General features: G+C 72.7%; 208 protein-coding genes, 1 pseudogene and 1 riboswitch. Of the genes and pseudogenes, 107 read left to right on the top strand and 102 right to left on the bottom strand.

Annotated elements, in window-relative coordinates; all coding sequences use genetic code 11:
- Positions 1-125: 125 nt before the first annotated feature.
- From ACIGNX_RS19315 to ACIGNX_RS19305, 3 genes are read right to left on the bottom strand one after another with little or no spacing between them, the layout of a single operon-like run.
- A complete protein-coding gene (locus tag ACIGNX_RS19315; protein WP_396541835.1) occupies positions 126-1,703 on the bottom strand; it encodes a phytoene desaturase family protein in 1,578 nt (525 codons plus the stop codon).
- A complete protein-coding gene (locus tag ACIGNX_RS19310; protein WP_396541833.1) occupies positions 1,700-2,725 on the bottom strand; it encodes an NAD-dependent epimerase/dehydratase family protein in 1,026 nt (341 codons plus the stop codon). The genes ACIGNX_RS19315 and ACIGNX_RS19310 overlap by 4 nt, the downstream gene beginning before the upstream one ends.
- A gap of 15 nt (positions 2,726-2,740) precedes the next feature.
- Positions 2,741-5,050, bottom strand: coding sequence for a Tex family protein (locus ACIGNX_RS19305; protein ID WP_396541831.1), 2,310 nt, complete (start codon positions 5,048-5,050; stop codon positions 2,741-2,743).
- Positions 5,051-5,388: 338 nt separating this feature from the next.
- Between ACIGNX_RS19305 and ACIGNX_RS19300 the strand changes: the two genes are divergently transcribed.
- The 3 genes from ACIGNX_RS19300 (at position 5,389) to ACIGNX_RS19290 (ending at position 8,740) form a co-directional block, all read left to right on the top strand.
- Complete coding sequence (locus ACIGNX_RS19300) at positions 5,389-6,612, top strand: cytochrome P450 (protein WP_396541829.1); 1,224 nt, start codon at positions 5,389-5,391, stop codon at positions 6,610-6,612.
- A gap of 10 nt (positions 6,613-6,622) precedes the next feature.
- Positions 6,623-7,720: a type III polyketide synthase gene (locus ACIGNX_RS19295; protein WP_396541827.1), complete on the top strand. Its 1,098-nt coding sequence runs from the start codon at positions 6,623-6,625 to the stop codon at positions 7,718-7,720.
- Between the two features lie 123 nt (positions 7,721-7,843).
- The gene (locus ACIGNX_RS19290; RefSeq protein ID WP_396541825.1) at positions 7,844-8,740 is read left to right on the top strand and encodes an alpha/beta fold hydrolase; all 897 of its coding nucleotides are present in this window, start codon (positions 7,844-7,846) and stop codon (positions 8,738-8,740) included.
- Here ACIGNX_RS19290 and ACIGNX_RS19285 read toward each other — a convergent pair.
- Both ACIGNX_RS19285 and ACIGNX_RS19280 read right to left on the bottom strand, forming a co-directional pair.
- Positions 8,712-8,897 carry a DUF397 domain-containing protein gene (locus tag ACIGNX_RS19285; protein WP_396541823.1) on the bottom strand — a complete coding sequence of 62 codons (186 nt, stop codon included), beginning with the start codon at positions 8,895-8,897 and terminating at the stop codon, positions 8,712-8,714. The genes ACIGNX_RS19290 and ACIGNX_RS19285 overlap by 29 nt on opposite strands.
- A complete protein-coding gene (locus ACIGNX_RS19280; protein WP_396541821.1) occupies positions 8,894-9,754 on the bottom strand; it encodes a helix-turn-helix domain-containing protein in 861 nt (286 codons plus the stop codon). The genes ACIGNX_RS19285 and ACIGNX_RS19280 overlap by 4 nt, the downstream gene beginning before the upstream one ends.
- Before the next feature lie 87 nt (positions 9,755-9,841).
- Between ACIGNX_RS19280 and ACIGNX_RS19275 the strand changes: the two genes are divergently transcribed.
- The 6 genes from ACIGNX_RS19275 to ACIGNX_RS19250 all read left to right on the top strand — a co-directional run bounded on the left by ACIGNX_RS19275 (position 9,842) and on the right by ACIGNX_RS19250 (position 15,377).
- Positions 9,842-10,063 carry a hypothetical protein gene (locus tag ACIGNX_RS19275; RefSeq protein ID WP_396541819.1) on the top strand — a complete coding sequence of 74 codons (222 nt, stop codon included), beginning with the start codon at positions 9,842-9,844 and terminating at the stop codon, positions 10,061-10,063.
- Between the two features lie 966 nt (positions 10,064-11,029).
- Entirely contained in the window at positions 11,030-11,860 is an 831-nt protein-coding gene (locus ACIGNX_RS19270) for an esterase/lipase family protein (RefSeq protein ID WP_396541817.1), read from the top strand.
- A gap of 305 nt (positions 11,861-12,165) precedes the next feature.
- On the top strand, positions 12,166-13,059 hold the full coding sequence (locus tag ACIGNX_RS19265; RefSeq protein WP_396541815.1) for an amino acid ABC transporter permease: 894 nt from the start codon (positions 12,166-12,168) through the stop codon (positions 13,057-13,059).
- Positions 13,047-13,811: an amino acid ABC transporter ATP-binding protein gene (locus ACIGNX_RS19260; RefSeq protein WP_396541813.1), complete on the top strand. Its 765-nt coding sequence runs from the start codon at positions 13,047-13,049 to the stop codon at positions 13,809-13,811. Before ACIGNX_RS19265 ends, ACIGNX_RS19260 begins: the two co-directional genes overlap by 13 nt.
- 17 nt (positions 13,812-13,828) lie before the next feature.
- Positions 13,829-14,779, top strand: a complete 951-nt coding sequence (locus ACIGNX_RS19255; RefSeq protein WP_396541811.1) for an ABC transporter substrate-binding protein — start codon at positions 13,829-13,831, stop codon at positions 14,777-14,779.
- A 55-nt stretch (positions 14,780-14,834) separates the two neighbouring features.
- Complete coding sequence (locus ACIGNX_RS19250; protein ID WP_396541809.1) at positions 14,835-15,377, top strand: NADPH-dependent FMN reductase; 543 nt, start codon at positions 14,835-14,837, stop codon at positions 15,375-15,377.
- A gap of 4 nt (positions 15,378-15,381) precedes the next feature.
- On the opposite strand, the gene ACIGNX_RS19245 is transcribed toward ACIGNX_RS19250, so the two are convergent.
- Positions 15,382-17,220: an FAD/NAD(P)-binding protein gene (locus ACIGNX_RS19245; RefSeq protein WP_396541807.1), complete on the bottom strand. Its 1,839-nt coding sequence runs from the start codon at positions 17,218-17,220 to the stop codon at positions 15,382-15,384.
- On the bottom strand, positions 17,217-18,041 hold the full coding sequence (locus ACIGNX_RS19240; protein ID WP_396541805.1) for an amino acid ABC transporter permease: 825 nt from the start codon (positions 18,039-18,041) through the stop codon (positions 17,217-17,219). The genes ACIGNX_RS19245 and ACIGNX_RS19240 overlap by 4 nt, the downstream gene beginning before the upstream one ends.
- Before the next feature lie 331 nt (positions 18,042-18,372).
- Here ACIGNX_RS19240 and ACIGNX_RS19235 point away from each other — a divergent pair, with 331 nt between their 5' ends.
- From ACIGNX_RS19235 to ACIGNX_RS19210, 6 genes are all read left to right on the top strand, one after another.
- On the top strand, positions 18,373-19,509 hold the full coding sequence (locus ACIGNX_RS19235) for an LLM class flavin-dependent oxidoreductase (protein ID WP_396541803.1): 1,137 nt from the start codon (positions 18,373-18,375) through the stop codon (positions 19,507-19,509).
- Between the two features lie 4 nt (positions 19,510-19,513).
- Positions 19,514-19,993, top strand: coding sequence for a GNAT family N-acetyltransferase (locus ACIGNX_RS19230; protein WP_396541801.1), 480 nt, complete (start codon positions 19,514-19,516; stop codon positions 19,991-19,993).
- Between the two features lie 3 nt (positions 19,994-19,996).
- Positions 19,997-20,917, top strand: a complete 921-nt coding sequence (locus tag ACIGNX_RS19225) for an ABC transporter substrate-binding protein (RefSeq protein ID WP_396541799.1) — start codon at positions 19,997-19,999, stop codon at positions 20,915-20,917.
- Positions 20,918-21,145: 228 nt separating this feature from the next.
- Entirely contained in the window at positions 21,146-22,078 is a 933-nt protein-coding gene (locus tag ACIGNX_RS19220; protein WP_396541797.1) for a hypothetical protein, read from the top strand.
- A 162-nt stretch (positions 22,079-22,240) separates the two neighbouring features.
- Positions 22,241-22,999, top strand: a complete 759-nt coding sequence (locus ACIGNX_RS19215) for an enoyl-CoA hydratase/isomerase family protein (protein WP_396541795.1) — start codon at positions 22,241-22,243, stop codon at positions 22,997-22,999.
- A 32-nt stretch (positions 23,000-23,031) separates the two neighbouring features.
- Positions 23,032-23,190 (top strand): hypothetical protein, encoded by a 159-nt coding sequence (locus ACIGNX_RS19210; protein WP_396541793.1) that lies wholly within the window; start codon positions 23,032-23,034, stop codon positions 23,188-23,190.
- 33 nt (positions 23,191-23,223) lie between these two features.
- Here ACIGNX_RS19210 and ACIGNX_RS19205 read toward each other — a convergent pair whose 3' ends face one another.
- Genes ACIGNX_RS19205 through ACIGNX_RS19195 form a run of 3 tightly spaced genes read right to left on the bottom strand, consistent with a single transcriptional unit; the run spans position 23,224 to position 24,634 of the window.
- Positions 23,224-23,511 (bottom strand): DUF4235 domain-containing protein, encoded by a 288-nt coding sequence (locus ACIGNX_RS19205; protein WP_396541791.1) that lies wholly within the window; start codon positions 23,509-23,511, stop codon positions 23,224-23,226.
- The gene (locus tag ACIGNX_RS19200; protein ID WP_396541789.1) at positions 23,508-24,173 is read right to left on the bottom strand and encodes a DUF3618 domain-containing protein; all 666 of its coding nucleotides are present in this window, start codon (positions 24,171-24,173) and stop codon (positions 23,508-23,510) included. Before ACIGNX_RS19200 ends, ACIGNX_RS19205 begins: the two co-directional genes overlap by 4 nt.
- A complete protein-coding gene (locus tag ACIGNX_RS19195; protein ID WP_396541787.1) occupies positions 24,170-24,634 on the bottom strand; it encodes a phage holin family protein in 465 nt (154 codons plus the stop codon). Before ACIGNX_RS19195 ends, ACIGNX_RS19200 begins: the two co-directional genes overlap by 4 nt.
- An 84-nt stretch (positions 24,635-24,718) precedes the next feature.
- Here ACIGNX_RS19195 and ACIGNX_RS19190 point away from each other — a divergent pair, with 84 nt between their 5' ends.
- Positions 24,719-25,645: a YihY/virulence factor BrkB family protein gene (locus ACIGNX_RS19190; protein ID WP_396541785.1), complete on the top strand. Its 927-nt coding sequence runs from the start codon at positions 24,719-24,721 to the stop codon at positions 25,643-25,645.
- A gap of 3 nt (positions 25,646-25,648) precedes the next feature.
- Here ACIGNX_RS19190 and trxA read toward each other — a convergent pair whose 3' ends face one another.
- A complete protein-coding gene (gene trxA, locus ACIGNX_RS19185; protein ID WP_396541783.1) occupies positions 25,649-26,011 on the bottom strand; it encodes a thioredoxin in 363 nt (120 codons plus the stop codon).
- A gap of 143 nt (positions 26,012-26,154) precedes the next feature.
- On the opposite strand from trxA, the pseudogene ACIGNX_RS19180 reads away from it, so the two are divergent.
- Positions 26,155-27,234 (top strand): annotated as a pseudogene (locus ACIGNX_RS19180) (aminotransferase class V-fold PLP-dependent enzyme); the annotation flags it as partial.
- 34 nt (positions 27,235-27,268) lie between these two features.
- On the opposite strand, the gene ACIGNX_RS19175 reads toward ACIGNX_RS19180, so the two are convergent.
- Positions 27,269-28,261 carry a pyridoxal-phosphate dependent enzyme gene (locus tag ACIGNX_RS19175; RefSeq protein WP_396541781.1) on the bottom strand — a complete coding sequence of 331 codons (993 nt, stop codon included), beginning with the start codon at positions 28,259-28,261 and terminating at the stop codon, positions 27,269-27,271.
- A gap of 272 nt (positions 28,262-28,533) precedes the next feature.
- On the opposite strand from ACIGNX_RS19175, the gene ACIGNX_RS19170 reads away from it, so the two are divergent.
- From ACIGNX_RS19170 to cobM, 3 genes are read left to right on the top strand one after another with little or no spacing between them, the layout of a single operon-like run.
- Positions 28,534-28,926 (top strand): pyridoxamine 5'-phosphate oxidase family protein, encoded by a 393-nt coding sequence (locus ACIGNX_RS19170; RefSeq protein WP_396541779.1) that lies wholly within the window; start codon positions 28,534-28,536, stop codon positions 28,924-28,926.
- The gene (gene cbiE / locus ACIGNX_RS19165; protein WP_396541777.1) at positions 28,923-30,071 is read left to right on the top strand and encodes a precorrin-6y C5,15-methyltransferase (decarboxylating) subunit CbiE; all 1,149 of its coding nucleotides are present in this window, start codon (positions 28,923-28,925) and stop codon (positions 30,069-30,071) included. Before ACIGNX_RS19170 ends, cbiE begins: the two co-directional genes overlap by 4 nt.
- Positions 30,068-30,811: a precorrin-4 C(11)-methyltransferase gene (gene cobM / locus ACIGNX_RS19160; RefSeq protein WP_396541775.1), complete on the top strand. Its 744-nt coding sequence runs from the start codon at positions 30,068-30,070 to the stop codon at positions 30,809-30,811. The genes cbiE and cobM overlap by 4 nt, the downstream gene beginning before the upstream one ends.
- Positions 30,812-30,813: 2 nt before the next feature.
- Here the strand turns inward: cobM and ACIGNX_RS19155 are convergent, their stop codons facing one another.
- Positions 30,814-31,872, bottom strand: coding sequence for a cobalt-precorrin-5B (C(1))-methyltransferase (locus ACIGNX_RS19155; RefSeq protein WP_396541773.1), 1,059 nt, complete (start codon positions 31,870-31,872; stop codon positions 30,814-30,816).
- Between the two features lie 20 nt (positions 31,873-31,892).
- On the opposite strand from ACIGNX_RS19155, the gene ACIGNX_RS19150 reads away from it, so the two are divergent.
- A complete protein-coding gene (locus ACIGNX_RS19150; RefSeq protein WP_396541771.1) occupies positions 31,893-32,600 on the top strand; it encodes a cobalt-precorrin-6A reductase in 708 nt (235 codons plus the stop codon).
- Here the strand turns inward: ACIGNX_RS19150 and ACIGNX_RS19145 are convergent.
- Genes ACIGNX_RS19145 through ACIGNX_RS19135 form a run of 3 tightly spaced genes read right to left on the bottom strand, consistent with a single transcriptional unit; the run spans position 32,575 to position 35,701 of the window.
- Complete coding sequence (locus tag ACIGNX_RS19145) at positions 32,575-34,032, bottom strand: precorrin-2 C(20)-methyltransferase (protein ID WP_396541769.1); 1,458 nt, start codon at positions 34,030-34,032, stop codon at positions 32,575-32,577. The two genes, ACIGNX_RS19150 and ACIGNX_RS19145, sit on opposite strands and share 26 nt — an antisense overlap.
- Positions 34,029-34,655, bottom strand: coding sequence for a precorrin-8X methylmutase (locus ACIGNX_RS19140; protein WP_396541767.1), 627 nt, complete (start codon positions 34,653-34,655; stop codon positions 34,029-34,031). The genes ACIGNX_RS19145 and ACIGNX_RS19140 overlap by 4 nt, the downstream gene beginning before the upstream one ends.
- On the bottom strand, positions 34,652-35,701 hold the full coding sequence (locus ACIGNX_RS19135) for a hypothetical protein (RefSeq protein WP_396541765.1): 1,050 nt from the start codon (positions 35,699-35,701) through the stop codon (positions 34,652-34,654). The genes ACIGNX_RS19140 and ACIGNX_RS19135 overlap by 4 nt, the downstream gene beginning before the upstream one ends.
- A gap of 7 nt (positions 35,702-35,708) precedes the next feature.
- Positions 35,709-35,843, top strand: a riboswitch (cobalamin riboswitch).
- A 33-nt stretch (positions 35,844-35,876) separates the two neighbouring features.
- On the opposite strand from ACIGNX_RS19135, the gene cobN reads away from it, so the two are divergent.
- The 7 genes from cobN to ACIGNX_RS19100 all read left to right on the top strand — a co-directional run bounded on the left by cobN (position 35,877) and on the right by ACIGNX_RS19100 (position 48,733).
- The gene (gene cobN, locus ACIGNX_RS19130; RefSeq protein ID WP_396541763.1) at positions 35,877-39,443 is read left to right on the top strand and encodes a cobaltochelatase subunit CobN; all 3,567 of its coding nucleotides are present in this window, start codon (positions 35,877-35,879) and stop codon (positions 39,441-39,443) included.
- 553 nt (positions 39,444-39,996) lie between these two features.
- Entirely contained in the window at positions 39,997-41,283 is a 1,287-nt protein-coding gene (locus ACIGNX_RS19125) for an ABC transporter substrate-binding protein (protein ID WP_396541761.1), read from the top strand.
- The gene (locus ACIGNX_RS19120) at positions 41,283-42,287 is read left to right on the top strand and encodes a carbohydrate ABC transporter permease (RefSeq protein WP_396541759.1); all 1,005 of its coding nucleotides are present in this window, start codon (positions 41,283-41,285) and stop codon (positions 42,285-42,287) included. Before ACIGNX_RS19125 ends, ACIGNX_RS19120 begins: the two co-directional genes overlap by 1 nt.
- On the top strand, positions 42,287-43,186 hold the full coding sequence (locus ACIGNX_RS19115) for a carbohydrate ABC transporter permease (RefSeq protein ID WP_396541757.1): 900 nt from the start codon (positions 42,287-42,289) through the stop codon (positions 43,184-43,186). Before ACIGNX_RS19120 ends, ACIGNX_RS19115 begins: the two co-directional genes overlap by 1 nt.
- Positions 43,187-43,197: 11 nt before the next feature.
- Complete coding sequence (locus tag ACIGNX_RS19110; protein ID WP_396541946.1) at positions 43,198-44,598, top strand: GH1 family beta-glucosidase; 1,401 nt, start codon at positions 43,198-43,200, stop codon at positions 44,596-44,598.
- Positions 44,595-45,626: a LacI family DNA-binding transcriptional regulator gene (locus ACIGNX_RS19105; RefSeq protein WP_396541755.1), complete on the top strand. Its 1,032-nt coding sequence runs from the start codon at positions 44,595-44,597 to the stop codon at positions 45,624-45,626. Before ACIGNX_RS19110 ends, ACIGNX_RS19105 begins: the two co-directional genes overlap by 4 nt.
- Positions 45,627-45,952: 326 nt before the next feature.
- A complete protein-coding gene (locus ACIGNX_RS19100) occupies positions 45,953-48,733 on the top strand; it encodes a cellulose binding domain-containing protein (protein ID WP_396541753.1) in 2,781 nt (926 codons plus the stop codon).
- A 12-nt stretch (positions 48,734-48,745) separates the two neighbouring features.
- On the opposite strand, the gene ACIGNX_RS19095 is transcribed toward ACIGNX_RS19100, so the two are convergent.
- Both ACIGNX_RS19095 and ACIGNX_RS19090 read right to left on the bottom strand, forming a co-directional pair.
- Positions 48,746-49,129: a lipopolysaccharide assembly protein LapA domain-containing protein gene (locus tag ACIGNX_RS19095; RefSeq protein WP_396541751.1), complete on the bottom strand. Its 384-nt coding sequence runs from the start codon at positions 49,127-49,129 to the stop codon at positions 48,746-48,748.
- Between the two features lie 36 nt (positions 49,130-49,165).
- A complete protein-coding gene (locus ACIGNX_RS19090; protein WP_396541750.1) occupies positions 49,166-51,811 on the bottom strand; it encodes an XRE family transcriptional regulator in 2,646 nt (881 codons plus the stop codon).
- 325 nt (positions 51,812-52,136) lie between these two features.
- Here ACIGNX_RS19090 and ACIGNX_RS19085 point away from each other — a divergent pair, with 325 nt between their 5' ends.
- Entirely contained in the window at positions 52,137-52,511 is a 375-nt protein-coding gene (locus ACIGNX_RS19085) for a hypothetical protein (protein WP_396541748.1), read from the top strand.
- Between the two features lie 72 nt (positions 52,512-52,583).
- Here the strand turns inward: ACIGNX_RS19085 and ACIGNX_RS19080 are convergent, their stop codons facing one another.
- Positions 52,584-53,756: an ROK family protein gene (locus tag ACIGNX_RS19080; RefSeq protein ID WP_396541746.1), complete on the bottom strand. Its 1,173-nt coding sequence runs from the start codon at positions 53,754-53,756 to the stop codon at positions 52,584-52,586.
- Between the two features lie 62 nt (positions 53,757-53,818).
- Here ACIGNX_RS19080 and xylA point away from each other — a divergent pair, with 62 nt between their 5' ends.
- Positions 53,819-54,955, top strand: coding sequence for a xylose isomerase (xylA, locus tag ACIGNX_RS19075; protein ID WP_396541744.1), 1,137 nt, complete (start codon positions 53,819-53,821; stop codon positions 54,953-54,955).
- A complete protein-coding gene (xylB, locus tag ACIGNX_RS19070) occupies positions 54,955-56,334 on the top strand; it encodes a xylulokinase (protein ID WP_396541742.1) in 1,380 nt (459 codons plus the stop codon). The genes xylA and xylB overlap by 1 nt, the downstream gene beginning before the upstream one ends.
- A gap of 51 nt (positions 56,335-56,385) precedes the next feature.
- Here xylB and ACIGNX_RS19065 read toward each other — a convergent pair whose 3' ends face one another.
- Both ACIGNX_RS19065 and ACIGNX_RS19060 read right to left on the bottom strand, forming a co-directional pair.
- The gene (locus tag ACIGNX_RS19065; RefSeq protein WP_396541740.1) at positions 56,386-57,273 is read right to left on the bottom strand and encodes an aminoglycoside phosphotransferase family protein; all 888 of its coding nucleotides are present in this window, start codon (positions 57,271-57,273) and stop codon (positions 56,386-56,388) included.
- Positions 57,274-57,355: 82 nt separating this feature from the next.
- Positions 57,356-58,105: a hypothetical protein gene (locus ACIGNX_RS19060; RefSeq protein ID WP_396541738.1), complete on the bottom strand. Its 750-nt coding sequence runs from the start codon at positions 58,103-58,105 to the stop codon at positions 57,356-57,358.
- A 94-nt stretch (positions 58,106-58,199) separates the two neighbouring features.
- On the opposite strand from ACIGNX_RS19060, the gene ACIGNX_RS19055 reads away from it, so the two are divergent.
- Positions 58,200-58,358 (top strand): hypothetical protein, encoded by a 159-nt coding sequence (locus ACIGNX_RS19055; protein ID WP_396541736.1) that lies wholly within the window; start codon positions 58,200-58,202, stop codon positions 58,356-58,358.
- A 6-nt stretch (positions 58,359-58,364) separates the two neighbouring features.
- Here ACIGNX_RS19055 and ACIGNX_RS19050 read toward each other — a convergent pair whose 3' ends face one another.
- Positions 58,365-59,105 (bottom strand): ZIP family metal transporter, encoded by a 741-nt coding sequence (locus ACIGNX_RS19050; protein WP_396541734.1) that lies wholly within the window; start codon positions 59,103-59,105, stop codon positions 58,365-58,367.
- Between the two features lie 45 nt (positions 59,106-59,150).
- Between ACIGNX_RS19050 and ACIGNX_RS19045 the strand changes: the two genes are divergently transcribed.
- Positions 59,151-60,158, top strand: coding sequence for an NAD-dependent epimerase/dehydratase family protein (locus ACIGNX_RS19045; protein ID WP_396541732.1), 1,008 nt, complete (start codon positions 59,151-59,153; stop codon positions 60,156-60,158).
- Between the two features lie 6 nt (positions 60,159-60,164).
- Here ACIGNX_RS19045 and ACIGNX_RS19040 read toward each other — a convergent pair whose 3' ends face one another.
- Positions 60,165-60,410: a DUF6480 family protein gene (locus ACIGNX_RS19040; protein ID WP_396541730.1), complete on the bottom strand. Its 246-nt coding sequence runs from the start codon at positions 60,408-60,410 to the stop codon at positions 60,165-60,167.
- Positions 60,411-60,488: 78 nt separating this feature from the next.
- Between ACIGNX_RS19040 and ACIGNX_RS19035 the strand changes: the two genes are divergently transcribed.
- The 4 genes from ACIGNX_RS19035 to ACIGNX_RS19020 are packed head-to-tail and all read left to right on the top strand — an operon-like array spanning position 60,489 to position 62,563.
- The gene (locus ACIGNX_RS19035; protein WP_396541728.1) at positions 60,489-61,058 is read left to right on the top strand and encodes a nucleotidyltransferase family protein; all 570 of its coding nucleotides are present in this window, start codon (positions 60,489-60,491) and stop codon (positions 61,056-61,058) included.
- Entirely contained in the window at positions 61,058-61,306 is a 249-nt protein-coding gene (locus ACIGNX_RS19030; protein WP_123742686.1) for a BON domain-containing protein, read from the top strand. Before ACIGNX_RS19035 ends, ACIGNX_RS19030 begins: the two co-directional genes overlap by 1 nt.
- Entirely contained in the window at positions 61,303-62,031 is a 729-nt protein-coding gene (locus tag ACIGNX_RS19025) for a metallophosphoesterase (RefSeq protein ID WP_396541726.1), read from the top strand. The genes ACIGNX_RS19030 and ACIGNX_RS19025 overlap by 4 nt, the downstream gene beginning before the upstream one ends.
- Before the next feature lie 4 nt (positions 62,032-62,035).
- Positions 62,036-62,563, top strand: coding sequence for a hypothetical protein (locus ACIGNX_RS19020; RefSeq protein WP_396541724.1), 528 nt, complete (start codon positions 62,036-62,038; stop codon positions 62,561-62,563).
- Positions 62,564-62,934: 371 nt separating this feature from the next.
- On the opposite strand, the gene ACIGNX_RS19015 is transcribed toward ACIGNX_RS19020, so the two are convergent.
- Positions 62,935-63,453, bottom strand: a complete 519-nt coding sequence (locus ACIGNX_RS19015) for an SRPBCC family protein (protein WP_396541722.1) — start codon at positions 63,451-63,453, stop codon at positions 62,935-62,937.
- Between the two features lie 152 nt (positions 63,454-63,605).
- On the opposite strand from ACIGNX_RS19015, the gene ACIGNX_RS19010 reads away from it, so the two are divergent.
- From ACIGNX_RS19010 to helR, 10 genes are all read left to right on the top strand, one after another.
- The gene (locus ACIGNX_RS19010; protein ID WP_396541720.1) at positions 63,606-64,121 is read left to right on the top strand and encodes a D-glycero-alpha-D-manno-heptose-1,7-bisphosphate 7-phosphatase; all 516 of its coding nucleotides are present in this window, start codon (positions 63,606-63,608) and stop codon (positions 64,119-64,121) included.
- On the top strand, positions 64,118-65,110 hold the full coding sequence (locus tag ACIGNX_RS19005; protein ID WP_396541718.1) for a glycosyltransferase family 9 protein: 993 nt from the start codon (positions 64,118-64,120) through the stop codon (positions 65,108-65,110). Before ACIGNX_RS19010 ends, ACIGNX_RS19005 begins: the two co-directional genes overlap by 4 nt.
- Positions 65,107-65,985 (top strand): glycosyltransferase, encoded by an 879-nt coding sequence (locus tag ACIGNX_RS19000; RefSeq protein WP_396541716.1) that lies wholly within the window; start codon positions 65,107-65,109, stop codon positions 65,983-65,985. Before ACIGNX_RS19005 ends, ACIGNX_RS19000 begins: the two co-directional genes overlap by 4 nt.
- Complete coding sequence (locus ACIGNX_RS18995) at positions 65,982-67,187, top strand: glycosyltransferase (protein WP_396541714.1); 1,206 nt, start codon at positions 65,982-65,984, stop codon at positions 67,185-67,187. The genes ACIGNX_RS19000 and ACIGNX_RS18995 overlap by 4 nt, the downstream gene beginning before the upstream one ends.
- Positions 67,184-67,759: an SIS domain-containing protein gene (locus ACIGNX_RS18990; protein WP_396541712.1), complete on the top strand. Its 576-nt coding sequence runs from the start codon at positions 67,184-67,186 to the stop codon at positions 67,757-67,759. Before ACIGNX_RS18995 ends, ACIGNX_RS18990 begins: the two co-directional genes overlap by 4 nt.
- On the top strand, positions 67,756-69,042 hold the full coding sequence (gene rfaE2 / locus ACIGNX_RS18985) for a D-glycero-beta-D-manno-heptose 1-phosphate adenylyltransferase (RefSeq protein WP_396541710.1): 1,287 nt from the start codon (positions 67,756-67,758) through the stop codon (positions 69,040-69,042). The genes ACIGNX_RS18990 and rfaE2 overlap by 4 nt, the downstream gene beginning before the upstream one ends.
- Complete coding sequence (locus ACIGNX_RS18980) at positions 69,042-69,725, top strand: SDR family oxidoreductase (RefSeq protein ID WP_396541708.1); 684 nt, start codon at positions 69,042-69,044, stop codon at positions 69,723-69,725. The genes rfaE2 and ACIGNX_RS18980 overlap by 1 nt, the downstream gene beginning before the upstream one ends.
- Positions 69,716-70,894 (top strand): cytochrome P450, encoded by a 1,179-nt coding sequence (locus tag ACIGNX_RS18975; RefSeq protein WP_396541706.1) that lies wholly within the window; start codon positions 69,716-69,718, stop codon positions 70,892-70,894. The genes ACIGNX_RS18980 and ACIGNX_RS18975 overlap by 10 nt, the downstream gene beginning before the upstream one ends.
- Positions 70,895-70,923: 29 nt before the next feature.
- Positions 70,924-71,427 carry a DUF6328 family protein gene (locus tag ACIGNX_RS18970; protein ID WP_396541704.1) on the top strand — a complete coding sequence of 168 codons (504 nt, stop codon included), beginning with the start codon at positions 70,924-70,926 and terminating at the stop codon, positions 71,425-71,427.
- A 288-nt stretch (positions 71,428-71,715) separates the two neighbouring features.
- On the top strand, positions 71,716-73,896 hold the full coding sequence (helR, locus tag ACIGNX_RS18965) for an RNA polymerase recycling motor ATPase HelR (protein WP_396541702.1): 2,181 nt from the start codon (positions 71,716-71,718) through the stop codon (positions 73,894-73,896).
- Between the two features lie 46 nt (positions 73,897-73,942).
- Here the strand turns inward: helR and ACIGNX_RS18960 are convergent, their stop codons facing one another.
- The 3 genes from ACIGNX_RS18960 to ACIGNX_RS18950 form a co-directional block, all read right to left on the bottom strand.
- Positions 73,943-74,617, bottom strand: coding sequence for a DUF6766 family protein (locus ACIGNX_RS18960; protein ID WP_396541700.1), 675 nt, complete (start codon positions 74,615-74,617; stop codon positions 73,943-73,945).
- An 82-nt stretch (positions 74,618-74,699) separates the two neighbouring features.
- Positions 74,700-75,089 carry a hypothetical protein gene (locus ACIGNX_RS18955; protein WP_396541698.1) on the bottom strand — a complete coding sequence of 130 codons (390 nt, stop codon included), beginning with the start codon at positions 75,087-75,089 and terminating at the stop codon, positions 74,700-74,702.
- Entirely contained in the window at positions 75,086-76,258 is a 1,173-nt protein-coding gene (locus ACIGNX_RS18950; protein WP_396541696.1) for a zinc-dependent alcohol dehydrogenase, read from the bottom strand. Before ACIGNX_RS18950 ends, ACIGNX_RS18955 begins: the two co-directional genes overlap by 4 nt.
- 86 nt (positions 76,259-76,344) lie before the next feature.
- On the opposite strand from ACIGNX_RS18950, the gene ACIGNX_RS18945 reads away from it, so the two are divergent.
- From ACIGNX_RS18945 to ACIGNX_RS18930, 4 genes are all read left to right on the top strand, one after another.
- Complete coding sequence (locus ACIGNX_RS18945) at positions 76,345-77,166, top strand: SDR family oxidoreductase (RefSeq protein WP_396541694.1); 822 nt, start codon at positions 76,345-76,347, stop codon at positions 77,164-77,166.
- A gap of 112 nt (positions 77,167-77,278) precedes the next feature.
- Positions 77,279-77,857, top strand: coding sequence for a hypothetical protein (locus ACIGNX_RS18940; RefSeq protein WP_396541692.1), 579 nt, complete (start codon positions 77,279-77,281; stop codon positions 77,855-77,857).
- Between the two features lie 86 nt (positions 77,858-77,943).
- On the top strand, positions 77,944-78,615 hold the full coding sequence (locus tag ACIGNX_RS18935; RefSeq protein WP_396541690.1) for a response regulator transcription factor: 672 nt from the start codon (positions 77,944-77,946) through the stop codon (positions 78,613-78,615).
- The gene (locus ACIGNX_RS18930) at positions 78,612-79,952 is read left to right on the top strand and encodes an ATP-binding protein (RefSeq protein WP_396541688.1); all 1,341 of its coding nucleotides are present in this window, start codon (positions 78,612-78,614) and stop codon (positions 79,950-79,952) included. The genes ACIGNX_RS18935 and ACIGNX_RS18930 overlap by 4 nt, the downstream gene beginning before the upstream one ends.
- 7 nt (positions 79,953-79,959) lie before the next feature.
- Here ACIGNX_RS18930 and ACIGNX_RS18925 read toward each other — a convergent pair whose 3' ends face one another.
- Positions 79,960-80,355 carry a ChaB family protein gene (locus tag ACIGNX_RS18925; RefSeq protein ID WP_396541686.1) on the bottom strand — a complete coding sequence of 132 codons (396 nt, stop codon included), beginning with the start codon at positions 80,353-80,355 and terminating at the stop codon, positions 79,960-79,962.
- 61 nt (positions 80,356-80,416) lie between these two features.
- Between ACIGNX_RS18925 and ACIGNX_RS18920 the strand changes: the two genes are divergently transcribed.
- On the top strand, positions 80,417-81,817 hold the full coding sequence (locus ACIGNX_RS18920; protein WP_396541684.1) for an aldehyde dehydrogenase family protein: 1,401 nt from the start codon (positions 80,417-80,419) through the stop codon (positions 81,815-81,817).
- Here the strand turns inward: ACIGNX_RS18920 and ACIGNX_RS18915 are convergent.
- Together ACIGNX_RS18915 and ACIGNX_RS18910 are read right to left on the bottom strand one after the other, a co-directional pair.
- A complete protein-coding gene (locus tag ACIGNX_RS18915; RefSeq protein ID WP_396541682.1) occupies positions 81,775-82,377 on the bottom strand; it encodes a DNA-binding response regulator in 603 nt (200 codons plus the stop codon). The two genes, ACIGNX_RS18920 and ACIGNX_RS18915, sit on opposite strands and share 43 nt — an antisense overlap.
- Complete coding sequence (locus ACIGNX_RS18910) at positions 82,374-83,516, bottom strand: sensor histidine kinase (RefSeq protein WP_396541680.1); 1,143 nt, start codon at positions 83,514-83,516, stop codon at positions 82,374-82,376. Before ACIGNX_RS18910 ends, ACIGNX_RS18915 begins: the two co-directional genes overlap by 4 nt.
- A gap of 109 nt (positions 83,517-83,625) precedes the next feature.
- Between ACIGNX_RS18910 and ACIGNX_RS18905 the strand changes: the two genes are divergently transcribed.
- Positions 83,626-84,540 (top strand): ABC transporter ATP-binding protein, encoded by a 915-nt coding sequence (locus ACIGNX_RS18905; protein ID WP_396541678.1) that lies wholly within the window; start codon positions 83,626-83,628, stop codon positions 84,538-84,540.
- A complete protein-coding gene (locus ACIGNX_RS18900; protein ID WP_396541676.1) occupies positions 84,537-85,241 on the top strand; it encodes an ABC transporter permease in 705 nt (234 codons plus the stop codon). The genes ACIGNX_RS18905 and ACIGNX_RS18900 overlap by 4 nt, the downstream gene beginning before the upstream one ends.
- A 5-nt stretch (positions 85,242-85,246) precedes the next feature.
- Here ACIGNX_RS18900 and ACIGNX_RS18895 read toward each other — a convergent pair whose 3' ends face one another.
- The 5 genes from ACIGNX_RS18895 to ACIGNX_RS18875 are packed head-to-tail and all read right to left on the bottom strand — an operon-like array spanning position 85,247 to position 91,270.
- On the bottom strand, positions 85,247-86,530 hold the full coding sequence (locus tag ACIGNX_RS18895) for a UDP-glucose dehydrogenase family protein (protein WP_396541674.1): 1,284 nt from the start codon (positions 86,528-86,530) through the stop codon (positions 85,247-85,249).
- On the bottom strand, positions 86,488-87,378 hold the full coding sequence (locus ACIGNX_RS18890) for a glycosyltransferase family 9 protein (protein WP_396541672.1): 891 nt from the start codon (positions 87,376-87,378) through the stop codon (positions 86,488-86,490). Before ACIGNX_RS18890 ends, ACIGNX_RS18895 begins: the two co-directional genes overlap by 43 nt.
- A complete protein-coding gene (locus ACIGNX_RS18885; protein ID WP_396541670.1) occupies positions 87,375-88,664 on the bottom strand; it encodes a glycosyltransferase family 2 protein in 1,290 nt (429 codons plus the stop codon). The genes ACIGNX_RS18890 and ACIGNX_RS18885 overlap by 4 nt, the downstream gene beginning before the upstream one ends.
- Complete coding sequence (locus ACIGNX_RS18880; protein ID WP_396541668.1) at positions 88,661-90,283, bottom strand: carbamoyltransferase; 1,623 nt, start codon at positions 90,281-90,283, stop codon at positions 88,661-88,663. Before ACIGNX_RS18880 ends, ACIGNX_RS18885 begins: the two co-directional genes overlap by 4 nt.
- A gap of 60 nt (positions 90,284-90,343) precedes the next feature.
- The gene (locus tag ACIGNX_RS18875; RefSeq protein WP_396541666.1) at positions 90,344-91,270 is read right to left on the bottom strand and encodes an NAD-dependent epimerase/dehydratase family protein; all 927 of its coding nucleotides are present in this window, start codon (positions 91,268-91,270) and stop codon (positions 90,344-90,346) included.
- Between the two features lie 60 nt (positions 91,271-91,330).
- Here ACIGNX_RS18875 and ACIGNX_RS18870 point away from each other — a divergent pair, with 60 nt between their 5' ends.
- The gene (locus ACIGNX_RS18870; RefSeq protein ID WP_396541664.1) at positions 91,331-92,179 is read left to right on the top strand and encodes a glycosyltransferase family 2 protein; all 849 of its coding nucleotides are present in this window, start codon (positions 91,331-91,333) and stop codon (positions 92,177-92,179) included.
- Position 92,180: 1 nt separating this feature from the next.
- Here the strand turns inward: ACIGNX_RS18870 and ACIGNX_RS18865 are convergent, their stop codons facing one another.
- Positions 92,181-92,681, bottom strand: coding sequence for a winged helix-turn-helix domain-containing protein (locus tag ACIGNX_RS18865; RefSeq protein WP_396541662.1), 501 nt, complete (start codon positions 92,679-92,681; stop codon positions 92,181-92,183).
- A gap of 74 nt (positions 92,682-92,755) precedes the next feature.
- Between ACIGNX_RS18865 and ACIGNX_RS18860 the strand changes: the two genes are divergently transcribed.
- Complete coding sequence (locus tag ACIGNX_RS18860) at positions 92,756-93,580, top strand: aldo/keto reductase (RefSeq protein ID WP_396541660.1); 825 nt, start codon at positions 92,756-92,758, stop codon at positions 93,578-93,580.
- Between the two features lie 40 nt (positions 93,581-93,620).
- Here ACIGNX_RS18860 and ACIGNX_RS18855 read toward each other — a convergent pair whose 3' ends face one another.
- A complete protein-coding gene (locus tag ACIGNX_RS18855) occupies positions 93,621-94,130 on the bottom strand; it encodes a DUF2087 domain-containing protein (protein WP_396541658.1) in 510 nt (169 codons plus the stop codon).
- A gap of 62 nt (positions 94,131-94,192) precedes the next feature.
- Here ACIGNX_RS18855 and ACIGNX_RS18850 point away from each other — a divergent pair, with 62 nt between their 5' ends.
- The gene (locus ACIGNX_RS18850) at positions 94,193-94,990 is read left to right on the top strand and encodes a hypothetical protein (RefSeq protein ID WP_396541656.1); all 798 of its coding nucleotides are present in this window, start codon (positions 94,193-94,195) and stop codon (positions 94,988-94,990) included.
- 403 nt (positions 94,991-95,393) lie between these two features.
- On the opposite strand, the gene ACIGNX_RS18845 is transcribed toward ACIGNX_RS18850, so the two are convergent.
- The 4 genes from ACIGNX_RS18845 to ACIGNX_RS18830 form a co-directional block, all read right to left on the bottom strand.
- Complete coding sequence (locus tag ACIGNX_RS18845; protein WP_396541654.1) at positions 95,394-96,614, bottom strand: ABC transporter substrate-binding protein; 1,221 nt, start codon at positions 96,612-96,614, stop codon at positions 95,394-95,396.
- A 76-nt stretch (positions 96,615-96,690) separates the two neighbouring features.
- A complete protein-coding gene (locus ACIGNX_RS18840) occupies positions 96,691-96,846 on the bottom strand; it encodes a hypothetical protein (protein ID WP_396541652.1) in 156 nt (51 codons plus the stop codon).
- A 352-nt stretch (positions 96,847-97,198) separates the two neighbouring features.
- Positions 97,199-99,517 (bottom strand): glycoside hydrolase family 65 protein, encoded by a 2,319-nt coding sequence (locus ACIGNX_RS18835; RefSeq protein WP_396541944.1) that lies wholly within the window; start codon positions 99,515-99,517, stop codon positions 97,199-97,201.
- Between the two features lie 23 nt (positions 99,518-99,540).
- A complete protein-coding gene (locus ACIGNX_RS18830) occupies positions 99,541-100,257 on the bottom strand; it encodes an HAD family hydrolase (RefSeq protein ID WP_396541650.1) in 717 nt (238 codons plus the stop codon).
- Positions 100,258-100,327: 70 nt separating this feature from the next.
- Here ACIGNX_RS18830 and ACIGNX_RS18825 point away from each other — a divergent pair, with 70 nt between their 5' ends.
- On the top strand, positions 100,328-101,635 hold the full coding sequence (locus ACIGNX_RS18825) for an NAD(P)/FAD-dependent oxidoreductase (protein WP_396541648.1): 1,308 nt from the start codon (positions 100,328-100,330) through the stop codon (positions 101,633-101,635).
- 22 nt (positions 101,636-101,657) lie between these two features.
- Here the strand turns inward: ACIGNX_RS18825 and ACIGNX_RS18820 are convergent, their stop codons facing one another.
- Positions 101,658-101,978: a DUF3140 domain-containing protein gene (locus tag ACIGNX_RS18820; RefSeq protein ID WP_396541646.1), complete on the bottom strand. Its 321-nt coding sequence runs from the start codon at positions 101,976-101,978 to the stop codon at positions 101,658-101,660.
- Positions 101,979-102,097: 119 nt separating this feature from the next.
- On the opposite strand from ACIGNX_RS18820, the gene ACIGNX_RS18815 reads away from it, so the two are divergent.
- Positions 102,098-102,472 carry a hypothetical protein gene (locus ACIGNX_RS18815; RefSeq protein ID WP_396541644.1) on the top strand — a complete coding sequence of 125 codons (375 nt, stop codon included), beginning with the start codon at positions 102,098-102,100 and terminating at the stop codon, positions 102,470-102,472.
- Between the two features lie 73 nt (positions 102,473-102,545).
- Here the strand turns inward: ACIGNX_RS18815 and ACIGNX_RS18810 are convergent, their stop codons facing one another.
- Together ACIGNX_RS18810 and ACIGNX_RS18805 are read right to left on the bottom strand one after the other, a co-directional pair.
- Entirely contained in the window at positions 102,546-103,151 is a 606-nt protein-coding gene (locus ACIGNX_RS18810; RefSeq protein WP_396541642.1) for an SRPBCC domain-containing protein, read from the bottom strand.
- On the bottom strand, positions 103,148-103,492 hold the full coding sequence (locus ACIGNX_RS18805; RefSeq protein WP_396541942.1) for an ArsR/SmtB family transcription factor: 345 nt from the start codon (positions 103,490-103,492) through the stop codon (positions 103,148-103,150). The genes ACIGNX_RS18810 and ACIGNX_RS18805 overlap by 4 nt, the downstream gene beginning before the upstream one ends.
- A gap of 116 nt (positions 103,493-103,608) precedes the next feature.
- On the opposite strand from ACIGNX_RS18805, the gene ACIGNX_RS18800 reads away from it, so the two are divergent.
- Entirely contained in the window at positions 103,609-104,256 is a 648-nt protein-coding gene (locus tag ACIGNX_RS18800; protein WP_396541640.1) for a hypothetical protein, read from the top strand.
- Positions 104,257-104,455: 199 nt separating this feature from the next.
- On the top strand, positions 104,456-105,679 hold the full coding sequence (locus tag ACIGNX_RS18795; RefSeq protein ID WP_396541638.1) for a hypothetical protein: 1,224 nt from the start codon (positions 104,456-104,458) through the stop codon (positions 105,677-105,679).
- Between the two features lie 137 nt (positions 105,680-105,816).
- On the opposite strand, the gene ACIGNX_RS18790 is transcribed toward ACIGNX_RS18795, so the two are convergent.
- The 4 genes from ACIGNX_RS18790 to ACIGNX_RS18775 all read right to left on the bottom strand — a co-directional run bounded on the left by ACIGNX_RS18790 (position 105,817) and on the right by ACIGNX_RS18775 (position 108,774).
- Entirely contained in the window at positions 105,817-106,362 is a 546-nt protein-coding gene (locus ACIGNX_RS18790) for a hemerythrin domain-containing protein (protein ID WP_396541636.1), read from the bottom strand.
- 46 nt (positions 106,363-106,408) lie between these two features.
- Positions 106,409-107,413 carry an NlpC/P60 family protein gene (locus ACIGNX_RS18785; protein ID WP_396541634.1) on the bottom strand — a complete coding sequence of 335 codons (1,005 nt, stop codon included), beginning with the start codon at positions 107,411-107,413 and terminating at the stop codon, positions 106,409-106,411.
- A 123-nt stretch (positions 107,414-107,536) separates the two neighbouring features.
- The gene (locus ACIGNX_RS18780) at positions 107,537-107,899 is read right to left on the bottom strand and encodes a DUF397 domain-containing protein (protein WP_396541632.1); all 363 of its coding nucleotides are present in this window, start codon (positions 107,897-107,899) and stop codon (positions 107,537-107,539) included.
- Positions 107,899-108,774, bottom strand: a complete 876-nt coding sequence (locus ACIGNX_RS18775; RefSeq protein ID WP_396541630.1) for a helix-turn-helix domain-containing protein — start codon at positions 108,772-108,774, stop codon at positions 107,899-107,901. The genes ACIGNX_RS18780 and ACIGNX_RS18775 overlap by 1 nt, the downstream gene beginning before the upstream one ends.
- A gap of 140 nt (positions 108,775-108,914) precedes the next feature.
- Here ACIGNX_RS18775 and ACIGNX_RS18770 point away from each other — a divergent pair, with 140 nt between their 5' ends.
- On the top strand, positions 108,915-109,454 hold the full coding sequence (locus ACIGNX_RS18770; protein ID WP_396541628.1) for a Scr1 family TA system antitoxin-like transcriptional regulator: 540 nt from the start codon (positions 108,915-108,917) through the stop codon (positions 109,452-109,454).
- A 269-nt stretch (positions 109,455-109,723) separates the two neighbouring features.
- Here ACIGNX_RS18770 and ACIGNX_RS18765 read toward each other — a convergent pair whose 3' ends face one another.
- Complete coding sequence (locus ACIGNX_RS18765; RefSeq protein WP_396541626.1) at positions 109,724-109,981, bottom strand: hypothetical protein; 258 nt, start codon at positions 109,979-109,981, stop codon at positions 109,724-109,726.
- A gap of 163 nt (positions 109,982-110,144) precedes the next feature.
- On the opposite strand from ACIGNX_RS18765, the gene ACIGNX_RS18760 reads away from it, so the two are divergent.
- Both ACIGNX_RS18760 and ACIGNX_RS18755 read left to right on the top strand, forming a co-directional pair.
- Entirely contained in the window at positions 110,145-111,383 is a 1,239-nt protein-coding gene (locus tag ACIGNX_RS18760; RefSeq protein ID WP_396541624.1) for a lytic polysaccharide monooxygenase, read from the top strand.
- A complete protein-coding gene (locus ACIGNX_RS18755) occupies positions 111,383-111,928 on the top strand; it encodes a hypothetical protein (protein WP_396541622.1) in 546 nt (181 codons plus the stop codon). Before ACIGNX_RS18760 ends, ACIGNX_RS18755 begins: the two co-directional genes overlap by 1 nt.
- Positions 111,929-111,941: 13 nt before the next feature.
- Here the strand turns inward: ACIGNX_RS18755 and ACIGNX_RS18750 are convergent, their stop codons facing one another.
- The 5 genes from ACIGNX_RS18750 to ACIGNX_RS18730 all read right to left on the bottom strand — a co-directional run bounded on the left by ACIGNX_RS18750 (position 111,942) and on the right by ACIGNX_RS18730 (position 117,336).
- The gene (locus ACIGNX_RS18750) at positions 111,942-112,985 is read right to left on the bottom strand and encodes a LacI family DNA-binding transcriptional regulator (protein ID WP_396541620.1); all 1,044 of its coding nucleotides are present in this window, start codon (positions 112,983-112,985) and stop codon (positions 111,942-111,944) included.
- 387 nt (positions 112,986-113,372) lie between these two features.
- A complete protein-coding gene (locus tag ACIGNX_RS18745; protein ID WP_396541618.1) occupies positions 113,373-114,383 on the bottom strand; it encodes an endo-1,4-beta-xylanase in 1,011 nt (336 codons plus the stop codon).
- 24 nt (positions 114,384-114,407) lie between these two features.
- Positions 114,408-115,226: a carbohydrate ABC transporter permease gene (locus ACIGNX_RS18740; protein ID WP_396541616.1), complete on the bottom strand. Its 819-nt coding sequence runs from the start codon at positions 115,224-115,226 to the stop codon at positions 114,408-114,410.
- Positions 115,223-116,077 (bottom strand): carbohydrate ABC transporter permease, encoded by an 855-nt coding sequence (locus ACIGNX_RS18735; RefSeq protein WP_396541614.1) that lies wholly within the window; start codon positions 116,075-116,077, stop codon positions 115,223-115,225. Before ACIGNX_RS18735 ends, ACIGNX_RS18740 begins: the two co-directional genes overlap by 4 nt.
- A complete protein-coding gene (locus ACIGNX_RS18730) occupies positions 116,077-117,336 on the bottom strand; it encodes an extracellular solute-binding protein (protein ID WP_396541612.1) in 1,260 nt (419 codons plus the stop codon). Before ACIGNX_RS18730 ends, ACIGNX_RS18735 begins: the two co-directional genes overlap by 1 nt.
- Before the next feature lie 229 nt (positions 117,337-117,565).
- Between ACIGNX_RS18730 and ACIGNX_RS18725 the strand changes: the two genes are divergently transcribed.
- From ACIGNX_RS18725 to ACIGNX_RS18715, 3 genes are read left to right on the top strand one after another with little or no spacing between them, the layout of a single operon-like run.
- Positions 117,566-118,555, top strand: a complete 990-nt coding sequence (locus tag ACIGNX_RS18725; protein ID WP_378090689.1) for a LacI family DNA-binding transcriptional regulator — start codon at positions 117,566-117,568, stop codon at positions 118,553-118,555.
- The gene (locus ACIGNX_RS18720) at positions 118,549-120,855 is read left to right on the top strand and encodes a glycoside hydrolase family 3 N-terminal domain-containing protein (RefSeq protein ID WP_396541610.1); all 2,307 of its coding nucleotides are present in this window, start codon (positions 118,549-118,551) and stop codon (positions 120,853-120,855) included. The genes ACIGNX_RS18725 and ACIGNX_RS18720 overlap by 7 nt, the downstream gene beginning before the upstream one ends.
- Before the next feature lie 7 nt (positions 120,856-120,862).
- Positions 120,863-121,141: a hypothetical protein gene (locus tag ACIGNX_RS18715; protein ID WP_396541608.1), complete on the top strand. Its 279-nt coding sequence runs from the start codon at positions 120,863-120,865 to the stop codon at positions 121,139-121,141.
- Positions 121,142-121,193: 52 nt separating this feature from the next.
- Here ACIGNX_RS18715 and ACIGNX_RS18710 read toward each other — a convergent pair whose 3' ends face one another.
- Positions 121,194-122,162: an acetylxylan esterase gene (locus ACIGNX_RS18710; RefSeq protein WP_396541606.1), complete on the bottom strand. Its 969-nt coding sequence runs from the start codon at positions 122,160-122,162 to the stop codon at positions 121,194-121,196.
- A 105-nt stretch (positions 122,163-122,267) separates the two neighbouring features.
- Here ACIGNX_RS18710 and ACIGNX_RS18705 point away from each other — a divergent pair, with 105 nt between their 5' ends.
- The 6 genes from ACIGNX_RS18705 (at position 122,268) to ACIGNX_RS18680 (ending at position 128,551) form a co-directional block, all read left to right on the top strand.
- On the top strand, positions 122,268-123,287 hold the full coding sequence (locus ACIGNX_RS18705) for a LacI family DNA-binding transcriptional regulator (RefSeq protein WP_396541604.1): 1,020 nt from the start codon (positions 122,268-122,270) through the stop codon (positions 123,285-123,287).
- A gap of 330 nt (positions 123,288-123,617) precedes the next feature.
- Positions 123,618-125,234 (top strand): cellulase family glycosylhydrolase, encoded by a 1,617-nt coding sequence (locus tag ACIGNX_RS18700; RefSeq protein WP_396541602.1) that lies wholly within the window; start codon positions 123,618-123,620, stop codon positions 125,232-125,234.
- 9 nt (positions 125,235-125,243) lie between these two features.
- On the top strand, positions 125,244-126,359 hold the full coding sequence (locus ACIGNX_RS18695; protein ID WP_396541600.1) for a cellulose binding domain-containing protein: 1,116 nt from the start codon (positions 125,244-125,246) through the stop codon (positions 126,357-126,359).
- Between the two features lie 153 nt (positions 126,360-126,512).
- Positions 126,513-126,917 (top strand): YciI family protein, encoded by a 405-nt coding sequence (locus ACIGNX_RS18690; RefSeq protein ID WP_396541598.1) that lies wholly within the window; start codon positions 126,513-126,515, stop codon positions 126,915-126,917.
- Positions 126,914-128,110 carry an RNA polymerase sigma factor gene (locus ACIGNX_RS18685; protein ID WP_396541596.1) on the top strand — a complete coding sequence of 399 codons (1,197 nt, stop codon included), beginning with the start codon at positions 126,914-126,916 and terminating at the stop codon, positions 128,108-128,110. The genes ACIGNX_RS18690 and ACIGNX_RS18685 overlap by 4 nt, the downstream gene beginning before the upstream one ends.
- 33 nt (positions 128,111-128,143) lie before the next feature.
- Complete coding sequence (locus ACIGNX_RS18680; RefSeq protein ID WP_396541594.1) at positions 128,144-128,551, top strand: DUF1992 domain-containing protein; 408 nt, start codon at positions 128,144-128,146, stop codon at positions 128,549-128,551.
- Positions 128,552-128,564: 13 nt separating this feature from the next.
- On the opposite strand, the gene ACIGNX_RS18675 is transcribed toward ACIGNX_RS18680, so the two are convergent.
- Positions 128,565-129,113: a TetR/AcrR family transcriptional regulator gene (locus tag ACIGNX_RS18675; protein ID WP_396541592.1), complete on the bottom strand. Its 549-nt coding sequence runs from the start codon at positions 129,111-129,113 to the stop codon at positions 128,565-128,567.
- A gap of 113 nt (positions 129,114-129,226) precedes the next feature.
- Between ACIGNX_RS18675 and ACIGNX_RS18670 the strand changes: the two genes are divergently transcribed.
- The 7 genes from ACIGNX_RS18670 to ACIGNX_RS18640 all read left to right on the top strand — a co-directional run bounded on the left by ACIGNX_RS18670 (position 129,227) and on the right by ACIGNX_RS18640 (position 137,222).
- Positions 129,227-129,502 carry a hypothetical protein gene (locus ACIGNX_RS18670; protein ID WP_396541590.1) on the top strand — a complete coding sequence of 92 codons (276 nt, stop codon included), beginning with the start codon at positions 129,227-129,229 and terminating at the stop codon, positions 129,500-129,502.
- Between the two features lie 315 nt (positions 129,503-129,817).
- Positions 129,818-131,980: a pectinesterase family protein gene (locus ACIGNX_RS18665; protein WP_396541588.1), complete on the top strand. Its 2,163-nt coding sequence runs from the start codon at positions 129,818-129,820 to the stop codon at positions 131,978-131,980.
- On the top strand, positions 131,977-132,852 hold the full coding sequence (locus ACIGNX_RS18660) for a carbohydrate ABC transporter permease (protein WP_396541586.1): 876 nt from the start codon (positions 131,977-131,979) through the stop codon (positions 132,850-132,852). The genes ACIGNX_RS18665 and ACIGNX_RS18660 overlap by 4 nt, the downstream gene beginning before the upstream one ends.
- A complete protein-coding gene (locus ACIGNX_RS18655; RefSeq protein ID WP_396541584.1) occupies positions 132,849-133,757 on the top strand; it encodes a carbohydrate ABC transporter permease in 909 nt (302 codons plus the stop codon). The genes ACIGNX_RS18660 and ACIGNX_RS18655 overlap by 4 nt, the downstream gene beginning before the upstream one ends.
- Positions 133,758-133,765: 8 nt before the next feature.
- The gene (locus ACIGNX_RS18650) at positions 133,766-135,052 is read left to right on the top strand and encodes an ABC transporter substrate-binding protein (protein ID WP_396541582.1); all 1,287 of its coding nucleotides are present in this window, start codon (positions 133,766-133,768) and stop codon (positions 135,050-135,052) included.
- The gene (locus tag ACIGNX_RS18645; RefSeq protein WP_396541580.1) at positions 135,049-136,200 is read left to right on the top strand and encodes an enolase C-terminal domain-like protein; all 1,152 of its coding nucleotides are present in this window, start codon (positions 135,049-135,051) and stop codon (positions 136,198-136,200) included. The genes ACIGNX_RS18650 and ACIGNX_RS18645 overlap by 4 nt, the downstream gene beginning before the upstream one ends.
- A gap of 83 nt (positions 136,201-136,283) precedes the next feature.
- Positions 136,284-137,222 carry a polysaccharide lyase family 1 protein gene (locus ACIGNX_RS18640; RefSeq protein WP_396541578.1) on the top strand — a complete coding sequence of 313 codons (939 nt, stop codon included), beginning with the start codon at positions 136,284-136,286 and terminating at the stop codon, positions 137,220-137,222.
- Positions 137,223-137,301: 79 nt separating this feature from the next.
- Here the strand turns inward: ACIGNX_RS18640 and ACIGNX_RS18635 are convergent, their stop codons facing one another.
- The 3 genes from ACIGNX_RS18635 to ACIGNX_RS18625 form a co-directional block, all read right to left on the bottom strand.
- On the bottom strand, positions 137,302-138,057 hold the full coding sequence (locus ACIGNX_RS18635) for a TSUP family transporter (protein ID WP_396541576.1): 756 nt from the start codon (positions 138,055-138,057) through the stop codon (positions 137,302-137,304).
- Positions 138,054-138,560, bottom strand: coding sequence for a hypothetical protein (locus ACIGNX_RS18630; RefSeq protein WP_396541574.1), 507 nt, complete (start codon positions 138,558-138,560; stop codon positions 138,054-138,056). Before ACIGNX_RS18630 ends, ACIGNX_RS18635 begins: the two co-directional genes overlap by 4 nt.
- A gap of 68 nt (positions 138,561-138,628) precedes the next feature.
- The gene (locus tag ACIGNX_RS18625) at positions 138,629-139,363 is read right to left on the bottom strand and encodes a GntR family transcriptional regulator (protein ID WP_396541573.1); all 735 of its coding nucleotides are present in this window, start codon (positions 139,361-139,363) and stop codon (positions 138,629-138,631) included.
- Between the two features lie 283 nt (positions 139,364-139,646).
- Between ACIGNX_RS18625 and ACIGNX_RS18620 the strand changes: the two genes are divergently transcribed.
- Together ACIGNX_RS18620 and ACIGNX_RS18615 are read left to right on the top strand one after the other, a co-directional pair.
- Positions 139,647-139,862, top strand: coding sequence for a hypothetical protein (locus ACIGNX_RS18620; RefSeq protein ID WP_396541571.1), 216 nt, complete (start codon positions 139,647-139,649; stop codon positions 139,860-139,862).
- A gap of 23 nt (positions 139,863-139,885) precedes the next feature.
- Positions 139,886-140,110 carry a hypothetical protein gene (locus ACIGNX_RS18615; protein WP_396541569.1) on the top strand — a complete coding sequence of 75 codons (225 nt, stop codon included), beginning with the start codon at positions 139,886-139,888 and terminating at the stop codon, positions 140,108-140,110.
- Between the two features lie 104 nt (positions 140,111-140,214).
- Here ACIGNX_RS18615 and ACIGNX_RS18610 read toward each other — a convergent pair whose 3' ends face one another.
- The 5 genes from ACIGNX_RS18610 to ACIGNX_RS18590 all read right to left on the bottom strand — a co-directional run bounded on the left by ACIGNX_RS18610 (position 140,215) and on the right by ACIGNX_RS18590 (position 149,467).
- The gene (locus tag ACIGNX_RS18610) at positions 140,215-144,048 is read right to left on the bottom strand and encodes a discoidin domain-containing protein (protein WP_396541567.1); all 3,834 of its coding nucleotides are present in this window, start codon (positions 144,046-144,048) and stop codon (positions 140,215-140,217) included.
- An 834-nt stretch (positions 144,049-144,882) separates the two neighbouring features.
- Positions 144,883-145,836, bottom strand: a complete 954-nt coding sequence (gene yjfF, locus ACIGNX_RS18605; protein ID WP_396541940.1) for a galactofuranose ABC transporter, permease protein YjfF — start codon at positions 145,834-145,836, stop codon at positions 144,883-144,885.
- A 62-nt stretch (positions 145,837-145,898) separates the two neighbouring features.
- Positions 145,899-146,861 carry an ABC transporter permease gene (locus tag ACIGNX_RS18600; protein ID WP_396541565.1) on the bottom strand — a complete coding sequence of 321 codons (963 nt, stop codon included), beginning with the start codon at positions 146,859-146,861 and terminating at the stop codon, positions 145,899-145,901.
- Positions 146,858-148,366 (bottom strand): sugar ABC transporter ATP-binding protein, encoded by a 1,509-nt coding sequence (locus ACIGNX_RS18595; protein ID WP_396541938.1) that lies wholly within the window; start codon positions 148,364-148,366, stop codon positions 146,858-146,860. Before ACIGNX_RS18595 ends, ACIGNX_RS18600 begins: the two co-directional genes overlap by 4 nt.
- A gap of 117 nt (positions 148,367-148,483) precedes the next feature.
- Positions 148,484-149,467 (bottom strand): ABC transporter substrate-binding protein, encoded by a 984-nt coding sequence (locus ACIGNX_RS18590; RefSeq protein ID WP_396541563.1) that lies wholly within the window; start codon positions 149,465-149,467, stop codon positions 148,484-148,486.
- Positions 149,468-149,950: 483 nt separating this feature from the next.
- Between ACIGNX_RS18590 and ACIGNX_RS18585 the strand changes: the two genes are divergently transcribed.
- The 14 genes from ACIGNX_RS18585 to ACIGNX_RS18520 all read left to right on the top strand — a co-directional run bounded on the left by ACIGNX_RS18585 (position 149,951) and on the right by ACIGNX_RS18520 (position 167,718).
- Positions 149,951-151,924 carry an immunoglobulin-like domain-containing protein gene (locus ACIGNX_RS18585; RefSeq protein ID WP_396541561.1) on the top strand — a complete coding sequence of 658 codons (1,974 nt, stop codon included), beginning with the start codon at positions 149,951-149,953 and terminating at the stop codon, positions 151,922-151,924.
- Positions 151,925-152,100: 176 nt separating this feature from the next.
- The gene (locus ACIGNX_RS18580) at positions 152,101-153,144 is read left to right on the top strand and encodes a LacI family DNA-binding transcriptional regulator (RefSeq protein ID WP_396541559.1); all 1,044 of its coding nucleotides are present in this window, start codon (positions 152,101-152,103) and stop codon (positions 153,142-153,144) included.
- 717 nt (positions 153,145-153,861) lie between these two features.
- Positions 153,862-155,517, top strand: coding sequence for a ribulokinase (gene araB / locus ACIGNX_RS18575; RefSeq protein ID WP_396541557.1), 1,656 nt, complete (start codon positions 153,862-153,864; stop codon positions 155,515-155,517).
- Between the two features lie 3 nt (positions 155,518-155,520).
- The gene (locus ACIGNX_RS18570) at positions 155,521-156,174 is read left to right on the top strand and encodes an L-ribulose-5-phosphate 4-epimerase (RefSeq protein ID WP_396541555.1); all 654 of its coding nucleotides are present in this window, start codon (positions 155,521-155,523) and stop codon (positions 156,172-156,174) included.
- A gap of 20 nt (positions 156,175-156,194) precedes the next feature.
- Positions 156,195-157,703 carry an L-arabinose isomerase gene (gene araA, locus ACIGNX_RS18565; protein WP_396541553.1) on the top strand — a complete coding sequence of 503 codons (1,509 nt, stop codon included), beginning with the start codon at positions 156,195-156,197 and terminating at the stop codon, positions 157,701-157,703.
- Between the two features lie 59 nt (positions 157,704-157,762).
- A complete protein-coding gene (gene chvE, locus ACIGNX_RS18560; protein ID WP_396541551.1) occupies positions 157,763-158,872 on the top strand; it encodes a multiple monosaccharide ABC transporter substrate-binding protein in 1,110 nt (369 codons plus the stop codon).
- A gap of 11 nt (positions 158,873-158,883) precedes the next feature.
- The gene (gene mmsA / locus ACIGNX_RS18555) at positions 158,884-160,410 is read left to right on the top strand and encodes a multiple monosaccharide ABC transporter ATP-binding protein (RefSeq protein ID WP_396541549.1); all 1,527 of its coding nucleotides are present in this window, start codon (positions 158,884-158,886) and stop codon (positions 160,408-160,410) included.
- Positions 160,407-161,630 carry a multiple monosaccharide ABC transporter permease gene (gene mmsB / locus ACIGNX_RS18550; RefSeq protein ID WP_396541547.1) on the top strand — a complete coding sequence of 408 codons (1,224 nt, stop codon included), beginning with the start codon at positions 160,407-160,409 and terminating at the stop codon, positions 161,628-161,630. The genes mmsA and mmsB overlap by 4 nt, the downstream gene beginning before the upstream one ends.
- A gap of 50 nt (positions 161,631-161,680) precedes the next feature.
- Positions 161,681-162,871, top strand: a complete 1,191-nt coding sequence (locus tag ACIGNX_RS18545; RefSeq protein ID WP_396541545.1) for a C39 family peptidase — start codon at positions 161,681-161,683, stop codon at positions 162,869-162,871.
- 450 nt (positions 162,872-163,321) lie between these two features.
- Complete coding sequence (locus ACIGNX_RS18540) at positions 163,322-163,510, top strand: hypothetical protein (RefSeq protein ID WP_396541543.1); 189 nt, start codon at positions 163,322-163,324, stop codon at positions 163,508-163,510.
- Positions 163,511-163,986: 476 nt separating this feature from the next.
- Positions 163,987-164,658 (top strand): substrate-binding domain-containing protein, encoded by a 672-nt coding sequence (locus ACIGNX_RS18535; protein WP_396541541.1) that lies wholly within the window; start codon positions 163,987-163,989, stop codon positions 164,656-164,658.
- Positions 164,659-164,702: 44 nt separating this feature from the next.
- The gene (locus ACIGNX_RS18530; RefSeq protein WP_396541539.1) at positions 164,703-165,944 is read left to right on the top strand and encodes an ABC transporter substrate-binding protein; all 1,242 of its coding nucleotides are present in this window, start codon (positions 164,703-164,705) and stop codon (positions 165,942-165,944) included.
- On the top strand, positions 165,941-166,873 hold the full coding sequence (locus ACIGNX_RS18525) for a carbohydrate ABC transporter permease (protein ID WP_396541537.1): 933 nt from the start codon (positions 165,941-165,943) through the stop codon (positions 166,871-166,873). Before ACIGNX_RS18530 ends, ACIGNX_RS18525 begins: the two co-directional genes overlap by 4 nt.
- The gene (locus ACIGNX_RS18520) at positions 166,870-167,718 is read left to right on the top strand and encodes a carbohydrate ABC transporter permease (RefSeq protein WP_396541535.1); all 849 of its coding nucleotides are present in this window, start codon (positions 166,870-166,872) and stop codon (positions 167,716-167,718) included. Before ACIGNX_RS18525 ends, ACIGNX_RS18520 begins: the two co-directional genes overlap by 4 nt.
- Before the next feature lie 78 nt (positions 167,719-167,796).
- Here ACIGNX_RS18520 and ACIGNX_RS18515 read toward each other — a convergent pair whose 3' ends face one another.
- From ACIGNX_RS18515 to ACIGNX_RS18495, 5 genes are all read right to left on the bottom strand, one after another.
- Entirely contained in the window at positions 167,797-170,487 is a 2,691-nt protein-coding gene (locus tag ACIGNX_RS18515; RefSeq protein WP_396541533.1) for a lectin, read from the bottom strand.
- 470 nt (positions 170,488-170,957) lie between these two features.
- Positions 170,958-171,917 carry a hypothetical protein gene (locus tag ACIGNX_RS18510; RefSeq protein WP_396541531.1) on the bottom strand — a complete coding sequence of 320 codons (960 nt, stop codon included), beginning with the start codon at positions 171,915-171,917 and terminating at the stop codon, positions 170,958-170,960.
- On the bottom strand, positions 171,914-173,125 hold the full coding sequence (locus ACIGNX_RS18505) for an MFS transporter (RefSeq protein WP_396541529.1): 1,212 nt from the start codon (positions 173,123-173,125) through the stop codon (positions 171,914-171,916). The genes ACIGNX_RS18510 and ACIGNX_RS18505 overlap by 4 nt, the downstream gene beginning before the upstream one ends.
- Positions 173,126-173,191: 66 nt before the next feature.
- Positions 173,192-174,589 carry a DNRLRE domain-containing protein gene (locus ACIGNX_RS18500; protein WP_396541527.1) on the bottom strand — a complete coding sequence of 466 codons (1,398 nt, stop codon included), beginning with the start codon at positions 174,587-174,589 and terminating at the stop codon, positions 173,192-173,194.
- A 154-nt stretch (positions 174,590-174,743) separates the two neighbouring features.
- On the bottom strand, positions 174,744-175,604 hold the full coding sequence (locus ACIGNX_RS18495) for a LysR family transcriptional regulator ArgP (RefSeq protein WP_396541936.1): 861 nt from the start codon (positions 175,602-175,604) through the stop codon (positions 174,744-174,746).
- 69 nt (positions 175,605-175,673) lie between these two features.
- Between ACIGNX_RS18495 and ACIGNX_RS18490 the strand changes: the two genes are divergently transcribed.
- A complete protein-coding gene (locus ACIGNX_RS18490) occupies positions 175,674-176,258 on the top strand; it encodes a LysE/ArgO family amino acid transporter (protein ID WP_396541525.1) in 585 nt (194 codons plus the stop codon).
- Here the strand turns inward: ACIGNX_RS18490 and ACIGNX_RS18485 are convergent, their stop codons facing one another.
- From ACIGNX_RS18485 to ACIGNX_RS18455, 7 genes are all read right to left on the bottom strand, one after another.
- Positions 176,259-176,876, bottom strand: a complete 618-nt coding sequence (locus ACIGNX_RS18485) for a hypothetical protein (protein WP_396541523.1) — start codon at positions 176,874-176,876, stop codon at positions 176,259-176,261. It abuts the gene before it with no gap.
- A complete protein-coding gene (locus ACIGNX_RS18480; protein WP_396541521.1) occupies positions 176,873-177,391 on the bottom strand; it encodes a hypothetical protein in 519 nt (172 codons plus the stop codon). The genes ACIGNX_RS18485 and ACIGNX_RS18480 overlap by 4 nt, the downstream gene beginning before the upstream one ends.
- Positions 177,388-177,729, bottom strand: a complete 342-nt coding sequence (locus ACIGNX_RS18475; protein WP_396541520.1) for a PadR family transcriptional regulator — start codon at positions 177,727-177,729, stop codon at positions 177,388-177,390. The genes ACIGNX_RS18480 and ACIGNX_RS18475 overlap by 4 nt, the downstream gene beginning before the upstream one ends.
- Positions 177,730-177,778: 49 nt before the next feature.
- A complete protein-coding gene (locus ACIGNX_RS18470; RefSeq protein WP_396541518.1) occupies positions 177,779-178,852 on the bottom strand; it encodes an epoxide hydrolase family protein in 1,074 nt (357 codons plus the stop codon).
- A gap of 195 nt (positions 178,853-179,047) precedes the next feature.
- Positions 179,048-180,241: a hypothetical protein gene (locus tag ACIGNX_RS18465; protein WP_396541516.1), complete on the bottom strand. Its 1,194-nt coding sequence runs from the start codon at positions 180,239-180,241 to the stop codon at positions 179,048-179,050.
- Entirely contained in the window at positions 180,238-181,749 is a 1,512-nt protein-coding gene (locus ACIGNX_RS18460; RefSeq protein WP_396541514.1) for an alkaline phosphatase D family protein, read from the bottom strand. The genes ACIGNX_RS18465 and ACIGNX_RS18460 overlap by 4 nt, the downstream gene beginning before the upstream one ends.
- A gap of 265 nt (positions 181,750-182,014) precedes the next feature.
- Positions 182,015-182,455 carry a hypothetical protein gene (locus ACIGNX_RS18455; RefSeq protein ID WP_396541512.1) on the bottom strand — a complete coding sequence of 147 codons (441 nt, stop codon included), beginning with the start codon at positions 182,453-182,455 and terminating at the stop codon, positions 182,015-182,017.
- A 656-nt stretch (positions 182,456-183,111) separates the two neighbouring features.
- Between ACIGNX_RS18455 and ACIGNX_RS18450 the strand changes: the two genes are divergently transcribed.
- Positions 183,112-183,417: a hypothetical protein gene (locus ACIGNX_RS18450; RefSeq protein WP_396541510.1), complete on the top strand. Its 306-nt coding sequence runs from the start codon at positions 183,112-183,114 to the stop codon at positions 183,415-183,417.
- A gap of 185 nt (positions 183,418-183,602) precedes the next feature.
- A complete protein-coding gene (locus ACIGNX_RS18445) occupies positions 183,603-185,429 on the top strand; it encodes a DNA/RNA non-specific endonuclease (protein ID WP_396541508.1) in 1,827 nt (608 codons plus the stop codon).
- Positions 185,430-185,611: 182 nt separating this feature from the next.
- On the opposite strand, the gene ACIGNX_RS18440 is transcribed toward ACIGNX_RS18445, so the two are convergent.
- On the bottom strand, positions 185,612-186,208 hold the full coding sequence (locus tag ACIGNX_RS18440; protein WP_396541506.1) for a CGNR zinc finger domain-containing protein: 597 nt from the start codon (positions 186,206-186,208) through the stop codon (positions 185,612-185,614).
- Positions 186,209-186,293: 85 nt separating this feature from the next.
- On the opposite strand from ACIGNX_RS18440, the gene ACIGNX_RS18435 reads away from it, so the two are divergent.
- Positions 186,294-187,058, top strand: coding sequence for an MBL fold metallo-hydrolase (locus tag ACIGNX_RS18435; RefSeq protein WP_396541504.1), 765 nt, complete (start codon positions 186,294-186,296; stop codon positions 187,056-187,058).
- Here the strand turns inward: ACIGNX_RS18435 and ACIGNX_RS18430 are convergent.
- Positions 187,018-188,028 (bottom strand): TerC/Alx family metal homeostasis membrane protein, encoded by a 1,011-nt coding sequence (locus ACIGNX_RS18430; RefSeq protein ID WP_396541502.1) that lies wholly within the window; start codon positions 188,026-188,028, stop codon positions 187,018-187,020. The genes ACIGNX_RS18435 and ACIGNX_RS18430 overlap by 41 nt on opposite strands.
- A gap of 221 nt (positions 188,029-188,249) precedes the next feature.
- Positions 188,250-189,338: an S-(hydroxymethyl)mycothiol dehydrogenase gene (locus ACIGNX_RS18425; RefSeq protein WP_396541500.1), complete on the bottom strand. Its 1,089-nt coding sequence runs from the start codon at positions 189,336-189,338 to the stop codon at positions 188,250-188,252.
- 261 nt (positions 189,339-189,599) lie between these two features.
- Here ACIGNX_RS18425 and ACIGNX_RS18420 point away from each other — a divergent pair, with 261 nt between their 5' ends.
- Positions 189,600-190,838 (top strand): MFS transporter, encoded by a 1,239-nt coding sequence (locus ACIGNX_RS18420; RefSeq protein ID WP_396541498.1) that lies wholly within the window; start codon positions 189,600-189,602, stop codon positions 190,836-190,838.
- Positions 190,839-190,889: 51 nt separating this feature from the next.
- Here the strand turns inward: ACIGNX_RS18420 and ACIGNX_RS18415 are convergent, their stop codons facing one another.
- From ACIGNX_RS18415 to ACIGNX_RS18330, 18 genes are all read right to left on the bottom strand, one after another.
- Positions 190,890-191,339: a hypothetical protein gene (locus ACIGNX_RS18415; protein WP_396541497.1), complete on the bottom strand. Its 450-nt coding sequence runs from the start codon at positions 191,337-191,339 to the stop codon at positions 190,890-190,892.
- Positions 191,332-192,558 (bottom strand): MFS transporter, encoded by a 1,227-nt coding sequence (locus tag ACIGNX_RS18410; RefSeq protein WP_396541495.1) that lies wholly within the window; start codon positions 192,556-192,558, stop codon positions 191,332-191,334. Before ACIGNX_RS18410 ends, ACIGNX_RS18415 begins: the two co-directional genes overlap by 8 nt.
- On the bottom strand, positions 192,558-193,802 hold the full coding sequence (locus ACIGNX_RS18405) for an ATP-grasp domain-containing protein (RefSeq protein WP_396541493.1): 1,245 nt from the start codon (positions 193,800-193,802) through the stop codon (positions 192,558-192,560). The genes ACIGNX_RS18410 and ACIGNX_RS18405 overlap by 1 nt, the downstream gene beginning before the upstream one ends.
- Positions 193,799-195,115, bottom strand: coding sequence for a cation:proton antiporter (locus tag ACIGNX_RS18400; RefSeq protein WP_396541491.1), 1,317 nt, complete (start codon positions 195,113-195,115; stop codon positions 193,799-193,801). Before ACIGNX_RS18400 ends, ACIGNX_RS18405 begins: the two co-directional genes overlap by 4 nt.
- Before the next feature lie 66 nt (positions 195,116-195,181).
- Positions 195,182-196,981 (bottom strand): ABC transporter substrate-binding protein, encoded by a 1,800-nt coding sequence (locus ACIGNX_RS18395; RefSeq protein ID WP_396541489.1) that lies wholly within the window; start codon positions 196,979-196,981, stop codon positions 195,182-195,184.
- 22 nt (positions 196,982-197,003) lie between these two features.
- On the bottom strand, positions 197,004-197,351 hold the full coding sequence (locus tag ACIGNX_RS18390) for a hypothetical protein (protein WP_396541487.1): 348 nt from the start codon (positions 197,349-197,351) through the stop codon (positions 197,004-197,006).
- Positions 197,348-198,223 (bottom strand): dimethylargininase, encoded by an 876-nt coding sequence (gene ddaH / locus ACIGNX_RS18385; protein WP_396541485.1) that lies wholly within the window; start codon positions 198,221-198,223, stop codon positions 197,348-197,350. Before ddaH ends, ACIGNX_RS18390 begins: the two co-directional genes overlap by 4 nt.
- Positions 198,224-198,259: 36 nt before the next feature.
- The gene (locus ACIGNX_RS18380) at positions 198,260-199,501 is read right to left on the bottom strand and encodes an ATP-grasp domain-containing protein (RefSeq protein ID WP_396541483.1); all 1,242 of its coding nucleotides are present in this window, start codon (positions 199,499-199,501) and stop codon (positions 198,260-198,262) included.
- A gap of 13 nt (positions 199,502-199,514) precedes the next feature.
- Complete coding sequence (locus ACIGNX_RS18375; protein WP_396541481.1) at positions 199,515-201,146, bottom strand: class I tRNA ligase family protein; 1,632 nt, start codon at positions 201,144-201,146, stop codon at positions 199,515-199,517.
- Complete coding sequence (locus tag ACIGNX_RS18370; protein WP_396541479.1) at positions 201,143-201,511, bottom strand: cupin domain-containing protein; 369 nt, start codon at positions 201,509-201,511, stop codon at positions 201,143-201,145. The genes ACIGNX_RS18375 and ACIGNX_RS18370 overlap by 4 nt, the downstream gene beginning before the upstream one ends.
- A 22-nt stretch (positions 201,512-201,533) precedes the next feature.
- Positions 201,534-202,844, bottom strand: a complete 1,311-nt coding sequence (locus ACIGNX_RS18365) for a lysine N(6)-hydroxylase/L-ornithine N(5)-oxygenase family protein (RefSeq protein WP_396541477.1) — start codon at positions 202,842-202,844, stop codon at positions 201,534-201,536.
- A gap of 132 nt (positions 202,845-202,976) precedes the next feature.
- Positions 202,977-203,213, bottom strand: a complete 237-nt coding sequence (locus ACIGNX_RS18360; RefSeq protein ID WP_396541475.1) for an acyl carrier protein — start codon at positions 203,211-203,213, stop codon at positions 202,977-202,979.
- A complete protein-coding gene (locus tag ACIGNX_RS18355) occupies positions 203,210-205,057 on the bottom strand; it encodes an HAD-IIIC family phosphatase (protein WP_396541473.1) in 1,848 nt (615 codons plus the stop codon). The genes ACIGNX_RS18360 and ACIGNX_RS18355 overlap by 4 nt, the downstream gene beginning before the upstream one ends.
- A complete protein-coding gene (locus tag ACIGNX_RS18350) occupies positions 205,057-206,091 on the bottom strand; it encodes a 3-oxoacyl-[acyl-carrier-protein] synthase III C-terminal domain-containing protein (RefSeq protein WP_396541471.1) in 1,035 nt (344 codons plus the stop codon). The genes ACIGNX_RS18355 and ACIGNX_RS18350 overlap by 1 nt, the downstream gene beginning before the upstream one ends.
- Before the next feature lie 278 nt (positions 206,092-206,369).
- Positions 206,370-206,831 carry a VOC family protein gene (locus tag ACIGNX_RS18345; protein WP_396541469.1) on the bottom strand — a complete coding sequence of 154 codons (462 nt, stop codon included), beginning with the start codon at positions 206,829-206,831 and terminating at the stop codon, positions 206,370-206,372.
- On the bottom strand, positions 206,828-207,826 hold the full coding sequence (locus ACIGNX_RS18340) for an FAD-dependent oxidoreductase (RefSeq protein WP_396541467.1): 999 nt from the start codon (positions 207,824-207,826) through the stop codon (positions 206,828-206,830). The genes ACIGNX_RS18345 and ACIGNX_RS18340 overlap by 4 nt, the downstream gene beginning before the upstream one ends.
- Entirely contained in the window at positions 207,823-210,300 is a 2,478-nt protein-coding gene (pepN, locus tag ACIGNX_RS18335) for an aminopeptidase N (RefSeq protein WP_396541465.1), read from the bottom strand. The genes ACIGNX_RS18340 and pepN overlap by 4 nt, the downstream gene beginning before the upstream one ends.
- A 162-nt stretch (positions 210,301-210,462) precedes the next feature.
- The gene (locus ACIGNX_RS18330; protein ID WP_396541934.1) at positions 210,463-210,840 is read right to left on the bottom strand and encodes an MmcQ/YjbR family DNA-binding protein; all 378 of its coding nucleotides are present in this window, start codon (positions 210,838-210,840) and stop codon (positions 210,463-210,465) included.
- Between the two features lie 757 nt (positions 210,841-211,597).
- Here ACIGNX_RS18330 and ACIGNX_RS18325 point away from each other — a divergent pair.
- Both ACIGNX_RS18325 and ACIGNX_RS18320 read left to right on the top strand, forming a co-directional pair.
- On the top strand, positions 211,598-211,945 hold the full coding sequence (locus ACIGNX_RS18325; protein WP_396541463.1) for a hypothetical protein: 348 nt from the start codon (positions 211,598-211,600) through the stop codon (positions 211,943-211,945).
- A gap of 10 nt (positions 211,946-211,955) precedes the next feature.
- Entirely contained in the window at positions 211,956-212,474 is a 519-nt protein-coding gene (locus ACIGNX_RS18320) for a hypothetical protein (RefSeq protein WP_396541461.1), read from the top strand.
- A gap of 45 nt (positions 212,475-212,519) precedes the next feature.
- On the opposite strand, the gene ACIGNX_RS18315 is transcribed toward ACIGNX_RS18320, so the two are convergent.
- Both ACIGNX_RS18315 and ACIGNX_RS18310 read right to left on the bottom strand, forming a co-directional pair.
- Positions 212,520-213,800, bottom strand: a complete 1,281-nt coding sequence (locus ACIGNX_RS18315; RefSeq protein ID WP_396541459.1) for an amino acid permease — start codon at positions 213,798-213,800, stop codon at positions 212,520-212,522.
- On the bottom strand, positions 213,797-214,666 hold the full coding sequence (locus ACIGNX_RS18310) for a TIGR03621 family F420-dependent LLM class oxidoreductase (protein WP_396541457.1): 870 nt from the start codon (positions 214,664-214,666) through the stop codon (positions 213,797-213,799). The genes ACIGNX_RS18315 and ACIGNX_RS18310 overlap by 4 nt, the downstream gene beginning before the upstream one ends.
- Positions 214,667-215,280: 614 nt before the next feature.
- On the opposite strand from ACIGNX_RS18310, the gene ACIGNX_RS18305 reads away from it, so the two are divergent.
- Positions 215,281-215,916 carry a hypothetical protein gene (locus ACIGNX_RS18305; RefSeq protein ID WP_396541455.1) on the top strand — a complete coding sequence of 212 codons (636 nt, stop codon included), beginning with the start codon at positions 215,281-215,283 and terminating at the stop codon, positions 215,914-215,916.
- A gap of 230 nt (positions 215,917-216,146) precedes the next feature.
- Here ACIGNX_RS18305 and ACIGNX_RS18300 read toward each other — a convergent pair whose 3' ends face one another.
- Positions 216,147-216,431, bottom strand: coding sequence for a hypothetical protein (locus ACIGNX_RS18300; protein WP_396541453.1), 285 nt, complete (start codon positions 216,429-216,431; stop codon positions 216,147-216,149).
- A gap of 24 nt (positions 216,432-216,455) precedes the next feature.
- Positions 216,456-217,538 (bottom strand): hypothetical protein, encoded by a 1,083-nt coding sequence (locus ACIGNX_RS18295; protein WP_396541451.1) that lies wholly within the window; start codon positions 217,536-217,538, stop codon positions 216,456-216,458.
- Positions 217,539-217,954: 416 nt separating this feature from the next.
- Here ACIGNX_RS18295 and ACIGNX_RS18290 point away from each other — a divergent pair, with 416 nt between their 5' ends.
- Together ACIGNX_RS18290 and ACIGNX_RS18285 are read left to right on the top strand one after the other, a co-directional pair.
- The gene (locus ACIGNX_RS18290; protein WP_396541932.1) at positions 217,955-219,892 is read left to right on the top strand and encodes an MDR family MFS transporter; all 1,938 of its coding nucleotides are present in this window, start codon (positions 217,955-217,957) and stop codon (positions 219,890-219,892) included.
- Between the two features lie 91 nt (positions 219,893-219,983).
- Positions 219,984-221,249, top strand: a complete 1,266-nt coding sequence (locus tag ACIGNX_RS18285) for a hemolysin family protein (RefSeq protein WP_396541930.1) — start codon at positions 219,984-219,986, stop codon at positions 221,247-221,249.
- On the opposite strand, the gene ACIGNX_RS18280 is transcribed toward ACIGNX_RS18285, so the two are convergent.
- Positions 221,250-222,665, bottom strand: coding sequence for an aminopeptidase P family protein (locus ACIGNX_RS18280; protein ID WP_396541449.1), 1,416 nt, complete (start codon positions 222,663-222,665; stop codon positions 221,250-221,252).
- A gap of 441 nt (positions 222,666-223,106) precedes the next feature.
- Here ACIGNX_RS18280 and ACIGNX_RS18275 point away from each other — a divergent pair, with 441 nt between their 5' ends.
- On the top strand, positions 223,107-224,666 hold the full coding sequence (locus tag ACIGNX_RS18275; RefSeq protein ID WP_396541447.1) for an RICIN domain-containing protein: 1,560 nt from the start codon (positions 223,107-223,109) through the stop codon (positions 224,664-224,666).
- Positions 224,667-225,153: the final 487 nt, after the last annotated feature.

Below are 225,153 nucleotides of genomic sequence, written 5' to 3'. Positions count from 1 at the left end.
GTCACGCCACCGTGCGCTGAGCGTTGAACTCGGGGGTCGCGAACGTAGGACTCTCGCGTTCCGAACGTAGGACTCACGCGTCCTGAAGGGACGACTCACGAGGTCTGAAGGGACGACTCACGCGGTTAGTAGAGGGATTTTTGCAGGGTGGACACGAGGAGGCGGTAGGCGTCGCCCGCCAGGGCGTTGCGGGACAGGGCGGCACGGGCCGCGTTCGCGCCCGGAGCGCCGTGCACGCCGCCGCCCGGGTGGGCCGAGGCGGACGTCAGGTACAGGCGGTCGATCGGCGTGTCGGCACGCGCCAGCCCCGGCGTCGGGCGGAACACCAGCTGCTGGTGGATGCCCGCCGTCCCCGAGTTGATCGACCCGCCCACCAGGCTGCGGTTGCGCGCCTCCAGGTCGGACGGCCCCTGAACGACCCGCGCCCGCACCAGCCCCCGGAACCCCGGCGCGTGCCGCTCCACCAGCTCCTCGACCCGGTCCGCGCACCGCCGCAACCCGTCCTCCGACCACCGCTCGCCCCGCGGCACGTGGGTGTACGCCCACGCCGTCTCCGTGCCCGCCGGCGAACGCGTCGGGTCCGTCGTCGTCATCTGCCCCATGATCACGAACGGCGTCCCCGGCACCCGGCCGCACGAGATCTCCGCGTTGAACATGGCCAACCCGTCGAAGTCGCCTCCCAAGTGGACGGTCCCCGCACCCCGCGCGCCCTCCGCCGTCCACGGCACGGGCCGGTCCAACGCCCAGTCCACCTTGATCGTCGCGTCGTCCCACTCGAACGCCGCCAGGTCCGACACCAACCGCGCCGGCAGGTGCTCCTCGCCCACCAACCCCAGGTACAGCGTCGGCGCGGGCACGTCCGCCAGCACCGCCTTGCGCGCCCGCACGTACCCGCCCTCCGCGTCACGCACCCCGAGCGCCCGCCCACCGGCCACCACGACCCGGTCCACGGCCCGCCCGCACTGCACGACCCCGCCCAGCCGCCGCACCAGCGCCCCGGTCAGCTCACCCGCCCCGCCCTCCGGCACGGGGTACCCGACGTCCTGCCCCAGCATCGACAGCAGCCACCCGAACGCGGCCCCGCCGGCCTGGTCCGGCCCCAGGTCGGTATGCATCGCGTTGCCCGCCAACAACAACGGCGCGCCCTCGCCCGAGAACCGCTCGTCCCCGAACGCCCGCACCGACTGCACGAACGACCGCGCGAACCGCAACGTCCCACCCAGCCCGAGCTCGGCGACCAACCCGGCACCCGACCGCACCGGCGGGAACGGCCGCAGCAGCGCGTCCACCAGCCGCGACCGCACCTGCTGCCACCGGGCGAACTCGGCGCGCCACGCGTCACCGTCACCCGCCCCGAACGCCTCCACCGACGCCGCCGTCCGGTCCACGTCCTGCGACAGCACGACGGCCCGGTCGTCCGGCAGCACGTGCGCCAGCACCTCCGGCGCGCGCCGCCACGTCAACCCGTGCCGCTCCAGGCCCAACCCGGCGATCACCGGCGACGCCGCGCCCAGCGGGTAGAACGCGCTGAACAGGTCGTGCCGGAACCCCGGCTCGGTCAGCTCGGCCGTCCGCACCGCGCCGCCGGGCTCGTCGGCCGCCTCCAGCACCAGCACGTCCCACCCGGCGTCGGCCAGCAGGTTCGCCGCCACCAGCCCGTTCGGGCCGGAACCGATGACCACCGCGTCCACGACATCGCTCAACGCACGTCTCCCTGGCTCTGACGCACCGGCCGGCCGATCCCGAGCCCGTGCCACCGTCCCACGTCGCGCGGCGCGAGCGGACCCCACGTCCCACGCCCTCGCGCGATCGCCGCCACCGCCTCCGCCAACGCCCGGCGCGGCTCGTGCAGCGGAACCCACCCCAGCGCCCGCAGGCGCGTGCAGTCCACAAGGGACGCCCGGGCCGCCAGCCGCAACCAGCCGGGGTGCAACGGCTGCACGCCCCACCGCCACGTGGGCCACGCCAGCGCCCGCAGCAGGGCGAACGGCACCGGCGCGAGGAACCCGCCCATCGCCGACGCCAGCTCCCGCGCGTCCAGCGGCGGGTCGCCGGCGACGTTGAACGCGCCCTCCGCGCGGTGCGCGAGCAGCAGCCGGATCGCCCGCGCCACGTCCTCGGCGTGCACGACCTGCGCCCGCAGCCCCCGCCACAGCGGCACGGGCAGCCACCGCCGTCCCACGACCGCGCCGGGCACCAGCGGGCTCAGCACCCACCGGGCCAGCTCACCGCCCGCGTCCGGCTGCACGACCGCGCACGGCCGCACCACGGCCACGCCGGTCCGGCCGACGAGCATCCGCTCCAGCTCGGCCTTCTGCCCGCTGTACGCGCTGCCGGGCACCCCGCCGCACGGCCACTCCTCGTCCACCGGCCGGGACGCGGGCGTGTACGCCGCCACCGAGGACGCCACCACGACGTGCGGCACCCCGGCCCGCTCCGCCGCGCGCAGCACGTGCGCGCTACCGGTGATGTTCGTGCGCCGCATGGGCGGGTCACCCGGCGTGGGCTGCACCGCCCACGCCAGGTGCACGACCGCGTCCGCCCCGGCGAACGCCCTGCTCAAGACCACTTCGGCGGCCGGCGCGCCGATGTCGCAACTCACCCACCCAGGTGAATTCGCGGGAACGCGGCGGGCGATCGCCACCACCGCGTCGCCCGCGTCGGCGAGCACCCGGCGCAGGGCCGTCCCCACGCTGCCGCTGGCACCCGTGACGACGACCCTCATGGCCGCCGGGTACCCCTATCGGCCGCCCCCAAGCCCCGCGCGCCGCAGCGCCTCGGCCATCGCGCCGTTCGCGGGCGGGCGCTCCTGCTGCCGCGGCCTGCCGCCGCCGTCGCGCTGCCCACCGCGCTGACCGCCCCGCTGGTCACGGGGTTCGCGCGGCGGCTTGCGGCCCGGCTCGTCCTCCAGCCGCAGCGTCAACCCGATCCGCTTGCGCGGGATGTCGACCTCCAGCACCTTCACCCGGACGACGTCACCGGACTTCACCACGTCGCGCGGGTCCTTCACGTAGGTGTTGGACAGCGCCGAGATGTGCACCAGGCCGTCCTGGTGCACGCCGACGTCCACGAACGCGCCGAACGCCGCCACGTTCGTGACCACGCCCTCCAGCACCATGCCGGGCTTGAGGTCGGAGATCTTCTCCACCCCGTCGGCGAACGTCGCCGTCTTGAACGCGGGCCGCGGGTCGCGCCCGGGCTTCTCCAGCTCGCGCAGGATGTCGGTGACGGTCGGCAGGCCGAACCGCTCGTCCACGAACTCCTGCGGGCGCAGCGCCTTGAGCACCGCCGTGTTGCCGATCAGCTGCTCCGCGCCGACGCGCTCCTGCATCCGCCGCACCACCGGGTACGCCTCGGGGTGCACCGCGGAGGCGTCCAGCGGGTCGTCGCCGTTGGGGATGCGCAGGAAGCCCGCGCACTGCTCGAACGCCTTCGGGCCGAGCCGGGCCACGTCCTTCAACGACTTGCGCGAGCGGAACGGGCCGTTGCTGTCGCGGTGCAGCACGATGTTCTCGGCCAGGCCCGCCGTGATGCCGGAGACCCTGGTCAGCAGCGGCACGGACGCCGTGTTCAGGTCGACGCCCACGGCGTTCACGCAGTCCTCGACCACCGCGTCCAACGACCGCGACAGCTTCGACTCGGACAGGTCGTGCTGGTACTGGCCGACCCCGATGGACTTCGGGTCGATCTTGACCAGCTCCGCCAGCGGGTCCTGCAACCGGCGGGCGATCGACACCGCGCCGCGCAGCGACACGTCCAGGCCGGGCAGCTCCGCCGACGCGAACGCCGACGCCGAGTACACCGACGCGCCCGCCTCGGACACCACGGCCTTGGTCAGCTTCAGCTCGGGGTGCCGCTTGAGCAGGTCGACGGCCAGCTTGTCGGTCTCCCGCGACGCGGTGCCGTTGCCGATCGCGACCAGTTCGACGGAGTGCTCCTTCGCCAGCTTCGCGAGCTTGGCGATCGACTCGTCCCAGCGGTTCGCGGGCACGTGCGGGTAGATGGTGTCGGTGGCCACGACCTTGCCGGTCGCGTCGACCACGGCCACCTTCACGCCGGTGCGGAACCCGGGGTCGAGGCCCATCGTGGCGCGCGTGCCGGCGGGCGCGGCCAGCAGCAGGTCGCGCAGGTTCGACGCGAACACCTTCACGGCCTCGTCCTCGGCGAACGCCCGCAGCCGCGACCGCAGGTCGATGCCCAGGTGCACCAGGATGCGGGTCCGCCACGCCCAGCGGACCGTGTCGGCGAGCCACCGGTCGGCCGCGCGGCCCCGGTTGTCGACGCCGAACCGGGACGCGATGCGCGCCTCGTAGCCGGTGGGCTCGTCCTCGTCGGCCGGGTCGAACTGGAGGTCGAGCACCTCCTCCTTCTCCCCGCGCAGCAGCGCCAGGATGCGGTGCGAGGGCAGCTTGGTGAACGGCTCGGAGAAGTCGAAGTAGTCGGCGAACTTCGCGCCTTCCTCCTCCTTGCCCTCCCGCACCTTGGACGCGAGCCGGCCCTGGCCCCACATGCGCTCGCGCAGGTCGCCGATGAGGTCGCCGTCCTCGCCGAACCGCTCGACCAGGATGGCCCGCGCGCCCTGCAGCGCGGCGGCCACGTCGGCGACCTCCCCGGTCACGAACGCCCGCGCCGCCTCCTGCGGGTCCTGGTCGGGATCGTGCAGCAGGCCGTCGGCGAGCGGTTCGAGGCCCTGCTCGCGCGCGATCTGCGCCTTGGTCCGCCGCTTGGGCTTGTAGGGCAGGTAGAGGTCCTCCAGCCGGGCCTTGGAGTCCGCGGCCAGGATCGACGCCTCCAGCGCCTCGTCCAGCTTGCCCTGCGACCGGATGGAGTCGAGCACAGCCGCCCGGCGTTCCTCCAGCTCGCGCAGGTAGCCCAGCCGCTCCTCCAGGGTGCGGAGCTGGGCGTCGTCGAGCGCGCCGGTCGCCTCCTTGCGGTAGCGGGCGATGAAGGGAACGGTGGAACCACCGTCGAGCAGGTCCACGGCGGCGCTGACCTGCCCGGCCCGCACCCCGAGCTCCTCGGCGATCCTCTGGTGAATGGCTGTGGTCACAGCGAGCCATTGTGCCCTGCCCGCCGAGCCGCGTCCGGGGCAACCCCGACGGCCCGGGGCGGGGCGGCCGGTGACCCACCGTCGTCCACAGTGGACCGGCCTGCCCCGCCGACCCACTGTGCGCGGCTGCCGGCCGGCGCGCGAGCGCGGAGGAGGGCTTCCCCCTGCCTGAACGAGTGGGGCGGGCCGGCTCGGAGAGTGAGGGCCGGCGCGGCGGCCGGTCCCGAACCGGTGGGAGAACCGCGACAACTGATGAACCCCTCGGCGGACCCGGGCGTGGCGGGTCGGCACGGGGTGTAGTGGGAGCGGTGAGTGCCGCCGCCCAGAGGGGACCGTCCGTGGTGAACGTCCGACTGCACGACCAAGGGACCGCGCCGACCTGCCCCTTCCGCCACGACGACGCGCTGGAGCCGGACCCGTTCCTGACCCGGATGCGGGTGGAGGCACCCGTGGCGAAGGTGCGCATGCCGTACGGGGAGGGCGAGGCGTGGCTGGTGACGCGCTACGACGACGTCCGCACCGTCACGTCCGACCGGCGGTTCAGCCGGGCCGCGCTGGTCGGCCGCGACTTCCCCCGCATCACCCCGGCGCCCATCGCCCAGTCCGAAGCGCTCAACCTGATGGACCCGCCCGCGCTCAACCGGGTCCGCGGGCTCGTGGCCAGGGCGTTCTCCACGTCCCAGGTCGAGGCGCTGCGGCCGTGGACGCGCCGGACGACCGAGGAGCTGCTGGAGGACCTGGCGCGGCAGGGCCCGCCGGCGGACGTGGTCGGGCACCTGGCCGACCGGCTGCCGCTGATGACGATCTGCGAGCTGCTCGACGTGCCGGAGGCGGACCGGCCCCTGATGCGGCGCTGGGCGACGGCCATGATGTCCATGCGCGCGGCCGACCGGACGACCGCCGCCGACGCCAAGGCCGCGATGCGCGCCTACTTCGACCGGCTCACCGCCGCCCGCCGCCGCGAGCCGGGAAACGACCTGGTCAGCGCCATGGCCGTCGCCCGGGTGGGCGACGACGTGCTGACCGACGCGGAGCTGTCCGTGCTGGCCATGCTGCTGGTGGTCACCGGCCACGACACCACGACCTACCAGATCGCCAACTTCACGTACACGCTGCTCACCCACCCCGGGCACCTCGACCTGCTGCGCCGCCGGCCCGAGGCGCTGCCGCGCGCGGTCGAGGAGCTGCTGCGGTTCGTCCCGTTCCGCCAGGGGGTCGGCATCCCGCGGGTCGCCACGGAGGACGTGCGGCTGGGCGACGTGACGATCCGGGCCGGTGACGCGGTGCACGTGTCGTACCTGACCGCCAACCGCGACGAGTCGGTGTTCCCGCGCGCCGACGAGCTGGACTTCGACCGCGAGGACGCCGCGCCGCACGTCGCGTTCGGCCACGGCAACCACCACTGCCTCGGCTCCCACCTGGCCCGCATGGTGCTCCAGGAGGCCGTCGGCGGGCTGCTGGCCCGGTTCCCGACCCTGCGGCTGGCCGTCCCGGCGCGGGAGGTGCGGTGGAACACCGTCTCCATCTGGCGGTACCCGCTGACCCTGCCCGTCACCTGGTGAGGGGCGCGCCGTGGCCACCCTCTGCCGGCCCGCCATCGCGGTCCCGGAACACCTCATCACCCGCGAGCAGACCCTCGAACTGGCGCGCGACCTGCACCGCGACCACCCGCAGCTCGACCTCGCGCTCCGGCTCATCGCCAACACCGGCGTGCGGACCAGGCACATCCTCCAGCCGATCGAGGACACCCTGAAGCACCCCGGCTTCGCCGCGCGCAACGCCCTCTACGAGAAGGAGGCGAAGTCGCGGGTGCCCGACGTGGTGCGCCGGGCGCTGGGGCACGCCGACCTGGCGGTGACCGACATCGACCTGATCGTGTACGTCTCGTGCACCGGGTTCACGATGCCGTCGATGACCGCCTGGCTGATCAACACGATGGGGTTCCGGCACTCGACCCGGCAGCTCCCAATCGCGCAGCTCGGCTGCGCCGCCGGCGGTGCGGCGATCAACCGGGCGCACGACTTCTGCACCGCCTACCCGGGGTCGAACGTGCTGGTCGTGGCGTGCGAGTTCTGCTCGCTGCTGTACCAGCCGACGGACCTGGCCGTCGGCAACCTGCTGTCCAACGGCCTGTTCGGCGACGCCCTGGCCGCGGCCGTCGTGCGGGGCGAGGGCGGGGACGGGGTGCGGATCGAGCGCAACAGCTCCCGCCTGGTCCCCGACACCGAGAGCTGGATCTCCTACGAGGTCCGCGAGACCGGCTTCCACTTCCTGCTGGACAAGCGGGTGCCGGGCACGATGTCCGTGCTCGCGCCCGCCATGCGGGACATGGCCGAGCCGCACGGCTGGGACATCGCGGGCCTCGACTTCTACATCGTCCACGCGGGCGGGCCGCGCATCCTGGACGACCTGGGCAGGTACCTGCGCCTGCCGCGGTCGACGTTCCGGTACAGCCGCCGGACGCTCGCCGAGCGCGGCAACGTGGCCAGCGTCGTGGTCTTCGACGCCCTGGCGCGGCTGTTCGCCGACGGCGGCGCGGAGCACGGCGCCCGGGGCGTGATCGCCGGGTTCGGCCCCGGGATCACCGCGGAGATCGCGCTGGGCACGTGGACCGCGACCGGCGTCGGCACCTCCCGCGACGAGGCGGACCGGCGCCCCGCCCTCGCCTGACGGGCTCACCCCCGGGAGGTGGACCCGCCCCGGCGGGCCGGGTTCGCGCTCGGCGTCCCCCGGCGGGGTGCGGATCGAGGGCCCGGGTCCGCACGGCCACCCGTCCGGGACATACTGACCGGTATGACCACACTCGACCACTGGGGCGGGACGAGCCGGCACGTCGACCTCGACGGCGCTCCGGTGCACTACGTCGACTTCGGCGGCGACGGCCCGCCGATGGTGCTCGTGCACGGCCTGGGCGGTTCGCACCTCAACTGGTGCCTGCTCGCGCCCCACCTGGTCGACCGGTACCACGTGCTGGCCGTCGACCTGGCCGGGTTCGGGCTCACCCACCCCGAGGGCCGCGCCACGACGGTGCCCGCCAACGCGCGGCTGCTGGACCGGTTCCTCGCCGAGGTCGTCGGCGAGCCCGTGGTGCTGGTCGGCAACTCGATGGGCGGGATGGTCGCGATCCTGCACGCGGCCCGCCGCCCCGCGTCGGTGACCGCGCTCGCGCTGCTCGACCCGGCCGTGCCGATGCCGCTCGGCGTGCGCCCGGACCCGCAGGTGGCGGCCGCGTTCGCGATGTACGCGCTGCCGGGCGTGGGGCAGTGGTTCCTGGCGAAGTCGCGGGCCGGAGTGTCGACGCGGCGGCAGGTCAAGCGGATGCTGAACCTGGTGTGCGCGAACCCGAGGTCCGTGCCGGAGGAGGTCGTCCTGGCGTCGATGTCGCTGTTGGAGCAGCGCGCCGAGATCCCGGGGCTGGACGAGGCGTTCCTGACGGCGGCGCGGTCGGTGCTGTGGACCGGTGCCACCAGCCGGCGGTACTACACGGCGATGAGCAGGGTGCGCGTGCCGGTGTACCTGATGTCGGGCGACCAGGACCGGTTGGTGCCGCTGGCGTCCGCGAGGGCCGCCGCGCGGCGCAACCCGTCGTGGCGCTTCGACGTGCTGGAGGGCGTCGGCCACGTGCCGCAGATGGAGGTGCCGGAGCTGGTGGCCTCGCGGGTCAAGGACTGGCTGGCGACGCTGGGCTGACGAACTGCGCCCAGGCCGCGCGGGAGAAGGTGAGCGTCGGCCCGGTCGGGTTCTTCGAGTCGCGCACGTCGATCGCACCGGGCACGAACCGCACCTCGACGCAGGCCGGGTTCTCGGCGCTGCGGCTCGACTTGAACCAGCCGGTGCGGTCGTTCACTCGAACTCCTCCCGGATCCGCTCGATCAGGCGCAGGGACTCGGCCCGGTCGAGCGCGAAGTCCATCGCCTGGCTGTGAGCCAGACTGTACTCGCGGATCCGCATGGGTTGATCGATCAGATCGGTGGTCGAGACGGTCTCCTGCCACACCAGGTCGGGCAGCCTGCTGCTGGCGAACCCGAGGAGGTAGAACGTCGACCCGCCGATGGCGTTGTGGTAGTCGGCGGTGAAGGGGACGACCCGGACGTCGATGGTGTCGGGGTGCTCCTCGATCTTGGCCGCCAGGTGCGCGAGCTGCGCCGCCATCACCGCCCGGCCGCCGACCTGCTGCCGCAGCCCGGATTCGGTGATCACGGTGGTGAGCCGGAGCGGGTTCTCGCCCTCCAGGCGTTCCTGGCGCTTCAGCCGCACCTCGACCCGGCGGTGCGCCTCGGCCAGGCGGATGCTCGGCGCGCCGCCGTTCATGATGGCCATGGCGTAGTCGCGGGTCTGCAACAAGCTCGTGATCATGCCCGCGCTGTAGGCCCTGATGCTCTCCGCGCCCGCCTCGAAGCCGAAGTAGCGCAGCACCTCACCGCTGAACATGGCGGAGTAGGGGCTCCACCAGGCGCGTTTGCCGGCCTCCTCCCGGAGTTGCTGGAGTTCTTCGACCTCCGAGGCGTCGAACTCGAGGACGGCGGCCAGTTCGGCGAGCTTGCGCTCGTTGATCTTCAGCTTGCCGGTCTCGACGCCCGACACGTACGACTGGCCGGTGCCGATCGCCTGCCCGGCCGAGGCGGCGGTGACGCCCATGAGTTCCCGGCGCTCGCGCAGGCGAAGGCCGAGTTCCCAGCCGGCGACGGATGGTGACAGTGCCATGATTCATCACCCGATCGGGTTGTGCCACTTGCTGATATCAGCAAACGTCGGCACGATCATAACAGGGCCGGAGATCGGAGGGCGGAAATGGGTCGGGCGCAGGTGCACCTGTGGGCGCAGGTGCCGGGTGATGTCTGGATCAACTACGAGGTGGAGCCGGGAGGGGGCGCGGTGGTGTTCAAGATCGGGCAGGACGTGGAGCTGTACGTCGACCCGCAGGCGCTGGCCAGGATCGGTGAGGCGGCGGTGGAGGCGGTGGAGCTGGCCGGCGCGGTGGCGGCCGATCACCGCAGCCCCCGGTCGCGCTGATCACGGCCGCGCTGATCACGGCCGCGCTGATCACGGCCGCGGGCCGCACTGTCGAGGAGGTGATCGCGAAGATTCGAGACGGCTCGGTACTGGCGCAATCAACCTGCACGAAACATCATGGTCACCTGGGGTTCGCGCTCGACGCGGAGCGGGGGAGAGGCCATGCCGGGACTGCCGGGCACCGCACCGGGTCACGCCGACCTGGGTCAGGAGCCGCTCCCCGCCGCGGCGGTGCTTCCCACCGCGGACCGGAGCGCCACTGCCGCGGCCACGTCGGAGCACCGCTCCTCACCGGCCACGACGGCCCGGTCCACCGCTCCGAGCGCTGACTCGGGCCGAGCCGGCGGGCCCGGGTCCGGAACCACTCCGAACCGAAGGCCGGGATCTGCGACCGGCCGAGCCGCAGGTCAACCCACCGGGTCCGGGGCCGCTCCGGGCGGAGGCCCAGGGCTTGCGGCCACCCGAGCAGCAGATCATGGCCTCGATTTCGAGGTCACGTCGAACCGGGACCCAGGGTTTGCGGCCACCCGAGCAGCAGATCGAGGTCTCGATTCCGGGGTCGCGTCGAACCGAGGTCCCGGAGCTGCGGCCACCCGAGCAGCAGGCCAAGGCACCGGTTCCAGAGCCACTCCGAACCGAAGGCCGGGATCTGCGGCCGGCCGAGCAGCAGGGCAAGGCACCGGCTCCGGAGCCGCGCCGAACCGAGGGCTGGCCAGAGCGGCGAAAGCGATCCTGAAGACGTCACCGGGCCCGGCCGCGGCCGAAGCGTCGGGCACCACGCAGGTCCCCGGGGCGGAACCGGCGCCGTCCCCGGTCTCCTCGGCACCCGTCAGCTCGGTTGGGGCTCCGGCGTCCGAGGGCGCACCGAAGCGCAGACGACGCGGGGTTGCCGTAGCGCCAGATCCGGGTTCGGCCGGGGTCGCCGCACCGCACGCCGAGCCCTCAGCGGGGGAGGACCCTGCCGTGGTGCCGGTACCGGTACCTGAGCCCGCGCCGGTGTCGGTGCCGTCGCCGAGGGAGGCTTCGGCGGACGGGCCGCCGACCCCGGCGCCCGGGTTGCTCTGGTACCTCACCGAACCCACGCGGGCCGCGGTGGGGATCGGGCAGTTCGCGGCGACCCGCTCGCTCCTCCGCGGCGCGCCCAGCGGTGACGGGCACGTGGTGCTCGTGCTGCCCGGGCTCGGGGCGACCGACGCGTCCACCGGGACGTTGCGCAAGTTCCTCGCCCGCCTCGGGTACGACGTGCACGGCTGGGGGCTCGGGCTCAACATCGGGCCGTCGGTCGGGGTCGTGCGCGGCATGCGGGAGTTGTTGCGGGAGTTGGCCGTCGGGGGGAAGGTCAGCCTCGTCGGGTGGTCGTTGGGCGGCATCTTCGCCCGCGAGCTGGCCCGCGAGCACCCCGGCGTGGTCCGCCAGGTCATCACCCTCGGCAGCCCGTACGCGATGACCGACCTGCGCCAGACCCGCGTCAACCCGGTGTACCAACTGCTGACCAAGCTGTACGTCGCCGGCGCGGACATGCCACCGCCCGAGCACACCCGCCCGCCCTTCCCGGTGCCGTCGACCTCGGTCTACTCGAAGGCGGACGGCATCGTGGCCTGGCAGACCTGCATCTCCGCGCCCGGCACGCGGCAGGAGAACGTCGCGGTCAACTCCAGCCACCTGGGCTACGGCTACAACGCCACCGTCCTGTGGCTCGTCGCCGACCGCCTGGCCCAACGCCCGAACCGCTGGCGGCCGTTCACCCCGCCGCCCGGCATGGCGCGCATGTTCCCCCAACCGGACGCCGGTCACTGAGCGCGGGAGCACGTCGGGAACCGTTGTGCCACGGTGAAATCTGTCTGACCGCGACATTCCTCAGTGGACCGGACATTGCTCGATTCGGGTGACCGGGCCGTTTTGTCAACCACCTGACCACAGCCGTTCAGCACGTGGGCGGGCTTGTTCGCGCGTCGGCGAAGTGGCTACGGTTCCGCCGCTCCACGGCAAACGCCCGCAACCCCGCACCTCCCGCACGCCGTACCCCGCACCTCCCGTACCCCGCACCTCCCGCACTTCGGCACCCCGCCGCTCCGCACCCGCCCCACCGGAAGGACCTCGCCATGAGCGTGTCCGCGCGACCACGCCCGCGTGCCCTCGACTCCCCGGCACCCCAGGTCGTCGCCGCCCGCCACCCGTGGCGGTGGGTGGGTGTCGTCGCCGTGCTCGTCCTGCTGTCCCAGTTCATCCACGGCCTGGCGACCAACCCCGGCTGGGACTGGGCCACGTTCGCCCGCTTCGTCACCGCGAAGTCGATCCTGAACGCGGTCGTCGTCACGCTGGAGCTGACCCTCTACGGCACGGTCCTGGGCTTCGCCCTCGGCATCGTGCTGGCCCTGATGCGGCTGTCCCGCAGCCGGTTCCTGGAGACGGTCAGCTGGACCTACGTGTGGGCGTTCCGCTCGATCCCGCTGATCGTGCAACTGCTGTTCTGGTTCAACATCTCCTACCTCTACGACGAGCTGAGCTTCGGCATCCCGTTCGGCCCGTCGTTCGTCAGCTTCCGCACCCAGGACCTGATCAGCCCGATGGGCGCGGCGGTGCTGGGGCTCGCGCTGCACCAGGCGGCGTACGCGGCGGAGATCGTGCGCTCCGGCGTCATCTCGGTGGACCACGGCCAGCTCGAGGCCGCCGCCGCGCTGGGCATACCGCGGTCGCGCCAACTGCGCCGGATCGTGCTGCCGCAGGCGATGCGCTCCATCCTGCCCAACGCCACCAACGAGGTGATCAGCCTCTTCAAGGGCACGTCCGTGGTGTCCGTGATGGCGATCGGCGAGCTGTTCTACCAGGTGCAGGTGATCTACGGCCGCAACGCGCGGGTCGTCGCGCTGCTCATGGTCGCCACCGCCTGGTACATCGCGCTGACCACCCTGCTGTCGGTCGTGCAGCACTACGTCGAGAAGCACTACGCCAAGGGCGCGACCAGGAACGAGGACGGGTGGAAATGGGCGAGGTGATGGTGGACGTCCGCGGCGTCCACAAGAGGTTCGGCGACAACGAGGTGCTGCGCGGCGTGGACCTCCAAGTCGGCGCGGGCGAGGTGGTGGTCGTGCTCGGGCCGTCCGGCTCGGGCAAGTCGACCCTGCTGCGCACGATCAACCACCTGGAGAAGACCGACCGCGGCCTCGTCGGGATCGACGGCGAGCTGATCGGCTATCGCAGGCGGGGTGACAAGCTCTACGAGCTCCGCGAGCGCGAGGTGCTCCGGCAACGCGCGCACGTCGGCTTCGTGTTCCAGAACTTCAACCTGTTCCCGCACCTCACGGTGCTGGAGAACATCGTCGAAGCGCCCGTCGCCACGGGCCGCAAGTCACCGGCCGAGGCACGCGCGCAGGCGCTGCGGCTGCTGGAGCGCGTCGGCCTGTCGGACAAGGAGTCGGCCTACCCCCGGCACCTGTCCGGCGGCCAGCAGCAGCGCGTCGCGATCGCCCGCGCCCTGGCGCTGGAGCCGAAGGTCCTGCTGTTCGACGAACCGACCTCCGCGCTCGACCCCGAACTGGTCGGCGAGGTGCTGGACGTGATCCGCGACCTCGCCCGCACCGGCACCACCATGATCATCGTCACGCACGAGATCGGCTTCGCCCGGGACGTGGCCGACACCGTGGTCTTCCTCGACGGCGGCGTCGTGGTCGAGCAGGGACCGCCCGGGCAGGTGCTGGACGACCCGCAACACCCGCGCACCCGCGCTTTCCTGTCCAAAGTGCTCTGAACAACCCTGGAGAACCGTTGTCCGCACTGAAGATCGTCGCCGCGATAACCGCACTCGTCTCACTGGTCGCCTGCGGCGCCGACGACGGGACGACCGAGAACCAGGTGGTCGCCGCAGGCAAGACCGTGAACCTAGGCCCGGACCAGCAGCGCGTCACCGCGACGAAGGTGGACGCCATCGCCGCCAAGGTGCCCGAGGAGTTCCGCCGCACCGGCAAGCTCGTCGTCGCCGGGTCGGTCACCACCGCGCCGCCGCTGCGCTTCTACGCCACCGACGACAAGACGCCGATCGGCGTGGAGACCGACCTCGCGGTGCTGATCGCCGGCGTGCTGGGCCTCGAACCCCAGCTCGAGACCACGTCGTGGGAGAACCTGTTCATCGGCCTGGACAGCGGCACGTACCCGCTGGGCCTGTCCAACATCACGGTCACCGAGGAGCGCAAGGAGAAGTACGACTTCGCCACCTACCGGCTGGACACGCTGGCGTTCGAGGCGCGCAAGGGCGGCTCCTGGCGGGTGACCAAGCCCGAGGACGTGGCCGGGAAGGTCATCGCGGTCGGCTCCGGCACCAACCAGGAGAAGATCCTGGTCGAGTGGAGCCGGGCCAACGAGGCGCGCGGCCTGGCGGCGACGGACATCAAGTACTACCAGAACGCCGCCGACTACTACCTGGCGCTGGAGTCCGGCCGGATCGAGGCCTACCTCGGCCCGAACCCGACCTCGGCCTACCACGTGGCCACCTCCGGCAAGACCGAGATCATCGGCACGTTCTCCGGCGGCGGCTCGACCGTGGGCAAGATCGCCGCGACCACGAAGAAGGGCAGCGGCCTGGCGCAGCCGGTCGCCGAGGCCATCGACCACCTGATCGCCAACGGCCAGTACGCCGAGGTCCTGGACCGGTGGGGCCTGCGGGACGAGGCCGTCCAGAAGAGCGAGGTCAACCCGCCGGGGCTGCCGAAGACGGCGTGATCCCGCACGGTGGACGACCTTGAGGACGCCGACGACGGGTTGCATGCTTCGGCACATGAACCAGCCACTCGTCGTCGGCGTCCTCGTCGGCAACCCCCGCCCGGGCTCCCGCACGTTGAACGCCGCACTGGCCCTGCGGGAAGCGGTCCGCGGCGCGTTGGCCGCCCGGGGTTCCGAGGTCGCCGGGAACGGACCGGTCGTGGACGCGGCGGAACTGGCGTCGTCCGTGTTCGCGCCGGGTTCCACGGCCGTGCGGGAGGCGTTGGACGAGCTGTCGGCGGCGGACGTGCTGGTCGTGGCGTCGCCGACCTACAAGGCCACGTACACCGGTCTGCTCAAGGCGGTCCTCGACCAGGCGCCCGGGAACTGGCTGCGGGGCAGGACCGCCGTGCCGCTGCTCGTGGCCGCGGCGGACAAGCACGCGCTGGCCGTGGAGCTGCACCTCAAGCCGCTGCTCGCGGAGCTGGGCGCGGCGGTGCCCGGCCGAGGTATCTTCGTCAACGAGGCGCTGCTGTCCGGGGAGGACCGGGCGGAGCTGGTCGGCGCGCTGGGCGCGCAACTGGCCGAGGCGGGGTGGTTCACCGCCTCGGCCCTGTGACGTCTCAGGCCACGGACTCGCCCGCGCCGTCGGCCGCCGCGGCCAGGAACCGCAGCACCGCCCTGGCCACCTCGTCGTTCTGCCGGAAGTTCGGCGCGTTGGTGCCGGGCCGGGCGAAGGCCGCGTACGCCTTGCTGGTCGTGTAGGGGCCGACGGCGAAGCGGCGGGCGTGGGGCGTGCCGGTGACGTCGACGATCCGGCTGTCGGCCGCGTCGACCAGCACCATTCCGTCCACATCGGACACGTCACCGCTCGCCGCCAGCGACCTGAGCAGCGGGTCGGCGGTGAGCGACAGGGTGTGCTCGGGCAGGCGCGCCTCGATCAGCCCGGTCGCGCGCACGACGTGCGACGGCACGCTGGCGCTGCCCGCCAGGAACACCCCGCCCTCCGCGCGGACCCACGTGTTCGCGCCCAGGAACCGCACCACACCGGCGCGGGACAGGGCCAGCAGCTCCTCCAACCGGTCCGGCGGCGGTCCGCTGGCGATCGAGCTGAAGAAGCCGTGCCACCAGCCGCCCTCGCCGCGCAGCCGACCGGCCGCCGACAGGACGGCGAACTGGCCGTACACGCCCAGCAGCGCCAGGAACGCGCCCAGGTCCGCGCTGAACGCCGAGTCGGACCGCCGGGCCACGTCCGCGATCACGTGCGCCCGCAGGAACTCCTGGAACTCCTCCGACGTGGGGAACTCCACCCCGTCGATGGGCCGGTCCAGCCGCTCGAAGTCGATGCGGTCCTCGTCGGCCGGCACGGTCGCGTCCTCCAGCGCCCGCATCCCGTCGCCGTACCAGTCCAGCTCGGCGAACCGCGCGGAGAACTCCTCCCACGTGGCCCGCACCCGTGACGGGTGCGCGGTGAACAGCTCGCGGTAGTGGCCGTAGGCGATCTCCTTGGCCATCAGCGGCCACACGTCCCGCCGGAAGTCCAGCTCGCCGGGACGGGCGAGCAGGTCGGCGGCCCGGAAGAACCGGGGCGGCTCCGGCGGCGCGCCGCGCAACCGGTAGCCGGTCTTGGAGTGGTACGGCGTGCCGCGGCGCGAGCCGACGTGCAGGCGCGGTTCGCGACCGGACGGCACGTACCGCAGCACGCCGTCGACCCGCTCGAACCGTCCGCCCCGCCCCTCGCCCAGCAGCACGGCCAGGTCGACGAACGCCAGCCCCAGGCCCCGCACCACGACGTCCTCACCGGCCCGCACCGCCGACAGGTCCGTGTCGGCGGTGTAGTCCGGCGGCAGGTACGTGAGGCCGTGCGCGGCCGCGTAGTCGGCCAGTTCCCGGTGCTCGGGCGCGACGACGGTGTCCAGGTGGCCCAGCACGAGCAGGACCACGTCCGCCACCAGGGGCTCGGCCCGGTCCGCGAGCCACACCCGCTGCCGCACCTGGGCGGACCCGGTGATCCGCACGACCTTCGTGGCGTGCTCGGTCACCGAGCTGCCCTCGGGCAACCAGGACACGGCCCGGGCGTGGAACCACCTCAGGTACGCGCTCTGCACCCGCCTGCTCGGGAACGTCGTGGGCCCCATCGCCTCCAGCTCGGCCCGCACGGCCGGGTCGAGGTCCACGCCCGACAGGCACGACCGGGCCCACTCGGCCAGCGACGGCCCCGGCCGGATCGGCCCCTCGCACGCCACCGAGTCGTCGGTGAACACCGTGACGTCCTCGGCCATGGAGTTCATCCGCAGCAACGGCGACTGCTCGTGCCGCCACACCCGGCCCGCGCCCGCCGCGAACGGGTCGACCAGGTGCACCTCCAGCGGTCCGTCGAACAGCTCCGGCGCGTTGGCGCCCAGCCGTTCCAGGATGCCGGACGTGCGCGGTCCCGCACCCACCACCACGACGACGCTCATCGCGCGCCCCGGCCGTAGTAGCGCTCGACGTAGTGCTGGCCGACGCTGAGCAGGCTCGTGACGAGCACGTACCAGAGGGTCGCGACCAGCAGCAGCGGGATGATCAGGTAGTTGCGGTTGTAGATGAGCTGGACGGAGTACAGCAGGTCCTGCACGGCCAGCACGCTCACGATCGAGGTGCCCTTCAGCGTGCCGATGAGCATGTTGCCCGCCGCCGGGACGATCGACCGCATCGCCTGCGGCAGCACGATCCGCCGCAGCACCCGGGACCGCCGCAGGCCCAGCGCCGCCGCGGCCTCGGCCTGCCCCGCGTCCACCGACAGGATGCCGCCGCGCACGACCTCGGCGGCGTAGGCGGCCTCGTGCAGCACCAGGCCGATGATCACCGACGTCAGCGGGCCGATCACCGGCGCGGAGCCGGACAGCGCCGGGTACAGCGCGCCGAAGTTGAACCAGAACAGCAGCTGCACCAGCAGCGGCACCGAGCGGAACAGCCAGACGTAACCCCAGCTCACGCCCACCAGCACCGGGTTGCCGGACAACCGCATGACGGCCAGCACGCCGCCGAGCGCGAAGCCGAGCACCACCGTCAGCGCCGTCAGCCACAACGTCAACCACAGGCCCCGCAGCACGGCGGTGGTGGCGAAGTACCGGGCGACCACGCCCCACTGGAACTGCTCGTTGGTCACCGCCGACCACAGCACGACGCCCACGGCGGCGAGCACGAGCACGGCGGAGGCCCAGCGCCAGGGGCGGCGCAGCGGGACGATCACGGGCGCCTCGGACGCCTGCGGCGGCGAGGAGAGGGTGGACGCGCTCATCGGCTGCTCCAGAGCAGGGGGGATCACGACAATCGGGCCGCGTCCCTCAACGCCGCACGGTGATCGTATTGGCGCGCCGTCGAGACCCGTCAAGGCATTCCGGTATTTGGACGGTGGTCGAAGGCCGTTGACGGCGACCCGCGCCGCTGTTGCACTGGGATCGTGGAAAGCACGCGGTTGGTCACCCGCGACCACATCGACTTCGGTCGGGTGTGGTCGGCCTCCTGTCGGGGCTGACGCCCCGCGTTTTCCGCACACCGTCGACCCCGCGCGTCTCCCTCAACGTCGTGTGCGCGTCGACGTCTTCTCCCTCCTGACGGAAGGTACTGACGTGCCTGTTGAGTTCCTGGGGATCGGCGGCACCAACGACGGTTCCGAGACCCACCCGCGCAGCGGTCTCGCGTTCGACAAGGACTACACCCTGCGGCTGGCCCGCGCGCACGAGGAGCACGGCTGGGACCGCGTGCTGTTCGCCTACGGCTCCGGCTCGCCCGAGCCCGCGCAGGCCGCCGCCTACGTCGCCACCAGGCTGGACAAGCTCCAGATCCTGTTGGCGCACCGGCCGAACGTGTCCTACCCGACGTTCGCCGCGAAGACGTTCGCCACGCTCGACCAGATCAGCGACGGCCGGCTGACCGTGCACTTCATCACCGGCGGCACGGACCACGAGCAGCAGCGCGAAGGCGACTACCTGACCAAGGACGAGCGGTACTCGCGCACCGAGGAGTACATCCGCATCGTCAAGAAGGCGTGGACCTCCCGCGAGCCGTTCGACCACGAGGGCGCGCACTACCGGTTCGCCGACTTCGTGAGCGACGTGTTCCCGGTGCAGCAGCCCCGGCCGCGCGTGTCGTTCGGCGGCTCGTCACCCGCCGCCTACAAGGCGGGTGGCGCGGAGGCGGACATCTTCTGCCTGTGGGGCGAACCGCTGGCCGACACGGCGGCGCAGATCGAGTCGGTGAAGCAGGCGGCGCGGGACGCGGGCCGCACCGACGTGCCGCGCATCCAGGTGGCGTTCCGCCCGATCCTCGGCGCGACGGAGGAGCTGGCCTGGGAGAAGGCGCACCGGATCGTGAACGACATCAAGACGCGGACCGGTGGGGTGAACGCCTTGACCCGCAGGCACTCGCTGAAGAACCCGGAGAACACCGGCTCCCAGCGGCTGCTGGAGATCGCCGACCGCGGCGAGCGCTTCGACCGCGCCCTCTGGACCGCGACCGCCGCCGCCACCGGGGGCGCGGGCAACTCCAACGCCCTCGTCGGCACGCCCGAGACCGTGGCGCAGGCGCTGCTCGACTACTACGACCTGGGCGTCACCATCCTGTCCGCCCGCGGGTACGACATGGTGAACGACACGATCGACTTCGGCCGCCACGTGATCCCGATCGTGCGGGAGGAGGTCGCCAAGCGCGACCGGGAACGCGCCGCGGCCGTGCCGGAGGCCCGTGAGATCGCGGTGGACGGCTGACCGCGTGACCGCACCGGAAACCCTCGTCGCCCGCCGGGTCCGCTGGGAGGACCCGGCCACGGCGCCGTTGAGGGACGAGCTGACGCAGGAGTACGTGGCGCGCTACGGCGAGGGCGCCCGTGCGGAGCTGACCAGGTACGACCCGGCCGTCTTCGCGCCTCCCCACGGCACCCTGGTGCTGCTGCTGTCGGCGGGTGTGGCGGTGGCCGGCGGTGCGTTCATGCGGTACGACGAGCGCACCGCGGAGCTGAAGCGGATCTGGACCGACTCCCGGCACCGCCGGCGCGGCCTGGCCCGGCGGGTGCTCGCCGAGCTGGAGCGCGACGCCGCCGACCTCGGCTACTCGCGCCTTTACCTGACCACCGGCCCCCGGCAGCCGGAGGCCCGCGCGCTGTACCTGGCCACCGGGTACACGCCGCTGTTCGACCTCACCGCCGACCCGCTCACCTTCCACCACCTGCCGTTCGAGAAGGACCTGGGATAGCCCATGCGCGCACGTTGCCTGTTGATGCTCACCGCGGTGCTCGCGCTCGTGGTCTCGGGGTGCGCCGCGCCGGCGGACGCCGTGGACCCGCCCGCGTCGGGCGTCAAGCCGACCGAGGACGTGCTGTCGGCCGTGGCGGAGGACGAGTCGATCGCCGCGCTGCTGCCGGCCGGTGTTCGCCAGGCGGGCGTGGTGCGGTTCGGGTCGTCGGTGGGCGGGCAGCCGCCGTCGTCCTACTACGCCGAGGACAACAAGACCGTGCTCGGGCTGGACGTCGACATGTCCGAGGCGGTCGCGAAGACGCTCGGGCTGCGCATCGAGCGCGAGGTGGCGAGCTTCGAGACGATCCTGCCGTCGTTGACGGGCGGGAAGTACGACGTCGGCACGGGCAACTTCGGCGTCACGGAGGCGCGCAAGAAGACGGTCGACTTCGTCACCTACATCAACGACGGCCAGGGCTTCGCGGTGCGCGCGGACGACAACCGCGTGACGCGGGCGGACGGGCTGCTCCCGTTGTGCGGGTTGAAGGTCGGCACGGGCGCGGGCACGACGTTCGAGGCGACGTTGGAGCGGGAGAAGCACCGGTGCGGCGAGGCGGGCAAGCCGGACTACGAGGTGCTGAGCTTCTCCGAGAACGCGGCGATCTTCCTGGGGTTGCAGCAGCGGCACATCGACGTCGTGATGAGCACGATCAACGGCCTGCGGCACGCGGCGGCCAACCAGCCGAACGTGAAGTTCCTGGGCGAGTTCAAGCGACTGGACGTGGGCTTCGCGCTGCCGAAGGGCTCGCCGCTCGCGCCCGCGTTCCAGGCGGCGGTGAACAAGCTCATCAAGGACGGTGCCTACCAGCGGATCCTGGCGAAGTGGGGCACCGAGGACTCGGCGATCCCGGAGTCCTTGATCAGCCCTCCGGAACACGCCTGAGGCGCGTGCGGGGCGGACCGGGGCACTTCGACGGCCCCGGTCCGCCCCGCCGTGTGCCCTGCGGCGTGCCTTGCCGTGTGCCTTGCGGTGTGCCGAAGTCCCGTCATCGCCTCACCCGCACGTCAGCGGCTTCGATCACCTGATCCACCCCTTGTGTTGCCCGGCGCTTCACCCCAGGGTTCTGCGCGGCCCGTTGGCTCCGACGGGCAACCCTGACGGAGGTGGAGCATGTCCCCCGCACGCAAGATCGCCGCGTCCCTGTTCGCGGCGACCGCCCTGTCGGTGTCCCTCACCGCGCCCGCGCACGCGGCGACCGACGCCGAGCTGGCGTTCCACTGGGCACCGGTGCACTACCAGGACACCGACTCGTCCGACTACGACGCCGACTACCTGTCCACTGTGGACTTCGACGGCGAGTGGAACACGCTGAACAACTGGGAGTCGCAGGACGACTCGGTCGCGCGGCTCACCGGTGCGGCGTACTACTCGGTGGTGGAGACGTCCACGCACTGGTTCCTGGTCTACAGCTTCTACCACCCGCGTGACTGGGAGGACGTTCCCGACCCGTTCGAGCAGTTCACCCACGAGAACGACATGGAGGGCCTGCTGGCGACCGTGCGGAAGGACGGTTCGGCGTTCGGCAGGCTGGAGGCCGTGATCACGGTGGCGCACAGCGACTTCTACTCGTACGTGCCGGCCGGGAGCACGTACACGTCGGGTCGGGAGAGCGTCGACGGCACCCTGCGGATGCAGGGCACGCGGCCGACGACGCGGCAGGAGGCGAAGGGGCACGGGCTGTACGCGTGGAACGGGGCGGACTTCCCGGGCGGCGACGGCGTCGTGTACGTGCCCAGCGCGACCGGCGAGGTGCCGTCGGGCGGGAACGACCGCTCGGTGGGGTACCGGCTGGTGGACGCGTTCGCGCCGGGCGGGCTGTGGGCGCAGCGCAACAGCTCCACGACGTTCGCGAGCTGGGGCACGTTCCGGGGTGACAACGGCAAGGACAACGCGGCGAACAGCGCGTGGGGCTGGGACGACGGCAACGACGGCAGCGACCTCCAGCGCGGCCTGCTGGCCACCGACCCCGCCTACCTGGTCTCCGCCTACTTCGCCAACCGCGGCCAGTTCAGCCTGACCTACACCCGCAACCCCTACCTCTAACCCGAGAGTCCTACGTTCACGCCGCGAGAGTCCTACGCTCAGAGCACCTGAGTTCAACGCTCGGACGTACCACCCGGTATGCCGAGTGTTGAATTCGGGGTGCGCGAACGTACGACTCTCGCGCGCTGAACGTAGGACTCACGCGGGGGTTAGGGTGCGGGGATGTTGAGGTTGGAGAGCGGTGGGGCGGTGGCGCGGTTGACGATCGACCGGCCCGCCAAGCGGAACGCGATGAGCTACGAGATGTGGTCGGCGTTGCCCGGGTTGGTGGAGCAGGTGCGGGACGACGACGAGGTGCGCGTGCTCGTCGTGCGCGGCGGGGAGCACTTCTCCGCCGGGGCGGACATCAGCGAGTTCTCCACCCTCCGCAACGGCGCCGAGGGCGCGGCCCGGTACAGCGAGGCGGTGCACGCAGGCGAACGCGCCATCGCCACCCTCGGCAAGCCCACCATCGCCGCCGTCACCGGCTTCTGCATCGGCGGCGGCTGCGAGATCGCCCTGGCCTGCGACCTGCGCCTGGCCGCCGACGACGCCCGCTTCGGCATCACGCCCGCCAAGCTCGGCATCGTCTACAACCTCACCTCGACCAAGCAGCTCGTCGACGTGGTCGGCCCGGCGTGGGCCAAGCAGATCCTGTTCACCGGCGACATCCTCGACGCCGCCACCGCCCTGCGGATCGGCCTGGTCAACGAGGTGCACCCGGCCGGCGGGCTGGAGGACCGGGTGGAGGCGCTGGCGCGGACCATCGCGTCACGCGCGCAGGTCAGCGTCCGCGGCGCGAAGCAGATCGTCAACCGCGTCACGGACGGGCGGCACGACGAGGACGACGCCGTCCGCGCCCTGTACGACGACGCGGTGCACAGCCCGGAGTACGCGGAGGGCGTGACGGCGTTCCTGGAGAAGCGACCGCCCCGGTTCTGATTGGCGGCGCCCCGGACGGGTACTTCGACCGCATGACCAACCCACTGGAAGACGACTCGAACGAGACTCGCGTCAACCCCGACCCGCCGCACTCCCCGGGCACGCCGCAGCCGCCCGACCTCGACGTGGACCCGGAGCAGTTCCTCGACGAGGACGAGCGGCGCGGGAAGGAGGAAGAGCCGCCCTCCTGACGGGGGACGGCCCTCCGGAACGGCGGGCGGACGTCAGTCCACGTACTTGTTCGTGTCGCCGGGCCACTCGCCGGTGAGCTTGTCGTACCCGGTCGCGCCACCCCGGTCGATCGCGGCCTTCACCAGGCCGAAGATCGCACCCTGGATGGACGCGGCCAGCAGCACCTCGCCCCAGCCCCGATCCTTCTGGGTCGGGGTCGGAGCCTCCTTGGTGCCCGTGATCAGCTTCCACACCTGGCCGAACACCGCGCTGGCCGCCAGACCGCCGAGCACGCCGAACAGCATGCCGAGCGGCCGGTAGAGGAGCTTGTTGACGTTCACCGCCCCCTCCTCAGGAGCTTCCACAGCACCAGCACGACCGCCGCGACACCGGCCGCGACCGCCGCCGGGTGCTTGCGGGCCTGCTCCACGCGCTGCTGCACGGGCGGCGGCAGGGTCTCGACCACCTGCGCGGCCTTCGTGCCGACCTGGTCGGCCACGACGCCCGCCTTGGCGCTGACCTGCTCCGCGACCACCCCCGCCTTGGCGCTGACCTGCTCGGCCACCTCGCTCGCCTTCGTGCCGACCTGGCCCGCGACCTCGCTCGCCCTGGCGCCGACCTGGCTCGCGACCTCACCGGCCTTCTGCCCGGCCTGCGTCGCCGCGGCACCGGCCTTCTCGCCGATCGCGGCGGCCTTCTCGCCGACCGCGGCGCCGGCGGCGCTGGTCGCCGCGCCCGCCTTGCCGGCCTGCTCGCCCGCCTTCTCCGCGACCTCGCCCGCCTTGGCGGCCGACTTGCCCGCCGCCGCCGACACCGCCGCGTTGGCCCGCGTAGCGGTCTCCTTCACCTGTTCCACTCCTTTGCGCGCCTTGTCCTTCACCCGTCCGGGCACGTCGGCCTTGTGCACCAGCGCCTCCACGGTGTCACCCAGCTCACGCCGCGTCTGCTCGACGTCGGCGCGCAGCTCGTCCGGGTCCGTGGGGCCGTTCTTGCCGCTGCTCATCGGTGTGCCCTCTCGCTCACGGTGGCGATGTCCTCCTTGACGCCCGCGATGGCCTCCTCCGGCACCGGCGGGGTCCCGCGGTCGATCTGCTTGCGGCCGACCAGCGCCAGCACGCCCGCGACGACGAACACGCCCACGGCGACCACGAACGCCGCCAGCCAGGCGGGCATCACGGTGGCCAGCAGCAGCACGAGCCCCGCGAGCACGCCCATCAGGCCGAACCAGGCCAGCACGCCCGCGCCGCCCAGCAGCCCCGCGCCCGCGCCGACGCGCTTGCCCTTCGTGCGCATCTCGGCCGCGGCCAGCCGCATCTCGTCCCGGGCGAGCCTGCTCACCTGCTCGGACAGCCTCTGCACCAGCTCCGCGGTGGACGGCTCCCGCTCCGCGACACGATCGGCGACCCGACCCGTTACCCGATCGGCGCTCCGGTCAGCCGCGCGGGTGGCGGCGACGTGACTCATGGCCGTCTCCTCTCTCCACTCGCACCCCGACTACCCGAAAACCCGCGGGTGTACGCGCGGCCGTACGGGGGAAACCCGTCGCCCATGGCCCACGCACCCCAAGCACCGACCCAGCTGCCCAAGCGCTCGTGGCTGGGGGTGCTGAAGCGGACGGTCAAGGAGTTCAACGAGGACAACCTCACCGACTGGGCGGCCGCCCTCACCTACTACGCGGTGCTGTCGCTGTTCCCGGGGTTGCTGCTGCTCGTCTCGCTGCTGGGCCTGCTCGGGCCCGACGCGACGAACTCCATTGTGGACAGCCTGGACGCGCTCGGGCCCGGCGAGGCGAAGGACTTCATCGCGGGCGGCATCGAGAACCTGCAGAAGTCGCAGGCCAGCGGCCTGCTGGCGATCGTCGGCCTGGTGACGGCCCTGTGGTCGGCCTCGGGGTACGTGGGCGCGTTCATGCGCGCGGCCAACTCGATCTACGACGTGGAGGAGGGCCGGCCGTTCTGGAAGGTCATCCCGCTGCGGCTGGGCCTGACGATCGGCGTGGTGGTGCTGCTCGCGCTCACCGCGCTGGGCGTGACGCTCACCGGCGGCGTCGCCCGCTGGCTGGGTGACCTGATCGGGCTCGGCTCGACGTTCGTCACCGTCTGGGACATCGCCAAGTGGCCGGTGCTGTTCGTGCTGGCGAGCCTGGCCATCGGCCTGCTGTTCTGGGCGTCGCCGAACGTGCGGCAGCCCAGCTTCCTGTGGATCACGCCGGGCGGCCTGGTCACCGTCGTGGTGTGGGTCGCCGCGTCACTGGGCTTCGCGTTCTACGCGGCCAACTTCGGGTCCTACAACAAGACGTACGGCTCGCTGGCCGGTGTGATCATCTTCCTGGTGTGGCTGTGGATCTCGAACCTGGCCCTGCTGCTCGGCGCCGAGCTGGACGCGGAGCTGGAGCGGGGCAGGCGGATCGAGGCCGGGCAGCCCGAGGGGCGGGACCCGGTGGCCCCGCCCCGCGACACGACGGCGATGGACTGAGGATCAGCCCTTCTGCTCCGCGACCTGCTTGCGGACCTCTTCCATGTCGACCTTGCGGGCCTGGTCGATCAGGTCCTCCAGCGCCGCTTCCGGCAGCGCGCCGGGCTGCGCGTAGAGCACGACACCGTCACGGACGATCATGAGGGTCGGGATCGACCTGATCTGGAACGCCGCGGCGAGCTGCTGCTGCGCCTCGGTGTCGACCTTGCCGAACACGATGTCGGTGTGCTTCTCGGCGGACTTCTCGTAGGTCGGGGCGAACTGGACGCAGGGCCCGCACCAGCCCGCCCAGAAATCGACCAGGACCATCTCGGAGCCGCCGACAACCTCGTCGAAGTTCTCCGCGGTCAGCTCCACGGTGGCCATAGGTCCTCCTTGCTGTGGACACGGGGTAGACCCCTTGCACCCCGTCCAACGACCGCGACACCGTCACAATTCCCCGCACCGGGGCGCGGCCGCCGGTGACCACGCGGTGTAGTGGTCGGTTCACCCGGAAGCAGGAGCTGGTCATGACCGTCCCGTCGTCCTACCTCGCTCAGTTCCACGAGCCGGAGGGCTACCTCGACTTCGCCCGGTTCGGGCCGCCGTCGCGCGCGGCGGTGGCGGCGACCACCCGGCTGCTGGAGGCGTCGGCGGCGGCCGGGCCGTCCACGGTGGACGACCTGATGCGGCAGGAGCCGCGGGCCAGGGCGGCCGCGGCCAGGCTGTGCCGCACCGACGCCGACCACGTGGCGCTGCTGCCCAACACGAGCACCGGGCTGTTCCAGGCGGCGCTGGGCGTGACCGGCGGGGTGCTGGTGTCGGCGGGGGAGTTCCCGGCCAACACCTACCCGTGGGCGCGGTCGCCGTCGGTCGACGTGGCGTGGCTGCCACCCGGTCCGGTGACGCCGGACGCGGTGCGCGAGGCGTTGACGCCCGGGACGGTGGCCGTGTCGGTCAGCGCGGTGGACTTCCGCACCGGGCACCGGGCCGACCTGGCGGCGCTGCGCGAGGTGGTCGGCGACCGGCTGCTGGTCGTGGACGGCATCCAGGGCTTCGGGGTGGTGGACGAGCCCTGGGAGGCGGCCGACGTGCTGGTCGTCGGCGGCCAGAAGTGGCTGCGCGCTGGCTGGTCGACGGGGTTCCTCGCGCTGTCCGACCGGGCCCTGACCAGGCTGGACCCGGTGTTGTCCGGCTGTACCGGCGCGGCCGACCCGGGGTTGTTCGACAACGCCGTTCACCCGGTCGGGGCAGGCGCGGCCGGGTGGTCGATCACGAACCCGAGCCCGGTCGCGGCGGGCGCGCTGGCGACGGCGCTGGAGCTGGTGGAGCTGGCCGGGGTCGGGTCGCTGCACCGGCGGGTCGTCGGGTTGGCCGACGAGCTGGCGGAGGTGGTGCGCGCGGCGGGCGGCGAGGTGGTCTCGGCGCGGGACCGCCGCGCCGGCATCCTCGCGTTCACGCTGCCCGGCCACCCGGCGGCGGCGGTCGGCGCGGCCCTGGCGGAGGCGGGCGTGACGGCGACCGCGCGCGCCGAGCACGTCCGGCTCTCGCCGCACGCCTCCACCACGCCCGGCACGGTCGCCCGCTTCGCCGCCGCGGTGCGCGGGCTGCGCGACCGGCGGTGACGTCCGGGGTCCGCCCTGGTCACGGCCCGAGGCGGTCGGCGTACGGGTCCGGGCTCAGCCCGCGCGACTCCAGCCAGGCGCGGTCGAAGAAGGTCCTGCGGTACGGGGTGCCGCGATCGGCGATGACGGCGGCGAACGGGCCCGCCTCGCGCATCGCCCCGACCAGGTGGTGGATGCCCCACAGGGCCGCCCCGGTGGACGGGCCCGCGTCCACGCCCCGGCGGTGCAGCCAGTGCAGCGCCGCGACCGACGCCGCGTCCGGCACCGGGACCACCAGGTCCAGCACGCCCGGCTGGAAGCCCGGCTCCACCCGCGGCCGGCCGATGCCCGGGATGCGGGACGGCAGGCCGGTGCCGTAGTCGTGCGCCCCGGACGCCCAGGCGGGGAAGTAGGCCGAGTTCTCCGGGTCGACCAGCGCCAGCCGGGTGTCGAGGCCCTCGCGGCGGATGTGGCGGCCGATCGCGGCCGAGGTCGCGCCCGTGCCCGCGCCCACGACGACCCACCGCGGTGGTTCGGGGAGCTGGGCGAACAGCTCGTCGGCGAGGGTCGGCGGCCAGGCGGCCACCGCGGGCTCGGCGTCGGCGAAGTGGTCGAGGAAGTGCGCGCCCCACCCCTCGGCGAGCGTGCGGGCCTCGTGCTGGAGCGCCGCCGGCGGCTGCGCGGCGCGCTGCCACCGGCCGCCCGCGTGGACGATCCGCTCCAGCACGTCCGGGTCGGAGTTCGCGGGCACCAGCGCGGTGAACGGCAGGTCGAGCAGCGCCGCGTACCGGGCGGTGGACACCGCGACCGCGCCCGCCGTGGCCACGACCACCCCGGTGCCCTCGGTGACGCGACCGCTCGCGATCGCGTGGCACAGCATCGCCGCCACCGCCCGGTCCTTGGTGCTGCCGGTGGGCAGGGTCGTCTCGTCCTTCAGGAAGACCCGCGCCCCGCCCACCCGCAGCTCGCGCAGCGGCGTCGGCCGGTGGTCCTCGCGCACCCGCCGGATCGCCCCGGCCGCCCACGCGCTCATGATCCGAACCTAGCCCAGCCCACCGCGCGCGGCGGCGCGTCCCCCTCGTGCACGGCCGCGCAGGCCCCGCCACGTGCGGCGCCTGCCTCCTCAGAGTGATCGCGCAGCGCGCGCACCTCACCCGGCAGGGTGACCAGGCGTCGACCGGCGGCGGTCGCACCCACCGGACCGCGTGAGCCGGCGCACGCCACGCGCCCCGGCGACCGGGCCTCCCGGCGGGATCGGCGCGTCGCGTTTTCCGCGTTCGCCCGCGCGTGCCGCATGATGCACCCATGTTGTCGAGCAAGGGCGAGGACTTCCGGGCGTTCTGGACCGAGCGCCACCTGTGCACGCTGACCACGATCCGGCCGGACGGCACGCCGCACGTGGTGCCGGTCGGCGTCACGCTGGACGTCGCGACGGCCACCGCCCGGGTGATCACCTCGCGCCGGTCGCACAAGGTGCGGCAGATCCTCGCGGCCGGCGACGGGGGCGCGCCCGCGGCCGTGTGCCAAGTGGACGGACGCCGGTGGTCCACGCTGGAGGGGCGCGCCGTCGTCCGCCAGGAGCCCGAGGTGGTCCGCGACGCCGAGCGCCGGTACGCCGAGCGCTACCGCACGCCGCGACCCAACCCGGACCGCGTGGTGATCGAGATCGCCGTCACCCGCGCCCTGGGGACGGTGTGAGCGTCACCGTCATCGGCATCGGCGCCGACGGCTGGGACGGCCTGCCGCCCGCCTCGCGGGCCGAACTGGCGTCGTGCGAGGTGCTGATGGGCAGCTCCCGCCAGCTCGACCTCGTCCCCGGCGACGTCGAACGGGTGCCGTGGCCCTCGCCGCTGGTGCCGGCGCTGCCCGACCTGCTGGCCCGCCACGCCGGGCGCCGGGTGGGCGTGCTGGCCAGCGGCGACCCGATGTTCCACGGCATCGGCACCACGCTCGTGCGGCTGCTCGGCAGGGACCGGGTCCGCGTCGTGCCGCACCCCTCGTCGGCGTCCCTGGCGTGCGCGCGCCTGGGGTGGGCGCTGGACGACGTGACCGTGGTCAGCCTGGTCGGCAAGCCCGCCGCGCTGCTCGTGCCGCACCTGCACCCCGGGCGCCGGGTGCTGGTGCTGGGCGGGACGCCCCGCGAGGTCGCCGCCCTGGCGCCGGACGCGCGGCTCACCGTGCTGGAGCAGCTCGGCGGGCCGGGGGAGCGGGTGCACGACTCGCTCGACGACGCCGACCCGCTGCACGTGCTCGCCGTCGAGTGCGGCGCGGACGGCGCTTCGCTGGTGCCGGGTCGGCCGGATGGGCTGTACGAGCACGACGGCCAGCTGACCAAGCGCGAGGTGCGCGCGGTGACGTTGGCGCTGCTCGCGCCGCGGCCCGGCGAGCTGCTGTGGGACGTCGGCGCGGGCGCGGGGAGCATCGCGATCGAGTGGTGCCGCACCCACCCGACCTGCCGGGCCGTCGCGGTCGAGCGGCAGCCCGAGCGGGCGGCGCGCATCACGCGCAACGCGACGGCGCTCGGCGTCCCCGGCCTGGAGGTCGTCGTCGGCACGTCGCCGGCGGCGCTGGACCTGGAGCCGCCCGACGCGGTGTTCATCGGCGGCGGCCTCACCGCCGAGGGCGTGGTGGAGCGCTGCTGGGCGGCGGTCAAGCCCGGCGGCCGGCTGGTGGCCAACGCCGTGACGCTGGAGTCGGAGGCCGTGCTGACCCGCTGGCACGGGCTGCTGGGCGGCGACCTGGGCCGCATCGAGGTGAGCCGGGCGACCGCCCTGGGCGGGTTCACCGGCTGGCGCCCGCAGATGCCCGTGACGACGTGGGCAGTGACGAAGGAGAGCGCGTGACCGTCCACTTCATCGGCGCCGGCCCCGGCGCCCCCGACCTGCTGACCCTGCGGGCGGCGCGGCTCATCGCGGAGTCGCCCGTCTGCCTGTACGCGGGCGCGCTCGTCCCGGTCGAGGTGCTCGACCACTGCCCGCCCGGCGCCCGCCTGGTCGACACCGCGAACCTCGACCTCGACCGGATCACGGCCGAGCTCGCCGCCGCGCACGCCGCCGGGCAGGACGTCGCCCGCCTGCACTCCGGCGACCCGTCGGTGTTCAGCGCGGTGGCCGAGCAGATGCGCCGGCTGGACGCGCTGGGCATCCCGTACGACGTCACGCCGGGCGTGCCCGCCTTCGCCGCCGCCGCCGCGTCGCTCAACCGCGAGCTGACCGTGCCGGGCGTCGGCCAGACGGTGATCCTGACCCGCACGTCGGCCCGCGCCACGCCCATGCCGCCGGGGGAGGACCTGGGTTCGCTGGGCCGGACCGGCGCGACGCTGGTGCTGCACCTGGCCGTGCAGCGGATCGAGGAGGTCGTCGCCGACCTGCTGCCCCACTACGGCCCGGACTGCCCGGTCGCCGTGGTGGCCCGCGCGAGCCGGGAGGACGAGCTGGTGCTGCGCGGCACCCTCGCCGACATCGCCGGGCAGGTGCTGGCGGCCGGCGTGCGGCGCACCGCCGTCATCGTCGTGGGCCGGGTGCTGACCGCGGCGGGCTTCCCGGACAGCCACCTCTACTCCGCGCAGCGCTGCCGGTCGTGACCTCAGGCCCGGCCGACGACCGCTCCCGCGCGGTCGATCACCACCACGTCGACGGCGACCGGCGCGCCCCGCAGCACGCCGTCCGCCGTCGCCTTGGCCCGTGCCGCCACCAGGTCGCCCAGCGGCACGCCCGCCGCCTGGCAGACCTGCAACGCGCCGAGCGCGGTGTTGGCCACCGCCACGGCGCCGGCCACCTCCGGGTCGTCCACCAGGGACGCGAGGAAGCCCAGGTCGACCTGCGACCGCCCCGAGTGCAGGTCCAGGTGGCCGTCCGCGAGCTTGGACAGCTTGCCGATCCCGCCCGCGATCGTCAGCCGCGGCACGGGGTGGCGGCGCAGGTACTTCAGCACGGCGCCGGCGAAGTCGCCCATGTCCAGCAACGCGTCCTCCGGCAGCCCGTGCAGCTCCGCCGCGACCCTCTCCGACGTGCTGCCGGTGCAGCCGGCCACGTGGTCGCGGCCCTGCGCCCGCGCCACGTCGATCCCGCGCCGGATGCTGTCGATCCACGCCGAGCACGAGTACGGCACCACGACGCCCGTGGTGCCGAGGATCGACAGCCCGCCCAGGATGCCCAGCCGGGGGTTCCACGTCCGGCGCGCCAGCTCCTCGCCGTGCTCGACCGAGATCGTCACCACCACGTCGCCGCTGCCGCCGTGCTCCGCCGCGACCCGGGCCACGTGCTCGCGCATGAGCTGCCGCGGCACGGGGTTGATCGCCGGCTCGCCGACCGGCAGCGGCAGGCCGGGCTTGGTCACCGTGCCGACGCCGGGCCCCGCCTCGAACACCACGCCGCTGCCCGGCGGGCCGTGCCGCACGGTGGAGCCGACCAGCGCGCCGTGCGTCACGTCCGGGTCGTCGCCCGCGTCCTTCACGATCGCGGCGAACGCGGAGCCTGCGTCGAGCGCCTCGCGGGCCAGGGCGAACGCCGGCGTGCGCCCCTTGGGCAGCGCGATCCGCACCGGGTCCGGGAACGCGCCGGTGAGCAGCGCCGTGTACGCCGCCGTGGTGGCGGCGGTGGCGCAGGCGCCGGTGGTCCAGCCGAAGCGCAGGTTCGTGCTCACGACGACAGGATGCAACAGCCGTGAGGACCGTGCTGGTACTGGGTGGCACGGGCGAGGCGCGCGCGCTCGCCGCCGCCCTCACCGACGTCCGGGTCGTCTCGTCGCTGGCGGGCCGGGTGGCCCACCCGAAGCTGCCGGAGGGCGAGGTCCGCGTCGGCGGCTTCGGCGGTGTCGCCGGGCTGGTGGCCTACCTGCGGGCCGAACGGGTGGCCGCCGTCGTGGACGCCACCCACCCGTTCGCCGACCGCATCACGGCCAACGCCCTGGCCGCCACCGCCGAGACCGGCACGCCGTTCCTCGTTCTGCGCCGCCCCGGCTGGCCGCCCGAGGACGGCTGGCGGTACGTGGACACCGTCGCCGAGGCCGCCGCGCTCGTCGCCGGCCGCCGGGCGTTCGTCACCACCGGGCGGCGCGACCTGGCCGCGTTCACCGCGGGCGTCGCCCGCACGGTCGACCCGCCCGACCCGCCGAACCCGCGGCTGGACCTCGTCCTGGACCGCGGACCGTACACAGTGGACGGTGAGCTGGCGCTGATGCGGGAGCACCGGGTCGAGGTGCTGGTCACCAAGGACAGCGGCGGGCCGATGACGGCGGCCAAGCTGACGGCCGCGCGCCTGCTCGGCATCCCGGTCGTGGTCGTGCGCCGGCCGCCGCCACCGCCCGCGCCGCTGGTGGAAACCGTGGCCGAGGCCGTCGAGTGGCTCAGCCGGGGTAGCGGCGCGGGGTGAACACCGCGCCGCGCGGGCTGACCCGCGTCTGCGACGAGCCCACCAGCAGCAGGCAGCGCATGTCCACGGTGGACGCGTCCAGGTCCGCCAGCCGGACCACCCGCACGGACTCCTCCGGCCCGCCGACGTCACGCCCGACGACCACCGGCGTGTCGGGGGAGCGGTGCCGCAGCAGCACGTCCCGCGCCTTGTCCACCTGCCACGTGCGGCTGCGCGAGGCCGGGTTGTAGATCGCCAGCACCAGGTCGGCCCGCGCCGCCGCCCCCAGCCGCTCCTCGATCACGTCCCACGGCTTGAGCCGGTCCGACAGCGACACCACGCAGTAGTCGTGGCCCAGCGGTGCGCCGACCCGGCTGGCCACGGCGTGCGCCGCGGTCAACCCCGGCAGCACCCGCACCGGCACGCCCGCGAACTGCTCCTCGCCCGCCACCTCCAGCACCGCGCTGGCCATCGCGAACACGCCCGGGTCGCCGGACGACACCACCGCGACCCGCCGCCCGCGCTTGGCCAGGTCCAGCGCGAACGCGGCCCGCTCGGCCTCCACCTTGTTGTCCGACGCGTGCCGCCGCTGCCGGGGGTCCACCGGCACCCGGTCCAGGTAGGTCACGTAGCCGACCAGGTCGTCGGCGTCGGCCAGCGCGCGGCGGGCCTGCGGCGTCAGCCACTCGGGCCCGGCCGGGCCCAGCCCGACCACCACGACCTCGCCCGCACCGGCGGGCCGGCGCGCGGGCCTGCTCGGCAGCAGCGCCAACGAGAAGTACGGCACGCCGTCGGGGTCCACTTCGGACAGCGGCGCGGTGCGCTGCGCCCCCGTCGTGGCGCGCTCCACGTACCACGCCTCGTCCAGCCGCCCGGCCCGCGCCAGCGCCTCGCGCACCCGCGGGAACGTCCGCCCCAGCTTCATGATCGCCACGGGGTCGCCGCCGGCCAGGTGCCCGGCGAGGGTGTCCGCCGGCAACGTGCCCGGCAGCACGGTCAGCACCTCGTCCCGCTCCACCAGCGGTCGCCCGATCACCGCCGCGCCCGCGCTCACCGACGTCACGCCCGGCACCACCTCGGCCGGGTAGCGGTGCGCCAACCGCTTGTGCAGGTGCATGTAGGAGCCGTAGAAGAACGGGTCGCCCGCCGCCAGCACCACCACCGTGCGGCCGGCGTCGAGGTGCGCGGCCAGCCGCGCCGCGCACTCCTCGTAGAACGCGTCGATCTCGCCCTGGTAGTCGTCGGAGTCCTCGGTCGTGACCGGGTAGACGAGCTGCTCCTCGACCTGGCCCTCGCGCAGGTAGGGCTCGGCGATCCGGCGCGCCACGCTGCGCCCGTGCCGCGCGCTGTGGAACACGACCACGTCCGCCTCGCCGATCAGCCGCGCCGCCTTGACGGTCACCAGCTCCGGGTCGCCCGGACCCACCCCGACCCCGTACAGCCTGCCCGTCATTCTTCCTCGCTCGCGATCGCGTTGAGCGCCGCCGCGGTCATGGCGCTGCCACCCCGCCGACCGCGCACGACCAGGTGCTCCAACCCCAGGGCGTTGGCCGCCAGGGCGTCCTTCGACTCCGCCGCGCCGATGAACCCCACCGGCACGCCGAGCACGGCCGCCGGTCGGGGCGCACCCGCCGCGACCAGGTCGAGCAGGTGGAACAGCGCGGTCGGCGCGTTGCCGACGGCGACCACCGCGCCGTCCAGCCGGTCGCCCCACAGCTCCAGCGCCGCGGCGCTGCGCGTGGTGCCCAGCTCCGCCGCCAGCCCCGGCACGCGCGGGTCGCCCAACGTGCACACGACCTCGTTGTCCGCGGGCAGCCGCCGCCGCGTCACGCCCGCCGCGACCATCTGCGCGTCGCACAGGATCGGCGCGCCGGCCAGCAGCGCCGCCCGCGCGGCGCGCACGACGTCGGGCGAGAAGTCGACGTCGGAGACCAGGTCGACCATCCCGCAGGCGTGGATCATCCGCACCACCACCCGGGCCACGTCCTCCGGGAACCGCGCCAGGTCCGCCTCGGCGCGGATGGTGGCGAAGGACCGGCGGTAGATCTCCGCGCCGTCCCTGATGTAGCTGGTCACCTGATCTCCTCGTAGCCGCCGCCGGTCGCGACGAACTCCACCACGTCGCCGGCGGGCCTGCCGCACCGGCGTGCGCAACCGGACCAGTGCGCCCGGCCGGACGTGCTCCGGGACCGCGCCCAGCGGGCCGCGTCGGCGCGCACGTCGGCCAGCGACTTCGCGCAACCGGGGCTGCCGGTGCACGCGCTGACGCCGTGCCAGGGCGAGTCCGCCGAGGTGAACAGGCCGCTGGTGTCGCTGCCGGCCGGCACGACCACGCTGCGCCACGGCGTCAGCCGCACGGGCACTCCGGCGAGCAGCCGGGCGTCCCACCGGCCCAGCGGCACACCCGCCACCACCACCTCGCCGTGCGCGCCGGGTGCGACGGGCGTCACAGCCGGCGCGACCCGGGCGTCACCCGGAACGCCCAACGCCGCCGTGATCTTCGGCACACCGCCGTCCACTTCGGACAGCCGCCAGGCGTCGCCGCGGATGCCGGCGAACACGCGCGCGGCGGTCACCACGGCCGCCACCGGGTCGGTCACCCGCAGCCCTGAATCGTGGCCGGCCAGGAACAACGCGTCACCGACCAGCCCGATGTCACCCGACAGGCCGCTCACCGCGCCACCCACCGTGACCAGGAACCGCCCGGGCAGGGACGCCAGTTCCGGCGTCGCGCACAGCTCCGCGTCGATCGCGTCGACCAGCGCCTGGTTGTCCTCCAGCGGCGCGGCGACGATGTTGCGCACCCGCTCGTGCGTCGGCGAGGGCAGCAGGCCGACGGCGCGCAGCCGTGCCCCCAGCTCGTGCTCCGCACCCGGCGCCAGGCCCCTGATCTGCAGGTTCGCCCGTGAGGTCAGTTCGAGCACCCCGTCGCCCAGCTCGATCGCGGCGGCCCGCAGCACGTCGACCTGCGCGGCGCTCAACGTGCCGCCGGGCACGCGGACGCGCGCCAGGCCGCCGTCGGCGGCCCGGTGCACGTCGACGGCGCCGGGGCAGGCGTCCGGGCGGGTTCGACCGGCCGACGCGGGTCCGCCGGCGAGGGGCGCGGGAGAAGCCGTGGGCATGGACTGGATGCTAACTGCCGTTAGGGTGACCTCCGAACGGCGAAGCAGCAGGAGGAAGCCGGTGCGAGTCCGGCGCGGTCCCGCCACTGTGACCGGGGGAGGCCCCGGGAGTCAGGAACTCCGCTCGCCGTCCCCTACGACCGGGGCGAGGACCCCCGAGGGATGGAGCACGCACGTGATCCTGCTGTTGTCGACCTCCGACACGGACCTGCTGTCGGCCCGGGCCAGCGGCGCGGACTACCGCCTGGCCAACCCCGCCCGCACGGCGGCCGACGACCTCCCGGCGCTGGTCGAGGGCGTCGACCTGGTGGTCGTGCGCATCCTGGGCGGTCGCCGGATGTGGGAGGAGGGGCTCGACCGGCTCCTCGCCTCGGGGCTGCCGGTCGTCGTGCTGGGCGGCGAGCAGAACCCGGACGCGCCGCTGATGGAGCTGTCGACCGTGCCCGGCGGCGTGTGCGCCGAGGCCCACGCCTACCTCGCGCACGGCGGCGCGGCGAACCTCGCCCAGCTGCACCGCTTCCTCTCCGACACCGTGCTGCTCACCGGGCACGGCTTCGCGCCGCCCGAGCCCACGCCCACCTGGGGGCTGCTGGAGCGCCAGGACCCGGACCAGGGCCCGACCGTCGCCGTCCTGTACTACCGCGCCCACCACGTGGCCGGCAACACCGCGTTCGTGCACGCCCTGTGCGACGCGATCGTGGCCAAGGGCGGTCGCCCCCTGCCGGTCTACTGCGCCTCGCTGCGCGCCGCGGAGCCGGAGCTGCTGGCCGAGCTGGGCAAGGCCGACGCCCTGGTCGTCACCGTGCTGGCCGCCGGCGGCACCAAGCCCGCCGCGGCGTCCGCCGGCGGTGACGACGACGCCTGGGACGTGGGCGCGCTGGCCGCCCTCGACGTGCCGATCCTGCAGGGCCTGTGCCTGACGAGCAGCCGCGCCGCCTGGGACGGCAACGACGACGGTCTGTCCCCTTTGGACACCGCCACCCAGGTCGCGATCCCCGAGTTCGACGGCCGGATCATCACCGTGCCGTTCTCGTTCAAGGAGGTCGACGAGGACGGCCTGACCGTCTACGTGGCCGACGAGGAGCGGGCCGCCCGGGTCGCGGGCATCGCCGTGCGGCACGGCAGGCTGCGCCACGTCCCGCCGGCCGAACGGCGCATCGCGGTCGTGCTGTCGGCGTACCCGACCAAGCACTCCCGCATCGGCAACGCCGTCGGCCTGGACACCCCGGCCAGCGTGGTGCGGCTGCTCGCCGCGATGCGCGAGCGCGGCTACGACATCGGCGACGAGCTGCCCGGCGTGGCCGACCTCGACGGCGACGCGCTGATCCACGCGCTCATCGCCGCCGGCGGCCAGGACGCCGACTGGCTCACCGAGGACCACCTGCGGGGCAACCCCGTGCGGCTGCCCGCGGCCCGCTACCGCAAGTGGTACGCCACCCTCCCGGAAGACACCCGGCGGGAGGTGGAGCGGCACTGGGGCGAGGCACCCGGCGAGCTGTTCGTGGACCGGTCCGGCGACCCCGACGGCGAGATCGTGCTGGCCGCGCTGCGCTCGGGCAACGTCGTGGTGATGGTGCAGCCGCCGCGCGGGTTCGGCGAGAACCCGATCGCCATCTACCACGACCCGGACCTGCCGCCGAGCCACCACTACCTGGCCGCCTACCGCTGGCTGGAGGACGAGTTCGGCGCGGACGCCGTCGTGCACGTGGGCAAGCACGGCAACCTGGAGTGGCTGCCCGGCAAGACCGTCGGCCTGTCGGCGGGCTGCGGCCCGGACGCGGCCCTGGGCGACCTGCCGCTGATCTACCCGTTCCTGGTCAACGACCCGGGCGAGGGCACGCAGGCCAAGCGCCGGGCGCACGCCACCCTGGTCGACCACCTCGTGCCGCCGATGGCCCGCGCCGACAGCTACGGCGACATCGCCCGGCTGGAGCAGCTGCTGGACGAGCACGGCAACATCGCCGCGATGGACCCGGCCAAGCTGCCGGCCATCCGGGCCCAGATCTGGACCCTCATCCAGGCCGCGAAGCTCGACCACGACCTCGGGCTCGCGGACCGGCCGCACGACGCGGAGTTCGACGAGCTGATCCTGCACGTCGACGGCTGGCTGTGCGAGATCAAGGACGTCCAGATCCGCGACGGCCTGCACGTGCTGGGCGCGGCGCCCACCGGCGCGGCGCGGGTGAACCTGGTGCTGGCGATCCTGCAGGCCAAGCAGGTGTGGGCGGGCCAGGTGGCCGCCCTGCCGGGCCTGCGGGAGGCGCTGGGCCTGGCCGAGGGCGGCGGTGACCGCGTCGAGACCGACCGGGTCGAGGAACGGGCCCGCGCGCTCGTGCAGGCCATGGAGGACGCCGGGTGGGACGTGGCCGCGGCCCGGACCCTCACCGACGACGACGCCGTGGCGCGCATCCTGGAGTTCGCCGCGCTGGAGGTCGTGCCCCGGCTCGCCCGCACCGCGGACGAGCTGACCAACGTGCTGCACGCGCTGGACGGCGGCTACGTCCCGGCCGGTCCCAGCGGCTCGCCGCTGCGCGGGCTGGTGAACGTGCTGCCGACGGGCCGCAACTTCTACTCGGTCGACCCCAAGGCGGTGCCGTCGCGGCTGGCCTGGGAGACCGGGCAGGCCATGGCCGACTCGCTGCTGGAGCGCTACCGCGCGGAGACGGGGCAGTGGCCGCCGTCGGTCGGCCTGTCGGTGTGGGGCACCAGCGCCATGCGCACGTCGGGCGACGACATCGCCGAGGTGCTCGCGCTGCTGGGCGTGCGGCCGCTGTGGGACGAGGGCTCGCGCCGGGTGACCGGGCTGGAGGTGATCCCGCTCGCGGAGCTGAACCGGCCGCGAATCGACGTCACGGTCCGCATCAGCGGCTTCTTCCGCGACGCATTCCCGCACGTTGTGGCACTGATCGACGACGCGGTGCGACTGGTCGCGAACCTGGACGAGTCGGCGTCGGACAACTACGTGCGCGCGCACGCCCAAGCCGATCTCGCGGAGCACAACGACCCGCGCCGCTCGACAATGCGCATCTTCGGCAGCAAACCGGGCGCGTACGGCGCCGGCCTGCTGCCGCTGATCGACAGCCGGAACTGGCGCGACGACGCCGATCTGGCCGAGGTCTACGCGGTGTGGGGCGGCTACGCCTACGGCCGGGAACTGGACGGCGTGGAAGCGCGGCCGGCGATGGAGAGCGCCTACAAGCGCATCGCGGTCGCGGCGAAGAACATCGACACCCGCGAGCACGACATCGCCGATTCCGACGACTACTTCCAATATCACGGCGGGATGGTGGCGACCGTCCGCGCGTTGACCGGGAAAGCGCCCGCCGCTTATGTCGGCGACAGCACGCGGCCCGACGCCGTGCGGACCAGGACGCTGCACGAGGAGACGAACCGGATCTTCCGCGCCCGCGTCGTCAACCCGCGGTGGCTGGCCGCGATGCGCGAGCACGGCTACAAGGGCGCGTTCGAACTCGCCGCGACGGTCGACTACCTGTTCGGCTACGACGCCACCACCGGCGTGGTCGCCGACTGGATGTACGAGCAGCTCGCGGCGAGCTACGTGCTGGACCCGGTGAACCGGGAGTTCCTGGAGCGGTCCAACCCCTGGGCGCTGCACGGCATCTCCGAGCGGCTGCTGGAGGCGGCCGAGCGGGGCATGTGGGAGCACCCGGAACAGGCGACGCTGGAGGCGCTGCGCAACGCCTACCTGGAGACCGAGGGCGACCTGGAGGACGGCCGCTGACCCGACGCCCGGCGCGAGCGCGCTTATAACGTCGTGGAAACGTGACGATAAAGAAGGCCGCGTCGGTATTCCAAGCCAGGCGTGCGCGTAATGCGACGCACGGTGAATCATTGCCTCCGAATGGACCGCCCGCTGCACCCGGTGGGCCGTCAGGACGTGACTCGACCGGCCGGGTTTGATCACCCGGCCGGTCGACTCGTGCTACCCGTCCGGGTCACCGGACGACCACTCAGGGCGACTCGCCGGGGGTGGTGACTGACGTGCGCGCACTTCCGGTGCAGACTGGTCCCGGGAGAGCGGGTTCGCGACTCGGGAATCTTTTCCGGGCCGTTCGGCGCGGAGACGAACCGAGCGTGTCCGACCGGTCTACGAACGGTGCCTGAACGGCCCACTCGGGACACCGCTAGCAGAATCGGTCCAGCAAGGCAAATGCAGCAGCGTCGGTAACAGCGCGGACACGAGTGCTTGACACAACTCCGTGGCGCGAACCACACTCCCCCAAAACCTGGGAGCGCTCCCAGAACGTTCACCGCCGATCAACTGAGGAGTTCTCGTGCGCTACCGTCGAGCAGGCTTGGCCAAAGTCCTGGCCTGCACCGCAGTGCTTGCCGCAGTCGCCACGGCCTGTGGCTCGGGAGGGTCCGGCTCGTCTTCGGACGGCAAGGTCGAGCTGACCATCGCGACGTTCAACGAGTTCGGCTACGAGGAGCTCCTCAAGGAGTACGAGGCCGCCAACCCGAACATCAAGGTCACGCAGCGCAAGACCGGCCAGGCCAGCCCGCACCACCAGAACCTGTTCACCAAGCTGGGCGCGGGTTCCGGCCTCGCCGACGTCGAGGCCGTCGAAGAGGGCTTCCTGAGCCAGGTCATGGCGAAGTCGGGCCAGTTCGAGAACCTCAAGGAGATCGGCCCGAGCGACGTCCGCGAGGACCGCTGGCTGCAGTGGAAGGTCGACGCCGTCACCACCAAGGACGGCAAGCTCATCGGCTACGGCACCGACATCGGCCCGCTGGCCATGTGCTACCGCAAGGACCTGCTGGAGGCCGCCGGCCTGCCGTCCGACGCCGAGGGCGTCAAGGCGCTGTTCGCCACCTGGGACTCGTACTTCGAGGCGGGCGACAAGTACGTCAAGGCGACCGGCAAGCCGTGGTTCGACTCGGCCGCCCAGATCTTCAACCCGATGCACAACCAGGCCAAGACCGGCTACTTCGACCGCGACGACAAGCTCGTGATCGAGAGCAACGACGACAAGAAGATCTGGACCCAGGTCACCGGCGCGGTCGCGCGCGGCCAGTCGGCCAAGCTCGCCGCGTGGAGCCCGGAGTGGGAGACCGGCTTCAAGCAGTCGGCGTTCGCCACCAAGACCTGCCCGTCGTGGATGCTGGGTGTCATCGAGGGCAACGCGGGCCCCGAGCACAAGGGCAAGTGGGCCGTCACCGCGGCGTTCCCCGGCGGCGGCGGCAACTGGGGCGGCTCGTACCTGACCGTCCCGAAGCAGGGCAAGAACAAGGCCGAGGCCGCCAAGCTGGCCGCGTGGCTGACCGCGCCCGAGCAGCAGATCAAGGCGTTCAAGGCCAAGGGCACCTTCCCGAGCCAGACCCAGGCCCTGATCTCCCCCGACCTGCTGAACCAGACCAGCGAGTACTTCGGCGGCGAGAAGGTCGGCCTGCTGTTCTCGGAGCAGGCCAACAAGGTCGCGGCGGCGCAGTACAAGGGCCCGCAGGACGGTGAGATCCAGGACAACGTGGTCTCCCCGGCGCTGCTGTCGGTCGAGCAGGGCACGTCCCCCGAGGACGCGTGGAAGCAGGTCGTCGAGGGAGCCAAGAAGGCTGCCAAGTAATGACGACCGAACTCACGGTCACGCGCGGGCGGGGCGCCGAGCCCCGCCCGCCGCGGCGCGACGACAACGATGACATCGGGTCGGGGAAACTCGGCTGGCGCTACCGCCTGACCAACCTCGACGTCAAGTACTCGCCGTACCTCTACATCGCCCCGTTCTTCGTCCTGTTCGCGGTGGTGGGCCTGTTCCCGCTGCTCTACACCGCCTACATCTCCCTGTTCGACTGGGAGCTGGGCGCGGACGAGCAGCCGTTCGTCGGGCTTGACAACTACACCACGCTGTTGGCCGACTCGCAGTTCTGGAACGCGATGGTCAACACGCTGAGCATCTTCGCGATCTCCACGATCCCGCAGGTGATCATCGCGGTGCTGCTGGCCGCCCTGCTCAACACGGCGCTGCGCGGCCGCACCGGCTGGCGGATGGGCGTGCTGCTGCCCTACGTGGCCAGCCTCGTGGCCCTGACCATCATCTTCGGCGACCTGTTCGGCGTGCAGTACGGCCAGATCAACGACGTGCTGCAGTTCTTCGGCCTGGACCGGATCGACTGGCAGGCCGAGCGCTGGTGGAGCCACGTCGCCATCGCGACCATGGTCAACTGGCGCTGGACCGGCTACAACGCGCTGATCGTGCTGGCCGCCATGCAGGCCATCCCGCGCGACGTCTACGAGGCCGCCTGGGTCGACGGCGCGAGCAAGGTGCGCCAGTTCTTCAGCATCACGCTGCCGATGCTGCGCCCCACGCTGATCTTCGTCGTGGTCACCTCGACGATCGGCGGCCTGCAGATCTTCACCGAGCCGAAGCTGTTCGCCCCCTCCGGCAGCAGCAGCGGCGGCGCGACCAACCAGTACCAGACGGTCGTGCTCTACATGTACCAGTCCGGCTTCCAGAGCTTCGACCTCGGCTACGCCTCGGCGATGGCCTGGGTCCTGTTCATCGTCATCATCGCGATCGCGGGGATCAACTTCCTGCTCACCCGCAGGCTCGCGTCCAGTGGGGAGGCGTGATGGCCACCATCACCGATCGCCCGGCGCCGATCGCCACCGGGGCCAGGCCCGCGAAGCGGCGGGCCTCGAAGAGGGCGTCGCTCGCCGAGCGCCGCCCCGGCTTCGTCGTCTACGGCATCCTGATCGCGTTCATCCTGGGCTCGGCGTTCCCGTTCTACTGGTCGTTCCTCGCGGCCAGCCACACGGACGCCGAGTTCAAGGCCGACGGGCCGCTGCTGCCCGGCGGGCACTTCATCGAGAACGCGAACCGCGTGGTCGACTCGATCCCGTTCTGGAAGGCGCTCGGCAACAGCGTCATCGTCTCCGGCACGGTCACCCTGTCCGTGGTGGTGCTGTCGACGCTGGCCGGGTTCGCGTTCGCCAAGCTGCGCTTCAAGGGCCGCGGGCCGCTGATGGTGTTCGTGGTCGCCACGCTCGCCGTCCCGACGCAGCTCGGCATCATCCCGCTGTACATGGCGATGGCGGAGTTCGGCTGGTCCGGCACCCTCGGCGCGGTCATCGTCCCCAACCTGGTGACCGCGTTCGGCGTGTTCTGGATGCGCCAGTACATCGCCGACGCCGTGCCCGACGAGCTGATCGAGGCGGCCCGCATGGACGGGTGCAGCATGATCCGCACGTTCTGGCACGTGTGCCTGCCCGCGGTGCGCCCGGCCGCCGCCATGCTGGGCATCTTCACGTTCATGATGTCCTGGAACGACTTCCTCTGGCCGCTGATCGTGCTCAACGCGGACAACCCGACGATGCAGGTCGCCCTGGAGAAGTTGCAGAGCGGCTACTACGTCGACAACTCGCTCGTGCTCGCCGGGACCACCATGGCCACGGTCCCGATTCTGATCGTCTTCCTCGTACTCGGTCGGCAGATCGTCGCCGGGATCATGCAGGGTGCTGTGAAGGGGTAGCTGTGGAGTCGATTTCCTTTCCCGAGGGATTCGTGTGGGGCGCCGCGACAGCGGCGTTCCAGATCGAAGGCGCGACCACCGCGGACGGTCGCACCGCGTCCATCTGGGACACGTTCTGCAAGATCCCCGGCGCGGTGGTGGGCGGTGACACGGGCGATCCCGCGGCCGACCACTACTACCGCGTCGACGAAGACGTCCAGCTGATGGTCGACCTCGGGCTGCACGCCTACCGGTTCTCCACCGCGTGGCCCCGCATCCGGCCGGACGCCGGCCCGGTGAACCAGCCCGGCCTGGACTTCTACTCCCGGCTGGTCGACAAGCTGCTCGAGAACAACATCACCCCGTGGCTGACGCTCTACCACTGGGACCTCCCGCAGACCCTCGAGGACGAGGGCGGCTGGGCCAACCGCGACACCGCGTACCGCTTCGCGGAGTACGCGGAGTCCGTCGTCGGCGCGCTGGGCGACCGGGTGGAGAACTGGACCACGCTCAACGAGCCGTGGTGCTCGTCGCTGCTCAGCTACGCCGCCGGCGTCCACGCGCCCGGCCGCCAGGAGCCGGAGGCCGCCGTCGCGGCCGTGCACCACCTGCTGCTGGCCCACGGCCTGGCCACCGCGGTGATCCGGGACCAGGCGCCCAGCGCCAAGGTCGGCATCACGCTCAACATGTACCCGATCATCCCGGCGGACCCGGAGGACCCGGCCGACCTCGACGCCGTGCGCCGGCTCGACGGCCTGCAGAACCGGATCTTCCTGGACCCGCTGTTCAAGGGCGAGTACCCGGCGGACATCGTGGAGGACCTGGAGCCGTACGGCTTCTCGAAGCACATCCGCGAGAACGACCTGGAGATCATCTCGGCGCCGTTGGACCAGTTGGGCGTCAACTACTACGCCGAGCACTTCGTCAGCGCGACCCCCGACCCGGAACCACCGGTCCAGACCAACGGCCGTCGCCCGACCGGGTCACCCTGGGTCGGCGCCGAGCACGTGTCGTTCCCCAGCCGCGGCCTGCCGCGGACGGACATGGACTGGGAGGTGCAGCCGGACGGCCTGTTCAAGGTTCTCACGCGGGTGCACCAGGACTACCCCAGCATCCCGCTGTACGTCACCGAGAACGGGGCCGCCTACCGCGACTCCATCAACGACGACGGCTCGATCCACGACACCGAGCGCCTCGGTTACATCGAGTCGCACCTCAGGGCCGCCCACGCGGCCATCGAGGCGGGTGTCGACCTGCGTGGTTACTTCGCGTGGTCGCTCATGGACAACTTCGAGTGGGCCGAGGGCTACGCCAAGCGGTTCGGGATCGTGCATGTCGACTACGAGACGCAGGTTCGGACGCCTAAGATGAGCGCCATGTGGTACTCGCAGGTTGCCCGTGGCAACGCTCTCGCGGCGACGGTCGCTCCGTGACCGATGCCGTTGACCCACCCAAGGCGCGACGACCCAACACCCGGCTGGAGGAGGTCGCTCGCGCAGCCGGGGTGTCCAAGTCGACCGTCTCCCGGGTGATCAACGGCGAGCCGTACGTGAGTTCGCGGGCTCGCGAAGCCGTCCACCTGGCCATCGGCAAGCTCGGGTACAGCCCCAACCAGGCCGCCCGCACGCTCGCCGGCAGCCGGGCGAACTGCATCGCGCTCGTCGTCTCCGAGCAGGGCAGCCGGGTGCTCGCCGACCCGTTCTTCGCCGGCGTGCTGCGCGGTGTGCACGCCGAGCTGGCGGGCAAGCGGGTCCAGCTCGTCCTCATGATGAGCAAGGAGGGCGACGAGCAGGACCTGGTCAACTACCTGTGCGGCGGCCACGTGGACGGCGTGCTGGTGATCAGCCTGCACGGCCAGGACCCGCTGCCGCGCACGCTGGCCGACGCGGGTCTGCCGACGGTCGTCGGCGGCAGGCCCCTCGGTGCCGGTGGCGTGCCCTATGTGGACTCGGACAACTTCAACGGCGCCATGGAGGCGGCCCGCTACCTGGTCTCGCGGGGCCGCAAGCGGATCGCCACCATCGCCGGCCCGCGGGACATGGCGGTCGGTATGGACCGTTTGTCCGGTTGGAAGCGCGGGCTGAGCCAGGCCCGGCTCGACACCGACCTGGTCGCGTACGGCGACTTCACCCCGGAGAGCGGCGCCGTCGCCATGGCGGACCTGCTCGAACGGGCGCCGGACCTGGACGCGGTGTTCGTCGGCGCGGACATCATGGCGCTGGGCGCGTTGCAGACCCTGCACGCGCACGGCAAGAAGGTGCCCGAGGACGTGGCCGTGGTCGGGTTCGACGACCTGATGATCGCCTCCACGGCGGTGCCCCCGCTGACCACGATCCGCCAGGACGTGGAGCAGCTGGGCCGCACCATGACGTGGCGGCTCATGGCGGAGCTGGCGGGCGAGGAGAACCTGCCGCCGTTCCTGCTCCTGCCGACCGCGATGGTCTCTCGTTCGAGCGCCTGAGTCGCCTTCGCCGACACCGCGACCCGGGCCGCACGGTCCGGGTCGCGGTGTTTTCGAATCGATTCGACGCCGTGGTCGACGCCTTCGACACGCCGACGGCGGTCACGGATCGCACTTCACTCGGATGGCGTAACCGGGCCTCTTGCCGCTGACCGATCAGCCTGGCTACGGTCGCATCCTGCACGTTCTGGGAGCGCTCCCAGAACAGGTGACCGGAGCGTGACGGCCCCGGACCTCACGACCCCCGTCCCGACGAGCCCGGGGGGAGGCGGATCCCTCTCGCCCACCGCCTCCTCCCACCCCCCTCGCGCAAAGGAGCGCACGCCATGGCCCGACGCACCCCCTCGACGCAGGCCGCCCCGGCCGGGGCGCCGCGCCGGGGCGGCGGTCCCGCGCGGCGGCTCCTCGCCCTGGGCGCCGCGGCCGCGGCCGCGCTCGGCGTCGTGCTGGTGGCCGCCGCGACCGGCCCCGTCGCGCCGTCGGCCGCCGCCGCCGTGCCCGCCCAGCCGCACAACTGGCGCAACGTGGAGATCGCGGGCGGCGGGTTCGTGCCCGGCATCGTCTTCAGCCCGGCCGAGAAGGACCTGGTCTACGCCCGCACCGACATCGGCGGCGCCTACCGGTGGAACCAGGCGACCGGCCGGTGGGTCCCGCTGCTCGACTGGGTCGGCTGGGACCGGTGGGGGTACAACGGCGTCGCGAGCATCGCGCCCGACCCGAGGAACGCCGACAAGGTGTACGCCGCCGTCGGCATGTACACCAACAGCTGGGACCCCAACAACGGCGCGGTCCTGCGCTCCTCGAACCGCGGCGCGACCTGGCAGCGCACCGAGCTGCCGTTCAAGCTCGGCGGCAACATGCCCGGCCGCGGCATGGGGGAGCGGCTGGCCGTCGACCCCAACGACGGCCGGGTGCTGTACCTCGGCGCGCCCAGCGGCAAGGGCCTGTGGCGCAGCACCGACAGCGGCGTCACCTGGGCGCGAGTGGCGAGCTTCCCCAACCCGGGCACCTACGTCGCCGACCCCGACGACGCCGGCGGCTACGGCAACGACGTGCAGGGCGTGGTCTGGGTGACCTACGACCCGCGCTCCTCGACCGCCGGCAGCCCCACCAGGACGATCTACGTCGGTGTGGCCGACAAGGAGAACGCGGTCTACCGCAGCACCGACGCGGGCGCGACGTGGACCCGGCTCGCCGGCCAGCCCACCGGGTACATCGCGCACAAGGGCGTCCTGGACACCGCCGGCGGCTTCCTCTACCTGGCCACCAGCGACACCGGCGGCCCGTACGACGGCGGCAAGGGCGACGTGTGGAAGTACGACACCGCCACCGGCGCGTGGACCCGGATCAGCCCCGTCCCGTCCACCAGCTCCGACGACTACTTCGGCTACAGCGGCCTGACCGTCGACCGGCAGAACCCGAACACGCTGATGGTCGCCACCCAGGTCTCCTGGTGGCCGGACGTGATCCTCTTCCGCAGCACCGACGGCGGCGCCACCTGGACCCGCGCGTGGGACTTCGCCGGCTACCCCGGGCGCAGCTTCCGCTACACCATGGACGTCAGCTCCTCGCCGTGGCTGACCTGGGGCGCGAACCCGCAGCCCCCCGAGGTCACGCCCAAGCTCGGCTGGATGGTCGAGTCGCTGGAGATCGACCCGTTCGACGGCAACCGGATGATGTACGGCACCGGCGCGACGATCTACGGCACCTCGGACCTGGGGAAGTGGGACGCCGGCGGCAAGATCACGATCAAGCCGACCGCCGCGGGGCTGGAGGAGACCGCGGTGCTCGACCTGATCAGCCCGCCCACCGGCGACGCGCCGCTGATCAGCGGGCTGGGTGACATCGGCGGGTTCCGGCACACCGACCTCGCCCGGGTGCCCGCGCTGATGTTCCGGCAGCCCGACTTCACCTCCACCACGAGCCTCGACTTCGCCGAGGGGAACGCCTCCGTCGTGGTCCGCTCCGGCAACGCGGACGGCGCGGCGCACGTGGCCTTCTCCACCGACGGCGGCGCGAACTGGTTCGCGGGCTCGGAACCCGGCGGCGTCACCGGCGGCGGCACGGTCGCCGCCGCGGCCGACGGCTCCCGGTTCGTGTGGAGCCCGGCGGGCGCGGCCGTGCACCACTCGGTGGGCTTCGGCACCGGCTGGACCCCGTCGACCGGCATCCCGGCCGGCGCGGTCGTCGAGTCCGACCGGGTCGACCCGAAGAAGTTCTACGGGCTGGCGAACGGCACCGTCTACGTCAGCACGGACGGCGGCGCGACGTTCACCGCGGGCGCGAAGGCCGACGTCGCCAAGCTGCACGCCGTGCCGGGGCACGAGGGGCAGCTGTGGCTGGTCGGCGACGGCGGCCTGTTCCGCTCGACCGACGCCGGCCGGACCGCCACCGCCGTCGCGGGCGTGACCTCGGGCGTGAACATCGGCTTCGGCAAGCCCGCGCCGGACAAGACCCACCCCGCGCTGTACGCCGTGCTCACCATCGACGGCAAGACGGGCGTGTACCGGTCCGACGACGAGGCCGGCCGGTACTGGGTGCGCATCAACGACGACGCCCACCAGTACGGGAACGCCGGCGAGGCGATCACCGGCGACCCGCGCGTCTACGGCCGGGTCTACCTGGGCACCAACGGCCGGGGCATCCTCGTCGCCGACCCCGGCGGCGAGCCGGGCAGCACCAGCTCGATCACCCACCCGACGGACACGTCGACCACCACGACCACCACGACGACGACCACAACCACGACCACCACCGGCACGACCACGGTCACGGACCAGCCGCCACCCGGCTGCTCGGTGCGGTACCGGGTCGACAACCAGTGGGGAGGTGGCTTCACCGGCTCGGTGAGGATCACCAACACGGGTGCCACGTCCCTCACGGGCTGGAACCTGCGCTGGCCGTTCGCGAACGGCCAGCAGATCACCAACAGTTGGAACGGCAGGGCGTCGCAGGTCGGCGCCGCCGTCACGGTGACCAACGAGGGCTGGAACGGGACCATCGCGGCGGGGAGCTCGGTGGAATTCGGATTCCAGGCGAGCTGGCAGGGCAGCAACGCCGCACCCACCGGCTTCACGCTGAACGGCAGGTCCTGCACCGCAGGGTGACCTGCCGTCGAACTACCGCAGCCCTCGTTTGGCCTGGCGGCGCAGCTGCATGATCCGGGCTGCGCCGACCAGGGCCACCAGGATCGCCCCGGCGATCGCCGCGAACAGCAGGGCCACGCCCAGCGGCAGCGTGCCTGCCGCGCCGAGGAAGTGGATCGTGGCGCCGGTGAGGTTCTGCAGGATGAACACCAGCAGGAAGATCAGGACCACGATCGAGGCCAGCACGGCGACCCACGTGCCGCTGATCCGGGTGCGCTTGATCTTGACCGGCGGCGCCGGCTCCGGCACGCCGATGACCGACGGCTCGACCGCGTGCGGGCCCCCGACGGGCGGACCGTCCGGCACGGGGTGGGTGGGCAGCGCTTCGGTGCGGTCGTCGTCACGCGGCGTGGTCACGCGGTGATTATCCGCCCGTTCGTGCCGCCTCGCCATTCAGTCGCAGGGCCGGTAGTACTCACCCGCCGCGCCCACGTACTGCTGCCACTCCTCCCGGGTGATGCCGGTCGTCACCCCGTCGCACATCTCGCGCACCGCCGTGGCGAAGTCGAACTCCCAGGCGCGGGTGGTGCCGTTCGACTTGGACGTCACCACGTCGGTCGCCGTGGTGCCGAAGCCGACCGCGTAGACGCCCTCGGTGAGGCCGTTGATCCGGCCGCGCTCCGCCGGCCGCCTCGGGTTCGACACGTCCCACAGCGCCACCTTGTCCTGCGCGCCGACCGTGGCGAGCGCGGTGCCGCCGCGGTGGAAGCCCAGGGCCTGCACCGCGCCGCGGTGCGCCTTGTCCGCCCACAGCTCGGCGGGCTTCGACCGGTCGGTCACGTCGTAGAGCCGCACCTCGCCCTTGGCGGTGCCCAGCCCGAGCACGCGGTGGTCGTGCGACAGGGCGATCGCCGTGACGTCCTTGCCGGTGTCGACCTGCGTGAGCAGGACCGGCCGCCGCGGGTCGACCACGTCCCACAGCCGGACCACGCCCATCACGTCCGCGGTCACCAGGACCGTGCCGTCGGGGCTGTAGACCAGGCCGACGACCGGGCGCGGCTGGTCGGGCAGCCGGGCCGCCTCGACCGGCCGGGCCGGGTCCGACCAGTCCCACACCGCCACTGCCGACGGACCCGACACGACGGCCAGCGTGCGGGCGCGGGCGGGGTCGAAGGTGATCCGGTCCACCGGCGGGCCGAAGGTGTGCACGACCTCCGCGGTCACGTCGGTGACGTCCCAGACCTTCGCCTGCCCGTCCACCACCGTGGTGGCGAAGGCCCGACCCGCGTCGTCGACGGCGATCGAGGTCACCGTCTCCTGCGCCGGCCCGAGCACCCGCGGCACGGTCTCCCGCTCGCGGTCCGGGTCGGCCAGCGCCTGGGCCGACGCGAACGCCGCCCGGGTCGCCATGTCCCGCTCGTCCGTCGCGTGCGCGCTGAGCACGCCGTTGCGCGTCTCGTCGTTGGGGTTGAGGTGGTGCGCGGCGATGGCGAGCTGGTCGGCGAGCTGCGGGTCGCTGCTGCGCAGGCCCTGCGACTGGTTGGCCACGTACCAGGCGGCCGACGACTTCCAGCCCGCCGCGGCCTCCTCCTGCGCGTCGATCGCGAGCACCACGGCGGTGCCCGCGAGCAGCAGCAGCACCGCCAGCAGCGCCACGAGCTGGCGCAACCGGCGGGTGCGCCGGTGGTCGAGCACCCGTTCCCGGTCGCGCGCCTGGAGGCTCTCGGCCAGGAAGTCGCGCTCCTGGGCGCTGGTGCGCACGCCGTCGCGCCGGGTCCACTCCACCGCGGCGTCCAGCCGCGAGCCCCGGTACAGCGCGTCCGGGTCGCGGCCCAGCGACTCCCAGGTGGCGGCGGCCTCGGTGAGCCTGCGCATCGTGCGCAGGCCCTCCCGGTCCTCGGCCAGCCAGCCGCGCAGCCGGGGCCACGAGCGGATCAGCGCCTCGTGCGCGATCTCCACGCTGTCGCGGTCGAGGGTGAGCAGCCGGGCGTGCGCGAGCCGGTCGAGCACCACGTCCACGTCGACGTCGTGGTCCAGCTCGGCGCGCGGCAGCCGGCGCTTGGTGTCCTCGGTGCCGTCACCGAGCGCGGTGAGCCGCAGGAACACCTGCCGCGCCAGCGCGCGCTGGTTGCGCTCCAGGGAGGTGTAGGTGCGTTCGGCGGTCTGCGCGATGGCGTGCTGGATGCCGCCCGCCGCCTCGTACCCGGCCAGCGTCAGCGTGGTGCCGCGCCGGCGCCGCCAGGTCTCCAGCAGCGCGTGCGACACCAGCGGCAGCACGCCGGCCTGGCCGGTCGCGTCCGCGACGAGCCGGGAGACGAGCGCGGTCTCGACCGTGCACGACGCCTTCACGGCCGGCTGCATGATCACCTGGCGCAGCTCCTCGGGGCCCATCGGCCCGAGCAGCAACTGGCCGTCGGTCAGGGCCTCCACCAGGGCCGGGTGCTGTGCGCAGTGCCCGTAGAAGTCGGCGCGGACCCCGATCACGACCTTGCAGCGCGCGGTCAGCAGGGCGTCGACGTAGGCGGCGCGCCGGTCGGCGTCCGGCCACAGCGTGAAGACCTCCTCGAACTGGTCCACGATCAGCAGGTCGGCGGTCAGGTCGGGGTCGGCGGTCTCGCTGGGCGAGGTGATCACGACCCGGCCGGCCACCCGCGGCACGAGGCCCGCGCGCAGCAACGACGACTTGCCGGCGCCCGACGCGCCGAACACGGCGACGAACCGGCGTCGCGCGATGCGCCGCTCCAGGTCGTCGAGCAGGTGGTCGCGGCCGAAGAACCACTCGGCGTCCTCGGTGCCGTAGGCGGCCAGGCCCGCGTAGGGCGGGTGGGCCTCCTCCGAGGCGGGGTCGGCGGGCTGCACCTCGGCGGCGACCCGGCGCCACCGGTCCTCCCACTCGGCCACGTCGCCCTCGCAGGCGCGCACGTAGGCCAGCGTCACGGCGAGGGTCGGCAGCCTGCGCCCGCCCGCCGCGTCCGACAGCGTCGTCGCCGAGTAGTGGGCGCGCGCGCCCAGCTGCCGGTAGCTGTGCCCGCCCGCCTTGTCGCGCAGCGACCGGAGATCGGCGGCGAACCTCAGCAGCGGGCTGTCACCGACGTCCAACGGGCGTTCTCCACGCGGCAACGGCTCCACCCCCCCGGCAGTCTCTCCCGACGGTTGTCGGCACTGGCAAACGTGCCATCCAGGCTGTCAGACGAGCGCGCACGGCGCGTCGCTTCCTGTGACTGCATTCGGGTGAACAGCACCGGCCAGTGCGGTATTTCGTGACGGTGGGTGTACGAGTCGGTACGCGGCGCGGTTCCGGCTGGGCTCGACCGGGTGCCCCGACTGATCGCGCTGAACGGTCCGCCCGGGGTGCGGCAAGTCGACAACCGCCCGCCGGTACGCCGAGGACCACCCGCCCGCGCCGGCGCTGGACGTGGACCGGGTGCGCGACCTGATCTCCGGCGACCGCGGTGAGGCCGGCCGCCGCGTGCGTGCACCGGGCGGCCGGGCACGGCCTGGTCGTGCGGCAGTTCCCCGGCCGGCCGCGCCGGCGGTCGAGGTCGGGGCCGCCCACCACGAGGTGGTGCCGCACGACTCGGAGGACAACGCGCTGCGCCGCTTCGCCGAGCGCGGCACCGTCCGGGCGACGCCGGCGGAGCTCGCCGCCGTGCACGACGCCCCGGGAACGATCACCGCCACCCGGTCCCCGCAGGTCATCGCGTCCGTGGAGGGTGACCCGGAGGGCGCCCACGAGTCCCTGCCGGCCGTCCTGAGCGTAGAACTCGGGGGTCGCGAACGTACGACACACGAGCCCTGAACGTAGGACTCTCGCGAGAGTCCTACGTTCGGGGCGCGAGAGTCCTGCGTTCGGGAGGGGTGGGTTGAACGTTCAGGACAGGACCGAGGTGACGTAGGGGTCCGGGTCGGCCAGGATCGCGCGCACGGCGGTGGTGGCGGCGCCCCGCACGGCGGCCTCGGCGCCCAGTGACGAGGCGACCACCCGGACGGGTGACCACGCGCCGCTGACGACCCGGCGGTCCAGTTCGGCCTGCAACGGCTCGTTCAGCCACGGCTCCAGGCGCGCGTACGTGCCACCCAGCACCACGGTCGGCAGGTCCAGCAGGTTCACCGCACCCGACAGCGCCACCCCGAGCCACCGCGCCGCCGCGCGGACCGCCGTCGTGGCCGTGCGGTCGCCCGCCGCGAGCCGCGCCAGCAGCTCCTCCACCTCCGACACGCCCGCCGCCCGCACGATCTCGTCCTGCCCCGCCAGCCGCTCCAGGCACCCCCGCGACCCGCACGCGCACGCCGGCCCGCGCGGGTCGACCGACAGGTGCCCGATCTCCCCGCCGAACCCGGACACGCCCTCGAACAGCGCACCGCCCACCACGATGCCCGCGCCGATGCCGACCTCGCCGGAGATGTGCAGGAAGTCCGCCGACACGTCCCCGTGCCACAGCTCGGCCAGCGCCGCCAGGTTCGCCTCGTTGCCCACCAGCACGGGCACGTCCAGCGCCAACCGCCTGGTCAGCTCTCCGCGCACGTCCACCTCGCGCCACCCCAGGTTCGGCGCGAGCCGCAGCGACCCGCCCGCCACCTCCACCAGGCCGGGCACGGCCACGCCCACCCCGCCGATCGGCACGTCCCGCTTCGCCGCCGCGCGCACCGCCGCGGCCACCTTCGCCAGCACGCGCGCCGGGCTGGAGGCGCGGTTGTCGCCCGCCCGCACGGACCGCGCCCGCACCCGCCCGGTCAGGTCGACCAGGCACGTGGCCAGGTAGTCGACCCCGATCTCCACGCCGAGCCCGTGCGGCCCGGTGGGGGACAGGTGCAGCGCCGTGCCGCGCCGCCCGGGGCCGGACCTGGCCTGCGCCTCGCCCTCGGCCACGAGGCCCGCGCCGATCATCCGGTCGACCAGGCTCGACACGGTGGCCTTGGTGAGGCCGGTGCGGGCGGCCACGGCGGCCCGGGACGACCCGGGCTCCTCGGCGATGGCGTCGAGCACCAGCGCGGAGTTGTGCCGTCGCACGGTGTGCTGGCTCGCGGGCTGCGGTCTGGACACCACTGGATACTAGCGGCTGAGTGAGATAAGTTCAGGCATCAAACTTATTTGGAGGTGTCCTCGTGGACAAGTTCAGCTTCGGCCTCTGGACGGTCGGCTGGCAGGGGCGTGACCCGTTCGGCGACGCGACGCGACCCGTGCTGGACGCGCCCTTGGCGGTGCGCAAGCTGTCGGAGCTCGGTGCGTGGGGCATCACGTTCCACGACGACGACCTGATCCCCTTCGGCGCCGACGCCGCCGAGGTGGACAAGCGGGTCGCCGCGTTCCGCGCGGCGCTGGACGAGACCGGCATGGTCGTGCCGATGGTGACCACCAACCTGTTCACCCACCCGGTGTTCAAGGACGGCGGCTTCACCAGCAACGACCGCGCGGTGCGCCGGTTCGCCCTGCGCAAGGTGCTGCGGAACATGGAGCTGGCGGCGGAACTGGGCGCCGAGACGATCGTGCTGTGGGGCGGTCGCGAGGGCTCCGAGGTGGACGCCGGCAAGCCGGTGGGTGCCGCCCTCGACCGCTACCGCGAGGCCATCGACACGGTCGCGCAGCACTCGGTCGACCAGGGCTACGGCTTCCGCTTCGCGCTGGAGCCCAAGCCCAACGAGCCCCGCGGCGACATCCTGCTGCCGACGATCGGCCACGCGCTGGCGTTCATCTCCACGCTGGAGCACCACGAGCTGGTCGGCGTGAACCCCGAGGTCGGCCACGAGCAGATGGCGGGCCTGAACTTCGTGCACGGCATCGGCCAGGCGCTGTGGCAGGGCAAGCTCTTCCACATCGACCTCAACGGCCAGAAGGGCCCGCGCTACGACCAGGACTTCGTGTTCGGCCAGGGCGACCTGCTGTCCGCGTTCTTCCTGGTCGACCTGCTGGAGAACGGCGGTTACGAGGGCCCGCGGCACTTCGACTACAAGCCGCTGCGCACCGAGGACCTCGAAGGCGTGTGGGCGAGCGCGGCGGCCAACATGCGCACCTACCAGCTGCTGCGCGAGCGGGCGGCGGCGTTCCGCGCCGACCCCGAGGTGCAGGAGGCGTTCAAGTACAGCGGCGTCCACGAGCTTGCCGAGCCGACGCTGAACCCGGGTGAGTCCATCGCGGACTTCCTCAAGGGCGAGGACTTCGACCCGTCGACCGCCGCGGAGCGCGGTTTCGGGTTCGTGCGCCTCTCCCAGCTGGCGACCGAGCACCTGCTGGGCGCGCGCTGATGGCGCTCGTCGCGGGCGTCGACTCGTCCACCCAGTCCTGCAAGGTGGTGGTGCGCGACGCGGACACCGGCGCCCTTGTCCGGCAAGGGCGTGCGGCGCACCCGACGGGCACCGAGGTGCACCCCTCCGCGTGGTGGGACGCCCTCCAGACGGCCATCGCGGACGCGGGCGGCCTGGACGACGTGGCCGCCGTCTCGGTGGCCGCGCAGCAGCACGGCATGGTGACGCTGGACGAGTCGGGCGAGGTGGTCCGGCCGGCGCTGCTGTGGAACGACACCCGTTCCGCGGGGGCGGCGATCGAGCTGACCACCGAGCTGGGCGGTCCGGACGAGTGGGCCGAGGCGATCGGCAGCGTGCCGGTCGCCTCGCTCACGGTGACCAAGCTGCGGTGGCTCGCGACCAACGAGCCGGAGTCCGTCGCCCGCACGGCGGCGGTCTGCCTGCCGCACGACTGGCTGACCTGGAAGCTGTCCGGCGCGACCTCGTTGGACGCGCTGACCACCGACCGCAGCGATGCCAGCGGCACGGGCTACTGGTCACCGTCCACAGAGGACTACCGGACGGACCTGCTGGAGCTGGCCCTGGGCAAGGTCGTCGCGCTGCCGCGCGTGCTGGGTCCGGCGGACCTGGTCGGCGGCCGGTTCGGCGCGGGCGCGGGCGACAACGCGGCGGCGGCACTGGGCGTGCAGGCGCGGCCCGGTGACGTCGTGGTGTCCATCGGCACGTCCGGCACGGCGTTCGCGCGCCGGGCGGAGCCGGTGGCCGACGGCACGGGCATCGTCAACGGCTTCGCCGACGCCGAGGGCGCGCACCTGCCGCTCGTGTGCACCCTGAACGCGTCACGGGTGCTCACGTCGACGTCGGCCGTGCTCGGGGTCGACCTGGCGGACCTGTCGGACCTGGCCCTGAGCGCGCCCGCGGGCGCGGACGGGCTGGTGTTCGTGCCGTACCTGGAGGGGGAGCGGACGCCGAACAAGCCCGACTCCACCGGGGCGCTGCACGGCCTGCGGCTGGACACGATGACCCCGGCGCACCTCGCGCGCGCCGCGGTCGAGGGCCTGCTGTGCAGCCTGGCCGACGCGATCGACGCGCTGCGCGCGCTCGACCTGCCGGTCGACCGGGTGCTGCTGATCGGCGGCGGCGCGCGGATGCCCGCCGTGCAGCAGCTCGCGCCGGCCGTGTTCGGCTGCCCGGTCGTGGTGCCGTCGCCCGGCGAGTACGTGGCCGACGGCGCGGCCAGGCAGGCGGCGTGGGCCGTCGGCGGCGCCGATGCACCGCCGCACTGGTCGGAGCTGGCGTCGACCCCGGTCGAGGCCGAGCCCACCCCGTGGGTGCGGGACCGCTACGCGGCGGCGCGGGACCTCACCGTCAACCGCTGAACCGATCCGGAGGGGGCGTTCCCGGCCGCGGGGGCGCCCCCTCCGACCACGTCACGCGTCGTCCAGGACCGCCTCGACCACCTGCCGGGGCGAGTCCGCCCGCACGTCGTCGGCCAGGGTGATCAGCGCCTTCCACAGCGCCCAGCCCCGGGCCCGCGCCCACGTCGCGTCGTCCGTCCCGACGGCGTCCCGGAACGCCTCCCGGCTCGCGCCGGAGAACATCGTCCACGCGATCACCAGGTCGCACGCCGGGTCGCCGACGCCGGACGTGCCGAAGTCGATCACCGCGGCGAGCTTCCCGTCCCGGACCAGCAGGTTCCCGCTCGCGATGTCGCCGTGGAACCACACCGGGGGCCCGGACCACGCGGGCGCCCGCAGCGCGTCCTCCCACACGGCCGCCGCACGTCGCGTGTCGACGTGCCCCCCGAGCACGGCCAACGCCTGCCGCGTGCCGTCGTCGTAGTACCCCGGCGGCGCGCCCCGGTGGAAGCTGTGCGCGCCCGCCCGCGGCCCGTCGGTCGCGTCGACGCGCTGCAAGGCGCGGATGAAGTCGGCGACCGACTCGGCGAACGCCACCAGGTCGTCGACGCGGTCCGGTGCGGCCGTGTCCCCCTCCAGCCACCGGCGGACCGACCAGTGGAACGGGTAGCCCTCGCCCGGCACGCCCAGCGCCAGCGGCTCGGGGACCGGCACGGGCAGCGCCGGCGCGAGGACCGGCAGCCACCGGTGCTCCTTGGCCACGGCGGGCGCGTAGCCCTCGGCGGTCGGCAGCCGCACCGTCATCCCCTCGCCGAGGCGGTAGGTGCGGTTGTCCCACCCGTCCACCTCGACCGGGGTGACCGGCAGGTGCGCCCACCGGGGGAACTGGCTCGCGAGCAGCCGCCGGACCAGCCCGGCGTCGATGCCGGCGCGTCCGTCGCGGTGCGGGGTGTCGACCACGGGCCCGAGCCTGGCGACCGGCCGCGCCCCCGGCAACGCATTTTCCCACGCGCGCCGGGCGGGGCACGTAATCGGCTCCTCGCTACCGCCTGCCGTCGAGGTATGCGCAGGACAGCAGGGCCAGCGCGAACGCGAGCGCGGCGGCCGAATCGTCCGGTCGCGGCGCGCGCAGGCCGCGCACCACCTCGGACGTCTTAGCCCATACCTCGTATCCCTTCTCGGCCAAGCGTGCCGAGATGACGCCCTGTTCCCGCAGGAAATCGACGCCATCGAGGGGGGTGGGGGAGTGCCGGCCCCGTTCCCGCGCCCCCACCGCCTCGATCAACGTCCTCGTGAGGCTCATCGCCGCCATGTGCGCGCCGGACGCGTGCGCGAGGCAAGCCGACTCGTAGGTCGTGACGAGCTCCGCGGGCGCGAACACCGACAGCGGACTGAACGGCAGAGGGCCGCCGGACTGGATGTAGACCGTGCCCCCCGTGGAGTGGACGGTGGTCGACGTGTGCTGAACGTGTTGGGAGGCGGGCAGTCCGAGTTCGGCGCTCAGCTCGTCCGCGCGGTCCTCCAACCCTTGGCGCTCGCTGCGGATCAGCTGGAACAGCCGCTCGAACCGCTCGACGTCACCGCCGAGCGCCCGGACGACATCCAGGACAATTGGCAGGCTCGTGACCCGCCCCGCGGACAGCACGCTGCTGATGGTCGACGGCGCGCGTCCGGTATCCCGGGCCAGGTCGCGGTACGACGGTTCACCGCGCTCGACGTACAACTTCCGCAGCTCGACCAGCAGTCGGGCCTCGCTCGCCGATGGTTCGCCGCTCGGCCTGAGTTCCGTCATCCCACTCTCCTGCGTTGCCTGCTAGCCGCACTCTAGCGTACGTTGATTGCGAACGTTCGCAAACGTTCGCGAACAGGCTACTGAGGGGTGGGTCGTGATCGACTGGCGCTTGATCGCAGTGGTGGCGGTCTTCGGGTGGGTCGCGTGGTTCGTCAAGAAAAAGGAGGAGTGGGTGCAGCCGATCGTCGTGGCCGCCGCCATGGCGACGCTCGTCGGCACCCTGCTGTTCCTCGGTGTCCCCCTGATCCGGTAGCGCGATTCAGGTGTGCGACAGCGTGAACGCGGTCAGGAACCCGGCCACGGTCACCAGGCCCACCAGCAGGTGGGCGTCGTCGAACGCCTCGGGGATCATCGTGTCGGCCACCATCGACAGGATCGCCCCGCCCGCGAACGCGGTGATCCCGGCCAGCCACTGCGGCGGCGCGCCGGCCAGCAGGCCGTAGCCCGCCATCGACGCCAGGCCGCTGATCAGCGCGATCCCGGTCCACAAACCGAACACGTACCGCTTGGACCGCCGCGCCTGCCGCATGCCCGCCGCCGACGACAGCCCTTCCGGCACGTTGCTGATGAACACCGCCGCCACGGTCACCGCGCTGACCCCGCCGCCGCCGAGCAGGCTCGCCCCGATCACCACCGACTCCGGGATGCCGTCCAGCAGCGCGCCGACCGCGATCGCCGTGCCCGACCCGCTCTGCTCCGACTCCGACGGCTGCAACCCGCCCGACCTCTTGCGGTGCCGCGCGCCGCGCTTGGCCAGCGCCACGTTCGCCGCCGTGTAGACCAGCGCGCCCAGCGCCGCGCCCACCGCCGTCGGCAGCAGGCCGCCCGCCTCGTGGGCCTCGTCGATCAGGTCGAACGCGACCGCCGACATCAGCACGCCGCTGCCGAACCCCATCACCGCCGCGACCACACCCCGCGGCACCCGCGCCAGGTAACCCACGAGCGCGCCCACCAGCAGCGCCGACCCCGCCAGCAACCCCCACCCCGCCGCCTGGAACACCCGACCTCCTCGTGTCGACCCGCCCCGCGCGGGTACCCGACCGCCATGAGGATCGTCGTCACCGGCGCCACCGGCAATCTGGGCACCGCGCTGCTGCGCCGTCTCGCCGACGAACCGGACGTGGCGGTGCACGGCATCTCCCGCCGGGCACCCGCCGCGGGAGCGCCCTACGACACCATCACGTGGACCCCGGTCGACCTGAGCCGGGACGGCGCCGAGGAACCGCTCGCCGAGGCGTTCCGCGACGCGGACGCGGTCGTGCACCTGGCGTGGTTGATCCAACCCGGCCACGACGAGCGCCTGCTCTACCGCACCAACGTGGCGGGCAGCGACCGGGTGTTCACCGCCGCCGCGAAGGCGGGCGTGCCGCACCTGGTCCACATGTCCTCCGTCGGCGCCTACTCGCCGGCCGCCAAGGACCACACCGTGGACGAGTCCTGGCCCACCGACGGCGTGCCCACCTCCTACTACAGCCGGCACAAGGCCGCCGTCGAGCACCTGCTGGACCGGTTCGAGCGCGACCACCCGCGCGTCGCCGTCACCCGCGTGCGCCCCGGCCTGGTCCTGCAACCCGACGCCGCCGCCGAGATCAGGCGCTACTTCCTCGGCCGCCTGGTCCCGCACGCGCTGTTCCGGACGAGGTTCCCGGTCCTGCCGCTGCCCGGGGCGATGGTGCTGCAGTTCGTGCACGCCGACGACGTGGCCGACGCGCTGGCCCGGATCCTCACCACCCGCGCCGAGGGCGCGTACAACCTGGTCTCCGACCCGGTCGTGACGCCGCAGGTGCTCGCCGAGGTCATGGGCACGCGGCACGTGCCGCTCCCGCCGTCCGCCCTGCGCGCCGCCGCGCGCATCACCTGGCACCTGCGCCTGCAACCCACCTCGCACGGCTGGGTCGACCTGGCGCTCACCGCGCCGCTGCTGGACGCCACCAAGGCGTTCACGCGGCTGGGCTGGGCGCCGCGGCACAACGCCCGCGACACCCTCAAGCAGCTCCTGGACGGCCTCGGCCGCAAGGAGGGCGTGGCGGCGAGTCCGCCGCTGCGGCCCTGAGGGCCGTCAGGAGCCCTCGAACAGGTTCGTCCAGCCCATCACCTGCGCCACCACGAACGCGAGCGTCAGCGCCGTGATGACCAGCACGGCCACCAGCGTGATGATCGGGCCGCGGCGCGAGGGCATCGGCTGCGGGTGGGACAGGCCGGAGGTCTGGCCGGCGTCGGGCGGCGTCTCGCCGGGCGCGACCCCGCCACCGGGCTCGAGGCCGGGTGTGCGGGCCGGGTCGGGATCGGGCGGTGTGGCAGTCATACCGGGTGGGCTACCCCGGGGGGACCGCGCTACCCCCACCGCCGTGTGAAGGTCCGGTCCTCCGGGTAGTCATCACGCATGAGCGGTGTCCAAGACGAGCTGCTGCGCACGTTGACCAAGGTCGCGAAGGCCCTGCGCACGCACGACATCCCGTTCGCGCTGGCGGGCGGGTGCGCGGTGTACGCCAGGGGTGGACCGGCCACCGAACACGACGTGGACATCCTGGTTCGCGAGCAGGACGCCAGTGAGGCGGTGAGCGCGCTCGTCGCGGCCGGCATGCGCGCCGCGACACCGCCCGAGGACTGGCTGCTGAAGGTCTACGACGGGGACTCGCTCGTGGACCTGCTGTTCCGGCCCAACGAGGTCCCGGTGACCGAAGAGACGCTCTCGCGCGCCGAGGAGCTGCAGGTCGGCTCCGTGGTGCTGCCGGTCATGCCGGCCACCGAGGTGCTGATCGGCAAGCTGCTCGTGCTCGACGGGCACCGCTGCGACTTCAGCCAGCTGCTGCCCTTCGTCCGCGCGCTGCGCGAGCAGATCGACTGGGAGCAGGTCCGCGAAGCCACCAAGCACTCGCCCTACGCCGAGGCGTTCCTCGTCCTCGTAGAGCGCCTCGACCTCCTGCACACCTCGTTGACCAGGAGCGCCTGATGACCGCAGAGCAATACCTCTCCGCCCGGCTGCGCCAAGCGCTGGCCGAGGACCCGCGCACGACCGAACTCGGCGTGCGGGTGACCGTGCGCGGTGACCACGTGCTGCTGTCCGGTGACGTCGCCAGCCCGGAGCGCCGCGCCGAGCTGGAGGCCGTGATCCACGACGTGGCGCCGGAGCTGACCGTGCTCGACGACGTGAAGGTCGTGCCGTCCGACGCACCGGTCGGCCGAGAGGAGATCCGATGATCCGCATCGCCGCGGTGGGGGACGTGCACCTGGGCGAGGACGCGCGTGGCCGGATGCGACCCGCGCTGGAGCAGCTCGGCGAGTCCGCCGACGTGCTGCTGCTGGCCGGCGACCTGACCCGGCACGGCACCGTGTCCGAGGCGCGGGTGGTCGCCGACGAGTTCCGCGACCTGCCCGTGCCGGTCGTGGCGGTGCTGGGCAACCACGACTACCACGACGACAAGCCCGACGAGGTGACCGCCGTGCTGCGGGACGCCGGGCTGACCGTGCTGGAGGGCGAGGCCACCACCCTCACCGTGGACGGGCAGACGCTGGGCGTCGCGGGCGTGAAGGGCTTCGGCGGCGGGTTCGCCGGCAAGTGCGGCAGCGCGTTCGGCGAACCGGAGATGAAGGCGTTCATCCGGCACACCACCGGGATCGCCGAGTCGCTCGACGCCGCGCTCGCCGGCCTCCGGGCGGACGTGAAGGTGGCGCTGACGCACTACGCGCCGGTGCCCGACACGCTGCGCGGCGAGCCGCCGGAGATCTACCCGTTCCTCGGCTCGTACCTGCTGGGCGAGGCGATCGACGCGAACGGGACGAACCTCGCCGTGCACGGGCACGCGCACTTCGGCACCGAGCACGGCATGACGCCCGGTGGCGTGCGGGTGCGCAACGTGGCGCAGCCGATCATCCGGTCGGCATACACCGTCTACTGCGTGGAACCCGCAGTGGTGGAGGTGTAGGCGCATGGACGAGGAACCGAGGACCGCGGGCCCGTCGGTGGTGTGGGCCGGCCCGCCGGACGCCCCGGCGGTCGTCGTGCTCGACCCGGCCGGGGTCGGCAGGCACGGCGAGCTGCCCGGGACGTGGCGGCCGCTGACCGAGCACCTCCAGGTGATGTGGTGCCGCCTGCCCGCGGCCGACGAGCCGTGGCACGAGGTGGACGAGGTGCTGTCCGAGTTCGCCGACCGCGACGTGCCGGTGCACCTGGTGGCGGGCGCGGCGGCGGGCTCGGAGGTCGGCGACCTGATCCGCAGGCACGAGGACGTGATCGCGTCGGCCCAGACGTTCGCCGCCCCCGTGCCGCTGGGGCACCCGGAGGTGGTGCTGGAGGTGCTGCGGGAGCTGCTGGACCAGGACGTGGGCCCGCGGGGCGACCAGCCGGGGGAGGGGAGCGCGAACGGCAGGGCCGCGTCGGGCTCCCTGCTCGGTGACGCCGCGTCGGCGCTGCGGAGTTCGGTGAGCGGCCTGTTCGACCGCCTGAAGGACGGCTGACCACCGCCGGAACCGGACCGAAGAGGCCCGCGGGGACGAACCCCGCGGGCCTCTTCGCGCTGCTGACGGGACCGAGGGCTCGCTCGCCCGAGGACGGGACCGAGGGCTCACTCGCCCGAGGACGGGACCAAGGACTCGCTCGCCCGTTGACGGGACCGAGCACTCACTCGCCCGAGGACTTGCTCGTGGATCGCGGTCGGCAACCCGGTCACCGCCGGTGCGCGGACATGCGAGGACCCCGCGAACCGGAGTTCGCGGGGCCCTCGCGCACCCGTCAACCGCTCACGCGGTCCGACAGCCTTCCAGCGGCGGCCGCGGGCGGGGGATCGGAGGAGGAGGTGACCAACCCCGCCCGCGCGCCGCCACTTCGCTCATCGCAGCGGGTCACCCGGCCGGCCGGCGTCCGGCAGGTCGTGGCGCGTCTCGCCGGCCTGCGGCGGGCGGCTCACGTCGCCCCGCCACGCGCCGGTCTCCGCGCCGCGACCCTCGATGAACTCCTTGAACCGCTCCAGGTCGCCGGAGACGCGGTGGTCGACCAGGCCGACCGCCGCACCCGCCTTCTCGGTCAACGTCTGCGGGTCGTACTCCATCTGCACGTGCACCCGCGTGCGCCGGTCGTCGAGCCGGTGGAACGTCACCACACCGCCCTGCGGCGTGCCGTCGACGGTGTGCCACGCCACCCGCTCGTCGGGGTGCTGCTCGGTGATCTCGGCGTCGAACTCACGCGTCACACCCGCGATCTTCGTCACCCAGTGCGTCCGGGTGGGACTCACCTGCGTGATGCGCTCGACGCCCTCCATGAACTGCGGGAAGGACTCGAACTGCGTCCACTGGTTGTACGCGGTCGTGACCGGGACCTCGACGTCCACGGACTTCTCGATGGTCGTCACTGCAAACAACCCTCTCGCGTTGGGAATCGAGTTCGAGGGTTGAGTACCCGTCCACTCCGGCTCTACACCTACGTTCACTCGATCGGTGGTAGCGGAGAGTAGCGCTTCTCCGAGAAGTGTTTGCTTCACTTCTCACCGGCTAACTCTCCTCTGTGGACCAGTACCCCGACGCGGTTCTCTTCGACCGCGACGGCACGCTCATCACCGACGTGCCCTACAACGGCGACCCGGAACGGGTGAGCGCCATGCCCGGCGCACGCGAGTTCGTGCGCGCGTTGCGGTCGCGCGGCGTGCGCACGGGTGTCGTGACGAACCAGTCCGGCATCGGCCGGGGTCTGCTGACGCGCGAGCAGGTCGACGCGGTGAACGCCAGGGTCGAGGTGCTGCTCGGCAGGTTCGGCACGTGGCAGGTCTGCCCGCACCACCCCGACGACGGCTGCGCGTGCCGCAAACCCGCGCCCACCATGGTCCTCCGGGCCTGCGAGGCCCTCGGCGCGCGCCCCGAGCGCACCTACTTCATCGGTGACATCGAGGCCGACGTCAAAGCCGCGCTCGCCGCCGGCGTGACGCCGATCCTCGTGCCCACCCCGGTCACCTTGCCCGACGAGGTCGACCGCGCGCCGCACAAGGCGACCGACCTCCGCGCCGCGATGGCGATGGTCCTATGAGGACCCTCGTGGCCCGGTTGGACAACGACGGTGACGTGCTGCTCGCCGGACCGGCGGTGCGCGCCGCCGCCCACGCGGGCGAAGTCGTCGTGCTGTGCGGGCACTCCGGCGCGCAGGCGGCCGAGCTGCTGCCCGGCGTGCAGCGGGTCGTGCGGTGGGACTGCCCGTGGATCGCCAACCCGGCACCGGAGGTCCGCACCCCCGACATCGAGGGGATCGTGGCGCTGCTCAAGGGAATCCGGGCCGACGTGGCGCTGGTCCTGACGTCGTTCCACCAGAGCCCGCTGCCGCTCGCGCTGCTGCTCAAGCTCGCCGGCGTGCCCAAGGTCGTGGCCCGCTCCACCGACTACCCCGGCTCGCTGCTCGACGTGCGGCTGCGCGACGACCCCGACGTCCCGGAAGCCGAGCGGGCGCTGCAAGTCGCCCGCGCCGCCGGGTTCGAGCTGCCCCCCGGCGACGACGGCCGGCTCCGGATCGTCGAGCCGCCGCAACCGGCCGAGGTCGGCCCGTACGTCGTCGTGCACCCCGGCGCCTCCGTGCCCGCCCGCGCCTGGTCACCGGACCGGTGCGCCGAGGCGGTCGCGGCGCTGGCGCAGGCCGGGCACCGGGTCCTGGTCACCGGCGGCCCCAAGGAGACCGCGCTGACCGGGCACGTGGCCGGCGCGCACGGCGTCGACCTCGGCGGCCGGACCACCTTCGCCGAACTGGCCGGGCTGCTGGCGCGCGCGGACGCCGTCGTGGTCGGCAACACCGGCCCCGCGCACCTCGCCGCGGCGGTGGGCACGCCCGTCGTGTCCTTGTTCTCCCCTGTCGTGCCCGCCACCCGGTGGGCGCCGCACGGGCCGCACGTGTTGCTGGGCGACCAGGCCGCGCCGTGCCGCGATTCGCGCGCGCGGGAGTGCCCGGTGCCCGGCCACCCGTGCCTCGACCGGGTGACGGCCGACCAGGTCGTCACCGCCGTAGCCGACCTCGTGGGGGTGCGGACGTGAAGATCCTGCTGTGGCACGTGCACGGCTCGTGGACGAACGCGTTCGTCCGGGGCGGGCACGAGTACCTGATCCCCGGACCACCCGCCGGGATCGGGCTGTCCGGGCGCGACTGGCCGGCGGCGCGCGAGGTACCGGTGTCCGAAGTGGACGCCGACGTCGCGGTGCTGCAACGACCCGAGGAGGTGGGGCTGGTCCCCGCCGGCATCCCGGTGGTGTACCTGGAGCACAACACGCCCAAGTACCCGAACCAGGCCCACCCCCTCAAGGACTGGCCCGGCACGATCGTCCACGTCACCCACTTCAACGACCTCATGTGGGACTGCGGCACCACCCGCACGGTCGTCATCGAGCACGGCGTGGTCGACCCCGGCCCCCTCTACACCGGCGAGCTGCCCCGCGCCGCGGTCGTCGTCAACGACCCGGTGCGCCGCGGCCGGGCGGTCGGCACCGACCTGCTGCCCCGGTTCGCCGAGGTCGCGCCGCTGGACGTGTACGGCATGAAGACGGAGCAGCTGGGCGAAATGGGGCGCGGCGACCACGACCTGGCGTCGCTGCACCGGGAACTGGCCCTGCGGCGGCTGTACCTGCACCCGGTGCGGTGGACGTCGCTGGGGCTGTCGCTGATCGAGGCGATGCACCTGGGGATGCCCGTGGTGGCGTTGGCGTGCACCGAGGTCGTGCGCGCGGTGCCGCCGGAGGCGGGTGTGGTGTCCACCGACGTGGACGAGCTGGCGCGGGCCGTGGCCGAGTTGGTCGCCGACCCCGCGCTGGCCAGGCAGAAGGGGAAGCACGCCAGGGAGTTCGCCCTGGCCCGGTACGGGCTCGACGCCTTCCTGCGCGGTTGGGACCGGTTGTTGACAGGAGTGAGCGGATGAGGATCGCGATGGTGTCCGAGCACGCCAGCCCGTTGGCCGTCCTGGGCGGTGTCGACGCCGGCGGGCAGAACGTGCACGTCGCCGCGCTGTCCGAGGCCCTGTCGGCCCGCGGGCACGACGTGGTGGTCTACACCCGCCGCGACGACCCGGGGCTGCCCGAGCGGGTGCGCACCGAGCAGGGCTACGACGTCGTGCACGTGCCGGCCGGCCCGGCCCGCGCGGTGCCGAAGGACGACCTGCTGCCGCACATGGGCGAGTTCGCCCGGTTCCTGGAGCGGCGGTGGGAGCAGGAACCGCCCGACGTCGTGCACGCCCACTTCTGGATGTCCGGCCTGGCCTCGGTGCTCGCCGCGCGCAAGGCCGGCGCGCCCGTCGTGCAGACCTACCACGCCCTGGGCACGGTGAAGCGCCACCACCAGGGCGCCGACGACACCAGCCCCGGCGAGCGGATCGGCATCGAGCGCATGATCGGGCGCGAGGCCGACCGGATCGCCGCCACCTGCTACGACGAGGTGACCGAGCTGATGCGCATGGGCGTGCAGCGGTCGCGGATCTCCGTCGTGCCGTGCGGCGTGGACCCGGTGCGGTTCCGGCCGGAGGGCCCGGTCGAGCGCCGCACCCACCGCAACCGGGTCGTGTCCGTCGGCCGGCTGGTGCCCCGCAAGGGTTTCCAGGACCTGATCTGCGCGCTGCGCTCGCTGCCCGACACCGAGCTGGTGATCGCGGGCGGCCCGGTGGACGTCGGGTCCGACCCCGAGGCGCGGCGGCTGGCCCGGTACGCCGAGCGCGTCGGCGTGCGGAACCGGGTGCGGCTGGCGGGGCAGGTGTCGCGCGACGCGATGCCCGCGCTGCTGCGGTCGGCCGACGTGGTGGCGTGCGTGCCCTGGTACGAGCCGTTCGGCATCGTGCCGCTGGAGGCCATGGCGTGCGGGGTGCCGGTGGTGGCCAGCGCGGTCGGCGGCCTCACCGACACCGTGGTGGACGGGGTGACCGGCGTGCTCGTGCCGCCGCGCGACCCGTCCGCGCTCGCCCGCGCGCTGCACTCGCTGCTGTCCGACGAGGCCCGCCGGGAGGCGTGCGGGCTCGCGGGCCTCGACCGGGTGGGCGTGCGCTACACGTGGGACCGGATCGCCCAGGACACCGAACGCGTCTACGAGCGGGTCGCGGCCGGGCAGGCCGTGGCCGTGGGAGGCACGCGATGACCGTCGAAGAGCACCTGAACGGACTGGCCCGGTCGCTGGCCGGGCTGCGCGCCCAGGCGCCGCGGCTGACCCGCTGGGGCGGCGTGCTGGCCCGCCGGCTTGCCGACGGCGGCCGGCTGCTGGCCGCGGGCAACGGCGGGTCGGCCGCCGAGGCGCAGCACCTGACCGCCGAGCTCGTCGGCCGCTACCGCGACGACCGCCGGCCGTTCTCGGCGATCGCGCTGTGCGCCGAGTCCTCCAGCGTCACCGCCATCGGCAACGACTACGGCTACGACCAGGTCTTCGCCCGCCAGGTCACCGCGCACGCCCGCCCGCAGGACGTGGTGGTGCTGCTGACCACGAGCGGGCGCAGCCCGAACCTGCTGGAGGCGGCGAAGGCCGGGCGGCAGGCCGGCGCGCACGTGTGGGCCATGACCGGACCCGCGCCCAACCCGCTGGCCGACGTCGTGGACGAGGTGCTGGCGCTGCCCGGCGACCCCTCCAACGTGCAGGAGGCGCAGCTGGTCGCGGTGCACGCGCTGTGCGCGGCCTTTGAAGCCGCGCTCCCGGCGGCGGGGCGGAGGGTCTCGTGAAGCTCGTCGTCGTGGGCGACTCGCTGCTCGACGTGGACGTGCTCGGCACCGCCGAGCGCCTGTCCCCGGACGCGCCCGCCCCCGTCCTGGACGTGACCGAGGAACGCGCCAGACCCGGTGGCGCGGGCCTGGCCGCGGCCTTGGCCGCCGCCGACGGGATCGACGTCACGCTGGTCAGCGCCGTGGCCGACGACGCGGACGGGCACCGGTTGCGCGAGGAGCTGGCCCGGGTGCCGTCGGTGCTCGGCCCGTCGGCCGCGCCGACCCCGGTCAAGACCCGGCTGCGCAGCGGGGGCCACTCGATCGCCCGCCTCGACCGGGGCGGCGGCCCGCAGCCGCCGCGGGTCACCGACGACATGCTCGACGCCGTGCTGGAGGCGGACTGCGTCCTGGTCTCCGACTACGGGCGCGGCCTGGTGCGCGACGAGCGGCTGCGGGGCGTGCTCGCCCGCCGCCCGGTGGTCTGGGACCCGCACCCGCGCGGCCCGGAGCCGGTGCCCGGCGCCCGGCTGGTGACGCCGAACGCGTCCGAGGCCAAGATGTTCAGCGGCCACGCCGACCCGATGGACGCCCTGGAGGTGCTGCGCGCCAAGTGGCGGGCCCGGGCCGTGGTCGTCACGCTCGGCGCGGACGGCGCTCTGCTGCACGGCGGTGGCACGCCGGTCGCGGTGCCGGCGCCCCGCGTGCCGGTGCTCGACCCGTGCGGCGCGGGCGACCGGTTCGCCGTCACCGTCGCGGCCCGGCTCATGGCCGGCGCGGCGACGGACGACGCGGTCGCCGCCGGCGTCACGTCGGCCGCCGACTTCCTGCGCCACGGCGGCGCGTCCGGCTTCCGGCCGGTCGACCCGCTGTCCACCGTGGACGCCGTGCGGGCGCGCGGCGGGGTGGTCGTCGCCACCGGCGGCTGCTTCGACCTGCTGCACGCCGGTCACGTCCGCACCCTGCGCGCCGCCCGGTCGCTCGGCGACTGCCTGGTGGTGTGCCTGAACTCCGACGCGTCCGTGCGGCGGCTCAAGGGACCGGACCGACCGGTCACCGAGGAGCAGGACCGGGTCGAGGTGCTGCGCGCCTTGGATTGCGTGGACGACGTGGTCGTGTTCGAGGACGACACGCCGGAGCGCGTGCTGGCCGCCCTGCGCCCGGACGTCTGGGTCAAGGGCGGCGACTACACCGTTGAATCGCTGCCGGAGGCGGAGCTGGTCAAGGGGTGGGGCGGGCGGACCGTCGTCGTGCCCTACCACCGCGGCCGGTCGACCACCGAGATGCTGTCGAGGAGGGGCTGATGCTGGGTCAGGTGCTGGTGACCGGGGGTGCGTCCGGTCTGGGCGCGGCCGTGGTGCGCGCGGTGCACGAGCTGGGCGGGAAACCGCTGGTGCTGGACAAGGCCGCGCCGTCGTCGCCGGAGGTCGCCGACTTCGAGTCGGTGGACCTGTCCGACACCAGGGCGGCCGAGCGCGCGGTCAAGGCCATCGCCGAGCGCAACGGCGGCCTGCGCGCCGTCGTCACGGCGGCGGGCACGGACGCGTGCGGCCGGCTGGAGGACGTGCCCGGTCCGGACTGGGACCGGGTGGTGCTGGTGAACCTCCTCGGCACCGCCGCGGTGGTGCGGGCGGCCCTGCCCCTGCTCGACGGCGGTGGCAGGGTGGTGACCATCGCGTCCACGCTCGGCATCAAGGCGGTCAGCGACGCCACCGCCTACTGCGCCTCGAAGTTCGGCGTGGTCGGCTTCACCAGGGCGCTGGCGGCCGAGACCGCGGGCCGGGTCGGCGTCACGCTGGTGATCCCGGGCGGCATGCGCACGCACTTCTTCGACGACCGCGAGGAGCAGTACCGGCCGCCGGACGACAGCAAGCTCAACCCGCCCGAGCGGGTCGCCGACGCGATCGTGTTCGCCCTGCGCCAGCCCGAGGGCTGCGAGGTGCGCGAACTGGTCGTCGCGCACGCGGAGGAGGGGTCGTGGCCGTAGCCTCGCGGCTGGACACCGGCCGGGCGTTCGCCGAGGTGCTCCTGCCGACGCTGGCCAAGGGCGTGATCGTGCGCCGCCCGGTGGTCACGGCGCTGGCGGAGAAGATCCAGGCGGACGCCGTGGCCGTGGCCGCCATGAGGAGGTTCCGGGAGCGGTACGGCCCGGAGCCGCTGCGGCTGCGGGTCACCGGGCGCAGCATCGCGGTGCTGCTCGACCCGCTCGACGTGGCCCGGCTGCTCGCGGAGTCGCCGACGCCGTTCGCCCTGGCCACCCGCGAGAAGAAGGCCGCGCTGGCGCACTTCCAGCCGCACGGCGTGCTGATCTCGACGGGGCCGGAGCGGGCGCGGCGGCGCGCGGTGAACGAGGACGTGCTGCGGCCCGACAAGATCGACGTCCGGGCGATCGTGTCCGACGAGGCCGACCTGCTGCTGCGGCACGTCCGCAGCGCGGGCCGGCTCACCTGGGACTCGTTCGCGCAGGCGTGGTGGCGGGCCGCGCGGCGGATCGTGCTCGGGTCGTTCGCCCGCGAGGACGTCGAGCTGACCGACCAGCTGAAGACGTTGCGCGGCAACGCGAACTGGGCCTACCTGCACCCCCGGCGGGAGGCGTTGCGCCGGCGGTTCGAGGCCCGGTTGGACGGGCACCTGCGGCGCGGCGAGCCGGGCAGCCTGGCGAGCCTCGGCTCGCCCGACGAGCTGCGCGGGCAGGTGCCCCACTGGCTGTTCGCCTTCGACGCGGCGGGCATCGTGACGATGCGGGCGCTGGCGCTCGGCGGCGAGGGCGAGGCGGGGATCTGGGAGTCGGCGCGGCTGTGGCCGACGACGCCGGTGATCCTGCGCGAGAGCACCGAGCCGACCCGCTGGCACGGCACGTGGCTGCCCGCGGGCACGACGTTCGTCGTGTTCACGCCGTACTTCCACCGGGACCCGGACCGGCTGTCGCACGCCGACTCCTACGCGCCGGAGAACTGGCCGGCGCCCAGCGACCCCGGCCTCGTGCCGTTCAGCGGTGGCCCGGGGATCTGCCCCGGCCGGGACCTGGTGCTGGTCGCCGGCAGCACCATGCTGGACGCGCTGCGCGACCACCTGGAGGTGCCGACGCTGCGGGCGCCCCTGCCCGCCACGCTGAACCACTTCGGGCTGTCGTTCGCCGCCCGCGGTCACGGTTAGCCGATCACCCGAACGGGTAAGAAGGTGCGGTGAGCCAGGCGGAGGAGTCGCACCAGCGGAGGTTGGCCCGCAACCTCAACGAGCTGCTGCAGGAGCTGCGCGTGGCCCAGGCCGGCGTGCAGATCCTGTTCGGCTTCCTGCTGTCGATCGCGTTCACCGACCGCTACGCCTCGGCCGACCGCTACATCCGCGTCACCCACCTGATCACGGTCCTGTTCGCCGCGGGCGCGGTCGCGCTGCTGACCGCGCCCGCGCCCTGGCACCGCCTGCTGTTCCGCCGCGGCAGGCGGGAGGACATCGTGGAGGTGGCCAACCGCTTCGCGATCGGCGGCCTGGCGTGCCTGGCCGTCGCGATGACCGGCACGATCCTGCTGCTGGCCGAGGTCGTGGTCGGCGGCTGGCTGGCCATCGCGTTCGGCGTGCTCGCCGCGGTGGTGTTCGGCGGCCTGTGGTTCGCCTGGCCGTGGCGCGAGCGCCGCCGCGACGGCATCGACAGCGCCGGTGACGAAGAGGGCGGGGACCGCCTCGACTGAGCGCGATTCCCGCGCCGGTCGTGAGCCGCAGGAAATGGGGAAATCACCCCTTCCCACTCCAACATATAGCGCACCCCGGGCCTTGCGGCAAGGCCCGGGGTGCGCTGCACAATGACCGGGCCACATCGGTTCACCTGGGAAAAGCGCGCGTCAACACCGACTCGGGAATGCGCACGTCCACGTTCGGGTGACGTGACGCCGGGTGGAGAACGACAAATCGGCGTGCACTCCACTGATGAGTGGAACGCCCGCCGTCTCTATTTCGAGATTAGCTGCAGTGAGGGGCCTGTGTCAACTCAGGGGTACGAAGACGAATTGCGCTCCGAGCGCGGCTACGTGGCCGACCTGCACCGCCGCCTCGACGCCGAGCGGGCGCGGGTGGAGGCGCGGTACGACGCGGCGCTGCGCGGCAACGGCGGCACGCCCATGGAACGCGACGACGAGGTGCGCGCCCTGGCCAAGGAGGCGAAGCGCCTCGCGGTGGCGGACAACGGGCTGTGCTTCGGCCGGCTCGACTCCGTCACCGGCGAGCGGTCCTACATCGGGCGGATCGGCCTGTTCGACGAGGACGACGACTACGAGCCCGTGCTACTCGACTGGCGGGCGCCCGCGTCCCGCCCGTTCTACGTCGCCACGGCGGCGAACCCGGAGAACATGCGCCGCCGCCGGCAGTTCCACACCCGCGGGCGGCAGGTGGTCGACTTCACCGACGAGGTGCTCGGCCGCCCGGACGGCGCGGAGCGGGGGGACGCGGCCCTGCTGGCGGCCGTGAACGCGCCGCGCGGCGAGGGCATGCGCGACATCGTGGCCACCATCCAGGCCGAGCAGGACGAGATCATCCGGCTCGACCACCCGGGCGTGCTGGTCATCGAGGGCGGTCCGGGCACCGGCAAGACCGTGGTCGCCCTGCACCGCGTCGCGTACCTGCTGTACACGCAGCGCGAGCGGATGGAGCGTCACGGCGTGCTCGTGGTGGGGCCCAACCCGGCGTTCCTGAACCACATCGGCCGCGTGCTGCCGTCGCTGGGGGAGTCGGACGTGGTGTTCACGACGCCCGGCGGCCTCGTGCCCGGCCTCCGTGCCACCGCCGAGGACCCGGCCGAGGTGGCCCGGCTCAAGGGGTCGCTGGAGGTCCTGGAGGTGCTCGCGGCGGCGGTCGCGGACCGGCAGCGGTTGCCGGAGCGGCCGCTGCCGATCACCCTCGGCGGTGTCACGGGCCGGATCGACGCCGAGACCGCGCGGTGGGCGCGCGAGGAGGCGCGGGCGAGCGGCCTGCCGCACAACGAGGCCCGCGCCGTCTTCACCGAGATCGTCACGTACGTGCTCACCGAGCGGGCGATCCCGCGGCTCGGCGAGGAGTGGCTGACCCGCGCGGACCGCGAGGCGTGGGAACGGCTGCGCGCCGACCTGGTGCGGGAGTTGGCGGTGGACGAGGCGTTCACCGCCGCGCTGGACGGGCTGTGGCCGGTCCTCACGCCCGAGGGCCTGCTGTCGTCGCTGTACGAGTCGCCGGAGCGGCTGCGGGCGGCCGGCGCGGACGCGGCGCTGTGGCGTGCCGACGGCGCCGCGTGGACGGTCTCGGACGTGCCGCTGCTGGACGAGCTGGTCGACCTGCTCGGGCGCGACGAGGCCGACGACGGTGCCGCCGAGCGCGAGCGGGAGGCGCGGACCAGCTACGCGGCGGAGGTCCTCGACAGCCTGGTGGGCAGGCAGGACTCCATGGACGACGAGGACCACCTGTTCGCCACGGACCTGCTCTACGCCGAGGACCTGGCCGAGCGCACGCTCGAGCGGGACACCCGGGAACTGGTCGAGCGGGCCGCGGCGGACCGCGACTGGACCTACCGGCACGTGGTGGTGGACGAGGCCCAGGAACTGTCCGAAATGGACTGGCGGGTGCTGATGCGGCGCTGCCCCGGCCGTTCCTTCACCGTCGTCGGCGACCTCGCGCAGCGGCGCTCGCCCGCCGGCGCGACGTCGTGGGAGTCCGTGCTGGAGCGGTACGCGCCCGGCCGCTGGGCGTACCGCGGCCTCACGGTGAACTACCGCACCCCGGCGGAGATCATGGAGGTCGCCGCTGGCGTGCTGCGCGAGTTCGCACCCGACGTCACGCCGCCGGAGTCGGTGCGCGCGTGCGGCGTCCGGCCGTGGTCAAGGCGGGTGACCGACGACGACCTCGCCGCCGCCGTCGAGGAGTTCACCCGGGAGGAGGCCGGGCGCGAGGGCACGAGCGTGGTGATCGGGCCGGCCGACGTGCCGGGCGCGGTGCCCGCGTCGGAGACGAAGGGCCTGGAGTTCGACGCCGTCCTGGTGGTGGACCCGGACCGCATCCTCGCCGACGGCCCGCGCGGTGCGGCCGAGCTCTACGTCGCCCTGACCCGCGCCACGCAACGCCTGGGCGTGCTGCACCGGGGCCCGTTGCCGCGCGGGCTGGGCGGTCTGGTCGAGGTCGGGCTCGCGACGGCGTGACGGTGCCGCGCGGCCGGCTCCCGGAGGGGAGGGGCCGGCCGCGCGGTCAGCCGGACTCGTCGGTCGTGCCGTGCGGCGCGCCGACCGGTTTGGACTGCGACGAGCCGCGCTGGCGCAGGTAGACGCTGAGCACGGCCATCGAGCCGATCGCCAGGAACTCCGACTGCCAGTTCTGCAGCGACCGGTTCCAGAAGTCGGCCGACAGCACGTAGTCCCACCAGCCGATCGCGTCCTGGAAGGAGTTCAGCCGGTCGTTGTCGTACGCGCTGCGGCCGGCGATCGACTGCGTCACCCAGGAGCCGAGGAACAGCCCGAGCATCGCCAGGCCCAGCGAGTTCGAGTACAGCGCCGTGCGCCGGCCACCCGCCTTCGCCCACGCCGGCGACCGCCGCTCGACGTGCGACCCGAGCAGCTGCTCCTCGTCGGACTCCGCGCCGAGCCGCTCCGGGGTCTTCGACTCCGCGGACCCCCGCTGCACCAGCCACACCGTGGCGAAGATGTAGAGGAAGAACTGGAGGTACTCCGACTGCCAGTTCTCGGCGACGTCCACCGCGAAGTCCGAAGAGGTCACGTACCGGGCGAACCCGATCGGGTCACCGCCGTCGGCCAGCCGCCGGTTGTTCAGGTCGGCGTTGCCGGCGAACGCCTGGCCGACGAGCGTGACCAGGAACAGCAGGCCGAACGCCAACCCCAGCCCGTTGTCCCGGAGGAACCGCCTCACCTGCCCACCAGCCCGATGACGCTGAAGCACACCAGCAGCCCCACCACGCCGACCAGGTAGGCGCAGAACACCAGCCGCCGCGTCACGGTCCACCCACCTCGCACTCGTACGGCCTCTCCTCCCGCGACCGGCAGCCCGCGCCGGACACCCGCCACCCGGCCGCCGGCTCGCGCAGGAACAGCACGTCGTCGGACGTGCGCACCTGCGCCGCGTCACCCCAGACCTCGACCGTCCGCACGGCACCGCCCGGGACGTCCAGCGACGAGCACTCCACGCCCTCGCGGGCCCGCTCGGTCAGCAGCTCGCAGGCGCGGTCGTGCTCGCCGGACGCCACCGCGGCGGTGAACTCCTCCGCCGTGCCGCGGACCAGGTCCTCCGATCCCGCCCCGCAGCCGCCCAGGGCCAGCACGACGGGCAGCGCCGCGGCGCACCACCACCGGGAGCCGATCATCGTCGGACGTCGGTCCCTCACGGGCGCAGCAGCACCTTGACGGCGTTGTCCTGCTTGCGCTGGAAGATCTCGTAGGCGTGCGGCGCCTGGTCGAGCGGCATGTGGTGGGTGGCGAAGGTGTCCACGCCCAGCGGGTCGCCGTCGGTCAGCAGGGGCAGGATCTCCGGCACCCAGCGCCACACGTTGGCCTGGCCCATGCGCAGCTGCACCTGCTTGTCGAACATGGTCAGCATCGGCATCGGGTCGGCCATCCCGCCGTACACACCGGACACCGAGATGGTGCCGCCGCGCCGCACGATGTCGATGGCCAACCGCAGCGCGTGCAACCGGTCGACGCCCGCGGTCCGCATGAACGGCGCGGCGATGGCGTCCGGCAGCAGGCCGACGGCCTGGTGGGCGAGCTTCGCGACCGGCGCGCCGTGCGCCTCCATGCCGACGGCGTCGACGACCGCCTCCGGCCCGCGCCCGCCGGTCAGCTCGCGGATGTGGTCGACCAGGTGGCTGTCCCGCAGGTTCAGCACGGTCACGCCGTGCGAGCGGGCCCGCGCCATGCGCTCGGGCACCAGGTCGACGCCGATGACGGTCTCCACGCCCCGGTGCTGCGCGATGCGGGTGGCCATGTCGCCGATGGGCCCCAGGCCCAGCACGACCAGGCTGTCCCGGGTGGCCGCGTACTCCACCGCCTGCCACGCCGTGGGCAGCACGTCGGACAGGTACACGAACCGGTCGTCCGCCGGGCCCTCCGGCACCTTGATCGGCAGCGTGTTGCCGAACGGCACCCGCAGGTACTCGGCCTGGCCGCCGGGCACCTGCCCGTACAGCTTGGTGTAGCCGAACAGGGCCGCACCGGACCCCTGCTCGCGCACCTGGGTCGTCTCGCACTGCGACTGCAGGCCGCGCTCGCACATGAAGCACGTGCCGCAGTTGATGTTGAACGGGATCACCACCCGGTCGCCCGGCTTGACCTCGGTGACCTCCGCGCCGACCTCCTCGACCACGCCCATCGGCTCGTGCCCGAGGATGTCGCCCTGGTCGATGAACGGACCCAGCACCTCGTACAGGTGGAGGTCGGAGCCGCACAAGCCGGTCGAGGTGATGCGCACGACGATGTCCGTCGGGTCCTTGATGATCGGGTCCGGCACGGTGTCCACGCGCACGTCCCGCTTGCCGTGCCAGGTGACGGCCTTCATCGGTGCTCCTCCCACTGCGTTGGCGGACTGACCGGAGCGTTCCCGGCACGGCGTGTGGCAAACACCTCCCGGGGTACCCGCAGGCCATGAGCGCACCCCTACCGCAGGACCGGTCCGGCGCGCCGACGCGCGCGGTGGTGACCGGTGCGGACTCCGGCATCGGCAAGGCGATCGCGGTCGCCCTCGCGGGCGGTGGCGTGGACGTCGGCATCACGTTCCACAACGACCCCGACGGGGCGGAGCGGACCGCGCGGGAGGTACGCGACCTGGGCGCGCGGGCGGTCGTGCGGCCGCTGGACCTGACCGACCTGCCCGGCGCGGCGTCCGCGGTGGACGACCTCGCCGCCGAGCTGGGCGGGCTGGACGTGCTGGTGAACTGCGCCGGCACGGGGTCCTCGCAGAAGGCGCTGGACATGGACTTCGAGACGTGGCGCGGTGTGCTGTCGGTGGACCTCGACGGCGCGTTCCTGTGCGCGCAGCGGGCGGCCCGGCACATGATCGAGGCCGGTCGCGGCGGGCGGATCATCAACATCACCTCGGTCCACGAGCACCTGCCGCGGGTGGGCGCGGCACCGTACTGCGCGGCCAAGGCCGGGCTGGGCGCGTTGACGAAGGTGCTGGCGCTGGAGCTGGCGGAGCACGCCATCACGGTGAACTCGGTCGCGCCGGGCGAGATCTCCACCCCGATGACGGGCCAGGAGGACGTGGACCCGCGCACCCAGCCGCGACCGGGCGTGCCGCTGGGGCGCCCGGGGCACGCGGGCGAGGTGGCCGCGGTCGTGGCGTTCCTGGCGACGCCGGCGGCCGGGTACGTGACCGGGGCGTCGTTCGTGGTGGACGGCGGCATGACCCTGATGGGCCCGCAGGCGAGCCCCCTGCTGCCGGACCGGAAGTGGCTGGAGCCGTGACCGCGTTCTGAGGTGATTCCAAGGTTCGCCGAAAGTCGCCCTGAGCCGGAACCGGTCTGCTGGTGCCAGGCACCGGACCGACCGGTGCCCCGGCACGAGGCAGGGGATGCGAATGCGGATCCGGACCAGGCTCATCGCGGCCGTCTTGGCGGCGGCCACGGCGACCGCGGGGGGTGCGGCAGAGGCGTCGGCGGCACCCGCCCCGGCGGCACCCGACGTCACGGTGGAGGCCGATGCCAACCCGGTCGACGGTCCCTCGGTCGAGGACCGGGACAAGCCGGTCGACGGCCGGCCGGGTGAGGTGAAGCCCGGTGAGGACAAGCCGGGGCAGGGGACGCCGGAGCAGGACAAGCCCGGCAGGCCCGGCGAGGACAAGCCCGGACCCGGCAAGCCCGGCCACGGGAAGCCGGGCAAGCCGGGCAAGGGGCAGCCCGAGGTGCCCGAGGAGGCGGTCACGGCCCTGGCCGCGAAGCTCGGCATCACCGTCGACCGCTCCCGCCAGGTCTTCCGCGACCTGGAGAAGGTGGAGGCGCGGGGTGACGAGATCCTGGCCGACCCGGCGTTCGTCGCCATCGCCGCCGGGCTCGGCCTCACCCCCCAGCGGCTCCTCGACGTCCTGCGCGAGGTGAAGGAGGCGGTGGCCGGGCAACCCCGGCCGAAGCCCGCCGACAGCGGTTCGCCCGTCGGGTGACCCGTTCCCCCGAGCGGCCCGGACCGGTGCCGAACCGGTCCGGGCCGCGACCCGGAAGCCCGAACGCGGTGATCCATACTGGTGCCGTGCGGGTCCTGGTGGTCGACGACGACGAGGCCGTCCGACGCTCCCTGGCCCACGCGCTGCGCCGCGACGGCTACGAGGTGTCGGTCGCGGCGGACGGCACGCAGGCCCTGGACGAGCTGGGCCGGGCCCGGCCCGAGGTGATCGTGCTGGACGTGCTGCTGCCCGAGCCGAACGGCCTGGAGATCTGCCGCGGGCTGCGCCGCCGCGGCGACCGCACCCCGATCCTCATGCTGACCGCCCGCGACCTGGTCGAGGACCGGGTGGCCGGGCTCGACGCCGGCGCCGACGACTACCTGGTCAAGCCCTTCGCCCTGGACGAGCTGCGCGCCCGGGTGCGCGCGCTCCTGCGGCGCACCGGCGTCACCCGGGAGGTGCTGCGGTTCGCCGACGTGGAGATGGACACGACCTCCGCCCGGGTCCACCGGGGCGGCCGGGCGATCGAGCTGACTCGTACCGAGTACGCGCTGCTGGAGCTGTTCCTGCGCCACCCCGACCGGGTGCTGAGCCGGACGTTGATCTTCGAGTCGGTTTGGGGCTACGACTTCGGCCCGGCGTCGAACGCGCTGTGGGTCTACATCAGCTACCTGCGGGCGAAGCTGGAGTCGGCCGGTGAGCCCCGCCTGATCCAGACCGTGCGCGGGTTGGGCTACGTGCTGAGGGAGCGGCCGTGACGCTGCGCACCAAGGTCGGCCTCGCGGGCGGTGCGGTGGTGCTGGTGGCGTTGGCCGTCGCCTCGGTCGTCGTCTACACGACCGTGCGCACCGACCTGCGCCGGCGGCTCGACCAGTCCCTCGCCCAGACCGCGGCGCAGAGCGAGGGCATCGCCGTGCTGCTCAAGCAGAAGATCGGCGAGTCGGGCCGCGACGTGCCGATCGACACCCCGGTCGACCTCGGCAGCACGCTGGTCCAGTTCGTCACCGCGCCGGTGTCCGCCGGCTCGCACCGGGCGTTCGTCGCGGTGACCGAGCGGGACGTCGCCGTGGCCCGCGGCAAGGAACCCGCGTACTACCAGGACGCCACCTACGACGGCGTCGAGTACCGGGTGCACACCGCGCCGATGCCGGGGGCGCGGGGCACGTTGGTGCGGGTCGCCCGGCCGCTGGGCGACGGGTCCGCCGCGCTGGCGGCGCTGGCGGCGCTGCTGGTCGCCCTGACGGCGGTCGGCGGGCTGGCGGCCGCGCTCGCCGCGCGGTCGGTGGCACGGCGGGTGCTGCGGCCGGTGCGGGTGCTGACCGACGCGGTCGAGCACGTGACCGCGACCCGGGACCTGAGCGCGCGCGTCGACCTGACCGGGCGCGACGAGATCGGCCGGCTGGGCCGGTCGTTCGCGGCGATGATGACCGAGCTGGACGCCTCCGTGCACGCGCAGCGGCAACTGGTCGCCGACGCGTCGCACGAGCTGCGCACCCCGTTGACCAGCCTCACCACGAACCTGGAGCTGCTCGCCGAGGACGACGGGTTGCGCGACCCGGAGGCACCGGCCCTCGTGCGCTCGGCGATTGAGCAGGCGGGGGAGCTGCGGTCGCTGGTCAACGACCTGATCGACCTGGCCCGCTACGGGGAGGACACCGCGCGGGCCGAGGACACCCGGCTGGATCTGGTGGCGGGCACCGTGCTCGAGAAGGCCCGGTCCCGGGCACCCGGCCTGCGGTTCGAGGCGGCGCTGACGCCGTGCCTGGTGCACGTCGACCCGGACGCGATCGAGCGGGCGATCGGCAACCTCGTGGACAACGCGGTCAAGTGGAGCCCGCCGGGCGGTCGGGTGCTCGTCACCGCGGCCGACGGCGAGTTCACCGTCGCCGACGAGGGGCCGGGCATCCCGCCCGAGGACGTGCCGCGCGTGTTCGACCGCTTCTACCGGTCGACGCAGGCGCGGTCGATGCCGGGCTCCGGGCTCGGCCTCGCGATCGTGCGCCGCGTGGTGGAGACGCACGGCGGCGAGGTGGCGGCCGAACCGCTGGAGCGGGGCGTCCGCCTGCGCCTGCGCCTGCCGGTGGTGGGGGAGTGACCCGGCGTCAGGACCGGGCCTTGGCGGTCTTGCGGTTGTTCGCCTTGCCGATCGCCTCGACGAGCTGCTGCTTGGTCATCGTGGACCGTCCGGGCACGTCCAGCTTCTTCGCCAGGTCGTAGAGGTGCTGCTTGCTGGCGTTCGCGTCCACGCCGCCGGCGGTCTTGCCGGGCTTCGGCGTGCTGCGCGCGGCCTGGGCGTCGGACGGGCCCTTCTTCGCCTTCGGCTCCCAGTGGTCGCCGACCTTCTCGAACGAGTGCTTCAACGCGGCGAACGCGGTCCGGTGCGACCGCTGGCCCTCGCCGTAGGTCTGCACGGCCGAGTCGTGCGCCTTGATCCACGTCCGCTGCGCCTTCTTCGACGAGCGGGCGATCGTGCTGGGCAACTCCTCACGTCCGGGCATGGCTGTCCTCCTCGGGGCTCCGCCTCGGGTTTCACCTCGGCGACCGGGGTACCCGGTGACCATGACGGACATGCGTGTCGATGCACTTGACGTCCACAGCCCCGTAGACGGTCAGCTGATCGCCCGACTCCCGACCGCCACGGACGAGGACGTGGCGGGGGCGGTGCTCACCGCGCGTGAGGCGCAACCCGGTTGGGCGGCAACGCCCGCGGCCGAACGGGGTGCCGCGCTGCGGGCCGCCGCGGCGGTGATCCGGGACTGCGCCGACGACCTGGCTTCCGTGCTGCGCTCGGAGACCGGTCGCCCGTTCGCGTCCGCACGGGACGGTGTGCTGGCCGGTGCGTCCACGTTGGAGCAGTACGCCGAGCTGGGCCCGGTCCACCGCGGCCGGTCGTTGCAGGGCTCGCACGACGCGGCCGACTTCATGGTCCCGCAGCCGCGCGGCGTGGTCGTCGCGCTCACCCCGTGGAACGACCCGGTCGCCGTGGCCTGCGGCCTGCTCGGCGCGGCGCTGGTGACCGGCAACGCCGTGGTGCACAAGCCGAGCGAGCGGTGCCCGCACACCGGCGCGCTGCTCGCGCAGCTTATGGTCGACCACTTCCCGCCGGGCGTGCTGCAGAGCCTCACCGGTGACGGCTCGGTCGGCGCGGCGCTGGCCGCGTCACCGCACGTGGACGTCGTCGCGCACGTCGGCGGCACGGCCACCGGCCGCTCGATCGCCGCCGCGTGCGCCCGGACCGGCGCGAAGGCGCTGCTGGAGAACGGCGGCAACGACCCGCTGCTGGTCGACGCCGACGTGGACCCGGTGTGGGCGGCCGAGCAGGCGGCGATCGGCGCGTTCACCAACGCGGGCCAGCTGTGCACGTCCGTGGAGCGGATCTTCGTGCACGAGGCGGTGGCCGAGGGGTTCCTGGAGGCGCTGTGCGAGCAGGCGCGCCGCTGGAACGCCGACCCGCAGCCGCTGGTGGACCTGCGGATGCGGCAGCACGTGCACGCGCACGTCGCCGAGGCGGTGGCCGACGGCGCGCGGCTGCTGGTCGGCGGCGAGGTGCCCGACCGCGAGGGCGCGTACTACCCGGCGACCGTGCTCGACCGCTGCACGCCCGACATGCGGGTGATGCGGGAGGAGACGTTCGGCCCGGTCGCGCCGGTGCGCGTGGTGGGGTCGTTCGAGCAGGGCCTGGCCGAGGCGTGCGTGGACGAGCACGGGCTGGCCGCGACGGTGCTCACCGGGTCGATGGCGCACGCGCAGCAGGCGTGGCGGGCGCTGCCGGTCGGCACGGTGAAGGTCAACGCCGTGTTCGGCGGGGCACCCGGCGGGGCGGCCCAGCCGCGGCGGAGTTCGGGCACCGGGTTCGGCTACGGCCCCGAGCTGCTGGACGAGATGACGACGGTGAAGGTCGTGCACCTCGGCCAGGCTCAGATCCAGCCCTCGTCCCAGGCGAGCCGGGCGGCCTCGTAGCGGGTCCGCACGCCGAGCTTCGTCATCGCCGACGACAGGTAGTTGCGCACGGTGCCGGTGGCGAGGTGGGCGTCGCGCGCGATGGCGGCCACGGTGCCGCCGCGCAGCGCGTGCCGCAGCACGTCCAGCTCCCGCGCGGTCAGCGGGCACGCGCCCTCGGTCAGCGCGGCGGCGGCGATCTCGGAGTCCACGTAGCGGCTGCCGGCGTGCACGTCCCGCAGGATCGAGGCGAGCCGGGCGGCCGGCGTCGTCTTGGGCACGAACCCGCGCACGCCCGCGCTCAACGCCCGCCGCAGCACACCGGGCCGGGCGTGCCGGGTCACGATCACCACGGCGACGCCGGGCAAGCCGCGCACCGCCTCGGCCGCGAGCACCCCGTCCAGGCCCGGCATCTCCAGGTCGAACACCGCGATGTCGGGCCGGTGCGCCCGGACGGCCGCGACCGCCGCGGCACCGTCGCCGACCTGCGCGACCACCGAGACGTCGTCCTCCAGTTCGAGCAGCGCCGCCAGGGCGCCCCGGATCAGGTCCTCGTCGTCGGCCAGCACCACGCGGATCACCGGCCCACCCCGGCCCTGCCGACCAGCTCGAACCCCTCGCCGCCGGTCGGGCCGACCTCGACGCGCCCGCCGACGGTGGCGAACCGCTCGCGCAACCCGGCCAGCCCGGCCCCGACCGGGTCCGCCGCGGGGCGCGCCACCCCGCTCGGCACGCCGTCGTTGCGCAGCCGCACGCACACCTGGCCGTCGAGCACGTCGACCAGCACCGCGCAGCGCCGGGCCCGGCTGTGCCGCAGCACGTTCGTCGTCCCCTCGCGCACCAGCGCGCCGAACAGCGGCTGCAACGGCGGCGGCACGCGAGCCGCGTCGCCCTCCACCGTCGTCTCGATGCCCGCGGCCCGCAGCACGCCCACCGCGTTCGCGATCTCCGTGCCCAGGCTCGCCCGCCGGTAGCCCTGCACCACCTCGCGGGTCTCCCGCAGCGCCGTCCGCGCCAGCTCGGCCACCTCGCCCGCGTGCCGCCGGGCCAGCTCGTCGTCCCGGCCGATCAACCGCTGCGCCAGCTCGCCCTTCAACGCGATCGCCTGCAGGTGGTGGCCCTGGATGTCGTGCAGGTCGGCGGCGAACCGCAGCCGCTCCTCGGCCACGGCCAGCGCCTCGGCGGTCTCGCGGCCGCGCTCCTGGCGCACCGCCAGGTCCCAGATCCACAGCTGGGCGAGGTCGGCGCACACGAGCACCGCGACCATGGACCCGGCCATCACCATCGCCGACGTCGCCTGGTCGCCGCCGAACAGCCCGCCCACCGCCACGGACGCCACCGCCATCACGACGACCACGGGCCGGCGGGTGCGCGCGGGCAGCACCGCGCCGACGTGCGCGACCACCAGGGCGGGCAGCATGGCCCAGACGGGCAGGAAGCCGTCCTCGCCGGCCGTCGCCGCCCACGCCGCCAGCGCCACCGCGAACGTCCCCGCGTGCTCCCAGTGCCGCCGCTCGCCCCGGCCGAGCCCGTCCATCGCCTGCCGCAGGTACCGGGTGTGCTGGACGACCACCAGCGCCACGGCCGTCGCCAGCGCCAGCGCCCGCGGCAGGGCGTAGCGCTGGGCGACCAGGTCGGTCACCGTGCCGAGGGCGACCATCACACCGCCGGCCGCGACCGTCCACCAGGTGTAGCGGCGGAGCCGGTTGAGGGGAGTCACGAGGTCGAATCTACGAGCCGGATCACACCCCTGTCTGCTGACATCTGTCACGAGGACCGGTGCGCGCCGGCACTGGGGCGGCCCGCGCGGGCGGCGGAGCATGGTCGCCATGGCGGAGACAGTGATCGACGTGGTGGACCTCAGGTGCCGCTACGGGGACTTCGAGGCCGTGCGAGGGGTCGACTTCGACGTCCGGCGGGGCGAGCTGTTCGCGCTCCTGGGCACCAACGGCGCGGGCAAGACCACGACCATGGAGGCGGTGGAGGGGCTGCGCGCCCCGTTCGGCGGCACCGTGCGGGTGCTGGGGCTCGACCCGTTCCGGGACCGGGCGGCGCTGCGGCCCCGCACCGGGATCGTGCTCCAGGACAGCGGCTTCCCCGCCGACCTGACCGCGGGCGAGCTGGCCGGCCTGTGGGGCGTCGCGAGCGGTCGCCGCGCCACCGGGGACGTGCTGGCGCGGCTGGACCTGGCGCACCGGCGCGACGTGCGGGTCAAGCAGCTGTCCGGCGGCGAGCGGCGGCGGCTCGACCTGGCCCTGGCCGTGCTCGGGCACCCGGAGGTGCTGTTCCTGGACGAGCCGACGACCGGGCTGGACCCCGAGTCGCGGCAGCGCACGTGGGAGGTGGTGCGCGGGCTGCTGGCCGAGGGCACGACCGTCGTGCTGACCACGCACTACCTGGAGGAGGCGGAGGCGCTGGCGCACCGGCTGGCGATCCTGCACGAGGGGCTGGTGGCGGTGTCCGGCGCGCTGGTCGACGTGCTCGCCGCCCAGCCCGCGCGCATCGGGTTCGACCTGCCCGCCCGGCTGGACGTGACCGAGCTGCCGATGCTGTCCGGCGACGTGGTGCACCACCCGACCGGGCGGGTGGAGGTGCGCACCGCCGAGTTGCAGGACGACCTGGCGGTGCTGCTGGCGTGGGCGGCGCGGGAGGGGCTGCGGCTGGGCCGGTTCCGCGCGCACCACGCGTCGCTGGAGGACGTGTTCCACAACGCCCGCAGGGGCGGGGAGGTGGTGGCGGCGTGATCGTCGCACTGGGCTTCGCCGAGCTGAAGCTGTTGCTGCGCAACCGGACCGCGGCCGCGCTGGCGGTGCTGATGCCGCTGGCCGCCGGGCTGTGGTTCGCGTTCGGGATGGGCGGCGAGCGGACCGGGTGGACCGTGGTCGTCACGCTGCAACTGCTGTTCTCGTTCGGGTTCACGGTGTACGTGACCGTGACGACCGCGCTGACCGCGCGCCGGCAGGACCTCTACCTCAAGCGACTGCGCACCGGCGCCGCGTCGGACGTGGTGCTGGTGACGGGGCTCCTGCTGCCGGTCGTGCTGCTGGGGCTCGCGCAGGCGCTGGTGCTGCTGGGCGTCACCGCGGCGGCGGGCGCGCCGCTGCCCGACCGGCCGGGTGCGCTGCTCCTGGCGGTGGTCGGCGGGATGGTGCTCGCCTGCGCGGCGGGCGTGGCCACGAGCGGGGTCACCGGCACGGCGGAGCTGGCCCAGATCACCACCGCGCCGTTCTTCCTCGCCCTGGTCGTCGGCGGGGTGCTCGGGTCGGCCGGCCCGGTCGACCCGCCGGTGTTCCTGCTGCCCGGCACGGGGCTGGGCACGCTGGCGGGCGCGGCGTGGGGCGGCCCGACCGACCAGGTGGGCACGGCCGCGCTGGCGGTGGCCCTGTGGTGCGTCGTGGCCACCGCCCTGGCCGTGCGCTTCTTCCGCTGGGACCCGCGCGGGTAGCGCGGTCACCGCGCCGGCGTCGGCCGCCCCAGCGACACCAGGTGGAAGCCCGCCTCGGACACCTTCTCGACCGGCAGCAGGTTGCGCGTGTCCACGATCACCGGGCGGGCCATGGCGGTGGCGAGGTTCGGCCAGTCCAGCTCCGCGAACTCCGGCCACTCGGTCAGCACCACCAGGCCGTCCGCGCCCCGCGCGGCGGCCTCGGCCGAGCCGACCACCCGCACCAGGCCGCAGTCCGCGGTGACGCACGGGTCGTAGCCGGTCAGCCGCGCGCCCTCCTCCGCCAGCAGCGCGGCCACCGCCAGGGCGGGGGAGTCGCGCAGGTCGTCGGTGCCCGCCTTGAACGTCAGCCCCAGCAACCCGAGCGGGACGCCGGCCAGCTCGCCGCCCACCGCCTCGCGCACCAGCCGGACCACCCGGCGTGCCTGGTGGCCGTTCGTGCCGATCGTGGCGCGCAGCAGCGGGAAGTCCACGTGCGCGTCCTCCGCCGTGGACAGCAGCGCCCTGGTGTCCTTGGGGAAGCAGGAGCCGCCCCAGCCGGGCCCGGGCTCCAGGAAGGCCGACCCGATCCGGTCGTCCAGCCGCATGCCCTCGGTCACGTCGCCGATGTCCGCGCCGACCTGCTCGCACAGCTCGGCCAGGCTGTTGACGTAGGACAGCTTCATCGCCAGGAAGCAGTTGCTGGCGTACTTCACCAGCTCGGCGCTGGCGCTGGTGGTGACCAGCGCGGGCGCGCCCGTGCCCGCGTACAGGGCGACGACCCGCCGTGCCGCCTCCTCGGCCCGCGCGCCGACCACGACCCGCTGCGGGCGCAGGAAGTCGTCGACCGCGTGGCCCTCGCGCAGGAACTCCGGGTTGGACACCACCTGCACGTCCGACCGGTCCAGCAGGCGCGACACGCGCTCCGTCGTCCCGGCGGGCACGGTCGACTTGATCACGACCACGCAGCCCGGCGACACCGCGTCGCGGGCCTCCCGCAGCACCGCGTGCACCGCCGCGAGGTCGGCCGCGCCGTCCTGCCCGGTGGGCGTCGGCACGCACAGGAACACGAACTCCACGTCGGCGAGGGCCTCCGCGTTGCCGAGCACGAACCGCAACCGCCCCTCGCGCAGGCCCTCGGCGACCAGCTCGGCCAGGCCGGGCTCGTGCGCGCCGATCTCGGCCCGGCCCAGCGCCGCGACCCGGGCCTCGTCCACGTCCGCGCACACCACCGTGTGCCCGAGGCGGGCGAAGCAGGCCGCCGTGGTCAACCCGACATAGCCCGCGCCGATGACGCCGATCCTGGCCACGGTCCACCTCCCAGTAGCGATCGCGCGGCGCCCAGCACCTCGTCCGCGGTGATGTCGAGCAGGCCCGGGTCGGGCCGGTCGGCGAACGTGTCACCGGTCGTGCCGTGCCAGAGCGCCCGGTGCGGCCCGGACCGCGGTCCCCACTCCTCGGGGGAGACCGGCCCGAACAGGACCACGGACGGCGTGCGGTAGGCGGTGGCGACGTGCGCCACGCCCGTGTCGCCGCAGACGACGAGCCGGGCGCCGGCGACGAGGTCCAACAGCCCGCCCAGGTCGCCCATCCGGGTGCGGCCGTGGGCGACCCGGCGCACCAGGGGTTCCTCGGCGGGGCTGCCGGTGACCACCACGTCCGGGCCCAGCGCCCGCGCCACGGCCGCGAACCGCTCGGCCGGCCACCGCCGCGCGCCGTGGCTCGCGCCGGGGTGCACGACGATGTGCTCGTGCCGCGGCAGGGGCGGCAGGTGCAGGTCGTCGGGGTCGCACGGGATGCCGAACTGGGCCAGGAGCCGGCACCACCGCAGCACCTCGTGCTGGTGGGCGGGCCAGGGCACGTGGACGCCGTGCGTGATCAGCCGGGCCGGGCGGGTGGCGCGGAGGAGCTCGGTGCTCTGCGGCCCGCGCCCGTGCAGGTTGACCGCGAGGTCGGGGGAGGCGTAGTCGAGGGGCACGAGCCCTTCGGTGGGCAGGAGGTGGTCGACGGCGTCGATCCGGTCCACCGCGTCGGCGAGCCAGGCGGGCGCGGCGAGGGTGATCTCGGCTCGGGGGAACGCGCGCCGCAGGCCGCGCAACGCGGGCACGGCCGTCAGCAGGTCCCCGAGCCCGAGCGCCCGCAGCACGAGCACCCTCATGACCCCACCGCCCCGGTCCCGCCGGCCTCGCGCGCACCACCGGCACCCCGGCCACCGCCCGCCGAGCCCGACCGCTTCGGGCCGCGTGTCGCGGTGTCGGACCCGCCTGACCGCTTCGAGTCGCGTGTCGCGGTGTCGGACCCGCCGGCCGCCTTCGAGCCGCGCGTTGCGCCGTCGGACCCGCCTGACCGCTTCCAGCCGCGCGTTGCGCCGTCGGACCCGCCGGCCGCCTTCGAACCGCGTGCCCGAGCGTTGCCCGACGCCTTCGAGCCGCGCGCCGCACCGGGCCCGCCGGCCGCCGCGCGACCCGCTCGACCACTCGCCGCCGACCCCGCCACCGGCACCTTCCGGTGCCGGACCTCACCGGCCAGGCGGTGGGCGCAGGCGGCCGGTGGGATCGCGATGCTGGTCACCACCATCTTCGCCACCTCCTCCGCCGTGCGCGGCCCCGGCACGATCCGCCGCACGGCGAACCAGCCGGTCAACCCGGCCCACGCACCGCCGAAGGCCAACGCCGCCCGGCGCCACCCGAGCAGTCCACAGAGGACGGCCAACCCGCCGGCCGCGGTGGTGGCCACGTGCCACGGCAGCCGACCCGGCGCACCACCCATCAGCTCCCGCCACCGCGGCCCCAGCAGCCGCCGCACCAGGGCGTCGTCGGCGTTCCCGCGCTGCTGCTTCAGGCTCGCGAAGAACCCCGCCTCCCGCACCGGGTGCGTGGTCACGCGGTCGCCGTTGACGATCCGGTACCCGCGCGCCTGCACCCGCAGCGCCAGCTCGGCGTCCTCCCGGTACGCCCGCGGGAAGCGCTCGTCGAAACCGCCGGCGTGCACGAGCGCCGCCCGCCGGTACGCCATGTCGGCGGTGATCCACCGGGCGTCGGCCAACCCCGCCGTGCCGCGCTCCCAGTCGGTCGGCCTGCGGTCGCGCGGCAGCGGCACGACGATCCGCGCCTGCGACGCGCCCACCTCCAACCCCAGCCGGGCCAGGTCCTCGGTCAGCCGCAGCTTCCAGTCGTGCGGCGGCACGACGTCGTCGTCCAGGAACGCCACCCACTCGCAGCACGCGGCACGCCACCCGGCGTTGCGCGCGGCGGCCGGGCCGCGACCGCCGGAGCGCAGCACGCGCGCCGAGTGCGTCGGCGGCAGCGGGCCGGGCTCGGGCCGGTCGTCCACCACGATCACCTCGCGCGGCGGCGGGCCGACGCCGTGCTCCAGCGCGTCGAGCACCACGCGCAGGCTGTCGCGGCCGACGGTGGGGATCACCACGGCGTAGTCGACGCTCACGACCGCGCCCGCCGCACCACGAACCGGCCGATCGCCAGCAGGTCCACCGGCGCCGAGCCGAAGCACTCCAGCGCGTCGCGCGGGTCGTCCACCATCGGCCGACCGGCGGTGTTCAGGCTCGTGTTCACCACGACGGGCACGCCGGTGCGCCGGTCGAACTCGCTGATCACCCGCGCCATCAGCGGTTCGCCGGCCGGGTCGACGGTCTGCACCCGCGCGGTGCCGTCGACGTGCACGACCGCGGGGATGCGGTCGCGCCACTCCGGCCGCACGTCGTGCACGAACAGCATGTAGGGGCTGGGCAGCGGCCCGCGCTCGAACAGCTCGGCGGCGCGGTCGGCCAGCACCATCGGCGCGATCGGCCGGAACTGCTCACGCCCCTTGACGTTGTTGAGCCGCTCCAGGTTCTCCGCCCGGCCGGGGTGCGCGAGCAGCGACCGGCGGCCCAGCGCCCGGGGACCGTACTCGCTGCGGCCCTGGAACCAGGCCACCACCTGGTCGTCGGCCAACGCCTCGGCCACCGCGACGGCCACGTCCTCCGGCTCCTCGTAGGCGACCTTGGCGTCGCGCAGGTAGTCCTCGATCTGCGCGTCGGTCCACGACCGGCCCAGGTCCGCTCCCGGGATCGCGGCGGCGGGCTCGCCCGCGTCGGCCACCACCTGCAGCGCCGCGCCGAGCGCGGTGCCCGCGTCACCGGCGGCCGGCTGCACCCACACCTCCTCGAACGGCCCCTCGGCGAAGATCCGCGTGTTCGCCACGCAGTTCAGCGCCACGCCGCCCGCCATGGTCAGCCGCTTCTGCCCGGTGCGCTCGTGCAGCCACCGCACCAGGTCCAGCAGGACCTCCTCGACGCGGACCTGCACGCTGGCCGCCAGCTCGGCATGCTCCCGCGTCACCTCGTCGTCCGGGCCGCGGCGCTTGGCCAGCGTCGCCCAGTCCAGCGGCGTGATGTGGAACCCGCCGTCCTCGGTCGCGCGGACGTGCTCGCGCAGCAGGTCCAGGTGCTTGGGCTCGGCGTAGGAGGCCAGCGCCATGACCTTGTACTCGTCGCTGGAGCGCAGGAAGCCCAGGTGCTCGGTCAGGTCCTCGTAGAACAGCCCGAGCGAGTGCGGCAGGTGCTGCGCGGCCAGCGTCTCCAGCCGGTGGCCGCGGTAGCTGCCCGCCAGGTGCGAGCGGCACTCGCCGCGGCCGTCGTTGACCAGCACGGCGCAGTCGCCACCGAACGGCGCGGCCAGGCCGGTGGACGCGGCGTGCGCCACGTGGTGCGGCACGAACCGCACGATCGCCGGGTCCAGCCCCGGCAGCGCGGTGGCCAGGAAGTAGGGGGCGCGCCGGGCGTACTCGGTGCGCAGGTCCTCCCACGGCACGTCGTTCGGCTCGACGAGGTCCGGGTCGTAGGAGTACGCCACCGCGTCCAGGTCGGCCGGGGTCAGGCCCGCGTGCTCCAGGCACCAGCGGGCGGCCTGCTCCGGCTGCTCCCAGGCCGAGAACGGCACCGGTCGCTTGCCGTGCTTGCGCCGGGAGAAGCGCTCCTCCTCGGCGGCGGCCACCACCTCGCCGTCCACCACGAGGGCGGCGGCGGGGTCGTGGAAGACCGCGTTGATACCGAGCACGCGCACGGCTTGCCCCTTTCGCTTCGACTCCTGTGTGGACCGTTCCTCGGGCGCGACGTCGATCGACTACCCGACGGGTTGCCGGTCAAACGACCGCCGCAGCCCCTCGTCCAGCCCGATCTCGGGCTGCCAGCCCAGCACCTCGCGCGCCAGCGAGATGTCCGGGCGGCGGCGGCGCGGGTCGTCGGTCATCGCCTCGACGTGCTCGATCCCGGACGTGCTGCCGGTCAGCTCGATCACCTTCCGGGCGACCTCCAGCACGGTGACCTCCTCCGGGTTGCCGAGGTTGATCGGCCCGGGGTGGTCGCTCCCGGCCATCGCCAGCAGGCCGCGCACCAGGTCGTCCACGTGGCACAGCGACCGGGTCTGCGCGCCGTCGCCGTGCACGGTCAGCGGCTCGCCCGCGCGGGCCTGCCGCACGAACGTCGGGATCATCCGCCCGTCGTCCGGGCGCATCCGCGCGCCGTAGGTGTTGAAGATCCGCACGATGCCCGTGTCGACGCCGTGCTCGCCGCGGAACGCGCAGGTCATGGCCTCGCCGAAGCGCTTGGCCTCGTCGTAGACGCTGCGCGGCCCGATCGGGTTGACGTTGCCCCAGTACGTCTCGCGCTGCGGGTGCTCCAACGGGTCGCCGTACACCTCGCTGGTGGAGGCGATCACGATCCGCGCGCCCTTGCGCCGCGCCAGCTCCAGCGCGTGCAGCGTGCCAAACCCGCCGATCCGCAACGTGTCCACGGGCGTACGCAGGTAGTCCACCGGCGAGGCCGGGCACGCCAGGTGCAGCACCAGGTCCACGTCGCCGAGCAGGTCGAGCGGCTTGGTCACGTCCTCGACCACCACGCCCAGCCGCGGGTCGTCCGGCAGGTTGTCCGCCGACCCCGTGCGGAAGTCGTCCACGCAGACCACCCGCGTGCCGCGCTTGAGCAGCGCTTCGCACACGTGCGAGCCGAGGAACCCGGCACCACCCGTCACCACCGCGCGTTCGAATCCCATGACCTGGGCCTACCCGTGGATCCGAGGAGTAACCACCACTTCTCGGGGTAGTACTCGCTCGTGCCAGACACGACCGTGGTGATCGCGACGCGTGACCGCGCCGACGACCTCGTGCGCACGCTCACCCGCCTGCGGGAGCTGGACGTGCCGATCATCGTGGTGGACAACGGCTCGTCCGACGACACGGTCCGGCGGGTGCGGGACGGGTTCGAGCGGGTCGAGGTGCTGGCGCTGGGCCGCAACGAGGGCGCTCTGGCGCGCAACCACGGCGTGCGGCACGCGAGCACGCCCTACGTGGCGTTCAGCGACGACGACTCGTGGTGGGCGGTCGACGCGCTGCCGCGGGTCGAGGAGCTGTTCGCCCGGCACCCCCGGTTGGGGTTGGTCGCGGCGCGCACGATCGTGGAGCCGCACGGCGCGCTGGACCCGGTGTGCGCGGAGATGGCCCGCTCGGCGCTGGGCCGCGACGACGACCTGCCCGGGCCGTCGGTGCTGGGCTTCGTGTGCTGCGGTGCGGTCGTGCGGCGGTCGGCGTTCCTGGAGGTCGGCGGGTTCCACCCGGTGCTGTTCTGGCCCGGCGAGGAGCGGATCTTCTCCTGGGACCTGGCCGCGGCCGGCTGGGCGTGCTGCTACGTGGACGACGTGGTGGCGCACCACCAGCCGTCGCCGTCCCGGCCGCCGTCGGCGTGGCGGCGGCGCGTGGAGATGCGCAACGACCTGCTGACCACGTGGCTGCGCCGCCGGGCCCGCGTGGTGCTCGGGGAGACGTTCGCGCTGGCCAGGAGGGCGGTGCGGGACCGGGACGCGGGCGCGGCGCTGGTCGCGGCGGCCCGCAGGCTGCCCGCCGTCGTGCGGCACCGGCGGTCGCTGCCCGCCGACGTGGAGCGGCGGATCGCGCTGATCGGCTGACTCAGCCCGCGGACGCGTCGCGCTCCACGACGACCTCGCCCGCGTGGTCGAGCCGGTAGCCGACGCCGCGCACCGTCGTGATGAACGAGGCGGCGTCGCCCAGCTTGTGCCGGATGCGCCGCACGTGCACGTCCACCGTCCGGGTGTCGACGACCGTCTTCGTGCGCCACACGCTGGCCATCAGCGAGGTCCGCCGGTGCACCCGGTGGGGGTTCGCGCACAGGTGCAGCAGCAGGTCGAACTCCAGCCTGGTCAGCTCCACCGGCACGCCCCGCCGCAGCACGCGGCGCGAGTCGACCAGGATGCGCAGCTCGGGCTCCGACCGGGTGACCGGCAGGTCGACCACCACGTCCGCGCCGGGCAGGTCCAGCGCCGAGCGCAGCGCCGCGGCCAGCCGCCCCGCGGTGTCCGCCGCCCGCGTGCCGGGTGCGGACACGCGGATGACGACCGTCACCTCGACGTCCGTCCCGTCGGTGTCGGTCACCTCGCGCAATGCGGTCACAGGGGAATCGGACCAGTGAGGTGTGGCGGGCGTCAACGCCTCCCACCACGTGGGAGGCGTTGACAACGGGCATCATGAAGAGCATGAACACCATCACCCTGAACAACGGCGTCACCATGCCGCAGCTCGGATTCGGCGTGTTCCAGGTGTCCACTGAGGACACCTACGACGCGGTGACCGAGGCGTTGCGGGTCGGCTACCGCAGCATCGACACGGCCACCGCCTACCGCAACGAGGAGCCGGTCGGCCGGGCGGTCGCCGACTCGCCGGTGCCGCGCGACGAGGTCTTCGTGACGACCAAGCTGTGGAACTCCGACCAGGGCTACGACGAGGCGCTGCGCGCGTTCGACGCCAGCGCCGGGCGCCTCGGCCTCGACCGGGTCGACCTGTACCTGGTGCACTGGCCCGCGCCGAAGCAGGACCGGTACGTCGACAGCTGGCGCGCGCTGGGCAAGCTGTACGCCGACGGCCGGGTGCGGGCCATCGGCGTGTCCAACTTCCAGCCCGCCCACCTGGAGCGGATCGTGGAGGCCACCGGCGAGGTGCCCGCGGTGAACCAGGTCGAGCTGCACCCGCGGCTCCAGCAGGCCGAGCTGCGCGCGTTCCACGCCCGGCACGGCATCGCGACCGAGGCGTGGAGCCCCCTGGCGCAGGGCGCGCTGCTGTCCGAACAGGTCATCACGGACATCGCGGACAAGCACGGCCGCACGCCCGCGCAGGTCGTGCTGCGCTGGCACCTCCAGCTCGGCAACGTCGTCATCCCCAAGTCGGTGACGCCCAGCCGGATCGCGGAGAACTTCGCGCTGTTCGACTTCGAGCTGGACGCCGACGACATGGGCCGCATCGAGGGGCTCGACCGGGGCGAGCGCACCGGCCCGGACCCCGACGCGTTCGGCTGAACCGGCGGGACGACCCGACCACCGGACGAGCGGACGGCCGCTAGACGCTCACCGGGCCGCCGGTGCGCCAGTACTCGCCGGCGTCCCGGCTGAGCAGGCCTTCGTCCACGAGGTACCGGCGCACGGTCACGTGGTCGACCTCACCGCCCTCGCACCACCGCTTCAGCACCTCCACCACGTCCCGCTCGGGGTACCTTCTACCCGGCTCGAACGCGGTGCTCACCTGTTCGAGCACCGCGCGCCTGCGTCCGCGCTGCGCGGGGAGCTTCACCAGCCGCCCGTCCCGCACGAACGGGTCCTCCGGGACCCGGTTCGCCTGTTCGACCCGGGTCGCCTCCTTGAACAGCTCCTCGCGCAGCCGCAGGCCGGACCCGTCGGTCACGACGAGCCCCGCCGAGCGCAGCCGGCGCAAGGAGTTCTCGACCCGGCGAACGTCCAACCCGGTCGCCTCGACGATGTCCGCACTCGTGCGGGCACCCAGGACCAACGCGGCCGCCACGCGCAACCGCTCGGGTTCGGCCAGCAGTCCGATCAGTGAATCAGGGGTCACGCTTCGAGCTAACCGAAGCCGGCGGTCTGGTGCACGCCCAATTCGGGCGGACCTTAATAGCCGTGCCCACTGATCACCTCTTCCCCCTGGCATCGGTCGAGCCGGTTTTCGGCATGCCGATCGAGAACGCCCGCAAGTTCCAGCAGGTGGCCGCCGAGCAGGACCTCGTCATCGACGTGCGGGCGACGAACCCGCACGCGGTGGCGTGGTTGCGCGCGGGCGCGCTGCCCAAACCCGAGGCGGTGAAGGCCAAGACCATCGACGACCTGGACGTGCGGCTCGGCGCGGACCGCCGCCACCTCGGCCTGGTCGGCTACTTCCGGCCCGAGTTACCGCGCTCCGACCTGCACGACCGCCTGCTGCGCCGGTACGACCAGCGGCGCGTCGAGTTCACCGCGCTGCGCGAGAAGATGGACCGCTTCGAGCGGCGCGGCGAGTACGTGGTGCGGGACGGCGTGGTTCACGGGTTCGACCGGGACGGGAGGCTGCGCCCCCTCACGGGTGACCACGACGTGTTCGACATCCACGCCTCGGGCGGCGCGCACCTGAGCCGCCGCCGCTACGACCGGGCGGTGGCCACCATGATGTCGATGGACATGGGCGTCACCCACGGCGCCCACATGTACTGGCGGCCCACCACCAAGTCCGACCTCGCGATGTTCGAGTCGATCGCCCGCAGCGGCGACGCCAAGCTGCGCTTCCACCCCGACGGCGCGCTGACCGCGGGCGACTACCGCCGCTTGAACGCGGGCACCAGCGCGATGACCGCGCCGGCCAGGGCGGCCCGCCCGTATGCCAGGGTCTCCCACGTGGGCAGGCCCAGGACGCCGGTCTCGTCCGCGTCGCTGATGAACAGCTGACCGTAGAGCAGCAGCAGGAGGACGCCGTAGAAGCGCGCGTGCCGGTGCCGCCACGCGAGCACGACGCCCGCCAGGCCCGTGCACACGTACAGCGTGTGGGTCGGGCCCTGGCCCATGGGCAGGAACGGGACGGAGGCGGAGAGGAGCTGGAGCAGGCCGACCACGAGCGCGAGCGCCTGGGCCCGGCTGAAGGACCGGGTGCCGGCTTCGGCACCCGGCCGGGTCTTCTTCCCGGTACGCCTTTCGCTCATCGCCGTCACGTTCCGCATGGCAGCGGGTTACCCTGGCCCGTCAGGCTCATCCTCGACCCCCGCCGGCTCACCTCTACGGGTCACATCGTCCAACACGGTCCGGCGTTACCGCTGATCAGCGGGCCGCAGCAGGTCGGTGGCCCGCCCCGCGATCACCGCAGCAGCGGGTCGATCTCCGCCGCGGCCTCGGCAATCGCCTGATCGGGTGGGCGTTCGCCGGTGAGCACCCGCGTGACCATCGCGGCGAGGGCGCGGGAGACCTCCGGGTATCGCGCGCCGTAGGCCGCGGGGGAGCGCGCCGACCGCAGCCGTGCGGTGAACCCCGGCACGTTCGGGTCCCACCGCCAGGGCAGGGCGTCCACGGTGTCGGTGCGGTTGGGCAGCGCGCCGAGCCCGCCGCCGAACTCGGTGGCGTTGTCCGGGTGCTCGGCCAGCCAGGTCAGCACCTCCCACGCCCGGTCGACGCGGGCGTCGCGCCCGACCACCCACGCCTGGCCGCCGAGCGGGGTCGCCCCGCCGGTCGCGCCGTCGGGCAGCGGTGCCACCGCCCAGTCCAGCCCGGCCTGGTTCAGCTCGGGGGCGGCGGCCGGACCGGTGACCACCATCGCGCAGCGGCCCTCCGCGAAGCGCCGCCGCGCGTCGGCGTCGGTCCAGCCCAGCGCCTCCGCCGGGACGCTGCGGTCGGCGCGCACCAGGCCGTCGAGCCGGTCCAGGGCGTCGCGCGTCGCCGGGCCGCGCAGGTCGGCGAGGTCGCCACCCGCCTGCCACAGCAGCGGGAGGAACGTGGTGGTGAGGTCGTCGCCCTTGCCGCCGAAGCACAGGCCGGACCGGTCGGCCGAGGTCAGCGCCTTCGCCGCGGCCCGCACCCCGTCCCACGTCGTCGGCGGTCCGGCCAGGCCGGCGGCGGTGAAGTGGTCGCGGTTGTAGACCAGCGCGGTCGTGGTGGTGCGCAGCGGCACGCCGCGCACGCGACCCGCCGCCGTGACGCTGTCGCGCACCGGCGGCAGGAACCGCTCGCCGACGTCCCAGCGGTCGAAGCGGTCCGTGAGGTCGGCCAGCGCGCCGCCCGCGGCCAGCCCCGGCAGGTCGGTGGTGTCGACCGCGGCGATGTCGGGGAACGCGCCCGACGCGGACGCCTCGGCGAGCTTGGCGCGGAGGTCGTCGGCGGACAGCGACGTGCGCTCGATCCGCACGTCGGGGTGCTCCTGCCGGTACCGGGTGAGGAGGCTGTCCACGGCCTGGTCGGCCATGGGGGAGTGGTCGAAGTGGTCCCACCAGGTCAGGGTCACCGGATCAGGGGCCTCGGTCCGCTCCGCGGTGCACGCTCCGACGGCGAACAGGGTCGCCGCCAGGAGCAGTGCTCGTCCACGCATTCCGCTCCACCCTTCGGGGTAGGCGACCTTTACGGGCTGTGCCCGTCCTACTCCGCCGCGCGACGCGGTGTCAAGATCAGAGGTGGTCCAGACCTTCGGGGGGCGGGGGTGCGGCGGCACCGGTGGTGGCGGGAACGGGGACCCGGTCGTCGGCCGGCTCGCCGGGCTCGGGCGTCGTGAGGTCGGCGAGGTAGGTGGCCGCCAACTCGTCGTAGATCGGTGTTGAGCTCACGTCCCGGCATCCTGTCCGGCCGCGGCCCCCGGCGCTGCCCCTCTCACCCCTGTGGGTTACCTGACAGCGGTCCGGACCCGCACTCCTGCGGACGACCCGGTTCGCGCTGGTCAGGTGTCGTGGTGGAGTCGCCGCAGCGGAGGGGGCGGCGACACCGCGGCGAAGTGGTGGGTTGAACGCCGGTAACAGGGGTACCCGTCGCTGCGATGAGGGCTTAGGCGGCCACCGCCCCCCAACTGGCCGCCTGACAAGTCCCGGCCGGACTCCCCTCCCCCCAAGAGTCCGGCCGGGCACCTCATCCCCATCCCTTGCCACACCGGCGTTCCGCGGTACCCGGAACGGGTGTGAACGATCAGCGGATCGGCGGCACCCGCCGGGCCGGCGAGCGGTGGTACGGCTGGCTCAGCGGCGGCGGTTCCGGCGCGTCCGGTGTGGACATCGTCACCGGCTCGCCGGGCGCGACCACGATCGGCTCGCCGTGGTGGCTCGTGCGCAGCGCCTCGCCGGCCACGATCCGGTAGGTGACCGAGCCGCCTTCGACCTCCACCGCCAACCGCGTGCGGCGGAACGACATCCGGAAGGCCATCCGGGACAACCCCGGCGGCAGCCGCGGCGCGAACGCCAGCTCCCCGTCGTGGTCGCGCATGCCGCCGAACCCGGCCACCAGCGCGACCCACGCGCCCGCCAGCGACGCCATGTGCAGTCCGTTGTGGACGTTGCGGTGCAGGTCGTGCAGGTCGGTGAACGCCGCCTCGGCCAGGTAGTCGTAGGCCAGCGCCAGCGCGCCGACCTCCGCCGCCAGCACCGCCTGCGTGCCCGCCGACAGCGACGAGTCCCGCACCGTCCGCGCCTCGTAGTAGGCGAAGTTGCGGGCCTTCTGCTCCGGGCTGAACGCGTCACCCCGCACGTGCATCGCCAGCACCAGGTCGGCCTGCTTGACCACCTGCTTGCGGTAGAGGTCGAAGTACGGCCGGTTGAGCAGCAGCGGGTACTCGTCGGGGTCGGTGCCCTCGAAGTCCCACTCCGCGTGCGAGGTGAACCCCTCGTTCTGCTGGTGCACTTCGAGCAGGTCGTCGAACGGGATCAGCATCCCGTCGGCGGCCCGCCGCCAGTCCCGCACCTCCCGCGGGGTCACCTCCAGCCGCTCGGCCACGTCCGGGTGCCGCTCGCAGACGTCCGCCGCGCCCTGCAGGTTCCGCTGCGCGATGAGGTTGGTGTAGACGTTGTTGTCCACCACGGCCGAGTACTCGTCGGGCCCGGTCACGCCGTCGATGCGGAACCCGCCGTGCTGGTCGTGGTGCCCCAGCGAGGTCCACAGCCGGGCGGTCTCCACCAGGATCTCCGCGCCGCACTCCCGCTCGAACACCCGGTCCTCGGTCGCGTTGACGTACTGGAGCACGGCGTGCGAGACGTCGCCGTTGACGTGGAACGCGGCCGTGCTCGCGGGCCAGTACGCCGAGCACTCCGCGCCGCTGATCGACCGCCACGGGAACGCCGCGCCGCGCTGGCCCAGCACCTCGGCGCGCTCCCGCGCCTTGGGCAGCGTGGAGTGCCGCCACCGCAGCGCGTCCCGCGCCGCCTCCGGCACGGTGTAGGCCAGCACGGGCAGCACGAACATCTCGGTGTCCCAGAACGCGTGCCCGTCGTACCCCGGCCCGGTCAGCCCCTTGCCCGGGATCGCGCGCGTCTCACCGCGCACCGCGGCCTGCATGATGTGGAACAGCGCGAACCGCAGCGCCTGCTGCAACTCGTCGTCGCCGTGCAGCTCGATGTCGGCGGCCTCCCAGAAGTCGTCCAGGAACCGCCGCTGCTCGGCCAGCAGGCCCGTCCAGCCGGTCTGCCGCGCGCCCGCCAGCGCCGCCTCGACCTGCGCCCGCAGCGCCGGCACCGACCGCTGCGCCGACCACCCGTAACCGAGGTACTTCACCAGCCGCAGCTTCCCGCCCGCCGGCACGTCCACGGCGGCGGTGAAGCGGGCCAGGTCGCCCTCGGCGCGGATCTCCGTGCGCACGCCGTCCCGGACCTCCAGCTCGTGGTCCATCGCGGCGGCCATCCGCAGCCCGGAGTTGCGCGCGTGGTGCGCCAGCACCGCCCGGTAGTCCTCGGCGTGCGCGAAGTCCGCCACCAGCGGGTCGTTCAGCGCCGCCGCGACCCGCGGGTCGTCGCCCTCGTTCTCGACCGGCTCGTTGGCCAGCAGGTCGGACTGCACGACGAGCTGCACGCCCTCGCTCGGCTCGACCTCGTAGAGGATCGCCGCGACCGCGCGCTGGGTCAGCGACACCAGCCGCTCGGTCCGCACGGTCACCCGGCGGCCGGTCGGGGACTCCCACTCGGTGCAGCGGCGCAGCGTGCCGGTGCGGAAGTCCAGCTCCCGCTGGTGCACGTGGGCGCGGCCGTAGCGCATGTCCAGCGGCTCGTCCTCGACCAGCAGCCGGATCACCTTGCCGTCGGTGACGTTGACGATCGTCTGACCCGCCTCGGGGTAGCCGTAGCCGCCCTCGCCGTACGGCAGCGCGTGCTCCTCGTAGAACCCGTTGAGGTAGGTGCCGGGCAGGCCGCGCGGCTCGCCCTCGTCCAGCGTGCCGCGCATGCCGATGTGCCCGTTGGACAGCGCGAACACCGATTCGGTCCGGCGCAGCTGGTCCACGGCGAGGCCGTCCCAGCGCACCATCCAGGGGTGGACCTCCCAACCGCTCACAGCAGCTCCGCCAGGTCCTCGACCACGACGTCCGCGCCGTGCGCCAGCAGCGCCTCCCGCTGACCGGTCCGGTCCACGCCCACGACGTGCCCGAACCCGCCCGCGCGGCCGGCCCGCACGCCCGCGAGCGCGTCCTCGAACACCGCGGCGTGCTCCGGGCGCACCCCGAGCTGCCGCGCGCCCGCCAGGAACGAGTCGGGCGCGGGCTTGCCCTTGAGCCCGTCGCGGAGGATCACCACCCCGTCCACCAGGGTCCGCACGAACGGGCTCAGCCCTGCGGCGTCGAGCACCTTGCGAGCGTTGGCCGACGACGTCACCACGCCGATGCCCAGCCCCTCGTCCTCGACCGCGCGCAGGTACGGCACGGTGCCCGCGTACGGCGTCACCCCCTCGTGCCGGATGATCGCCTCCAGCAGGTCGTTCTTGCGGTTGCCGACGCCGTGCACGGTGTCGGCCTCGGGCGGGTCGTCCGGCGTGCCCTCGGGCAGCGTGATGCCGCGCGAGGCCAGGAACTCCCGCACGCCGTCGTACCGGGGACGGCCGTCCACGTACCCGAGGTAATCCGATTCGGCGAACGGCGGCTCGCCGCGCGGGCGCAGGAAGTCGTCGAACGTGCGCCGCCACGCCCGGCGGTGCAGCACGGCGGTGCTGGTCAGCACGCCGTCGAGGTCGAAGAGGCAGGCGGTGATCGCATCCGGCAGTCCCAGGGCCATGGTCGTTGTCTACCCCTTCTCGGTCCGGGGTACCCGCTGGCGAACGGGACATCGGCGGAGGGATCCGGACATGGGCAAGCCGCGCGTGCTGGTCGTCGGAACGGGCTTCGCGGGCTACCACTGCCTGCGCACGCTGGAACGCGTGCTGCCCGCCGACGCGGCCGAGTTGGTGGCGGTCAACCCCACCGACTACATGCTCTACGTCCCGCTGCTGCCCGAGGTCGCGGGTGGTTCGCTCGACCCGCGCCGGGTGGCCGTGCCGCTGCGGACCAAGCTGCCGCGCACGCGCCTGGTGCAGGCGCACGCGACGGGGATCGACCTGGCCGCCCGCACGTGCACCGCGGTGGACGTCGAGGGCCGGGAGCAGGTGCTGGAGTGGGACCGGCTGGTGCTGACGGCGGGTTCGGTCACCCGGATGATGTCGATCCCGGGCGTCGCCGAGCACGCGTTCGGCTTCAAGTCCGTCGCCGAGGCGGTGTTCCTGCGCGACCACGTGCTGCGGCAGGTGGAGCTGGCCGAGCAGGCGACGGACCCGGCGGAGCGGGCGGCGCGCGCCACGTTCGTCGTGGTCGGCGCGGGCTACACCGGCACCGAGCTGGTGGCGCAGGGCCTCCAGCTGACCCGCTCGGCGCTGCGCGGCCGCACCGGCCTGACGGAGTCCGAGGTCAAGTGGGTGCTGGTCGACATGGCACCGCGCGTGCTGCCCGGCCTGGACGAGCGGCTGTCCGGTCCGGCGGCCCGGGTGCTGCGGCAGCGGGGCGTCGACGTGCGGCTGGAGACCAGCGTGAAGGAGGTCACCGAGCACTGCGCGCGGCTGACCGACGGCAGCGAGATCCCCACCCGCACGCTGGTGTGGTGCGTGGGCGTGCAGCCCGACCCGCTGGTGGAGGCGGTCGCGCTCACCACCGTCAAGGGCCGCGTGGCGGTCGACCCGACGCTGGCCGTGCCGACGCACCCGCACGTGTTCGCGGCCGGTGACGTGGCGGCCGTGCCGGACGTGTTCAACGACGGCAAGCCGACCCCGATGACCGCCCAGCACGCCCAGCGCCAGGGCAAGCTCGCCGGTCGCAACGTCGCCGCGTCCCTCGGCCACGGCGAGGTGGGCACCTACCGGCACCGCGACCTCGGGTTCGTGGTCGACCTGGCCGGCCCGCAGGCGGTGGCCAACCCGCTGCACGTGCCGCTGACCGGGCTGCCCGCGAAGGCGGTCGCCCGGGGCTACCACCTGCTCGCGATGCCGGGCAACCGGCTGCGGGTGGCCGTCGACTGGCTCACCGACCTGCTCGCGCGCCGCCAGGTCGTCCAGTTCGGCCTGGTCCCCGAGGCGGGCGTGCGGCTGGGCGACGTGGAGAGGGCGGCCGCCGCCCGCCGGGGGTGAGGCGCCGGGGGTGAGGCGGGGCTCAGGCAGGCTTGAGCGGGTCGTGGCCGATGGACATGAGCCGGTGCCGCCAGTGCGCCTCGCCGGCGGTCGGCTCCAGGTCGTCGCGCCGCTGCTCGTGCACGCGCTCCACGACCTTGCGCATCACCCGGACGTCCTCGGTGGTCAGGTCCGTGCGCCGCTTGCGCAGCACCCTCAGCACCTCCTGACCGGTCAGCGTGCCCGCCTGGTCGGGCACCGTCTCGCTGTCCTCGTCCGCCGAGCGGGTGCGCAGCCACTCCTCGAGCTCGTGCGAGGTCATGTTCACCACTCGGTGGAACTCGTCCCACAAGGTGTCGGTCATGGGGAAGAGGTTTTCCGCTGCGCTCGGGTACGAAACGGCACCGCCCCCGAGCAGGGCTTTTGCCGAACCCGAACACGCGCCGCACGTGCCGCGCACGCGGACGGGCGATCGTGGTCGTCATGAACACCTGGATCCGCCTCGCGGTCGTCACGACCGCCGCGCTCGGCCTCGCGTCGACCGGCGTCGCGTCCGCGCAGGACTACGCGCCGATCACGATCGGCCCCGAGAAGGTCAAGCAGCTGTGCGAGCAGCGCGTGCCGAAGGTCGAGGACCGCATCGGCCGCCTCACCACCCGGTTCACCGGCGGGCCCGAGGTCGTCGGGTCGACCGCCTGGCTGCGCGCCAAGGCCCAGCAGGCGCGCGACAAAGGGGACACCGCCCGGGCCGACCGGTTGGACGGGCGGGCCGAGCGGCGTGACGGGCGGTTGGCGAAGCTCGGCGACGCCCAGCGGAGGGTGGACGAGTTCCGGGCCGCGCACTGCGGCGTGAAGTGACCGGAGCCCGCGCGTCAGGGGCGTGAAGCAGCCGCGGTCCCGCGTCGGCGGCGTGGGGACCGCGGCTGCCGAGTCAGGTCAGGTCCGGCGCGTACTGCGCCTTCGCCGTCGTGACGGCCGCTTCCAGGTCTGCCGCGGTGGCGCTGCCGGAGGCCAGGACCGCCGCCGCCCACGCGTCGATGGACCCCAGGTTGAACTCCTGGACCTCCCGCGTGCCGGCGGCGGCGACCGGGTCGCCGACGTCCTCGCCCGCCAGGTGCAGGGCCAGGCCGAGCAGCGCCCCGTCCCAGCCGGGCCCCACGTACAGGGCGCCCGCGCCGCTGCGCGCCATCTCCTTGGGCACCGTGTGCTCCAGCTCGACCGCGGTGCGCTCGCCGTCCTCGGTGAGGCGCAGCTCGACGACGCTGGTCTCGCCGCCGAACGTGACCCGCAGCAGCTTCGGCGGCTCGCAGGTCAGGATGTCGCCGCCCGCGTTGCCCTCCAGCTGGAAGTTCCCGCCCTCGCGCAGGTCGCCGGTCACCGGCAGGAACCAGCGCCGCAGCCGGTCGGGGTCGGTCACCGCGTCCCACACGTCCGCCGCGTCCGCGTCGTAGGTGCGGCGCAGCAGCACGGCGACGGTGTCGTCCCCGTCCTCCACCCGGCGGTGGATGGCCTTGAGCTGCTCGGCGATGTCGATCACTGCTGTTCCTCCCTGAGTCGCCTCTCGCGCTTGCCGCGCGCGAGTTCGGTGGCCAGCGCGTCGAGGTGCCCGCCCCAGAACCGGCGGAACCGGTCGAGCCACTCGTCCACCTCGCGCAGGCCCTGGTCGTCCACCGCGTAGAGGCGTCGGGCGCCCTCCGCGCGGACGCGGGCGAAGCCGTTCTCGCGCAGCACCCGCAGGTGCTGGGAGACGGCCGGTTGCGAGATGCCGAACTCCCGGCGGACCACCTCCGTGACCGCCCCGGAGGTCTGCTCGCCGTCGGCGAGCAGCTCCAGGATGCGGCGACGGACCGGATCGCCGAGGACGTCGAACGCATGCACGACCAGCATCTTTAAGCATGAGCTTATATAAGTCAAATCTAAGACTCGGGAATTGTCGGTGGTCGGTGGCACTATCTCGAACGGATGTTCGGTACGCGTTCGAAGGGAGCCATGCGATGCGTGTTCGACTCGATCCCCGTCAGTGGCCCGGCCGTGTCATCCCCGAGACCGACGCCGAGATCGACACGGCGGTCGAGGCGTTCTGCCTCCGCGCGAGCTGGCCCGATGCCCACCGCGCCGGGGTGCGCCGGGTCGTCGAGCCCTGGTTCGCCGAGGGGTGGAGCGTCGATGCCCTGCTCGCGGCGGTCGACCGCAGGCCCGACGGCACGAGGCAGGGCAGCCCGAGGAGCCGCGACCAGGTGGCGCACGACTTCCTCCGTGCGCGGCTGCGGTCGTGGTGGCAGGGGGGCGCGCGGCGTGCGCGCCCCCCGGTGGCGGGCATGACGCTGGGTGCCTGGTGGCGGGTCAACCGCCGCAACGCGCGGTTGACGGAGCCGCGCCCCCGGCGGCCGCTGGGCACGGCGGGCACGTTGGCGCGGGAGCAGTCGCGGGAGCGGGTGCGGGCCCGGCTGAAGGACCCGGTGGAGCGGGCGCGCGAGCTGGCGCGGCGGCGGCAGGAGGTGCTGGACGGGCTGCTGGTGCCCGGGCAGAAGGTGCCGACGTTCGACGACAGCCGGAAACTGCTGGCCGACGTGCGGCTGCCGGCGCACCCGGTGTGCAGCCGGTGCGGGTGCAGGCAGGGGGTGCTGCCGAAGGCCGCTTGACGCGTCCTTAGTCTGTGGATCCCGACACGGTGAATTCGGCCGACGGGTCGTGTGCTTTCGGGTCGAACCGGTGACGTGGCGTCGTGATCGCGGGTGGCAACGCCCGAGATGCGCTGCCCGCTACCCGCGGCCGGGCGCGGCCTGTCGCGACGCACCCGTCGACGTCCTGTTCCGCAAGCTGTGGCCGTAGGAGTTGGCAGTGTCCTGGTTGCTCACCACCGTCCTGTGCGTGGCGGCGTTCCTGGCGGGCGCGGCAGTCGTCTGGCTGCGCCTGACCCCGACGATCCGCTCCCTGCGCACCCGCCTGGACCACCCGACCGACACCCCCGCTTCCGACCAACCCCCAACCGACCCCACTCCCGCCACAGCCACCCCCACCCCAGCCACCGCGGTCACCCCGGCCGATCCCGCCGCCGCCCTGGTCACCGCCGAACCAGCCACCGCCCTGGCCGCCACCGAGTCCGCCACCCCGGCCGCCACCCCGGCCGCCAACCCCGCCGCCGAACCGGCCACCGCTGAGCCGACCACTGCCGAGCTTGCCGCCTCCGAGCCGACCGCCGAGCCCGCCGTCGCTGAGCCGACCGTCGCCGAGCGCGCCCCCGCTGAGTCCGCCGCCGCTGAGTCCGCCGCAACCTCGGACATCACGGCCGACCGGACCGCCGAGCCCACTGCCGACGCCGAGCCCACTGCCGCTACCGGTCCTGCCGACAACACCCCGGCCGTTGCCGAGCCGCTCGCCGCCGAGCGGACCACCGAGCCTGTCGCCAACTCCGCCGCCGCCACTGATCCGGCCGACACGACCCTGGCCGGTGTCGAGCCCGCCGCCGCCGAGCCCGTCGCAGCCTCGGACATCACCGCCGAGTCCGCCGAGCCGGTTGCCCCGCCCGCGGAGATCGCCGAGCCCACCGCCTCTGCCGACACCGCCTCTGCCGACACCGCCGACAACGCCACAGCCGTCGAGCCGGTCGCCGAGATCGCTGCCGAGCCGGTCGCCGGGATCGTCGAACCCGTCGCCGAGATCGCAGAACCCGCCGAGCCCGCTGCCGAGTCCGCCGCCGAACCCGCCGGCGAGATCCCGGCCGCCGAACCCGCCGCCATCGCGGCCGAGTCGGACACCCCTGCCGAGGTGGGAACGCCATCCGCCGAGACCGCTCCCGAGGCAGCTCCCGGGATTCCCGCCGAGACCCTCGCGCCGGTCGCCCCCACCGCCGTCGAGGTCCCGGCCGTCGCCGCCGAAATCGTTGCGCCCCACACGGGTGACGGGCTCGCGGTCAAGGCGAATTCCAAGTCGAGGATCTTCCACACGCCCGACTCGCCGTACTACAAGCGCATGAAGGGCGACGTCACGTTCGCCTCCGCCGAAGACGCCGAGCGCGCCGGCTACACCCAGTGGACCCCGAAGCCCAAGGCCGTCGCCCGCTGACCCGCACCACCGCACCACCAAGCCACACCGCCACGCCAAGCCACACCGCACCACCACACCGCCACGCCCGCGGACACCTCACGTGCCGCGGGCGTGGCGGTCTCCTCGCCTCAAACCAGGACAGCCGCGAACGCCCGTCAGGACGCGTGCAGCTCCTTCTCCAACTGCGCCTTGCTCTTGCCCGACGCCCCGCTCAGACCGGCGTTGCGCGCCTGCGCCAGCAACTCCTCGCGCGTCGCCTCACCCGGCTGGTCGCCCAGGTGCCTGGCCCGGCTCTCCGCGAACGCCCGGCCCAGCTCCTCGCGCCGCTTCTCGTCCAACCGCTCCCGCATGCCGGGCAGCACCGTCGACTCCTCTTCCTCGACGTGGTGCGTCACCGACTCGACCAGCTCCTGCAGGACGTCCTCGAAGGCGGGCGACGTCGGGTCGGTCTTGGAGAGCTTCAGCAGCAGCTCCTCCGCCTCGACGTGCTCCTCCTGGCTGTGCGCGACCTCGTCGACCTCGCCGGCCTCGTCCTTCGCCGCCGGGTAGACCTCGGCCTCCTCCGCGCGGCTGTGCGCGGTCAGCACGGCGGTCAGCACCGGCACCAGCAGCGGGCGCTTCTCCGGGTGGTCCTTCAGCTCGGCGAACAGCCGCTCGACCTCGCGGTGGTCCTGCATGATCAGATCGACAACGTCCGGCATGTCTTCCTCCGTCACGTGACTGTGGCGCAGGAGTAGTACCCGGGATTCAGCCGACCACGCGTCGGATCACGTCGACCGGTCCGATCGACTCGATGTCCTGCACCTTCACCGGCACGCCCTCGGTGGAGGCGTGCACGGCGCGGATGCCGTCGATCGCCATCGCCACGTGCGTCTGACCCGCGTAGTAGATGATCAGGTCACCGGCCTTGACGTCGTTGCGCGACACCTGCCTGCCGATGGTGGCCTGGCCGTAGGTGGTGCGGGGGATCGCGATGCCGGCGGACCGGTACGCGGCCTGCATCAGGCTGGAGCAGTCCCAGCTGTCCGGCCCGTTCGACCCGTACACGTAGGGCTTCCCGCGCTGCGACAACGCGAACGCCAGCGCCTCGCCCGCCTTGCCCGCGGGCACCGGGATGGCGCTCATGTCGCCCCGGCTGTTCAGCGCGGCCCGCTCCGAGGCGCTCAACGACCGGTACGCCTCGCGCGCCTCGGTGATCTGCCCGTCCAGCGCGGCCTTGCGCTGGTCGATGTCGGCGATGGCCCTGGTGGCGGTGTCGGCGGCCTCGGTCGCGCGGCGCGCGGCGTCGTCGGCCCGGCCCACGGCGTCGGCCAACCCCTGCAACGCCTCCGCGTTGTCGCCCGCCAGCACGCCGAGCGCGGACATGCGGTTGAGGAAGTCCTGCTGCGAGTCGCTGACCAGCAACGCCGACAGCTGGCTGAACCGCGCGCCCTCGAACGACGCCTCGGTGAGCAGGTCGACCTGGCCGCGCAACGCCTCCTGCGCCTGCTGGGCGGAGGTCAGGTCCCGGTTGGCCTGGTCCAGGGCGCCCTGGGCGCCGGACAGGGCGTCCTGCGCGCGCAGGTGCTCCTCGTTCAGCGCCTCGGCCTGCCGGGACAGGTCGTTGTACTTCTGCAACGCCGCCGAGGCGTCGGACGGGACCTCGGGGTCGGCGGTGGCCTGGGGGAGCGGCATCGCGACGCCGAGCAGCGTGGAGACGGCGGTCGCCGTCAGGGCCGCGCGGACGGTGCGCTGAGCGGATTTCGACGCCACGGTTCGCGCGATCCTCCTTGAGCCGGGTGGTGACCCCGAACGGGTCGCGCCGTCGAGGTCTCGGACAGGTTACGGAACCCGTCCGCGCTCGTCCATAACGGGTGCGGTTCCGTGACCTGCGGCTCAGGCGACCGCGGTGGAGTGGCGGAACTCGCCCGCGCGCACCCCCCGCAGGAACATCTCCCACTCGCCGCGCGTGTAGCGCAGCGAGGTGCCGTCGTGGCTCGCCCGCAGGACCACCCCGCCGCGCGGCGCGGGCAGCACGGCCAACGCGCCGTCCGCGTCCGGGGAACCCGCCTGCAACCGGCGCAGGAAGTCGTCCCACCGCGGCGCGTCGACGGTGATCACCGGGCCGCTGCCCCGGTCCTTGGTGTCGCGCACCAGGACCGAGTCCCCGTCGAACCGCACCTCGACGCAGTCGCCGGACGCCGTGCTGAAGCTGCTCTTGAACCAACCGCGTGCCGTGGCGGAGGGGGTGTGCCGCATCAGGACCGCTCCATCTCGTGGTAGACCGCGTCGATGAACTCGCGGGAGTCCCGGTCGCCGAGCGCCCGGTCGAACGTCTCGGCGAAGCTCGCCGTCGACTCGAGTATCACTTGGCGCTTGTCCACGAGGACACCGCTGATCGCTGTCTCCTGGTAGATCAGGTCGCCGAGCCTGGTGGAGCGGAACGAGAGGATCTTCAACGCCGAACCGAGCAGCGGGTGCGCGCCCGCGGCGAAGGGCATGACCCGGACGCGGACGTGACCGCCCTTGCGGTCGAGGACTTCCAGCAGGTGGCCCAGTTGCGCCCGCATGACGCCCGGGTCGCCGACCCGTTGGCGCAACGCGGCTTCGCCGAGCACGACGTCCAGCCGCAACGGGTGGTCGCCGTCGAGCCTGCCCTGCCGCGCGAGCCGCGTCCGCAGCCGGGGGTCGACGTCGACCGGCCGGATGTACGGCGTGCCCGCCCGCACCACCGCCCGCGCGTAGTCGGCGGTCTGCAGCAGCCCGGGGATGATGTCCGGCGCGTACTCGAACACCTTGTCCGCACCCGCTTCCAGGCCGAGCAGGCGCAGGAACTCGTCGGGGTAGAGGCGGGTGTAGTCGTACCACCACTCGCGCCGCTCGGTGCGCGCCCGCACCGCTTCGAGGTCGGCGCGCTCGGGGTCGGGCAGCTCGTAGGCGTCGGCCAGGTCGGCGAGCTTGGCGGCGGTGAGGCGGCGCTTGCCGGACTCGATGGCGGACAGGTTGGTCCCGCCGATGCCCGTACTCCGGCCGACCGCCGCGGCCGTGAGCCCGAGCCGTTCCCGGTGCTCGCGCAGCCTCAGCCCGAGTTCCCACGCCTGCACCGTGCTGGAGGTGGGGGCGTCGTCGCCCATGTCCTTCGTCCCGTCGATCCCTGGGGTGGGGCGACGCACAGCGTAGCGACGGCCACCCGTTCGACTAATCGACAGTGGGATAAGTATCAAGATAGCTTCGGGCGGCACGCGCGGCGCACCGCAGTCGAGGAGATGACCTGGTGGACCACAAGCCCTCGCTGCGCAGCCGCCTGCTCGGCCGGGAACTGCGCCGGGTCCGCGAGGCCGCCGGCCTGACCGCGGCCGAGCTCGCCCGCCGCACGCGCCGGCCCACGAGCAGCATCGAGCGGCTGGAGGACGGCATCGCCGCCTCGTCCTCGCCCGACCCGACGCTGTGGTGCGCCTGGGGGACCGAGGCGAGCTGCCTGATCAACGTGCTGTGCCGCACCTCCGCCCGCGTCGACGTCTTCGCGCCGCTGGGGGTCCACCCGTCCCTGGAACAGCTCGACGCCGACCGCTGCACGGCCTACGTGCTGGAGGGCACGGTGGTCGACCGCGCGGACGTCACCGTCCGGTTCATCCCGCGCGGCGCGGAGCTGTGCCCGGGCGTCGAGCACCCGCTGACCCGGTTCGCGTTCCCGGACGGCCCGGGCGTGGTCTTCTACCCCTACCTGCACCGGGCGATGTTCACCGAGGAACCGGACCACCTGCGGTCGGCGGACCGGCTGTTCGCCCGGCTGGCCGCGCTGACCGGCGGGTAGCACCAGCCCGGTGAGGTCCGTGCGCCCGCCGGGGTGGCCCACCGCGCGGCCGGCGGCGGTGGCGAGCCGTCCGGCGTCCTCCGGGCCGTCGCCGCGCGCCGGCGCCACGGTCGGCGCCGCCGGCCGGCATCCCGGACGCGGCGGACGTCGTCCGGCGTCACGGGGGTCGGCTCGGGGACGTCCTCCAGGTACCGGTACCCCCCGTCGCACACGAGGTCCACGAGCAGCGCCGTGCGGGGCGCCTTCGCGGCACACCACCGCGGCCGTCGCTACGCCGTCCGCGTCGAGCCGCTCGACCAGCAGGCGGCCCTCCCGGTCGTCCCGACGACGCCGACGAGCGCGGCCGTCGCGCCGAGCTGCCTGGTGCCGCGGGCGATGTCGGCGCCCTTGCCGCCGAGCATTTCGCGCCGTTCCAGCACGCCCGCCGAGCCCCCGGTCGCGGGCACCTCCGGCACCACCAGCACCAGGTCACGGGCTATCCGGCCGACCACCGCGATCCGCCTGCCCGGGTGCCACCCGGTGGCCACCAGTTGAAACGGGTCGTTGACGTGGCGTCACGGTGGTGCGATCGTAATTCTGGGAGCGCTCCCAGTCCCCGTGGTTCACAGATCACCGTCGATCTGAAGGAGAAGGTCCTTGCGACTCAAGCGCTTTGGGGCGTTGGCCGTTGCCGCGCTCGGAGTGGTCGGTGTGACCAGCGTGTTCGTCCAGAGCGGCGTGGCGCTGGCGCACGGTTCGATGACCTACCCGGCAAGCCGCACCTACGCCTGCTACGAGGACGGCAGGGCGGGCAGCGGCGGCGGCGACCTGAACCCGACGAACCCGGCGTGCGTCGCCGCGGTGCAGCTCGGGGGCAAGCAGCCGCTGTGGGACTGGTACGGCAACCTGATCAGCCTGGCGGGCGGCCGGCACCGCGAGATCATCGCCGACGGCGACCTGTGCGGTCCGACCACGAAGTACGACGCCTACAACCTGCCCCGCGCCGACTGGCCGACGACCACGTTGCAGGCGGGCGCGCGGATCAACTTCAAGTACAACGCCTGGGCTCCGCACCCCGGCACCTGGGACCAGTACGTCACCAAGGACGGCTTCGACGTCACGCAGCCGCTGAAGTGGTCGGACCTGGAGCCCGTGCCGTTCGACAGCATCACCAACCCGGTCGCGGTCGGCGGCGAGTACTCCTGGAACGGCACCCTGCCGAACAAGACCGGTCGCCACATCATCTACTCGATCTGGCAGCGCAACGACAGCCCCGAGGCGTTCTACAGCTGCTCGGACGTGATCTTCACCGGCGGCAGCACCGGCGGTGACACCCAGGCGCCCACCGCGCCCGGCGCGCCCACCGCGACGGCCACGGCCGACTCGGTGTCGCTGAGCTGGTCGGCGGCCTCGGACAACACCGGCGTCAGCGGCTACACCGTGTACCGGGAGGCGGGCGCCACCGACGTGGCCGTCGCGACGACGTCCGGCACCACGGCGACCGTCACCGGCCTGGCCGCGGACACGGCTTACCAGTTCTACGTGGTGGCGCGGGACGCGGCGGGCAACACCTCGTCCCCGTCGGCGGTGGTCTCCGTGCGCACCGCCACGGGCGGCGGCACGACACCGGGCGCGTGCTCGGTGGCCTACACCGTGGCCAGCGCGTGGTCCGGCGGCTTCACCGCGAACGTGACGGTGAAGAACACGGGCACGAGCGCGGTCAACGCGTGGCAGCTCGTGTGGGACCTCCCCTCGGGTCAGGGGATCAGCCAGGCGTGGTCGGCGGAGGTCGCCGTCTCGGCGGGCAAGGCCACCGCGAAGGGCGCGAGCTGGAACCAGAACATCCAGCCGGGCCAGTCGGCGACCTTCGGGTTCAACGGCACGTCGCAGGGGACGCCCGCGAAGCCGACGTCGTTCGCCCTCAACGGCGCTTCCTGCGCCGCGGCCTGATGTTGGGGCGGTGCGCGGCCCTGGTCGCGCTCCTGGTGGGGTCGGTCGCCTGCTCCTCGGCGGCGACCGGTCCCACCGGCCTGGGCTCGAACGCGCTCGGCCCGCCGCTGGGCACCTCGGCGGAGGTGGGGCAGTGGGTGCGGGAGAAGACCGGGCAGTGCGACGAGGTGGTGCCGCGGACGATGGCGGAGTTCGCCGACTTCGTCGGCCCGCTGCGGGCGAAGCTCTACGCGCCGTACGTGGCGGAGTGGTCGACGTGCTCGGCCGGGCCGTACGAGCGGCTCGGGTTGGTGGTCTTCCAGCGCGACAAGCTGGCGGACTTCCAGCGCTCCTGGCAGGGGGCGCTGTCGGCCGGCGAGGTGGCGGACAACCCGGACTTCGGCTTCGGCAACGGCTTCGCGCTGAGCGGCACGCTCGGCCTGGAGCTGCTGGGGCTGCACGAACTGCGTTGCACACCGGTGGGTGCCGGCGAGGAGGTGGGGCACACCCTGCCCGCGGAGGCGCAGGGGTGCACCTACGTCCAGCAGCCGGGCCACCACCACTAGAGGAGGCGGCTCGTCAGCGCGGCGCGGCGGTGCTCTGACGCACCACCAGCGTGGTGGCAAGCTCGATTCGGCGGTGTTCGGGCTCTTCACCACGTGCCAGCGTGATGGCGAGACGGGTGCCCGCCGCGGCCATGTCCTGCAGCGGCTGCCGGACCGTGGTCAGCGGCGGGCCCACCCACTGCGCCACCGGGAGGTCGTCGAAGCCGATGACGCTGAGGTCCTCCGGGACGCGCAGGCCGGCGGCGCGTGCCGCCTCGTACACGCCGAGGGCCTGCAGGTCCGACCCGGCGAAGACGGCCGTGGGCGGGTCCGGGAGGTCGAGCAGCGGCGCGAACTGGGCGCGACCGGACTCGACGTGGAAGTCGCCGTAGCGGACCAGGGTGGGGTCGTAGGCCAGGCCCGCGGTCTCCAGCGCGGCGCGGTAGCCGTCCACGCGGGCGCGGCTGCACAGCACCCGTTCCGGGCCGCCGATCATGGCGATGCGGCGGTGGCCCAGCTCGATGAGGTGGCGGGTGGCGGTCAGGCCGCCGTTCCAGTTGGTGGCTCCTATGGAGGGCGTCTCCAGCTGGGGTTCGCCGATCGGGTCGACCACCACGACCGGGATGTCCCGCGCGCGCAGCTTGGCCAGCTGCGAGGACGTGAGGTCGGAGAAGACGGAGATCACCGCCAGGGGCTTGCGGGCGATGACGCCCTCCAGCCAGCCGTGGCCGGGCGTGAGCCTGCCCTGCGACTCCGACAGCACCAGCGCGAGGCCCTGCTCGGCGGCGACCTGCTCCGCGCCGCGGATGATCTCCAGCGCCCAGGCGCTCTCCAGCTCGTGGAACATCAACTCCACGAGGTTGGACCGCCGCGACCGCTCGTCCGCCCGCCTCTGGTAGCCGTGCCTCCGGATGATCGCCTCGACCCGTTCCCGGGTGTGCGGCGCGACGTCGGCGCGACCGTTCATTACCTTCGAAACAGTCGGAACCGAGACCCCGGCCTCAGCCGCGATGGCGGCAATGGTCACTTTGCCAGAGGCTGTGCCATCCGAGGGTGACGGGTCGGCTTTGGTCGGCATGGGGGCAGTCTACGGCAGGCCAGGCCGGTTCCGGCTGCTGGACGCGGGGGAGCGGTGATGGGGTGTTCGTCACTTGGAGTACCCGTAACCGGGTCGAAACAATCGCATGGGTAATCGAAACTGTCGAATGTCCGATTGCTCCCACCGACAACACCCCGAGGTTACCGCAACGCGGATCACGCCCGTCCACCAAATGGGATCCCGAGAACGGTGGCTCACTCCGAGCGGTGAACTCACCGGTCCTGAACGCAGGACTCTCGCGACCTGAACGTAGGACTCTCGCGACCTGAACGTAGGACTCTCGCGACTTGGACGTAGGACTCTCGCGGGAGCCCTGCGTTCGGGTGGCTCGGGCCCGCGGGAGAGTGCGGGCCCGAGCCGGTCGGGTCAGCCCCGGCGGCGCGGACCGCCGGACGAGAGCTCGTCGCGCAGGGCCCGGTGGGCGGGCTTGGGCGCGTGGTTCTCGTCGAGGATGCCGGCCGCACCTTCACCCTCGAACCACCCGGGCACCCAGGAGTACTCGTCCGCGTACCCCCAGACCGTGAACGACAGGCAGCCCGGCGCGTCCAGGCACGCCCGCAGCAGCGCGCGGTAGCCGTCGGCCTGCGCGCGCAGCTTCACGTCGTCGACCGGCAGCACCACCCGCACGTCGGCCTCCGTCACCGCCGTCCGCACGCCGAGGGCCTCGAACCTCGCCAGGTTCTCGGCGAGCGTCACCGGCGGTTCGGACGCCTTGAGGTGCCCCTGCAGGCCGACGCCGTGGATCGGCACGCCCTGTCGTCTCAACTCGCGCACGAGGTCGTGCACGCCGTCGCTCTTGGCGTTGACGTCCTCCACCTCGTAGTCGTTGTAGAACAGCAGCGCGTCGGGGTCGGCCTCGTGCGCCCACCGGAACGCGTCCGCGACGTAGCCGGGACCCAGCGCCCGCAGCCAGAAGGTGTCACGGGGCGTCCCGTCGTCCTCGACCACCTCGTTCACCACGTCCCACTGCCAGATCCGCCCCCGGTACCGCCGCACGGTCGCCTGGACGTGCGCCTTGAGCACCGCGCCCAGCTCCCCGGGCGGCACGTCCGCGAGCCACGCCGGGTTCTGGTTGTGCCAGACCAGCGTGTGGCCGCGCACCCGCTGCCCGTTGGCCTCGGCGAACGCGACCAGCGCGTCCGCCGGACCCCACTCGTACCGCCCGCGCACGGGTTCGAGCGCGTCCCACTTCATCGCGTTCTCGGCCGTCACGGTGTCGAACTGCGCCGCCACCCACGACCGGTACCGCGCGTCGCCCGCCAGGGCGACCAGGTTGACGGCGGTGCCGATCGCGAGGCCGTGCCGCGCCGCGAGGTGGCGCAGCGCCGGCTCCGCCGCCACCGCGGGTGCGGCGGCAGCGGGCGGGACGTCGGGCACGGGTGCCTCCGGTCGGTGGTGGGCCTACTTGCCGAAACCGGCGGTGAGGCCGCTGAGCAGGAACCGCCGCCCGATCAGGTACACCACGAAGATCGGCAGCACGGACAGCGTCACGGCGGCGAGCAGCGCGGGCACGTTCGTGCCGAACTGCCCCTGGAAGTCCCACAACCCGAGGGTGAGCACCCGCGACGACTCCGACTGGGTGAGCACCAGGGGGAAGAGGAACCCGTTCCACGCGTTGAGCGCCGTGTAGACGACGACGGTCATGATCGCCGGCCGCGCCAGCGGCAGGACCAGCGACACGAGCACCCGCATCGGACCCGCGCCGTCGATCGCCTGCGCCTCGTACAGCTCCCGCGGCACGTCGCGCAGGCTGTTGACCAGCACCAGCATCGCCACCGGCAGCGCGAACGCCGCCGTCGGCAGGATGATCGCGGTCAACGTGTCGTACAGCTGCATCCGGGTGATCATCAGGTACACGGGGATGATCGTCGCCTGGGCGGGGATCGCCAGGCCCATCAGCAGCAGGGTGAACCCGCGCTGCACGAACTGGCTGGTGTTGCGCACCACCGCGTACGCGGCGGGCACGGTCACCAGCACCACGATCGCCACCGTCGCCACGGTCACGACGACGTTGTTGAGCAGGTACTGGCCGAAGCCGCCGGTCAGCACGGTGACGTAGTTGTCCAGCGACAACGCGTCCGGCACCGCCCACACGCTCTTGCCGAGGTACTCGGCGCGCGTGCGCAGCGACACCGTGACCAGGTAGAGCAGCGGTCCGACGACGATCGCCAGCCACACCAGGGCGAACAGCCCGGCGGGCCAGTTGGGACGAGACTTCACGACCCCTCCTGCTGGCTGCTCATCTGGCGGAACCCGCTCCAGCGCATGACCGCCAGCGACAGCGCGGTGCCCAGCACGACCAGCACGACCGCGATCGTGCTCGCGTAGCCCATCTCGAACCCGCTGAAGCCGGTGATGTACATGTGCAGCGGCAGGATGCGGGTCGCGGTGCCCGGCCCGCCGTTGGTCAGGATCAGCACCGTGTCGAACGTGGTCAGCGAGCCGACCAGCATCAGCACCGACGAGGTGACGATCGTGTACCGCAGCTGCGGCAGCGTGATGTGCCGGAACTTGCTCACCCGCGACGCGCCGTCGATGGTGGCCGCCTCGTACAGCGACGGCGGCACCGCCCGCGCCGCGCCCTGGTAGAGCAGGGTGTGGAACGGGATGAACTGCCACGAGATCACGAGGACCACCGTGTAGAGCGCGATGTCGGGGTCGCCCAGGAACAGCGGGCCGCCGACGAACGCGCCGAAGTTCGGTTCGAGCAGCGCCTGCCACAACAACGCGATGGCGGCCGTGGACAGCAGCAGCGGCAGGAAGAAGATCGAGCTGAGCACCGCCCGTGACCGCTGCTTGCCGGCCGCCCAGACCCCGATCAGCAACGCGATCGGGGTCTGGACGAGCCACGACACGACCATCAGCACCAGGGTCCGCCACACCGAGGCCCGCGCCTCGCTGTCCTCGAGCAACCGGGACCAGTTCTCGCCACCGGTGAGCGCCGGCGTGCCCAGGCCGTCCCAAGCGGTGAAGCTCAGGTAGATCACGAGCAGCATGGGCAGCGCGGCGAACAGGGCGAAGAACGCGAACGCCGGCACGGCGTACCAGGCCGAAGGCCGCTGGGACGACATCAGCGCGCGGCCACCGCGTCGACGAACTGCTGCGGCGAGACCTTGCCCAGGAAGAACTCCTGGAGCTGGGTGAGCATGAACGTCGCCTTGTCGGCGGGCAGGTCCTGGTCCCAGGACAGCTGGAAGTTCTTCGAGCCCAGCACCAGGTCGTAGATGAACGAGGCGTACTCCGGGTTCGGCGACTTCTTCAGCTTCTCCTCGGCGCCCACCACCGGCGGGACGTCACCGGCCTCGATCAGCGCCTCGACGTAGGAGTCCTTGTTCAGCTCGGTGGTGACGAACTTCTTCGCCGCGTCGAGGTTCTTCGAGTCCGCGGTGGCGGAGTAGAAGTTGCTGACGTTGCCGACGAGGTTGCCCGCGTCGCCCTTGCCGCCCGCGATCGACGGGAACGCGATCCAGCCCAGGTCGCCGTTCTTGACGAAGTCGGGGCTCTGGTCGAGCTGGTTGGTGTACTCCCACGAGCCCATGAGGTGCATCGCGGCCTTGCCCTGCGCCAGGATGGTCGACGCGCCACCGGCGTCGTAGCCGACGGAGGCGAAGTTGCTGCCGAACGCGCCGCGGTCGATCAGGTCCTTGAGCTTGGTCATGGCCTCGACCACGGCCGGGTCCTTCCAGCCCGCGGGGCCGTTGTCCCGGATCTTCTTGAACACCTCGGGGCCGGCGACGCGGTCGAGCACGTACTCGGCCCACATCAGCTCGGTCCACGCCTGGGTGCCGGCGAGGGCGATCGGGGTGATGCCCTTGGCCTTGAAGGTGTCGACGGCGGCGAGCAGCTCGTCCCACGTCGTCGGCGGCTTCGCGCCCGCCTCGGTGAACACCTTCTTGTTGAAGAACAGCAGCACGGGCTGCATGCCGCGCATCGGGACGCCGTAGTACTTGTCGCCGAGCTTGGCGCCCTCGAGCACGCTCGGGATGAACGCGTCCTTGACGGCCTTGTTGTCGTTGAGCACCTGGGTCAGGTCGGCGACCTTGCCGGCGTCGACGTACTCCTTGAGGTTGCCACCGCCCCAGTTGAAGAACAGGTCGGGGGCCTGGGGCGAGCCGATGGCCACCCGGAGCCGCTGCTTGTACGGGTCGTTGCCGAACGTCTCCAGCGCGGCGTTCCCACCGGCCGACTTGAACGAGTCGATCGACTTGTTCTCGATCTTGTTGAGGACCGGGTCCTCGAGCGCCCAGATCTTCAGCGCGCCGCTGCTGGACTCGCCCGGACCGGACGTGCCACACGCGGACACCACTGCTGTCAAGGCGACAAGCCCCATCGCGATGAGGGGACGCACCCACGAACGGCGGGACATGCGACCGCCACCCTTCTGCCACGCTGCGGATTTGTTCGTGGCATCGAAACATTTCGAAACATCCACGACTTGCGCAGACCTTAGGCGGGTGGCTAATCGGTGTCAAGCGTCACCATTCGGCGTGTCCGCGTATTGTTTCTGCACGTCAGGAGGTCACCCTTGTGTTTCGATCGAGTTTCGATACTATCGGCGCATGCGTCGAGCCACGTTGGCCACGATTGCCGCAGCAGCGGGGGTGTCTCTCCCGACGGTGTCCAAAGTCCTCAACGGGAAGGACGACGTCGGCGCGGAGACCAGGGCTCGGGTGCGGCAGTTGCTCGCCGAGTACGACTACGTGCCGGTCGGGTCCCGTCGGGCCTCCGGCCACCTGCTGGTCGACCTCGTGTTCACCGCCCTCGACAGCCCGTGGGCGGTGGAGATCATCCGTGGTGTCGTCGACACCGGACTGCACGTCGTGGTGTCGTCCACCGACAAACCCCGTCAGCACACGTCCTGGGCGGCGTCGCTGGTCGAGGCCAGGCGCGCGGGCGCGCTCCTGGTCACCTCCCAGCTGACGGCGGCCGACCGCCGCGTGCTGGCCAACTCCCGCATCCCCGTCGTGGTCATCGACCCCGTCGACCTGCCGCAGCCGAACGTGCCCAGCGTCGGCGCGACCAACTGGGCGGGCGGCCTGGCCGCCACCGAGCACCTCCTGCGCCTCGGCCACCGCCGGGTCGGCGTCATCGGCGGACCGGCCGGGATGCTGTGCAGCCGCGCGCGGGTCGACGGCTACCGCGCCGCGCTGGACCGCGCGGGCATCCCGTTCAACCCCGAGCTGGTCAAGCACGGGGACTTCAAGCACGAGGGCGGGTTCCGCCGCGCGGCCGAGCTCCTGGCGCTGCCGGACCGGCCGACGGCGATCTTCGCCGGCAACGACGAGCAGGCTTTAGGCGTGATCGAGGCGGCCCGCGTCGTGGGCCTGTCCGTGCCGCACGACCTGAGCGTGGTCGGCTTCGACGACCTGCCGGTCGCGGTGTGGTCCTCGCCCGCCCTCACCACCGTGCGCCAACCGCTCACCGAGATGGGCCGCCACGCGGGCCGCATGCTCGCCGACCTGATCGCGGGTCGCCCCGTGGAGACCGAACGGGTGGAACTGGCCACCGAACTCGTCGTCCGATCGTCAACGAAGGAGCCGCCGTGCTGAACCCCTGGGCCGATCCCGGAAGGCCGACCGGTGAGCGGGTCGCCGCCCTGCTGGCCGAGCTGACCCTGGAGGAGAAGCTGGCCCAGCTGGTGGGCGTGTGGGTGGGCATCTCCGAGGGTGAGGAGGTCGCCCCCGCGCAGCACGAGTTCGCCGAGCCGCTGCCGCCGTGGGACGAGCTGACCAAGCCCGGCCTCGGCCAGCTGACCCGGGTGTTCGGCACCGGGCCGGTCGACCCGCTGGTCGGCGCGAAGGTGCTGGCCGAGACGCAGCGCAAGCTGGTCGCCAACACCCGCTTCGGCATCCCCGCCATGGCTCACGAGGAGTGCCTGTCCGGCTTCACCGCCTGGCAGGCCACCGTCTTCCCGACCCCGCTCGCGTGGGGCGCGTCCTTCGACCCGGAGACGGTCGAGCGGATGGCCCGCGAGGTGGGGCTGGCGATGCGCGACGTCGGCGTCCACCAGGGGCTGGCGCCGGTGCTGGACGTGACCCGCGACCCGCGCTGGGGACGCACCGAGGAGACCATCGGCGAGGACCCGTACCTCGTCGGCCTCGTCGGCGCGGCCTACACCAGGGGGCTGGAGTCCAGCGGGATCGTCGCCACGCTCAAGCACTTCGCGGGGTACTCGGCCTCGCGCGGCGGGCGCAACCACGCGCCGGTGCACATGGGCCCGCGCGAGTTCGCCGACGTGGTGCTGCCGCCGTTCGAGATGGCGCTGCGGCTGGGCGGCGCGCGGTCGGTGATGAACTCCTACGCCGAGGTCGACGGCGTGCCGCCGGCGTCGGACCCGAGGCTGCTCACCGACCTGCTGCGCGGCGAGTGGGGCTTCACCGGCGTGGTGGTCGCCGACTACTTCGCGGTGTCGTTCCTGGAGACCGCGCACGGCGTCGCGGGCTCGCCGGGCGAGGCCGCCGCGCTCGCCCTGGCCGCCGGCATCGACGTGGAGCTGCCCAGCGTGCGCTGCTACGGCGAGCCGCTGGCCGAGCTGGTCCGCTCCGGCCGGGTGGACGAGGCGCTGGTCGACCAGGCGGTCACCCGCGTGCTGACCCAGAAGTGCGAGCTGGGCCTGCTGGACGAGGGCTGGCAGCCCGAGTCGCCCGCGGTGCTGCGCGGCGAACCGGTCGACCTCGACCCGCCGGCGCTGCGCGACCTGGCCCGCACGATGGCCGAGCGCTCGGTCGTGCTGCTGGACAACGCCTCCGGCGTGCTGCCGCTGCGCGAGGCGGGCAGGCTCGCCGTCGTCGGGCCGTGCGCGGACGACCTGCTGGCGCTGATGGGCTGCTACGCCTTCCCGAACCACGTGGGCGTGCAGCACCCCGAGGTCGCGCTCGGCGTGGAGATGGACACGATGCTCCAGGCCGTCCGCAAGGAGTTCCCGGACGCCTCGGTCACCACCGCCAAGGGCTGCGAGGTCGACGGCGACGACCGGTCGGGCATCGAGGACGCCGTCGCGGTGGCGCGCGAGGCCGACGTGGTGCTGGCCGTGCTGGGCGACCGGGCCGGGTTGTTCGGCCGCGGCACGTCCGGCGAGGGCTGCGACGCGGAGGACCTGAGCCTGCCCGGCGTGCAGGGCGAGCTGCTGGACCGGCTGCTGGCGCTGGACGTGCCGGTCGTGCTGGTGCTGCTCACCGGTCGCCCGTACGCCCTGGGCACGTACCGGCCGGCGGGGATCGTCCAGGCATTCTTCCCCGGCGAGGAGGGCGCGGTCGCGGTCGCGGGCGTGCTCAGCGGGCGGGTCAACCCGTCCGGCAAGCTGCCCGTGCAGGTGCCCCGCGGTCCCGGCGGCCAGCCCACCACGTACCTGCACCCGCCGCTGGGCGGTCCCGGCGGGGTCAGCTCGGTCGACCCGTCGCCCGCCTACCCGTTCGGGCACGGCCTGTCGTACACGTCGTTCGAGCTGTCGGACTTCGCGGCCGGCACCGAGTTCCCGACCGACGGCGAGGTCGAGGTGTCGTGCCTGGTGCGCAACACCGGCGACCGGGCCGGCGCGGAGGTCGTCCAGCTGTACCTGCACGACCCGGTGGCCAGCGTGACCCGGCCGGTGCGCCAGCTCGTCGGCTTCGCCCGGGTCGAGCTGGAGGCGGGCGCGGCCACCGAGGTCACGTTCCGGCTGCACGCCGACCGCACCTCGTTCACCGGCCGCGACGGCAGGCGGGTCGTGGAGACCGGCGACCTCGTGCTCCAGGTCGGCTGCTCGAGCGAGGACATCCGCTGGGAGCACAAGGTGCCGCTGACCGGCGAGCCGCGCGTGGTCGGCCACGACCGCGTGCTCGTGACCCCGGTGACCACCACGTCGCGATGAGGCGACCATGAGGTTGGCGCCCTTGCCGGTGCCGCCGGCGCTCCTCGCGCCGGCGGCACCGGCGGCGTCACCCACCCCGAACGACACCGCGGTGAACCGCCGGTGGGAGCGCAACACCTCGAGCAACGTCAACGAGACCGCCACCGGGCACCGGCTCACCGCGGGCGCGCACGCGCTCGAGCTGTGGGTGGTCGACCCGACCGTGGTGGTGCAGGAGCTGGTCGTGGACACGGGCGGGCTCAGGCCGAGTTACCCGGGCCCCCCGGAGAGCCGTCGAGTCCACTGACCGGGCAGGGTCGTGAGGGGACTATGGCGGTGGTCCCCTCACGACCCGCTCATCACAGGTGAGCGCGCAGGTGGCGCAGCTTGCGCTCGTCGTGCACCCGCGGCGTGGTGTGGCCGCTGAACGGGAACACCGCCATCTCCTTCGGCGCGGTGATCTCGTTGTAGGCCGCGTACACAGTGGACGGTGGGCACACCTCGTCCATCAGGCCGACGCTCAGCAACGACGTGGCCGTGATCCGCCTGGCCAGCAGCGCGCCGTCCACGTACCGCAGCGTGTCGCGGGCGGCCGGGATCAGGTCGACGTGCTGGGCCAGGAACTTCGCGATCTCGGCGTACGGCTCGGCGTCGGTCAGCGTGATGGCGCGCTGGAAGTCGCACAGGAACGGCACGTCCGCGTGGCAGACCTTCACCGCCTCGCCGTTGAGCGCGGCGGCGGCCAGCGCCAGCCCGCCGCCCTGGCTGCCGCCCGACACCGCGATGCGCGAGGCGTCCACGCCGTCGAGGGACGCGGCCACCTCCACGGCGCGTGCCGCGTCCACCATCAAGCGCGTGACGTAGTAGGTCTCGGGGGAGGCGATGCCGCGCGTCATCACGCCGGGGTGCTCGGGGCCGGCGAACCCGGAGTCCGGTGTCGCGCCGAGCGTCCACCGCCCGCCCTGGCCGCGGGTGTCCATGACGAACACCGCGTAACCCACGGACGGCAGCAGCGCGTGCTCCGAGGGCAGGCCGCGCCCGCCGCCGTACCCGATGTAGCAGACGACCGCGGGTAGCGGCTCCTCCCCGGAGCCCGCCGGGCGGAGGTACCAGCCGCGCACCCGGTCGCCGCCGTAGCCGGAGAACTCGACGTCCCAGACCGAGAGGGGGCCGTAGGCGTCGGCCGCGTACGGGGTGAGCACCGGCGGCAGGGCGGCGGCGCGGGCATCCTCCAACCGGGTCTTCCACCACAGGTCGAGGTTGTCCGGTTCGACGGTGTCGGTCCGGTACAGCGCCAGTTCCCGCTCGGAGAGGTCGAACCACGGCACGGCGGTCCCCTTTCACAGATTCCGTTAAGCGCTTAATTACCCTACCGGGCCAGGTGGGGTGCGTGGCGGTCTAGACTTATTGATCACCGACCGAGGAGGCGCGGGGTGGCAGGTAAGCGTCCGACCATCTCGGACATCGCCAAGGCCGCGGGGGTGTCCACCGGCGCGGTGTCGTACGCGCTCAACAACCGGCCGGGCGTCTCCGAGCCGACGCGCCGCCGGATCATGGACATCGCCGACCGCCTCGGCTGGGTGCCCAGCAGCGCGGCGCGGTCGTTGAGCGACGGTCGGGCGAACGCGATCGGGCTGGTCGTGGACCGGCCCGCGCGGGTGATCGGCGTCGAGCCGTACTTCATGCAGCTGATCTCGGGCATCCAGGACGCGCTGGCGGGCGGGCCGACGTCGTTGCTGCTGCAGGTGACGGACAACTCGGCGGCCGAGCTGGCGGCGTACCGGCGGTGGTGGGGCGAGCGGCGGGTGGACGGCGTGCTGCTGGTCGACCTGGTGCAGGACGACCCGCGGGTGGAGCTGGTGCGGGAGCTGCGGCTGCCCGCGGTCGTGCTGGGCGAGCCGGTCGTGCCGGAGCTGCCGTGCGTGTGGACCGACGACGAGCCGGCCGTGGCGGAGGTGCTGGAGTACCTGGTGGCGCTCGGGCACCGGCGGATCGTGCGGGTCGCCGGGCCCACGAAGTTCGTGCACACGCAGACCCGGTCGCGGGCGTTCACCGCCGCGGCGGCGCGGTTGGACCTGCCGGAGGCGCGGGTCGTGCACGCGGACTACTCCGACGAGGCGGCGGCGCGCGTGACGCGGCGGGTGCTGACCAGCGGGATCGCGCCGACGGCGCTGGTGTTCGACAACGACGTGATGGCGGTGTCGGCGCTGGGCGTGGCGCACGAGCTGGGCCTGTCGGTGCCGGACCAGTTGTCGCTGGTGGCGTGGGACGACTCGGCGCTGTGCCGCCTGGTCCGGCCGGCGCTGTCGGCGGTGCGCCGCCCGATCGCCGAACGGGGCGCGGCCGCCGTGCGCCTGCTGCTGGACGTGATCAACGGCGCCCCACCGGAGCAGGTCAAGACCTCCGACCCGGAACTGGTCCCCCGCTCGAGCACCACCCACCCCCCAACCTGACCGGCGAGAGTCCTACCTCCAGCTCGCGAGAGTCCTACGTTCGGGCCGCGAGAGTCCTACGTTCGCGCGTCGTGAGTTCAACGCTCGCGCAACGGTGGCCTCGCTCGCCAAAACCGCAGGTCGGACGTTCTGAGCGTTGAATTCACCTGTCCTGAGCGTTGGACTCTCGCGTCTTGGACGTAGGACTCTCGCGGTTTGGGGATGCGGCGCACGTGGTGGGTGGGCGTTGACACTTAAGCGGTTAATTGCTTTGGTGTTGGGGCCTGCCGCGGGCAGGCGCGCTGCCCTGCGCTCGCTACGTCAACGTCGACAACTACGCGAGGTACTTCGATGCGCAAGCGATTCGCCTTGGTTGGCGCCGCCGTCGCCGCCTTGGTCCTGTCACTGCTGACGGTGGTGCCGGCGCAAGCCGCGGCCGGGTTCACCGTCGCCAACGGGCGTCTGCTCGACGCCAACGGCAACGACTTCGTGATGCGTGGCGTGAACCACGCGCACACCTGGTACGCCGACCGCACCACCCAAGCGCTCAAGGACATCAAGGCCACGGGCGCGAACACGGTCCGCGTGGTCCTCAGCTCCGGCGACCGGTGGACGCTCAACAACGCCGCCGACGTCGCCAACGTCATCGACCAGTGCAAGTCCAACAGGCTGATCTGCGTGCTGGAGGTGCACGACACCACGGGCTACCAGGAGCAGAGCGGCGCGATCACCCTGGCGCGCGCGGTCGAGTACTGGAAGAGCGTCCAGAGCGCGCTCGCCGGCCAGGAGAAGTACGTCATCCTGAACATCGGCAACGAGCCGTGGGGCAACACCGGCTACACCGGCTGGACGCAGGCCACCAAGGACGCCATCACGTCCCTGCGCGCCGCGGGCTTCCAGCACACGATCATGGTGGACGCGCCGAACTGGGGCCAGGACTGGTCGTTCACCATGCGCGACAACGCCGCCTCCGTCTTCGCCGCCGACCCGCAGCGCAACACCGTCTTCTCCATCCACATGTACGGCGTGTTCGACACCGCGGCGGAGGTCAACAGCTACCTCAACGCCTTCGTCACGGCCAAGCTGCCGATCGTGGTGGGCGAGTTCGGCAACAACCACTCCGACGGCGACCCCGACGAGGACACGATCTTCGCCACCGCGCAGTCGCTCAAGCTGGGCTACCTGGCGTGGTCCTGGTCGGGCAACGGCGGCGGCGTCGAGTACCTCGACATGGTGACCGGCTTCAACGCCGCCCAGCTCACCACCTGGGGCCAGCGCGCGGTCAACGGCGCGAACGGCATCAAGGCCACCTCCCGCGAGGCCAGCGTCTACGGCGGCACGACCCCGACCGACCCCACCCCGCCGTCCACGCCCGGCACCCCGACCGCGTCCGGCGTCACGTCCACCGGCGTCACGCTGTCCTGGACCGCCTCGACCGACAACGTCGGCGTCACCGGCTACGACGTCGTCCGGGTCAACGGCACCGCGGAGACCGCGGCGGGCAGCTCCACCACCACCTCGGCCACCATCACCGGCCTGACCCCCGCCACCGCCTACGCGTTCGCGGTCTACGCGCGGGACGCGGCGGGCAACCGCTCCACCCGCTCCGGCACGGTGAACGTCACCACGCAGGCCGGTGGCGGCGGCGGGTCGTGCGCGGTCACCTACAAGGTCACCGGCCAGTGGCAGGGCGGCTTCCAGGGCGACGTGAAGATCACCAACACCGGCTCCGCCGCGGTGAACGGCTGGACGTTGCGCTGGACCTGGGCCAACGGCCAGACGGTCAGCCAGTCCTGGGGCGCCACCACGACCCAGTCCGGCGCGACGCTGAGCGCGACCAACGTCTCCTACACCGCGAACATCCCGGTGAACGGCTCGGTCGGCTTCGGCTTCATCGGCTCGTGGAACGGCGCCAACCCGGCGCCCACCGCGTTCACCCTCAACGGCGCCACCTGCACGACGGCCTAGGAGCTGACGATGACGAGGAAGACCGCGCTCGCGGCGCTGTTGGCCGCCCTGGCGACGCTCGTCGGCGTGCTCGTGGCCGCACCGGGCCAGGCGGTCGAGGCCGCCGCGCCCACGCGGATCATGGCGCTCGGCGACTCCATCACCGGTTCGCCGGGCTGCTGGCGGGCCCTGCTGGACCGCGACCTGCGCGCGGCCGGGCACACGGACATCGACTTCGTGGGCACCCGCGCCGGCGACGGCTGCGGTTTCGCCTACGACGGCGAGAACGAGGGCCACGGCGGCGCGCTGGTCACGGCGGTGGCCGACCAGAACCAGCTCGTCGGGTGGCTGGGCGCCACCAACCCGAACGTGGTGCTCATGCACTTCGGGACCAACGACGTCTGGAGCAACCGGTCCACCGCGACCATCCTGGCCGCCTACGGCAAGCTGGTCGACCAGATGCGCGCCAACAACCCGGGCATGAAGGTGCTCGTCGCCAAGATCATCCCGATGGCGGCGAGCGCGTGCGCCGAGTGCCCCCAGCGGGTGATCGACCTGAACGCGGCGATCCCCGGCTGGGCGGCGGGCAAGTCGACGGCGCAGTCGCCGGTCACGGTGGTCGACCAGTGGACCGGGTTCGCCACCGCCGGTGACACCTACGACGGTGTTCACCCGAACGCGTCGGGCGATCGCAAGATCGCGGACCGGTGGTTCCCGGCCGTGGTGGCCGCCCTCAACGGCACCACGCCCACCTCCACCACGACGTCCACCACAACCACGACAACCACAACGACAACCACCACGACCACGACCGGGACGACGACCACGACGATCCCGCCGACCGAGTGCGGTGTGCTCGTCAGGGTCACCAACCAGTGGCCGGGCGGGTTCTCGGCGGAGATCGAGATCCGCAACGGCCGGGTGTCCACCACCCGGGGCTGGCGCGTCCAGTTCGACCTGAGGGCCGGGATGGCGGTGACCCAGGGGTGGAGCGGCACGTTCAGCCAGAGCGGCACCACCGTGACCGTCTCCAACGCGTCCTGGAACGGCGCGATCCCGCCCGCGGGCACGATCAAGGTCGGCTTCAACGGCTCGGGTGACGCCACCGGCTGGGTGCCGTCCCCGCCGATCTGCACGCTGTCCTGAACCGGACCTCGCGGTCGCGCCCGCACGGGGCGTGACCGCGAGGACCAGGAGTATGTGACGCAGGTCACATGTCGTGACGTAGGGATCGCCGCCGCGGCTCCGTCAACGGGGTGGAAGCGCCAAGATGGGCGCACGACCACCGAGGAGTCCGAAATGGCGAAGTTCCTGCTCCTGATGCACTACGGCCCGACCGCCAACTGCGACGTCCCGATCGACCAGTGGCCGCCCCGGGACTTCGCCGAGCACATCCGGTTCCAGCAGGCCCTGGGCCGCGAGCTGACCGAGAACGGCGAGCTGGTCGACGGCCAGGGCCTGGCGAGCCCGGAGCTGGCCAAGACGGTGACCCACACCGGCTCGGGCGCGCCCGTCATCACCGACGGCCCGTTCCCCGAGTCCAAGGAGATGCTGGCCGGCTACTGGGTGGTGGACACCACGCCGGAGCGCGCGCTGGAGATCGCGGCGAAGGCGTCGGCCGCGCCCGGTCCCGGCGGCGTGCCGCTCGGCCAGCCGATCGAGGTGCGCGAGCTGATGTCCGCGCCGACCCCGCCGGACCTGTGAGCCCGACCGTCGAGGACCTGCTGCGCGAGTGCGCGCCGCGGGTCCTCGGCGTGCTCGCGCGCCGGTCCGGCGACTTCGCGCTCGCCGAGGACGCGGTGCAGGAGGCGTTGCTGGCCGCCGCACGGCACTGGCCCGCGGCCGGCGTGCCGGACAACCCCGGTGCCTGGCTCCTGCGGGCGGCGGAGCGGCGGATGACCGACCTGGTCCGGGCCGAGGCCGCCCGCCGCCGCCGTGAGGACGAGGTGGCGCGCGAGCCGCCGCCCGGTCACGCGGTGGACCGGGACGACACGCTGGTGCTGCTGTTCCTGTGCTGCCACCCCGAGCTGACGCCCGCCTCGGCGATCGCGCTGACGTTGCGCGCGGTCGGCGGCCTGACCACGGCGGAGATCGCGCACGCGTTCCTGGTGCCCGAGGCGACCATGTCGCAGCGCATCACCCGGGCCAAGCAGAAGCTGCGCGGCGCGAGCTTCGCCCTGCCCGACCCCGCGGAGTTCGCGGCCCGGCTGCGGTCCGTGCTGCACGTGCTGTACCTGGTCTTCAACGAGGGCTACACCAGCAGCTCCGGCGGCTCGCTGCACCGCACCGAGCTCTCCGGCGAGGCGATCCGCCTGGCCAGGGCCGTGCACGCCCGCCTGCCCGCCGACCCGGAGGTGGCGGGCCTGCTGGCGCTCATGCTGCTCACCGACGCCCGCAGGTCGGCGCGCACCGGTCCGGACGGCGCGCTGGTCCCGCTGGCCGAGCAGGACCGGTCGCGGTGGGACCGGGCGCTCATCGCCGAGGGCGCGGACCTGATCCTGGCGGCGGTCGAGCGGGGCGCGATCGGCGAGTACCAGCTCCAGGCCGCCATCGCCGCCCTCCACGACGACGCGGCACGCGCCGAGGACACCGACTGGCCGCAGATCCTGGGCATGTACGGGTTGCTGGAGCGGATGACCGGCAACCCGGTCGTGTCGCTCAACCGCGCGGTCGCGGTGGCCATGGTGCACGGCCCCGCCGCCGGGCTGGAGCTGGTCGACGCGCTGGACGGGCGCCTGCCCGGCCACCACCGCGTCGACGCCGTGCGCGCCCACCTGCACGAGATGGCGGGCGACGCGGAGCGGGCGGCGGCGCACTACCGGGCGGCCGCCGCGCGGACCACCAGCCTGCCCGAGCGGCGCTACCTGGTGGAGCGGGCCGCCCGGCTGACGCCCTGACCGCCGGTATGCTCGGTGGCGGGGTGGTGCGTCGTGACCGAGCGCAAACCGGCCGGTGTCGGCTTCGAGACGTGGATCGAGCGGCAGATCCGCGAGGCGCAGGACCGCGGTGAGTTCGAGGGCCTGGCGGGTGCGGGCAAGCCGCTGAAGGGCCTGCGCGAACCGCACGACGAGCTGTGGTGGGTCAAGGAGAAGCTGCGCCGCGAGGAGGGCACCGCGCTGCCGCCGACCTTGTTGCTGCGCAAGGAGGCCGCCGATGCGCGGGAGGCCGCCGGGCGGGCGCGCACCGAGGCCGAGGTGCGGTCGATCCTGGCCGACGTCAACGCGAAGATCGTCGAGGCGATCCGCAAGCCGATGTCCGGTCCGCCGCTGAACCTGATGCCGTTCGACGTGGAGCACGTGGTGGCGCGGTGGCGCGCCGACCGGGAGGCCGCGGGCTGAGGGCCCGCCCGGCTCAGGTCACGCCGGCCGCGTCGAGCAGCGCCGTCGCGGTGGCGACGCCCAGCCCGCCCAGCGGTTCGGCGCGCACGACGGCCCGTGCCGCCGCCCCGTCGAACACCACGGTGAGCTGCGCGGCCAACGTCCCCGGGTCGGCCGCGCCCGCCGCGCGCAGCTCGGCGGCGAAGAAGTCGGTCAGGCCCTGCTTGTGCCGGCGGGCGACGGCGTTGGCCGGGTGGTCGACGTCCTTCAGCTCGGTGGCCGTGGCGACCAGGGGGCAGCCGCGGTAGCCCGGTCGGCCCGCCAGGTCGTCCTGCGCGCGGAACACGTGCAGGACCCGTTCGCGGGGCGTGCCGCCGTCGCGGGGGAGCAGCGCGGCGTCGTAGTCCGGCGCGCGGCGGTCGAGGCTGGCCGCGATCAGCTCGTCCTTGCTGTCGAACAGCAGGTACATCGAGCGCTTGGAGACACCGGCGGCCTTGCACAGGGCGTCGACGCCCACGCCGACGCCCTCCCGGTAGAACAGCTCGCCCGCCGCGTCGAGCAGCCGGTCCCGTGGAGTGGTCATCCCCGCAGGTTACCGGGGCGGTCGGCGAATGGAAACCGATCGGTCTACAGGCGGGGGAACCCGGTCGGTTTCCACCTCTGGGGGACTGGCATGACTCCTGCGGCACCCTCAGCGTGACCCGGGCGTTCGTGCCGGTGATCGGGTGCAACGGCGGCGGGCACGTGCCCAACGTCGCCTCCGCGCTGTCCCGGGTCGCGCTCGGCGGTTCCTGCGGCGCGTCCAAGGCCGCCCCGTGGTCCCGGACCGACTCCCTGCGCCTCGACCTGCGGCCGCGCGGCGTCGCCGAGCCGGCGGTGGCCGGCATCGAGGCCGACGCGTTCGAGGTGCCGGCCGACGACGCGACGCGGCACGTGAAGTCGGCACCGGCGCGGGACCTCGCCGCGCAGTAACCGCCCCTGGCGCGGTGACCGTCCAAACCGGACCGATGACGTCCCCGCGATGACGTCACCACCCCGCACGCGCAGCGCCCCCGGTCCCGCCAGGGTCGGGGGCGCTGCGCGTCGTGCCCGGGTCCGCGACCGGTCGCCCCGTCGATATCGACTCGAATTCGACGCTCCGTCGAACGCTGTGGTCGAACAGAGGTCGAACGGCCATCGATCGAAGTTACGTCGTTGACGTGTGGCGGACACTTTCGCAATACTCTGTTCGCACTTCTGGAACGTGTTCACATTTATGAACAAATTCGCCGCGGAAGGCCCCTCGTCATGCGGATACTCAGTACTGCGCTCGTGCTTTCCTGCGCCCTCGGCGTGATCGCGGCGGCACCCGCGCACGCAGGCACCGACCTGGGGCGACAGGTCCTCCAGCCCGGTGACGGCTGGGGTTCGAGCGGCACCGGGACCACCGGCGGCTCGGCCGCCACCACCGAGCACGTCGTGCGCACGGCGGCGGAATTGCGGGCCGCCCTGGCGGCGCCCGCGCCGCGCCTGATCAAGGTGCGCGGCGTGATCGACGTCCGGGCCGATTGCTCGACCTACGCCACCGACGGCTACACGCTCGCGGGCTACCTGGCCGCCTACGACCCCGCGGTCTGGGGCCGCGACACCGAGCCCAGCGGACCGCTGGAGGACGCCCGCGCGGCGTCGGCCCGCCGCCAGGCGGAGGCCATCGGGTTCACCGTCGGCTCCGACACCACGATCGTCGGCGACGGCCGCGGCGCGGGCCTGACCGGCGCGAACCTCCGCATCCACGGCGCGAGCAACGTGATCGTCCGCAACCTCACCTTCCGCGACACCCGCGACTGCTTCCCGCAGTGGGACCCGACCGACGGCGCGACCGGCAACTGGAACTCCGAGTACGACGCGGTCTCGCTCCAGCGCGCCACCAACGTGTGGGTCGACCACAACACGTTCACCGACCAGCCCTACCCGGACAGCGCGGCGCCGGACCACTTCGGCCGCCCCTACCAGCAGCACGACGGCTCGCTGGACATGACCAGCGGCACCGACCTGGTCACCGCCTCGTACAACCTGTTCTCCGACCACGGCAAGACGATGCTCATCGGCTCGTCCAACACCTCGACCACCGACCCGGGCAAGCTGCGGATCTCGGTGCACCACAACGTCTTCCGCAACACCGAGGAACGCCTGCCCCGCGTCCGCTTCGGCAAGGTGCACGTCTACAACAACCTCTACGAGCCCGGACCGACCTTCGTCTACGCCTGGGGCGTGGGCGTGCAGTCCGCGCTGTACGTGGAGAACAACTACGTCAAGCTCGCCAACGGCGGCTCGGTCGAGACCCTCGTCCGCAACTGGGGCGGCACGGCCGTCACCGAGGTCGGCACGCTGGTCGACGACCGCCCGGTCGACGCGCTCGACGCGTTCAACGCCGCCAACCCGACGGCGCGGCTCGCCGACGACGCCGGGTGGACGCCGACCCTCACCCGCGGCCTCGAACCGACCTCCCGGGTGAAGAACCTCAAGGCGGGCGCGCAGCAGCGCGAGCGCTACCACGTGGCCAAGGGCACGGACTTCGACACGGTGCAGGCCGCGATCGACGCCGCGCCGCCGGGCACCACCATCACCATCGGCAAGGGCGTGTACCGCGAGGTGGTCCGGGTCCCCGCGAGCAAGACCGACCTGACCCTCAAGGGCTCCACCGGCACCGCCCGCGACGTGGTCGTCGACTACGACAACGCCAGCGGCACCCGGAAGCCCGACGGCACGACGTTCGGCACCACGGGATCGGCCACCGCCACGATCGAGGCGGACGGCTTCACCGCCCGCGACCTGACGTTCAGCAACTCGTTCGACCGGGCCGCACACCCGGAGATCACCGCCACGCAGGCCGTCGCGGTGAAGGCGACCGGCGACCGGCAGCACTACGACCGCGTGCGCTTCCTCGGCCACCAGGACACCCTGTACGCCGACACGCGCGCGGTCGGCACGCGGGCCCGCCAGTACTACCGGGGCGGCGAGATCGCCGGTGACGTCGACTTCATCTTCGGCCGCGCCACCGCCGTCTTCGACCAGGTGACCATCCGGGCGCTGGACCGGGGCGGCGACCCCAACGGCTACCTCACCGCCGCGAGCACCCGGCGCGACAACCCGCACGGCTTCCTGATCATGAACTCCACCGTGGTCAGCGACGCCCCGGCGGGCACCTACCACCTCGGTCGGCCGTGGCACCCGGGCGGCGACCCGGACGCCGTCGCCTCCGTCGTCGTCCGCGACACCGAGCTGCCCGCCGCCGTGAAGACCGCGCCGTGGACCGACATGTCCGGCTTCTCCTGGCGCGACGCCCGGTTCGCCGAGTACCGCAACTCCGGTCCGGGCGCGACGCCGGGCGCGGACCGGCCGCTGCTCACGGCCGACCAGGCCGCCGAGCACACCCGGCGCGCCTACCTCGGCGACTGGAACCCCGCATGAGGACCCGCACCTGGGCGCCCTACGCCCTGATCGCACCGACGCTGGTGCTGATGGCGGTCTTCCTGGTCTACCCGATCGGGAGCGTCGTCTACTACAGCCTCCAGCGGTACAACGTCACGCAACCGTGGAAGAACGGCTTCGCGGGGCTGGACAACTTCACCCGGATGCTGTTCGAGGACGAGCTGTTCCGGCAGAGCCTCGCGTTCAGCGCCAAGTGGGTGTTCGTCGAGGTCGGCCTGCAACTGCTGCTCGGCCTGGTGCTCGCGCTGATCGTGAACGAGACGTTCGTCGGCCGGGGCGTGGCGCGGGCGCTGGTGTTCTCGCCCTGGGCGGTGTCCGGCGTGCTGACCACGGGCATCTGGATCCTGCTGCTCAACCCGTCGACCGGCGTCTTCCAGGTGCTCTCGCAGTGGGGCGTCGGCTCGCCGGGCACCTCGGTGCTGGGCAACCCCGACACGGTGTTCGACGCGCTCGTGGTGACCGAGCTGTGGCGCGGGGTGCCGTTCTTCGCCATCCTGCTGCTGGCCGACCTCCAGAGCATCCCCAAGGACCTCTACGAGGCCGCGTCGGTGGACGGGGCGAGCCGGTGGCGGCGCTTCACCAGCGTCACCCTGCCGCACCTCAAGGACGCGATCATCCTGTCCACGCTGCTGCGCGCGGTGTGGGAGTTCAACAACGTCGACCTCATCTACACCCTAACCGGCGGTGGTCCGGCCAACCAGACGACCACCCTGCCGCTGTACGTCGCCAGGCAGGCCGTCGACTCGCACAACTTCGGGTACGGCTCGGCGCTGACCGTCGCCGGGTTCCTCATCCTGCTGTTCTTCTCGATCGCCTACCTGCGGCTGTCGAAGTTCGGGAGCCGATCATGACCGAGACCCTGGGCAAGACCGGCACCCTGGTGCGCGAGGTCGTCGACACCACGCACGCGCCGCCACCGCGCCGGCGCCGCCGCCGTGCGGTGGCCGAGGAGCCCGGCAAGCGCTGGATGATCCACGTGCCGCTGGTGCTGTACCTGCTGTTCACGCTCGTCCCGTTCTACTGGATGCTGGTGTTCGCGGTGCGGCCGTCGGGCTCGACGCAGCTCGTGCCGTGGCCGATCTCGTTCGAGCACTTCGACACGGTGTGGAACGACATCGGGTTCGGCGTCTTCTTCTACAACAGCGTGGTCATGGGCCTGGGCGTGCTCGTGTTCGTGACCGTCCTGTCGGTGATGGGCGGGTACGCGCTGGCGCGCTTCCGCTTCCGCGGCCAGCGGGTGTTCCTGCTGGCGCTGCTGTGCAGCCAGTTCATCCCCGGCGCGATGATGCTGATCCCGCTGTTCGTGATCTTCAAGGGCCTGGGGCTGCTCAACACCATCACCGGCCTGGTCGTCGCGGAGGTGGCGTTCCAGCTGCCGCTGTCGCTGATCCTGATGAGCGGCTTCATCCGCAACATCTCCGTGGAGCTGGAGGAAGCCGCCATGGTGGACGGCTGCTCGCGCCCGCGGGCGTTCTTCGCGGTGGTCCTGCCGCAGCTCAAGCCCGCCCTGGTGGCCGTCGGGTCGTTCGCGTTCATCGGCGCGTGGAACAACTTCCTGTTCGCGCTGATGTTCGCCACCCGGCAGGACAAGTTCACCCTGCCGGTCGGCCTGAGCTACACGTTGGGTGAGTTCAACACCGACTTCGGAGCACTCGCCGCCGGTGGCGTGGTCGCCGCCGTGCCGGTGGTCCTGGTTTTCGCCGTCGTGCAGCGGTTCCTGGTGCAGGGGCTCAGCGCCGGGGCTGTCAAGGGATAGGGAGCATCATGAGAAAACTGCTGGTCGCCGTGGCCGCCACCGCCCTGGCGCTGTCCGCCTGCTCGTCGGGGGGAGGTGCGGGCGGCGACGGGGACGTCACCATCACGTTCTGGGACAACAACGGCGGTCCCGCCCGCGAGCCGATCTACAAGGAGCTGATCTCCCGCTTCGAGGCGGCGAACCCGACCATCAAGGTCGAGTACGTCGGCATCCCCAGCGCGTCGGTGCAGCAGAAGTACGACACCGCCATCGCGGGCGGCGAGACGCCCGACGTCGGCGGCGTCACCACCTCCTACCTCGCGCACCTGGTGGGCCAGGAGGCGCTGGCGCCGCTGGACGACCGCGTCAACGGCGGCGCGCTGAAGGACAAGCTGCTGCCCTCGCTGGTGGAGACCGTCCGCCAGACCGCGCCGGACGGCAAGCTCTACCTCGTCCCGTCGTCGGCCAACATGGACATCATCTGGTACCGCGCGGACTGGTTCCGGGACGCCGGCATCGAGCCGCCGAAGACCTGGGACGAGTTCATCACCGCGGCCACGAAGCTGACCGACGCGGCGGCCAACAGGTACGGCTACACCATCCGCGGCGGCGCCGGCTCGGTGTTCCAGCTCATCACCGAGGCGTACGCGTACTCCGGCGTGGACAACTTCTTCAAGGACGGCCAGAGCACGCTGGCCGACAAGGGCAACGCCGAACTGGTCGACAAGGTGGCCGAGCTCTACAAGAAGGCCACCCCCGAGGCCGACGTCAACAACAGCTTCACCCAGATGATCGCCCAGTTCACCGGCGGCTCGGTCGCGATGATGCACCACAACCTCGGCTCCTACAGCGACGTGACCAAGGCCCTGGGCGACAAGGTCGCCGCCATCCCGCTGCCGGTCGGCCCGAGCGGCAAGCGGACCGTCGTGCCGAACCCGACCGACGGCTTCGCGGTGTTCAACAACAGCGAGCACCAGGACGCGGCCTGGAAGTTCGCCGAGTTCCTCACCTCGGCGGAGTCCAACAGCTACTGGAACGAGAAGGTCGGCCAGATCCCCGCCAACACCGACGTGCGCGGCGCCGCGTGGATCGACAAGGCCGCGCACGTGAAGATGGCGCTCGGCGTGCTGGAGGACCCGGCCACGGTGCTCGTGCCCGCGCCGGTGTACCTGCCGCAGTACTCGTCGATCACCAAGGCCGACAGCGAGCCCCAGTACCAGAAGGTGCTCCTCGGCGAGCTGAGCGCCCAGCAGTTCCTGGACGACGTGGCGAAGAAGCTCACCGAGGCGCAGAAGGAGTGGGAGGACCGCAAATGATCGAGCGCGTCGAGGTGTCGGTGTTCACGACCACCGCGTGGACCGCGGTGGACCCGCACGGGCACCGGCACCCGAGCGCCGAGCACGAGGTCCGCGAGGCGCTGCTGGAGATCACCGACTCCGACGGTGCCGTGGGGCGCGTGCTGGTGCACCCCGACCAGCTGCGGCCCGCCGTGCTCGACTCGATCGTGAAGCCCGTGCTGATCGGCGCGGACCCGTGGGACCGCGAGCGGCTGTGGCGGAAGATGGCGCGCAAGCAGCGCGGCTCGCACGGCCGGTTCACCGACCGGGCGCTGGGCTACGTCGACACGGCGCTGTGGGACCTGGTGGGCCGCATGGCCGGGCTGCCGGTGTGGAAGCTGCTCGGCGGCGCGCGCGACCGCGTGCCCGCCTACGCCAGCACCATGTGCGGCGACGAGCTCCCCGGCGGGCTCGGCACGCCCGGCGACTACGCCTCGTTCGCCGAGGAGCTGGTGGAGCGGGGCTACCGGGCGATCAAGCTGCACACGTGGATGCCGCCGGTGCCCGGCGCGCCCAGCGTGAAGGCCGACATCGCGGCCTGCGAGGCGGTCCGCGAGGCGGTCGGGCCGGACGTGGCGCTGATGCTGGACGCCAACCACTGGTACTCGCGCACCGAGGCGCTGGAGCTGGGCCGGGCGCTGGAGGCGCTGGACTTCTACTGGTTCGAGGAGCCGATGGAGGAGGCGTCGATCAGCTCCTACCGGTGGCTGGCCGAGCAGCTGTCCATCCCGGTGATCGGGCCCGAGGTGGCGTGGGGCAAGCACCACACCCGCGCCGAGTGGCTGACCTCCGGCGCGTGCGACATCCTGCGCGCCGGGCCGACCGACGTCGGCGGCATCTCGCCGACGGTCAAGGCCCTCCACCTGGCCGAGGCGTTCAACGTGGACTGCGAGATCCACGGCGACGGCTCGGCCAGCCTGGCCGTGCTCGGCGGCACCGACAACGGCCGTTGGTACGAGCGCGGCCTGCTGCACCCGCTGCACGACTTCGACCGCGTGCCGCCCCACCGGCTCGCGATCGCCGATCCCCTCGACGCGGACGGCCACGTCACCCTGACGCCCTCTCCCGGGCTGGGCGACGAGTTCGACGTCGAGCACATCCGCAAGCACACCGCGGAGAGGTGGTGAGTCCGGTGTAACCCCTCGGTCGCCGCCACGTCGCAACCCGCCGCCGGTTCCCTTTTCATCCACAGTCGCATGGAGGAAACCGCATGTCCCGCAAGATCTCCCGGGCGCTGTTCGCGGCCACGGCCCTGGCCGCGTCCGCGGTCATGGCGCCCGCGGCCGGCGCCGCGTCGTTCAACCTCGAAGGTTGGGGTACGCAGTGCGGTGGCACCACCGGTGGTGCCGGTGGTGGCACGGTGACCGTGAGCGACGCCACGTCGTTCACCAACGCCGCGAAGTCCACCACCACGCAGACCATCCGGGTCTCCGGCACCATCTCCCTGTCCAGCATGACGAAGGTCGCCTCGAACAAGACGATCATCGGCGTCGGCTCGGGCGCGACCATCACCGGGCAGGGGCTCAACGTCGCCAGCGCGTCGAACGTCGTCATCCGCAACCTCAACTTCCGCAACTGGGGTGACGACGCGATCAACGTCCAGTACTCGACGCGGGTGTGGATCGACCACAACACCCTGTCCAACGGGTACGACGGCGCGATCGACATCAAGCGCGCCTCCGACTGCGTGACCGTGTCGTGGAACAAGGTCAGCTCCCACGACAAGACGATGCTGCTCGGCCACAGCGACGACAACGGCAGCGAGGACCGCGGCAAGCTGCGGGTCAGCTACCACCACAACTGGTTCGACGGCACCAACCAGCGCCACCCGCGGGTCCGCTTCGGCAACCCGGTCCACGTGTACAACAACTACTACGGCGGCGTGACGTCGTACGGCGTGGCTTCCACCCAGGAGGCCGGCGTGCTCGTGGAGTGCAACTACTTCGAGAACACCAAGGACCCGTTCCACCGCGGTGAGGGCGACTCCGACCCGGCCAACCTGGTGGCGCGCAACAACGTCCTGGTGAACTCGGGCTCGGGTGACCAGGGTGGCAGCGTCAAGTCCATCCCGTACTCCTACGCGCTCGACTCGTGCTCCAGCGTGAAGTCGGTGGTCCAGAGCGGCGCGGGCGTCGGCAAGGTCGGCTGACCCGTCCCACCGGTGAACCGGCGGTCCCCGGCCCTCTCCCGCCGGGGGCCGCCCACCACCGCGTCAGCCCACCACCGCGTCACCCCGCCACGGCGGCCCGGGCCGCGTCCACGGCCATCAGCGCCGCGACGGCCAGCAGCGCGGCGGCGAACACGCGTCGCCGGGTCGTGGCGGGCACCCGGGCGGCCAGGCGCTTGCCGTCCCACGCGCCCAGCAGCGCGGCGGCGGCGAACGGCGCGACCACCGCCCAGTCGAGCAGGGTCACGTCGCCGAGGCGTGCGACGAGGGCCGCGCCCGCGTTCACCGCGATCACCAGCAGGCTCGTGCCCACCGCGGCCGACATCGGCACGGACAGCACGCCCACCAGGGCCGGCACGGCGAGGAAGCCGCCGCCCACCCCGAGGAAGCCGGTCACCGCGCCCAGCCCCGCCCCGGCGCCGACGGCCCGGACCGGGCGGACCCGGTCGGCGGTCGGCTCCCGGGCCCGCAGCAGCACCACCGCGGCGGTCGCCGCCACGACGCCGAACGCCCCGGTGAGCACGGCGGCCGGCACGTGCCGCGCCAGCGCGCCCGCCGCGGCGGCCGGCACCACCCCCGCCACCGCGAACACCGCGCCCAGCCGCCACCGCACCGCGCCGGCCCGCGCGTGCCCGGGCAGGGCGAGCAGCGAGGTCACCACCACGACCAGGAGGCTCGCCGTCGCGGCCTCGTCGGGGCGCAGCCCCCCGAGGTAGATCAGCGCGGGCACGGCCAGCACGCTGCCACCGCCGCCGAGCGCGCCCAGGGCCAGGCCGACGACGGCACCGGCGAGCAGGGCGAGGACGAGCGCGGTCACGGTGCCGTGGTCGGCACGCCGGCGTCCGCCGCGGCGGCCCGGTCGTCGTCGAGGCGCACGACGTCGCGGCCCGCGCCGTGCGGCAGGCTCGCGGCGATCCCGGCGCGGGGCTCGTCGGGTCGGCGGACGTCGAGGAGCACGACCGGGTGGCCGGGCGCGGGGTCGTCGGCCGGGTCGCCGATCGGGGCGCTCGGGCGGTCGACGCCGGTGCGGGACCGGTCGCGGATCGCCGCCCGCACGTCCTCCTCGGAGCCGACGAGGGCCACCGGCTCGCCCCGCGGCAGCGGTTGGGCGGTGAAGCCCGGCCCGCAACCGACCGTGCCGACCAGGTGCCCGGCGGCGAACGCGCCCCGCCGCCCGTCGTGCCCCACCACGGAGGCCAGGGGGTGGTCCGGGGCGGCGACGGCGGTGACCGCCACCGCGCCGACCGGGATCTCGCCGTCGTCGTGCACCGGGTAACCCCGGTCACCCGGGGCCGCCGTCTCGATCGTGTGGACGTCCACACCCGCCTCCCGCCATTTGTCCGTACATTACGTGCGACGGGAGACGTGAGGCAATGTCGGTTATCGGTTCAGCGGGAGACCTTCGACTCGGTGGTCACCGCGTACCGGTCGCCGCGCACCAACGTGTGCCGCCACTCCACCGGGCGACCCCCGGCCAGGCCCAGCCGGTGGATGGACAGGCAGGCCACGTCGGGGCCGCAGCGCAGCAGCGCCCGCTCGGCGGCGGTCGGCACGACGGCCTTGATCGTCTCGCGGCTGTGGTCGAGGCGGACGCCGGTGCGCTCGGCCAGCACGGCGTACAGGCTGGTCCGGGTGAAGTCGGCGTCGACGAGCGGCCCGGCCAGGTCCGCGGGCAGCCAGGCCCGGTCGATCGCCAACGGCTCGCCGCCCGCCAGGCGCAGGCGTTCGAGGTGCAGCAGGGGGGTGGAGCCCTCCAGCCCGAGCTGGTCGGCGACCACGCCGTCCGCGCGGGTGTCCAGCACGCGAACCGCGCTGCGCTGCTCCAGGCCGGCGGCCTCGACCGAGGCGAAGAGGCTGTAGAGGGTGTCGAGGGGTTGGACGACGTCGGCGGCCGGGGCGACCCTGGGCTGGCGCCCCCGCTCGGCGAGCACGAGGCCGTCGGCGCGCAGCCGCTGCAGGGCCTGGCGGACGGTGTGGCGGCTCACGCCGTAGTCGCGGACCAGCCTCAGCTCGCCGGGGAAGCCGAGGGTGAACTCGCCGGAGCGCAGCCGGCCCACCAGGTCGTCCTGGAGCTGCCGCCAGAGGGGCCCGCCACCGGACCGGTCCAACACGCGTGCGGGCACCGCGCCTCCCCGTGCTCGGATGTCGCCGGGGACGAATGTACGGACCACACGGCCTCCGGTCGCCCCGGGTCCACGCCGTGGGAGCCGACCGGCGACTCGCGTGGTGCGCCCCGCCGCCGCTGCCCCAAGCCGAGGGATGTTCATTGTGAGCTGCTCTGAACGGTTGATGTGTTAGGCCATGAGAGTGGTGCGAAATCACGCGCGGTAACGGCCATGCGGAGGTGTCGATAGTCGGGTGAACACGACGCAGGGCGGTCAGGGCTTCTCGATCAAGGGAGCACAGATGGGATTCATGAGTGACATCGCCATCCGGGCCGAGTTCCGCAAGCGGAAGCGCCGGGCGCTGATGGAGTTCTACGAGGCCAAGGCCCAGTTGAACTTCCTGGAGTCCCCGCACGCCAAGGGCATCGCCACGGCCGACGGCATCCGGGAGCAGCGGGACGTGGTGGAGCGCCTCCAACACGTGCTCAAGGTGCAGTTCGACACCGTCGTGCAGTAGTCCAAGCGAATCGGAGCCAGGCCATGCCGAGCAACACCGCGGGAGACCGCGACAAGATCGCCTCGCAGCGGAACACCATCGCGACTCACATCGAGAAGTGGCGGAGGTACCCGAACCCCCAGGACAAGGAATTCGCGCTCAAGACGATCAGGAACGCCCAGGCGCAGATCCAGAAGCTCAAGAGCAGGCACCCCAGCCTCCGCCACGACACCGCGTCCGAGGACACCTGGCAGCCGCCCCGCGGCTGATCCCGGGACGGCCGCGCCTCCGACGCGCCGGCTTCGCGTTCCGTCCGGACAACGCGGAGGACCCCGCCCCGGGGGACGGGGCGGGGTCCTCGCGGTGGTGCCGGTCAGGGGTTGACGGTGATGGTGAAGGTGGAGGTGCGGTTGCGGATGTTCTCGACGTTGTTGCCGAACCGGAGGTTGTTGAAGGTCGCCGAGCCGACCGCGGGCCCCTGACCCGCCTCGGGCATCTCGTTGGCCCAGACCCCGATGCCGGACTTCGCCTGGAACTCGTCTCCGCTCAGCCGCGCGCCGGAGATCGAGATGTTGGTCAGCACGGTGTCCTGGACCGGGTTCTCCGGCGTGGACCCGTTGTACTTCGTCTGGAACATGATCCCGGCGTAGGTCGGGTCGATGATGTCGACGTCGTTGACCCGGATGCCCCGGAACGGCTTGGAGGCCGAGAACATCCAGATCCCCGGGAACGTCTGCGCGCCCCAGAAGTGCCCGCCGGTGCGCACCAGCGTGAGCCCGCTGAACGTCGTCGGCTCCGGGCCGAAGCCGTTCATCGGGTAGCCGAAGTCCAGCGAGCTGATCGTCACGCCGGCGTAGGTCAACGTGTCCGCGACGTAGATGTTGCGGAACGTGTTGAGGAAACCGCCGTAGACGGCCAGGCCCGCCGCGCGCCACGTGGTCGTCGAGGTCAGGTTCTCGTAGACGTTGTTCTTCTCGTCCGCACCGCCCGCGTCGATCGCGGAGAACAGGGCGAAGCTGTCGTCACCGGTGGAGCGGGCCTCGATGTTGGCCACCCGGTTGTCCGTGCTGCCGTTGGTCATGTTGATGCCGTCGGCGAACGTGTTCCGGATGCGGGAGTCCTTGATCGTCATGAAGTCGGTGTTCGCGCCCCAGTAGAGGCACACCACGTGCTCGGCCCAGATGTTGTCGATGGTGATGTTCGAGACGTTGGCGAAGTCGAACACCTTGCCGGGACCGTCGATGCGGGACGTGTAGTTGCCGAAGAACGCGAACCCGCTGAACGTCGAGCCGTTCACCGACTGCTCGGCCCGGAAGCCCGCGTCGGTGTTCTCCTGCGTGGTCGGCACGACGAACCTGGTGAACCACGGCCCGGCGCCGACCACCCGGACCGGCTTGCCGTACACCTGGAACTTCTGCGAGGTGGTGTACGTGCCCGCCGGCAGGTAGACGCCGACCAGGTTGCCGCTGGTGTCCATGCGGAACTTGTCGAGCGCGTTCTGCACGTCCTGGTGGGTGAAGCCGGTGGGCGTGACGTACCGGGCGGGGTCGGGGTTGGCCTGCGCCACCGCGTTCTCGAAGTCGACGAAGTCGATGGCGTAGTTGGTGGTGTTGGCCGCGTCCTTCTGCAGCTTGACCTTCGTGCCGGCGGGGAACGTGCCGTTCAGCATCACGCTCGCCTCGTCGTAGATGTGCCGCGGCCCGCCCGCGCCGGGGGAGTTGCCGGGGCTCGCCTCGTTGCCGTAGAGCCAGATGTGCCGCGAGGTGAGGTCCAGGGCCTTGTGGAACGACCCGTTGACGTAGACGTTCAGCGTGGCGTTGATGCCGCCGCCGCCCGGCGCGTCGGGGATGGAGAAGCGGGTCACGAGGGTGTTGGTCGAACCGCTGGTGGTGAACTCGACCGACGCGCCGGTGCTGTTGAGCGTCACCGCGCGCCGCCCGGACGCCTCGCCGGCCAGGTCGCCGATGGTGCGGTTCGGGCCGATCTTCTGCGCCCCGCCCGCCGTGACGGCGTCCTCGGCCTCGACGTGCTCCCACGGCACGTTCGCGCCGCGGCCCACGAACAGCGATTGCGTGGTCACGTTGTTGGCCTGCCGCGCGGCGATCTCGTTGCCGTCGACCGCGACGTCGGTCCGGAGGGTGTACTTGCCGTTGGCGGCGGCCCAGGTGCCCAGGGTGATCGGCGACGCCGACTGGCCGGGCTGGATGGCACCGGTGTAGCTGCCGCTGAACGTGCGCACGGTCGCGCCCGTGGCGGCGTTGACGAGCGTGAAGGTGACGCCGTGCGCGCCGCTGGTCGTGGCGATCGAGCCCTCGTTGCGCAGCACGACGGTGAACGTGGTGCTCTGGCCGTTGGCCGGGTTGTTCGGCGACCAGCTCAGCGCGCCCACGAGGTCGGAGCTGGGCACGGGCGTGACGACGAGGGCGCTCGGGTGCAGGCGGGCGTTGTTGGCCTCGTTCTGCTCCACGACCTTCTTCGTCTCGTCCACCTTCGCGGTGTACTGGTAGGAGCCGGAACCGCGCGGGCCGATGTCCGCGGTGACGGTCGCCGACGCGCCGGCCGCGAGCGCGCCGACCTGCGCCGTGCCCACGGCCTCGTCGCCCAGGAAGAACGTCACGTCGGTCGCGCCGGACGCCGCCGTGCCCGCGTTGCGGACCGTGGCCGACAGCGTGATCGGGGTGGTCTCCACCGGGCTGGTCGGCGTGAACGACGTGCCGGTGACGGTCAGGTCCGGGTTGGGCGCGGCCGTGCCGAACACCTGGAACTCGGCGACCTGGCCGCCGGGCGCGCCGGTGTTGGACGTGATGCGCAGCTGCACGTCCGCGACCCGCGCGGACAGCGGGATCGTGACGGTGTTGCCGGTGGCCGGGTTGAACGTGTAGTCGCGCGCCGCCACCAGGCTGGTGAAGCCCGAGGCGCTCTGCTCGCGGCCCAGCACCTGGACGTTCTGGGTGCGGGTGCCCCAGGCGGACGAGGGGTTGAGCTTGAGCACGACCGAGCTGAGGTCGGCGTTGGACCCGAGCTGCGTGGTCAGGGTGTTCGGGTAGGTCGCGCCCTCCCAGTACGTGGTCACGTCGTCGTCGTTGGCGTTCGCGGCCACGAAGGTGAAGGTGTGGGAGCTGGCCGTGATCGGCTTGCCCTTGGCCAGGTTCGTGCCGTTCCCGGGGGTGCCGGGCCGGGTCACCTGGTTGCTGGGCGAGGACTGGTTGCCCGCCGCGTCCTTGGCGATCACGTGGTAGGTGACCGCGACGCCGTCGGGCTGCGAGTCGGTGTAGGTCAGCACCGTGCCGGGGACGCTGGTGCGCAGCGCGCCGTTGGCGTAGACGTCGTAGCCCGTGACGCCGGTGTTGTCGGTGGACGCCGACCAGGTCAGCCGGATCTGGCCGGACTGCGGCGAGGTGTAGGCGAGGTTCGTCGGCGCGGACGGCGGCTGCGTGTCGCCGGTGCTCGGGCCGTGCAGCTCGAACTCCGAGAACTGGGCCGCGGGCCAGGCGGTATTGCCGGTGACCCAGAGCCGCACGTACCGGGTGGTGACGGCGGTGAACTGGATCGTCACCGTGTTGTTCGCGGTCGGGTTGAACGCGTACTGGGCCGAGGGGACCAGGTCGCCGAAGTTCTGGCCGTCGGTGCTGTGCTGCACGGCCAACGTCTGCGTGCGCGCGCCCCAGTTCGCGGTCGGGAGTTTGAGCACGAGGCGGTCGACCTTGACCGCCGCGCCCAGGTCGGCGCGCAGCCACTGCGGGAACGCGTTGTTGGCGCTCTCCCAGTAGGTGGCCTGGTTGCCGTCGCCGACGTTGGCCGGCTGGTAGACGTCGGCCTGGCTGCTCGCGGTGTAGGTGGCGGCGAGCTTGGCGGCGACGTCGGCGGCCGGGCGGACCTCGATGTCCTGGACCCGCGCGCCGTCGACGCGCACGTAGCGCACCAGCGTGGGGTCGAACTCGAACGTCTGCTCGTCGCCCCGGCGCGGGGCGGGGGGCACGAGGGTGGCGTAACCCTTGCCGTCGAGGCTGGTCTGCACGGCGAACGTGCTGTCGTCGTCCGGCAGGGACAGGTGGACCTGGTCGATGCGGGTCGGCTTGCCGAGGTCGAGCACCCCCGCCGTCGGCGCGGCCTGAGCGGCAGGGGGGCTCAGGGTGAACGCGGTGAGGGACAGGGCGGCGAGCAGGGAGGCGGCGAGGCGTGAACGGGCGCGTGTCGTCGTTGACATCGTCGTGCGGGCCCTTCTCTTAGGGCTGTTCCGGGCGGTTGTCAGAAAGTTCCGGACACTTGTCGATTTCTTGCGTAAGCGGTTCGAAGGGTTGCAGAGGCGCGGCCGGAAAGTCAACGGGTCGGCAGGCCCTTGCGCCATCCGGACCAGCGCGGCCGTTTCTCCAGGTGGGAGGGGGACCCGGAGCGGTGGTCACGGCGGTGGGGCGGTTTCCGCGCAGGCTTCGGCACGGGTGCCTGACGCGTTCGCGAGGGGAGCCGTCACGCGACGGCCGGGACCGGCAGAGGTGGCCGATAGAGGTGGCCGGCAGAGGTGGCCGAGGAAAGTGGCCGACGGAGGTGGCTGGCGGATTCCGGCCGGTGAGTCCGGCCGTTGACGTGGCCGACGGGGTGCGACCGTGGGGGGTGGCCGGCGGAGTGCGGCGGCTGGGGCGGCCAATGGGCCGGCGGGCCGGAGGGCCGAAGGCGGCTGGGTAAGCGGCCGGTGGGCCGGCGGTGGCCGGGCGGCGGTGGCCGGGCGGCGGTGGCCGGGCGGCGGTGGCCGGAGGTGCGGCGGCGAGGGCGCGGTGGGCTGGGCGGCGGCGAGGGTGCGGCAGGCTGGGGGAGCAGCGGCGGCGGCCGGCAGCGGCGCGGCGGCAAGGGCCCGGCGGCTGAGCGGGGCAGCGAGGGCGCGGCGGCGGCTGGGGTGCGGCGGCGGCTGGGGGCGGCGGCGGTGGGCAGGGGAGCGCCAGTTCGGCGGCGCGGCCGTACTGCGGGAACGTCCCGGGATTCCCCGCACGGGGCCGGGAGGACGGAGCCGGGCGGGCTCGGCGGGGAGCCGAGCCCGCCCCGGTCCTCAGGTGCGGCGGACGATGACCCGCTGCAACGCGATGAACGCCAGCAGCAGCGCGCCGATCACGATCTTGGTCCACCACGAGGACAGGGTGCCCTCGAACGAGATCAACGTCTGGATCGTGCCCAGCACCAGCACGCCGACGACCGACCCCACCACGAACCCGACCCCGCCGGACAGCAGGCTGCCGCCCACGACGACGGCCGCGATCGCGTCCAGCTCCATGCCGACCGCGTGCAGGCTGTAGCCGGACAGCATGTAGAGGCTGAACAGCAACCCGCCCAGCGCCGAGCAGAACCCGCTGATCACGTACACGCCGATCTTCACCCGCGTGGTCGCCAGGCCCATCAGCCGCGCCGACGACTCGCTGCCGCCCACGGCGTACACCGTGCGCCCGAACCGCGTCAGGTGCAGCACGTACACCGCGGCCAGCACGGCCACCAGCGCGATCACCACGCCGTAGGTGATGGTCACGCCGCCGGGCAGCTCGATCGTGCCCGTCGCCACGTCGCGGAACGTCGGGTCCTTGATCGACACCGACTCGACGCTGATCACGAAGCACAGCCCGCGCGCCAGGAACATGCCCGCCAGCGTCACGATGAACGGCTGCACGCCGAACCGGTGGATGATCCACCCCATCGCCAGCCCCAGCCCGGACCCGACCGCCAGCACGGTCACCACCACGAGCCACGCCGGCCAGCCCGCGCGCAGCATCGCCGCCGCGATCATGGTCGACAGCGCCACCACCGACCCGACCGACAGGTCGATGCCGCCGGTCAGGATCACGAACGTCATCCCGACCGCGAGCACGATCAGGAACGCGTTGTCGATGAACAGGTTCGCGACCACCTGCCCGGACGCGAACCCCTCGTACCGCACCGAGCCGACGCCGAACGTCGCCACGAACACCACGAACGTGGCGATCACCGGCAGGAACCGCTTCGGCACGCTCACCAGGCCGCCGCGCGGCCGACCCGGCGCGCCCGCGGTGACCTCGGGCTCCACCACTGCTGTCTGCTTCACGCGGGCACCCCTTGCCTGACCCGGATCCGGAGCGGGGCCTGCACCAGGCACACCGCGATCACCACGATCGCCTTGAACACCAGCGTGATCTCCGGCGCGATGCCGATCGTGTAGACCGTCGTCGTCAACGTCTGGATGATCAACGCGCCGAGCAGCGTGCCGGTCAGCGAGTACCGGCCGCCCGCCAGCGACGTGCCGCCGATCACGACGGCCAGGATCGCGTCCATCTCGATCCACAGGCCCGCGTTGTTGGCGTCCGCCGCGCTCACGTTGGAGCTGATCATCAACCCGGCCACGGCCGCGCACAGGGCCGCGAACACGTACACCGTCCAGATGATCGTCCGCGCCCGCACGCCGGCCAGCCGCGACGCCGACGGGTTCACGCCCACCGACTCGATCAGCAGCCCCAGCGCGGTCCGCCGGGTCACCAGCGCCACCAGGCCCAGCACCGCCAGGCTGATCAGGATGGCGATCGGCAGCACCAGGAACCCGGCGCCCACCTCGCGGTAGGTCGGCGAGTCGACCGTGACGATCTGCCCCTCGGTGATCAGCATCGCCACCCCGCGCCCGGCCGTCATCAGCACGAGCGTGGCGATGATCGGCTGGATGCCCAGCACCGACACCAGGAAGCCGTTCCACAGCCCCAGCACCCCGCACAGCAGCAGCGCCAGGCCCATGCCGGCCCACGCGTTGCCGCCCGAGGCGATGTAGGTGCACGTCACCGCGCCCGCGATCGCCGCCACCGCGCCCACCGACAGGTCGATGCCCCGGGTCGCGATCACCAGCGTCATGCCCAGCGCGATCAGCAGCGTGGGCGCGCCGTTGCGCAGGATGTCGATCAGGCTGCCGAACAGGTGCCCGTCCTGCAGCCGGAGGTTGAAGAACGTCGGCGTCACCACCACGTTCAGCACCAGCAGGGCGACCAGCGCCAGCACCGGCCAGAGTAGTCGGTTCTTCACGACGCCACCGCTTTCTCCACGTTCTCGTCCAGCCCGTGGTCGCCGCCGGCGATGAGCGCCATCACGTCGTCCACGCCCGCCTCGCCGTCCAACTCGGCCACCTTCTGCCGGTCGCGCATCACCACCACCCGGTCGGACACGCGCACCACCTCCTCCAGCTCGGCGGAGATGAACACCACGGCCATGCCCGTCGCGGCCAGGTCCGCGACGACCTTCTGGATCTGCGCCTTGGCGCCGACGTCGATGCCGCGCGTCGGCTCGTCCAGGATCAGCAGCCGCGGCTCGGTCACCAGCCACCGCGCCAGCAGCACCTTCTGCTGGTTGCCGCCCGACAGGTTGCCCACGGCCCGGTCCGGGTCGGCGGGTCGGATGTCGAGCAGCTCGATGTACTTGGCCACCAGCTCGTCCGCGAGCTTGCGCGGCACCGGCCGCGCCCACCCGCGCGCCGCCTGCATCGCCAGGATCAGGTTGTCCCGCACGCTCAGGTCGGCCACGATGCCCTCGGCCTTGCGGTCCTCGGACGAGAACGCGATGCCGACCTCGATGGCGGCCCGGGGACCGGTCAGCCGCAGCGGCTTGCCGTCCACCAGGACCCGGCCCGAGTCGGCCTTGTCCGCGCCGAACAGCAGCCGCGCGACCTCCGTGCGGCCCGAGCCGAGCAGCCCGGCCAGGCCGACCACCTCACCCGCCCGGATCTCCAGGTCGAACGGCGCGACGGAGCCCTTGCGGCCCAGCCCCTCGGCGACCAGCAGCGGCTCGCCCGGCGTGCCCGACCGGCGCTCGATCTCCTCCAGCAGGCCCATCTCGCGGCCGAGCATCGCCGACACCAGGTCGATCCGGCTCAGCGCGGCGGTGGCGTGCTCGCCGACCAACCTGCCGTTGCGCAGCACGGTGATCCGGTCGGAGATCTCGTAGACCTGCTCCAGGAAGTGCGTCACGAACAGCACCGCGACGCCCTCGTCCCGCAGCACCCGGATGATCCGGAACAGCTCCGCGACCTCGTCGGCGTCCAGGCTCGACGTCGGCTCGTCCAGCACGAGCACCCGCGCGTCCACCGCGACCGCGCGCGCGATCGCGACGAGCTGCTGCACGGCGATCGGGTGGCTCTCCAGCACCGAACCCGGGTCGATGCGCAACCCGATGCGCGCCAGCATCTCGGCGGCCCGGGCGCGCATCGCCCTGCCGTCGATGCGGCCGAACCTGCGCGGTTCCCGCCCGAGCAGGATGTTCTCCGCCACGGTCAGGTTCGCGCACAGGTTGACCTCTTGGTACACCGTGCTGATCCCGGCGGCCTGGGCCTGCGCGGGACCGTGGAACGACACCGACCGACCCTCGAAGCGGATCTCGCCCGCCGCGAGCGGGTGCACCCCGGTCAGCGCCTTGATGAGCGTGGACTTGCCCGCCCCGTTCTCGCCCATCAACGCGTGGACCTCGCCGGGGAACAGCCGGAAATCCACCTCCTGCAGGGCTTTCACGCCGGGGAACTCCACCGAGATGCCCCGCATGTCGACGACCGGCTCGGTCACCGGACAACTCCCCTCACACGACGTCGGCGGAACCGACAATCGGACGACTGAGTGCGGTCCCCGCCACCCGGGGGTGGCGGGGACCGCGGCCTGGGATCAGTACTTGCGGTTGGGGAGCTCGGTCTTGGCCTGCTCCGAGGTGAACGTGGTCTCCTCGGTCACCACCCGCGGCGGCACGTCCTCGCCCGCCACGACCTTCTTGGCCAGGTCCATCAGCTGGTCGCCCAGCAGCGGGTTGCACTCCACGATGAAGTTGATCTCACCGGCGGCCAGCGCGGTCATGCCGTCCTTCACCGCGTCCACGGTGATGATCTTGATGTCCTTGCCGGGCACCTTGCCGGCGGCCTTGATGGCCTCGATCGCGCCCAGGCCCATGTCGTCGTTGTGCGCGTAGACGACGTCGATCTGCGGCACGGACTTGAGGAACGCCTCCATGACCTGCTTGCCGCCCGACCGCGTGAAGTCACCGGTCTGCGTGGCCACGATCTTCAGGTCGGAGCCCGCGATGGCCTCCTCGAAGCCCTTCTTGCGGTCGATCGCCGGCGCCGCGCCCGTGGTGCCCTGCAGCTCGACGACGTTCTTCGCGCCGGCGGCGTTGGCCTTCAGCCACTCGCCCGCCTTCTTGCCCTCTTCCACGAAGTCCGAGCCGAGGAACGTCTTGTACAGCGACGTGTCGTCGGAGTCGATCGCGCGGTCGGTCAGGATCACCGGGATGTTGGCGCGCTTGGCTTCCAGCAGCACCGTGTCCCAACCGGTCTCCACCACCGGGCTGAAGGCGATCACGTCGACCTTCTGCTGGATGTAGGAGCGGATCGCCTTGATCTGGTTCTCCTGCTTCTGCTGCGCGTCGGAGAACTTCAGCTCGATCCCGGCCTTGGCCGCCGACTCCTGCACCGACTTGGTGTTCGCGGTGCGCCAGCCGCTCTCCGCACCCACCTGGGCGAAGCCCATGGTGATCTTGCCGTCGCCGTTGGCGTTCGGCGTGCCGGACGACCCCGCGTCCCCGGACCCACCGGACCCGCACGCGGTCAACGCGGCCAACAGGACCGCGGCGGCGGCGGTCGAGATCTTCTTGAACACTGGTCTTCCTCCGTGTGAACCCGAGACACTGACGGGACGGCGAACCGCGTGACGGTGGTCACCTGGGGCACAAGAGTGAACGCTCACAATCGGCTCGTCAACCCCTCGGAAACGTCAACTTTGCATCCTTGACACGTTTGTTAGGGCAGTCGTATGTTAGCGCTCACTTTTGTGATGCGGCCCACCCATACCTCCGGATGCCCTGTTCCTCCGCGGCTTCGCGCCGCGCGCAGACGAGAGCGACGCCCCCACATGGCCACCCTCCGCCATCGCCCACGCACCCTCGTCGCGACGGCCGTCGCGGCGCTGGCAGCGGCGGCCTCGATCACCCCGCCGGCGTCGGCCGCCGACGGCCTCGTCCTGCACTACCCCCTCACCGAAACCGAAGGCGCGGTCGCAGCCGACACCTCGGGCGGAGGTCGCAACGCAACCGTTATCGGCGACGCCACGCCGGGCGGTGCTGAAGGGCTCCAGTTGGGCGGCGTGAACGGTCACGTGAAACTGCCCGACAACGTCCTGCGCGGACTGACCGAGGTCAGTGTCTCGATCCAGGTGCGCATCGCGCCCGACCAGGCGACGCCGTACTTCGTCTACGGCCTGGGCAACTCGGCGGGCACGGCGGGCAACGGCTACCTGTTCACCACCGGCAACGCCTACCGGTCGTCCATCGCCACCGGCAACTGGTCCACCGAGCAGACCGTGACCGCAGGCCGCGACCTGGCCCGGGGCGTCTGGAAGACGCTGACCTACACGCTCGGCGGCGGCACCGCCGTGCTGTACGAGGACGGCGTCGAGGTCGCCCGCCGCACCGGCGTCACGACCACCCCGGCCGCGATCGGCGGCGGCACGACGACCGCCAACCACATCGGCCGCTCCGTCTACAGCGGCGACCGCCACCTGAAGGGCGCGGTCCGGGACTTCCGCCTGTACGACCGCGCGCTCACCGCGGCCGAGGCGCACGACCTCGGGTTCGTCGCCGACGAGGAGAAGGGCCGGCGCGACCTCGCGGCGATCGACCTGGGCGACCTGTCCGCCGTCACCGACGACCTCGCCCTGCCGGTCACCGGGCCGTACGGCTCCACGATCACCTGGCGGTCGAGCGACCCGGCCGCGGTGTCCGCCGCCGGCGTCGTCACCCGTCCCGCGGCGGGCGCGGCGCCCGTCACCGCCACCCTCACCGCGACCGCGTTCGGGCAGACCAGGGAGTTCCGGGTGACCGTGCGCCCGCAGCTCACCGACGACGAGAAGGTGGCCGAGGCCGACGCGGCGCTGGTCGTGTGGGACCCCGACGACATCCGGGGCAACATCACCCTGCCCGCGACGGGTCCGCACGGCACGTCGATCACGTGGAAGAGCGCCAAGCCCGACGTCGTCACGACCACCGGGGAGGTCACGCGGCCCGCGTTCGGGCAGAAGCCCGTCAAGGTGCAGCTGACCGCCGAGATCCGGTCGGGCCGGGAGACGACGCGCAAGAAGTTCAAGGTGACCGTCACCCCGCTGCCGCAGCGGCAGGACTACGAGGGGTACCTGTTCGGCTACTTCACGGGCGAGGGCTCGGCCACCGGCGAGCAGGTGCACTTCGCCGCGAGCCGGGGCAACGACCCGCTGAAGTGGGACGAGCTGAACCAGGGCAACCCCGTGCTCACGTCGTCGTTGGGCGACAAGGGCGTGCGCGACCCGTTCCTCATCCGGTCCCCCGAGGGCGACAGGTTCTACCTCGTCGCCACCGACCTGAAGGTGCACGGGAACGGCGACTGGGACCTGGTGCAGCGCAAGGGCAGCCGCTACATCGAGGTGTGGGAGTCCACCGACCTCGTCAACTGGGGTCGGCAGCGCCACGTGCGGGTCTCGCCGGAAGCCGCGGGCAACACGTGGGCACCGGAGGCGTACTACGACCGGTCGATCGGCGCGTACGTCGTCTTCTGGGCCTCGAAGCTGTACGCGGCCGACGACCCCGGGCACACCGGCAACACCTACAACAAGATGCTGTACGCGACCACGCGGGACTTCCGCACGTTCAGCGAGCCGGCGGTGTGGGTCGACCCGGGCTACTCGGTGATCGACTCGACCGTGATCGAGCACGGCGGCGAGTACTACCGGTTCACCAAGGACGAGCGGAACAACACGTCCAGCACGCCGTGCAGCAAGTTCATCCTCGCGGAGAGGTCGACCGAGCTGCGCGACACCTCGTACGACTTCGTCGCGGACTGCATCGGCAAGGGCTCGATCAACCAGGGCGAGGGACCGACGGTGTTCAAGTCCAACACCGAGGACCGCTGGTACCTGTTCCTCGACGAGTTCGGTGGCCGCGGCTACGTGCCGTTCGAGACGACGGACCTGGCCTCCGGCAAGTGGACCCCCGCCACCGGCTACCAACTGCCCGGCAGGCCCCGCCACGGCACCGTGCTGCCGGTGACGAGGGCCGAACTGGACCGGGTGCGGGCCGCCTTCCCCTGACCCCGGCGGCGGCCACCTCGCCCGGGTGGCCGCGCCGACGAGCCCGGGAGCGGGCGACTTTTCGGGTGACCCGACGCGTCCTGCGCTGGTGGGAACGGTCTCTGGTGGACAATGGACCATGAGCGCCTTCGCGGTGATCAGGGCGTGTTATCGCTAACATCGAGAACGAAGGCGGCATGTCGACCAGGGGAGATGGGGCGGTAGTGGAGCACAAGACCTCGCGCGATCCCGCGATGACGGACGTCGCCCGGCTCGCCGGGGTCTCGCACCAGACGGTGTCGCGGGTGCTCAACGGGCACCCCAACGTCCGGGAGCAGACCCGGCTGCGGGTGCGCGCGGCCATCGCCGAACTGGGCTACCGGCCCAACAAGGCGGCCCGCGCGCTGGTGACCGGGCGGTCCCAGCTGATCGGCGTGGTGGCGCAGAACTCGACCCTCTACGGCCCGGCGTCGCTGCTGGCGGCGTTCGAGGCGGCGGCGGCCGAGGCCGGGTTCGCGGTGAGCGTGGGCCGGGTGAACGTGCTGGACCGCAACTCCATCTCCGACGCCGTGGAGCGCCACCGCGACCAGCGGGTCGCCGGGATAGTGGTCATCGCGCCGACCGCGTCGGCCAACGACGCGGTCGGCGACGTCTCCGCCGGCATCCCGCTCGTCACGGTGGACGGCGACCCGGAGCGCTCCACGCCGCTGGTGACGGTGGACCAGGCGGCGGGGGCGTTCGCGGCCACCACGCACCTGCTGGAAGCCGGCCACCGCACGGTGTGGCACGTGTCGGGGCCGTCGGACTGGTTCGACAGCCTCGGCCGCATCAGGGGCTGGCGGTCGGCGCTGGAGACGGCGGGCCTGGAGGTGCCGCCGGTCGTGCCGGCGGACTGGAGCGCGGCCTCGGGGTACCGGGCGGGGCAGATGCTCGCGCGCATGCCGGAGGTCACGGCGATCTTCGCGGCGAACGACCACCTGGCGCTCGGGATCCTGCGGGCGATGAGCGAGCGGGGGCGGCGGGTGCCGCACGACGTGAGCATCGTGGGGTTCGACGACGTGCCGGAGGCGGCCTACTTCATCCCGCCGCTGACGACGATCAGGCCGGACTTCCACGCGGTCGCGAAGGAGACGCTGGAGCTGTTGCTGGCGCAGGTGGGCGACGGCGACGTGGGCGCGTCGCAGCGCACCGTCGCGCCGACCCTGGTGAAGCGGGACAGCGTCGCACCGCCCACCCAGTGACGGGGTGAGCCGGGCCCACCGCCCGCCCGGTGGGGTGGGCGGTGAGCTGCGGCCCGGCCTCGGGGCGACGCGGTGCCGGTCGAGCGGTGTGGGTCGGGCCGTGTGGCTTGGGCCGTGTGTGTTGAGCGGTGTCGGTCGGGCGGTGTCGGTCGGGCGGTGTCGGTCGGGCGGTGTCGGTCGGGAGGGCCCTCCCGGTCGGTCGACGCCGGATGTGATGCCGTGTCGGTGCGGTGCGGTGCGGTGCGGTGCGGTGCGGTGCGGTGCGGTGCGGTGCGGTGCGGTGCGGTGCGGTGCGTGGCGTGGCGTGTTGGTGCGTGCGAGACGTGTCGGTGCAGTGGCAGTGCGTGGTGGCGTTGGTGGCGGTCGGTGCGGTGGGTTCGAGGCGGGCCGGCCGGATCGTGGCGGTTTGGTGTGGTTCGGGTGGTGTGCCCGGTCGGTCCCCCTCCGGTCGGGGTGGTGGTGTGCCGGTCGAGGGATCGGGTCGGTGGACGGGTACCGTTCCCCCGGTCGTGGCGCGATGAGCCGCCGCCGCAACAGTTTCGTGGCCATTGCGCGCATCTGCGGTCCCGCGGTCGCCCCCGACGCGCCTAGGCTGGGGTGGCACCGCAGTCGCCCGCACCACGCTGAACACCGTCTTTGTGCACGCTCACTAACTGTTTAAGACCACGTTGCGGGCAGGTCTTGACGCCGTGAATGTTAGCGATAACACTCCTCACCATGGCGAGCGATCCATTGGTGGTGGGTGTCGACTTCGGCACGTTGTCCGGCCGCGCGGTGGTCGTGCGGGTGCGCGACGGCCTCGAACTGGGCACCGCGGTGCACGACTACCGGCACGGCGTGCTCGACCGCGCCCTGCCCGACGGGCGCCCCCTGCCCCCCGACTGGGCCTTGCAGGTGCCCCAGGACTACGTCGACGTCCTCAAGCACGCCGTGCCCGCGGCCATCGCCGCCGCCGGTGTCGACCCGGCCGACGTGATCGGCATCGGCACGGACTTCACCGCGTGCACGATGATCCCGGTCAAGGCCGACGGCACGCCCCTCAACGAACTGCCGGAGTTCGCCGGCGACCCGCACGCGTACGTCAAGCTCTGGAAGCACCACGCGGCCCAGCCGCAGGCCGACCGAATCAACGCCCTGGCCGCCCGGCGCGGCGAGAGCTGGCTGCCCCGCTACGGCGGCCTCATCTCCTCGGAGTGGGAGTTCGCCAAGGGCCTGCAACTGCTCGAAGAGGCCCCCGAGGTGTACGCGGCGATGGACCACTGGGTCGAGGCCGCCGACTGGATCGTCTGGCAGCTCGCCGGCGTCTACGTGCGCAACGCCTGCACCGCCGGCTACAAGGGCATCTACCAGGACGGCTACCCGTCCACCGACTTCCTGTCCGCGCTCAACCCCGACTTCGCGGGCTTCGTCGCCGACAAGCTGGACCACCCGCTGGGCCAGCTCGGCGACCGCGCCGGCGGGCTCACCGAGCAGGCCGCGGGGTGGACCGGCCTCAGGCCGGGCATCGCGGTCGCGGTCGGCAACGTCGACGCGCACGTCACCGCACCCGCCGCGCGGGCCGTCGAGCCCGGCCAGATGGTCGCGATCATGGGCACCTCGACGTGCCACGTGATGAACGCCGACGTGCTGGCCGACGTGCCCGGCATGTGCGGCGTCGTGGACGGCGGCATCGTGCCCGGCCTGTGGGGCTACGAGTCCGGCCAGAGCGGCGTGGGCGACATCTTCGCCTGGTTCGTGGAGCACAACGTGCCCGCCGAGTACCACGAGCAGGCGCGGGAGCGCGGCATCTCGGTGCACGAGCTGCTCACCGAGCTGGCCTCCCGGCAGCGCATCGGCGAGCACGGCCTGATCGCGCTGGACTGGCACAGCGGCAACCGCTCGGTGCTGGTCGACCACGAGCTGTCGGGCGTGGTCGTCGGCCAGACGCTGGCCACCCGCGCCGAGGACACCTACCGGGCGCTGCTGGAGGCCACCGCGTACGGCACGCGGGTGATCGTGGACTCCTACACCGACGCGGGCATCCCGGTGACCGAGCTGGTGATCGCGGGCGGCCTGCTGCGCAACCCGCTGCTGATGCAGATCTACGCCGACGTGACCAACCTGCCGCTGTCGGTGATCGGCTCGGAGCAGGGCCCGGCGCTCGGCTCGGCGATGCACGCGGCCGTCGCGGCGGGCGCGTACGACGACATCCACGCCGCCGCCAAGGCCATGGGCTCCATCAAGCGCGGCGCGTACCTGCCGATCCCGGAGAACGTCGAGGCCTACGAGCGGATGTTCGTGGAGTACCAGGAGCTGCACGACTACTTCGGCCGCGGCCAGAACGAGGTCATGCACCGGTTGAAGGCGCGCCGCCGCGCCGCGAAGGGGGAGTAGCCGGTGTCCGCCATCGCAGACCTGCGCCGCACGGTCGCCGACCTGCACCGCGAGCTGACCCGCTACGAGCTGGTCATCTGGACCGCGGGCAACGTCTCGGCCCGCGTGCCGGGACAGGACCTGATGGTCATCAAGCCGTCCGGCGTGTCCTACGACGAGCTGACGCCCGAGGCCATGGTCGTCACCGACCTGCACGGCGAGCTCGTCGAGGGCGACTACGCGCCGTCCTCCGACACCGCCGCGCACGCCTACGTCTACCGGCACATGCCCGAGGTGAACGGCGTGGTGCACACGCACTCCCCGTACGCCACGGCGTGGGCCGCGCGCGGCGAGCCGATCCCGTGCGTGCTCACCATGATCGCCGACGAGTTCGGCGGCGAGATCCCGGTGGGCCCGTTCGCGCTCATCGGCGACGACTCGATCGGCCGCGGCATCGTGGAGACGCTGCGGGCCAGCCGGTCGCCCGCCGTGCTGATGCGCAACCACGGCCCGTTCACCGTCGGCAAGGACGCGCGGGCGGCGGTGAAGGCCGCGGTGATGCTGGAGGACGTGGCCCGCACCGTCCACTTCGCACACCAGCTGGGCTCGCCCCAGCCGATCGAGCAGCACCACGTCGACAGCCTGTACGCCCGTTACCAGAACGTCTACGGGCAATGAGCCCACGAGGGGAGACCCGCATGTCGCCTGCTGGGAAGCCGCAGGTCTGGTTCCTGACCGGGAGCCAGCACCTCTACGGCCCGGAAACGCTCGAACAGGTCGCCCAGCAGTCGCAGCAGATCCAGCGGATGCTCACCGAGTCGGGCCGGGTCGCCGCCGAGGTGGTGTGGCAGCCGGTGCTGACCGACACCGCCGCCATCCGCGACGTGATGCTCGCGGCCAACGGCGACCCGTCGTGCATCGGCGTGATCGCGTGGATGCACACCTTCTCGCCCGCGAAGATGTGGATCACCGGGCTGGACGCGCTGCGCAAGCCGCTGCTGCACCTGCACACGCAGCTCAACGAGGCCCTGCCGTGGTCGACCATCGACATGGACTTCATGAACCTCAACCAGGCCGCCCACGGCGACCGCGAGTTCGGGTTCATCCAGACCAGGCTCGGCGTGCCGCGCAAGACCGTGGCCGGCCACGCGAGCGACCCGCGGTTGGCCGACCGGATCGACGGCTGGGTGCGCGCCGCGACCGGATACAGCCACCTCAACGGCATGAAGCTGGCCCGGTTCGGCGACAACATGCGCGGCGTCGCGGTGACCGAGGGCGACAAGGTGGAGGCCGAGCTGCGCTTCGGCGTGTCGGTGAACACCTACGGCGTGAACGACCTGGTCGCCGTGGTGGACGCGGTCGAGGACGAGGAGGTCGACGTCCTCGTCACCGAGTACGCCGACACCTACCGGCTCGCGCCCGAGCTGCACAAGGGCGCCGAGCGGCACGAGTCGCTGCGCTACGGCGCGCGCATCGAGGCGGGCCTGCGCCGGTTCCTCACCGAGGGCGGCTTCGGCGCGTTCACCACGAACTTCGAGGACCTGGGCGGGCTGCGGCAGCTCCCGGGCCTGGCCGTGCAGCGGCTGATGGCCGAGGGCTACGGCTTCGGCGGCGAGGGCGACTGGAAGACCTCCGCCCTGCTGGCCGCCGTGAAGGCGATGGGCGCGGGCACGGGCCGCGGCACGTCGTTCATGGAGGACTACACCTACCACTTCGGGCCGGGCGAGCCGAAGATCCTCGGCGCGCACATGCTCGAGGTGTGCCCGACCATCGCGGCCGACCGGCCGTCGTGCGAGATCCACCCGCTGGGCATCGGCGGCCGCGAGGACCCGGTGCGGCTGGTGTTCGACGCCGCCGCCGGGCCCGCCGTGGTCGTCGGCCTGGCCGACCTGGGCGAGCGCTTCCGGTTGGTGGCCAACGAGGTCGAGGTCGTGCCGCCGGACGAGCCGCTGCCGAAGCTGCCCGTGGCGCGCGCGGTGTGGAAGCCCGCGCCGTCGCTGTCCACCTCGGCCGAGTCGTGGCTGACCGCGGGCGGTCCGCACCACACCGTGATGACGCAGGCGGTGGGAGCCGACGTGCTGCGCGACTTCGCCACCATGGTGAACACCGAGCTGGTGGTCATCGACCGGGACACGACGACCGCGTCGTTCGGCGACCGCCTGCGCTGGAACCAGGCGTACTTCCGACTCGCGCAGGGCCTGCGCTAGCGGGATCCGGGGCCAGTGCGACCCGGGCAAGAGCACCACCACCAAGGGAGAGAGAAACGATGAGGTTTCCGCGGATCGCCGCCGCCACCGCGGCCGGCCTGATGCTCGCCGCCTGCGGGTCGGCGGAGAAGACCGTCGACCAGCAGTCCGGCTCGACGGAGGGCGCGCTGGTCGGCGTCACCATGCCGACCCGGTCCTCCGAGCGCTGGATCCACGACGGCGACAACATCAAGAAGGCGTTGGAGGAGAAGGGCTACAAGGTCGACCTCCAGTACGCCGAGAACGACATCCCCACGCAGGCCAACCAGCTCGAGAACCAGATCACCAAGGGCGCGAAGCTGCTGATCGTGGCCTCGATCGACGGCACCGCGATCACCTCGCAGCTGCAGCAGGCGGAGGACGCGAAGATCCCGGTCATCGCCTACGACCGGTTGCTGCGCAACACCGACAGCGTCGACTACTACGCCACCTTCGACAACTTCAAGGTTGGCGTGCAGCAGGCGACCTCGCTGCTGACCGGCCTGAAGGTGATCAAGGCCGACGGCAGCCCGGGCGAGGCCAAGGGCCCGCTGAACATCGAGCTGTTCGCCGGTTCGCCCGACGACAACAACGCCACGTTCTTCTTCAACGGCGCGATGTCGGTGCTCAAGCCCTACATCGACAAGGGCACGCTGGTGGTCAAGAGCGGCCAGACCGACTTCAAGACCGTCGCGATCCTGCGCTGGGACCCGGCCACGGCCCAGAAGCGCATGGAGGACCTGCTGACCTCGACCTACGGCGGCGCGCAGGTCAACGGCGTGCTGTCGCCGTACGACGGCCTGTCCATCGGCATCCTGTCCGCGCTCAAGAGCAGCGGCTACGGCACCGCCGGCAACCCGTACCCGATCGTCACGGGCCAGGACGCCGAGGTCGCCTCGGTCAAGTCGATCATCGCGGGCGAGCAGTACTCGACGATCTACAAGGACACCCGCGAGCTGGCGGCGACCACCGTCAAGATGGCCGACGCCGTGCTGAAGGGCGACAAGCCCGAGGTCAACAACGACAAGGACTACGACAACGGCAAGAAGGTCGTGCCGTCGTACCTGCTCGAGTCGGTGATCGTGGACAAGGGCAACTACCAGAAGGTGCTCGTCGACAGCGGCTACTACACCGCGGATCAGCTGAAGTAGGTTTGCACACCATGTCCGACGAAATCCTGGTGATGCGCGGCATCACCAAGCGGTTCGCCGGGGTCACCGCGCTGCACGACGTCACGCTGTCCGTGCGGCGCGGTGAGATCCACGCGATCTGCGGTGAGAACGGCGCGGGCAAGTCCACGCTGATGAAGGTGCTCTCGGGCGTCCACCCGCACGGGTCGTACGAGGGCGAGATCGTCTTCGAGGGCGAGCCGTGCTCGTTCGGCGGCGTCCGCGACAGCGAGCGGCGCGGCATCGTGATCATCCACCAGGAGCTGGCGCTGTGCGGCCAGCTGTCCATCGCGGAGAACCTGTTCCTCGGCAACGAGCGGGCCAGGCGCGGGTTCATCGACTGGAACCGCACCAACCACGCGGCGGGCGCCCTGCTCTCCCGCGTGGGCCTGCGGGAGAACCCGACGACGCCCGTGCACGACCTGGGCGTGGGCAAGCAGCAGCTCGTGGAGATCGCCAAGGCGCTGGCCAAGGACGTCCGGCTGCTCATCCTGGACGAGCCGACGGCGGCGCTGAACGACGACGACTCCGCGCACCTGCTCGACCTGCTCGACGGGCTGCGCGACGAGGGCATCACCTCGGTGATCATCTCGCACAAGCTCAACGAGGTGACGCGGATCGCCGACAGCATCACGATCCTGCGCGACGGCCGCACGATCGAGACGCTGCCCGCGCGGGACGTCACCGAGGACCGGATCATCGCCGGCATGGTCGGCCGCGACCTGGAGCACCGCTACCCGCCGCGGACGCCGAAGATCGGCGACGAGGTGCTGCGGATCGAGGACTGGACGGTGCACAGCCCGTCCCAGCCCGACCGGGTCGTGGTCGACAACGCCACCCTGGTGCTGCGGCGCGGCGAGATCGTCGGCCTGGCCGGGCTCATGGGCGCGGGCCGCACCGAGCTGGCGATGAGCGTGTTCGGGCGGACCTACGGCGTCGGCGTGTCCGGCCGGGTGGTCAAGGACGGCCGCGAGATCGACACGCGCAGCGTCCGCAAGGCCATCGAGCACGGCCTGGCCTACGTCAGCGAGGACCGCAAGCGGTACGGGCTGAACCTGATCCAGGACGTCAAGCTCAACGTGTCCGCGGCCGGGCTGGAGAAGCTGGCGCCGCGCGGCTGGGTGAACGAGAACGAGGAGCACTCGGTCGCCGAGTCCTACCGCCGCTCGATGAACATCAAGACGCCCAGCGTCGCCACGCCGACCGCGTCGCTCTCGGGCGGCAACCAGCAGAAGGTCGTGCTGGCGAAGTGGATGTTCACCGACCCGGAGGTGCTCATCCTCGACGAGCCGACCCGCGGCATCGACGTCGGCGCGAAGTACGAGATCTACTCGATCATCAACGACCTGGCCGACCAGGGCCGCGCGGTGCTGGTCATCTCGTCCGAGCTGCCGGAGCTGCTCGGCCTGTGCGACCGGATCTACACCCTGTCCGAGGGCCGGATCACCGGCGAGCTCGACCGCGCCGAAGCCACCCAGGAACGCCTGATGCACCACATGACCCAGGGACAGACCACATGACCACCAAGATCGCGGCCACGCCGGAGGCCCACCAGGCCGGGCAGCCGCAGCGCAGGTTCACCGTCAACCTGCGGCAGTCCGGCATCTACATCGCGTTCGCGCTGATCGTGGTGCTGTTCACGGTGCTGACGAACGGTGCTCTGCTGACCCCGCAGAACATCTCCAACATCATCGTGCAGAACTCCTACGTGCTGATCCTGGCCATCGGCATGATCCTGGTGATCATCGGCGGGCACATCGACCTGTCGGTGGGGTCCGTGGTGGCGCTGACGGGTGCGATCTGCGCGGTGCTGACCGTGCAGCTGGGCCTGCCGTGGCCGCTGGCGGTGCTGATCACGCTGCTCGCGGGCGCGGTGATCGGCGCGGCGCAGGGCTACTGGGTGGCGTTCTTCGGCATCCCGGCGTTCATCGTCACGCTGGCGGGCATGCTGGTGTTCCGCGCGCTCACCCTGACCGTGCTGGGCAACCAGGGCATCGGCCCGTTCCCGGAGCAGATCCGCACCCTGGCCAACGGCTTCACCGAGGGCTACCTGGGCAACGTCGGCCTCGGCCCGCTGGGCGGCGCGGACCTGCTCAGCCTGCTGGTCGGCGTCGCGGTGGTGGCCGGGTTCGCGTTCAACCAGTGGCGCAACCGCAAGGCGCGGCTGGCCTACGGGCAGGTCGTCGACCCGTTCCCGATCTTCGTGGCGAAGATCGCGCTGGCGGCGGCCGTGGTGCTGGCCGTGGTCGTGCAGCTGGCCCGGTTCCGCAACCTGCCCTGGGTGCTCGTGCTGCTCGCGGTGCTGGCGCTGGGCTACTCGGTGATGGCGAACAAGTCGGTCTTCGGCCGGCACATCTACGCCATCGGCGGCAACCTCCAGGCGGCGACGCTGTCCGGCGTGAAGGTCAAGCAGGTCACGTTCTGGGTGTTCGTGAACATGGGCCTGCTCTCGGCCCTGGCCGGCGTGATCTTCGCCGGTCGCCTCAACCAGGCCGGTCCGACCGCGGGCAACGCGTTCGAGCTGGACGCGATCGCGGCGGCGTTCATCGGCGGTGCGGCCGTCCAGGGCGGTGTCGGCCGGGTGGTCGGCGCCATCACCGGCGGCCTGATCATGGGCGTGATCAACAACGGCATGTCGCTGATCGGCGCGCCCAGCGAGCGGGTGATGCTGGTCAAGGGCCTGGTCCTGCTGGCCGCCGTCGCCTACGACGTGTGGACCAAGCGCCGGGGTCGCGCCTGACACTCTGTTGGATGATTGCAAAGTAACACGTCAGCGCGACAATTTCCGACATGACGTCCCGCGTCGTGCCGGTCCTGTCCGCCGTCCTCGCCCTCGGCTTCACCGCGGCTCCTCCCGCGGTGGCCGAGGGCGCGCGCGTCGACTACCGCGAGTGGCGGTCGGCGCAGCTCGCCCAGGGCGGGCACGAGGGCACCGCGCCCGTGGCGGGCGGCCTGGCGATCGACCGGCCGGTCGGCGCCCTCGACGGCTACGACTACGCCCGGTGGACGTCCCCGCGCCACGTCCTCGGCTTCGGCGCGACCCAGGCGGTGGCGTCCTGGAACGCCGACACCCCGCCCGGCACGTGGCTGGAGGTGGAGCTGCGCGGCGACGGCACCCGCTGGTACGTCATGGGCCGGTGGGCGTCCGGCGACCGGGACATCCGGCGCACCACGGTCCCCGGCCAGGCCGACGAGGACGGCTCGGTCGACGTGGACACCTTCCTGGCCGCGCGGCCCCTGCGCGCCTTCCAGCTGCGCGTCACCCTCTACCGCCTCGCGGGCACGCGCACGTCGCCCCTCCTGCGCATGGCCGGCGCGATGGCCTCCGCCATCCCGGACCGCTTCACCGTGCCGCCCAGCGCGCCCGGCGTCGCCCGGGGCGTGGAGCTGGCGGTGCCGCGCTACTCGCAGAACGTGCACGAGGGCCACTACCCGGAGTACGACGGCGGCGGCGAGGCGTGGTGCAGCCCCACGTCCACCGAGATGGTCGTGGAGTTCCACGGGCGCGGCCCGAGCGCCGACGACCTGTCCTGGCTGGACCCCGACCACGTCGACCGGTCGGTCGACCACGCCGCCCGGCACACCTACGACCACGACTACCGGGGCGCGGGCAACTGGCCGTTCAACACCGCCTACGCGGCCACCTTCGGCCTGCGCGGCCACGTCACGCGGCTGCGCTCGCTGTCCGAACTGGAGCGGTACGTCGCGCGCGGCGTCCCGGTGATCACGTCCCAGTCGTTCCGGGCGGACGAGCTCGACGGCGCGGGCTACGGCACGGCCGGCCACATCATGGTCGTCGTGGGCTTCACCGAGGACGGTGACGTGATCGCCAACGACCCGGCGTCACCGACCGACGAGGCGGTGCGCCACGTCTACGACCGCGCTCAGTTCGAGACCGTGTGGCTGCGCACCAAGCGCCACCGCGCGGACGGCTCCGTCGCCGGCGGGTCGGGCGGGATCGCCTACATCATCACCCGTTAGCCCGAACGGTCGTACGCGCCGGGGTCTTGACGGGTGCCGGCTCATCCGATTCACTACCGAATAGTCCTGGGAACGCTCCCAGGTCATGGGCACGGCAGCGGCCCGCCACGTCCCTCGGCGGGCCGCCGCCACCCACCACCGACCGATCGCGCCGGGGTTCCCACCGCCGCTCCGGAAAGCGCTCACCAAGCCGTTGGGTGATCACCGGACGAGAGCACTCCCCGCCGGGTCGGCGAATCCGGCCTGCTGCTCAACCAGACGATCAACGCCACCGTCGACTCCGACAACGCGGGCGCCGGCACGGGTTGCGCCGCGTTCCGCACGGCCAACCGCAATGGCCGGATCGGCAACTCCCGCCCGACGAACATCCGGGTCGGCACGGTCGAGGCCCGTGGCGGCGGCCGCGGGGTCTTCGGCGGGTCGGAGAGCGGCGGCCTGGTCGTCGACCGCGTGGACATCGCGAACGGCGGCGAGATCCGGCTCGCCGCGGGCGGCGAGTTCCCGAACGACCCCGACATCCACGCGCAGAACCCGACCGCGACCAACTCGTCGATCCGCGAGGGCCCGTGCGGCACGAACACGGTCTTCCACGACAACGCGGTGGTCAACAGCGGCCAGGGCACCTGCTGGTCCGCGTGACGGGGAGGGCGGTCGGACGGTCCTTCCCGTCGCGTCGCGTGGTCGCCCGGCTACGTGGTGAAGTCGCGGGCCGTACCGCGATCCAGGTGTTGATCACCGGGAGGTCACGGCGGGCCAACGGAACGGGGTGCCCCGCCCCCCGGGTCGGTCGACGGCGGTGATCGCGCGCCCTCCGGTCCCACGTGGACCGTGCCGCACTCGCGTGGACTACCGGTCCCGACGAGCGGTTGCCGCAGGACCGGCGCTTGCCGGAGGAGGTTGCGGCGTTCGCCCGCGGCTGGCCGGCACCGCTCCCAGGAGGCGTCGCCGGAGCACCCGCCAGTTACCCGTCAGTTGCGGTCAGGTCACGTCGACCGTCCCACTCCTTGACACGGTCTTGTGGCTCGCGACACAGTACCGCCGATTTCGAGCGGTCATTCGGCCGTCGCCGCGCGCCACCGGTCGCGCCGGCGTGCTCTGCGACGGGGAGGGCAGCGATGGCGCGTCCCGGCGACCCGGTGACGACCCGCCGGCTCGCGCTGCACGCCCGTGCCTCCTGCGAGCACCACCTCGACCACCTCACCGACTCGGGTGTCGCCGCCACCACCGCCCGGTGGACCCCGGCCCGCTCCGCGCCCACCGACACCGCACACCACCACCTGGGCCACCGCCCGGTCGACCGTCCGCACGCTCCGGACCACGGCTCGGCCGACGCCCCGCGCCACCGCTGCGCGGACGGGCCGCGCGGCCGGCAGGTGGGCCGCACCGCCCTCGACCTGCCCGCGGACCGCCGCGTGCCCGCCGAGGCCGACGCCGGCGCGGCGGGCGGGGCGGTGATCCGATACCTGCTGGACCCCGAAGTCCCTCCGCGCGTGGTGATCGCGGTGGGCGACCCCCTTGCGGTAGGTGTGCACGGTGCAGTGCTCCGGCCGGGGACCGACGTCGCGGTGACGGGTTCCGGCGACTCACCGCCGGCCTCTGTTGTGGACGGTGGTCCCACCTCGGTCGGGCAACCCGTCGAGGGGTTCGCCCGCACCGCGGTCGACCTCCTGGAGGGCACGAGCACCACCGGCGATCGGGGCGTGGTGCTGCCCGGCGGGCTCATCAGCCGCGGCAGCGCGCCGATCCGCTTGACAAGGCAAGACCTGAACGAATGGGAGTCTCGGTAATGGGCGTTCGGACAACGGCGCTGCGGGCAACCGCGGTGCTGGGCGTGGCAGTCCTGCTCGCGTCGTGCGGCAGCGGGGGGGACAAAGGCGGCGAGCAGCCCAGCGGTGCGCTCGAAGGCCGGGGCGAGGTCACCTTCGCCACCGGCAAGGACACGTCCGGCAACATGCAGAAGCTCGTCGACGAGTGGAACGCCAAGCACGCGGACGAGAAGGTCCGGATCATCGAACTGCCCGAGTCCGCCGACGCCCAGCGCCAGCAGATGGTGCAGAACGCGCAGGTCAAGTCCGACGCGTACACGATCCTCAACCTCGACGTGGTGTGGACGGCCGAGTTCGCGGCCAACCGCTGGGTCGTGGAGCTGCCCACCGACCAGTTCGAACTGGACAAGTTCCTCCAGCCCGCCATCAAGACGGCGCAGTACCGCGACAAGCTCTACGCCGCGCCGGTCTACTCCGACGGCGGCCTGCTGTACTACCGCAAGGACCTGCTCGACGCGGCCGGCCTGAAGCCGCCGAAGACGTGGGCCGAGCTGACCGCGGCCTGCCAGGCCGTCAAGGCCGCGCAGCCGCAGATCGGCTGCTACGCGGGCCAGTTCGAGAAGTACGAGGGCCTGACGGTCAACTTCGACGAGGCCGTCCACTCCGCGGGCGGCGACGTGGTCGACCCGTCCGGCAAGCCGGTCGTCGACACCCCCGAGGCCAAGGCCGGGCTGGACGCCCTGGTCACCGGCTTCAAGCAGGGCATCATCCCGGACAAGGCCATCACCTACAAGGAGGAGGAGGGCCGCCGCGCGTTCCAGGCCGGCGAGCTGCTGTTCCACCGCCAGTGGCCCTACCAGTGGAACCTCGCCGGCAAGACCGACGGCTCCTCGCAGGTCGCGGGCAAGTTCGACGTCGCGCCCCTGCCCGGCCTGAACGGCCCCGGCAGCTCCACCCTCGGCGGCCACAACTTCGCCATCTCCGCGTTCGGCAAGAACAAGGCCACGGCGCTGGACTTCATCAAGTTCTTCACCAGCGAGTCCTCGCAGCGCTCCAACCTGCTGGCCACCTCGCAGGCCCCGACCCTGGCGAGCCTGTACGACGACGCGGAGCTGATCAAGCAGTTCCCGTACCTGCCCACGCTGAAGGAGTCGATCCTCTCGGCCAAGCCCCGCCCGCAGGCCGTCCGCTACGGTGACGTCACGCAGGCGATCCAGGAAGCCGCCTACGCCGCGCTGACCGGGGCGAAGCCCAGCGACGCGGCGCTCAAGGACCTCCAGTCGAAGTTGCAGGAGCTGTTGAAGTGACGACGGTCGCCCGCCGCGCCCGGGGTGCCACCTCGGGCGCGGGGCGACTCGCCGCGGCGCTGCTGTCACCCACGTTCGTCGTGCTCGGCCTCGTGGTCGGGTACCCGCTGGTGGCGGCGCTGCGCGAGTCGGTGTTCCGCGAGGGGACGGACCTCGACGAGAGCGGTTTCGTCGTGGAGGGCTCGCAGTTCGTCGGGCTCGACAACTACACCGCGATCTTCGCCGGGGAGTCCGCCTCCCGGTTCTGGAACGCGTTCGGCAACACCACCCTGTTCACCGCCGTCACCGTCGCCCTCGAAGTCGTGATCGGCGTCGCCATGGCGCTGGTCATGCACCACGCGCTGCGCTGGCGCGGCATCGTGCGGGCCAGCATCCTCGTGCCGTGGGCCGTGCCCACCGCCGTGTCCGCCCTGCTGTGGCGCTGGATCTTCCAGGCCGACGGCGTGGCCAACGCGGTCATCGGGCAGCAGGTCCTGTGGACCACCGAGGGCTGGCAGGCGAAGTTCGCGGTGATCCTCGCGGACGTGTGGAAGACCGCGCCGTTCGTCGGCCTGCTCGTGCTGGCGGGGTTGCAGATCATCCCGAACGACGTCTACGAGGCGGCCCGCGTCGACGGCGCCTCGCCGTGGCGGCAGTTCTGGCGCATCACCCTGCCCCTGGTGAAGCCGGCCCTGCTGGTGGCCGTGCTGTTCCGGGTGCTCGACGCGCTGCGGATGTTCGACCTGCCGTTCGTGCTCATCGGCAGCCGCAAGGAGTCGGTGGAGACGCTGTCGATGGTGGCGTTCGACGAGGCGTCGAGCCTGCGGTTCGGGCCCGCGGCCGCGTACGCGACGATCCTGTTCGCCTACGTGGCGATCACCGCGCTGGTGTTCGTGCGGTTGCTGGGCGCGGACGTCATCGGCGCCGCTCGGGAAAGGGCGCGCAAATGAGTGTCACGACCGGGGGCAACGCCACGGCGGGCCGCAAGGCGCTGACCGTCGTCGGCCTGCTGCTGATCCTCGTCTACTGCCTGGCGCCGTTCTACTGGATGGCGGTGTCGGCGTTCCGCCGCCCGTCCGACCAGTTCGAGCTGACGCCGCTGCCCGCGCCGTTCTCGCTGGACAACCTGACCGCCGTGTTCGCGCCCGGCGTCGGGTTCGGCCGGTCGCTGCTCAACAGCCTCGTCGTGGCGGGCGTGACCACCGCGCTCACGCTGGTCATCGGCGTCTCGGCCGCCTACGCGCTGGCCCGGCTCCAGTTCCGGTTCAAGAACGCGGTCGCGGCGCTGATCATCGCCACCTCGATGTTCCCCGGCATCTCCCTGCTGGTGCCGCTGCTGGCGCTGTTCACCGACATCGGCTGGATCAACACCTACCAGTCGATGATCGTGCCCAGCCTGTCGTTCGCGCTGCCGCTGGCGGTGTGGAACCTGACCGCGTTCTTCCGGCAGATGCCCGAGGAGCTGGAGCAGGCGGCCATGATCGACGGCTGCACGCGCGGCCAGGCGTTCCGCAAGGTGATCCTGCCGCTGGCCGCGCCGGGCATCTTCACCACCGCGATCATCACCTTCATCGCGGCGTGGAACGAGTTCATCATCGCGCTGTCGATGGTGAACGACAGCAAGATGCAGACCGCCACCGTCGCGATCTCCCGGTTCACCGGCGCGTACGGCTTCGACCAGCCGTTCGGCACGCAGATGGCCGCCGGCGTGATCGTGACCGTGCCGCTGGTCGTGGCGGTGCTGGTGTTCCAGCGCAGGATCATCGCCGGCTTGACCGCGGGAGGCGTCAAGTAGCCGCCCGGCGGTGACAACGGCCGGTCGCCACGTGTTGGGAGAGCCGTGGCGACCGGCCAATTACCCCTTCGCCTCACCTCACGGCAGCCGCCACTGCTGCGCGCCGGTGCCGTTGCAGTCGTGGATCTGCAACTGGACGCCGTTGACGGCGTTGCTGTTGGGCACGTCGAGGCACTTGCCGGACGGGGAGTTCACCAGCGTCGACCCCTTCGGCCACCACTGCTGCGCGCCGGTGCCGTTGCACGTCCACAGCTGCACCTTCGCGCCGTTGACCCGGGCGCTGCCGCTGACGTCCAGGCACCGGCCCAGCGCCCGCAGCGTGCCGTCCGGGGCGAGGGTCCACTGCTGGGCGGCCGAGCTGTTGCAGTCCCACAGCCGGACGGGTGCGCCGTCGGTCGGGCCCGCCGGTTCGGCGTCCACGCACTTGCCGCCCAGGCCGACGACCGCGCCCGACCGCGCCGGGTTCGGGCCCACGTCGAACGACGGCGGTGCGTCCGCGGCGGCGCTGCCCCAGCTCGACGGCGCGGTGCCCAGGGTGAAGTCCAGCGCGCCGCCCTGCGCGACGAATGACGCGGGCAGCCAGGGCCTGCTCGACGCGGTGCCGTTGACGGTCAGCGCCTGGACGTACTTGGCGCTGTCGGAGGCGTTGGGCGCGGTGATGGCGATCGTGACCCCGTTGCCGCGCCTGATGGTCGTGCTCGGGAACTGCGGGCTGGCCAGCACCAGCTCGGCCCGGCCCGGTGCCTGCGGGTACAGGCCCAGCGCCGCCCACACCGCCCAGGACGACATCTCGCCCAGGTCGTCGTTGCCGACCAGGCCCTCCGGCGTGGGCAGGAAGATCGACGTCAACGCCCACCGCACGACGTCCTGCGCCTTCTGCGGCGCGCCCGCGTACGCGTAGGCCCAGGGCGTGTTGAGCGTCGGCTCGTTGCCCAGGTACGCGTAGGGCTTCTTCGAGCCGGCGTTCAGCTCGGTGAAGAAGGTGTCCAACCGCGACACGACCGCCGCGTTGCCGCCCATCGCGTCGAACAGCCCGCGGTGGTTGTAGGGCACCATCCACGTGTACTGCGCCGCGTTGCCCTCGACGTACTCGTTCTCCTGCGTCGGGCTGAACGCGGGCCACGACAGGTCGGTGTTGCGCGGCTGCACGTACTTGCTGCCCGAGTTGAACAGGCTGCGCCAGTTCTGCGCGCGCCGCAGGAAGTTGTCCGCCGTGCCGGCGTCGTTGAGCCGCGCCGCGAACTGGGAGATGGCGAAGTCCGCGCTGGTGTACTCCAGTGTGGTCGCCGCCGAGCCCCACACGTCGCCCAGGCCCGTGGGCACGTAGCCGTAGTCGTTGAACTGCAACCACCCCGGGCGCTGGCGGATGTCGTTCACGCCCGCGACCATGCGGCGCAGCGCGTCGGCCGTGTCGAACCCCGTGCCGCCGAACGCGTGCGCGGTGGACACGATGATCGGCATCGGGTCGCCGTTCATCACGCCCGTGCCGCCGTTGGCGACCGTCCACCGGTCGAAGTAGCCGCCCTGGGCGGCCTGGTTGACCGCGGACTGGGCGATGTCGGCCGCCTCGGCGGGTCCCAGCAGCGCGACCAGCGCGATCTGTGACCGGTAGACGTCCCAGCCGGAGAAGTTCGCGTACTGGGTCCGCGAGGTGGTGCGGGTCTGCCGGTCGAAGCCGGTGTACTGGCCGTTGACGTCGCTGAACACGTTGGGGTGCAGCAGCGAGTGGTACAGCGAGGTGTAGAGCGTGCGCAACTGGGTGGACGTGCCGCCGGCGACGTCGATCCGGCCGAGCCACCCGTTCCAGGCGGCCCGGGAGGCGGTGCGCACGTCGTCGAACGACCGGGTGCCGGTCTCGGCGGCGAGGTTGGCCCTGGCGTTGTCGACGCTGACGAACGAGATGCCGACCCGCGCGGTGACGGTGGTGGCGTTGAACGACACGAACGCCGACGCGGCGAACGGCTGCACGTCCTCGGCGGTGGCCGACGGCGCGGGCACGTGCTGGGTGCCCGCGGTCTTGGGCGCGGTGGCGGCGCGACCCCGGCTGCTCCCCTCGACGGTGCGGCCACCGGGCGTGACCCGGCCGTCCGCGACCGTCGCCGTCGAGGCGAAGGGCTGGTCGAAGGTGACGTGGAAGTGCAGCCGGTACCGGTTGCCCGCGCCGCAGAACCCGCCGCTGTCGGTGTAGCCGGAGATGCTGTCGGTGCCGATGGTGACCGAGCCGGTGGCGGCGTTGAACGCGCGGGCGGCGTCGACGTTCAGCGAGGCGCGCTGGCCGGCCGGGTAGGTGAACCGGGCGACGCCGGAGCGCTGGTTGGCGGTCAGCTCGGTGCGGATGCCGTTGTCGAAGCGCACCGAGTAGTAGCCGGGGGACGCCTCCTCGTTGGCGTGGCCGAACGTCGAGTACGCGGCGGGCGTCGTGCCGAGGGAGGGCATGAACGGCACGGTGCCGAAGTCGCTGCACCCCGGGCCCGACAGGTGGGTGAGGCTGAAGCCGCGGATGCGGTTGTCGTCGTAGTGGTAGCCGCCGTGCTGGTGGGTCACCGTGTCGGGGCTCCACTGGAGCATGCCGAACGGCGCGACCGCGCCGGGGAAGGTGTTGCCCGCGCCACCGCCGTGCCCGAAGTCCGGGCCGCCGGGCCTGGTGCCGACGAACGGGTTGACGTGCTGGGCGGGATCGGTGATGGCGGCGTGCGCCGACCCGGTGAGGACGGGGACGGCGAGCGCGGCGAGGGTGAGTGCGGCGACGGCCGCGGAGCGGAGACGCATCTGGAACCTCCGGCAGGGGTAGGAGGTCGTGACAACGTTGTCAGGTGCCGATTCTCCCATCGGTGGAACAGCTCAGGAACCCGCTGCGCGGCCGAACGCGTTGGGCCGGCGGTGTCCACCGGACAGTGCTCTGATCTCTCTATAACTTCAGTGTTGACTGAAAAAGCGCCTCGGGGGTGGGGGAGACAACAGGAGGCCCGGGGGCACCGAACGCCGGTGGGCCACAGCTTGGCGGGCGCTCGCTCGACCCGGGACAGGTCGACGACCCCACTGGTGAACGCCGCCCCGTCGAAGTCGCCGCCGTCGAACACTGCTCCGGTGAAGTCGAAGTCGTGACCGCGCCGGGTGCGCGGATCGGTTTCGGGGAGGTGCAGGTTGTCGCGGATCAGCCGGATGACCGTGAGCCGCACCCGGCGCTCCCGGCTGTTCGTCCATGGCGCCACGGTGGCGCACACGAACGCGGGAAGTGGTCAGTCGACCGGGGCGGGGGAGTTGGCTTCCGGGACCAGGATCGCCGGTGTGCCCGAGCCGTCCGCCGGCACGGACCACACGTCGTTCACGCCGTCGTCGCGCTGGATGCCGTACGCGACGGTCCGCCCGTCCACCCACGCCGGCTGGTCGTCGACGCTCCGCGCCTCCGCGAGCGGGGTGGTGGCCAGGGTGCGCAGGTCCATGACGGACAGCCGCCAACCCTGTTGCGGGTCGCCGTTCACCGCCGCCTTGTACGCGATGCGATCGCCGTCCGGTGACAGCGAGGGGCATTCGACGTTGTCCGCGACGGACCGCAGGGTGCGGGCGGCGAAGTCGCCTTCCACCAGGTAGCGGTGGGTGCCGGTGGACATGGTGGCGTAGAAGCGGTTGTCGTCGGCGGCGAAGGTGACGCCCCAGAAGTTCCGGTCGGCGGCGGTGGCCGGTTCACCGTCTACTGTGGACGTGAACTCCTCCAGCGAGCGCACCAGGGCGCCCGTCCGCGTGTCCAGGATGCCGGTGCTGGTGGAGAACCCGTTGGCCGCGTACGAGTGGCCGTCCACGAACAGCGTCCACGCCACCATCCGGCCGCTCGGGGACACCCTGGTGCGGTTCGGGAAGCCGGTCAGCGGCACGGTCCGCACCTCGCGCAGGCCGGTGTCGAGCACCGCCAGCTCGCCCGCCTTGAACGCGCCGACGGGTCGCAGGCACGACGTGGTCCCGCCCGCGCGGTAGACCCGGTCGCAGCGCTGCTCGGTCACCTCGCGCGGCCCGCCGGGGTCGTCGCGCGACACGGTCGACAGCCTGCCGTTGCTCAGCACCACCAACCGGGGCCCGCCGACGGTGGTCGACGCCACCTCGTCGGGCACCCCGGTGCGGGACAGGGCCGCGTACCCGACCGCGATCCCGGCCAGCACGACGGCGACGACCGCGGTGATCACCAGGCGGAGCTTGGTGCTCATGGGCGACGCCCCACCAGCGCGGCGGTGACGACCAGGGTGAGCCCGACGCCGGCGGCGGCCAGGCGGGTGGCGGCCTCGGGCCCCCAGGACTGCCAGGCCAGGCCGAACAGCACCGACGAGGCCAGGTACGCCAGCGCCTGCCCGCTCTGGATCAGCGCGATGCCGGTGGTGCGCAGCCGCTCCGGCAGCAGCGGTCCGACCAGCGCCATCAGCACGCCGTCCGTGGCCGCGTAGAACAGGCCGTACAGCGCGACCGCCGCCACGACCAGTGGCCACCCGCCCAGGGGACCGAACAGCAGCAGGTACACCGCGCCCAGCGCCAGGTACCCGCCGAGCAGCACCGGGAGCCTGCCCACCCGGTCGGCCAGCGCGCCCAGCGGCGCGGCCAGCAGCAGGTAGACCAGGCTCGTGCCGACCGCGAGCAGCGGGAACCAGCCGATCGACAGCCCTTCGCGCTTCTGCAGCAGCAGGTACACGAACCCGTCGCCGATGGTGGCGAGCCCCAGGGCCGAGGCGGCGAGCACGACCCGGCGCACGCGGGTGTCGCGCCACAGCGCGCCGATCGCGCCGACGCGGACCGGTTGCGACGGCACGGCGGCGCGGTGGTCGCGCACGAACAGCACGAGGATGACCACGCCGAGCGTCGCGATGCACGCGCTGGTGAGGAAGACGGAGTCGAACGACTCGCCGGCCAGCGCGAGGACGGCCAGGGCGACCAGCGGCCCGGCGAACGCGCCCATCCCGTCCATCGCCCGGTGCACGCCGAACGCCCGGCCGAGGTCGCCCGCGGGGGTGGACAGGGTGATCAGGGCGTCGCGGGGCGCGGTGCGCAGTCCCTTGCCCGCGCGGTCCACCGCGATGACCGCGCCGAGCGCGCCGGTGGAGCCGCCCGCCAGCAGGAGGCCGATCTTGGCCACTGCGGAGAGCCCGTAGCCGAAGCCGGCGACGGCCTTGCGCCGGTCGGTGCGGTCGGCGAGGTAGCCGCCGACGAGGCGCAGGAGGGTGGTGGCGCCGGTGTAGAGGCCGTCGATGACGCCGTAGGCGGCGGGGCTGAGCTGGAGCCCGACGACGAGGTAGAGCGGCAGGACGGCGGTGACCATCTCGGCGGAGACGTCGGTGACGAGGCTGACCGCGCCGAGGGCGAAGACGTTGGCGCTGACGCCCTTCCAGCCGGCGGTCCTGGGACGGGTGAGGGTGGACAGGTACACGGGCGCACCTCCGTGGGCGGGGTGCCGCGCCCGGTCGGGGGACGACCGGGCGCGGCGGTCGGCGGGTCAGTGACAGGCGGTGGTGCCGCTGTCGGTGAAGGTCTGGCCCGCCACGGGCACGAACTGCCAGTCGAAGCTCGTGCTGTGCAGGGTCAGCTTGAGCACGCCGTAGGCGGTGCTGTTGCGGACCTCGCTGTTGGCCTGGATGGTGCCGAAGCCGTAGTGGCTCGCTCCGCCCATGCCGGCGACGAAGGTGCGGATGCCGCGGGTGGTGTCGAGGCCGCCGCCGGGGTTCTGCGGCGCGAACCGCTCGTACTGGTGGTTGTGGCCGAACAGCACCAGGTCGGCGTTGTGGTCGTAGAGGGCCTGGAACAGGGGCCGGGTGGCGGTGGAGGGCGCGTGGTTGGCGCCGGAGGTGAACAGGGGGTGGTGCCAGTAGGCCGCCGTGCAGGGCTTGGTGTTGGCGGCCAGGTCGGCGCGCAGCCACTGCTCCTGGGCGGAGCCGGTCGCCGTGCTGGTGTTGCTGTTCAACGAGACGATGTGCCAGTTGCCCAGGTCGTAGGAGTAGTAGCCGCGCCCGGACGGGCCGGCCTGCGCGCCGAAGTAGTTGTAGTAGCCGGTCGCGCCGCTGGTGTTGTAGTCGTGGTTGCCCGGCGAGGGTCGGGTGCGGGCCTTGTGCCTGCCCCAGGTCGGGTCGTAGTAGCCGGCGAACTCGCTCGCGGTGCCGTTGTCGTAGACGTTGTCGCCGGTGGTGAAGACCGTGCCGGGGATGCCGTCGAGCAGGGCGGCGGTGGCGCTGTCGCCGGAGCCGGAGTCGGCGATGTCGCCCGCGCCGACGAGCACGGGGTCCGCGCCGGTCTGGGGCGTGGTCGTGGTGGTGGTCGTGGTGCCGGTGGTGATCACGAGTTGCGGCGCGGTGGCGCCGGTCTCCCGGGAGTCGTAGTCGGCGCCGTCGGTGTTGGTGCTGGTGAGGCCGAAGCCGAAGGTGCCGTTGGCGCGCACGTGCGCGGTGACGTCGACCTCGTACCAGGCGTTGCGGGCGACGGAGCCGAGGGAGCCGAGCGCGGCGCCGTCGAGGGCGGGCTGGTTGTTCCAGGTGACGCCGGTCTCCGACCAGGTGGTGTCGGTCAGGGCGCGCACCGCGCCGCCGGCCGGGCTGGTCGAGCCCGAGGCGTCGTCGGTGTGCAGGCGCAGCGTGGCGGCGGTGATGGTGCCGGACACGCCGGTGACGGTGAACTTGAGGAAGAGCCGCTTGGTCGGCGAGCCGTCCACGCCGAGTTGGCCGGAGGTGCCGTAGTTGGTGCCGGTGGTCGAGTTGTCGACGTAGGTGTCGGCGGTGGGGGTGAGGGTGGTGGTGGCGGCCGAGGCGGCTGGCACCTGCCCGGAGGAGGCGATGGCGGTGAGGGCGGCGGCGGTGACGACGCCGGTGGCGAGCAGCGCCAGGGGAGCTCTGCGTCCTGACATGCGAAACCCTTCGTCTTCTCGAACGACGGCGGTGAGGGCTTCGCAGACGGTAAACAGGCGTGGACACTGCGTGGTGATGGTCGGGCGGCCTGCAGGTGAACGACCGGCGAACCGCTCACGCGGGCTCGGCGAACGGGTGTGCCGGGTGGGGCGTTCAGTGCAGTTCGGCCGCCGCGGCGCGGAGGACGGCGTCGGCGACCCGGGCCAGCGGGGGTGAGTCGAGCTTCCACTGCTGCCAGTGCAGCAGCACGTCCACCGGGTGGTCGGGGGCGAGGTGCACGAGCCGGCGGTGGGCGGCGACCTGGTGCTCGGTGAGCAGGGCCCAGCCGGCGCCCGCGGTCACGGCGTCCTCGAAGACGTGCCCGTCGGGCAGGTGGTGGCGGTGGGCGGAGGCGTCGTGGCCGGACAGCTCGCGGCAGAAGCGGTCCTGGAGGTCGTCCTTCTCGTCGAAGACGATCACGGGGGCTTCGTGCAGCGGTCGGCCGTCGGCGAGCCAGCGGCGGGCGAAGGCCCTGGTGGCCACGGCGTGGTAGCGGATGCTCCCGAGCGGGCGGACGGCGCAGCCCTGCACGGGGCGGGGCGAGGAGGTGACGGCGCCGACGACGAGGCCCTGGCGCAGCAGGTCGGCGGTGTGGTCCTGGTCGTCGCGGCGCACGGTCAGCACCAGGCCCTCGTCGGTGGCCAGCTCCTGCACCACGCGGCGAAACCAGGTGGCCAGCGAGTCGGCGTTGACCGCGACGGGGACGGGCGTGGGGTCCTCGACCAGGCCGAGCGCTTCGCGCGCGTCGCGGTCCAGCAGCGCCTGCTGCCTGCCGTAGCGGGCGATCACCGCGCCGGAGTCGGTGAGGCGGGCGGGTTTGCCGCGGACCAGCAGCACGCGGCCGGTGCGCTGCTCCAGCAGCTTGATCCGCTGGCTCACCGCCGACGGTGTGACGTGCAGGGCCTTGGCGGCGGCGTCGAAGGTGCCCTCGTCCACGACGGCCAGCAGGGTGCGCACGCACTCCGGGTCCAGCATCACGGTGGCTGATGATACGTAAGAAAGTGTAGCTGGCCTTATGGCGGGGCGGTTCCTAGCGTCGTCGCCATGACCTACGCGTGGCTCGCCGGGCTCAGCACCGGGCTGTCCCTCATCGTCGTGATCGGCGCCCAGAACGCCCTGGTGCTGCGGCAGGGCGTGCTGCGGCGGCAGGTGCCCGCGGTCGTGGCCATCTGCGCGGGTTCGGACGCCCTGCTGATCGCGGCGGGCGTCGGTGGGGTCGGCGCGGTGTTCACGGCGTGGCCGGGGGCGCTGGAGGTGGTGCGGTGGGTCGGCGCGGCGTTCCTGGTGGGCTACGGCGTGCTCGCGGCGCGGCGGGTGCTGCGGCCGGCGGCGTTGGAGCTCGGCGGCGCGGCGTCCGCGGCGATCGCCACCTGCCTGGCGCTGACCTGGCTCAACCCGCACGTCTACCTGGACACCGTGCTGCTGCTGGGCACCGCGTCGACGGGGTTCGGCGGTGACCGGTGGTGGTTCGCGGCCGGCGCGATGACGGCCAGCGCGCTGTGGTTCGGCGCGCTCGGGTTCGGCGCGCGGTGGTTGTCGGGCACGTTCGCGCGGCCCTCGGCGTGGCGGGTGCTGGACGGCGCGGTGGCCGTGGTCGTCACCGCGACCGGGGTGTCGCTGGTGGTCTGATCAGAACCGGGTGGTCACCCAGGCCCGCGTGCGCAGCTCCTTCAGCGCCACGTCGACGCTGGTGTACGCGGTCGGGTCGACGCGGCGGTAGCCGTGGCGCACCACGCCCTGGTGGATCACCTCCGACACGACCAGCACGGCGTTGCCCACGAGGTGCTCGCGCACGGGCGCGCTGTCGGTGAGGCGGCAGGCGGTGTTGAGGTCGCTGCCGACCCAGCCGTGCGGGTCGCGGTGCACCTCGCCCGCGTGCAGGCCGAGCCGCACCCGCACCCGCCGGTCCGGCGGGACGGAGTCGTTGTGCTCCCGCAGCACGGCGACCAGCCGCGGGATGGCGGGGTCGAGCAGGTCCAGCTTGGACACGGTGGCGGGGACGAGCACCATCATCCCGTCGCCCCGGTTCTGCACGGCGAGGTCGGACCACCGCACGCCCGCGGCGCGCAGCCCGGTGCGCATGGCGTGCCACAGCACGTGCCGCGCCGTCATCTGGTCGGGGTCGCTCCACCGGCCGAAGCCCGCGATGTCCACCACGAGGATGGACCGGTGCTCGGGGCCGGGGACGTGCCGGAGGGGCCGCAGCCGCCGCAGCGCCCGCGTCATGACCTCCGGTGCGACGCTCATCGCCGGGCCGATCGCGGCGCGGGTTCGCCGACCAGGGCCCGGCGCAGCCCCGGCGACCGGCACACCAGCCCGAGCGCGTGCCCCCAGCGCCGGCCGCGGGGCAGGTCGGCGAGTTCCGCGCGGAACTCCTCGCTGAACCGGGCCTGGTGGGGCAGCGGGAGCGCGGCGACCGCCAGCGCAACCAGCTTCTCGGCCGGGCCGGACGGGACCGTCGTCCGCGCGATCGTGTCCAGGTCGACCCGGATGGACCGCGCGCCCGCCGACAGGGGCCCGAACCCCGCCTTGCCGAGGCAGTGCGACTCGACGGCGGACTCCAGCTCGCGCACCCGCTCGTAGACCTCGAACAGCCGCAGGTCGTCGATCACCCGGCTGCGCTCGATCGCCCACCGCAGCTCCACGGCGAGGTCGTGCGCGAGCTTGCGGTCGAGGATGCGGTCCAGCTTGCCGTTCAGCGCGACCTCCAGGTCCCGCGCGAGGGTGACGAGGTTCGCGAGCCTGCGCCGCCTCCTGGTCATGTCCCACCTGCCAGGTGTTGTCGGAGCAGGCCCAACCGGGCGACCGGGGTCTTGGCCCGCGCGAGGGCGGCCTGGGCGGCGGCGACGCTGCCGGGGTCGAGCCGGTAGTACCGCCGCCGGGGCCTGCCGTGCTCGCTGGGGTCGATCTCCTCCCACCGGCTCGTCACCCAGCCGCACTGCTCCAGCCGGGCCAGGATGGGGTGGACCGTGCCGCTGGCCAGACCCGCGGTCTGGCAGATCTCCAGCCCGTACCGGGACGCGGTGGGGTCCTCCAGCAGCACACCCAGCACGAGCTGGGTGGGGAGCGTCATCTTCGGCCCTCGCCGCGTGCTGACCATGGTCTAACTCTACCTAGGTCGGTGGCGGAGTGCCACCGCACGATTGCGGTCAGGAGCGTCCCGCGAAGAACGCACCGACGTCGGCGGCGAACAGGTCGGGCGCCTCCAGCGCGGCGAAGTGGCCACCGCGCGGCAACTCGCTCCAGTGCTCGACCCGGTGGGCGCGTTCGGCCAGCGGGCGCACGGGCAGCACGATGTCGTGCGGGAACACGGCCACGCCCAGGGGTGCGGGGCAGCCGGTCGCGCCGATGCCCGTCTCGCGGGTCAGCCGCGCGGACGACCCCGCCGTGCCCGTGAGCCAGTACAGCATCACGTTGGTCAGGACCCGGTCGACGTCGATCCGGGAGTCCGGGTCGGTCCACTCGGTGAACTTCTCCGCGATCCACGCCAGCTGCCCGACCGGGGAGTCCGTCAGCGCGTAGGCGATCGTCTGCGGCCGCGTGGCCTGGAGCACCTGGTAGCCGGGCCGGTTGCGCATCAGCGCCCTGGTGCGCTCCAGCCGCCGCTCGTCCTCGGCGGACAGCTCGACCCCGGCGACCGGCGGCGTGGGCAGGAAGTTCACGTGCACGGCGACCACGTTCGCGGGCGCGGCGGCGGCCATCGCCTTGGCGATGCCCGAACCCCAGTCGCCGCCCTGCGTGCCGTAGCGCCGGTAGCCCAGCCGGGCCATCAGCTCGGTGAACGCCCGCGCCACGCGGTCGACGTCCCAGCCGCGCGAGGTCGTCGGACCGGACGGGCCGAACCCGGGGATCGACGGGATGACCAGGTGGAAGTCCCGGGACAGCGGTTCCACGACGTCGAGGAACTCCACCACCGACCCCGGCCAGCCGTGGACGAGCACGAGCGGCAGGGCGTCGGCGCGCGGTGAGCGGACGTGCAGGAAGTGCACGCGCTGCCCGTCGATCACGGTGGTGAACTGCGGGAGCGCGTTCAGCTCCGCCTCGTGCCGCCGCCAGTCGTAGCCGTGCTGCCAGCGGTCGGCCAGCGCGCGGACCTCGGCGAGGGGGAAGCCGTAGTCGAACCCGGCGTCGGGCAGCTCGTCCGGCCACCGGGTCCGGGCCAGCCGGTCGGCCAGGTCGTCCAGGTCGGCCCGGGGCACGTCGAGGGTGAAGGGCGTGATCATCGTCGCTCCGTTGGTCGCACCAATGTTGGTGTCGCCAACGTTAACCGACGTGTGTTGGCCGCGCCAACGATTTCTTCGGCCTGTCGTGTGCGCCCATGGCCGGCTGGGGCCCGGGACCGGCCGCTGCCCGCCGACGACCCGGCGCTTGGGGCAGGAGGGCTGAGCGGCACGCCCGGCAGGCGTGCCGCCGCCCGCTCACCAGGTGCTGTTGACCAGCCCGGTGCCCAGGTAGACCTGGTCGAACCCGTTGCCGTCGTGGTCGTCGGTGTAGGCGACGGTGATCTGGCCCCACGCGTCCACGCCCAGCGCCGGCTCGTCCTGCCTGCCCGCCGCGGTGGACACGGTCGGCTGACGCGGCAACCTGCCCGCGACCGTGCCGTCCGGGTTGAGGCCCTGCGTCACCACGTCCTGTGCCTCGACCGCCGACACGACCACGTTGAGCTGGTCGTCGACGCCGACCTGCGGGTCGGTGCCCGCCAGCACCGCGTCGGCGGTCGTCCGCGCGGCGCCGCCGGCGGCGAAGGAGCGGACGCCCACCGCCGCCGTGCCGGTGTGGTCGGTCTCCCAGGCCACCACGTGGTCGCCGTTGAAGTTCGCCGCCACCACCGGCCGCCGCTGCTGCCCGTCACCGCTCGCGTTGGCCACGCCCTGCGCGAGCTTCACCCCGCCGGACGGGGTGAAGACCTTGCGGCCGATGTTGGAGAACCCGTTGCCGTCACCGTCCTCGTCCCACACCACGATCGCGTTGCCCGCCGCGCCCATCGCCACGTCCGGCCGCCGGTGCGTGCCGCCGGTGGCGTGCACCTGCGCCTCGTAGGTCTTCGACGTCACGGACCCGAACCCGGCCACGCGCACGGTCGGGTTGGCGGAGGTCTGCTCGTCCTCCCACACCACGGCGAACCCGGCGCCGTCCGGGTCGGCGGCCACCGCGGGGTTCAGCTGCTGCCCGTCGGTGTTCGCGTTGGCCCGAGCCGACCCGGTGACCGTGCCGCCGGTGTTCAGCTCGCGCACCTGGATGTTGTAGTAGTCGTTGCCGTCCGCGTCCTCGGCCCAGACGACGACCGCGGTGCCGTTGTCGTGCACCGCCACGTCCGGCTGCACGTGCCGCCAGGTGCCCGTGCCGCCCGCGGACAGCTTCTTCTCGTAGCGGGACACGCCGTCCTTGAACAGGCGCACCCACACGTCGCTGTGCACGGGGTCGGTCGGCGCCGTGTCGTCGCGGTCGTCCTCCCACACCACGGCCGTCCAGCCGTTGCGCACCGCGGCCACGGCGGCGTTGTCCTGGTCGCCGGTGGCGGTGCTGTTGGCGGTGGTCCACGCGACCGCCGCCGACGCGGTCCCGGCGCCCGCCAGCAGGAGCGCCACGATCATCGGGATCAGCTTCTTCACGGTGCCTGCAATCCGGGGTTGCCCGCCTGGACGACGTAGCTCTGCAACGTCCGGACCGGGTAGTCGCGGGTGGTGACCCGGTCCAGGAAGCGGAAGTCGACGTCGACCCGGCCGGGGGAGGTGACGGTGCGGACGTACCCGCGCAGGTTCTTGTAGAACTTCACGTGCGGGTTGAGGCCGGACAGGCCCGTCTCGGCGGCGTTGCCGTCGCCGCCGGAGGTGATGGACGTGGTCACCAGCTCGGTGCCGATGACCCGGTCCTGCGCGGTGTAGTCGTTCATCAGGTCGGCCGCCCACGACCGGTGCACGTCACCGGTGAGCACGACGGTGTTGCGCAGGCCCGCCGCGTCCCAGCCGCGCTGCACCCGGTCGCGGTTGGCGGTGTAGCCGTCCCAGGAGTCCATCGACTTCGCCCCGTCGGCGGAGGCGAGCTTCTGCGCGAAGAACACCTGCTGGCCCAGGAAGTCCCAGGTGCCCAGCTTCTGGCGCATGCCGTCGAGCAGCCACGACTCCTGCGCCGAGCCGAGCAGCGTGCGGCCCGGGTCGTCGGCCTCCGGGCACACCTTCGTGCCGTCGCCGCACGCCTGGTCGTCGCGGTACTGGCGGGTGTCGAGCAGGTGGAACGTGGCCAGGCTGCCCCAGCGGACCCGCCGGTACAGCTGCATGTTCTCCGCCACCGGTGCCTGCGCGGCCCGCAGCGGCATGTGCTCGTAGTACGCCTTGTACGCCGCCGCGCGCCGCGCCCTGAAGTCGCCGGCGGGGGAGGTGTTGGCGCGCACGAGGTTGGCGTAGTTGTTCTCCACCTCGTGGTCGTCCCACACCACGAGCCACGGCGCGGCGGCGTGCGCGGCCTGCAGGTCCACGTCCGTCTTGTACTGCGCGTGCCGCACCCGGTAGTCGGCCAGGTTCGCGATCTCCGCCGACGGCGCGAACTGGCGCACCTTGGTGGTCGTCGCACCGCCCTCGTAGATGTAGTCGCCCAGGTGCAGGATGAGGTCCGGGTTCTCCTCGGCCATCCGCCGGTAGGCGGTGAAGTAGCCCTCCTCGAAGTGCGAGCAGGAGGCGAACAGCATGGTCAGCGCCGGGCTGGTGCCCACCGCGGGCGCGGTGACGCCGCGACCGACCGGCGAGATGTGGCCGCCGGCGCGGAACCGGTAGAAGTACTCGCGGTCGGGCTCCAGCCCGGCGACCTCGACGTGCACGCTGTGCGCCCACGCCTGGGACGCGGTCGCCGTGCCGCCGCGCACGACCTGGGTGAACCGCCGGTCGGTCGAGACCTGCCAGTCCACCGCGACCGAGGCGCTGCCCATGCCGCCGAGGCCGTCGGCGGCGAGCGGGTTCGGCGCGAGGCGCGTCCAGATGACGAAGCCGTCCGCGGCGGGCTCGCCGGAGGCGACGCCCAGCGTGAACGGGTAGGAGATGGCGTTCGCGGTGGTGGGGGCGAGGACCGTCACGCCGGCGCTCACGACGCCGCCGGCGATGAGCGTTCGCCGGGTCAGTGGGGACATCGGCTCTCCTTCGGTGCAGGGCCGGGAAGAACGCGTTCCGGTACTGCGTACACGCCGAAGGTGATCAGCGACCATCCCGGACGTGTACGTCCGGTGCGACCGGGGAGCCCCGCCGCCGCGCGCATCGGGAACCCGCACCGCGGCGCGCGGCGGCTCTTCGCTGGTTAATCGCTGTCCAAGTAGTCGATGTATCGGTTATCGAAGAACATGGCGAATCGGTCGCGGCCCGGGCCATCGGAGATCTCCATGGCCGGCGCGGGCCGGATCACGCCTCCACGAGCGCGTCCCGGACCGCCAGGAACGCCTCGTACTCCTCCCGCTGGTCGACCGGCAGCCGGTAGGCGATCGACAGCAGCTCCGGCACCGACGGGATCACCGTGAACCGGAACGTCCGGCCGTCCGTCGTCTTGATCACGAACCGGCCCTGGAGGTCGCGCTTCTTCACCGAGGCGCGGTTGGCGTCCGTGATCGCCAGCGGGGTGCCGGGGATCAGCGACCCGTCGCGCTCGTCGACCGGCAGCACGACGAGGTCCGTCCGGCCCGGCCGGAAGCCGACGACGAAGTTGCTCACCGTGGTGGTGCGGTACACGATGAAGTTCTTCTGCCGGATCTCCGCCGCGTACACCTTCGTGTAGCTCGGACCGTCCTCGACCACCGAGTCGAACACGGCGCGCAGGCCGGCTTTTAACTCATCGTTGCTGGGCATGCGATTCCTCCCCGAACGCGCGTCACCCACCAGTGGCGCGCTTGATCAGGTAGCGCACTGTATCGGTGCTGCCCGACCCGGCCTCGGGCGTGGTCGGCACGCCTCCCGCGCCGCCCCGCGCCCACGTCCTCGACCGGCGCGATCGGCGGGCGGGCCCGCGTCGGCCGGCGCCCGCCGGCAGCCCTCCGGGCGTTGCGCCGCCGTGCCGCGGTGGGGGTGTGCGCCGGTCGCCGCGACCCTGGTGCGACCAGGCCCGCCGGGTGCGCCACGGCCACCCGTGCGGCCTCCGCGTTGTCGATGCCGACGTGGTCGACCGGTACGTCCACCGGGTGCTCGCCGAGCACCACCACCGGGGTTCCGGGCGGGAGTTTTCGGAATCGCGCGCCCGCGGCGCCTCCGGGCCCACGATCGCGCCGTCGATCCGGCCGGTAGCCGGTGGCGGTCGGCGCCTCCTCGACGCGGCGGCGGTTCTCCGGCTTCGCGAACGCGTGGCCGTTGACCGCGTTCGGCACCGTCTTCACCGACACGCCGCGGGTGCGTCCCGGCTGGATTCCCGGCAACGGGCGGGGGCACGGCCCGGACCCCTTAGAGTGGTCGTGATTCCCCCTTGCGAGTCCTATGTGGACCGCCGTGGCGGTGCTGCTACCGTGCGGCCCATGAGGGGATTCGCCCTGCTCGGGACGGTGCTGCTGTGCGTTGTCGCACCGGTCGTCATCGGGTACGGGTTGACGGCGTTCGCCCCGACGGGGAGTTGTGACTACGCCGTGTCGGGGGTGTGCTCCTACGGGCGGTTGCCGATGATCGTCGTGGCCGGGGGGACGGCGTTGGTGTGGGCGGTGTCCGTCGTGGTGACCTGGGCGGGCACCGGGGGACGGCCGCGGGTGTACGTGCCGTACCTGGGGTTGGTGGCGATCGCGGCGCTGGTGTCGCTGGGCCGGGCCGAGGCCGGGCTCGGTTCGTAGCGCCCGGCGGCCGGTGTTCAGCGGGTGGTCGCCCGGCGGCCGGCTCCTCGTCGCCTGGGGGAGGGAGACTGCGGTCGGTGGTCGTTTGCTGCGCTGAACGGGTGAACGCGGTGCGGGCGGGTTAACAACCGATCGGGTGACGGCGACAGCAAGGCCACCGGCGCGCACAGAGGGGGTTTGCGCTCATGGCCAAGAGGACGAACGACCTGCGGGCCTCGTTGCGGCGGTTCGTGCGGTCGAGGGGGTCCGACTACCTGCGCGACCCGAACGTCTCCTCGATCGGCGTCGGGTACAAGGTGGTCGACGGCCGGACGACCGGTGAGGTCGCCCTCCAGTTCACCGTGCGGCAGAAGGCCGAGCCCGAGGCGTTGCGCGCGTTGGGCACGGCGCTGCTGCCCGCGACGATCGAGGTCGACGGGGTGCCCGTGCCCACCGACGTGCTGCAACGCGACTACGAGGTCGACTTCCGGGTGGTGGAGGAGACCGCCGCCGACGTGCGCAAGACGCGCGTCGACCCGGTGGTGCCGGGGGTCAGCGTCGGTCACGTGCGGGTGTCCGCGGGGACGGTCGGGTGCGTCGTGTACGACCGGGTCGACGGCACGCCGTACGTGCTGAGCAACTGGCACGTCCTGCACGGGCCGAGCGGTGCGATCGGCGACGTCGTGGTGCAGCCGGGGGTGCACGACGACAACCGCACCGGGCGCAACCGGCTCGGGCGGCTGGTCCGGTCGCACCTCGGCGCGGCGGGGGACTGCGCCGTCGCCACCATCGAGGACCGCCGGTTCGAGCGGGAGGTCCTGGACCTGGGCGTGCCGCTGGAGCAGCTCGGCGAGCCGGAGCTGGGCGACAAGGTCGTCAAGAGCGGGCGGACGACCGGGGTCACGCACGGCGTCGTGCGGCGCGTCGACACCATCGTCAAGGTCGACTACGGGCCGGCGGTGGGGCAGCGGGAGATCGGCTGCTTCGAGATCGGGCCCGACCCGGCGCGGCCGGCGGCCGGCGGCGAGATCAGCACGGGCGGCGACTCCGGCTCGGCGTGGGTGTTCAAGGCGGCCAACGGGCGGACCGGTCGGACGCTGGCCGGGCTGCACTTCGCGGGCGAGACCGGCGGCAGCTCCGACGAGCACGCGTTGGCGTGCCTGGCCGGGTCGGTGTTCGAGAAGCTCGACATCGCGCTCGCACCGCCCGCCGGGGTCCGGGAGGCGCCGCCGGTCGGGTTCGACGAGGACTTCCTCGGCACGCCGGTGGGCCTGCCGCGGCTGGGTGAGGCGGCCAGGGCGGACGCGGTCGAGCTGGACGGGTCGGTGGTGATCGACTACACGCACTTCTCCCTGGCGCAGAGCAAGTCGCGGCGGTTCGCGTTCTGGGTGGCGTGGAACCTCGACGGCGGCGACCTGAAGTCGATCAACCGCTCGGGCATCCCGTTCGTGCCGGACCCGCGCGTGCCCGCCCGGTACCAGGTCGGCGACGAGCTGTACCGGGGCAACCGGCTCGACCGGGGCCACCTGGCGCGGCGCGCGGACCTGCTGTGGGGGCCGAAGGCGGTGGCGGAGAAGGCGAACACCGACTCGTTCTACTTCACCAACATCACGCCCCAGGTGGACGACTTCAACCAGAGCATGCGGCAGGGGTTGTGGGGTCGGCTGGAGGACGCCGTGCTGTCGGACGCGGACGTGGACGACCTGCGGGTGAGCGTCTACGGCGGCCCGGTGTTCCGGCCGGACGACCGGGTGTTCCGGGGCGTGGCCCTGCCGCGCGAGTTCTGGAAGGTGATCGCGTTCGTCTCGGCGGGGGCGCTGCGGGCGCGCGCCTTCGTGCTGACGCAGGACCTGGACCACCTGGAGTCGCTGGACCTCGACGAGTTCCGGGTCTACCAGGTCCGGCTGGGCGAGGTGGAGCAGCGCTGCGGCTTCACGTTCCCGGCCGCCCTGACCGCCGCGGACACCCTGGTCGTCCCGGAATCCCTGACCGACCGCGCGCCGCTGGAGGCGTTGGGCGACATCCAGTGGTGAGCCGCCCTCGGCGGTCTTCGACGGGGAGGTCACGACCCGGGAGAGCCGGACGCGGAACCGGCCGAGCTGTCCTGCAACACCTCGGGTGAGCCGAACGCACGCCCGTTCCCGGCTCGGCCCGCACACCCGGGTCGGCCACCCGGCGACCGGCGAGGTGCCGGCGCTGGTCGTCGCGGTGACGGTCAGTCGGCTCGGCCGGTGCGGCGGGCGTAGGAGCGGGCCGCTCGGGCGCGGTCGCCGCAGCGGGTCGAGCACCAGTGGCGGCGGCCGTGGCGCAGCAGGTAGCGGTTGCACGGGGTGGAGCCGCAGCGGGTCAGGCGGGTCGCGTCGGGGCCCGTCAGCAGGTCGGCCGCGTCGGCGGCCAGGGCCGCCAGGGCCCGGTCGAGGATCTCGTTCGTCGGGTGCGGCGCCACGCGGTAGGGGCCGGTCTCGTCGTCCCAGCGCAGCAGGGCGGCGGTCGGCGCCTTGCCCAGCGCGTCGTTGACCGCGGCCAGCGCCGAGGGCAGGGCGGGCAGCCCGTCGACCCGGGCGGCGAACAACGACCTCAGGTGCTCGCGCAACGACCGCAGCTGCGCCGCGCACATCTCCTGCACGCCCGCGTCGGCCGGGGCCAGGCCGCGCTCGAACAGCCACCGCTCCGCCGCCGCGGGCGTGCCCAGCAGGTCGACGAAGTGACCGCCCGGCGACGCGACGGCGCTGTTGGCGAAATCGAGCGCCACGTGCGCCTCCGCCCCCGGGGCGGGCGGCACGGTGGCGTCCTCGATCCGGGCCTCACGCATGCCTCTCATGGTACGGGTTGCGTCCATCCGTGAGAGACCGCTACGTTTCTCACGGATAACCACTCAACCATCCGTGAGGTAAGCCATGTCCGGCACCAGCGCCGACCACCTCGCCGTCCGCGTCCTCGGCGGCCCGACCGCCCTGTTCGACTACGGCGGCCTCAGGTTCCTCACCGACCCCACCTTCGACGAACCCGGCGACTACCCCCTGCCGGGCGGCGTGCTGACCAAGACCGCCCCGCCCGCCGCCGGGCCGGCCGACCTGGGCCGCGTGAACGTCGTCCTGCTCTCCCACGACGAGCACCCCGACAACCTCGACCACGCCGGCCGCGCCTTCCTCGCCGACGTCCCGCTCACCCTCACCACGCCCGGCGGCGCACGGCGGCTGGGCGGCCGGGCCAGGGGACTGGCCGACTGGGAGTCCGTCGCGCTCGACGGCGGCGCGGTCGCCGTGACGGCCGTGCCCGCGATCCACGGCCCGCTGACCAGGGAGGAGGTCGAACCCGTCAGCGGTCGGGTCGTCGGCTTCGTCCTCACCGGCGACGGCCTGCCGACCACCTACGTCAGCGGCGACAACGCCTCGCTGGAAGCGGTCGAGCGGATCGCCGAGCGCTTCGGCCCGGTGCACACCGCCGTCCTCTTCACGGGCGCGCCCCGCATCCCGGTCCTGTTCGACGGCGAGCCGCTCGTCCTCGACAGCGCGGGAGCCGTCGAAGCGGCCAGGCTCCTCGGCGCGCGCCGGGTCGTCCCGGTCCACTGCGACAGCTGGTCGCACTTCACCGAGGACCGGGACGACGTGGTGGCCGCGTTCACGGCCGCTGGTCTGCGCGACCTGCTCGACGTTCCCTGAGGCGGACGGCGCGCAGGCTGGTGACCGTCACGGCGGCGAGCACGGCGATGATCACGCCCAGCGACAGCGGCGTGGGGATCTCCGGCACGGCGGGCCAGATGCCGTGCGCCCAGTGCAGCACCAGCTTCGCGCCGATGAACCCGAGGATGATCGCCAGCCCGTGGTTGAGGTGGACCAGCTTCGCCAGCGCCGAGTGCAGCACGAAGTACAGCGCGCGCAGCCCCAGCAGGGCGAACGCGTTCGTGGCGAACACCAGGTACGGGTCGTCGGTGATGCCGTACACCGCCGGCACGGAGTCGACGGCGAACACCACGTCGGTCGCGAACACCGCCACCACCACGACCGCCAGCGGCGTGAGCGCCCGCCGACCGTGCTCGCGGACGGTCAGGCGGGTTCCGCGGTAGTCGTCGGTCACCGGCATCAACCGGCGCAGCAGCCGCACGGACCGCATCCGGGACGTGTCGCGCTCCTCGGAGGCCGACCCGCGGACCGCCTCGCGCAGGATCTTCACCGCCGAGGCGAACAGGACGAGCCCGAACACCAGGAACGCCCACGTGCCCGCCGACAGCATCGCCGCGCCCGCCGCGATGAACACGCCGCGCAGCACCAGCGCGCCGACGATGCCGTAGAGCAGCACGCGCTGCCGCACCTCGGTCGGCACGGCGAACGCGGCCAGCAGCAGCATGAAGACGAACAGGTTGTCGACCGACAGGGACTTCTCGACCACGAAGCCGGTCATGAACTCCAGCGCCCGGTCGGTCCCGAACGCCGTCCACAGCCACACGCCGAAGCCGACGGGCAGCGCCAGGTAGAACACCGACCACCCGACGGCCTCCCGCAGCTCCACCTCGTGCGGGCGGCGGGTGACGACGAAGTCGGCGACGAGCAGCGCGACCAGGACGGCGATGCTGACGGCCCACAGGCCGGGCGACCCCACGGGCTCGACCGGGGCGGCGGCGTGCACGGGCATGCGAAGCTCCTCGAACATCGAAGTCCGAGGTCTCCTTCACCCTGGCGGGTGGCCTGCCGGGGACACCGCTCGGGATGTCCGTACTGACCGGCCAGACGCTTGGGAAGTACTCCCCTCGGCGACCAGTATCGGGCATCGCGGGCCGATAGTAAAGCGATGTTAAAGATCAGGTAGTGGCTTTTTTCACACCGGCGGCCGGAGTGCGGTTCGGTGGCCGAGGCTCAGTGGACGACGACGCTGCGCAGCACGTCACCCGACCGCATGGACGCGAACGCCCGCTCCACGTCGGTCACGGAGATCCGCTCGGTGACGAAGTGGTCCAGCGGGAGGCGGTCCTGCAGGTGCAGGTCGATCAGCGGGGCGAAGTCGCGCGAGGGCAGGCAGTCGCCGTACCAGCTCGTGCGGTAGGTGCCGTTGCGCAGGAACGCGTCCAGCAGCGGCAGCTCCAGGCGCATCCCCGCCTCCGGCCGGGCGACCAGCACGAACGTGCCGCCCAGCGCCCGCGCGTAGAACCCCTGCCGCCACGTCTCGGGCGTGCCGGCCGCGTCGATCACCACGTCCGCGCCGAGGTCGTCGGTCAGGGCGCGGACGGCCGCCACGACGTCCGGCGTGCGGCGGGCGTCGACCAGGTCCGTCGCGCCCAGCTCGCGGGCGTGCCACAGCCTCCGCTCGTCGAGGTCCACCGCGATGATCGTGGTCGCCCCGGCCAGCTTCGCGCCCGCGACGGCCGCGCACCCCACGCCGCCCGTGCCGATGACCGCGACCGTGTCGCCGGTGGTGACGCCGCCGGTGTTCAGGGCCGCGCCCAGGCCCGACATCACGCCGCACCCGAGCAGCGCGGCCACGGCCGGGTCGACCTTGGGCGAGACCGGCGTGCACTGGCCGGCGTGCACGAGCGTCAGCTCGGCGAACGCGCCGATGCCCAGGGCGGGCTGCAACGGCGTGCCGTCGGTCAGGGTCATCCGGGTCGTCGCCGTGTGGTCGTCCACACAGGACTCCGGGCGGCCGCGGCGGCACGCGCGGCAGCGCCCGCAGACCGCCCGCCAGTTCAGCACCACGAAGTCGCCCGGCGCCACGGTGTCGACGCCCGCGCCGACCTGCTCCACGACGCCGGACGCCTCGTGGCCGAGCAGGTACGGGAACGCGTCGCCGATCACGCCGTCGCGGTAGTGCAGGTCGGTGTGGCAGACGCCGGAGGCCAGGACGCGGACGGTCGCCTCGCCGGGGCCGGGGTCGGGCACGACGACGTCCTCGAGGCCGACCGGCCGCCCCTTGCCCGTGGCGACCACTGCCTTGACGATCCTGGACATCCGAGCCTCCGCGTCGACCGGCTTCGTGCGGCCACAGGATAGGTGAGGCCGAGGGGGCATCCGGTCGAGCGGGAGCACCGCCGGTCGGCGTCATTCGCATCGCCTATGGGCAAGCGGGACACTACCCGGCCGACGTGCCCGCGGCGGTGCTCCGGTCGGCCCAACCCCGCCATAGGCGCGGTGGTGTTCTCGCTGCCCACGGGTGGGTGGCAGCATGAAAAACCCTGGAGGACGGCTGCCGCGAGGCGGATCGGGAGAACCATGAGCACCCTGCCGAAGGTCGCAACCGGCATCACCGCGTTCGCGGTGTTCGCGACCACCGCGAGCTTCGCCATCTCGATGGCGGGCTCGTCGATGAAGTCCACCGTGCAGGTGCTGTTCCTGCCGATCGCCGACGACTTCGACGTCAGCCGCGGCACGCTCGCGATCGCCACGACGCTGTTCGCCGTCGTGACCGCCCTGGCGTCCTCGGCGGTGGGCCACCTGGCGGACCGGATCGGCGCGGTGCCGGTGCTGGCGATCGGCGCGGGCATCACCGGCGTGGTGCTGCTGGTCTGCGCCGTGGCCACGGACATCCGGGTGTTCGTGCCGACCTACGGCGTCCTCGGCGCGGTCGGCTGCACGATGCTGTCGTTCGTGCCGCTGGGCGTGCTGGCAGACCAGCTGTTCCGGGGCCGCAACGCCGGGTTCCTGTACGCGGTGCTGACCAACGGCGCGGCGGTCGGCTTCATGGTGCTGGTGCCGCTGTGGACGTTCCTGGGCGCGGTCACGTCGTGGCGGCAGGTCCTGCTCGGCGTCGGCGTGGTGTTCCTGGTCGTGCTCCTGCCGCTGTCGCTGCTGCTGGTGCGCTACTCCAACCGCAACTCCACCCCGCCCGCGCCCGCCGAGCACGGCTTCTGGGCGGGCATCCGCCTCGCGTTCGGGGACAAGCGGGTGCGCGGGCTGATCCTGCCGTTCTTCGCGTGCGGCACGACGATGGCGTTCATCGACGTCCACCTGTTCCCGCACATGCACGACCACGGCGTGGCGCCGGTGACCAGCTCGGTGGCGTTCGTGCTGCTCGGGGCGCTGGAGATCGTCGGCTCGCTGGTGGCGGGCAGGCTGTGCGACCGGGGCCGCATCCGGGCGACGCTCGTCGGCGGCTACGCGCTGCGGGCCGCGGCGATGGCGATCGCCCCGTTCTTCGACGCCGAGTTCACCGTGCTGGTGTTCGGCGCGGTGTTCGGCGCGAGCTACCTCGTCACGGTCGTCGCCACGACCATGTGGATCGCGAAGATCCTGCCGCGCGGGCGCAAGGGCACCGCGATCGGCGTGCTGTGGGCGCTGCACATGGTCGCCGTCGCGGTCGGCAGCCAGCTCGGCGCGGTCCTCGCCGACGCCGCGCACGGCTACCTGCCGGTCATCCTGACCAGCGTCGCGCTCACGCTGGGCGCGATCGTCCTGGTCGCCCTCCAGCCCGACCCGGACCGGGCGGCCGAGCCGGAGCGCGCGGTGGCCTGACGGCGCGCGAAAGCCCCCGTCCGCGATCCGGGACGGGGGCTTCGGGGCGGATCACGCCTGGCGCGTGATGTCCATGTACCAGTTGGTCTCCCACGTCCGCCCGCCGTCGGCGGACATGGCCTGCTCCCACCGCGCCGAGTCACCGGTGATGCGGTGCCACAGGAAGCGGATGCGGACCGGCGTGCCGTCCTGCACCTCGTCCCCGAGGAACGTGCCCACGCCGTCGGCGAACGAGCCGAACAGCGGCGGGAAGAACACCCCCGAGTCGCTGCTCGCCCAGTTCAGCGACCAGCGGCCGGTGGCGGCGTCGAACAGCCGCACGGTCAGGCCGGACGTGCCGTCGGGGAAGGTGATCTCGTCCACGTTCCCCGCGCCGCCGAAGATCGGCCGCACGTCCGAGGTGGACGTGAACTCCTCCCAGTCGTCGCTGCCCACGAGCCGCCGCCGCAGCCTGCGGTTGTGGATGGACCAGCGGCCGACGAGGAAGTCGAAGTCACCCAACGCTCTCGGCCCCCGCGCGGTCGCGGGTGGACACGTACCCGGCCACGGCCGCCGCGAGCCCGAACAGCGCCAGCACCGGCCACACGCCGTGCCCGAGCTGGAGGAACAGGAAGCCGCCGAGCACCGGGCCGACGGCCGCGCCCAGGCCGTAGACGAACTGGAAGCTGCCGATGTAGCGGCCCTTGAGGTGCGCCGGACCGGCCATGCCCGGGTAGGCGAACACCACCGGCCCGCCGATGATCTCGCCCAGCGTCCAGATCAGCGTGCCCGCGACGATCACCGCCGGTCCCAGCGGCAGCGCGTACACCGCCACGCCGATGCCGACCAGCGCGTACGCCACGCCGACGACCAGCTTGGGCCGCATGTGCTGCGTCTTCTTGGTCACCACCAGCTCGAACAGGATCACCGCACCGCCGTTCAGCGCGACCGCGAGCGTGTACCAGAAGATCGGCACCCCGGACGCCTGCACGTCCAGCGGCAACGTCGACAGGTACTGCACGTAGACCACGGCGTTGAAGAACGTCGCCGCCAGGTACACCAGGTAGCGGCGGTCCCGCAGCACGTCGGTGTAGCTGCCGGTGGGCGCGGCCCCGCCCTCGGCCGCCGCCTCCTTGACCCCGGTCCGGGCCGGCAGCACGCGGAACGCGACCAGCGCGTACGCCGCCGCGACCACCGCCTCGCCCCAGAACAGCAGGTCGTAGCTGTCGCCGCCGAGCTGGTAGAGGCCGAAGCCGATCAGCGGCGCGGCGGTCGTGCCCAGGTTCAGCCCGAACCGGTACATGGCGAACACCATGACCTGCCGGTCGTCGGGCGTCAGCTCCGACAGCAGGGTCGCCGACGCGGGCCGGTAGACCTGCGAGATCGCGCCGAGCAGGGCGACCGCGCCGATCAGCAGCGCGTAGTTGGGCAGGTAGAGCAGGGCCGCGGTGAGCAGCGCCGCGCCGCCCATGCTGAGCACGGTGGAGTTGCGCGCGCCCAGCCGGTCGGCCAGCGCGCCGCCGACGAGGACGCCCACGACGTTGCCGACGCCGTAGACGCCCAGCGCCGTGGCCGCCTCGCCGGCGGAGTAGCCCCGGGCCGTCAGGAACAGCACCAGGAAGATGTTGAGGAACCCACCGACCTTATTGACGAACACGCCACCCAGCACGGCCTTCACGGCCGGGGGCGAGGCGACGAACGTCTGCCAGATCCCGTGGTCGGTGTCTTTTGCGGTGGTCATCAGGCGCTCTTCACGTCCAGCGCGGCCTGCGCCGCGTCGAGTCGGGTGGCGACCTCGTCACGCGAGGCGCCGGTGGCGATGGCGAAGGCGATGCGGCCCCACACCGTGCCCTTGGGGGGCGGGGAGACGACCGCGCCGGGCTGCGCGACCGTGACGACCCGGTCGATGCCCTCGGGCAGCCGGTCCTGGTCGAACGACAGCGAGCCGAGCGTGGTGTCCTCCTCGTCGACGTAGAAGAACCGGATGCCGGCCACGCGGTCGTGGGTGTGCGCCACGTCGACCTCGCCGCCGGTGGCGGCGCCCGCCGCGACCAGGCCGGGGTCGACGCCCGTGGCCAGCAGCCCCAGGTAGGGGATCATGTCGCCGCCGAGGCGGCCGTTGACCTCGATGACCTTCGGGCCGTCGGCGGTCAGCATGTACTCGGCGTGGGTGATGCCGTCGGTGAAGCCCAGCGCCTTGTGCGTCCGCTGCGCCACGTCCAGCAGGGTGGGGTCGGTGAGCAGCGGGTCGGAGGCGTCCACGAAGTGGCCGATCTCCTCCGCGTACGGGTGGTAGCCCACGACCTTGCGGCCGACGAACAGCGGCGTCACGACACCGTCGCGCACCACCGAGTCGACGCTGATCTCCTCGCCGGAGACGAACTCCTCGACCAGGATCGGCTGGTCGGTGTCGAACACCACCGGCTCGGGGCCGCGCGCGGCCTCGGTGAACGCGAAGTTCGCGCGCACCTCGCCCTCGTCGTTCACCTTGATCACGCCCAGGCTCGCGCCGAGCCCGCGCGGCTTGAGGATGGCCGGGTAGCCGACCTCGGCCGCCGCGGCGACCGCCTCGTCCACGGTCTTGACCGGGATCGAGCGGGGCTGCGGCACGCCGGACGCGTCCAGCGCCGCCCGCGTGCCGCCCTTGTCGCGCAGCCGCCAGATCACGGCGGGGTCGCCGTTGCGCAGCCCGAGGGCCTGCGCGACGAACGCCGTGGCGTGGATGCGCACCTCGTCCCAGCACAGCACGCCGGAGAACGGCGTGCCGGCGTGGATCTCGGCCGCCTTCGCCGCCATCGCGGGACCGTCCGTGGTGGAGGGCAGCACGGTCCAGCCGGACACGTACTCCTTCTCCCAGTCGGGTTCCGCGGTCAGGAACAGGTGCACCCGGTACCGCGCGCTGATCGAGCGCAACAGGTACTCCCGGTACAGCCGCATGCCGGTCGCCACCACGAGCAGCAGCGGCCGCTGGTCGGTGTTGGTCATCGGGACTCCACTCTCGAAAGGGCTTGCACGCCGCCGAACGCCTTCTCGCGCTCGCGTTCCTCCTCGGTCACGGCGATCCGCCGTGCCGCGTACCGCAACGTCGGCGGCGCCATCAGCGACGTCACGACCGACACCAGCACCACGACCGTGTAAGCCTCGGTCGTGAGCACCCCGAGCCGCAGCCCGACCAGCGCCACGATCACGCCGATCACACCGCGGGCGTTGAGCCCCGCGCCGACCGCGAGGCCCTCCCAGTGGCTCAACCGGGCCAGCCGCGCGCCCGCGTAGGCACCCGCGAACTTGCCGACCACGGCGAGCAGCAGCACGGCCAGGGCCGCGCCGAGCACGGCCGGGTGCCGCAACGCCGTCAGGTCCATGCGCAAGCCCGCCGTCGCGAAGAACAACGGCGCGAGCACCCCCATCACGAACGTCCGGACCACGGCCAGCGGCTCGCGGGCGACACCGCCGACCGACGAGATCACCAGGCCGCACAGGAACGCCCCCAGCACCGGCTCCAGCTCCAGGGCGTGCGTGCCGGCGGCGAACGCTATCACCAGCAGCACGACCACCGCCACGGTCACGCCCGCGTCCCCGGACCGCTCCGCCAGCCGCAACGCGCCGCGCGCCACGGGACGCCCGACCACCACGGCCACGACGACCACCAGCACCAGCGCGCCCAGCGCCCACCCCACGTGACCGGCGGTGAAGCCGGAGGCGGCCATCCCGGACACCACGGCCAGCAGCGACCAGCCCACGACGTCGTCCACCGCGGCGGCGGTGACGGTGAGCTGCCCGATGTCGCGGTGCAGCAGGTTCATCTCCAGCAGCACCTTGGCGATCACCGGGATGGCGCTCACGCACACGGCCACGCCCATGAACAGCGCGAACACCGGCCGCTCCGCCGCCGGGCCGAGCATCACGGAGGGTAAGGCGAAGCCGGCGGCCACGCCCAGCCCGAGGGGCACGAGCAGGCCGCCCGCGCCGACCCAGGCGGCGGCCCGGCCCTGCCGGCGGGCCAGGCCGAGGTCGAGGTGCATGCCGGTGAACCCCACCAGCAGCAGGACCCCGAACTGGCCGACGGCGTCGAGCAGGTGCAGCTGGGTCGGGTCGTCGAACACCGGGGCGAACGCGCCGAGCAGCGACGGGCCGAGCACCACGCCCGCGGCCAGCTCGCCGACGACGGCGGGCACGCCGATGCGGACGGCGAGCCGCCCGAGCACCAGCGCGACGCCGAGCAGGACGCCGACCTGGACCAGGAACACGAGCAGGGAATGCGCGCCGAGGGTGCTCGGCGGCGCGGCGGACAGGACCACGGGTGAACCCCCAATGGAGAGTCGAGAAACGGCACGGGGTCCGGGGTGGACCCCGTGCCGCGGGGATCAGTCGCGGTAGTACCAGTTCTCGGGGTTGATCATCCCGTACGGGTTGATGGGCCCGAACCCGCCGATGGTGTTGGCGACCTCGAACAACCGGATCGGGAAGTTCGGCGTGAAGATGACCGGCACCTCGTTGGCGATGTAGTCCTGGTACTCGTAGAGCACTTCCAGGTCGTCGCTGGTGACGGTGCGCTCGATCAGCTCGTCGGCCTTCGGGTCGCTGTAGAAGCCGAAGTTGCCGCCCGCCTTGGTGGAGAACAGGATCTCGCCGGTCGGGTGGTGGTAGGCCCAGCCGCCGTTCCAGCAGCACATCTCCCAGGTGCACGGCGTCTCGGGCGTCGGCACGCACGGCCCGTCCTCGGCCACCAGGATGGAGCCGTACACCTCCTGCAGCCGCAGCTCGATGCCGGCCTGCGCGGCGGCGTCGCGGAAGTTCTCCATCACCCGGGTGAGCGCCGGGCGGCCCTCGACGTAGCGCAGCAGGATGGACAGCTTCGTGCCCGCCGGGATGCCCTCGCCGGCCTCGCCCGGGCCCGTGCCCGGCCGCACGCACACCGCGGGCGTGACGCTGGTGTCCCAGCCGTTGGCCTCCAGCAGCGCCTTGGCCTTCTCCGGGGAGAACGGCAGCGGCCACGCGCCCTCGCGCTGGCGCGGCGACACGTACTCCGTCTTCGGGTACATGGGCACCGGGCCGTTCTGCCGGTACGCGTAGCCCTGGTAGATGTCGCGCACCGCGGTGTCCTGGTCCAGCGTGGACTGCAGGGCCTGCCGCAGGTAGGTCTGCGCGAACATCTTGCCGACCACGGTCGGGTTGTTGAAGTTCAGCGAGATGTACCGGATGCAGAACGCCGACTGCGGGTACATCGTGTACTCGGTCAGCGGGTTCGGGCCGCCCACCACCGGGTCGACCGCGGGCTCGGTGGCGAAGCTGAGCGGCAGGTAGCCGACCTGGATGCCGTTCTCGGCGTCCGGGCCCGCCTTGAGCATCTCGTACTGCTCCTCGTCGGAGAACGTCGGCACCTGGCGGAACTCGTCCAGGTACGGCTTGTTCGGCCCCGAGTAGTGCTCGTTGGGCACGAACGTGACGACGCCCTCCATGGTGTAGCTCTTGAGCCGCCACGGGCCGCTCACGACGCTCCAGATCGGGCTGTCGGCCCACTTGGTGCGGTGCGCGTTGCCCTCGTCGACGATGTTGCCCTGCTGCTCCATCAGGTACTCGTAGACGGCCTCGACGTCGGCGAGGTCGCCGGAGGCGTTCGCCGGTCCGGCCGCGGTGCGGTCCCAGGACTTGGGCAGCGGCGTGATGGTGCTGAGCTGGTTGTAGAGCACCCAGTGCTTGGAGTAGGTCTTGTCGAAGGTGAAGAACACCTCGTCGTCGGCGACCTTGCCGTAGTCGGTCAGGTTGTCCGGGAAGTAGCCCGGCACGTACTCGCCGTACCGCGCGCCCTTGACCTTCATCAGGTTCACCCAGAACAGCACGTTGTCGGCGCACAGCGTCTCGCCGTTGGACCACTTCCACGGCTTGACCTTGACGCGCACCGTCAGGCCGTCCTCGCTCCACACCGGCTCCTCGCCGATGCTCTGCGCGTAGTCGACGTTCGGGGTGCCGTCGCTGCCGAAGTAGTACAGCGTCCGGTACATCAGGGCCTGGAACTCGAGGATGTTGCGGGTGCCCATGCGCTCGGCGGGCGTGAACGGGAAGATCACGGCGGGCGGGAAGCCCGGCGCGCACGCCCACGTGACGACGCCGCCCTTGCGGGGCGTGCCCTCCCGGCCGGCGGTGATGGTGCTGGCGGATGTCATGGCTGCTCGTCGGCCTCTCGGGTCAGTTCGCGGACTGGGTGGGGAGTTCCTCGATGGTCGAGACGCCGGACGAGGCGTGCTCGCCGAACCGCTCCCACACCTCGTCGAGGCGGATGCGGCCGTCCTCCAGGACCTTCGGCGTGCTGCGGCAGTGCCCGGAGATCACCTGGCCGTCGTCGAGGACCATGCAGTAGGCGAAGTCCAGCTCGCCGTCGGGCGAGGCGGTGCCGGTCAACGCGCCCCGGCGGGCCTTGCCGCCGAGGAACTCGCCCCACAGGAGGTCGCCCTCCTGGTGGTACACGGCGACCCGGCTCTCCTCGGGACCGCCGCCGGTGACCGGGTGGAACCGTCTGCCGTCGTAGTTGATCATCGAACAGGCTCCCCACGCAGTTCGAGCGTGCAGCACTTCGCGCTGCCGCCGGATTTGAGAAGTTCGGACAGGTCGACGCCGATGGGCGTGAAACCCCGGTCGGCGAGCTGGTCCGCCAGGTTCGTGGCCTCCTGCGCCAGCAGCACGTGCTTGCCGTCGCTGACGGCGTTGAGGCCGAACACCTCGGCGTCCTGGTCGCCGGCGATCACGGCGTCGGGGTACAGGGAGCGCAGCACGCCCCTGCTCCACGTCGAGAACGCCTCGGGGTAGTACATGATCAGGTCGTCGTCCAGCACCGCCAGCGCGGTGTCCAGGTGGTAGAACCGCGGGTCGACCAGGTCCAGCGTCACCACCTCGCGCCGGAAGAACCTGGCCGCCTCCGCGTGCGACCTCGGGTCCGTGCGGAAGCCCGTGCCCGCCAGGATCCGGTCGCCCACCAGCAGGTAGTCGCCCTCGCCCTCGTTCACCCAGAACGCCTCCTGCGTGCGGAACCCGTGCTCGCGGAACCACTCCAGGTACGCCGGGCCCTCCGCCTCGCGCTGCCGGAACCGGAACCGGGCCGACAGCACCCTCCCGTCCACGACGGTCGCGCCGTTCGCGGCGAACACCATGTCCGGCAGCCCCGGCTCGGGCTCGATCAGCTCGACCTCGTGCCCCAGGTCCAGGTACAGCGACCGCAACCGGCTCCACTGGAGCTGGGCGATGGTCGCGTCGGTCGGCTTCTCGGGGCGCATCCACGGGTTGATGGAGTAGGTGACGTCGAAGTGCTCCGGCGGGCACATCAGGTACCTGCGGCGTCGGGCGGTGCGTTGCAGGGGATCGGACACGGCGGTGGAGTCCTCTCTCGAAGGGGCGCCACCGGCTCGCCACATGTCGCGCGACGGGACCGGCGACGCCTTCGGGTGCTGCTACTGGAAATCGACCTCGATCTTGGACGCGTAGTCGTTCATCAGGGCGAACGCGTCCTCCTCGGACGTCCCGGTGGTGCCGAGGAACCCGATGATCGTGTTGCCGTCCGGCGGGCGCTTGATCAGGTCGCCGGGTCGTGCGGTGATCTTCAGCAGGAACACGCGGTCCGAGGCCGACACCTCCTCGGGCACCCGCACCTCGCGCACCACGCCGGCGTCGGAGATCAGGCACATCGCGGTGATGTGCGTGCCGGTCGGCCGGAAGTGCCGCACGTTCGGCCGGCGCCCCGCGGCGATGTCCACCACGGCCGCGATCGGGTCGTGCCCGGAGGTGATGCGGGCGATCATGTCCAGCCCGCCGCCGCCGACGCGCGCCGCGATCTCCAGCAGGTACGGCTTGCCCCGGTGGAAGCGGACCTCGGCGTGCATCGCGCTGTTGGTCAGCCCCTGGGCCAGCGCGCCCGCGGTCACGACCTCGTGCACGGCGGCCAGGTCCTCCGGGCTCATCGACGTCGGCGCGTGGTGCACGTCGTCGTCGAACGTCCCGCCCTCGGGGGTGATGCGGTCCACCACCGACCCGAGGAACACCTCGCCGTCCCACGCGACGGCCTCCATCAGGTACTCCTTGCCGTCCAGGAAGGACTCGACCAGCAGCCCGTTCGGGCCCAGGTCGATCCCGTCGGCCTCGGAGTTGGCCCAGAACAGGTCCTCGATGCCCCTGGCGGCTTGGCCGTAGTGCTCGACCAGCTCGGCGTCGTCGTCGCAGCGGAACACGAAGTGGCTGCCCGCGCCGAGGGTCGGCTTGACGATCACCGGGTAGCCGAACTCCTCGGCCGCCGACCTCGCCTCCTCCAGCGTGGTGACGAAGCGGAACCCCGGGATCGGCGCGCCCGCCTTCTCGTGCGCCTGCCGCATCAGGTACTTGTTGCGGCTGTTGAGCGCGGCCTCGACGCCGATGCCCGGCAGGCCGAGCGCCTCGGCGATCGCCGCGACGGCCACGACGGCCGCCTCCGAGAACGTCATCACGCCGTCGAACGCCTCGGTGGCGTGCCACTGCTTCGCCGCGGCGATCATGTCGTCGATGTTCTTCGACCCCACCAGGCGGTAGCGGTCGGCCGGCCAGAAGTCCTCGGTGCCCTCGCCGTTGAGCACGTACAGGTCCACGCCCAGGTCCTGCACCTGCTGGTAGCGGGAGTGGTAGTACTGGAGGTACTGGCGGGTCTCGATGGTCAGCAGCTTCACGGTGCGTCGCCTCCTAGCTCACGCCGTCGAGGGCCGCGCGCTGCCCCACCGGCGAGTGGGTGCCGGGCAGCGACGGGAACCGGAACGGCCGGATCTCGGCCGGCATGTCGTCGGAGATGGCCAGGTCGACGCCCTGCGCCGACACGTCGGCCGCCACGTCGACCAGGATCGGCGCGGCGCACGCGAGCAGCGTGCGCGCCTCCAGCAGCAGGTCGCCCGGCTGCGTCGGCGCCTCGCCGTTGCGCCGGTGGTCCACCGCGTCGGCCAGCGACCGAAGCCGCCCGAGCTGCGTCACGATCGTCTCCGCGGCGCGACCCATGCTGAACCCGGGCAGGTCGTAGCACAGCCGGAACCGCTTGAGCACGGTCGCCGCGCGCCAGCGCCCGGCCTCCGTCGTCGGCAGCGGTCGCGTGCCGTCCACGCCCACCATGGCCAGCGCGATCGCCTCGGACAGCTCGTTCCACGGCGTGATCAGCCGGCGCGTGGTCGTGGTGTGCAGGGCCTCGCGGGTGAAGTTCGCCCGCTGGAACTCCGGCCCGGTCAGCGCCAGGTAGAACCGCACCAGGTCGCGCGGCACCTCGGCCAGCAGGTCGGCGCTCCAGATGAGGTGGTTGCGGCTGGTGGAGAACTTCTCGCCGTCCAGGTCGTAGAACTCGTTGCAGACGTTGGACTCCGGCGTCGTGTACTTGTCGCCGTGCGCCAGCAGCATCACCAGGTCCACCAGGCCCCAGTGGTAGACGTTGTCGAAGCCGTGGAAGTACACCAGCTCCGCGTCGTGCTCGGCGCGCCACAGCTCGTCGACCTCGGCCGTGGTGCGGCCCAGCTGCGTGGCCGCCCACCACGTGGCGTACATGGAGGCGGGCATCGCCTCCACCCACGGGTACACGATCTGGCCGGGCGTCTCCGGGAACGGCGCGGCGATGCCCCACGTGCCGGGGAACGTCACCGGGATGTCCGGCAGCGGCTTGGACAGCAGCTCGCCGATCAGCTGGCGGGCGTGCGGGCGCCACCGGGGCGTGCGGGCCGCGTAGTACGACGTGAGCCGCTCGCGGTAGTCCTCCATCGGCAGCACGAGGATCTCGCACTCCCGGTACACCACCGGGTCGCTCGGGTCGATGGTGTACTTCGGCTCCAGCAGCTCGTCGAAGTTGTTGGGGTGGCCGCAGTTCTCGCACGCGCCGCCGCAACTGCCCGACAGGCACGACGGGCACGTGCCGGTGACCAGGCCGTCGTAGAGGAATGCGCCGGCGTTGCGGGCGTAGGGCAGCTGCACCTTGCGCAGCTGGAACCGCCCGGCGGCGTGCAGCTCCTTGAGGAACTCCAGCACCGTGGCCCGGTACCGGTCGTCGATCGGCGGCAGGCCCGGCATCAGCGTGCCCATCGCCTCCAGCGACCGCTCGATCTTGGCCGTGGACGTCCGCACCAGCTCGTCGGGCACCAGGCCGCGCCGGTGCGCGGTGGACACCACGTAGCTCTGGCTGTCGTCGGTGCAGGTGGTGTAGAGCACCTGGCGACCGGTGGCGCGCAGGTAGCGCGCGTACACGTCGCCGCCCAGGTAGGGGCCCGACATATGGCCGACGTGCAGGTCGCCGTTCGACGTGGGCGTCGCGGCGACCACTATCGCCGGGCGGGAACGGGCCGTCACGAGGCGGCTCCCTCGTGGCGGGCGGCGAACTTCCCGGCCAGCTCGGCGTCCCACCAGATCGCGTAGAACTGGAAGTCCTCGGTGCCCTTGTTGACCACCTGGTGCTTCTCGTGCGGCGTGAAGTGCACGACGTCACCGGCCTTGAACGGGGCGGCGCCGGCCTGCGTGATGATCTCGGCCTCACCGGTCATGGCGACCCAGATCTCGTACTCGTGGTGGCCGTGCGCACCCGACTCGGCACCGGGGCGCACGACGCACCAGGAGCCCTCGAACGGCGCGTTGACGAGGTCCCACGGCATCAGGCGCTGGGCGACCAGGCCGTTGTCGGGTTTGAGGTTGTCCCGGTCCAGGGGGCGGATTTCCATCATGGTGACGACTCCTCTCGGATCAAGCGGGCTGGGGTGCTTCGGCGAACAGCTCGGTGACGCGCTGCGCCACCACGGGCACGGTGTTGTCGACGAGGTCGCCGACGATCTCCGCGGCCCGGATCGCCAGGACGCTGATCAGCGAGTCGGCGATGCCGTGCGTTGCCTCGTTGACGCCCTGCAGGTACACGCGGGCGGACACCGACTCGGGGAGTTCGAGGCGGTAGTTGCGGGTGACCGCGAAGGTCTCCTGGCCGACCTCGGCGGCCATCGCGCGGACCAGGGTCGGCATGCGCTTGTCGAAGCCGGTGCCGAGCATCACGCGGTCGCAGCGCAGCTCGCTGCGCTCGCCGGTGCGGCGGTCGAGCAGCGTCAGCACGACCTCGTCGTCCACCAGGGCGGAGTCGACGACCTCGGCCATCGTGATCATCGACAGCCGCTGGGCGCCGGTGAGCTTCTCCAGGTACATCGTGTTGTAGAGGTTGTCCAGCATGGCGGGCGACAGGCCCGCGTAGTTGGTGCGGTGCATCTCGCGCAGCAGCTGCGAGCGCGCCTCCGGCTGGGCCTCGTTGAACTTGTCCACGAAGGACGGGTAGAACAGCTCGTTGGTGAACTTGCTGCTCTCGTAGCCGTTCAGGCCGATCGAGCGCATCACCATCGTCACCTTGGAGCGCGGGAACGTCTCGTGCGCCGACCACAGCATCTCCGCGGCGCTCTGCGCGCCGCCGACGACGACGATGCGGTGCTCGCCCTGCGGGTCCAGCTCGCCGACCCGGTGCAGGAACTCGGTGCTGTGCACCACCCGCTCGCGGGGCAGCGCCGCGAACTCCGTGGGCAGGTGCGGGTCGCGGCCGACGCCGATGACCAGCGTCGCGCACGACACCGTGCCGCCGTCGGCGAATCGGACCAGCCACCGGTCCACCGCGCCCGACTCGTCGCGCTGCGGCTCGACGGACACCGCGCGGCGACCGTTCTGCAACCGGACCTTCGTCAGCGACCGCGCGACCCACGCGAGGTACCCGGAGATCTCCAGGCGGTAGGGGGTGAACGTGCCGAGGTTGATGAACTCGTCCAACCGGCCCGTGGAGTGCAGGTAGTTGACGAACGAGTACGGGCTGGTCGGGTTGCGCAGCGTCACCAGGTCCTTGAGGAAGGACACCTGGCTGCGCGACCACGGCAGCAGCATCCCGCGCTGCCACACGATGTCGTCGTGCTGCTCGGCGACGAGGGTGCGTGCGGCGAGGTCGGGCTCGAGCTCCTCCAGCGCGACGGCCAGGGCCAGGTTCGCCGGGCCCGCGCCGATCGCGAGCAGTTCTACATCCTGGTGGTCCAACGCAGTCTCCAAGCATTGTCGGGCGGCGCCGCGGCGGCGGTGCCGACGTGCGGGACGTGCGGGCCGGGCGCGGGTGCGCGACCGGTCCGGGGCACCGGCGGCGGGGTGCGCCGCCGGTGTCGGGGAGGTGGGTCAGGGGGTGGGGCGCACCAGCGCCACGACGTCGTCGACGGTCCGGGCGGCGTGGAACGCGCGCAGGTCCAGGCTCACCTGCAACCGGTTCTCCAGCTGGGCCAGTGCGTCCAGCGAGCTGATGCTGTCCCACTCGTGCCGGGCCAGCACCGGCTCCTCGCGCAGCGCGTCGACGGTGACGTCGAGCGCGCCGGCCAGGATGCCCAGCACCGACTGCTCCACCGTGGTCTCGGTCATCGGACTACCTCGTTCCCCTCGAGCAGGTTGATCCAGGCGGGCACCTCGGGCAGCCCCGCGTCCGCGCCCAGGGCGAGCGCGTACGCGCCGTCGCCCTCGTCGGCGAACCCGGCGTTGCTCCAGAAGCCGCTCGCCATGCCGTTCTTCTTCGACGGCACGTACCGGCCGCGCAGCGCGGTGGCGCCGGCGGCGTGCGCGCGGCCCGCGAGCCACGCGGCGATCGCCAGTTCCACACCGCGGCCCAGCACCCGGCAGCTCAGCACGAGGTTGTCCACGTGCCACTCGGCGCCGGAGCGGTCGACCCACGCGGCGCCGATGACGCCCTCGTCGCCGAACCGGTCGGCCACCGCGAACGTGACGACCAGGTGGTCCGGGTCGGCGATGCGGCGACCGGTCTCGGCCTCGTCGAACCGCAGGCCGGTCAGGTTGAACTGGTTCGTGCGGGCGGCGAGCTGGGCGACGCGCGCCACCGAGAAGCCGTCCGCCTCCTCGACGGTCAGCCGCACGCCCAGCGCGTGCAGGTAGTCCTCCGACGAGCCGAAGCCGCCGGCGAAGTCGTTGCGCAGCGCCCGGCTGCGGTACAGCTCCGGCCGGGCCAGGTCGGTCTCGGTCAGCTCGGCGACGTCGAACCAGCCCTGCTCCAGCAGCGTGCGCACGATGTGCGCCGGGTCGCCGTCGGAGGGCAGCACCACGACCTCGGGCAGCTCCTCCTCGACGTGGCCGCGCTCGAACGGCGAGTCGTCCAGGAACACGAACGACCCGATGGACAGGCCGAGCGCCGTCGCGGCCTCGCGCAGGTTGCCCGCCTTCGGCGACCAGTTGACGGCCTTGGCGGAGAACGCCTCCGGCCGCAGCAGCACCTCCGGGTGGGCGGTCAGCGCCTCGTCGACCAGGTCGGCGTCGTTCTTGCTGGCCAGCACCAGCACCACGCCCTGGTCGCGCAGCCTGCCCGCGGTGCGCTGCACCTCCTGGTAGGCGTTGCCCGGGTACAGGCCGCCCAGCTGCACGCCCTCCGCGCCGACCTCGCCGAGCACGCCACCCCACAGCGTGTTGTCGAGGTCCAGCGCCAGCACCTTGCGGGACAGGCCGCTGCGCGCCTGCGCGAACCGGCGCACCTCGCGTGCCAGCAGGTACAGCGCGCCGTCGGTGTAGGGCAGGTCGCCGTAGCGGTGCAGCCGGTCGTCGCGCGCCGCGAACGGCGAGTCGGCGAGCACCGACACGAGGTCGGTCACGGCCACCTGGCGGTGCTGCGCGGCGAGGTCCAGCAGGCCCTCGTTGAGCTTCGCCCACGCCCGCGACAGCGCGGCCCGCGCCCGCCAGCTGATCACCGAGTCGCGCACCTGCGCCGGCAGCGGCACGGTGTGCAGCAGCACGGTCGCGGTGCTCCGCTGCGCGGCCGAGAGCACCAGCCCCCGCAGGTCGTCCAGCCGGGCCTCCAGGTGCCCGGCGAGCCCGTCGACGTCCGCGGCGGCCCAGTCCTGGGGCAGGAAGTAGCTCTCGTCCAGCAGGAGGGCGACGACGTCCGCGCCCTCGAACGGCTCGGTGGCCAGGGTCAGCTCGAACATCCCGTACGGGCCGGGCACCAGCTCGGGCAGGACGCCCGCGGCCACCAGGCTCGCCCGCAGGATCTGCTCGTAGGGACCGATGGTGCACGTCGCCAGCAGGGCGACGCGCAGCGGGCGCAGGTTCTCCGCGTCCTCCAGGCGGGCGAGCAGCTTGCCCGCCTTGCGCAGCACGAGCGGGTCGGACACGCGCGCCAGCCGCGTCAGGTCGGCGGGTTCGGGCGCGCGGCCCTCCGCCACGGCGGCGCGCAGCGACTCCAGCAGGTCCGGTCGCTCGCCCATCAGATCCGCACCAGGGTGCAGTACCAGCGCATGCCGATGGAGATCCCGCACAGCGCCACGACGTCGCCGGGCTTCACGTCGCCGCGCTCGATGTGCTCGCCGAGGCAGAAGAGCTGGTCCGCCGCGCCCATGTGGCCGTGGCTGAGGGACAGCTCGGCGTTGGTGTGCTCGACGGTGACGCCGAACGGCGCGGCGACCTCCTCGATGGTGTCGGTGGAGTCGTTGATGTAGATGACGTGCTTGAGGTCGTCGCGGGTCAGCCCCGCGCGGCGCAGCGCGTTGTCCACGGTGTCGGTGATCCGCTGGTTCAGCGTCGCCACGAACTCGCGCAGCTTGGCCGGGTCCTTGTCGAAGTGGGCCTGGATGCGGGCGTGCCCGGGGGGCGCGTCCTTGGCCGTCCAGCCGTCGAACGGGACCGGGTTGACCGCGCCGCCGACCTCCGTGCGGAAGAAGTCCGACAGGTCGGGGTCCACGAACTGGTCCGTGGCCAGCCACTTCACGCCCTCGTGGCCCCGCTTGAGGACCGCGGCCACCGCGCCGTCGCTGTGCACGGCGTTGTTGACGTTCATGCGGTTGCGGTGGAACTCGCTGACCCGGTTGACGGCGATGAAAAGCACCGTCTGGATCTCCGGCTGCAGCGCGAGCTGCCCGGCCACGTAGCCCAGGCCCGTGACGCCGCAGGCGCACCCCTCGGTGAGCAGCATCGTCTGGGTCGTGCCCTCGACCTTGAGCCGGCGCGCCACGGCGGCCGACGTGTCCCAGTGGTGGTAGTCGGGCACCTCGGAGGCCGCCACGACGACGAAGTCGACGTCGTTGGGGGCGAGGCCGAGGCGGTCCAGCGCGTCCTGCCCGGCGAGGGTCGCCAGGTCGGTGGCGGTCACGCCGTCCGGGGCGCGGTGGAACGTGTGGTAGCCCCAGCGGACGACGCGTTCGGGGTCGCCGACGTAGTCACCGGCCGTCTGCGCGACGTCCCGGTCCTCGCCGGTGGCGAACCCGAAGCCCGCGACACCGAAATCCACGAGCTGGCTGGCCATGAGCACTCCTGTCCTGTGACTGCTTTCAGGCATGGTTTTCAGGCATGCCCGTGATCATTTGTCGCGGGCATGCGAAAAAGTTTGGAGGGAAGTGGGAAGATGTGCGCCGCAGGGTGTCACCCCTGACCCCTGCGGCGCTCTGACCTGTGTCAGCCGGTTCAGAGACAAGCAACCCAAGTTCGACGAGCCCAGTCGGCCGGATCGCTTGGCGAAGTGCTGCGGTCTGTAATGATTATTTCCCGCCGGCGCGCCGGGGGCAACATTTTTGTGACCTTGTCCTACGGTTTAATCATCGGATTTCCCGATGCCGTCGATAGGCGTCGGCGCGGGGTGTCGTAGGCCACCAGCTCGACGAGCACGCCGGCCGGTTTCGGCGCGTACAGGTACTGCACCGCCATGCCCTCCCGCGCCCCGCGGCACGGTTCCGCGTCCACGGGCGCGAAACCCCCGGTCCGCAGGCGCGTCGCTTCGGCACGCAGGTCGTCCACTTCGAACGCGATGTGGTACAGCCCCGGCCCGCGCGCGAGCCGCCCGGCGACCGCCGAGTCCTCCCGGACCGGTGCCACCACCTCGACGGCCGGCGCCGAGAGGTCGGCGCCCACCTGCCAGAAGTCGCACGAGACGCCGTAGTCGTCCGCGACGCCGCCCTCCACCTTGGACAGCCCGAGCACGGCGAGCAGCGCGCCGACGCCCTCGGGGTCCGCGGTGAGCAGTCCCACGTGGTCGATGCCGAGGATCACGACGCCACCAGCTCCGCCGCGGCCCGCCGGCTCGCCGCCAGCACGGTCTTCGCCGCGCCGCCGCTGCCGCCGGTGAAGGTGAACACCCCGCCGCCCACGTCGACCAGGCGCAACCCGGCCGGTGAGCGGTAGCAGTCGAACGAGGCCACCACCCGCTCCGGCCCCGCCGCCCCGTCCGCGACGCCGAACCGGCGGCGGGCCGCGTCGAGCACCCGCCCGGCCAGGTCGTGGTCGGGCGTCACGGCGTCGGGGTCGACGTCCCAGCGGTCGCACCCCATGCCCAGCAGGAACGCGCCGTCGCGGTCCGGGCGGCCGTACAGGCCGGTCCGGTCGTCCACGAACGACGCCGCGCACGGTATCGGCAGCCGGTACAGCCCGTACTGGATCTGCTTGGCGCGCAGCGGCTCGCCGCCGACGAGCCGGGGCGTCCACGCGCCGGCCGCGACGACCACCGCGTCGAACGCCGCCACCCCGCCCTCGGTGCGGACCGCCGCACCCGCCCGCACTTCGGCAACCCGCTCGGCGCGGACGTCCCCGCCGCTGCCGGCCAGCCACCGCAGCGCGCGCTCGCGGAACCGCGCGGGGGAGAAGTGCCCGGCGTGCCGCTCCACGACACCGGCCGCGTCCGCGGGCAGGTCCCGGAACCCGAACCGGCGCGCCAGCTCGGCACCGTCCACGACGGACGCCGAACCCGGCAGCGCGGCCTCCACCGCGTCCACCGACGGCGTGACGCCCTCGGCCGTCACGTACACCGACCCGGTCTCCCGGTACCCGGCCCAGTCGCGCACCCGCTCGTCGGACCTCAGCTCCGCCAGCGACTCCGCCGCCTGCCCGGCCGCCTCGGCGTCGACCTCGAAGCCGCGCACCAGCCCGCCGGACGCGCCGGAGGCGTCGGCCGCGTCCGGCGCGTACACCGTGACGTCGACGCCCGCGGTCCGCAGCCGCCAGGCCAGCGCGGCGCCCGCGACGCCGCCCCCGACGACCGCGGCTCTCACGCGCGCCTCGCGTGCACGGCGCGCCGCAGGTCGTCGGTCAGGTCCGCGCCGCGGCGGCGCAGCGGCAGCGGCAGGTCGTCGCGCGCGAACAGCTCGTCGGCCAGGGCGAGCGTCCCCGGCTCGGCGGCGTAGCGCGGGTAGAGCCACAGCACCAGCGTGTCCAGCACCTTGTCCTCGCGCAGCGCGGCCACGTCCACGATCTCGGTGAAGAACCGGGACACGTACGGCGCGGTCAGCTCGCGCTGCTCCGGCTGCCAGAAGCCCTCGGCGGTCGACCACAGGCGGTAGCTCGACAGCTCGGCGTCGGTGGTGATCGCGCGCCACGCAGCGGCCTTCGCCTCGACCGTCGGGATCGCCGCCCGCGCCTTGACCGCGAACTGCTCGGTGTGCGTGCTGCGGTCGGCCTCGTACGCCTCGTCGATCTCCGCCTCGGTGAACGCGCCGAGCACCGCGAGCCGGTACCGGATCCGCCACGCCAGGTCGCTGTCCAGCTCCAGCCCCGCCGGCAGCGGCACGCCGTCCAGCCAGCCGCGCAGCTCGGAGGTGTCGGCGGTGAACTCCACCAGGCCCCGCGCCAGCGCCAGCCCCAGCTCGTCACCCGGCGCGACCCGGCCCAGCCGGTCGCGCGCCGCGTCCGCCACGGCCTTGAGCAGGCCCGGCCGCAGCTCGGGGTCCAGCAGCCGGTCGGCCACGTCGATGCGGGCCTGCTCCAGCACCTCGATCACGATCGACAGCTCGGTCTCGTAGCCGAGCATCCGCGTCACCAGGTCCAGGTGGTCGGCGGCCGGCACCGCGCCGTCGATCACGCCCTGCAGCAGCTGCGCCCACACCATCGCGCGGTTGATCGGCGCCAGCTCCGGCAGCACCTCGGGCAGCGCCCGCTGCGACGCCGCGTCGTAGCGGATCTTGGCGTAGGTCAGGTCGTTCTCGTTGAGCAGGAGGAACTTCGGCGCCGCGCGGCCGACCAGCTCGGGCACCTCGGTGCGCGCGCCGTCCACGGTCACCCGGACCGCCTCGTGGGTGCCGCCCTCGCCGTACAGGCCGATGTCGATGGTGTGCGGCCGCAGGGTCGGGTGCGACGGCGGCGCGGTCTGCGCGACCGCGAACGACGTGATCACGCCGTCCTCGACGGTGAGCTCGGGCGCCAGCGTGGTGACGTTCGCGGTGCCCAGCCAGCGGTCGGCCCAGTCGGTCATGTCCCGGCCGACGGCCTCGCCGACGGCGGCGTTGAAGTCGGCGAACGTGGCCGCGCCGTACGCGTGGCGGGCGAAGAAGATGCGCAGCGCCTCGCGCATCGCGTCGTCACCGATGTGGTGCGCGAGCTGCCGCAACGCCGACGAGCCCTTGAAGTAGGAGATCCGGTCCAGGTCCAGCAGCGCCGACAGGGCGTCCGCGCCGTCGATCCACACCGGGTGGGTCGACGGCCGCTGGTCGGCCACGTACGCCTGGCCCTTGCGGCGCGCCGAGAACGTCGTCAGCGGGCCGGTGAACTCGGTGACCTCGCTGGGCACCCGGTGCGCCAGGTAGTCGGCGAACGCCTGGCCCAGCCACAGGTCGTCCCACCACTTGTTGGTCACCAGCCCGGCCCACCACATCAGCGACAGGCCGTGCGCGATGACCACCGCGCGGGTCTCGTGCTCGCTGCGCGGCGCCGGGGTGCGGAACAGGTACAGCTCCTTGAGCAGCACGCAGCCGGGGTGGTCCAGCGACAGGTAGCTGAACTCCGGCGCGAACACCTGGTCGAACCGGCCGAAGGGGTAGCGCACGCCGAACAGCCGGTGGAACTCGTCCAGGCACTGCGCCGTGACGTCGAACACCTCCTGGATGTCGGCCTCCAGCGCCTCGGCGACCGACAACCGGCAGTACACGCCCAGTGGCACTCCGTCGTGGACGGTCTCGAACGAGGCGTACGGCCCGGCGACGACGGTGGTGAGGTATGTGGCCTGCGCCACCGCCTGTTCCACGCGCCACCGCCCGGGCGAGACCTTCGTGGCCGCACCCGTGCCGAGGACCGTCCACTCCTCCGGGACGGTCAGGTCGAACGTGAACGGCGCCTTGAGGTCCGGCTGGTCGAAGCACGCGAAGATGCGCGGAGCGTGGTCGAGGAACACCGCTCCGTACACGTAGACCCGGTCGTCGGCGGGGTCGACGTAGCGGTGCAGCCCCTTGGACTCCCGCGAGTACGCCATGTCCGCGACCACGACCAGTTCGTTGTCGGCGGCCAGGTCGGTGAGCGGCAACCGGCCGTCCACCAGGGACGACACGTCCAGCTCGCGCCCGTTGAGGGTGACCCGCAGCAGCTCCTCCGGCTTCACGTCCACGAACGTGGCGCCCCCCGGCGCTGCGGTGAAAGCCACATTCGTGATGGACCGAAATACTTTCCCGTCGCCGGTCAGATCCAGGTCCACGTGATACGAGTTGACCTCCAACAAAGCGCCCCGGGTGGCTGCTTCGGAACGAGTCAAACTGGCCATCTGGCGACCCCTCCTGCTTGGTAGAAGGGATCGTAAACGCGACTTCTGCGACGTCAACGGCCCAATTCGGTTCCCCTATAGGGTGCGCCCAGGAAATCCTGATGGCCCGCTCGCCCGGGGCCTCGCGGGGCTCGTTTCCCCCGTTCGGCGGTATCGGTGCGGCTATTGGCCGAGGTACTCACGCGCGACGCGCTTCGGGACGCACATTCGCCAGGCGTCGACCACCAACTCCTCCAGTTCCGCCTCGTCCAACCGGGACAGCGTCACCCGAACCCAGTTGTACCTCTCGTCCGAAGGTACCGGCGGGTGGAATTTGTCGGGGTCGGAGGCGATCAGGGATGCCCGCTCCTCCTTGGGGAACGCGAATCCCATCGTCAGCTCGTCGGGCGACAGGGCGAGGTACACGATCCGCCCGATGCGGAATTTCACCCGGTCGCGCACCAGCGCCTCCTCCGTGCGGGGGAGGGCGCGGGCGATCCGCCGCACGTCGTCGGCCGTGACGCCCCGGCGCGGCGCCGACCAGCCGCGGGTGCAGGCCAGGTAGCAGTACTCGTCGATCACCTTCGCCAGCGAGCGCCCCGGCCGGCCCAGGGACTCCAGCAGCTCCGGCTCGGGCACGCCCGCCTCGACCAGCAGGTCCGCCGCCCAGTCGCGGGTGAGCCGCAGGTGCGCCCGGTACGCCGCGCCGTCCCGACCGCCGTGCAGCCGGTCGGCGATCATGTTGTCCCACGGTGGCAGGCTGTTGGGGCGCAACGCGAACAGCAGCTTCGACGCCGCCGTCGGCCCCAGCGTGCGGGTGCCGCGCGGGGTGGTCGCCGCCGCGCTCGCCGACAGCGCCGCGAAGCCCTCGCCCAGCCGCTCCACCTGCTCGTCGGTCAGCTCGGCGAGCCACGTCCCGGCGTCGGGCAGCGCGTCGCGCCACGTCGCCCACCAGGCGCCCAGGCTCTCGTCCAGCACGCGCGGCTCGCCCGGCCGGGGCGTGCGGATGCGGCAGCCCCACGCGTTGAGCCACACGTGGGCGGCGTCCCGGTGGGTGGGCACCCCCAGGTCGAACGCCGGTGCGGTGGCGGCGGCCAGGGCCGTCCACGACTTCTCCGGTCCGGAGTAGCCGCCGAACTCGGCCACGGCGGCGCGCAGGGTGGTCAGATCCGGTTTCACGAGGCGCGACCCTAGCCGCAACCCTTGCGCGACGGCGTGCTCGTCGGTAGAAACGTCGGCGAGCCCGGCGCCCGGCCCGCCCCAGCTGCGCGCACCCCAATCCCACAACGGCGTACCGCCGCGTCCTTGGAGTGCCCGAATGACCGAGCCCTGGTTGCTGGAGACCCGCGTGTTCAAGCTCAAGCCCGGCACCCGAGCCGAGTTCGACCGCATCAGCCGCGAAGGCACCATCCCGCTCATGCGCCGCATCGGCATCACGGTGCTCGCCTTCGGACCGTCGCCTTTGGACGAGGACGAGTGGCACCTGGTGCGCGCGTTCCCCGGCCTGGAGGAGCGCGTCCGCCTCGCGGGCTCGCTGTACGAGCAGCCCGAGTGGGCCGAGTTCGACGGCCCGGTGGGCGAGATGATGGCCGACTACAGCACGGCGCTGGTGCCCGTGCCGCACGACACCGTGGAGCTGCTGTCCCGGCCCGGCGCGTTTGCCTAGGATCCGGCCGGTGACCACGAACCTGTCGCACCTGGCGGCGATCAACAACGTCGACGACGGCTACCGGCACTACGCCAAGGACGTCATCGCCCTCCCCGACCACGACCTCGCCCTGCCCGACGCCCACCTGAAGTGGTACGAGGTCCGCGAGCCGCAGGACGTGGTGGACCCCGGGCTGCGCGAGGAGGCCCGGTCGTTCCTGCGCGAGCAGGCGGCCTCCGGGGAACTGGACATCTCCGGCGACCTCGGCTTCGTCATCCACCACCTGTGCCGCGGCGAGTTCTACTTCCTCATCGTCTGCACCTGGCGGCGCGAGAACGAGATGTGGGAGACCGTCTACATCCGCGACATGAAGCAGCACGACAGCTTCCGCCGCCTGGAGCAGGGCAACCACCGCGAGGTGCTGTGCGTGTGGGAGATGGGCGCGCTGCTGCACGAGCAGCAGGCGTGGATCCGCTACCTCTACTCCGACCGGGACGAGCAGGCGAAGCTCGCCTACCTCGACGACCGGTTCACCGGCACCGTGTGAGGCCCGTCCGGGGTCGCCGCCCGTCGCGGCGACCCCGGACGCCCGTCACGCCGCGGTCCCCCGCACCGGGTCCCCGCGCCGACGCCGGTTCCACCGCAGGAACAGCAGCGCCGTCGCGGTGACCAGCAGCGGCCACAGCATGTAGACCGCCGTGGCGACGGTCAGCGCCACCACGCCGAGGAAGGCCACCAGCGCCGCGAACCAGGCGGGGGAGCGGCTCGGCAGCAGCTTCAGCGCCGCCGCCGTGCCGATCAGGTAGACCGCCACGAACTGCCCGGTCGTCAGCAGGACCAGCAGCTTCGCGCCGGTGCCCGTGCCGATGGCCACCGCCAGCGACAGGAAGCACAGCGCCACCACGACCACCAGGCTGCGGCGCGGCACCTCGCCCGCGACCGTGCCGCCGGACAGCCTGGCCGGGAACGCGCCGTCCCGGGCCAGGGCCGCGCTGAGCTTCGACGCGCTGGCCATGTAGGCGTTGATCGACCCGACGGTCAGCAGCACCGCCGCGACCGCCGCCACCACCTTCACGTCACCGCCGACCGTGCGCGCGATCAGCTGCCCCAGCGGCGCCTCGCCGTCCGCGGCGGCCGGGCCGAGCACCGAGATGATCGCGAACGCGACCGACAGGTACAGCAGGCCCACGATCGCGACCGCGATGCCCGTGGCGCGCGGCAGGTCCCGCTCCGGGCGCTTGAACTCCTGCGCCAAATGGGTGATCGCCTCCCACCCGGCGAAGCTCCACACCAGCATGCCCGCCGCCGACGCGACCGCCACCCACCCGTGCGGCGCGAACGGCGTCAGGTTGCCCAGGTCCACGTGCGGTACCGCCAGCAGAACCGAGCCGAGCACCAGCAGCACCAGCAGCCCGGCCAGCACGAACTGCACCGCGCCCGAGGCGCGCAGGCCGACCCAGTTCGTCAGCGCCATGCTCGACAGCAGCACCAGCGCCGTCAGGACGACCGTCCACTGCCCGCCGCCGACGGCCTGCTCGACGTACGCGCCCGCGAACAGCGCCGCCGCCGTCGTCCCCGGCGGCACGGCGAAGTAGAAGCACCAGCCGACCACGGCCGACAGGCGCTCGCCGAACGCCAGCCGCGCGTAGGTCGCCACGCCACCCGCGTCGGGGTGCCGCGCGCCCAGCGCCGCGAACGTCGCCGCCAGCGGCGCGGACAGCACCACCAGCGCCAGCCACGCCAGCAGCGACGCGGGCCCCGCCACGTCGGCCGCCAGCGCGGGCAGCGCGATGACACCCGTGCCGAGCACCGCGCCGACGTACATGGCGGTGCCCTGGGCGACGGTCAGGTGGCCGCCTTTCGCGCCCGTCATGCGGCCGCGCGCGCGAGCGCGATCGACGGGCCCAGCGCGTCGAGGAACGGCCGCTGCACGTTGAACGACGTGAACCCGTAGCGCCGGTGGGAGGCCACGACCTGGTCCGCGATCTCCTCCGCCGTGCCGATCGCCACGTAGGGCGAGTCCAGGACCTCCGCCGCGGTCAGCTCCCAGTCCGCCGCGATGCGCGCCGCCGCCGCCTCGCGGTCGTCGGTCACCTCCACGACCTGCACGAACGCGTTCAGCGTGACCTCGCGCCCGGCCGCCGCCTCGCGCACGAACGCGACGCGCTCGTCGGTCTCCTCCGAGCCGATGAGGCGGAAGTTGCCCGTGGCCTTGCCCTTGACGTGCCGGATGCCGCCGATGCTGACCACGTCGGCGCGCCGCGCGGCCAGCCGCAGCACCCGGTCGCCCGTGCCGCCGATCAGGACCGGCGGGTGCTCGACGTCCGGTTCGGCGTCGAGCAGCTTCGCCAGGTCGTCCAGCACCGAGTTGAGGTGGGCGACCCGGCCGTCCATCGGCGTCCACGGGATGCCGGCCAGGTCGAACTCCTGCTTGATGATCCCCGCGCCGATGCCGAGCACCAGCCGCCCCCCGCTCATCCGCTGCGCCGTCTGCACCTCCCGGGCCAGCAGCGACGAGTTCCAGAACGCGGCGTTGAGCGCGTAGGTGCCGATCCCGAGGGTCGGCGAGACCCGCGCGGCGAGGTTGAGCACCGAGAACGGCGACGTGCGGCTGGGCCCGAGGTGGTCGACGGCCAGCACGGAGTCGAACCCGAACCCCTCGGCGGTCCGGCACACGTCCACGAGTTCGTCGTGCGTGCGCGGTGTGGCCAACGTGATCCCGAACGATAAGTTTCCCACGACGTTCCCCCACAGCCCTCGTTGTCGGCGGCGAAAATACGCAAACAGTTGCCCGCCCGCCGACACAGGTCAACACGATCCCAAACCACGGGGGTATGGGTGGCATAGCGAAACCCGATGCCTGCTTGCTCGGTCCGGGGCGCGGTGCCGACCGCGCGGCGCCCGCGCCACCAGGGCTGCCCGTCCCACCCCTGCGGTAGCGCGGCCCGGACCCGGCGGCTCCCACCTCGCCGCGCTGCGACCCGGCGTCTTGGCGGCACGCGCATTCCCGTACCCCGTCGACAAAGCTGCCCGTGACGTCCGGCCCACCCTGTCGTGCCGACAGGGTGGGCCGCCACGCTGTGGGCACCTGAGGAAGTGTCACACGCTGTCCCTGTTTCCGGTGCGTGAGCGCGCCCAATGCCCTCCCTTGTCGCGGCATGATCGAAATCGAATGTCAACGTAATCCTGCGGATTGGAAGTGCTCCGAATGCACCATCGGTTCGCGGTAAGGGATGATCGAGCGATCGGGCCGTTCCCGGCATATCGTCGGGCATCGGTGGTGTACGTTAGGCTGTCGACCCGTCGGGCGGCTCGTCTTTGTTTCTCGTTGTCGATTGACTTTGGAGGCGGTCTTGACCGGTGGGGTGGATGGTATTCCCGGGACGTTCGCGGGTCCGACGGGGAGGTCGACGTTCAACACCGTAACCGGCGGTGTTTTTCGCAACGTCGTGCAGTCCAATTCTATCGACTTCCTGAATTTGGGCGACTCGGTGGAAGCGGTGCGAACCAGCCGGTTCTTGGACTGCTACTCCACGACGAAAGCGTTCCTGGGTGATTTGTACGAGAATCGCAGATCATTCGGCTTCATGCGAGGAGCGCCGCTGGAGCAGGGGCATCCCGTCCTCGTGTCGCAGTTCGAGGAGGCGCAAAAGCGCCTCGCGGACAAGGAGAACCACTTCGGGTCCGCGCTCTACGCCTTGGAGCCCTTGTGCGACGGTCCAACGCGCCGAGTCCTGGGCGAGGTCTATTCGACGGTCGAGGGCATGGCCCATGCGACGGCCTACGCCATGCTGGAGGTCGTGTGGCACGGGATGCCGCCGGCGATGCCCGCCGACTTGCTCGGGCTGCTGCGGGAAGACTACGGGAAGTATCCCGACCTGGAGTCCCAGTGGACGTCGATGCGCGCCCTGCTGAAGCGTCTGAGGGTGCTACTCGACATTGAACAATGGCCTTCGGGTGTCGCTCGTCGGGCACCGTCGGGGGAGTGATCCGGAGATCGCGTCGGTCGTTGTCGGATGGTTGGGCCGAATGTGCTTGGAATCCCTGGAGCGTCGACGGCACCCCGGCCGCCATCACCGACAGGTGCACCACGGCAACATTGTCACGAGATCCGCGTTCGGTCGCCTTGATCTCGATCGCGCTGGTTTTCCGCTTCACTCACCGCCGCGGCCGGTCCTGGAGCAGGTTCTCGGGAGCGGTCCCCGGCGCGGTGGTCGCACTAACCGGTGCAGCCGACCACCACTCTGCCCAGCCACGCCTCGGAGCCCAACTGCATGACGAAGCCGTTGCCGGCCTTGCACTGGGTTGCCGGGTTGTACCCAGCGGCGCTCGCCGCCGCATTGGCCAGCGCGGACGCCTGCTGCAGGGCGGCCTCTGGGGTGGAGTCGACGGCCTGACCCTGGAAGTACTGCGTCGCGGCGAGGGCCGTCGCGCTGCCGGCCGAACCTCCCGCGACCACGAGCGCGGAGATCACCAGGGCTTGGACGGTGCGGCGGATCGACATCGGCGAATCCTCACGTCGGACCGGTTATCGGGTGGGCAGTGCCACGACTGACACGGTGGTGTCGCCCTGGTTGGTGATGAAAGCGCGGCGGCCGTCGGCGGTGAACGCGGTGTCGTTCGGCTTGGTGCCGACTTCGATGGTCGTCAGCACCTCGTTCGTCGCCGTCGAGATCAGTGACGCCGTGCGGGAGCGGAAGTTGGTGGCGACGACGAAGCGCCCGTTCGGGCTGACGTCCACCCCGTGCACCTCCGGGGCCGGCGTCGCGATCACCTTGACCAGGCTGCGCCGGGCGAGGTCCACGACCGCGACGCCACCGCCGCCCCCGAGCACGCCGCCGAAGATGCCGACGTAGGCGAACCTCCCGTCCGGGGTGGTGCTCGCCGCCTGCGGGCCGCCCGCGTCGGCGAGGGGCACGTCGGCGAGGACGCTGTCGGTGGCCGTGTCCACGAGCAGCGCCTTGGCGGGCCCGTTGAACGAGCCGTGCGGCACGACGAGCAGCTTCCCGTCGGGCGTCAACGCCGGGCGCCCGGTGAACCCGTTCGGGGCGAAGCCGGGGATGGTGATGGTGCCGCCGATGGTGACGTGGCGCGGATCGCGGTTGTCCAGGACGGTGATGGCCGCGTCCGACGCCCCGCCGAAGGTGGTCACGTAGACCTTGCGGCCGCTCCGGTCGGCGATCACCCCGAACGGGTACCGCACCGGCACCGGTGCCAGGTCCACCGTCTGGGTGACCGCCCGGGACGCCGTGTCGATCACCGAGACGGTGGCCGAGGTCGAGTTGGTCACGAACGCCTGCCGGCCGTGGCGGGTGAAGGCGATGTCCTCGGGGAAGACGCCGACGTCGATCACCGACTCGATCCGGTAGGTCTTCGAGTCGAGCACGGTGACCGTGCGACCCCGGTTGCCGATGTGCCCGTCCAGCGGCCCCGAGTTCGCGACCCACGCGGTGCGGCCGTTCGGGGCGAGGGTGACCCCGAACGGGTTGACCGCCACGTCGACGGTCGCGACGACCCGGAACCCGGCGGGTGCGGCCGACGCGGGCCCGGCGGCGACCGCCACCGACGACAACGCCGCGGACGACAACACCACCGCGAGAAGCGCCACCACGCGCCGCCACGTCGTTCCGGAACGCGGAACGGACAACGAATTCCCGCCCACTTCGATTCCCTCCGCCGGGGACGTTTCCGATCGACATCGTTCAGGGCGGACCGCGAGGCGGTCAACCGCCCAACGGACGAGCACAAGAGCGCCGGAAGAAGTGAACGGCAGTCGATTCCGCCGCGATTGTTCCCACGCGGAGGAGGAAATTCCACCGGACCCGTCCCATCGCGCCCGCCGATCCTGCCCGACGAATTCCAGGCGGCCGGACAACGTTCGAAACAAGGCGACCACCGTGATCACCCGGCCGTGGTCGTGGGCGAGCGGTGGCGCGGTGGCGGACCTATGGTTCGGCCGGGAGGTCCACCGTGGTCGAGCACGTCGAGGTCGGGCGCGGCACGCGCAACGCCGTCGTCTCGGTGATCATGCTCGGGATGCTGCTCGCCGCGCTCGACCAGACGATCGTGGCGACCGCGCTGCCCACCATCGTCAGCGACCTCGGCGGCGCGGGGCACCTGTCCTGGGTGGTCACGTCCTACCTGCTCGCCGAGACCATCATGACCGCGCTGATCGGCAAGTTCGGCGACCTGTTCGGCCGCAAGCGGGCGTTCCTGGCCAGCGTGGTCCTGTTCCTCCTCGGCTCGCTGCTGTGCGGCTGGGCCGACTCGATGACGTGGCTCATCCTGTCCCGCGCGGTGCAGGGGCTCGGCGCGGGCGGGCTGATGGTGACCTCGGCCGCGGTCATCGCCGACGTGGTGCCGCTGGACCGGCGTGGCAAGTACCAGGGGTTCATCGGCGCGGTGTTCGGCGTGGCGACGGTGGTCGGCCCGCTGCTGGGCGGCCTGTTCGTGGACCACCTCAGCTGGCGCTGGGCGTTCTACGTCAACCTGCCGCTCGGCGTGGTGGTGCTGGCCGTGGCCGCGTTCGCCCTGCCCGGCATCCGCGGCGGGAGCCGGCCGAGGATCGACTACCTCGGCATCCTGCTGATCGGCCTGGCCTCGACCGGCCTCACCCTGGTCACGAGCTGGGGCGGCGTCGAGTACCCGTGGGGTTCGCCGACGATCGTCTGGATGGCGGTCGGGTCGGTGGTGGCGCTGGCCCTGTTCGTGTTCGTGGAGACGCGCGCCGCCGAGCCCGTGCTGCCCATGCGGCTGTTCCGCAACCGCGTCTTCACGGTGTGCGTGGTGCTCAGCTTCGTGGTCGGGTTCGCCATGCTCGGCGGCGTCACGTTCCTGCCGACCTACCTCCAGTACGTGCACGGCGCGACGGCCACCCGGTCGGGCCTGGAGATGCTGCCGCTGGTCGTCGGCCTGCTGATCGCCTCCGTCACCACCGGCAACGTCATCGGCAAGACCGGCCGGTACCGGGCGTTCCCGCTGGTCGGCAGCCTGCTCATGGTCGCCGGGCTGCTCCTGCTGTCCCGCCTGGACCCGCAGACGTCGTTCTGGCAGGCGTCGGGGTACATGCTCGTGCTCGGCCTGGGCGTGGGCATGTGCATGCCGGTGGCGATGGTGGTCGTGCAGAGCGTCACCGACTACGAGGACCTGGGCGTGGCCACGTCGGGGGTCAGCTTCCTGCGCACGCTGGGCAGCTCGTTCGGCGTGGCGGTCTTCGGCACGGTGTACGCGAGCAACCTGCCCGACAACCTGGCCGCCGCCATCCCGCCGGGCGTCGACCCGGCCGCCGCGACCAACGTGCGGGCGCTGCACGCCCTGCCGGAGCCGCTCAAGGCCCCGATCATCGCCGCCTACGCCGACACGCTGCACTCCGTGTTCCTGTCCGCCGCACCGGTGGCCGCCGTCGCGTTCCTGGTCGCCCTGTTCCTCAAGGAGGTGCCGCTGCGCGACACGGCCCGCGCGGCGGCCACCGAGGTGGGTGACAACTTCGCCGCGCCCCACACCTCCGACTCCGTGCGCGAGCTGGAGAAGCTGGTGGCGCTCATCGTCGGCCGCGAGCGCCGCGACCCCACCCCCGACGTGCTGCGCGACTCGGGCGTCCCCCTCACGCACGCGCAGGCGTGGCTGGTGGTCAAGGTGTTCCGGCAGAGCGTGGACCACGGCGACGCCACCCTGGACCGCCTGGCCGCGGCGACGAAGGTGCCGGCGGGCGTCTTCGAGCCGGTGGCCCGCCAGCTCCAGACGAGGGGCTACGTCACCGAGTCGGCCGGCCGCTACCGCTTCACGCCCCAGGGCGCGGACGTCTTCGCCGACCTGGTCGCCGCCTGGCGGCGCTGGCTGCTGGTCAAGCTCACCGACTGGCACTGCGACGACCGGGAGTTCACCGACGCGGTGGAACGCGTGGCCACGGAACTGACCACCAGCGGTCGGGCCCTCACCACCGACCGCCCCGCGGTGGTGGGGTAGCGAGCCGGGTGGGCCCCGGAGCGCGGGCGCCACCACTCGAAATGGCCAACCCCCGGTTGCGGGTGGGCCGGGTCCGGGTATGGACTCGGGTGTGGACGGGTACGGGTGGACCATCGCGCTGGTCGCGGTGCTGGTGTTGGTGAACGCGCTGTTCTCGGGCAGCGAGATGGCGTTGATCAGCCTGCGCGAGGGCCAGCTGCGCTCGCTGGAGCGCGACGAGCGGGCGTCGGCCAGGACGCTGGTGCGCCTGGCGCGCGACCCGAACCGCTTCCTGGCCACCATCCAGATCGGCATCACGCTGGCCGGGTTCCTGGCCTCGGCGACGGCGGCGGTGTCGCTGGCCGCGCCGCTCCTGCCGCTGCTGTCCTTCCTCGGCGACGCGGCGAGCCCGGTGGCGATCGCCCTGGTCACGGTGGTGCTGACGTTCGTGACCCTGGTGTTCGGCGAGCTGGCGCCCAAGCGCCTGGCCATGCAGTACGCGCTGCGCTGGGCGCTGCTGGCGGCCCGGCCGCTGCACGTGCTGTCGACCGCCTCGCGGCCCGCAGTGTGGGCGTTGAGCGCGTCCACGAACCTGGTGGTCCGGGTGTTCGGCGGCAAGCCGGACGCGGAGTCCGAGCAGATGTCCGCCGAGGAGCTGCGGGAGCTGGTCTCGGCGCAGCGCGGCCTCAGCGCCGAGCAGCGCATGATCATCAACGGCGCGCTGGAGATCAGCGAGCGCAGGCTGCGCGAGGTGCTCGTCCCGCGCCGGTCCGTCGTCACGCTGGACGCCGGGACCGACGTGCCGTCGGCGCGCGCCGAGCTGGCCGCCTCCGGCCACTCCCGGGCCCCGGTCGCCCGCGGCGGGCACCTGGACGACGTCGTGGGCGTCGTGCACCTGCGCGACCTGCTGGACGACGACGCCAAGCTGGTCGACGTGGCCCGCGAGCCGGTCGTGTTCCCCGACTCGGTGCGGGTGTCCGACGCGCTGCGCCGGTTCAAGACCGAGCGCGAGCAGCTCGGCCTGGTCGTGGACGAGCACGGCGCGGTCGACGGCATCATCACGCTCGAGGACCTGCTGGAGGAGGTCGTCGGCGAGATCCTGGACGAGACCGACCGGGACGTGATGGCGGTGCGCAACTGGCCGGACGGCTCGCTCGTGCTGCCCGGCACGTTCCCCGTGCACGACCTGGTCGACCTGGGCGTGGAGCTGCCCGACGCGCCCGAGGGCGACTACGCCACCATCGCGGGCCTCGTGCTGGTGGTGCTCGGCCGCATCCCCGAGGGCCCCGGCGACCGGATCACGGTCTCCGACTGGACCATCGACGTGCTGAAGGTCGAGCACCACGCCATCACGTCGGTGCGGCTGCGCAAGCGCTGACTACCGGCCCGCCGCCGCGACCCACGCCTCGAGGCCGGCCACGTCGCTCGGCAGCGCGGTCGACAGCACCCGGTTGCCCGACCCGGTGACCACGACGTTCTCCTCCAGCCGCACGCCGATGCCCCGCAGCTCCGGCGGCACGGTCTCGTCGTTCGGGTGGAAGTACAGGCCGGGCTCCACGGCCAGCGCCATGCCGGCCTCCAGCGTGCCCTCGTGGTAGGCGGCCGAGCCGGAGTTGGCGCAGTCGTGCACGTCGAGCCCGATGAAGTGCCCCACGCCGCAGGTGATGTACCGGCGGTGGTGCTGGCCGTCCGGGTCCAGCGACTCCTCCACCGACACCGGCAGCAGGCCCCAGTCGCGCAGGCCCTCGGCGAGCACGCACATGGCCTCCTGGTGGAAGTCCCGGTACGCCGCACCCGGCCGCACGACCGCCAGCGCCGCCGCCGACGCCCGCTCGACCAGCTCGTGCACCTGGCGCTGGGCGGGGGTGTAGGTGCCCGACACCGGCAGCGTGCGGGTGATGTCGGCGGTGTAGAGGGTGTCCAGCTCGACGCCCGCGTCCAGCAGCAGCACGGCGTCCTCGGGCACCGGGCCGTCGTTGCGGACCCAGTGCAGCACCGGCGCGTGCGGGCCGGCCGCCACGATCGAGGCGTACCCCGGGCCGTTGCCCTCGGTGCGGGCGCGCCGGTCGAACGTGCCCTGCAACCACCGCTCGCCACCGCCCTTGACCGCCGCCCGCAGCTCCGCGGCGACGTCGGCGAACCCGAGGACGGTCGCGTCCACGGCCGCTTGGAGCTGGCCGATCTCCCAGTCGTCCTTGATCCGGCGCAGCTCGGCCAGCACGGTGCGCAGCTCGGCGGCGTGGTCGGCGCCGGTGAGGGCGTCCAGCAGCGGGTCGACGCCGGTCGTGGCGTGCACGGCGGGCAGCCTGCCGCGCAGCGCCGACGGCAGCTCGTGCAGCGGCCGGCAGCGGATGCCCAGCGCCTCGCCCCACTCGGCGAGGCCCGGGACCGGCCCGATCCACAGCTCGCCGTCCCGGGCGTTGGCGAAGAAGTCGGGCTCGTCCGGCCCGGCCGGGGGGCGCAGGAACAGCTCGGCGTCGTGCCCGCCCGCGACCGGCTGCATCACCAGCACCGCGCCCTCGGCGGCGCAGCCGGTCAGCCAGGAGAAGTCGCTGTCGGGCCGGAAGCCGTAGTCGGTGTCGTTGGACCGCACCGGGGCCCAGCCGGCCGCCACGGCGATGCGCGCGCCGGGCAGCGCGGCGCTGAGCCGGTCGCGGTGCGCGGCGGCGGCCCGCGCGGCCCCGGGCGCGACGCGGGCGGCCCGGTCGGCGGGTCCCCAGCCGTGCCGGACGAACTCCCGGAAGCCGGAGGCGTCGACGAGCTTGCTGGGGTCGCGGCGGGCGGGCTTGGTCACCTGGGCAGCCTTTCGGGTCGCGGGCCGGGAACGCCCCGGCCACGATCGGCGGCCGGGTCACGCCCAGATGCTCTCACCAGGGCCGGCCGCCACCCCGGCACCCCTCCGGTCCCGTCCGCCCGGGACGCGACGACGACCGGCCCGCGAATCGTCACGATGTTTTGTCCGAATTCCAAGTCGTGATGCAATTCCCAAGCGCCGGCGGAATCCGCAAAATGCGGTGACCGGATCGTTCATCCGCCGCGTGCATCTGTGAAAACAAGTGGTTCCGCAACCCTTTGTGCCCCTTGTGGAGGGCGTGATGCCGACTCAAGATGAATCGCGGTTCCGACGACCCGTCACATGACGGTGCGCCACCGACCGAGCCGGGAGACTCGGTCTTCTCCGCCGCGCCGGGTCCGCCGATCGGCGGATCACGAGTTCTTTTTCGGAAGGAAGACGATGTTATACAGACCCAGCACCCTGCTCCGCCTGCTGGCGCCGCCGGTGCTCGCCGCGAGCGTCATCATGCCGCTGTCGGCAGGTGTCGCCTCCGCCGCGCAGCCCATCTGCCTGAGCGGCACCCTCAAGGCCGACTTCCCGTCAGCCGAGGGCGGCACCACGAAGCCGACCGTCACCAGGGGCGTCCGCAACGCCTCGGTCGAGCTGTGGGGCAGGGAGAAGTCGACCGACACCGACCACAAGCTGAACACCGACACCCAGTTGACCAGCGCCGCCGACGGCGCGTTCAACCTCTGCTACACCCCCGTCACGACCACCGCGATGGACCACCTGTTCGTGCGCTTCGCGGCGCGCAACAACCAGGTGTGGCGGGTCGCCAACGCCTCCGGCACGGTCTACTCCTACGACACGCCGACGCAGACGAACGTCTCCGCGAACATCGCCCTCGGCGTGGTCAAGCCGACCACGGCCGCCCGTGCCTGGCACGCGTTCGACACCGTGAACCTCCTCTGGTCGCGCCGGGTCAACTCGACGACCCCGTGCTGGACGACCGCGGAGGCGAACGCCGCCACCTGCACCACGCTGACGCTGCGCTGGCAGACCGGGTCGACCGACGGCCCCTACTACGACCTGTCGAACACCATCCACCTGGCCGAGGCCGACCCGGACTCCGAGCACACCGTGCTGCACGAAGCGGGCCACTTCTTCCAGCACCGGCTCTACAACGGCACGTTCCCGGCCGTCACCAACTGCAACCCGCACTACATCCCGACGGCGTCCTCGGCCACGTGCGCCTGGACCGAGGGCTTCGCCGACTCGCTGGCGGCCTACCTGCTGGGCGACCAGCGGTACGTGTTCCCGGACGGCTCGTCCTACCCGTTCACCGTCGCCTCGGGCTGGCAGACCGGTGACCAGGTGCAGGGCAACGTGGACGGCGCGCTGCTCCAGCTGTGGAACCAGGTGGACGGAAGCTGGGACCGCACCATCACCACCCTGGCCTCGCACACTCCCTCGACCTTCGCCGACTGGTTCAAGAACGTGCGCCCGACCGCCGTGCCGCCGCTGTCCACCACCGGTGCCGCGCTGACCGCCCTGGACTCGTTCGCCATCAACTACGGCCCCACGATCGTCGGCGACAACGCCTACCACGCGCTCAGCAACGGCGGCGGCGTCGCCCTCCAGCGCGGCGGCACCTGCAGCGGCAGCGTCCCGTCGGTGGCCGAGTTCGCCGCGCTGGACACCTCCCGCGCCTCGCAGCGCTGGAAGTTCACCTCGAACGGCGACGGCACCGTGCGGATCTACGACAGCTGCCCGATCCCGCTCTACCTGACCGCCCCGACCACCGCCGGCGGCCAGGTCTCCCTGCAGCTGGTCAACCTCGGTGGCGCCAACCAGCGCTGGCAGGTGACGCAGAACGCCGTGGGCACCTACACCCTGATCAACCCCGGCACCGGCTACTCCCTGGACGGCAACGCGACCGCCGGCCAGGCCGTCACCGCCAACACCGCCAACACCAACTCGACCAGTCAGAAGTGGGCCTCGGTCTTCTCCATCTCCTGACCGATGTCGATCGGTCGACCACCTCATCCCGCGTACATCGGGTCCGGAACCCACCGCAGAGGCTCGATTTGACATGGGTTCGGGTGCCATGGGCTGGACGGAGCCGGGCAGGTGCGGCGGGCGCTCTTTCCGCCGGGCCTGCCCGGCTTTGGCCTGCCTGGGGTGCCCGTAAGGGCCCCATGTCAAATCGCGCCGGACCCGACCACCGAGCCGCCGGGGCCAAAAACCAAAGAGTCCTCGCCGGACGGGCAGATCAGCAGGATGACCCCTGGTCCCGTCTCCTGCTCCCGCTGCGAAAGTGGTCCGGGCTCCGTGTCATCCCGCCGACCTCCCGGAGGGCTACCGCACGCGTCAAGGGGGGGCGGACATCAGTCGCCGATCGGGTATCGGTGAACCAGCCCCCCTTGACACGCGCGGTAGGGCGTTGCCAGGTCGGCGGGATGGCACGAAGCCCTCTTCTGTGGGGAAGGGCCAGGTGCAGGGGCGG

The organism is Actinosynnema sp. NPDC053489 (assembly GCF_044544865.1).
In the GTDB taxonomy this organism is placed as follows: Bacteria; Actinomycetota; Actinomycetes; order Mycobacteriales; family Pseudonocardiaceae; genus Actinosynnema.
This window is presented reverse-complemented; position numbering and strand designations above follow the sequence as displayed.

What these genes read in the sequence shown, in the direction of transcription:
- ACIGNX_RS18645 (WP_396541580.1), top strand. Translation starts at nt 135,049, where the DNA reads ATGATCGAGCGCGTCGAGGTGTCGGTGTTCACGACCACCGCGTGGACC.
- ACIGNX_RS18620 (WP_396541571.1), top strand. Translation starts at nt 139,647, where the DNA reads ATGGGATTCATGAGTGACATCGCCATCCGGGCCGAGTTCCGCAAGCGG.
- ddaH (WP_396541485.1), bottom strand. Translation starts at nt 198,223, where the DNA reads ATGTGGCGAGCCGGTGGCGCCCCTTCGAGAGAGGACTCCACCGCCGTG.
- ACIGNX_RS19210 (WP_396541793.1), top strand. Translation starts at nt 23,032, where the DNA reads ATGACCAACCCACTGGAAGACGACTCGAACGAGACTCGCGTCAACCCC.
- ACIGNX_RS19260 (WP_396541813.1), top strand. Translation starts at nt 13,047, where the DNA reads ATGGGCGAGGTGATGGTGGACGTCCGCGGCGTCCACAAGAGGTTCGGC.
- ACIGNX_RS19100 (WP_396541753.1), top strand. Translation starts at nt 45,953, where the DNA reads ATGGCCCGACGCACCCCCTCGACGCAGGCCGCCCCGGCCGGGGCGCCG.
- ACIGNX_RS18445 (WP_396541508.1), top strand. Translation starts at nt 183,603, where the DNA reads ATGGCCAAGAGGACGAACGACCTGCGGGCCTCGTTGCGGCGGTTCGTG.
- ACIGNX_RS18495 (WP_396541936.1), bottom strand. Translation starts at nt 175,604, where the DNA reads ATGCTGGACCCGGAGTGCGTGCGCACCCTGCTGGCCGTCGTGGACGAG.
- ACIGNX_RS19240 (WP_396541805.1), bottom strand. Translation starts at nt 18,041, where the DNA reads ATGAGCGCGTCCACCCTCTCCTCGCCGCCGCAGGCGTCCGAGGCGCCC.
- ACIGNX_RS18500 (WP_396541527.1), bottom strand. Translation starts at nt 174,589, where the DNA reads ATGTCAGGACGCAGAGCTCCCCTGGCGCTGCTCGCCACCGGCGTCGTC.
- ACIGNX_RS18925 (WP_396541686.1), bottom strand. Translation starts at nt 80,355, where the DNA reads ATGCCCGGACGTGAGGAGTTGCCCAGCACGATCGCCCGCTCGTCGAAG.
- ACIGNX_RS19175 (WP_396541781.1), bottom strand. Translation starts at nt 28,261, where the DNA reads ATGAGCGCGTGGGCGGCCGGGGCGATCCGGCGGGTGCGCGAGGACCAC.
- ACIGNX_RS18815 (WP_396541644.1), top strand. Translation starts at nt 102,098, where the DNA reads ATGAACACCTGGATCCGCCTCGCGGTCGTCACGACCGCCGCGCTCGGC.
- ACIGNX_RS18940 (WP_396541692.1), top strand. Translation starts at nt 77,279, where the DNA reads ATGCGGATCCGGACCAGGCTCATCGCGGCCGTCTTGGCGGCGGCCACG.
- ACIGNX_RS18325 (WP_396541463.1), top strand. Translation starts at nt 211,598, where the DNA reads ATGACCGAGCCCTGGTTGCTGGAGACCCGCGTGTTCAAGCTCAAGCCC.
- ACIGNX_RS18410 (WP_396541495.1), bottom strand. Translation starts at nt 192,558, where the DNA reads ATGACCACCGCAAAAGACACCGACCACGGGATCTGGCAGACGTTCGTC.
- ACIGNX_RS18945 (WP_396541694.1), top strand. Translation starts at nt 76,345, where the DNA reads ATGAGCGCACCCCTACCGCAGGACCGGTCCGGCGCGCCGACGCGCGCG.
- ACIGNX_RS19170 (WP_396541779.1), top strand. Translation starts at nt 28,534, where the DNA reads ATGTTGTCGAGCAAGGGCGAGGACTTCCGGGCGTTCTGGACCGAGCGC.
- araA (WP_396541553.1), top strand. Translation starts at nt 156,195, where the DNA reads ATGTCGCCTGCTGGGAAGCCGCAGGTCTGGTTCCTGACCGGGAGCCAG.
- ACIGNX_RS19265 (WP_396541815.1), top strand. Translation starts at nt 12,166, where the DNA reads ATGAGCGTGTCCGCGCGACCACGCCCGCGTGCCCTCGACTCCCCGGCA.
- ACIGNX_RS19045 (WP_396541732.1), top strand. Translation starts at nt 59,151, where the DNA reads ATGAGGATCGTCGTCACCGGCGCCACCGGCAATCTGGGCACCGCGCTG.
- ACIGNX_RS19020 (WP_396541724.1), top strand. Translation starts at nt 62,036, where the DNA reads ATGGACGAGGAACCGAGGACCGCGGGCCCGTCGGTGGTGTGGGCCGGC.
- ACIGNX_RS18425 (WP_396541500.1), bottom strand. Translation starts at nt 189,338, where the DNA reads ATGTCCAGGATCGTCAAGGCAGTGGTCGCCACGGGCAAGGGGCGGCCG.
- ACIGNX_RS19280 (WP_396541821.1), bottom strand. Translation starts at nt 9,754, where the DNA reads ATGGCACTGTCACCATCCGTCGCCGGCTGGGAACTCGGCCTTCGCCTG.
- ACIGNX_RS18470 (WP_396541518.1), bottom strand. Translation starts at nt 178,852, where the DNA reads ATGATCACGCCCTTCACCCTCGACGTGCCCCGGGCCGACCTGGACGAC.
- ACIGNX_RS18660 (WP_396541586.1), top strand. Translation starts at nt 131,977, where the DNA reads ATGAGGACCCGCACCTGGGCGCCCTACGCCCTGATCGCACCGACGCTG.
- ACIGNX_RS18905 (WP_396541678.1), top strand. Translation starts at nt 83,626, where the DNA reads ATGGCGGAGACAGTGATCGACGTGGTGGACCTCAGGTGCCGCTACGGG.
- ACIGNX_RS18430 (WP_396541502.1), bottom strand. Translation starts at nt 188,028, where the DNA reads ATGCCCGTGCACGCCGCCGCCCCGGTCGAGCCCGTGGGGTCGCCCGGC.
- ACIGNX_RS18290 (WP_396541932.1), top strand. Translation starts at nt 217,955, where the DNA reads ATGCTCGGGATGCTGCTCGCCGCGCTCGACCAGACGATCGTGGCGACC.
- ACIGNX_RS18370 (WP_396541479.1), bottom strand. Translation starts at nt 201,511, where the DNA reads ATGGAAATCCGCCCCCTGGACCGGGACAACCTCAAACCCGACAACGGC.
- trxA (WP_396541783.1), bottom strand. Translation starts at nt 26,011, where the DNA reads ATGGCCACCGTGGAGCTGACCGCGGAGAACTTCGACGAGGTTGTCGGC.
- ACIGNX_RS18990 (WP_396541712.1), top strand. Translation starts at nt 67,184, where the DNA reads ATGACCGTCGAAGAGCACCTGAACGGACTGGCCCGGTCGCTGGCCGGG.
- ACIGNX_RS18875 (WP_396541666.1), bottom strand. Translation starts at nt 91,270, where the DNA reads ATGGGATTCGAACGCGCGGTGGTGACGGGTGGTGCCGGGTTCCTCGGC.
- ACIGNX_RS18460 (WP_396541514.1), bottom strand. Translation starts at nt 181,749, where the DNA reads ATGTCCCCACTGACCCGGCGAACGCTCATCGCCGGCGGCGTCGTGAGC.
- ACIGNX_RS18775 (WP_396541630.1), bottom strand. Translation starts at nt 108,774, where the DNA reads ATGGGCGACGACGCCCCCACCTCCAGCACGGTGCAGGCGTGGGAACTC.
- ACIGNX_RS19025 (WP_396541726.1), top strand. Translation starts at nt 61,303, where the DNA reads ATGATCCGCATCGCCGCGGTGGGGGACGTGCACCTGGGCGAGGACGCG.
- ACIGNX_RS18350 (WP_396541471.1), bottom strand. Translation starts at nt 206,091, where the DNA reads ATGGCCAGCCAGCTCGTGGATTTCGGTGTCGCGGGCTTCGGGTTCGCC.
- ACIGNX_RS19120 (WP_396541759.1), top strand. Translation starts at nt 41,283, where the DNA reads ATGACGACCGAACTCACGGTCACGCGCGGGCGGGGCGCCGAGCCCCGC.
- ACIGNX_RS18475 (WP_396541520.1), bottom strand. Translation starts at nt 177,729, where the DNA reads ATGGTCAGCACGCGGCGAGGGCCGAAGATGACGCTCCCCACCCAGCTC.
- ACIGNX_RS18700 (WP_396541602.1), top strand. Translation starts at nt 123,618, where the DNA reads ATGCGCAAGCGATTCGCCTTGGTTGGCGCCGCCGTCGCCGCCTTGGTC.
- ACIGNX_RS18780 (WP_396541632.1), bottom strand. Translation starts at nt 107,899, where the DNA reads ATGCGGCACACCCCCTCCGCCACGGCACGCGGTTGGTTCAAGAGCAGC.
- ACIGNX_RS18455 (WP_396541512.1), bottom strand. Translation starts at nt 182,455, where the DNA reads ATGCCCAGCAACGATGAGTTAAAAGCCGGCCTGCGCGCCGTGTTCGAC.
- ACIGNX_RS18485 (WP_396541523.1), bottom strand. Translation starts at nt 176,876, where the DNA reads ATGAGCGTCGCACCGGAGGTCATGACGCGGGCGCTGCGGCGGCTGCGG.
- ACIGNX_RS19040 (WP_396541730.1), bottom strand. Translation starts at nt 60,410, where the DNA reads ATGACTGCCACACCGCCCGATCCCGACCCGGCCCGCACACCCGGCCTC.
- ACIGNX_RS19115 (WP_396541757.1), top strand. Translation starts at nt 42,287, where the DNA reads ATGGCCACCATCACCGATCGCCCGGCGCCGATCGCCACCGGGGCCAGG.
- ACIGNX_RS18435 (WP_396541504.1), top strand. Translation starts at nt 186,294, where the DNA reads ATGTCCGGCACCAGCGCCGACCACCTCGCCGTCCGCGTCCTCGGCGGC.
- ACIGNX_RS19145 (WP_396541769.1), bottom strand. Translation starts at nt 34,032, where the DNA reads ATGACGGGCAGGCTGTACGGGGTCGGGGTGGGTCCGGGCGACCCGGAG.
- ACIGNX_RS18535 (WP_396541541.1), top strand. Translation starts at nt 163,987, where the DNA reads ATGGCGCGTCCCGGCGACCCGGTGACGACCCGCCGGCTCGCGCTGCAC.
- ACIGNX_RS18440 (WP_396541506.1), bottom strand. Translation starts at nt 186,208, where the DNA reads ATGCGTGAGGCCCGGATCGAGGACGCCACCGTGCCGCCCGCCCCGGGG.
- ACIGNX_RS18825 (WP_396541648.1), top strand. Translation starts at nt 100,328, where the DNA reads ATGGGCAAGCCGCGCGTGCTGGTCGTCGGAACGGGCTTCGCGGGCTAC.
- ACIGNX_RS18315 (WP_396541459.1), bottom strand. Translation starts at nt 213,800, where the DNA reads ATGACGGGCGCGAAAGGCGGCCACCTGACCGTCGCCCAGGGCACCGCC.
- ACIGNX_RS18750 (WP_396541620.1), bottom strand. Translation starts at nt 112,985, where the DNA reads ATGCCGACCAAAGCCGACCCGTCACCCTCGGATGGCACAGCCTCTGGC.
- ACIGNX_RS19195 (WP_396541787.1), bottom strand. Translation starts at nt 24,634, where the DNA reads ATGAGTCACGTCGCCGCCACCCGCGCGGCTGACCGGAGCGCCGATCGG.
- chvE (WP_396541551.1), top strand. Translation starts at nt 157,763, where the DNA reads ATGAGGTTTCCGCGGATCGCCGCCGCCACCGCGGCCGGCCTGATGCTC.
- ACIGNX_RS18395 (WP_396541489.1), bottom strand. Translation starts at nt 196,981, where the DNA reads ATGACATCCGCCAGCACCATCACCGCCGGCCGGGAGGGCACGCCCCGC.
- ACIGNX_RS18405 (WP_396541493.1), bottom strand. Translation starts at nt 193,802, where the DNA reads ATGACCAACACCGACCAGCGGCCGCTGCTGCTCGTGGTGGCGACCGGC.
- ACIGNX_RS18300 (WP_396541453.1), bottom strand. Translation starts at nt 216,431, where the DNA reads ATGTCGATCCGCCGCACCGTCCAAGCCCTGGTGATCTCCGCGCTCGTG.
- ACIGNX_RS19035 (WP_396541728.1), top strand. Translation starts at nt 60,489, where the DNA reads ATGAGCGGTGTCCAAGACGAGCTGCTGCGCACGTTGACCAAGGTCGCG.
- ACIGNX_RS18610 (WP_396541567.1), bottom strand. Translation starts at nt 144,048, where the DNA reads ATGTCAACGACGACACGCGCCCGTTCACGCCTCGCCGCCTCCCTGCTC.
- ACIGNX_RS18580 (WP_396541559.1), top strand. Translation starts at nt 152,101, where the DNA reads ATGTCGACCAGGGGAGATGGGGCGGTAGTGGAGCACAAGACCTCGCGC.
- ACIGNX_RS18755 (WP_396541622.1), top strand. Translation starts at nt 111,383, where the DNA reads ATGTTGGGGCGGTGCGCGGCCCTGGTCGCGCTCCTGGTGGGGTCGGTC.
- ACIGNX_RS18655 (WP_396541584.1), top strand. Translation starts at nt 132,849, where the DNA reads ATGACCGAGACCCTGGGCAAGACCGGCACCCTGGTGCGCGAGGTCGTC.
- ACIGNX_RS18980 (WP_396541708.1), top strand. Translation starts at nt 69,042, where the DNA reads ATGCTGGGTCAGGTGCTGGTGACCGGGGGTGCGTCCGGTCTGGGCGCG.
- mmsB (WP_396541547.1), top strand. Translation starts at nt 160,407, where the DNA reads ATGACCACCAAGATCGCGGCCACGCCGGAGGCCCACCAGGCCGGGCAG.
- ACIGNX_RS18675 (WP_396541592.1), bottom strand. Translation starts at nt 129,113, where the DNA reads ATGACCACTCCACGGGACCGGCTGCTCGACGCGGCGGGCGAGCTGTTC.
- ACIGNX_RS18800 (WP_396541640.1), top strand. Translation starts at nt 103,609, where the DNA reads ATGCGTGTTCGACTCGATCCCCGTCAGTGGCCCGGCCGTGTCATCCCC.
- ACIGNX_RS18835 (WP_396541944.1), bottom strand. Translation starts at nt 99,517, where the DNA reads ATGGTGCGCTGGGACGGCCTCGCCGTGGACCAGCTGCGCCGGACCGAA.
- ACIGNX_RS18450 (WP_396541510.1), top strand. Translation starts at nt 183,112, where the DNA reads ATGAGGGGATTCGCCCTGCTCGGGACGGTGCTGCTGTGCGTTGTCGCA.
- ACIGNX_RS18510 (WP_396541531.1), bottom strand. Translation starts at nt 171,917, where the DNA reads ATGAGCACCAAGCTCCGCCTGGTGATCACCGCGGTCGTCGCCGTCGTG.
- ACIGNX_RS18595 (WP_396541938.1), bottom strand. Translation starts at nt 148,366, where the DNA reads ATGCGGGGCATCTCGGTGGAGTTCCCCGGCGTGAAAGCCCTGCAGGAG.
- ACIGNX_RS19005 (WP_396541718.1), top strand. Translation starts at nt 64,118, where the DNA reads ATGAGGACCCTCGTGGCCCGGTTGGACAACGACGGTGACGTGCTGCTC.
- ACIGNX_RS18730 (WP_396541612.1), bottom strand. Translation starts at nt 117,336, where the DNA reads ATGGGGCTTGTCGCCTTGACAGCAGTGGTGTCCGCGTGTGGCACGTCC.
- ACIGNX_RS18735 (WP_396541614.1), bottom strand. Translation starts at nt 116,077, where the DNA reads ATGTCGTCCCAGCGGCCTTCGGCCTGGTACGCCGTGCCGGCGTTCGCG.
- ACIGNX_RS19275 (WP_396541819.1), top strand. Translation starts at nt 9,842, where the DNA reads ATGGGTCGGGCGCAGGTGCACCTGTGGGCGCAGGTGCCGGGTGATGTC.
- ACIGNX_RS18420 (WP_396541498.1), top strand. Translation starts at nt 189,600, where the DNA reads ATGAGCACCCTGCCGAAGGTCGCAACCGGCATCACCGCGTTCGCGGTG.
- ACIGNX_RS18820 (WP_396541646.1), bottom strand. Translation starts at nt 101,978, where the DNA reads ATGACCGACACCTTGTGGGACGAGTTCCACCGAGTGGTGAACATGACC.
- ACIGNX_RS18995 (WP_396541714.1), top strand. Translation starts at nt 65,982, where the DNA reads ATGAGGATCGCGATGGTGTCCGAGCACGCCAGCCCGTTGGCCGTCCTG.
- ACIGNX_RS18390 (WP_396541487.1), bottom strand. Translation starts at nt 197,351, where the DNA reads ATGATCAACTACGACGGCAGACGGTTCCACCCGGTCACCGGCGGCGGT.
- ACIGNX_RS19290 (WP_396541825.1), top strand. Translation starts at nt 7,844, where the DNA reads ATGACCACACTCGACCACTGGGGCGGGACGAGCCGGCACGTCGACCTC.
- ACIGNX_RS19060 (WP_396541738.1), bottom strand. Translation starts at nt 58,105, where the DNA reads ATGACGGAACTCAGGCCGAGCGGCGAACCATCGGCGAGCGAGGCCCGA.
- ACIGNX_RS18695 (WP_396541600.1), top strand. Translation starts at nt 125,244, where the DNA reads ATGACGAGGAAGACCGCGCTCGCGGCGCTGTTGGCCGCCCTGGCGACG.
- ACIGNX_RS18950 (WP_396541696.1), bottom strand. Translation starts at nt 76,258, where the DNA reads ATGAAGGCCGTCACCTGGCACGGCAAGCGGGACGTGCGCGTGGACACC.
- ACIGNX_RS18615 (WP_396541569.1), top strand. Translation starts at nt 139,886, where the DNA reads ATGCCGAGCAACACCGCGGGAGACCGCGACAAGATCGCCTCGCAGCGG.
- ACIGNX_RS19135 (WP_396541765.1), bottom strand. Translation starts at nt 35,701, where the DNA reads ATGCCCACGGCTTCTCCCGCGCCCCTCGCCGGCGGACCCGCGTCGGCC.
- ACIGNX_RS18275 (WP_396541447.1), top strand. Translation starts at nt 223,107, where the DNA reads ATGTTATACAGACCCAGCACCCTGCTCCGCCTGCTGGCGCCGCCGGTG.
- ACIGNX_RS18640 (WP_396541578.1), top strand. Translation starts at nt 136,284, where the DNA reads ATGTCCCGCAAGATCTCCCGGGCGCTGTTCGCGGCCACGGCCCTGGCC.
- ACIGNX_RS18360 (WP_396541475.1), bottom strand. Translation starts at nt 203,213, where the DNA reads ATGACCGAGACCACGGTGGAGCAGTCGGTGCTGGGCATCCTGGCCGGC.
- ACIGNX_RS18520 (WP_396541535.1), top strand. Translation starts at nt 166,870, where the DNA reads ATGAGTGTCACGACCGGGGGCAACGCCACGGCGGGCCGCAAGGCGCTG.
- ACIGNX_RS19250 (WP_396541809.1), top strand. Translation starts at nt 14,835, where the DNA reads ATGAACCAGCCACTCGTCGTCGGCGTCCTCGTCGGCAACCCCCGCCCG.
- ACIGNX_RS19310 (WP_396541833.1), bottom strand. Translation starts at nt 2,725, where the DNA reads ATGAGGGTCGTCGTCACGGGTGCCAGCGGCAGCGTGGGGACGGCCCTG.
- ACIGNX_RS18860 (WP_396541660.1), top strand. Translation starts at nt 92,756, where the DNA reads ATGAAGAGCATGAACACCATCACCCTGAACAACGGCGTCACCATGCCG.
- ACIGNX_RS19220 (WP_396541797.1), top strand. Translation starts at nt 21,146, where the DNA reads ATGTCCCCCGCACGCAAGATCGCCGCGTCCCTGTTCGCGGCGACCGCC.
- ACIGNX_RS18650 (WP_396541582.1), top strand. Translation starts at nt 133,766, where the DNA reads ATGAGAAAACTGCTGGTCGCCGTGGCCGCCACCGCCCTGGCGCTGTCC.
- xylB (WP_396541742.1), top strand. Translation starts at nt 54,955, where the DNA reads ATGGCGCTCGTCGCGGGCGTCGACTCGTCCACCCAGTCCTGCAAGGTG.
- ACIGNX_RS19190 (WP_396541785.1), top strand. Translation starts at nt 24,719, where the DNA reads ATGGCCCACGCACCCCAAGCACCGACCCAGCTGCCCAAGCGCTCGTGG.
- ACIGNX_RS18845 (WP_396541654.1), bottom strand. Translation starts at nt 96,614, where the DNA reads ATGCGTGGACGAGCACTGCTCCTGGCGGCGACCCTGTTCGCCGTCGGA.
- ACIGNX_RS18490 (WP_396541525.1), top strand. Translation starts at nt 175,674, where the DNA reads ATGACCTACGCGTGGCTCGCCGGGCTCAGCACCGGGCTGTCCCTCATC.
- pepN (WP_396541465.1), bottom strand. Translation starts at nt 210,300, where the DNA reads ATGGCCAGTTTGACTCGTTCCGAAGCAGCCACCCGGGGCGCTTTGTTG.
- ACIGNX_RS19245 (WP_396541807.1), bottom strand. Translation starts at nt 17,220, where the DNA reads ATGAGCGTCGTCGTGGTGGTGGGTGCGGGACCGCGCACGTCCGGCATC.
- ACIGNX_RS18515 (WP_396541533.1), bottom strand. Translation starts at nt 170,487, where the DNA reads ATGCGTCTCCGCTCCGCGGCCGTCGCCGCACTCACCCTCGCCGCGCTC.
- mmsA (WP_396541549.1), top strand. Translation starts at nt 158,884, where the DNA reads ATGTCCGACGAAATCCTGGTGATGCGCGGCATCACCAAGCGGTTCGCC.
- ACIGNX_RS18725 (WP_378090689.1), top strand. Translation starts at nt 117,566, where the DNA reads ATGCGTCGAGCCACGTTGGCCACGATTGCCGCAGCAGCGGGGGTGTCT.
- ACIGNX_RS18890 (WP_396541672.1), bottom strand. Translation starts at nt 87,378, where the DNA reads ATGAGGGTGCTCGTGCTGCGGGCGCTCGGGCTCGGGGACCTGCTGACG.
- ACIGNX_RS18690 (WP_396541598.1), top strand. Translation starts at nt 126,513, where the DNA reads ATGGCGAAGTTCCTGCTCCTGATGCACTACGGCCCGACCGCCAACTGC.
- ACIGNX_RS18355 (WP_396541473.1), bottom strand. Translation starts at nt 205,057, where the DNA reads ATGGGCGAGCGACCGGACCTGCTGGAGTCGCTGCGCGCCGCCGTGGCG.
- ACIGNX_RS18920 (WP_396541684.1), top strand. Translation starts at nt 80,417, where the DNA reads ATGACGGACATGCGTGTCGATGCACTTGACGTCCACAGCCCCGTAGAC.
- ACIGNX_RS18480 (WP_396541521.1), bottom strand. Translation starts at nt 177,391, where the DNA reads ATGACCAGGAGGCGGCGCAGGCTCGCGAACCTCGTCACCCTCGCGCGG.
- ACIGNX_RS18830 (WP_396541650.1), bottom strand. Translation starts at nt 100,257, where the DNA reads ATGGCCCTGGGACTGCCGGATGCGATCACCGCCTGCCTCTTCGACCTC.
- ACIGNX_RS18715 (WP_396541608.1), top strand. Translation starts at nt 120,863, where the DNA reads ATGAGGTTGGCGCCCTTGCCGGTGCCGCCGGCGCTCCTCGCGCCGGCG.
- ACIGNX_RS18790 (WP_396541636.1), bottom strand. Translation starts at nt 106,362, where the DNA reads ATGCCGGACGTTGTCGATCTGATCATGCAGGACCACCGCGAGGTCGAG.
- ACIGNX_RS19215 (WP_396541795.1), top strand. Translation starts at nt 22,241, where the DNA reads ATGTTGAGGTTGGAGAGCGGTGGGGCGGTGGCGCGGTTGACGATCGAC.
- ACIGNX_RS18665 (WP_396541588.1), top strand. Translation starts at nt 129,818, where the DNA reads ATGCGGATACTCAGTACTGCGCTCGTGCTTTCCTGCGCCCTCGGCGTG.
- ACIGNX_RS19200 (WP_396541789.1), bottom strand. Translation starts at nt 24,173, where the DNA reads ATGAGCAGCGGCAAGAACGGCCCCACGGACCCGGACGAGCTGCGCGCC.
- ACIGNX_RS19225 (WP_396541799.1), top strand. Translation starts at nt 19,997, where the DNA reads ATGCGCGCACGTTGCCTGTTGATGCTCACCGCGGTGCTCGCGCTCGTG.
- ACIGNX_RS19030 (WP_123742686.1), top strand. Translation starts at nt 61,058, where the DNA reads ATGACCGCAGAGCAATACCTCTCCGCCCGGCTGCGCCAAGCGCTGGCC.
- ACIGNX_RS18545 (WP_396541545.1), top strand. Translation starts at nt 161,681, where the DNA reads ATGACGTCCCGCGTCGTGCCGGTCCTGTCCGCCGTCCTCGCCCTCGGC.
- araB (WP_396541557.1), top strand. Translation starts at nt 153,862, where the DNA reads ATGGCGAGCGATCCATTGGTGGTGGGTGTCGACTTCGGCACGTTGTCC.